Source organism: Paenibacillus allorhizosphaerae (assembly GCF_042659105.1).
Taxonomy (GTDB): Bacteria; Bacillota; Bacilli; order Paenibacillales; family NBRC-103111; genus Paenibacillus_G; species Paenibacillus_G allorhizosphaerae.
Map to the genome: position 1 here is coordinate 57672 of NZ_JBHSRV010000004.1, position 230686 is coordinate 288357.

Annotated in this window: 220 protein-coding genes, 1 riboswitch and 1 other annotated feature (2 of these 222 only partly in view); of the genes, 66 read left to right on the forward strand and 154 right to left on the reverse strand. The window is 53.4% G+C overall.

From position 1 onward, the window contains the following. The 6 genes from ACFQI7_RS16570 to ACFQI7_RS16595 all read right to left on the reverse strand — a co-directional run. On the reverse strand, window positions 1-330 hold the beginning of the coding sequence (locus ACFQI7_RS16570; RefSeq protein WP_218102413.1) for a dihydrodipicolinate synthase family protein. The gene continues 834 nt to the left of window position 1, outside the view; the window shows 330 of its 1164 coding nt (coding positions 1-330); the start codon lies at window positions 328-330; the stop codon falls past the left edge of the window. A gap of 15 nt (window positions 331-345) precedes the next feature. After that, window positions 346-1497: a Gfo/Idh/MocA family protein gene (locus tag ACFQI7_RS16575; protein ID WP_218102412.1), complete on the reverse strand. Its 1152-nt coding sequence runs from the start codon at window positions 1495-1497 to the stop codon at window positions 346-348. Between the two features lie 214 nt (window positions 1498-1711). After that, on the reverse strand, window positions 1712-4603 hold the full coding sequence (gene uvrA, locus ACFQI7_RS16580) for an excinuclease ABC subunit UvrA (protein WP_218102411.1): 2892 nt from the start codon (window positions 4601-4603) through the stop codon (window positions 1712-1714). 94 nt (window positions 4604-4697) lie between these two features. Next, window positions 4698-5639, reverse strand: coding sequence for a nucleotidyltransferase domain-containing protein (locus tag ACFQI7_RS16585; RefSeq protein WP_218102410.1), 942 nt, complete (start codon window positions 5637-5639; stop codon window positions 4698-4700). 331 nt (window positions 5640-5970) lie between these two features. Further along, window positions 5971-6213: a DUF3977 family protein gene (locus tag ACFQI7_RS16590; protein WP_218102456.1), complete on the reverse strand. Its 243-nt coding sequence runs from the start codon at window positions 6211-6213 to the stop codon at window positions 5971-5973. A 31-nt stretch (window positions 6214-6244) separates the two neighbouring features. Further along, window positions 6245-6907 carry a 3'-5' exonuclease gene (locus tag ACFQI7_RS16595; RefSeq protein ID WP_218102409.1) on the reverse strand — a complete coding sequence of 221 codons (663 nt, stop codon included), beginning with the start codon at window positions 6905-6907 and terminating at the stop codon, window positions 6245-6247. 338 nt (window positions 6908-7245) lie between these two features. On the opposite strand from ACFQI7_RS16595, the gene ACFQI7_RS16600 reads away from it, so the two are divergent. The 3 genes from ACFQI7_RS16600 to ACFQI7_RS16610 are packed head-to-tail and all read left to right on the forward strand — an operon-like array spanning window position 7246 to window position 9794. After that, a complete protein-coding gene (locus tag ACFQI7_RS16600) occupies window positions 7246-7905 on the forward strand; it encodes an SGNH/GDSL hydrolase family protein (RefSeq protein ID WP_218102408.1) in 660 nt (219 codons plus the stop codon). 4 nt (window positions 7906-7909) lie between these two features. Then, the gene (locus ACFQI7_RS16605) at window positions 7910-9457 is read left to right on the forward strand and encodes an S-layer homology domain-containing protein (RefSeq protein WP_218102407.1); all 1548 of its coding nucleotides are present in this window, start codon (window positions 7910-7912) and stop codon (window positions 9455-9457) included. A gap of 25 nt (window positions 9458-9482) precedes the next feature. After that, entirely contained in the window at window positions 9483-9794 is a 312-nt protein-coding gene (locus ACFQI7_RS16610) for a hypothetical protein (protein ID WP_218102406.1), read from the forward strand. A gap of 95 nt (window positions 9795-9889) precedes the next feature. On the opposite strand, the gene ACFQI7_RS16615 is transcribed toward ACFQI7_RS16610, so the two are convergent. The 6 genes from ACFQI7_RS16615 to ACFQI7_RS16640 all read right to left on the reverse strand — a co-directional run bounded on the left by ACFQI7_RS16615 (window position 9890) and on the right by ACFQI7_RS16640 (window position 19221). After that, entirely contained in the window at window positions 9890-10591 is a 702-nt protein-coding gene (locus ACFQI7_RS16615) for an ECF transporter S component (RefSeq protein ID WP_218102405.1), read from the reverse strand. After that, on the reverse strand, window positions 10564-12324 hold the full coding sequence (locus ACFQI7_RS16620) for an ABC transporter ATP-binding protein (protein WP_218102404.1): 1761 nt from the start codon (window positions 12322-12324) through the stop codon (window positions 10564-10566). The genes ACFQI7_RS16615 and ACFQI7_RS16620 overlap by 28 nt, the downstream gene beginning before the upstream one ends. Then, window positions 12306-13184 carry an energy-coupling factor transporter transmembrane component T gene (locus tag ACFQI7_RS16625; protein ID WP_218102403.1) on the reverse strand — a complete coding sequence of 293 codons (879 nt, stop codon included), beginning with the start codon at window positions 13182-13184 and terminating at the stop codon, window positions 12306-12308. Before ACFQI7_RS16625 ends, ACFQI7_RS16620 begins: the two co-directional genes overlap by 19 nt. A gap of 18 nt (window positions 13185-13202) precedes the next feature. Beyond that, window positions 13203-14231, reverse strand: coding sequence for a DUF4430 domain-containing protein (locus ACFQI7_RS16630; protein ID WP_218102402.1), 1029 nt, complete (start codon window positions 14229-14231; stop codon window positions 13203-13205). 151 nt (window positions 14232-14382) lie between these two features. Continuing rightward, window positions 14383-18390: an S-layer homology domain-containing protein gene (locus ACFQI7_RS16635; protein ID WP_218102401.1), complete on the reverse strand. Its 4008-nt coding sequence runs from the start codon at window positions 18388-18390 to the stop codon at window positions 14383-14385. 232 nt (window positions 18391-18622) lie between these two features. Beyond that, a riboswitch (cobalamin riboswitch) is annotated at window positions 18623-18811 on the reverse strand. A gap of 71 nt (window positions 18812-18882) precedes the next feature. Further along, window positions 18883-19221: a YrdB family protein gene (locus tag ACFQI7_RS16640; RefSeq protein ID WP_230415583.1), complete on the reverse strand. Its 339-nt coding sequence runs from the start codon at window positions 19219-19221 to the stop codon at window positions 18883-18885. Window positions 19222-19487: 266 nt separating this feature from the next. On the opposite strand from ACFQI7_RS16640, the gene ACFQI7_RS16645 reads away from it, so the two are divergent. Continuing rightward, window positions 19488-20033, forward strand: a complete 546-nt coding sequence (locus ACFQI7_RS16645) for a ferritin-like domain-containing protein (RefSeq protein ID WP_230415581.1) — start codon at window positions 19488-19490, stop codon at window positions 20031-20033. Between the two features lie 21 nt (window positions 20034-20054). On the opposite strand, the gene ACFQI7_RS16650 is transcribed toward ACFQI7_RS16645, so the two are convergent. The 10 genes from ACFQI7_RS16650 to ACFQI7_RS16695 all read right to left on the reverse strand — a co-directional run bounded on the left by ACFQI7_RS16650 (window position 20055) and on the right by ACFQI7_RS16695 (window position 28485). Next, window positions 20055-20612, reverse strand: a complete 558-nt coding sequence (locus ACFQI7_RS16650; protein WP_218102400.1) for a DinB family protein — start codon at window positions 20610-20612, stop codon at window positions 20055-20057. 68 nt (window positions 20613-20680) lie between these two features. Further along, window positions 20681-21625: a helix-turn-helix transcriptional regulator gene (locus ACFQI7_RS16655; RefSeq protein WP_218102399.1), complete on the reverse strand. Its 945-nt coding sequence runs from the start codon at window positions 21623-21625 to the stop codon at window positions 20681-20683. Window positions 21626-21652: 27 nt separating this feature from the next. Continuing rightward, a complete protein-coding gene (locus tag ACFQI7_RS16660) occupies window positions 21653-22744 on the reverse strand; it encodes a M24 family metallopeptidase (RefSeq protein WP_218102398.1) in 1092 nt (363 codons plus the stop codon). Between the two features lie 172 nt (window positions 22745-22916). Continuing rightward, window positions 22917-23303: a large conductance mechanosensitive channel protein MscL gene (gene mscL / locus ACFQI7_RS16665; protein ID WP_218102397.1), complete on the reverse strand. Its 387-nt coding sequence runs from the start codon at window positions 23301-23303 to the stop codon at window positions 22917-22919. 236 nt (window positions 23304-23539) lie between these two features. Further along, window positions 23540-25192, reverse strand: coding sequence for a sensor histidine kinase (locus tag ACFQI7_RS16670; RefSeq protein WP_218102396.1), 1653 nt, complete (start codon window positions 25190-25192; stop codon window positions 23540-23542). Continuing rightward, on the reverse strand, window positions 25189-25857 hold the full coding sequence (locus ACFQI7_RS16675; RefSeq protein WP_218102395.1) for a response regulator transcription factor: 669 nt from the start codon (window positions 25855-25857) through the stop codon (window positions 25189-25191). Before ACFQI7_RS16675 ends, ACFQI7_RS16670 begins: the two co-directional genes overlap by 4 nt. 102 nt (window positions 25858-25959) lie before the next feature. Further along, window positions 25960-26619 (reverse strand): hypothetical protein, encoded by a 660-nt coding sequence (locus ACFQI7_RS16680; RefSeq protein WP_218102394.1) that lies wholly within the window; start codon window positions 26617-26619, stop codon window positions 25960-25962. 174 nt (window positions 26620-26793) lie between these two features. Then, entirely contained in the window at window positions 26794-27180 is a 387-nt protein-coding gene (locus tag ACFQI7_RS16685; RefSeq protein WP_218102393.1) for a glyoxalase superfamily protein, read from the reverse strand. A gap of 128 nt (window positions 27181-27308) precedes the next feature. Beyond that, complete coding sequence (locus ACFQI7_RS16690; RefSeq protein ID WP_218102392.1) at window positions 27309-28319, reverse strand: Gfo/Idh/MocA family oxidoreductase; 1011 nt, start codon at window positions 28317-28319, stop codon at window positions 27309-27311. Further along, the gene (locus ACFQI7_RS16695) at window positions 28309-28485 is read right to left on the reverse strand and encodes a hypothetical protein (protein ID WP_218102391.1); all 177 of its coding nucleotides are present in this window, start codon (window positions 28483-28485) and stop codon (window positions 28309-28311) included. The genes ACFQI7_RS16690 and ACFQI7_RS16695 overlap by 11 nt, the downstream gene beginning before the upstream one ends. A 381-nt stretch (window positions 28486-28866) precedes the next feature. Between ACFQI7_RS16695 and ACFQI7_RS16700 the strand changes: the two genes are divergently transcribed. Beyond that, a complete protein-coding gene (locus tag ACFQI7_RS16700) occupies window positions 28867-29505 on the forward strand; it encodes a GGDEF domain-containing protein (RefSeq protein WP_218097980.1) in 639 nt (212 codons plus the stop codon). A 10-nt stretch (window positions 29506-29515) separates the two neighbouring features. Then, entirely contained in the window at window positions 29516-30184 is a 669-nt protein-coding gene (locus tag ACFQI7_RS16705) for a GGDEF domain-containing protein (RefSeq protein WP_218097981.1), read from the forward strand. A 60-nt stretch (window positions 30185-30244) separates the two neighbouring features. Here the strand turns inward: ACFQI7_RS16705 and ACFQI7_RS16710 are convergent, their stop codons facing one another. After that, a complete protein-coding gene (locus tag ACFQI7_RS16710) occupies window positions 30245-30625 on the reverse strand; it encodes an MmcQ/YjbR family DNA-binding protein (RefSeq protein WP_218097982.1) in 381 nt (126 codons plus the stop codon). A gap of 265 nt (window positions 30626-30890) precedes the next feature. Next, entirely contained in the window at window positions 30891-31319 is a 429-nt protein-coding gene (locus tag ACFQI7_RS16715) for a universal stress protein (RefSeq protein WP_218097983.1), read from the reverse strand. Between the two features lie 474 nt (window positions 31320-31793). Here ACFQI7_RS16715 and ACFQI7_RS16720 point away from each other — a divergent pair, with 474 nt between their 5' ends. Then, complete coding sequence (locus ACFQI7_RS16720) at window positions 31794-35933, forward strand: Ig-like domain-containing protein (RefSeq protein WP_230414750.1); 4140 nt, start codon at window positions 31794-31796, stop codon at window positions 35931-35933. A gap of 406 nt (window positions 35934-36339) precedes the next feature. Here the strand turns inward: ACFQI7_RS16720 and ACFQI7_RS16725 are convergent, their stop codons facing one another. Together ACFQI7_RS16725 and ACFQI7_RS16730 are read right to left on the reverse strand one after the other, a co-directional pair. Further along, window positions 36340-36654, reverse strand: a complete 315-nt coding sequence (locus ACFQI7_RS16725; RefSeq protein WP_230414752.1) for a hypothetical protein — start codon at window positions 36652-36654, stop codon at window positions 36340-36342. A gap of 310 nt (window positions 36655-36964) precedes the next feature. After that, complete coding sequence (locus ACFQI7_RS16730) at window positions 36965-37864, reverse strand: LysR family transcriptional regulator (RefSeq protein WP_218097984.1); 900 nt, start codon at window positions 37862-37864, stop codon at window positions 36965-36967. A gap of 222 nt (window positions 37865-38086) precedes the next feature. On the opposite strand from ACFQI7_RS16730, the gene dapA reads away from it, so the two are divergent. Then, window positions 38087-38974 carry a 4-hydroxy-tetrahydrodipicolinate synthase gene (gene dapA / locus ACFQI7_RS16735; protein WP_218097985.1) on the forward strand — a complete coding sequence of 296 codons (888 nt, stop codon included), beginning with the start codon at window positions 38087-38089 and terminating at the stop codon, window positions 38972-38974. Between the two features lie 365 nt (window positions 38975-39339). Here dapA and ACFQI7_RS16740 read toward each other — a convergent pair whose 3' ends face one another. From ACFQI7_RS16740 to ACFQI7_RS16750, 3 genes are read right to left on the reverse strand one after another with little or no spacing between them, the layout of a single operon-like run. Beyond that, window positions 39340-40581 (reverse strand): efflux RND transporter periplasmic adaptor subunit, encoded by a 1242-nt coding sequence (locus tag ACFQI7_RS16740; RefSeq protein WP_218097986.1) that lies wholly within the window; start codon window positions 40579-40581, stop codon window positions 39340-39342. 30 nt (window positions 40582-40611) lie between these two features. Beyond that, the gene (locus ACFQI7_RS16745; protein ID WP_268966817.1) at window positions 40612-41670 is read right to left on the reverse strand and encodes an efflux RND transporter permease subunit; all 1059 of its coding nucleotides are present in this window, start codon (window positions 41668-41670) and stop codon (window positions 40612-40614) included. Between the two features lie 21 nt (window positions 41671-41691). Beyond that, window positions 41692-43716 carry an efflux RND transporter permease subunit gene (locus ACFQI7_RS16750; RefSeq protein WP_218097988.1) on the reverse strand — a complete coding sequence of 675 codons (2025 nt, stop codon included), beginning with the start codon at window positions 43714-43716 and terminating at the stop codon, window positions 41692-41694. A 212-nt stretch (window positions 43717-43928) separates the two neighbouring features. On the opposite strand from ACFQI7_RS16750, the gene ACFQI7_RS16755 reads away from it, so the two are divergent. Beyond that, window positions 43929-44546, forward strand: a complete 618-nt coding sequence (locus ACFQI7_RS16755; protein WP_218097989.1) for a TetR/AcrR family transcriptional regulator — start codon at window positions 43929-43931, stop codon at window positions 44544-44546. A 114-nt stretch (window positions 44547-44660) separates the two neighbouring features. Then, window positions 44661-45056 carry a GNAT family N-acetyltransferase gene (locus ACFQI7_RS16760; RefSeq protein ID WP_218097990.1) on the forward strand — a complete coding sequence of 132 codons (396 nt, stop codon included), beginning with the start codon at window positions 44661-44663 and terminating at the stop codon, window positions 45054-45056. Window positions 45057-45142: 86 nt separating this feature from the next. Here the strand turns inward: ACFQI7_RS16760 and ACFQI7_RS16765 are convergent, their stop codons facing one another. The 3 genes from ACFQI7_RS16765 to ACFQI7_RS16775 all read right to left on the reverse strand — a co-directional run bounded on the left by ACFQI7_RS16765 (window position 45143) and on the right by ACFQI7_RS16775 (window position 47057). Then, the gene (locus ACFQI7_RS16765; protein WP_218097991.1) at window positions 45143-45934 is read right to left on the reverse strand and encodes a helix-turn-helix domain-containing protein; all 792 of its coding nucleotides are present in this window, start codon (window positions 45932-45934) and stop codon (window positions 45143-45145) included. A gap of 472 nt (window positions 45935-46406) precedes the next feature. Beyond that, complete coding sequence (locus ACFQI7_RS16770) at window positions 46407-46586, reverse strand: hypothetical protein (protein WP_377517190.1); 180 nt, start codon at window positions 46584-46586, stop codon at window positions 46407-46409. Between the two features lie 87 nt (window positions 46587-46673). Further along, window positions 46674-47057 (reverse strand): VOC family protein, encoded by a 384-nt coding sequence (locus ACFQI7_RS16775; protein ID WP_218097992.1) that lies wholly within the window; start codon window positions 47055-47057, stop codon window positions 46674-46676. A 178-nt stretch (window positions 47058-47235) separates the two neighbouring features. Here ACFQI7_RS16775 and ACFQI7_RS16780 point away from each other — a divergent pair, with 178 nt between their 5' ends. Next, window positions 47236-48051, forward strand: a complete 816-nt coding sequence (locus tag ACFQI7_RS16780) for an alpha/beta fold hydrolase (protein WP_218097993.1) — start codon at window positions 47236-47238, stop codon at window positions 48049-48051. Window positions 48052-48164: 113 nt separating this feature from the next. Here the strand turns inward: ACFQI7_RS16780 and ACFQI7_RS16785 are convergent, their stop codons facing one another. The 7 genes from ACFQI7_RS16785 to aroA all read right to left on the reverse strand — a co-directional run bounded on the left by ACFQI7_RS16785 (window position 48165) and on the right by aroA (window position 54329). Continuing rightward, a complete protein-coding gene (locus ACFQI7_RS16785) occupies window positions 48165-48365 on the reverse strand; it encodes a DUF952 domain-containing protein (RefSeq protein WP_218097994.1) in 201 nt (66 codons plus the stop codon). Window positions 48366-48396: 31 nt separating this feature from the next. Continuing rightward, window positions 48397-48810, reverse strand: coding sequence for a VOC family protein (locus ACFQI7_RS16790; protein ID WP_218097995.1), 414 nt, complete (start codon window positions 48808-48810; stop codon window positions 48397-48399). Window positions 48811-48933: 123 nt separating this feature from the next. Continuing rightward, entirely contained in the window at window positions 48934-49800 is an 867-nt protein-coding gene (locus tag ACFQI7_RS16795; RefSeq protein WP_218097996.1) for a phosphotransferase, read from the reverse strand. Window positions 49801-50108: 308 nt separating this feature from the next. Continuing rightward, on the reverse strand, window positions 50109-50699 hold the full coding sequence (gene clpP, locus ACFQI7_RS16800; RefSeq protein ID WP_218097997.1) for an ATP-dependent Clp endopeptidase proteolytic subunit ClpP: 591 nt from the start codon (window positions 50697-50699) through the stop codon (window positions 50109-50111). A gap of 23 nt (window positions 50700-50722) precedes the next feature. Then, on the reverse strand, window positions 50723-51493 hold the full coding sequence (locus ACFQI7_RS16805) for an RNA polymerase sigma factor (RefSeq protein WP_218097998.1): 771 nt from the start codon (window positions 51491-51493) through the stop codon (window positions 50723-50725). A 320-nt stretch (window positions 51494-51813) separates the two neighbouring features. Next, the gene (locus ACFQI7_RS16810; protein ID WP_218097999.1) at window positions 51814-52497 is read right to left on the reverse strand and encodes a DUF2642 domain-containing protein; all 684 of its coding nucleotides are present in this window, start codon (window positions 52495-52497) and stop codon (window positions 51814-51816) included. Window positions 52498-52937: 440 nt separating this feature from the next. Beyond that, on the reverse strand, window positions 52938-54329 hold the full coding sequence (aroA, locus tag ACFQI7_RS16815; RefSeq protein WP_218098000.1) for a 3-phosphoshikimate 1-carboxyvinyltransferase: 1392 nt from the start codon (window positions 54327-54329) through the stop codon (window positions 52938-52940). A 178-nt stretch (window positions 54330-54507) separates the two neighbouring features. Between aroA and ACFQI7_RS16820 the strand changes: the two genes are divergently transcribed. Both ACFQI7_RS16820 and ACFQI7_RS16825 read left to right on the forward strand, forming a co-directional pair. Continuing rightward, window positions 54508-54960, forward strand: coding sequence for a MarR family winged helix-turn-helix transcriptional regulator (locus ACFQI7_RS16820; RefSeq protein ID WP_218098001.1), 453 nt, complete (start codon window positions 54508-54510; stop codon window positions 54958-54960). Window positions 54961-55032: 72 nt separating this feature from the next. Beyond that, window positions 55033-55530: a VOC family protein gene (locus ACFQI7_RS16825; protein WP_218098002.1), complete on the forward strand. Its 498-nt coding sequence runs from the start codon at window positions 55033-55035 to the stop codon at window positions 55528-55530. A 58-nt stretch (window positions 55531-55588) separates the two neighbouring features. On the opposite strand, the gene ACFQI7_RS16830 is transcribed toward ACFQI7_RS16825, so the two are convergent. From ACFQI7_RS16830 to ACFQI7_RS16845, 4 genes are all read right to left on the reverse strand, one after another. Then, the gene (locus ACFQI7_RS16830; RefSeq protein WP_218098003.1) at window positions 55589-56353 is read right to left on the reverse strand and encodes an SDR family oxidoreductase; all 765 of its coding nucleotides are present in this window, start codon (window positions 56351-56353) and stop codon (window positions 55589-55591) included. Between the two features lie 103 nt (window positions 56354-56456). Further along, complete coding sequence (locus ACFQI7_RS16835) at window positions 56457-58193, reverse strand: sensor histidine kinase (protein WP_218098004.1); 1737 nt, start codon at window positions 58191-58193, stop codon at window positions 56457-56459. A gap of 261 nt (window positions 58194-58454) precedes the next feature. Continuing rightward, window positions 58455-59243: a CPBP family intramembrane glutamic endopeptidase gene (locus tag ACFQI7_RS16840; RefSeq protein ID WP_218098005.1), complete on the reverse strand. Its 789-nt coding sequence runs from the start codon at window positions 59241-59243 to the stop codon at window positions 58455-58457. Between the two features lie 38 nt (window positions 59244-59281). Beyond that, window positions 59282-59611 (reverse strand): hypothetical protein, encoded by a 330-nt coding sequence (locus ACFQI7_RS16845; protein ID WP_218098006.1) that lies wholly within the window; start codon window positions 59609-59611, stop codon window positions 59282-59284. Window positions 59612-59866: 255 nt separating this feature from the next. On the opposite strand from ACFQI7_RS16845, the gene ACFQI7_RS16850 reads away from it, so the two are divergent. Continuing rightward, window positions 59867-60313, forward strand: coding sequence for a hypothetical protein (locus tag ACFQI7_RS16850; RefSeq protein ID WP_218098007.1), 447 nt, complete (start codon window positions 59867-59869; stop codon window positions 60311-60313). A gap of 55 nt (window positions 60314-60368) precedes the next feature. Further along, a complete protein-coding gene (locus ACFQI7_RS16855; RefSeq protein WP_218098008.1) occupies window positions 60369-60668 on the forward strand; it encodes a hypothetical protein in 300 nt (99 codons plus the stop codon). Window positions 60669-60879: 211 nt separating this feature from the next. Here ACFQI7_RS16855 and ACFQI7_RS16860 read toward each other — a convergent pair whose 3' ends face one another. From ACFQI7_RS16860 to cysC, 6 genes are all read right to left on the reverse strand, one after another. Beyond that, entirely contained in the window at window positions 60880-61110 is a 231-nt protein-coding gene (locus ACFQI7_RS16860) for a hypothetical protein (protein WP_218098009.1), read from the reverse strand. A 3-nt stretch (window positions 61111-61113) separates the two neighbouring features. Then, on the reverse strand, window positions 61114-61722 hold the full coding sequence (locus ACFQI7_RS16865; protein ID WP_218098010.1) for a 4-hydroxybenzoate synthetase: 609 nt from the start codon (window positions 61720-61722) through the stop codon (window positions 61114-61116). A gap of 66 nt (window positions 61723-61788) precedes the next feature. Beyond that, window positions 61789-62811 (reverse strand): bifunctional 3-deoxy-7-phosphoheptulonate synthase/chorismate mutase, encoded by a 1023-nt coding sequence (locus ACFQI7_RS16870; RefSeq protein ID WP_218098011.1) that lies wholly within the window; start codon window positions 62809-62811, stop codon window positions 61789-61791. A 51-nt stretch (window positions 62812-62862) separates the two neighbouring features. Then, window positions 62863-64641, reverse strand: coding sequence for an AMP-binding protein (locus ACFQI7_RS16875; protein ID WP_218098012.1), 1779 nt, complete (start codon window positions 64639-64641; stop codon window positions 62863-62865). 88 nt (window positions 64642-64729) lie between these two features. Next, window positions 64730-66073 carry a phenylacetate--CoA ligase family protein gene (locus ACFQI7_RS16880; protein ID WP_218098013.1) on the reverse strand — a complete coding sequence of 448 codons (1344 nt, stop codon included), beginning with the start codon at window positions 66071-66073 and terminating at the stop codon, window positions 64730-64732. A 65-nt stretch (window positions 66074-66138) separates the two neighbouring features. Further along, the gene (gene cysC, locus ACFQI7_RS16885; protein WP_218098014.1) at window positions 66139-66756 is read right to left on the reverse strand and encodes an adenylyl-sulfate kinase; all 618 of its coding nucleotides are present in this window, start codon (window positions 66754-66756) and stop codon (window positions 66139-66141) included. A 295-nt stretch (window positions 66757-67051) separates the two neighbouring features. Between cysC and ACFQI7_RS16890 the strand changes: the two genes are divergently transcribed. The 4 genes from ACFQI7_RS16890 to ACFQI7_RS16905 are packed head-to-tail and all read left to right on the forward strand — an operon-like array spanning window position 67052 to window position 69652. Further along, a complete protein-coding gene (locus ACFQI7_RS16890) occupies window positions 67052-67969 on the forward strand; it encodes a DUF4915 domain-containing protein (protein ID WP_218098015.1) in 918 nt (305 codons plus the stop codon). 5 nt (window positions 67970-67974) lie between these two features. Continuing rightward, window positions 67975-68496 carry a hypothetical protein gene (locus tag ACFQI7_RS16895; protein ID WP_218098016.1) on the forward strand — a complete coding sequence of 174 codons (522 nt, stop codon included), beginning with the start codon at window positions 67975-67977 and terminating at the stop codon, window positions 68494-68496. A 20-nt stretch (window positions 68497-68516) separates the two neighbouring features. Further along, window positions 68517-69365 (forward strand): hypothetical protein, encoded by an 849-nt coding sequence (locus tag ACFQI7_RS16900; RefSeq protein WP_218098017.1) that lies wholly within the window; start codon window positions 68517-68519, stop codon window positions 69363-69365. Window positions 69366-69421: 56 nt separating this feature from the next. Continuing rightward, window positions 69422-69652, forward strand: coding sequence for a hypothetical protein (locus ACFQI7_RS16905; RefSeq protein ID WP_218098018.1), 231 nt, complete (start codon window positions 69422-69424; stop codon window positions 69650-69652). A gap of 126 nt (window positions 69653-69778) precedes the next feature. Here ACFQI7_RS16905 and ACFQI7_RS16910 read toward each other — a convergent pair whose 3' ends face one another. The 4 genes from ACFQI7_RS16910 to ACFQI7_RS16925 all read right to left on the reverse strand — a co-directional run bounded on the left by ACFQI7_RS16910 (window position 69779) and on the right by ACFQI7_RS16925 (window position 73576). Then, a complete protein-coding gene (locus ACFQI7_RS16910) occupies window positions 69779-70354 on the reverse strand; it encodes a tetratricopeptide repeat protein (protein ID WP_218098019.1) in 576 nt (191 codons plus the stop codon). Between the two features lie 176 nt (window positions 70355-70530). Continuing rightward, on the reverse strand, window positions 70531-71346 hold the full coding sequence (locus tag ACFQI7_RS16915) for a S9 family peptidase (protein WP_218098020.1): 816 nt from the start codon (window positions 71344-71346) through the stop codon (window positions 70531-70533). Window positions 71347-71369: 23 nt separating this feature from the next. Next, the gene (locus ACFQI7_RS16920) at window positions 71370-72710 is read right to left on the reverse strand and encodes an ABC transporter substrate-binding protein (protein ID WP_218098021.1); all 1341 of its coding nucleotides are present in this window, start codon (window positions 72708-72710) and stop codon (window positions 71370-71372) included. A gap of 23 nt (window positions 72711-72733) precedes the next feature. Further along, on the reverse strand, window positions 72734-73576 hold the full coding sequence (locus tag ACFQI7_RS16925) for a MurR/RpiR family transcriptional regulator (protein ID WP_218098022.1): 843 nt from the start codon (window positions 73574-73576) through the stop codon (window positions 72734-72736). Between the two features lie 701 nt (window positions 73577-74277). On the opposite strand from ACFQI7_RS16925, the gene ACFQI7_RS16930 reads away from it, so the two are divergent. Beyond that, window positions 74278-74514: a hypothetical protein gene (locus ACFQI7_RS16930; protein WP_218098023.1), complete on the forward strand. Its 237-nt coding sequence runs from the start codon at window positions 74278-74280 to the stop codon at window positions 74512-74514. Window positions 74515-74573: 59 nt separating this feature from the next. On the opposite strand, the gene ACFQI7_RS16935 is transcribed toward ACFQI7_RS16930, so the two are convergent. From ACFQI7_RS16935 to ACFQI7_RS16985, 11 genes are all read right to left on the reverse strand, one after another. Beyond that, window positions 74574-75569: a cation diffusion facilitator family transporter gene (locus ACFQI7_RS16935; protein WP_218098024.1), complete on the reverse strand. Its 996-nt coding sequence runs from the start codon at window positions 75567-75569 to the stop codon at window positions 74574-74576. Between the two features lie 241 nt (window positions 75570-75810). Continuing rightward, window positions 75811-75972, reverse strand: coding sequence for a hypothetical protein (locus ACFQI7_RS16940; RefSeq protein WP_218098025.1), 162 nt, complete (start codon window positions 75970-75972; stop codon window positions 75811-75813). A gap of 100 nt (window positions 75973-76072) precedes the next feature. After that, window positions 76073-76693 (reverse strand): LysE/ArgO family amino acid transporter, encoded by a 621-nt coding sequence (locus ACFQI7_RS16945; RefSeq protein ID WP_218098026.1) that lies wholly within the window; start codon window positions 76691-76693, stop codon window positions 76073-76075. Window positions 76694-76813: 120 nt separating this feature from the next. Further along, window positions 76814-79825 (reverse strand): fibronectin type III domain-containing protein, encoded by a 3012-nt coding sequence (locus tag ACFQI7_RS16950; protein WP_218098027.1) that lies wholly within the window; start codon window positions 79823-79825, stop codon window positions 76814-76816. A 265-nt stretch (window positions 79826-80090) separates the two neighbouring features. Next, entirely contained in the window at window positions 80091-80564 is a 474-nt protein-coding gene (gene coaD / locus ACFQI7_RS16955) for a pantetheine-phosphate adenylyltransferase (protein ID WP_218098028.1), read from the reverse strand. A 262-nt stretch (window positions 80565-80826) separates the two neighbouring features. Continuing rightward, window positions 80827-81909 (reverse strand): Gfo/Idh/MocA family protein, encoded by a 1083-nt coding sequence (locus tag ACFQI7_RS16960; protein WP_218098029.1) that lies wholly within the window; start codon window positions 81907-81909, stop codon window positions 80827-80829. A gap of 83 nt (window positions 81910-81992) precedes the next feature. Beyond that, window positions 81993-83009, reverse strand: coding sequence for a Gfo/Idh/MocA family protein (locus tag ACFQI7_RS16965; protein WP_230414757.1), 1017 nt, complete (start codon window positions 83007-83009; stop codon window positions 81993-81995). A 103-nt stretch (window positions 83010-83112) separates the two neighbouring features. Next, window positions 83113-83832, reverse strand: a complete 720-nt coding sequence (locus ACFQI7_RS16970; RefSeq protein ID WP_218098030.1) for a response regulator transcription factor — start codon at window positions 83830-83832, stop codon at window positions 83113-83115. Between the two features lie 96 nt (window positions 83833-83928). Continuing rightward, window positions 83929-85731 (reverse strand): two-component system histidine kinase PnpS, encoded by a 1803-nt coding sequence (pnpS, locus tag ACFQI7_RS16975; RefSeq protein WP_218098031.1) that lies wholly within the window; start codon window positions 85729-85731, stop codon window positions 83929-83931. A 92-nt stretch (window positions 85732-85823) separates the two neighbouring features. Beyond that, window positions 85824-86804: a bile acid:sodium symporter family protein gene (locus tag ACFQI7_RS16980; protein ID WP_329958211.1), complete on the reverse strand. Its 981-nt coding sequence runs from the start codon at window positions 86802-86804 to the stop codon at window positions 85824-85826. Window positions 86805-86819: 15 nt separating this feature from the next. After that, window positions 86820-88358, reverse strand: coding sequence for a fumarate hydratase (locus tag ACFQI7_RS16985; RefSeq protein WP_218098032.1), 1539 nt, complete (start codon window positions 88356-88358; stop codon window positions 86820-86822). Between the two features lie 285 nt (window positions 88359-88643). Here ACFQI7_RS16985 and ACFQI7_RS16990 point away from each other — a divergent pair, with 285 nt between their 5' ends. After that, complete coding sequence (locus ACFQI7_RS16990) at window positions 88644-89783, forward strand: polysaccharide deacetylase family protein (protein WP_218098033.1); 1140 nt, start codon at window positions 88644-88646, stop codon at window positions 89781-89783. A gap of 44 nt (window positions 89784-89827) precedes the next feature. After that, window positions 89828-90409, forward strand: coding sequence for a 5'-deoxynucleotidase (gene yfbR / locus ACFQI7_RS16995; protein WP_218098034.1), 582 nt, complete (start codon window positions 89828-89830; stop codon window positions 90407-90409). Window positions 90410-90491: 82 nt separating this feature from the next. On the opposite strand, the gene ACFQI7_RS17000 is transcribed toward yfbR, so the two are convergent. The 4 genes from ACFQI7_RS17000 to ACFQI7_RS17015 all read right to left on the reverse strand — a co-directional run bounded on the left by ACFQI7_RS17000 (window position 90492) and on the right by ACFQI7_RS17015 (window position 96152). After that, window positions 90492-90917, reverse strand: a complete 426-nt coding sequence (locus ACFQI7_RS17000) for a hypothetical protein (protein ID WP_218098035.1) — start codon at window positions 90915-90917, stop codon at window positions 90492-90494. 85 nt (window positions 90918-91002) lie between these two features. After that, entirely contained in the window at window positions 91003-94176 is a 3174-nt protein-coding gene (locus tag ACFQI7_RS17005; RefSeq protein WP_218098036.1) for an efflux RND transporter permease subunit, read from the reverse strand. After that, entirely contained in the window at window positions 94173-94772 is a 600-nt protein-coding gene (locus tag ACFQI7_RS17010) for a TetR/AcrR family transcriptional regulator (protein WP_218098037.1), read from the reverse strand. Before ACFQI7_RS17010 ends, ACFQI7_RS17005 begins: the two co-directional genes overlap by 4 nt. Before the next feature lie 258 nt (window positions 94773-95030). Then, the gene (locus ACFQI7_RS17015) at window positions 95031-96152 is read right to left on the reverse strand and encodes an ATP-binding protein (RefSeq protein ID WP_218098038.1); all 1122 of its coding nucleotides are present in this window, start codon (window positions 96150-96152) and stop codon (window positions 95031-95033) included. A 360-nt stretch (window positions 96153-96512) separates the two neighbouring features. On the opposite strand from ACFQI7_RS17015, the gene ACFQI7_RS17020 reads away from it, so the two are divergent. The 6 genes from ACFQI7_RS17020 (at window position 96513) to ACFQI7_RS17045 (ending at window position 100407) form a co-directional block, all read left to right on the forward strand. Further along, a complete protein-coding gene (locus ACFQI7_RS17020; RefSeq protein WP_218098039.1) occupies window positions 96513-97175 on the forward strand; it encodes a hypothetical protein in 663 nt (220 codons plus the stop codon). Then, on the forward strand, window positions 97172-97663 hold the full coding sequence (locus tag ACFQI7_RS17025) for an accessory gene regulator B family protein (protein WP_218098040.1): 492 nt from the start codon (window positions 97172-97174) through the stop codon (window positions 97661-97663). Before ACFQI7_RS17020 ends, ACFQI7_RS17025 begins: the two co-directional genes overlap by 4 nt. A 5-nt stretch (window positions 97664-97668) precedes the next feature. Continuing rightward, window positions 97669-97794 carry a hypothetical protein gene (locus tag ACFQI7_RS17030; protein ID WP_268966816.1) on the forward strand — a complete coding sequence of 42 codons (126 nt, stop codon included), beginning with the start codon at window positions 97669-97671 and terminating at the stop codon, window positions 97792-97794. Window positions 97795-97804: 10 nt separating this feature from the next. Then, window positions 97805-98143 carry a LytTR family transcriptional regulator DNA-binding domain-containing protein gene (locus tag ACFQI7_RS17035; protein WP_218098041.1) on the forward strand — a complete coding sequence of 113 codons (339 nt, stop codon included), beginning with the start codon at window positions 97805-97807 and terminating at the stop codon, window positions 98141-98143. Between the two features lie 199 nt (window positions 98144-98342). Next, complete coding sequence (locus ACFQI7_RS17040) at window positions 98343-98753, forward strand: LytTR family transcriptional regulator DNA-binding domain-containing protein (RefSeq protein ID WP_218098042.1); 411 nt, start codon at window positions 98343-98345, stop codon at window positions 98751-98753. 55 nt (window positions 98754-98808) lie between these two features. After that, the gene (locus ACFQI7_RS17045) at window positions 98809-100407 is read left to right on the forward strand and encodes an ATP-binding protein (RefSeq protein ID WP_218098043.1); all 1599 of its coding nucleotides are present in this window, start codon (window positions 98809-98811) and stop codon (window positions 100405-100407) included. Window positions 100408-100452: 45 nt separating this feature from the next. On the opposite strand, the gene tyrS is transcribed toward ACFQI7_RS17045, so the two are convergent. Next, window positions 100453-101712 (reverse strand): tyrosine--tRNA ligase, encoded by a 1260-nt coding sequence (tyrS, locus tag ACFQI7_RS17050; RefSeq protein WP_218098044.1) that lies wholly within the window; start codon window positions 101710-101712, stop codon window positions 100453-100455. Window positions 101713-101764: 52 nt separating this feature from the next. Further along, window positions 101765-102019: a binding site (T-box leader), on the reverse strand. A gap of 561 nt (window positions 102020-102580) precedes the next feature. On the opposite strand from tyrS, the gene ACFQI7_RS17055 reads away from it, so the two are divergent. The 3 genes from ACFQI7_RS17055 to ACFQI7_RS17065 all read left to right on the forward strand — a co-directional run bounded on the left by ACFQI7_RS17055 (window position 102581) and on the right by ACFQI7_RS17065 (window position 105701). Next, window positions 102581-103894 carry an ABC transporter substrate-binding protein gene (locus ACFQI7_RS17055; protein ID WP_218098045.1) on the forward strand — a complete coding sequence of 438 codons (1314 nt, stop codon included), beginning with the start codon at window positions 102581-102583 and terminating at the stop codon, window positions 103892-103894. A gap of 118 nt (window positions 103895-104012) precedes the next feature. Then, window positions 104013-104777: a phytanoyl-CoA dioxygenase family protein gene (locus ACFQI7_RS17060; RefSeq protein ID WP_218098046.1), complete on the forward strand. Its 765-nt coding sequence runs from the start codon at window positions 104013-104015 to the stop codon at window positions 104775-104777. A gap of 54 nt (window positions 104778-104831) precedes the next feature. After that, on the forward strand, window positions 104832-105701 hold the full coding sequence (locus ACFQI7_RS17065) for an AraC family transcriptional regulator (protein WP_218098047.1): 870 nt from the start codon (window positions 104832-104834) through the stop codon (window positions 105699-105701). A 114-nt stretch (window positions 105702-105815) separates the two neighbouring features. On the opposite strand, the gene mdh is transcribed toward ACFQI7_RS17065, so the two are convergent. The 11 genes from mdh to ACFQI7_RS17120 all read right to left on the reverse strand — a co-directional run bounded on the left by mdh (window position 105816) and on the right by ACFQI7_RS17120 (window position 119578). Then, entirely contained in the window at window positions 105816-106757 is a 942-nt protein-coding gene (gene mdh, locus ACFQI7_RS17070) for a malate dehydrogenase (protein ID WP_218098048.1), read from the reverse strand. A 400-nt stretch (window positions 106758-107157) separates the two neighbouring features. After that, window positions 107158-108453 carry an NADP-dependent isocitrate dehydrogenase gene (gene icd, locus ACFQI7_RS17075; RefSeq protein ID WP_218098049.1) on the reverse strand — a complete coding sequence of 432 codons (1296 nt, stop codon included), beginning with the start codon at window positions 108451-108453 and terminating at the stop codon, window positions 107158-107160. Window positions 108454-108799: 346 nt separating this feature from the next. Beyond that, a complete protein-coding gene (gene citZ, locus ACFQI7_RS17080) occupies window positions 108800-109912 on the reverse strand; it encodes a citrate synthase (RefSeq protein WP_218098050.1) in 1113 nt (370 codons plus the stop codon). Window positions 109913-110234: 322 nt separating this feature from the next. After that, window positions 110235-110630, reverse strand: a complete 396-nt coding sequence (locus ACFQI7_RS17085) for an FxsA family protein (RefSeq protein WP_218098051.1) — start codon at window positions 110628-110630, stop codon at window positions 110235-110237. Between the two features lie 6 nt (window positions 110631-110636). Continuing rightward, window positions 110637-111038, reverse strand: coding sequence for an acyl-CoA thioesterase (locus ACFQI7_RS17090; RefSeq protein WP_218098349.1), 402 nt, complete (start codon window positions 111036-111038; stop codon window positions 110637-110639). 241 nt (window positions 111039-111279) lie between these two features. Further along, entirely contained in the window at window positions 111280-113037 is a 1758-nt protein-coding gene (gene pyk / locus ACFQI7_RS17095; RefSeq protein ID WP_218098052.1) for a pyruvate kinase, read from the reverse strand. Next, on the reverse strand, window positions 113030-114010 hold the full coding sequence (locus ACFQI7_RS17100; protein ID WP_218098053.1) for an acetyl-CoA carboxylase carboxyltransferase subunit alpha: 981 nt from the start codon (window positions 114008-114010) through the stop codon (window positions 113030-113032). The genes pyk and ACFQI7_RS17100 overlap by 8 nt, the downstream gene beginning before the upstream one ends. Continuing rightward, on the reverse strand, window positions 114000-114926 hold the full coding sequence (gene accD, locus ACFQI7_RS17105) for an acetyl-CoA carboxylase, carboxyltransferase subunit beta (RefSeq protein ID WP_218098054.1): 927 nt from the start codon (window positions 114924-114926) through the stop codon (window positions 114000-114002). The genes ACFQI7_RS17100 and accD overlap by 11 nt, the downstream gene beginning before the upstream one ends. An 86-nt stretch (window positions 114927-115012) precedes the next feature. Further along, entirely contained in the window at window positions 115013-115204 is a 192-nt protein-coding gene (locus ACFQI7_RS17110) for a glutamate decarboxylase (RefSeq protein WP_218094944.1), read from the reverse strand. A 119-nt stretch (window positions 115205-115323) separates the two neighbouring features. Next, window positions 115324-115821, reverse strand: a complete 498-nt coding sequence (locus tag ACFQI7_RS17115) for a phosphatidylglycerophosphatase A family protein (RefSeq protein ID WP_218098055.1) — start codon at window positions 115819-115821, stop codon at window positions 115324-115326. 109 nt (window positions 115822-115930) lie between these two features. Continuing rightward, the gene (locus ACFQI7_RS17120) at window positions 115931-119578 is read right to left on the reverse strand and encodes a DNA polymerase III subunit alpha (RefSeq protein WP_218098056.1); all 3648 of its coding nucleotides are present in this window, start codon (window positions 119576-119578) and stop codon (window positions 115931-115933) included. 238 nt (window positions 119579-119816) lie between these two features. On the opposite strand from ACFQI7_RS17120, the gene ACFQI7_RS17125 reads away from it, so the two are divergent. The 3 genes from ACFQI7_RS17125 to ACFQI7_RS17135 all read left to right on the forward strand — a co-directional run bounded on the left by ACFQI7_RS17125 (window position 119817) and on the right by ACFQI7_RS17135 (window position 121078). Next, entirely contained in the window at window positions 119817-120149 is a 333-nt protein-coding gene (locus ACFQI7_RS17125; RefSeq protein ID WP_218098057.1) for a YtrH family sporulation protein, read from the forward strand. Further along, window positions 120146-120655 carry a hypothetical protein gene (locus tag ACFQI7_RS17130; RefSeq protein ID WP_230414759.1) on the forward strand — a complete coding sequence of 170 codons (510 nt, stop codon included), beginning with the start codon at window positions 120146-120148 and terminating at the stop codon, window positions 120653-120655. Before ACFQI7_RS17125 ends, ACFQI7_RS17130 begins: the two co-directional genes overlap by 4 nt. 129 nt (window positions 120656-120784) lie before the next feature. Continuing rightward, on the forward strand, window positions 120785-121078 hold the full coding sequence (locus ACFQI7_RS17135; RefSeq protein ID WP_218098059.1) for a YtpI family protein: 294 nt from the start codon (window positions 120785-120787) through the stop codon (window positions 121076-121078). 449 nt (window positions 121079-121527) lie between these two features. On the opposite strand, the gene ACFQI7_RS17140 is transcribed toward ACFQI7_RS17135, so the two are convergent. Continuing rightward, on the reverse strand, window positions 121528-122877 hold the full coding sequence (locus ACFQI7_RS17140; RefSeq protein WP_218098060.1) for a DRTGG domain-containing protein: 1350 nt from the start codon (window positions 122875-122877) through the stop codon (window positions 121528-121530). 148 nt (window positions 122878-123025) lie between these two features. Between ACFQI7_RS17140 and ACFQI7_RS17145 the strand changes: the two genes are divergently transcribed. Beyond that, window positions 123026-123352, forward strand: a complete 327-nt coding sequence (locus ACFQI7_RS17145) for a hypothetical protein (protein WP_218098061.1) — start codon at window positions 123026-123028, stop codon at window positions 123350-123352. 277 nt (window positions 123353-123629) lie between these two features. Here the strand turns inward: ACFQI7_RS17145 and ACFQI7_RS17150 are convergent, their stop codons facing one another. The 5 genes from ACFQI7_RS17150 to ACFQI7_RS17170 all read right to left on the reverse strand — a co-directional run bounded on the left by ACFQI7_RS17150 (window position 123630) and on the right by ACFQI7_RS17170 (window position 128792). After that, complete coding sequence (locus ACFQI7_RS17150) at window positions 123630-123908, reverse strand: hypothetical protein (RefSeq protein ID WP_218098062.1); 279 nt, start codon at window positions 123906-123908, stop codon at window positions 123630-123632. Between the two features lie 76 nt (window positions 123909-123984). Continuing rightward, complete coding sequence (locus tag ACFQI7_RS17155) at window positions 123985-125097, reverse strand: acyltransferase (RefSeq protein ID WP_218098063.1); 1113 nt, start codon at window positions 125095-125097, stop codon at window positions 123985-123987. 31 nt (window positions 125098-125128) lie between these two features. Beyond that, a complete protein-coding gene (locus tag ACFQI7_RS17160) occupies window positions 125129-126265 on the reverse strand; it encodes a Ger(x)C family spore germination protein (RefSeq protein WP_218098064.1) in 1137 nt (378 codons plus the stop codon). Then, a complete protein-coding gene (locus ACFQI7_RS17165; protein ID WP_218098065.1) occupies window positions 126262-127368 on the reverse strand; it encodes a GerAB/ArcD/ProY family transporter in 1107 nt (368 codons plus the stop codon). Before ACFQI7_RS17165 ends, ACFQI7_RS17160 begins: the two co-directional genes overlap by 4 nt. A 2-nt stretch (window positions 127369-127370) precedes the next feature. Continuing rightward, on the reverse strand, window positions 127371-128792 hold the full coding sequence (locus ACFQI7_RS17170) for a spore germination protein (protein ID WP_230414760.1): 1422 nt from the start codon (window positions 128790-128792) through the stop codon (window positions 127371-127373). Between the two features lie 235 nt (window positions 128793-129027). On the opposite strand from ACFQI7_RS17170, the gene ACFQI7_RS17175 reads away from it, so the two are divergent. From ACFQI7_RS17175 to ACFQI7_RS17195, 5 genes are read left to right on the forward strand one after another with little or no spacing between them, the layout of a single operon-like run. Next, complete coding sequence (locus tag ACFQI7_RS17175) at window positions 129028-130386, forward strand: YheC/YheD family endospore coat-associated protein (RefSeq protein WP_218098066.1); 1359 nt, start codon at window positions 129028-129030, stop codon at window positions 130384-130386. A gap of 45 nt (window positions 130387-130431) precedes the next feature. Next, on the forward strand, window positions 130432-131634 hold the full coding sequence (locus ACFQI7_RS17180; RefSeq protein ID WP_230414762.1) for a YheC/YheD family endospore coat-associated protein: 1203 nt from the start codon (window positions 130432-130434) through the stop codon (window positions 131632-131634). 35 nt (window positions 131635-131669) lie between these two features. Continuing rightward, window positions 131670-133037 carry a YheC/YheD family endospore coat-associated protein gene (locus ACFQI7_RS17185; protein ID WP_218098067.1) on the forward strand — a complete coding sequence of 456 codons (1368 nt, stop codon included), beginning with the start codon at window positions 131670-131672 and terminating at the stop codon, window positions 133035-133037. Beyond that, a complete protein-coding gene (locus tag ACFQI7_RS17190) occupies window positions 133038-134222 on the forward strand; it encodes a YheC/YheD family endospore coat-associated protein (protein WP_218098068.1) in 1185 nt (394 codons plus the stop codon). A gap of 14 nt (window positions 134223-134236) precedes the next feature. After that, window positions 134237-135355, forward strand: coding sequence for a YheC/YheD family endospore coat-associated protein (locus ACFQI7_RS17195; RefSeq protein WP_218098069.1), 1119 nt, complete (start codon window positions 134237-134239; stop codon window positions 135353-135355). A gap of 73 nt (window positions 135356-135428) precedes the next feature. Here the strand turns inward: ACFQI7_RS17195 and ACFQI7_RS17200 are convergent, their stop codons facing one another. The 14 genes from ACFQI7_RS17200 to ACFQI7_RS17265 form a co-directional block, all read right to left on the reverse strand. Then, complete coding sequence (locus ACFQI7_RS17200) at window positions 135429-136109, reverse strand: HAD family hydrolase (protein WP_218098070.1); 681 nt, start codon at window positions 136107-136109, stop codon at window positions 135429-135431. An 83-nt stretch (window positions 136110-136192) separates the two neighbouring features. Then, window positions 136193-136690 (reverse strand): CBO0543 family protein, encoded by a 498-nt coding sequence (locus tag ACFQI7_RS17205; protein WP_329958212.1) that lies wholly within the window; start codon window positions 136688-136690, stop codon window positions 136193-136195. A gap of 194 nt (window positions 136691-136884) precedes the next feature. Further along, window positions 136885-137499, reverse strand: a complete 615-nt coding sequence (locus ACFQI7_RS17210) for a DUF975 family protein (protein WP_230414764.1) — start codon at window positions 137497-137499, stop codon at window positions 136885-136887. A gap of 36 nt (window positions 137500-137535) precedes the next feature. Further along, window positions 137536-138105, reverse strand: coding sequence for a manganese catalase family protein (locus ACFQI7_RS17215; protein WP_218098072.1), 570 nt, complete (start codon window positions 138103-138105; stop codon window positions 137536-137538). Between the two features lie 32 nt (window positions 138106-138137). Beyond that, entirely contained in the window at window positions 138138-138404 is a 267-nt protein-coding gene (locus ACFQI7_RS17220; RefSeq protein WP_218098073.1) for a spore coat protein CotJB, read from the reverse strand. Between the two features lie 17 nt (window positions 138405-138421). After that, on the reverse strand, window positions 138422-138625 hold the full coding sequence (locus ACFQI7_RS17225) for a spore coat associated protein CotJA (protein WP_218098074.1): 204 nt from the start codon (window positions 138623-138625) through the stop codon (window positions 138422-138424). A 154-nt stretch (window positions 138626-138779) separates the two neighbouring features. Beyond that, window positions 138780-139664, reverse strand: coding sequence for a YitT family protein (locus ACFQI7_RS17230; RefSeq protein ID WP_218098075.1), 885 nt, complete (start codon window positions 139662-139664; stop codon window positions 138780-138782). Between the two features lie 64 nt (window positions 139665-139728). Further along, complete coding sequence (gene ytvI / locus ACFQI7_RS17235) at window positions 139729-140772, reverse strand: sporulation integral membrane protein YtvI (RefSeq protein WP_218098076.1); 1044 nt, start codon at window positions 140770-140772, stop codon at window positions 139729-139731. 17 nt (window positions 140773-140789) lie between these two features. Next, the gene (locus ACFQI7_RS17240; protein WP_230414766.1) at window positions 140790-142157 is read right to left on the reverse strand and encodes a hemolysin family protein; all 1368 of its coding nucleotides are present in this window, start codon (window positions 142155-142157) and stop codon (window positions 140790-140792) included. A 40-nt stretch (window positions 142158-142197) separates the two neighbouring features. Next, on the reverse strand, window positions 142198-143331 hold the full coding sequence (gene yfkAB, locus ACFQI7_RS17245; protein WP_218098354.1) for a radical SAM/CxCxxxxC motif protein YfkAB: 1134 nt from the start codon (window positions 143329-143331) through the stop codon (window positions 142198-142200). 227 nt (window positions 143332-143558) lie between these two features. After that, complete coding sequence (locus ACFQI7_RS17250; RefSeq protein WP_218098077.1) at window positions 143559-144656, reverse strand: HD-GYP domain-containing protein; 1098 nt, start codon at window positions 144654-144656, stop codon at window positions 143559-143561. A 170-nt stretch (window positions 144657-144826) separates the two neighbouring features. After that, window positions 144827-145633 carry an undecaprenyl-diphosphate phosphatase gene (locus tag ACFQI7_RS17255; RefSeq protein ID WP_218098078.1) on the reverse strand — a complete coding sequence of 269 codons (807 nt, stop codon included), beginning with the start codon at window positions 145631-145633 and terminating at the stop codon, window positions 144827-144829. Window positions 145634-145755: 122 nt separating this feature from the next. Then, window positions 145756-147195: a bifunctional metallophosphatase/5'-nucleotidase gene (locus ACFQI7_RS17260; protein WP_218098079.1), complete on the reverse strand. Its 1440-nt coding sequence runs from the start codon at window positions 147193-147195 to the stop codon at window positions 145756-145758. Window positions 147196-147250: 55 nt separating this feature from the next. Further along, window positions 147251-147718 (reverse strand): molybdopterin-binding protein, encoded by a 468-nt coding sequence (locus ACFQI7_RS17265; protein ID WP_218098080.1) that lies wholly within the window; start codon window positions 147716-147718, stop codon window positions 147251-147253. Between the two features lie 144 nt (window positions 147719-147862). Between ACFQI7_RS17265 and ACFQI7_RS17270 the strand changes: the two genes are divergently transcribed. The 3 genes from ACFQI7_RS17270 (at window position 147863) to ACFQI7_RS17280 (ending at window position 150836) form a co-directional block, all read left to right on the forward strand. Further along, a complete protein-coding gene (locus tag ACFQI7_RS17270) occupies window positions 147863-148594 on the forward strand; it encodes a molybdenum cofactor biosynthesis protein (protein WP_218098081.1) in 732 nt (243 codons plus the stop codon). Beyond that, window positions 148594-149637, forward strand: coding sequence for a ThiF family adenylyltransferase (locus ACFQI7_RS17275; RefSeq protein ID WP_218098355.1), 1044 nt, complete (start codon window positions 148594-148596; stop codon window positions 149635-149637). The genes ACFQI7_RS17270 and ACFQI7_RS17275 overlap by 1 nt, the downstream gene beginning before the upstream one ends. A gap of 119 nt (window positions 149638-149756) precedes the next feature. Continuing rightward, window positions 149757-150836 (forward strand): HD-GYP domain-containing protein, encoded by a 1080-nt coding sequence (locus tag ACFQI7_RS17280; RefSeq protein ID WP_329958213.1) that lies wholly within the window; start codon window positions 149757-149759, stop codon window positions 150834-150836. 41 nt (window positions 150837-150877) lie between these two features. Here the strand turns inward: ACFQI7_RS17280 and ACFQI7_RS17285 are convergent, their stop codons facing one another. The 7 genes from ACFQI7_RS17285 to ACFQI7_RS17315 all read right to left on the reverse strand — a co-directional run bounded on the left by ACFQI7_RS17285 (window position 150878) and on the right by ACFQI7_RS17315 (window position 158159). Beyond that, on the reverse strand, window positions 150878-151993 hold the full coding sequence (locus ACFQI7_RS17285; RefSeq protein WP_218098082.1) for a C40 family peptidase: 1116 nt from the start codon (window positions 151991-151993) through the stop codon (window positions 150878-150880). Between the two features lie 191 nt (window positions 151994-152184). Beyond that, window positions 152185-153582, reverse strand: a complete 1398-nt coding sequence (sufB, locus tag ACFQI7_RS17290; protein WP_218098083.1) for a Fe-S cluster assembly protein SufB — start codon at window positions 153580-153582, stop codon at window positions 152185-152187. Window positions 153583-153597: 15 nt separating this feature from the next. Next, the gene (gene sufU, locus ACFQI7_RS17295; protein WP_218098084.1) at window positions 153598-154026 is read right to left on the reverse strand and encodes a Fe-S cluster assembly sulfur transfer protein SufU; all 429 of its coding nucleotides are present in this window, start codon (window positions 154024-154026) and stop codon (window positions 153598-153600) included. Continuing rightward, the gene (locus ACFQI7_RS17300) at window positions 154013-155239 is read right to left on the reverse strand and encodes a cysteine desulfurase (protein ID WP_218098085.1); all 1227 of its coding nucleotides are present in this window, start codon (window positions 155237-155239) and stop codon (window positions 154013-154015) included. The genes sufU and ACFQI7_RS17300 overlap by 14 nt, the downstream gene beginning before the upstream one ends. Next, entirely contained in the window at window positions 155236-156549 is a 1314-nt protein-coding gene (sufD, locus tag ACFQI7_RS17305; RefSeq protein ID WP_218098086.1) for a Fe-S cluster assembly protein SufD, read from the reverse strand. Before sufD ends, ACFQI7_RS17300 begins: the two co-directional genes overlap by 4 nt. Window positions 156550-156582: 33 nt before the next feature. Further along, on the reverse strand, window positions 156583-157413 hold the full coding sequence (gene sufC, locus ACFQI7_RS17310; protein ID WP_218098087.1) for a Fe-S cluster assembly ATPase SufC: 831 nt from the start codon (window positions 157411-157413) through the stop codon (window positions 156583-156585). Between the two features lie 173 nt (window positions 157414-157586). After that, window positions 157587-158159 (reverse strand): DUF1802 family protein, encoded by a 573-nt coding sequence (locus tag ACFQI7_RS17315; protein ID WP_218098088.1) that lies wholly within the window; start codon window positions 158157-158159, stop codon window positions 157587-157589. Between the two features lie 144 nt (window positions 158160-158303). Between ACFQI7_RS17315 and ACFQI7_RS17320 the strand changes: the two genes are divergently transcribed. From ACFQI7_RS17320 to mtnA, 3 genes are all read left to right on the forward strand, one after another. Next, window positions 158304-158471, forward strand: coding sequence for an asparagine synthase (locus tag ACFQI7_RS17320; protein WP_218098089.1), 168 nt, complete (start codon window positions 158304-158306; stop codon window positions 158469-158471). A 161-nt stretch (window positions 158472-158632) separates the two neighbouring features. Then, complete coding sequence (gene mtnK / locus ACFQI7_RS17325; protein ID WP_218098090.1) at window positions 158633-159838, forward strand: S-methyl-5-thioribose kinase; 1206 nt, start codon at window positions 158633-158635, stop codon at window positions 159836-159838. Window positions 159839-159920: 82 nt separating this feature from the next. Next, window positions 159921-161000: an S-methyl-5-thioribose-1-phosphate isomerase gene (gene mtnA / locus ACFQI7_RS17330; RefSeq protein ID WP_218098091.1), complete on the forward strand. Its 1080-nt coding sequence runs from the start codon at window positions 159921-159923 to the stop codon at window positions 160998-161000. Between the two features lie 75 nt (window positions 161001-161075). On the opposite strand, the gene ACFQI7_RS17335 is transcribed toward mtnA, so the two are convergent. The 6 genes from ACFQI7_RS17335 to ACFQI7_RS17360 form a co-directional block, all read right to left on the reverse strand. Further along, entirely contained in the window at window positions 161076-162659 is a 1584-nt protein-coding gene (locus ACFQI7_RS17335) for an AraC family transcriptional regulator (protein WP_230414817.1), read from the reverse strand. Window positions 162660-162807: 148 nt separating this feature from the next. Then, on the reverse strand, window positions 162808-163386 hold the full coding sequence (locus ACFQI7_RS17340; protein WP_218098093.1) for a nitroreductase family protein: 579 nt from the start codon (window positions 163384-163386) through the stop codon (window positions 162808-162810). Beyond that, a complete protein-coding gene (locus tag ACFQI7_RS17345) occupies window positions 163367-164233 on the reverse strand; it encodes an ABC transporter ATP-binding protein (RefSeq protein WP_218098094.1) in 867 nt (288 codons plus the stop codon). The genes ACFQI7_RS17340 and ACFQI7_RS17345 overlap by 20 nt, the downstream gene beginning before the upstream one ends. 11 nt (window positions 164234-164244) lie before the next feature. After that, window positions 164245-165288: a FecCD family ABC transporter permease gene (locus tag ACFQI7_RS17350; RefSeq protein ID WP_218098095.1), complete on the reverse strand. Its 1044-nt coding sequence runs from the start codon at window positions 165286-165288 to the stop codon at window positions 164245-164247. Next, a complete protein-coding gene (locus ACFQI7_RS17355) occupies window positions 165285-166292 on the reverse strand; it encodes a FecCD family ABC transporter permease (RefSeq protein ID WP_218098096.1) in 1008 nt (335 codons plus the stop codon). The genes ACFQI7_RS17350 and ACFQI7_RS17355 overlap by 4 nt, the downstream gene beginning before the upstream one ends. 83 nt (window positions 166293-166375) lie before the next feature. After that, window positions 166376-167383, reverse strand: a complete 1008-nt coding sequence (locus ACFQI7_RS17360; protein ID WP_218098097.1) for an ABC transporter substrate-binding protein — start codon at window positions 167381-167383, stop codon at window positions 166376-166378. A gap of 472 nt (window positions 167384-167855) precedes the next feature. Between ACFQI7_RS17360 and ACFQI7_RS17365 the strand changes: the two genes are divergently transcribed. Genes ACFQI7_RS17365 through nagA form a run of 3 tightly spaced genes read left to right on the forward strand, consistent with a single transcriptional unit; the run spans window position 167856 to window position 170643 of the window. Next, complete coding sequence (locus ACFQI7_RS17365) at window positions 167856-168713, forward strand: MurR/RpiR family transcriptional regulator (protein ID WP_218098357.1); 858 nt, start codon at window positions 167856-167858, stop codon at window positions 168711-168713. Window positions 168714-168718: 5 nt separating this feature from the next. Further along, window positions 168719-169447, forward strand: coding sequence for a glucosamine-6-phosphate deaminase (gene nagB, locus ACFQI7_RS17370; protein ID WP_218098098.1), 729 nt, complete (start codon window positions 168719-168721; stop codon window positions 169445-169447). Further along, window positions 169444-170643, forward strand: coding sequence for an N-acetylglucosamine-6-phosphate deacetylase (gene nagA, locus ACFQI7_RS17375; RefSeq protein ID WP_218098099.1), 1200 nt, complete (start codon window positions 169444-169446; stop codon window positions 170641-170643). Before nagB ends, nagA begins: the two co-directional genes overlap by 4 nt. Before the next feature lie 136 nt (window positions 170644-170779). Here nagA and ACFQI7_RS17380 read toward each other — a convergent pair whose 3' ends face one another. Next, on the reverse strand, window positions 170780-171364 hold the full coding sequence (locus tag ACFQI7_RS17380) for a hypothetical protein (RefSeq protein WP_218098100.1): 585 nt from the start codon (window positions 171362-171364) through the stop codon (window positions 170780-170782). Between the two features lie 197 nt (window positions 171365-171561). On the opposite strand from ACFQI7_RS17380, the gene ACFQI7_RS17385 reads away from it, so the two are divergent. Next, window positions 171562-171957 (forward strand): VOC family protein, encoded by a 396-nt coding sequence (locus tag ACFQI7_RS17385; protein WP_218098101.1) that lies wholly within the window; start codon window positions 171562-171564, stop codon window positions 171955-171957. A 172-nt stretch (window positions 171958-172129) separates the two neighbouring features. On the opposite strand, the gene ACFQI7_RS17390 is transcribed toward ACFQI7_RS17385, so the two are convergent. The 7 genes from ACFQI7_RS17390 to ACFQI7_RS17420 all read right to left on the reverse strand — a co-directional run bounded on the left by ACFQI7_RS17390 (window position 172130) and on the right by ACFQI7_RS17420 (window position 177566). Next, window positions 172130-172459, reverse strand: a complete 330-nt coding sequence (locus ACFQI7_RS17390) for a M24 family metallopeptidase (protein WP_230414768.1) — start codon at window positions 172457-172459, stop codon at window positions 172130-172132. Window positions 172460-172502: 43 nt separating this feature from the next. Beyond that, window positions 172503-173297 carry an SDR family NAD(P)-dependent oxidoreductase gene (locus ACFQI7_RS17395; RefSeq protein ID WP_218098102.1) on the reverse strand — a complete coding sequence of 265 codons (795 nt, stop codon included), beginning with the start codon at window positions 173295-173297 and terminating at the stop codon, window positions 172503-172505. 74 nt (window positions 173298-173371) lie between these two features. Then, the gene (locus ACFQI7_RS17400; protein ID WP_218098103.1) at window positions 173372-174532 is read right to left on the reverse strand and encodes a UxaA family hydrolase; all 1161 of its coding nucleotides are present in this window, start codon (window positions 174530-174532) and stop codon (window positions 173372-173374) included. Window positions 174533-174653: 121 nt separating this feature from the next. Continuing rightward, window positions 174654-174968 carry a UxaA family hydrolase gene (locus ACFQI7_RS17405; protein WP_218098104.1) on the reverse strand — a complete coding sequence of 105 codons (315 nt, stop codon included), beginning with the start codon at window positions 174966-174968 and terminating at the stop codon, window positions 174654-174656. A 46-nt stretch (window positions 174969-175014) separates the two neighbouring features. Continuing rightward, a complete protein-coding gene (locus tag ACFQI7_RS17410) occupies window positions 175015-175923 on the reverse strand; it encodes a fumarylacetoacetate hydrolase family protein (RefSeq protein ID WP_218098105.1) in 909 nt (302 codons plus the stop codon). Window positions 175924-175989: 66 nt separating this feature from the next. Continuing rightward, window positions 175990-176763 carry an SDR family NAD(P)-dependent oxidoreductase gene (locus ACFQI7_RS17415; protein ID WP_218098106.1) on the reverse strand — a complete coding sequence of 258 codons (774 nt, stop codon included), beginning with the start codon at window positions 176761-176763 and terminating at the stop codon, window positions 175990-175992. A gap of 53 nt (window positions 176764-176816) precedes the next feature. Next, the gene (locus ACFQI7_RS17420; RefSeq protein ID WP_218098107.1) at window positions 176817-177566 is read right to left on the reverse strand and encodes an IclR family transcriptional regulator; all 750 of its coding nucleotides are present in this window, start codon (window positions 177564-177566) and stop codon (window positions 176817-176819) included. Window positions 177567-177919: 353 nt separating this feature from the next. On the opposite strand from ACFQI7_RS17420, the gene ACFQI7_RS17425 reads away from it, so the two are divergent. Genes ACFQI7_RS17425 through ACFQI7_RS17435 form a run of 3 tightly spaced genes read left to right on the forward strand, consistent with a single transcriptional unit; the run spans window position 177920 to window position 181398 of the window. After that, window positions 177920-178882: an AAA family ATPase gene (locus ACFQI7_RS17425; protein ID WP_218098108.1), complete on the forward strand. Its 963-nt coding sequence runs from the start codon at window positions 177920-177922 to the stop codon at window positions 178880-178882. 51 nt (window positions 178883-178933) lie between these two features. After that, window positions 178934-180052 (forward strand): DUF58 domain-containing protein, encoded by a 1119-nt coding sequence (locus ACFQI7_RS17430; RefSeq protein WP_230414770.1) that lies wholly within the window; start codon window positions 178934-178936, stop codon window positions 180050-180052. Continuing rightward, window positions 180049-181398, forward strand: coding sequence for a DUF4129 domain-containing protein (locus ACFQI7_RS17435; protein WP_218098109.1), 1350 nt, complete (start codon window positions 180049-180051; stop codon window positions 181396-181398). The genes ACFQI7_RS17430 and ACFQI7_RS17435 overlap by 4 nt, the downstream gene beginning before the upstream one ends. A 75-nt stretch (window positions 181399-181473) precedes the next feature. Here ACFQI7_RS17435 and ACFQI7_RS17440 read toward each other — a convergent pair whose 3' ends face one another. The 5 genes from ACFQI7_RS17440 to ACFQI7_RS17460 all read right to left on the reverse strand — a co-directional run bounded on the left by ACFQI7_RS17440 (window position 181474) and on the right by ACFQI7_RS17460 (window position 186724). Next, the gene (locus ACFQI7_RS17440) at window positions 181474-181962 is read right to left on the reverse strand and encodes a GNAT family N-acetyltransferase (RefSeq protein ID WP_218098110.1); all 489 of its coding nucleotides are present in this window, start codon (window positions 181960-181962) and stop codon (window positions 181474-181476) included. A gap of 225 nt (window positions 181963-182187) precedes the next feature. Continuing rightward, a complete protein-coding gene (locus ACFQI7_RS17445; RefSeq protein ID WP_218098111.1) occupies window positions 182188-182964 on the reverse strand; it encodes a LutC/YkgG family protein in 777 nt (258 codons plus the stop codon). Then, complete coding sequence (locus ACFQI7_RS17450; RefSeq protein WP_218098112.1) at window positions 182957-184444, reverse strand: LutB/LldF family L-lactate oxidation iron-sulfur protein; 1488 nt, start codon at window positions 184442-184444, stop codon at window positions 182957-182959. Before ACFQI7_RS17450 ends, ACFQI7_RS17445 begins: the two co-directional genes overlap by 8 nt. Next, the gene (locus ACFQI7_RS17455; protein WP_218098113.1) at window positions 184422-185171 is read right to left on the reverse strand and encodes a (Fe-S)-binding protein; all 750 of its coding nucleotides are present in this window, start codon (window positions 185169-185171) and stop codon (window positions 184422-184424) included. Before ACFQI7_RS17455 ends, ACFQI7_RS17450 begins: the two co-directional genes overlap by 23 nt. 221 nt (window positions 185172-185392) lie before the next feature. Further along, complete coding sequence (locus ACFQI7_RS17460) at window positions 185393-186724, reverse strand: ABC transporter substrate-binding protein (RefSeq protein WP_218098114.1); 1332 nt, start codon at window positions 186722-186724, stop codon at window positions 185393-185395. Window positions 186725-187005: 281 nt separating this feature from the next. Between ACFQI7_RS17460 and ACFQI7_RS17465 the strand changes: the two genes are divergently transcribed. Continuing rightward, window positions 187006-187878 carry an AraC family transcriptional regulator gene (locus tag ACFQI7_RS17465; protein WP_218098115.1) on the forward strand — a complete coding sequence of 291 codons (873 nt, stop codon included), beginning with the start codon at window positions 187006-187008 and terminating at the stop codon, window positions 187876-187878. 4 nt (window positions 187879-187882) lie between these two features. Here the strand turns inward: ACFQI7_RS17465 and ACFQI7_RS17470 are convergent, their stop codons facing one another. Both ACFQI7_RS17470 and ACFQI7_RS17475 read right to left on the reverse strand, forming a co-directional pair. Beyond that, window positions 187883-188599, reverse strand: coding sequence for a FadR/GntR family transcriptional regulator (locus ACFQI7_RS17470; RefSeq protein ID WP_218098116.1), 717 nt, complete (start codon window positions 188597-188599; stop codon window positions 187883-187885). A gap of 74 nt (window positions 188600-188673) precedes the next feature. Next, entirely contained in the window at window positions 188674-189546 is an 873-nt protein-coding gene (locus ACFQI7_RS17475) for a helix-turn-helix transcriptional regulator (protein WP_218098117.1), read from the reverse strand. A 179-nt stretch (window positions 189547-189725) separates the two neighbouring features. Between ACFQI7_RS17475 and ACFQI7_RS17480 the strand changes: the two genes are divergently transcribed. From ACFQI7_RS17480 to ACFQI7_RS17500, 5 genes are all read left to right on the forward strand, one after another. Continuing rightward, window positions 189726-191702, forward strand: a complete 1977-nt coding sequence (locus tag ACFQI7_RS17480) for a beta-galactosidase trimerization domain-containing protein (RefSeq protein WP_218098118.1) — start codon at window positions 189726-189728, stop codon at window positions 191700-191702. A gap of 182 nt (window positions 191703-191884) precedes the next feature. Continuing rightward, entirely contained in the window at window positions 191885-192805 is a 921-nt protein-coding gene (locus tag ACFQI7_RS17485; RefSeq protein ID WP_218098119.1) for an aldo/keto reductase, read from the forward strand. A gap of 276 nt (window positions 192806-193081) precedes the next feature. Beyond that, complete coding sequence (locus tag ACFQI7_RS17490; RefSeq protein WP_218098120.1) at window positions 193082-194173, forward strand: Gfo/Idh/MocA family protein; 1092 nt, start codon at window positions 193082-193084, stop codon at window positions 194171-194173. A 522-nt stretch (window positions 194174-194695) separates the two neighbouring features. Beyond that, a complete protein-coding gene (locus ACFQI7_RS17495; RefSeq protein WP_218098121.1) occupies window positions 194696-195244 on the forward strand; it encodes an RNA polymerase sigma factor in 549 nt (182 codons plus the stop codon). Then, window positions 195231-195995 carry a hypothetical protein gene (locus ACFQI7_RS17500; RefSeq protein ID WP_218098122.1) on the forward strand — a complete coding sequence of 255 codons (765 nt, stop codon included), beginning with the start codon at window positions 195231-195233 and terminating at the stop codon, window positions 195993-195995. The genes ACFQI7_RS17495 and ACFQI7_RS17500 overlap by 14 nt, the downstream gene beginning before the upstream one ends. Window positions 195996-196101: 106 nt before the next feature. On the opposite strand, the gene ACFQI7_RS17505 is transcribed toward ACFQI7_RS17500, so the two are convergent. Both ACFQI7_RS17505 and ACFQI7_RS17510 read right to left on the reverse strand, forming a co-directional pair. Further along, window positions 196102-197076, reverse strand: coding sequence for an alpha/beta hydrolase (locus tag ACFQI7_RS17505; RefSeq protein WP_218098123.1), 975 nt, complete (start codon window positions 197074-197076; stop codon window positions 196102-196104). 85 nt (window positions 197077-197161) lie between these two features. Next, on the reverse strand, window positions 197162-197464 hold the full coding sequence (locus tag ACFQI7_RS17510) for a YunC family protein (protein ID WP_218098124.1): 303 nt from the start codon (window positions 197462-197464) through the stop codon (window positions 197162-197164). Between the two features lie 195 nt (window positions 197465-197659). Here ACFQI7_RS17510 and ACFQI7_RS17515 point away from each other — a divergent pair, with 195 nt between their 5' ends. Further along, window positions 197660-198196 (forward strand): hypothetical protein, encoded by a 537-nt coding sequence (locus ACFQI7_RS17515; protein ID WP_218098125.1) that lies wholly within the window; start codon window positions 197660-197662, stop codon window positions 198194-198196. A gap of 98 nt (window positions 198197-198294) precedes the next feature. On the opposite strand, the gene ACFQI7_RS17520 is transcribed toward ACFQI7_RS17515, so the two are convergent. Beyond that, on the reverse strand, window positions 198295-198672 hold the full coding sequence (locus tag ACFQI7_RS17520; protein WP_218098126.1) for a DUF423 domain-containing protein: 378 nt from the start codon (window positions 198670-198672) through the stop codon (window positions 198295-198297). A 387-nt stretch (window positions 198673-199059) separates the two neighbouring features. Between ACFQI7_RS17520 and ACFQI7_RS17525 the strand changes: the two genes are divergently transcribed. After that, a complete protein-coding gene (locus ACFQI7_RS17525) occupies window positions 199060-199269 on the forward strand; it encodes a hypothetical protein (protein ID WP_230414772.1) in 210 nt (69 codons plus the stop codon). A gap of 53 nt (window positions 199270-199322) precedes the next feature. Here the strand turns inward: ACFQI7_RS17525 and ACFQI7_RS17530 are convergent, their stop codons facing one another. The 4 genes from ACFQI7_RS17530 to ACFQI7_RS17545 all read right to left on the reverse strand — a co-directional run bounded on the left by ACFQI7_RS17530 (window position 199323) and on the right by ACFQI7_RS17545 (window position 205172). After that, entirely contained in the window at window positions 199323-201623 is a 2301-nt protein-coding gene (locus ACFQI7_RS17530) for a glycoside hydrolase family 95 protein (protein ID WP_218098128.1), read from the reverse strand. Between the two features lie 103 nt (window positions 201624-201726). Beyond that, window positions 201727-202836, reverse strand: coding sequence for an ATP-binding protein (locus ACFQI7_RS17535; RefSeq protein ID WP_230414775.1), 1110 nt, complete (start codon window positions 202834-202836; stop codon window positions 201727-201729). A gap of 321 nt (window positions 202837-203157) precedes the next feature. Further along, a complete protein-coding gene (locus tag ACFQI7_RS17540) occupies window positions 203158-204141 on the reverse strand; it encodes an aldo/keto reductase (RefSeq protein ID WP_218098130.1) in 984 nt (327 codons plus the stop codon). A gap of 17 nt (window positions 204142-204158) precedes the next feature. Next, window positions 204159-205172 carry an NAD-dependent epimerase/dehydratase family protein gene (locus ACFQI7_RS17545; protein ID WP_218098131.1) on the reverse strand — a complete coding sequence of 338 codons (1014 nt, stop codon included), beginning with the start codon at window positions 205170-205172 and terminating at the stop codon, window positions 204159-204161. A 184-nt stretch (window positions 205173-205356) separates the two neighbouring features. Between ACFQI7_RS17545 and ACFQI7_RS17550 the strand changes: the two genes are divergently transcribed. Further along, complete coding sequence (locus ACFQI7_RS17550) at window positions 205357-206190, forward strand: sugar phosphate isomerase/epimerase family protein (protein WP_218098132.1); 834 nt, start codon at window positions 205357-205359, stop codon at window positions 206188-206190. A 56-nt stretch (window positions 206191-206246) separates the two neighbouring features. Here ACFQI7_RS17550 and ACFQI7_RS17555 read toward each other — a convergent pair whose 3' ends face one another. The 10 genes from ACFQI7_RS17555 to ACFQI7_RS17600 all read right to left on the reverse strand — a co-directional run bounded on the left by ACFQI7_RS17555 (window position 206247) and on the right by ACFQI7_RS17600 (window position 215862). After that, on the reverse strand, window positions 206247-207893 hold the full coding sequence (locus ACFQI7_RS17555) for an extracellular solute-binding protein (protein WP_218098133.1): 1647 nt from the start codon (window positions 207891-207893) through the stop codon (window positions 206247-206249). 90 nt (window positions 207894-207983) lie between these two features. Beyond that, entirely contained in the window at window positions 207984-209780 is a 1797-nt protein-coding gene (locus tag ACFQI7_RS17560; RefSeq protein WP_230414777.1) for a cache domain-containing sensor histidine kinase, read from the reverse strand. Beyond that, window positions 209777-210805 (reverse strand): response regulator transcription factor, encoded by a 1029-nt coding sequence (locus ACFQI7_RS17565; RefSeq protein WP_218098134.1) that lies wholly within the window; start codon window positions 210803-210805, stop codon window positions 209777-209779. Before ACFQI7_RS17565 ends, ACFQI7_RS17560 begins: the two co-directional genes overlap by 4 nt. A gap of 226 nt (window positions 210806-211031) precedes the next feature. After that, entirely contained in the window at window positions 211032-211568 is a 537-nt protein-coding gene (locus ACFQI7_RS17570) for a hypothetical protein (RefSeq protein WP_218098135.1), read from the reverse strand. Between the two features lie 169 nt (window positions 211569-211737). Continuing rightward, the gene (locus ACFQI7_RS17575) at window positions 211738-212445 is read right to left on the reverse strand and encodes a response regulator transcription factor (RefSeq protein WP_218098136.1); all 708 of its coding nucleotides are present in this window, start codon (window positions 212443-212445) and stop codon (window positions 211738-211740) included. Then, a complete protein-coding gene (locus ACFQI7_RS17580) occupies window positions 212423-213925 on the reverse strand; it encodes a sensor histidine kinase (RefSeq protein ID WP_218098137.1) in 1503 nt (500 codons plus the stop codon). The genes ACFQI7_RS17575 and ACFQI7_RS17580 overlap by 23 nt, the downstream gene beginning before the upstream one ends. A 221-nt stretch (window positions 213926-214146) precedes the next feature. After that, entirely contained in the window at window positions 214147-214407 is a 261-nt protein-coding gene (locus tag ACFQI7_RS17585) for an FAD-dependent oxidoreductase (protein WP_377517244.1), read from the reverse strand. Continuing rightward, window positions 214307-214954, reverse strand: coding sequence for an FAD-dependent oxidoreductase (locus ACFQI7_RS17590; RefSeq protein ID WP_377517246.1), 648 nt, complete (start codon window positions 214952-214954; stop codon window positions 214307-214309). The genes ACFQI7_RS17585 and ACFQI7_RS17590 overlap by 101 nt, the downstream gene beginning before the upstream one ends. A gap of 321 nt (window positions 214955-215275) precedes the next feature. Further along, window positions 215276-215548 (reverse strand): HU family DNA-binding protein, encoded by a 273-nt coding sequence (locus ACFQI7_RS17595; protein WP_218098138.1) that lies wholly within the window; start codon window positions 215546-215548, stop codon window positions 215276-215278. 110 nt (window positions 215549-215658) lie between these two features. Next, a complete protein-coding gene (locus ACFQI7_RS17600) occupies window positions 215659-215862 on the reverse strand; it encodes a cold-shock protein (protein WP_143799921.1) in 204 nt (67 codons plus the stop codon). Window positions 215863-216031: 169 nt separating this feature from the next. On the opposite strand from ACFQI7_RS17600, the gene ACFQI7_RS17605 reads away from it, so the two are divergent. Beyond that, the gene (locus ACFQI7_RS17605; protein WP_218098361.1) at window positions 216032-216934 is read left to right on the forward strand and encodes a tyrosine-type recombinase/integrase; all 903 of its coding nucleotides are present in this window, start codon (window positions 216032-216034) and stop codon (window positions 216932-216934) included. A gap of 217 nt (window positions 216935-217151) precedes the next feature. On the opposite strand, the gene ACFQI7_RS17610 is transcribed toward ACFQI7_RS17605, so the two are convergent. The 4 genes from ACFQI7_RS17610 to ACFQI7_RS17625 all read right to left on the reverse strand — a co-directional run bounded on the left by ACFQI7_RS17610 (window position 217152) and on the right by ACFQI7_RS17625 (window position 220074). Then, window positions 217152-217508: a hypothetical protein gene (locus tag ACFQI7_RS17610; RefSeq protein ID WP_218098139.1), complete on the reverse strand. Its 357-nt coding sequence runs from the start codon at window positions 217506-217508 to the stop codon at window positions 217152-217154. A 400-nt stretch (window positions 217509-217908) separates the two neighbouring features. Continuing rightward, complete coding sequence (locus ACFQI7_RS17615) at window positions 217909-218220, reverse strand: hypothetical protein (protein ID WP_218098140.1); 312 nt, start codon at window positions 218218-218220, stop codon at window positions 217909-217911. 230 nt (window positions 218221-218450) lie between these two features. After that, the gene (locus ACFQI7_RS17620) at window positions 218451-219248 is read right to left on the reverse strand and encodes an RQC-minor-1 family DNA-binding protein (protein WP_218098141.1); all 798 of its coding nucleotides are present in this window, start codon (window positions 219246-219248) and stop codon (window positions 218451-218453) included. A 472-nt stretch (window positions 219249-219720) separates the two neighbouring features. Further along, window positions 219721-220074, reverse strand: a complete 354-nt coding sequence (locus tag ACFQI7_RS17625) for a Uma2 family endonuclease (protein ID WP_218098142.1) — start codon at window positions 220072-220074, stop codon at window positions 219721-219723. A 441-nt stretch (window positions 220075-220515) separates the two neighbouring features. On the opposite strand from ACFQI7_RS17625, the gene yhbH reads away from it, so the two are divergent. From yhbH to ACFQI7_RS17640, 3 genes are all read left to right on the forward strand, one after another. After that, window positions 220516-221676 (forward strand): sporulation protein YhbH, encoded by a 1161-nt coding sequence (gene yhbH, locus ACFQI7_RS17630; protein WP_218098143.1) that lies wholly within the window; start codon window positions 220516-220518, stop codon window positions 221674-221676. After that, a complete protein-coding gene (locus ACFQI7_RS17635) occupies window positions 221673-223103 on the forward strand; it encodes a SpoVR family protein (protein WP_218098144.1) in 1431 nt (476 codons plus the stop codon). The genes yhbH and ACFQI7_RS17635 overlap by 4 nt, the downstream gene beginning before the upstream one ends. 211 nt (window positions 223104-223314) lie before the next feature. After that, on the forward strand, window positions 223315-223914 hold the full coding sequence (locus ACFQI7_RS17640; RefSeq protein ID WP_218098145.1) for a helix-turn-helix domain-containing protein: 600 nt from the start codon (window positions 223315-223317) through the stop codon (window positions 223912-223914). Between the two features lie 80 nt (window positions 223915-223994). Here ACFQI7_RS17640 and ACFQI7_RS17645 read toward each other — a convergent pair whose 3' ends face one another. From ACFQI7_RS17645 to ACFQI7_RS17665, 5 genes are all read right to left on the reverse strand, one after another. Then, window positions 223995-225344, reverse strand: coding sequence for an ABC transporter substrate-binding protein (locus ACFQI7_RS17645; RefSeq protein WP_218098146.1), 1350 nt, complete (start codon window positions 225342-225344; stop codon window positions 223995-223997). A gap of 239 nt (window positions 225345-225583) precedes the next feature. Beyond that, window positions 225584-226291, reverse strand: coding sequence for a response regulator transcription factor (locus ACFQI7_RS17650; protein WP_218098147.1), 708 nt, complete (start codon window positions 226289-226291; stop codon window positions 225584-225586). After that, complete coding sequence (locus ACFQI7_RS17655) at window positions 226288-228441, reverse strand: ATP-binding protein (RefSeq protein ID WP_230414779.1); 2154 nt, start codon at window positions 228439-228441, stop codon at window positions 226288-226290. The genes ACFQI7_RS17650 and ACFQI7_RS17655 overlap by 4 nt, the downstream gene beginning before the upstream one ends. A 7-nt stretch (window positions 228442-228448) precedes the next feature. Continuing rightward, entirely contained in the window at window positions 228449-229387 is a 939-nt protein-coding gene (locus tag ACFQI7_RS17660; RefSeq protein WP_230414780.1) for an N-acetylmuramoyl-L-alanine amidase family protein, read from the reverse strand. A gap of 224 nt (window positions 229388-229611) precedes the next feature. Further along, on the reverse strand, window positions 229612-230686 hold the 3' portion of the coding sequence (locus ACFQI7_RS17665; RefSeq protein WP_230414782.1) for an MATE family efflux transporter. The gene runs 299 nt beyond the window's last position; the window shows 1075 of its 1374 coding nt (coding positions 300-1374); its start codon lies off the right edge, out of view — the gene reads right to left on this strand; its stop codon occupies window positions 229612-229614.

Genomic DNA, 230686 nt, shown 5'->3' on the forward strand with positions numbered 1-230686 from the left:
GACGGAACGCGCCTCGGTGATGGAATGCGCGATCAATTCCTTCGATCTTTGCCAGTCAAGCCCCATTCCCCGCTGTGCGGTATCCATTGCTTCGGCGACGGCAAATCCGAGCGACCACAGATGGTGCCGGTAAGCCATCGTCGCTTTATAGTCGATCTTGGCACTCGACAACGGATCGTTGTCCGACCATGGATCGCACACCACATGTGCGGCGGAAAAGGCGGTGCGGCTGCGAAACGCGCCTTTGGCGTTGCGCAGCGGCTCGGTATTGCCGAATTCATATATATAAGAAGACCAGTCAGTACGCGGAAGCTTGATTCGGAGTGCCATCGTATGTTTCCCTCCTTATACGGTCAGTTCGGGGATATCGATCCAGCGTCGGTCCCGCCAGGAAGCAAGGCCGATCTCGGACAACTGCGTTCCTTTCGCCCCTTCCAGCAAATCCCACGGGAACGGGGAATCGGTCACGACGTGCTTCAGGAACAGCTCCCACTGAATTTTAAACCCGTTGTCGAACAGCTGGTTGTCCGGCACTTGCTCCCACTGTTCCCTGAATTCGAATGGATTGGGGATGTCCGGATTCCAAACCGGTTTCGGCGTATTGACCCGATGCTGGCTTCGGCAGTTGCGCAAGCCCGCGACGGCGCTGCCTTCCGTACCGTCAACCTGAATCGTCAGCAAATCTTCGCGGTCGACGCGTACCGCCCAGGAAGAGTTGACTTGCGCCACGATGTCTCCGTCAAGCAGGAATGTGGCGTAAGCGGCATCATCCGCCGTGCAATCATAGCGTTTGCCCTGCTCGTCAATGCGTTCGGGGATGTGCGTTACTCCAAGGCAAGACACCGATTTCACCGCACCGAACAAATTATCTAGAACGTAGCGCCAATGAGCGAACATATCGACGATGATGCCGCCGCCGTCTTCTTTGCGGTAGTTCCATGAAGGCCGCTGCCCCGGCTGCCAATCGCCTTCAAATACCCAATAGCCGAATTCCATGCGCACCGACAAAATGCGTCCGAAAAAGCCGGAATCGATCAGCCGCTTCAGTTTAATCAAACCGGGCAGGAACAATTTGTCCTGCACGACACCGTTCTTCACGCCCGCTTCGCGTGCAAGCTTGACCAGTTCAAGCGCATCACTCAAGCTCTCGGCGGTCGGTTTCTCCGTATAGATGTGTTTGCCTGCTGCAATCGCTTTCTTTATGCTTTCCGCTCTCATGACCGTCGTCTGCGAATCAAAATAAATCCGGTAGTGCGGATCGGCCAAACATTCGTCGAGATTCGTGCTCCAGCGTTCGAGTCCGTGCGTCTCCGCCAATGCGCGAAGCTTATGCTCTTGGCGACCAACCAGAATCGGGTCCGGCATAATGACGTCCCCATTCGACAGCTGCACCCCGCCTTGCTTCCGGATAGCGACGATAGAGCGGATCAAATGCTGATTTGTCCCCATTCTTCCCGTTACGCCGTTCATAATAATGCCAAGCTGAATCGTTGCCATGATTGAATAGCTCCCTTCCCTAATAAAAAGATGGTTTTCTATGTTCTATGGCTCCATTCTAGCGCTTTGACTAACAAGGGTCTTATTACTATGGGAACGGAATTACTAATTTTGGAACAAAATAACCCACACCGATGCAACGATGTGGGTTATTGCCGTATTCGCTTCTCTATCGGTAACGATAGGTCGAGAAATGCATGCCTTCGTTTTGCAACTACCAGTACCGATTATCCGATTCAAGAACGTCCCGGAGAAATCTCCCCGTGTACGAACCGTCGACCTTGGCCACTTCTTCCGGTGTACCTTGCGCGACGACCGTGCCGCCGCCTTTGCCGCCTTCGGGCCCCATGTCGATAATATGATCCGCGACTTTGATAATATCCAGATGGTGCTCGATAACGAGTACGGTATGCCCGGCTTCGACCAGTTGGTTTATGCAGTCAATCAGCTTCTGAATGTCCTGCAAATGCAGCCCGGTCGTCGGTTCGTCCAGTATATACAAGTTGTGCGCGCCGCGCTTGATTTTGCCAAGCTCGGTCGCCAGCTTGATCCGCTGCGCTTCCCCGCCCGACAACGTCGTCGACGACTGGCCGAGCCGCAAATAACCGAGGCCGAGCTGATTCAGCACATTCAGCTTATGGAGGATGTACGACTGGTCTTCGAAGAACACGATCGCCTCCTCTATACTCATCTCGAGTACATCGGCAATGGTCTTGCCTTTGATCTGCACTTCCAGCACGTCGCTGTTAAAGCGCGCGCCTTTGCAGGCCGGACAAACCGCTTCGATATCCGGCATGAACTGCAGCTGCGTCGTCACGATTCCTTCGCCTTGGCAATGCTCGCAGCGGCCGCCGTTCTTATGGTTAAAGCTGAAATCGTTCTTGCCGAGTCCTTTCTCGGCCGCCGCCGGCGACTCGGCGAACAATTCGCGGATCCGGTCAAAAAATCCGACATACGTCGCCGGATTCGACCGGCTGCTGCGACCTATCGGCGATTGGTCGATATTGATTATGCTGGAGATCGATTCGTGACCTTCCAGCGCATCATGCTCGCCGGGCACGACCCGCGCATCCTGGAAGACGGCGCACAGCTGCTTGTACATGACTTCATTGATCAGCGTGCTCTTGCCGGAGCCGGATACGCCGGTCACGCAGACCATGATGCCGAGCGGGATGGCAACATCGACATTGCGTAAATTGTTGGCTCTCGCGCCTTTGATCACAAGGGCGGAACCGTTCGACTGCCTTCGTCTGAGCGGCAGATCGATCCGTCGGTATCCGGCCATAAACGAACCTGTGAGCGAGTTCATGTTGTCTCTCAGCTCCTGGGCCGTCCCCTGCGCAATTAATTGACCGCCGCGCACGCCGGGTCCCGGACCGATCTCAATGATGTGATCGGCATTTTTGATCGTGTCGATGTCATGCTCTACGACGATGATCGTGTTGCCGGTATCGCGCAGCTTCTTCAGCGTATCGACGATGCGCACGCTGTCGCGGGCATGCAAGCCGATACTCGGCTCGTCGAGCACGTACAGCATGCCCATCAAACCGGAGCTGATCTGCGTGGACAGCCGGATTCTTTGTGCTTCGCCGCCCGAGATCGTATCGGAGCGGCGTCCGAGGCTGAGGTATTCCAGCCCGATATCAATGAGGAGCGTCAGCCTGCTTGCAATTTCGTGGACGATTTGCCGGCCGACCTGCTCCTTCGCTTCCGAGAACGAGACTTCCTTCAAAAAGCCTCTCAGCTCCTGAAGCGGCATCGTACACAGCTCGTGAATGTCTTTGCCGCCGACGGTCACGCAGAACCGCTGCTGTTTGAGCTTCTTGCCCTCGCAGTCGGGACACGCATGCTCAACCATCACACGCTTGAAAAATTCCTCCTGTGCGCCCCCGGACACTTTTTTCTTCACGAAATTTTTGTACCAACGGTTCACGTCATTGACCATTCCGCCGTAACCGACCAGCCTGCCGTTAAACCGGCTGCGGACGTTCGTCGCCTCCTCCGGGTGCACGATCGGGAACTTCTGTCCCTTTGTTCCGAAGATGAGCATATTCCGAACGTTCTCCGGAAGCTCGCGAAACGGCGTGTCGAGGCTGAAGCCGAAGTGCAGCGACATGCTGTGAAACATGATTTTACGGTGTGTCCACGTCGAGTTCGAGCTAAGCAGCATCGTGTCCAGCGCGCCCTTGGTAATGCTTTTCTCCGGGTTTTTCACAAGAAAACGCGGTTCCGTGCGCATAAACGTGCCCAGACCTCCACATGTCCGGCAAGCGCTGTTCGGATCGTTGAACGAGAAGTAGTTAGCCTGCAGCTCGCCCATCGTAATCTGATGCGCCGGACAGCCGAAACCGCGGTAAAACGACTGTGCGACGGTGCCGTCCGCATCCCCGCCGATAACAAACCGGATAAAGCCGTCGCCCACCAAACTTAAGCTGTTCTCGATCGTTTTCAGCATCATCTTGGACAAGCCGGGCTTGACGACGATTTTGTCGACCACAACTTCAATCTCGTAATCCGCTTCCTCTTCAAGCTCCAGGTTGTCACTCAGACTGTGCACTTGTCCGTCGAGCTTGATGGTTCGAAACCCTTTGGCCCGGATCTCATCGAACAGCGTTTCGTATTCTTCCCCGTACAGCTTGAATACGGGCGCCAGCACTTCTATCTCCGTCCCTTCCGGCAGCGATTGCAGACGATCGATCATCTGATTAACCGTCTTGGTCGGAATCGGATGGCTGCAGAACGGGCAGCATGCGTCACCGGCCGACGCGAACAGCAGCCGCATGAAATCGTACAGATCCGTCATCGTGCCGACGGTCGAGCGCGGGTTCACGATCCCTTTCTTCTGTTCTATCGCGATAACCGGAGACAAGCCGAACACGAAATCAACGTCCGGCTTCTTGAGCTGATTCATCCGGCTTTTGGCAAAAGTGGATAACGATTCGAGAAAGCGGCGCTGCCCTTCCCCGTAAATCACCTCAAAGGCGAGCGATGATTTTCCGGAACCGCTTACACCAGTAATAACAGTAAGTTTGTCCCGGGGGATATTCACGTCAATGTTGCGCAAATTGTTCTGTCTTGCCCCTCTGACTTCAATATAATGTTTCACGTCTTCCGCTTCACTCCTAATATAAGGATCTTTGAGCTGAGCTCAAAGTCTCTCTGCTTATTAGATCTTTGAGTTAGCTCAAGGCTCTCCGCTTTTATTCCATCTCGTCGTCTTCATACATATAGGCCGGCTCTTCAAGTGCAACACGGCTTTTCGGTGTCGCGCCGACGGAAACCGGTATTTTCATAATGAATCCTCGCTCTGCCAGCCAATCGCACGCCGTGAACAGCATCCCGCCGTCCAGATGGATCACCGCCCCAAGCTTGTCGGTCATTTCCGTTAAAGAACGAACGTCCGCTTCCTGCTTCAAATAATCGAGGATCGGTTTGAACAGCTTTTCCGTATGCAGCTCGATATAATCGCGAATATGCCGTAGCGACGTCTCTGCCTTCTCCTCGTGCACTGCTCCGTTTACCAGATCGGTATACACCCGCCCAAAAAATACCGGGTTGTACACGGCCGCCTGCTGCACGGCCTCCCGCATCGGCACTTCCTTATTCACAATGACTTCGATTCTGGCAAGCACATCGATCATCTTGATCATCCAAAACGCGCTGTAGGTGAAGTCTCGTTTGACGTACAGCCATTTTTCCGCTTTGGCTAAATTGCCAAGCAAGAAACAGCCTAGCTGCAGAAGCTGAAGCTGCCGGTCGCGTTCACCGACATAACGGATATCGGCGAAGTACTCCTCGATGCTTTCTTCCTTGGCGAACAGCAGCGTGCTGCGTACGAGCATCGAGTGGCTGACGGAGCCTTGAATCGACTTCTCCACCCACCGTTTGAAATCGTTGCGGGAATCGATGCTCGCGTTAATCGGGATCCCGTTCTCCATGAAACACATGTATCGCTTAACCAGCTTCTGCTCGTGTACGATCAACTTCAAATCGATGTCCGACTTCTCCCACACCTCGTCATAGGAGAGGCTGCCCATCAGAATTGCGGCGATGACTTGATCGTCCTTCTTCAGCTTATCCACGAACGATTCCAGCGCTTGCACGAACAGGGCTTTCATCGTATTGCTCGGGTGGCGTTCCAATCGAATGCCCTCCTCCCTCCAACCCATTTTATCCAAATATTAGCACAGGTCACCACGTCTTTCAAGAACAATTGTTCGCCTATTATGTAACCAGACCTCTGCAAAACCACATCCTTAACGTTAAGAAAAAATAGCCTGGAATGCATCCATGTCCCCTGCTACTTTTTTTATAACACTTCCATATTGGTAACATACATTCGGTAAACCCCGTATGGATCGATTCTCAAATTCGTCCCCGTAATTTTGACGTATCTTGCGGACTGCGGCGTAAACGCGAAGTTCTTACGTCAGCGCAGTCTATTGTAAATTCGTATAATGATCTTAATCCTCGCTAACCGGGATAACTTACAACGCCGAAGATCAGTTTGAACGCACGTCTCGTCTTCGCCGTTTTCTTAAGGCCTTCCTTTGAACTCAGGATAAAGACGGTTTTGCCGATCCAAATCCGAAAGTAAAGAGAATGATAGAGGATAGGCCCTACGATGCCTCTCGCCTCCGTCTCGCTCCCGTCCTCCAGCTCGATTTCGGTGCGGACGAGCCAAGTGTTGCCAACGCCGAATTCGATGTATTTCAGTTGATCCGCCCCCTGCCCAGATGAACCGTGTCTATAATAAAGGCGTTAATTTCATTCTCTTTACTTGGAGCGGCTCGTTGAATTGAATTTCGTTCCACTGTCTGCGCCGAACTTCTTCCAACAGTTTGACGAAAATTCTCCCGATTAAAACACTATCGCCGAGCGCATCATGCCTCTTTATATCCTTATCGTCGATATCGAACCATTGGATCAAAAAATTGGTCGATACGATGTCCCGCACTTCCGGGTATAAATACGTAAACAATGCTTTCGTATCGATGATCGGATTTGTGAAAGGCGGCAGCCCATTTCGTTGACATTCCAGATAAAGAAGCGGCCAGTCAAACTCATACCCTGCCTGCGTGACCAGCACTGTTCCTTTCGTGAAATCTGCGAATTCACGATACACCTCGGAGAACGTCGGAGCGGTTTCCATAATATGATTGGTGACCCCCGTCAGCCGTTCGATGGCTTCCGGAATTCGTTTCGGAGACCGGACAAGCGTCGTGAAGGTGCGGCCGGACTCGACGCCACCCGGTTCAATGATCTTCGCGCCGATCTGTGTGATATGGTCTTCCTCTTGGTTTGGCCCGGTCGCCTCGAAATCAAATATGCAATAGCGCCGTGCAAGCACGTTCTCGATATGAAGCCCCGAGACCGTATATTCCGTATCGGAAATATAGTGGATGATCATCCTTCGCCCTTCTTTCTGCTAGATCCCTCACTCGGCACAAATGGCCGTTAGGTCCATCATACACAAAATGGATGTCAACAAGATCCATATTTTATCCGAAACAAGCTAAATTGTTAAAGCGATTCTTTTCAATTGAGCATGAGTAAGATGCTGCGAGGAACGGGATCTCTGATCCTCCTGTCCTCTCCATTTCTCACCCTTAACAGCCTGTCTCCCATTCTCATCACTTGAGCGTGTTTCCTAAGCTGCAACATTTCTTGCGAAGCAGAAAGGAATCGGCCGATGAAAGGAGAAATAATTATGTCGAACAATACACTTCTTCGAGAGGATGAAAGGCAATGCTGTTACAACAAAAAGATAAGCTCGTCATGATCGGCGACTCCATCACCGATTGCGGCAGAAAAAAACCGGAAGGCGAAGGGCGGACTGACGCGCTTGGCAACGGATATGTGTCGCTCGTCAATTCATTTCTGCAATCGTTCTATCCCGAGCTTGGGATACGCGTTGTCAATATGGGAATCAGCGGCAATACGGTTCGCGATTTGAATGCCAGATGGCAGACCGACGTCATCGACCAAAAACCGGACTGGCTATCGATCATGATCGGCATTAACGACGTATGGCGCCAATACGACTTGCCGCAAGTCGTGGAAAAGCACGTATATATAGAGGAATACGAACGGACCCTGCGGGAACTGGTCGAGCGGACAAAGCCGTCGCTGAAAGGACTCATCTTGATGACGCCGTTCTATATCGAACCGAATGCCGACGACTTGATGCGCGCTGCCATGGACAAATACGGCGAAGTCGTGAGAAAAGTCGCTGCCGAGCATCAGGCCGTATTCGTCGATACGCAAAAAGCGTTCGCTCAGGTGCTGGAGCATATTTATCCGGCAACGCTCGCTTGGGACCGGGTACACCCGAGTATGACAGGCCATATGACGCTGGCCAAAGCGTTCTTGAACGCGATCGGTTTCTCATGGAACGGAGATAAGTAAATTCATGCTTAAACGGAGCAAGAGGCTGCTTGCAACTTTTATTGCAGCCTCCTTATTGATTCATCCCTTCATGTCTACGGTGAAAGCAAACGATACGGATTATGAAGGCCACTGGGCCGAAACGACCATCCGATGGGCGATGGACCGCAGCATTGCGGATGGTTACGGAGACGGCACATTTCAACCAGACCGCATCGTAACCGAAGCGGAATTTCTGGCGATGCTGATCCGTTTCTTCCCGAACAGCCGAGAACATTATTCGGAGCTGATCAGGACTGCGGCTTCTAGTAGGGAGGATTGGTCCGACCCCTACTACAAACTCAGCTCTGAATACGATATTCCAACAAACGGCATGACGGAGCGAAAATCCCGTTTTGAGCCGGTGAACCGTGGACTCGTAGCCCGGATGATTATCGGAACTACAGGAATCAAAGCGCAATTGAGCGAAGCGATTATTTTTATGTTCGAGAAAGGGCTATCGGAGGGAAAATCAGATAAAACTTTGTACGGCTTCGACGCCGAAGGCTCGCTCACACGTGCGGAAGCGGTACAATTCCTGAAAAAACTGGCGGAACAAGGACTGGACAAGGAACTGAAGCCAAGAAGCGTCAGAGTTTCTGCTTCGGCCGATCCCTCTCCAATAAGGTCTATCCCGGAGGATACGGTGCTGACCGTGAAAGCCGATCCAAGCAAAGGTTTTTACTGGGACTATTTATTGTTCATTCCGAGTTCCGTAGAGAATCGGAAAGATCCCGTTCATCTGCTGGTTGAACCGAACAATGGCCAGGGCGTTAGCGATAATATAAGCTACCACGAGCAATATGCGAAAAAAATCGTCGATAGCGGGCCAACAAGATCCATTGCCGAAAGGCTTAGGATCCCTCTGCTTGTTCCTATCTTTCCCCGTCCTGAATCACAATCGGACATGTTTACCCATGCGCTCGATCGGGATACGCTGTTGGTAACCTCAGGTGATTTAAAGCGAATCGATTTACAACTACTCGCCATGCTCGACGATGCGCGGCAGGCGCTAGCCGAAAAAAACGTTCGGATCGAAGATAAGGTGTTTATGAACGGTTTTTCCTCGTCAGCCAAATTCGTGAATCGCTTTGTCCTGCTTCACCCGGAAAAAGTGAGAGCGACAACGACCGGTGGAGTCGGCGGACTGCCTGCCATCCCGGCAGACAAGTGGAAAGGCATCCAGCTGCAATATCCGCTGGGGACGGCAGATCTAAAGAAGCTGACGGGCCATTCCTTTGACCGTGAAGCTTATAATCAAATCGCTCAGTTCATCTATATGGGCGAATTGGACAAAAACGACGCTTACCAATATCGAGACGGCTTCGATCCGGAGGATACGGCTCTGGTCAATGAGTACTTCGGCCGAAACATGATGCCGGACCGCTGGAATAAGGCCCAAACCATATTTCGTGAGCTCAATGCGCCGGCTCGATTCGCAACCTATGCCAATACCGGGCACGAATATAACCAAACGATCGTGAACGATATCGTCGAATTTTATCGCACTAATAGCGGTTCGGTAAACAATTAAAGAGATTAAAGAGGCCGCCCTGAAGGTGATGAATTATTTGACGAGCGAGGAAGTGCAAACGATCGTATCCAGCAAGGCGCAGCGGTCGTCGCTCAAGAACAACAAGACGAATGAGCTGTTCGGCAAAGACTTCCAGTCGCTGAAAGGGAAAAACGTGCAAGCGGTCTTCAAGCAGCAGTATAACCCGAATCCGAAGCCGACGCCGTACGATACCATAGTCAAACCGCCATTGTTCGATGCGTTCAAACGGATGCTCACGGAAAACGTAGACGTCAATACGGCACTGCGAAAGGCAGAAGAGGAAGCGAACAAAATGATCGACTCTATGAAAAAATAGCAGCCGCAGCCTCACGACAAAGCGTATATCTTCCATTTGATCATTAAAGCCGAATCGGTTCAACAATGCATAAAACCCTCTGAGCGCATAACCGTTCAGAGGGTTTCGTTTGGCTGCAGCAGGCCGTACTTCCGTTTGAACCGCTGCAATATTTTGATCCAGGACGCGGCGAACAGCATCAGGAAAAAAACGTTGGATCCGGCGTGTGCGAGGTCAAAATAAAGACTAGACGCATAAAGTGCGGCGATAGCCCCCCAGTCATGCTGGGATAGCAAGCCGGAAGCGAGCCAGAAGTTCATAATCCAACCGAACAGCATGCCCCATACAGCGCCGAACAGCAAGAGCAGCCAGCGGCTTGAGCTTAATACGCCGGTTCGGTTCAACAGTCCGGCCGTCCAGCCCATCATCCCCCACGCAAACATTTGCCATGGCGTCCAAGGCCCCTGCCCGAGAAACATATTGGACACGAGCGCGGCAAACGCCCCGATCATGAAGCCGCTCTCCGCTCCAAAGACGAGCGCCGAAACGATGATGACGAAGCTCGTCGGCTGAACGCTCGGCAGCGGCGCGAACGGTACCCGGCCGACCGCGGCGATTGCCGCCATAACCGCGATCAGCACGATTTCACGGGCTTGCATCTTCTTCACTTCGAAGCGGATGAAGAAAGGCAGCATCGACGCAATGACAAGCGCTATGCTGATCAAAAGATACTGATCGTCGGAAACGGCCGACGTAAAGCCCATGGCGGCTAAAAACAATACCGCTGTTATTACGAAAGCGAGACGGGTACGAGCCACTGATCGAGCACATCCTTATACGTTAATGCTTCCGGGAACCGTTCCCGGACGATCCGGTTGATCGTCGTCGTGTAAAAGTAGTTTTCGCTAAAAAAGGTAGCCGGCGGCCCTTCGGCGGTAATCGCTCCGTCAAACAGCATGGCGCAGCACTTCGCATATTGCGCGGCAAATTCAATATCGTGCGTCACGAGCACGATCGTCAGCCCTTCATGGTGCAGCTCCTGCAGCAGCTCTCCCCACGTTTGCTTCATCAGCGGATCGAGCCCTTTGGTCGGCTCGTCGAGCAGCAGCACCTCCGGCCCGGCCAGCAGCACGCAGGCGAGCGCGGCCCGCTGCCGTTCGCCGCCGCTAATATCGTGCGGATGCTTGGCCAACACGTCCTCAAGCCCGAACCGTTCGATCAGCGTCTGCATCCGCTGCGAGGGGTTCGGATGACGCGAACGATGCACAGCCCGCTGCAGCTCCTCCTCGACCGTATCGTGAAGGAAATAAGCCAGCGGATTTTGCGATAAATAGCCGATGCGCTCCCGCAGCTCGCGTTCCTTCACCGAGTCCACATGTTTGCCCGCAAACTTCACGGTGCCTAGCTGAGGACGAAAAAGTCCCGAAAGCAGCTGCAGCAGCGTCGATTTACCGGCCCCGTTGCCGCCTACAATGGCCGTAAAATCGCCCGCGCGTATGGAAAAATCAAGCTGTTTGACGATGAACGGACTGCTTTTGTCGTAGCGGAAATGGACCCCCCGGCATTCCAGCAGCGTCTTCATAGCGCGGGATGCGCTGTCGTTCGCAGTGAGGCTCCGTGGCACGCGTGTTTTCTTCGCTTGCGAACCCGCTACACGGTCAGCGGTGGCCGCGAACGGGTAACGCTCCAGCCACGCACGCCCTTCCTTCACCGAAAGCGGAATTGCCGTCGCTTGCGATAAACAGGCGTCTTCAGGATCGATGGGAATCCACCCTTTGTCCTTCAACGAGACGGCAAGCTTGACAAGCGAGGGCATATAATCGAAATACTCGCCCATTTCTCCGTCCTCCAGCTTGCCCGCAAGTCCGCGAGGAGTACCGTCATAGCGAATTCGGCCTTCGCTTCCCATTACGACAACACGATCCGCCATCGGGAGCAGCTCCTCGAGCCGGTGCTCCGTCATGATAACGGTCAGCCCGAATTCCTCATTCAACCGCCGCAGCAGCTGCAAAAACTCTTTGGCAGCCACAGGGTCGAGCTGCGCCGTCGGCTCGTCGAGCAGCAGCACGCGGGGCTGGAGCAGCAGCACGGAGGCGAGGGTGACGAGCTGCTTTTGTCCGCCGGACAGCTCGCTCGTGTTGCGGTACAGCCAGTCTTCCATTCCGAAAAAATGCACCATCTCGGCAATTCTCCGGCGCATCGATTCCGTGGAAACGCCGATATTTTCAAGTCCGAAAGCGAGCTCCCGAATAACTTGCTCCATGACAATCTGGTTATCCGGGTCTTGCTGAACGATGCCGATCTGCTTGGCCAAAAAGTACGGATCGTGTTCGTGGAGCGCCTTGCCCATATACCGAAGCTCGCCTTCTCTGCGTCCTACCGGCGCAAGCTCACTCTTCATACTGCGAAGCAGTGTCGTTTTGCCGCAGCCCGACGGGCCGCACAGCACGACGAACTCCCCTTGCCGGACAGCGAGCCGGATTCCGGCAAGTGTCTGCTCCGTATCTTCGGGGTATGTAAAATGCAAATCGGCTATTTCCAGTAATGCCACCGGAGCCACTCCTTTCCTTCAAACCATACAGGCGTACCGAGAAACAGCACGAACAGGCCATAATCCAGCCATTCGACGGCGGACAGTCCAACCGGCTCGAGCGTCGGATAAATCGTGAGGTGGCCGTAACCGTAAATCCGGCCTGCCGCACATATCGCGCCGCTCAGCACGACCCAACACACCGCAGTCAAATCGCGTCCCCGCATGCAGTAGCGCGTGTATGCGCTGCGCGGGCCGAGTCCATAGCCTCTCGCTTTCATTGAATCGGCGGTTTGCAATGCCTCCTCCAGCGACCACGTGAGCAGCACTTGCAGCAGCAGCATGCCGTCTCGTGCCCGTTTCCTCATCGATCCGTGAAGCACGCTGACGCCTTTCGTTCGCTGCACCTGGGTAATGCTGTGCAGCCGTCTGCGCAGCAGCGGAACAAAGCGCATCGCCATCATCGTAACCAGCGTTCCCTTCGGCCAGAGGAACGAAAACAAATAAAGAAACTTATCGCTCGTAATTACACGTTGATAAGAAACAAACACGAGCAACAACGAGACTGTTGACAGCGATACGATCGCACCGTACATGACCGCTTCCAGCGTGATCGGCTGTTCCCCCATATAGAACAGGATATGTTCGCCGCGATGGGAAAACAGCGGGTTCACCACTAGCAGCACGAGCCCGGCCACTACCGCAGCTACAATCGTCCGTACCATCCTTGCTCGCGTGTCGTAGATAAACCCCAGTCCGATAAGCAGCAGCAGAGATGTGGAGAGAAAGAGCGGGTGCAGCAGCAGCATCGACAGCAGCATGACACCGGCGAAGTACAGGAAACAGGGCAGCGGGTGCAGCGAACGAAAGCCGGTATTCACTCGTCGGTTCCTCCTTCGTTATTTATCCGCTTCTTTGCCGACGTCTTTGCCCAGATTCAACGTATACAGCCATTCCACGCTGTCCCCTTTGCTTAACGTGTAAGCGCCGGCGCTTACACTTGGAAATTTGCCGTTCACCCGGTAGAGCCAGCCGCTCTTGGCGCCTTTGTCAAACTCGTACAAATTGGCGATCCCCTCTATATAGCTGCTCTTGCCTGATCCCCGTGTTTCCAGCTGAATTTTCTTTTCTTTGGTGATCCGTTTCAGCACGTCGACGACGGTATCCCCGTCCCGAAGCTCGACCTGCACCGTATCCAGAATCGTCCCTTTCTCCTTATCGCCAACGATGCGAACGGATACGGCAGTCGATTTGGCGTCTTGTCCGGAAGCAGGTGCGGGCGCGTTCTGAGCCGGCGGCGACTGCGGCGCTTCGGCAGCGCCTGGGCTCGTCGTTGCGGGCTCCGTTGCCGAAGCGGCAGGCGACGAGGCGGTGCCGGCCTGTGATGCGGAAGCCGGCGGCGATACGCTTGCATCCGGGGCTTCCGGTTGCGCTGTGCCGGTCGACGCTGAGCTCGATGCCGCTTGCGCCGGTGTCGTCGCTGAGCTGGAAGACGATGCCCCCTGCGCATCGGTCCGCGATGCACCGGAAGCCGAAGCCGGCGGAGTGGACGAGTCTGTCGACGGCGTGCCCGACACCGTCCCTACTTCGTGCTTAGCGACGCCGTTCTGCAGGGGCGACGACGGCGCCGTCGGCTGCGCCTGGGAAGCCTGCAATTCGCCCGGCTTCGAAGCGTTGACCGTTTCAGCTGCACTGTCCGGTGCGCCCGTTATCCCCTGGCGTACGGGCGACACCCCCGGGCTCATTACGCTGTTGTTCTCGCTAACCGCCTGTCCGGTTCCGGAGGATGCCCCTGTCATCGCATGGGCCGATATCCCCCGCTGCTCCAACGGGTCAGTAGAGCCGCCGGTAGTACATGCACTCAGGGAAACCATCAACACGATCAAAGCTCCTGGAAGCCAAGTTTTGCCGTACAGCGTTCGACGCAAAGGAATCCCTCCTTCGAAAATGATGGCCTAAGCCCATTAGCTGACAGTTAACGATACCATTGTTGTTTTGCCAATGAACCCTTTTGAACAAACCTATTATATTGATGAAATGGAGCGAAGAGCACCTTCGGTGCCCTCCGCAAAAAACAGATCATTTAAGTCTTTTCTCATACACGCGAACCATGACCGCCGCCGCCATCTCCCGGGTCACCGTCGCCGCAGGCTGGAACCGGCCCTGGTCGTCACCTTCCATGTAGCCGCTCTCGAACACGCTGCGGATCGCCGGAACCGCCATTTCGTACGCCTCGTTGAGATCAGTGAAAGGATCGGACTTTCCGGCCGCCGTCTCGGGCATCCGGAACGCTCTGGACAGCACGAGCGCCATATCTTGCCGCGTCATGCTCCGGTTCGGATCGAACGCTTCTTCGGAGATGCCGCTGGCAATGCCGAGCTCCGCCGCTTTCGCCACATAGCCGGCATACCAACTGCCCGGCTCCACGTCTTTGAACGCAGTCTTCACATCGGCGGTTGGAGCGGTGCCCATCAGTCTCAGCGTCATGGCAACGAACTGGGCGCGCGTCAGCTTCTCCTGCGGAGCAAACCGCAGTTCCTTGTCGCTGACCCCTTCCATCAGTCCGTAGCGGACGGCCTTCTTCGCATATTCGGCAGCCCAAGGAGAGATGTCGGCCGCATCCGCGAATACGGGTTCGGAAACCGAACGCGCAGCAGCCGGTTTGGCTGCTTGGTAAGCCGCCAAGCTGAGCAGCGCCTGTTCCGTCGCGATGCTGCCCGACGGTTCGCCCTTCGTATGGGCAAAGCCGCCGTCTTCCTGCTGATAGCTGAGCAGCTCCGTCACGACCGTACGACCCGATTTTACAAATCGCGGATCATCCGCATGAATGCCGAGACGGACGAGCGCCAGCAGCACTTGCGCCGCGCTTTCGCTGTTTTCTTGCCCGCCGAGACGGAAACCGCCGTTTGCCTGCTGCTCGCTGGACAGCCAGGCGAGCGCTTTGCCGATAGCGGACTTGACTTCGGCGTTGTCCCGATAAGGCGCGAGCGCCGCAAGCGCCATTCCCGTCAAGTCGAGGTTCGACGCGTCCCCGCGGTCCAAAGGCCAGCCGCCGTCGCTATTTTGCGCTTGCAGCAGCCAGCGGATCAATTTGTCCTCGTTCCAAAGCGCATCTGCCGATACGCGGTATTGGCCCGAACCTAATACCGTAAGCGCAAATATCGGACCGTTCGTTCCTTGCGCCGTCATGCGTTGGTTATTTGCAATCGCCTCGATCAGGTTATAGCCTGCAATGCGTTCCGGATCGCCGCCGGCCGCTTTGACCCCGATGGCCAGCCGTTCGTAATCGGTCACGTTCCGTACAATGCCTTTTTTCTCTTCCAACATGCTTTCTGCAGAAGCAATGTAAGCGGGCGGGACTTGAACCCCTGCCGTCGCCAGCGCGTACGCTTCCCAATCGGATAGCTCCGTATGGCTTTGCACATACTTGACCGCTTTCTCGATCGCCTTGCTCACATCGTCGGCGGGTTGTTGCTGCACAAGCATGCTTTTATCGATAACGGCGAATTTCGTAAAATGATCGACTGTACCTGTGATAACGCCGGTCTTGGAATCGATCACGGCCGGAATCGGAATCCACTGCGACGTCTGCTCGTTCAGCCACACCATCGCCAGCTGCGTAAGATCATCCGCGTCCAGCGACGTTCGGATCGATATATAGACAGGGTAATCGAATGTTGTTCCGGTTGGACCGAGCTCGTAGATCGAAGAGATCAGTTCCTCGCGCCCACCGGCGTTATCCAGCTCCTGAATCGACAGCTGTTTGTCTTCCTGCAAAGCTTTTTCCGGAATGCGCAGCCTTACTTCTTCTTTCTCATCGGTGAGATCGACGGCGTCCCGCGCAGAAGCGGACCGTTCCAACGCCACCTTGTTGGCTGCCAGCGTTTGCCTTAATTTTTGTTTCTCTGCGTCCGTCATTTTTTGATTGCCGTTCAGCACACGTACCGTTTGAACCTTCGGATCTACCGGACTCGTGTTGGCGTAACCGATCGGAATCAGAGCCAGGTTGCTCTCAAGCTCGCTCGCGGCATTCGGGCTCGTCTGAATATTGCCCGCACCCGGAGGAGGCGTGCACGATTCGGTCAGCGCCGCTTTCACGTCATCGCCGCCGTTCTTCGTATAACGCCAGTCGACGCGGTCCCCGATATTGATTTTGTAGCCGCCGGCGCTTGTCGTCGGGAACGAGCAATTGACCGCGTACATCCAGCCGCTCTTCGATCCTTTATCGAATTCGCGCAAACCGTCGATTCCGCTTACGTAGGCGCTGGAGCCGCTGCCCTTCGATTGTACCCGACCCGCCCCCAAGGCGCGAATGAGGACGGAAAATGCCGTATCTCCGCTCTGCCAGTCAAGCGACTGTGAAGACAAGATCGTTCCAAGCTTATCATCGCCCGCCACGCTGATCGTAATCGTTCTTGACGGGGGCACCGGTCCTCCCGGAACGGGTCCCGGATTATCGTTCGCAGTTAAGCGTTTGACCCCGCGAAGCACGGTAGGATAGCCGTTAACGAGCGGTCCGGTAACGACAATCCGCTGGTCCGCCGCCGTATACCCGTTCGGGAATTCGGCGATGCCCTGCGCGCCCGTCCATACTTTCTGCTCTCCGACCTGCACATACACTGCAGCAGCGACGGAGACCGCCGGGGAACTGTATAAATTTTCGATCTGCGTTACTTTTACGCGGAACGGTTCGCCTGCAACAGGTTCCTCGGGTGCCAATGAAATGTCTGCGAGCATTTTGAAAGCATCGTAAGGCCCGTAGAAGATGGCAAGCTCGTCACCGTCTTGCAGCTTAACGTCCTTCCAAAGATAATCGTTGGTCCATTTTCCGTCCCGTTTAATATTGAAAGCCCAATAATCATATGAACTGCCGTATACGTACTTCGATACGGTTCCGATCTTCGTTACGTCGAAGAAGAAACCGTCTGAAGTCTCGACAGGGAGATTGTTCTGAGCAGCCAGCAGCTGCAGCGCTTCGAGCGGTGTTTCGGCCGATAGATCCCCTTCCGCAAGCGTCGTGTCCTTATGTTCAATATGGACATATACCGATGCTTTCGGCTGCGGATTGCCTTCCGAAGGCAGGGGAACTTCATACTCCCCGCCTTGCCCGCCGGTTAGCGTATTGAAAGCAAGCAGGGCAAGCAGCCCCTGATACGTCGCAGATTTGTCAGACGACGTTCCGTTTGTAACTGCAAACCCGCCGTCCGCGTTAAAATTACGGAACAATGCGGTCAGCAGATTCCCGTAAATTTTATCAAAACTTCCCGTTCTTCCGTCGATTTGCTGCGCGGAAAGTCCTAAAATTACATAAGCCAATGTATTGCTGTTGGCAATGCCGCTTTCCGAATTTAAGTCGCCGTTCCCCGACTGTATCGATGCGATCCAAGCCGTTGCTTTCGATACAGACGCTTTCACGTCAGAACGATCCTTGTATGGAGCAAGCGCCCATAGCGCCGCACCGGTCAAATCCAGATCGGACTTGCTATTGTCCAGTGCCCAGCCCTGATCCGGAATTTGACTGCTCAACAGTCGGCTGACCAGCTTATCCTGCGTCCAGGTTGCGTTCACCGGAACCTGGTACGATCCGTTATTCAATGCAAGAAGGGCATAAATCACCCCGTTAATTCCCTGCATTTCGAGCTGCGGATGATTGTAAATCCGCTCGATGAGATTGATCCCTCCGAAAGAAACGGGATCCCCTCCCGCCGCCTTGACACCTAGCGCCAATGTGACGTAGTCGGTTACTTTCGCTTGAACCTCGAGCCTCGCTGCTTGCTTCTTGGCTTCACTCAAATACTCATCCGTTGACGGCACCGTCTTGCCTGCCGCATGAAGCGTATAAACATACCAGTCTCTCAGTTCTGTATTATTCACGTCCCAATGATTCGCAACCCACGCGGACGCTTCCTCAATTGCTTGCGAAACCGTTATTATCCGGGTCTCCTCGCCGGATCCCGTATCGGTCTGGAGCGCGTTCGCAGCTGCAACACCGGCGAAGCCGCCGATGCCGCTAACGAGCTGCGCAAACAGCAGCAGGCCGATGACCAGCAGATAAAACGGACGTTTCCATGCACTAATTTTGCCCATTGTTCTCGCTTCTCCCTCTCTTCTCTCTGAACTGCCCATTTTCATAGAACCGTTGCTTAAGCCGGGAACAAGCCAAAAAAGGCACCTCCCCGAATGGAAGATGCCTGCGATCGTATGGATAGGATGCCGAAACGAAAAACCGAAGCCGCCGATGCAGAAAACGATGTTTCTGCAGCCAGAGCATAGCCGGTACAGCCGCCGATCTCACACCTCCCTATATCGCGTAGGTTCCTGGGGTGTTAACGAACAGGCAGGTCTCCTGACTTGCGCATCGACGCTGGCCCGCTTCCTTCCCATTTCTTGCGAAACAGTGGCTCTTGCGGGGGCTCCTCGCTTACAGTGGCGCGACCGTACCGGATTTTCACCGGTTTCCCTATTATGACGAGCTTCCAAGCTCGCCACCCGTTCTCTTTTTTAAAACTATGAAAATGACTTCATTATCTTATCATGACGGCTTACGCTCGTCTACAAGAAAAGCAGACGCCTCGCCGGCTATTGCTTGAACACGACGATCAGCACCCGGCTGTTTACAGCCGTAATGACAAAAATAACCGATAGCCGGGCTTGTCCGAAATAGTACAATGAAATGGCGGCCGATCCAAAAACCAAGATCTCAAATACCAAACGCCCCAGGTTGCCCACATCATATGTCGCTTTGGGAGATACGAACAGCCCCCATATGATCGCAGCAAGCAGCGGGGCTCCTATGCCTAGAGCGATTTTCAAAATCCAGCCGTTTCCGGTTCGAAAGCCCCAATACCCGAGCGCAGTCAGCGCGCATAACTCCAAAACAAACCGTAATAACAAATTTGCGCCTTTTACAATCTCCAATCGTTATTCACGCTCCATCCGTTTTTTTGATTATCGCATACGCGATGAAATCCAAACAGTTCCGGCTTTTGATTTAAAGCAAATTTATTTGGGATCGAATGGCGTTCCCGCTCCGTACCCGAAGCCGCTTTAAAAAAAAAGCAAAAAGAGGGGCGGTCCCCTCTTTTTTGGGCTTTTATTTTCTAGACATGTTGCCCTTCCAACGAAACTCTCATATATTATCACGGATTTGCGTTCATCATTTACTATCGTTCGGAGGGAATAGCGTGCTTCAATATCCTTTTTATCAACCTTGGGTGCCTTATGCCTACCCCCCTGCAAGTACCGGAGCTATGTTTTCGGACATGGATTACTATGGATACCGGAACGAGGCTCAACCTGAATCGTACAAATCTTTGCAAGAAGCGCTTGCCTTAATCAAACAATCGGTCCAGGGCGAACGGGAAGACGAATTATTTTATGACTATCTGATTTCCATCGCTCCTACGCAGGAAGAAAAGAAAATCATCGAAAGCATACGGGACGACGAGCGGAAGCATAACAACATGTTTAGAACCATTTATCAAAACTTGACCGGCCAAACGATTACGGCACTCGAAAGCACTTCATTCGAGAAACCGGCTTCATACATTGACGGCGTGAAAAAAGCGCTGTTCGGCGAGCTGGCCGCAGTCGAGAAATATCGCGATATCCGCGCAGGTCTGCCCAACCGCTATTACCGTGACATGGTATTCGAGATTATAACCGACGAAATCAAACACGCTACGAAGTACAACTACATTTTATATTTGGACCTGAGTCGGAAGAAATAAAAAATATTTCCAATCGACATATCACTTGGATGATTCGCCTGGCAGGCTGCTTAAACCAACAAATTGCTCCAACCGCGCCTTTTGAAGCAGATGGTGCCGGTAGTGCATCTCGACCAACTGAAACCACTCGACCGCGTTCAGGTCGCCGAATCTCGGATGAGCCTTCGTGCCGCTCTCCTGCATATCCGCAAGCGCGGGCTCCACTTCCTGCATGCGCCGCACCACATCGTTCAGTCCCGCAACCAGCTGTTCCTTGCTTTCCGGCTGCGCGGGCGTATATTCCGGCGTGGCCGGCACTTGAATGCGGATCCCAGGAAAGCTGCCTTGCGCAAACACCAGGCGGCCTGCCTCCGTTTTTCTTTCCGTACCACCGGTTTCCGCAGCCTGCTCCCGGCAAGCCTCGATATTTCGCAAATGCAAATATAGCGTCCCCTGAATCAAATGAAGGTACATTTGACCTAACGACCATTCGTCGTCGGATGGTTTTCTCGTAAGCTGCTCTATCGTCAGCGGCTCCAATCCGCGAATATATTGCCGGACCAAGTTTTCAAAACGGTTCAATGTCTCTTTCGTGTTCATTTACTAGAACAGCTCCTTTGATATGGAATCTGTCTATACGATACCAAAAAGCTACTGACAGCAGTATGTCAGTAGCTTAACAGCATCCTTTCAATTTCTTGCCTGATCCGTGTGCGCATCGCTTCCGGTTCGAGCACGACCGCATGACTCCCCCATCCGAGCACCCAAGGCAAAACATCCGTCAACTGACGGACGCGGAGCGTGACATAACAGGCTTCATCGGTCGTTTCGATCATATGGATATAGTAGGAGCGATTTTCCTCGATTTTCGCAGCGAAACCGGCCGGAAACCGGACACGTATGATGCAGTTTCGATCGTCCGGCGGTGCGTACTGCTCCAGGTTAAAATCGTCGGGACGCGCAAAGCGCGAATCCAACAGCTCGAGCCCGCTCATGCGGCTCAACCGAAAATGGCGCAAATCTTGCCGAAGCTCGCAAAAAGCGATGATGTGCCAAACGCCGCTTACAAGCACGAGCCCGTACGGCGAGGCAATCCGCGTTATGCCCCCGCCTTCCTCCGGCGCTGCCGATCCTTTGACATAGCGAAAGCGTACCTGACGCTCTTCGAGGACGGCAAGTCGCAGCAGCGTCAGCTTCCGCTTCTCCGGGTCGGTTACGTTTCTGCCCGGATTTAGCATCCTGAGTCCGCTCCGGACTCGCGCCGCCTCCTGCAGGACGGTTCCCGGCAGCACCGACTCCAGCTTCGCGCGGGCCGCTTTCGCCTTGGAGCGGTAGTCCTCGTCGAATTGCTGCTCCACCATATCTGCACCGAGCAGCAGCGTTACCGCTTCTTCCGGCAGGAAGCTGACCGGCGGCAAAAAATAGCCGTCCATGAGCGAGTAGCCTTGACCGGGTGCGCCGATGACAGGCACCCCGGCTTCGCTGAGCGCCTGAACGTCGCGGTAAATCGTACGTACGCTCGTCTCGAACGTCACGGCCAAATCTTCCGCCCGCAGCGTCCCTTTGCGCTGCAGCTCCAGCACAATGGCCAGCATCCGGTCGGTCTTATTCATCGTCTGCCCCAACCTCCATTCCGGTGACTACACTTCGACGACCGTTAGTTCCTTCGGAAACGAGGTCAGAACCTGAACGCCTTCCTTCGTGACCAAGACGTTGTCTTCAATCCGCACGCCGCCCAAGCCCGGGATATAAATGCCCGGTTCCGCCGTAAATACCATCCCTTCGCGCATGAGATCGGCATTGTTCGCATGGATGGACGGATATTCATGAATTTCCAGGCCGAACCCGTGCCCCGCCCGGGTAATGAAGTATTCGCCGTATCCTTTTCGTTCAATGCAGCTTCGCGCCGCAAGATCGAGGCTGGCGAAGGAAGCTCCCGGGTGCACCGCCTGAATCATTTGCATGTTCGCCTGCAATACGGCGTCATATATTTCCCGGCACTTGTCGCCGACGTCGCCTACGGCGAACGTTCTTGTCAGGTCCGAAGCGTATCCGTCGATAAATACGCCTGCATCGAACAGCAGCAGCTCGCCTTCCTGAATCGGTTCCATACCCGGTACGCCATGCGGCAGCCCGGTTTTGGCGCCCGATAACACCATCGTATCGAACGAGGGACCGTCCGCTCCGAGCTTCTTCATCCTGTGCTCCATTTCGGCTACGAGATCCAGCTCCGTTACGCCGGGCTTTACGAGCGGCAGCGCTTGATGCAGCACTTCCTCGATGCAGCGGATCGCTCTCCGGATAGCAGCAACCTCCGCATCGCTTTTCACGACACGAAGCTGAGCCAGCTGCTGATCTATATGCACCGCTTCCTCCGCTCCTGTCGCTTCCATCAAACCGTGATACCGCTTCACGTTCAAATGGTCTTCCTGGATGCCGATCCGCTTGATCGCACCCTTCATATGGCGCTTCAGCACTTCATACGGATTATCCGTGTCTTCTAGCGGAACGATGCGGCTTACGCTCGAGCTTTGCACCGCCTTCTCATAGTCGAGCAGCGGCACGAGGAGAAACGGCGGTTCGTTGCGCGGGCAGACGAGCGCCATAAACCGCTCATGCGGTTCCGTATAAAAACCGGTAAAATAATAAATAAGCTTCGGCAGCGTAACGAACGCAGCATCCAAAGCTTCCGTCTCCAGTAGGGAATACAATTGACTTAACCGTTCGTTCATCGCGAATAACCGCCCTTCATCCAATATACAATCCGTTCACGTTACGCAGATTATAACATACTTGAAGTACGGAATCCTTTGGCTGATCCGAGAGGCTGCTTCTTTCCGGCAACATCCATTCCGCCGCGAAACGTCCGGACAAAAAAAAGAAGCGGCAGAGAAACGCGTTCTCTTACCGCAACCCTTGCTGCTGTTTCAACAAATCGCGAATTTCCGCAAGCAGCTCTTCTTCTTTGGACGGCTTCGGCGGCTCCGAAGGCTTGTCCTCTTCTTTCCGCTTAAATTTGCTTAGCGCCTTGATGAACAGGAAAATCGAGAATGCGACAATGAAAAAGTCCAGAACCGTTTGCAAAAACACTCCATACTTCAGAATGGCGCCGCCAAGCGGTAAGTGAAGCCCCGACAAGTTCAGCCCGCCAAGCAAAAGGCCAAGCAGCGGCATAAGCACGTCGTTGACTAGCGAGGATACGATTTTCCCAAATGCCGCTCCGATGATAACCCCGATTGCCAGATCGAGAACGTTTCCCTTTAACGCGAATGCTTTAAACTCTTTCCACATCGTGTAAAAAACCTCCTTAACCATTTCCAATGCCGCCCTGCGCCCCAATAACCGGCATACAAAAGCGCGGCGGCATTACCGTTGTTTTTGAGGCAAGCGATTGGACAAGCTCTTCCTATATACGACTTGTCTTTACTCGCCAACGGGTAATAGTATAACACCAACAGCGCACATTATCTTCATAAAAATTGAAAATGGCCGCATCGCATGCGGCGGCCATTTCATGAGCTTCGCCCTTAATTCGACGGCTCCAGGTAGAACGCCGCACCGCCGCGCTCGTTGACCGCCCGGGCGGTCATGCGGTGGTACTCGGCAATTTGCCGGACGATGGTCAGGCCCAGGCCGAATTGGCCGTTCGTTCCGGTTCGGAACGGTTCGAACAGCTCGGCGGCAGCCGCTTCGTCCAGCATCGGGCCGTCGTTCCATATGCGGACCGTCGGCTGGGCCGGCTGACCGGCGTCCGCCCCGGCGCTCTCCGCCGGATGCTGCACTTCGATCGTAATGCGTCCCTTGGCATAACGCAGCTGATTATCCAGCAAGTTTTCCAGCGCGACACCCCATTGCTCCCGGTCGCCGCACACCATCGTATCGCTGTCCGCCTCCACCGCCCATTCAATATCGGTCCTCCGGTAGCGCAGCCGCTCCACCACGTCCTCGATCACGGTTTTCAGATCGAACGGCTGTAACGATTTTTCGCGTGAGGAAACATAGTTCAGTTTATTCAAATACAGCAGGTCGCGAACCCGCTTCTCCAGCCGGTCCGATTCTTTCATTATGACTTCGACGCTCTCCTTCAAGCTGCCTTTCGGAAACAAGCCGTCCATAATCGACTGAGCGTAGCTGCGGATCACCATCACCGGCGTTTTCAGCTCATGAGAAATATTTTGCAGGAAAAACTGCTGCGCTTTATCTTGCCGAACCAGACGCAGCCGCATCGTTTCGATCGCGCGCGCCAGACGGCCGATTTCGTCCGATCGGGTCGTCGCAAGCGGCTCATGCCAGTCGCGTTCGGACATGCGCCCGACGTGGCGCTCCATCTGCACGAGCGGGCGCGTCAAATATTTGGCGAGCGCAAGACACGGCAGCCAACTGCACAAAATGAGCGCGACCATCAGAAGCATCAACCGCCCGAACATCGTATATACGAGATCATTGCGGTAGTTGCCCCACGAATAAGACACGACATAGCCCGGTTTCCCGGACAGCTCCTCTTTGCGGATGACATAAAAGATCGTTTTGTTGTCGATGTTCCGCGAATATTTCTGTACCTCACTTTGCTGCAGATGCGCGTCCTGCTCGATCGCTTCCACATACGTTTGCGGAAGCGCCGCTTCGGAGCGGCTGATTTCCGCCGATCCCATGATCAGCATATGCTGGACAACCGGTGCTTCGGGAGGCTGCAGCGAACCGGCAATCCCGACAGCAAACGGCCTCGCCGGCTGCGCCTCGATTTTACTCATGCTGATCGTTTGCCGGTCCAACATGATTTCATTGGACTTGATCCTCATTTCCAGCGGATCCACTCGCGCGTCCTGCTTCCCGATTCGCAGTTCCTTCACCGAAGAAACCTCTTTCTGTGCCGCCGCGTCCTGCGGTTCCATCGAGTCTTTTGTCTTCTCGACCGGAGCGATCGGCAGGATCATCACCGGCTTGGCAAAGTCCACGGTCGCGGAAACCGACGTCGCTTCTTTGGCTGAAACGGAAAACCCTGCCGTATTTTGGGCTTCAAACCGTACGGAAGCTTGCGAATCCATCAATAGATCGTAAATTTGATCGGTAAAAAAGCCCTTCAGCGTCCACGGCAAAAAGAGGGCCAGCATAATAAAGATGCTCAGCGTAATCGAAGCGAACACACCCCATATTTTCACGGCAACCGGCCAGTTTTTCATGCTTTCACCATCCTGTATCCGAATCCGTATACGGTCTCTAGCCGCAGCAGCGGCAGCTTGCGGCGCAGCCGCCGCACCAGATCGTCGACCACACGGTCGGAACCGAAGTAATCGCTGCCCCATACGGCCGACAGCACCTGCTCACGCTCCAACGACTGGCCTGCGCGCAGCGTAAAATACAGCAGCAGCTCGAACTCCTTGCTCGTCAGCTCGATCGGCTGCCCGCTCTCGTCTTTGACCTGCCTCGACCGTTCATCCAGCGTATACGGCCTGCACTGATGCACGCCCGGATACGTTTCGGAGTCGTACACCCGCTCCAGCAGCTTGCGCGTTCGAATCACAAGCTCGCGGGGAAGAAACGGCTTGGCCATATAATCGTCGCTGCCGAGCTCGAGTCCGACGATCCGGTCGATATCGGCGTCTCTCGCCGAGATGAAAATAACCGGCAGCCTCGGCTGATCCGCTTTGATCTCCCGGATCAGCTGGTAGCCGTCGACGCCGGGCAGCATAATATCGAGGATCCACAGGTCCGGCCGCTCCGAAATCGCAGCACGCGCCGACTCGCCATCAAGGAACGAACGCACCTGCCAGCCCTCGTTTTGCAAATAGACGGTGAGCACTTCGGCCAAATCGGCCTGATCCTCTACCAGAAATATCCGATACATCCGTCTTCCCTCCCGTTGTGTTTTAAGAAAAAAGGGCGCTGCGTAAAAGCCAACGCCCCTTGGAATACGTACAGCCGCAGCATAAATGGCATGCAATGGATCCTACTGCTGTTCCGTTTGCTGTGTCTTCATCTTCTCCGTGGCTTCTTTCATTTCCGCCGTCTGTTTGGTGTAATCGTCGAGCAGCTTCGGCAGCAGTGCCCGAATGGCCGATCCGTCGCCGGATTCCACCGCCTTCGCGAAATCGTCCTGAAGCTTCATGCTCTCCGTCCATTCCTTCTTCATTGTACCACCGGCGGCGATCGCCTTGGTAGCCGACACATGCAGCTCTTTGCCCTGCTTGATCTCGAACCGGATGTTGTCGGTGCCGTCAGCACCTGCCGAAGCGTCGTCGAGCTTTTGGATTTTTATGGCTTCGACCGGAGTCGCAGGGTCTGTCTTAAGTATAACTTGCTTTTCCAACGTTTTCGACATGTCGCTCTCGACCTGCTTGCGTTCCTCCAGCGCCGCATTCCACTGTGCCGCGCTATCCGGAGCGTAAGACTGAACAAGCAGCTGCATGTATTTGCGTTCATGCACCGGGTTAAACAGCATTCCCGCGGATCGTACGAGAACCGCTCCGGCTTTCACCGCAGGCACCGCTTCCTGAGCCTCCGTCTTTACCTCGACGGGCTTTGCCGTTTCGGCCAGCGCCGCGCCGCTCGCCCCGAGAACCATCGTCAACAATACCGACCCGGCGGTTAACGTTTTTAACTTTTTCATTTGATTAGCACTCCTTCACGAATGGGTTCTTGTCGGTGGGACGTCTCCCCCGCGTTATTAAAGTAACAAAACAATGCGGACAAATTATCGGATGATTGTGGGAAATTATGTGATGGCATGAAAAAGGAGCCTCCGCCGGAACGGGACTCCTTGCACGCTGCCGCGTGAAGCGGCTTATTCGGATGAAATCGCTTCGTAAAATGACAATCGGTTGCCGAACGGGTCCGTTACGCTAATTTCTTTCGTTCCCCACGGCATTTGTTCCAAGCCCGGCCTCGCATACTTGTAGGCTTTCGCCAGCAGCTTCGCATGCAGCGCTTCGATGCCCTTCACTTCGATGCGGATCGCAGCCCCCGGACTGCAATCGCCGTGATGCTCGGACAGATGAAGGATGCACTCGCCGTTTGAAATTTGCATATACAGCGGCAGTTCCGCTTCGAACCGGTGCTCCCAATCGAGCTGAAACTCGAGAAACTCCATGTAAAATTGCTTGGCCTTGTCCGTGTCAAACATGCGCAAAATCGGCGTCGTCGCCTTGATACGAACGTCAGATGATCCCATAGCTTCCTCCATTACGAATCGGATTGGAAAAGCATCTTCCTGCGATCATTGTATCAATTTTCGGTGAAGCCGCTCAAGCGAAATGTGCGTGAAGGACCATAACGGATTCCGTTATCGTCGGACTTGGCTCATGCCCGCCCGATGTTCACCGTCGCCCCGGTCTCGTACGATTGCTGCGCCGCCAAAGCGATAGCCAGCGCCGCTTTGCCGTCCCGTTCCGTCACGGACGGTTTTTGGTTCGTTCTGACGCATTCGATAAAGTGAACCAGCTCCATCCGAAACGCCTCTTGAAACCGTTGCGGAAAAGACGGGACGATGTCATGCAACGAGCCGCTTCGGGTTTGGATCCGGATATCGTGATGCTTGAGCGAACCGATGGCGATGCTCCCCTCGGTGCCGATCACTTCCCCCCTGATGTCGTAGCCGTAAAAAGCGTTTCTGCCGACTTCCGCATCGCCTGCCGCTCCCGAATTGAACGTCATATAAGTGAGCGATTGGTCGATATCGCCGAGCGGCTTCATGAAATCGTGGACCAAAACTTGGCCATGCGCCGTCACCGAGCTCACTTCCGAATTCATTAAAAACCTGGCCATATCGTATTCGTGTATCGCCATATCGAGAAAGATGCCGCCGCTGTGCTTAATGAATTCCGCCGGAGGCGAACCCGGATCTCTGGAAACCGCTTTGAAATAAATCGGCTTGCCGATGTCGCCGGCAGCGATTCTGCGTTTCGCTTCGGCGTAAGCCGGGTCAAACCGGCGCATGAATCCGACCTGGCAAACGATCGAGCTGCGCTCCACTGCCTCGATGATCTCATCCGCCTCATCCAGCCGGCCGGTAAGCGGCTTCTCCACGAATACATGCTTGCCGCTGGCAGCCGCTTGCTTAATCAACGCCCCGTGCAGAGGCGTCGGGGCCGCGATGACGACCGCATGAATCGCCGGGTCTTCCATCCAGTCGTCCGCGCTGCGAGCCGAGCCGCGCACGCCCCATTCCAGAGCAGCCTTCTCCACTAAAGCACCGTTCGGATCGAACACACCCGCCAGCTCCGCTCCGGGAATGCCCGCAGCCAAATGAGCCGCATGCCGGTTACCGGCACGGCCAAGTCCCATCACCGCCACGCGGACTTTATCCGGCATCGCTATCCCTCCCATCGCTGCACACGCAGCCGAGGAATGGGTCGTGGATGCGGCCGCTGCTGCCGACCACGTCTCTCGTCAACAGGCTGTACTCCCGGCCGGCTATATCGGTTACCGTACCCTCAGCTTCCCAGACCCTGTGCTTTTCAAATACCAAATGCTCCATTCGTTACCGTCACTCCTTTGAGTTATATTCGGTTTTCTAAATCATTCGTGCTGGAAGCTACCTTTTCGCACGCTAATCTACCGTCCGTCGCTAAACGTTCAAAAAGCCAGCAATTTAGGAGTTGATCCAATAAATATGTTCCAACCACCAGTTTATTCTTAGAAGGAAACCGGGCTTTGTCCAACACGTTCGATTTACCAAAAATATGTGCATACCGGTTGGAAGACCCGGGTATTGAGCTCATCATTTTTGATTTACGTCAATCCAAATTTTACATTTTATCCCTGACAATCGGACATACATTAAAAAAAATTTATTTGACCATACAAAAATATATATATATATAATTATATATAACAGCGTACAGGGTGGAGAGTTTCATTGAACAGCACATTGGATAGACTGACCGGTTTATTGAACCGTAAAGAACTGGAGCTTCGATTGAAGCAGAACATTAAGGATCAGGAGCCTGTTGCCTTGGCTCTTATCGATATCGATCATTTCATGGAAATCAATAATCAGCTGGGCGACGCCATCGGCGACGAAGTATTGAAGACGATCGCCGCTATTCTTGCGGAAGAAGCGACGCAGAACATCGTTTTCCGCGTATCGGGCGACGAGTTCGCTATTATGCTGACCGGGGTTAGTCTGGAGCAAGCCTTCTTGAAGATGGAGTCGATTCGAGCTACGATCTACCGTTCCGGGGACCGGTTCCGGCTTCCCAGCAGCCAGATCGAAGTGAGCGTAACGGCCGGCGTGGCCCAGTTTCCCAGAGACGCCAAGGATGAAAAAACGTTAATGCGTTCCGCCAGCGCCGCGCTTTTGTCCGCCAAAGAATCGGGAAGAAACCAGGTCGCTTTGCCTCCCAACGAAGAAATGATTATGAAAACCTGCTATTATCCGTCGACCTTGGTGCGGCAATTGAAAACATTATCGGAGAAACTGGACCGGAAGGAGTCTTCCTTGTTCCGCGAAGCTTTGACCGACTTAATACGAAAATACGACCAACTAGAGAGATAAGGTGAGGCATATGGAAAAGAGATATTATTTATCTCTGGCAGGGGCTGCCGCTAACGCCGCATTATTATTGGTAACCGTGGAGCTTCTGCAGTTCGGTTACTGGGGGATTAGCGCCGCCGTACTTCTCTCCATAATTAGCGGTGCCGTATGGACGGCCATCAGCGTCCGCTGGTATGAGCAAAGCATTATCGATGACGGAACCGGACTGTTCAACAGACGATACTTGTTCCGAAAGCTGGAGCATGTGTTCAGAACGACGCGCGGCGGAAATGTTCCCATCGCGCTTGCTGTCATTGACATTGATGATTTTCGCAGCTTTAACACGCAAGCCGGCCATATCGGCGGGGACCTCGTATTGAAAGAAGTGGCGCAAACGCTGCGAAAAACGGTGCGCAAGGGAGACACGATCGGCCGCTGGGGCGGCGAGGAATTCGCCATTATTTTATCCGACCTTGACGAGAACGGGGCGAAGGAAGTCGGCGAACGCATCCGCAAAAACATTCAGCAAATTACGCTTCCGCTCGACCAAACCGTCCATCTGACCATCACGGTAAGCATCGGGATCGCCGTCGATCACGGCCGTTGTACGAATATGCTCGAGCTTGTCAACCAAGCCGACCAGGCGATGTATACCGCGAAGCAGCGCAAAAATTATGTATATATGACTTCGACCGCTTAAAAAATGGACAAAGCCGCCGTTTCAAGGGGAGACAGCGGCTTATGTCATGTTATTTCATGTTCACTGCAGCAGCTGCCTCGCCAGACGTTTCGGCGCAGCGCGCAAGTACGCTTCCTTGAGCAGCTCACTTAGCTCTTCCCAATTGAGCGGCGCACCCATCTTCGTCGATACCCAGCCGTGCTGCCCGATATAACGCGTTTTTACGTAGCTGCCGCTTTGCTGCAGCAATAGATGCTGCGACTCGAGATCGCTTTTAAACGACAAGCTCGCTCCTTCTTCCGTTTCGCCCATTATGACGAACGATTTCCCGCGCACTTTCAGCGTGATATGGCCAAACCCGTCTACGATTTCTTCCACCTCGGGCAGCTCCGCGCAAATATGCCGTACTTGTTCCAGCATCGCTTGTCCTTCTTTTGTGACCAACCGCCGATCATGCCCCATAATTGCGTTCCTCCTTTAGTTATCGTATCGTTCAACTGCGTCAGCGTAATGACAGCTTCATTATAAAATAGCGGCAAACCGACTGCCAAGCGTCACTCATTGACTTCACTAACCTGCCTCCGGTTCTTTCAACATAACGCAGTCGAGACCGGCCGCGCTGCAGTATCGGATTCATCGACAAAAAGAACCATGCCTCGTTCGGCATGGTTCGTTCTTTCAGTCATGAATATAGCACATGATTCGCCTAATGGTTAATCGTCGTACCTTATTTGACGATCAATACCGGGATGGGAGAATGCTGCACCACGTTGTGGCTGACGCTCCCGAGAACGAGTTCCTGAAATCCTCCAAGTCCTCTGCTTCCCATGACGATCAGGTCGCACCGGTGCTCTTTGGCATAGTCCAAAATCACTTTTGCCGGCTGGCCGTTCGCTACGACCGCCTGCGCATTCGGCAAATGCGATACAAGCGATCTCAGCTCTTCAACAATAAGACTTTCCGTTTGCGCCACATTATTCATATATTCCGGGGGGACAATTAAAAAAGGATGCGTAGCCACCATGGAAGGTATGTGATAAGCATGAAGCAGCGTTAATTGCGCATTGTTTTGTTCCGTCAGCGCGATCGCTTTCTCCAGCGCTTTCTTGGATGGGTCCGAACCGTCATAGGACATTAGAATATTTGTGAAAGACATGGCAATCGCTCCCTTCGAGTTTCGATACGATGATCATATCACTTAGTATGTAGACTTGCTGTGACATTAATCATACTTACCCTGTTTCATCTGCTATTGAATCAGAATGAATCGTCCGGAATTGCTCCTCTAGAAGGCATTGCTGCAAGTGTTACAACGCGTGCCAGCCATCTGTCACGTTCACAATACATATACCCCTTTAAGTATTTTGCCAACGATGCGGACGGTCAAGTGGAAAAGAATGATAGCGTCAAGCTTGCCCGTGAATTATAGTTTGATTCCCCTATGAAATGAATGGATAGACCTATAAATGTTTGTCCGGGCTGCAAGTATAATTTGTATTCGCAGGAACACTTTTCCAATATGTTCTCTATGCACCGTTCGGTTCATCCGGAAAGGAGGAATTTTGTAAGCGGTTACGTAAAGGACTGATTGTACGGCGACTATATTTTTTTCGCAAGGAGGCCCCATTTGATGACAATAAGAAAGCTTCTATGTACATCATTGTTATGCGCTAGTATGCTTGCGACTTCCGTGCCGGTATATGCCGTGGAAACCCCTCCGGTTGCGGGCTCCGCGCTTCCCGCTTTTCCGGGAGCCGAGGGCGGGGGCATGTACACGACGGGAGGTCGCGGCGGCGAAGTATATGAAGTGACGAACTTGAACGATTCCGGCCTCGGCTCGCTTCGGGATGCGGTCAGCCAAGGCAACCGTACCGTCGTGTTCCGCGTCTCCGGCAACATTCAACTGGCATCGCAGCTTAACATTACCGGCTCGAACTTGACGATAGCCGGACAGACGGCGCCCGGAGACGGAATCAGCGTCAACAATTACTCGATTTATGTCAAGGCGGATAATGTCATTCTCCGCTATTTGCGCTTCCGCATGGGCGACCAGTCCCCTTCCGAAGGCGATGCCGTTTCGATTGACGGACGCAAGAACATTATCATCGACCACTGCTCCTTCTCCTGGGCGATCGATGAAGTACTGTCTCCGCAAACGACCGATAATCTTACGGTCCAATGGTCCATCATCGGCGAAGCGCTGCATATGTCCAAACATGAGAAAGGGCGTCACGGCTTCGGCGGCTTGTGGGGAGCCGGAAACAATACATACCATCACAACCTGCTGGTCCATAACAGCAGCCGCAATCCGCGGTTCAAAGGCCGCACGGAAGTCGACAAACGAAATCTGGATTACCGGAACAACGTTGTCTACAACTGGAATTATAAAACCGCGTACGGCGGTAACGGCGCCAATGTCAATATGATCAACAATTACAATAAATTTGGTCCGGACACCCTGCTCAGCGCGAGAGATTTGGTGCTTGACGAGATCGGCGGCGTCGGTCAGTGGTACATCGACGGCAACTACATCGACGGCTCTCCGAGCATTACGGCGGATAACTGGGCTGGCGTTCACGATTTCGAAGGCAACATCAAGCTGACCGAGCCGGTTCCTTATGCGCCCGTAACGACGCATTCGGCTGAAGAAGCTTATGCGCTTGTGCTGGCCCAGGCAGGTGCTATAATGCCTAAGCGCGATTCGGTTGACGCCCGGATCATCGATGACGTACGCAACCGCACCGGGAGACAAATCAATTCTCCGGCCGAGGTCGGCGGCTGGCCCGTATTGAACAGCTTACCCGCTCCGACGGATACGGACCATGACGGCATGCCGGATGACTGGGAGCTCGCACGCGGACTCAACCCGAACGATGCTGCCGATCGCAACGACATCAGCTCGAACGGCTACACGAACCTGGAAAACTACTTGAACTCGATTGCCGGCAACGGCTCGCTGAACCCCACCGTTCGCATGACATCCCCTGCAATCAATACGATTGCACCCGCCGGAGGTCAAATTATATTCGATGCGGAAGCGTCAGACCCGGACGGCACCGTCAGCAAGGTCGAGTTTTACCGCAACGGCGTAAAGATGGGCGAGGACGATACCGCTCCGTATCAATACGTATGGACGAATGTACCGGAAGGAACCTACTATGTAACGGCCAAAGCGATCGATAACAGCGGAACGTCAACCGACTCTGCCGCCGTACCCGTGCACTTCAACGCGTCCGGCGACATCGCTCCCTGGAGCTCCGTAGATATCGGAAGCCCTGGGCTGCCGGGACATGCCAATCTCAACGACGGCGTGCTCACACTCAAGAGCTCCGGCAATATCGCCGGCAGCAGCGAGTCGTTCCGGTTCGTTTATCAAAAGCTGACCGGCGACGGCCAATTGACCGCTCGGATCGACAAAATCACACACACGACCCCGCTGGCCAAAGCAGGCGTGATGATTCGCGAGAAGCTGACGCCCGGTGCGCGCATGGGCATGATGGGCCTTGCTGTTCGCGGCGACGGTCATGTAGCGGAATTTTACAGCAGAGACACCGAGGGCGGGGCATTGGCTGAAACACCGCCGCTTCCGTCGATCAATCCGCCATATTACGTGCGTATCGTGAAATTCGGCGACACCGTCACGGGATATATGTCGCTCACCGGCACCGAATGGACCCGGATCTCCTCTATGACGCTCGATTCGGACGAGGTGTACATCGGTATGATGGCGGACGCCGCCAAAGAAAATAATTTGATCGAGAATTACAATAAATCGCTTTTTTCCCAAGTACAGCTCGAACATTTCGATGCGATTCCTTACCGAACGACGGGCGTCAGCGTGTCGCGGGGCAGTGCGGACTTACTCGTATCGTGGGCTCCCGCCGAAAGAGCGGAGACATACCAGGTGAAACGCAGCTTGACGCCAGGCGGCCCGTATACGACCGTCGCCACCGTTGCGGACACTTCGTATCTTGACACGCAGGTCGAAGTCGGCGTCAATTATTTTTACGTGATCAAAGCGGCCAACGCTTTCGGCGAAAGTCTCGAAAATTCGGAAGAACGCAACGGAGCGCTGCTCGGCACGCCTGCAGCGGTATTCCTGATTAACGACGATTTCGAACGCATGAATGCAGGCGATTATCCCGCTGGCTACGATAGCAGACCTACGCCGGCCACCGAGACGAATTATATCAAGGTGGACGCCGTCCCTGCCGATCCGCCGGGCAACCGTTCCGGCAAGCTGCTCAATCTTTTCGATAACAGCACGAGCCAGACCCGCGCGTCCAAAAACTTCCCGGCCCAGCAAGGCACGGTCATCGCCGAAGTCGATGTGATGCAAATGGCGGGAGCAGATTACCCGAGGGTACTCCGGCTGCTCGACACGGCGTTCGGCAAGCATTACGTCGAAATTTTTTCCGGGTATGGAGCCGGCTGCCCGACACCTTACTGCTTTTATTACCGCAACACGGATACCAGCAACGGGAAAGCCGTCCCTCTGCCGACCAACAACGAGTTTGTGCCGAACAAGTGGTATCACGTGAAAGTCGTAGCCGATGTCAAAACGCAAATGGCCGAGGTGTTCATTAACGGCGCGTCGAGCGGAACGATTCCGTTCCATAAGGACAAAGGCTGGCCCGATGCGGCAAAACTGAGCGCCATCGACTTCTTGTCTTCGGCAACGCATAAAGTAAACGAATATCTTGATAATATCCGGGTTGGCGTTCCGGCGATCGCCGCACCCGGCGGCGTCACGGCGGCCGTATACGGCAATGACGCTCAAATTCGTTGGACCGCGATTCCGGATGCAACTTCCTATAATCTTTACCGCAAAGAAGGCGACGCCGGGCGGTTCAAGCTTGTGGCATCGGACCTGATCAGTGACAGCTACACGGATAAAGGGCTGGCTTTCGATACTACGTATGACTATGCCGTAGCCGCTGTCAGCAACACCATCGAGGGCGCCTACTCCGCATCCGCTTCCGTCACACCTGTCGGCCCGCTTGTCATCACGCTGGATCAGCGCAGCGGTTCCGTAACGCAAGCGACGTACGCCATTACGGGCAGCGTGAGCAAGACGGCAACGGTGAAAGTAAACGGAGTCCCGTCTGCGGTCGGTCCGGATTTGAAATTTGCCGCGACCCTGCAGCTTCAGCAAGGTCCTAATCCAATTATGGTGGAGGCGGTCGATACCGCAGGAGTGCCTGCAGAGCCGGTCTCCATCCATCTGTTCGTCGACTCGATCCTGCCGATGCTTCGTCTGGATCAGCGCAGCGGTTCCGTAACCACTTCTGTTTATACGATCTCGGGTACGGTTAGCGAGCCGTCCAAAGTGTACGTGAACGGAACCGAAACGGCCATCGATTCCAATTTGCGTTTCACGCAAACGATCCGACTGGCGGAAGGTACGAATGACATCAAGGTAGAAGCGGTCGATACGCTCGGTAATGCCGCTGTTCCGGTCATCTTACGTTTGACCTACGATAACGCTGCTCCGGTACTCACCATCGATAACCCGCGCGGCAACAACAACGGAAAAGACGACCAGGTCCCGGAAGGCGATTACACGATCAGAGGAAGGGTCAGCGAGCCGGGGACGGTTACGGCAGGTGGCGTAACCGCCATCGTGAACCCGGACCTTACCTATACGATCGTTGTGCCCCTGAGTCAAGGCCGAAACCGAATCTCGGTGCAGGCGACCGACTTGGCAGGAAACCGCTCGGTCCCGTTCATTTGGGAAGTCGTCGCGACCAAGCACGGACATAATAAATAAATGGTTATAAAAGAAGCCTCCCTTTTCCACTTGGATTGTGGTAAAAGGAGGCTTCTCTCTTTCACTATCTCAACGGCAATTCCGTCCTCCGTTTTCGAGATTTTATCCCCATCGATTCGTAAAGCTTGATCGCGCTTGTATTGAACTCGACCACGTTCAGCTTCAGCCCCGTCCGCGTTGTTTTGTCTGGTATAGGCAATGGCGTATTCCATCACACGAATCCGAGAGACTTAAGGCCTCTTGCCTGGCAGAGGCCCCCTATGGACTTAACCTTGCAGGAATGTTTGCCAGACTCACTTCCACGATTTCGCTTTTGGCAGACCACGGGGCGCACGCCCCGCAGTGTAGATACAATGTTATGTGAAGTTGATGTCTTCGTCGAGTAACCCCGTAGATTCAATAACTGTTACTCTAGCTTTAATATTTCTCCATCAGGCTTAAATAAACTGATCTCTTCATTCAACGCCTTCTTCATCTTTATACCGCACTTATCGCTGCAAAGTACAAATATTCCATCCTGTCCTTGTTTCTTTGCTTCTGAATCTTCAGCGACCACAATCATAGGAACGCTTGTATTCCTGGTTGTAAGAAATATGGATTTTATTGTGCCTTCATCCTCTTTAAGATTTAATCCTTCAACGAACTTGACGCTTAATCCAAAGCATTCTTTGTCTTCTTTAATTTTCTTCATACACCAAGAACATTGAAGCATACTTTTCATTCCTTCTCTCTTTATAAAATTCTTTTTATTATTATATCAATTCACCGAACGTTCTTGTATTCACGAACCGGAGAACCTAAAATCATGTAAGCAACGACGCATCCCGACGCTCGCCTTCGGCTGCGACTTTCCGCTTCAAAATAGAAACGGATCGCATCTTCATCGTACAAGTTCGCTAACGAAAATATCGGTCTTGCCGCGGCATGCACATCATCCTAATGTCTTCTCAACTCAATGATCGCTTCCGCCTCTTCCATCAATGCTACTCTAATGAAAGTTCTCATACCGCCCTGCTCCTCGTTCCTTCCGTTCAATTGCTTTGTTCGGGCACAGGCGGTGCTCCTGATTGCAGCAGCTGTATAAAAGCATGCATCGCCTGCGAAATCCATTTTTTCGGGTGGTAAAACAATTGCACCTGCAAGCGAATGTCCGGATGTGCAAACGGCAGCACTGCTAGTTCCCCTCTGCGCACTTCTTCTTCGGCAACGATCCGCGGCAGAAGCGCTAGTCCGAGCCCGGCCATGACGCATCGCTTGACGGCTTCCGGGTTCCCGAGCTCAAAGCCGACGCGATACGGAATATCATGTGCCCGCAGCACTTTCTCCAGCATGCCCCGGTAGTTGCAGCTCTCCTCCGCCATAATCCACTCCGACTCGCGAAGCTGATCCAGTCCCACCTCCGCTAGCTGCGTCAGCGGATGACCAGGCCGGGCGATCAATAACAGCGGCTCCTCCTTAATTGTGATGCATTGCAATGACGAATCCGGCGGTTTATCGTCCAGCAGCAGTCCGAGATCAAGCTCGCCCTCCTTCACCGTATCGATAATATGCGCTTCACTGCCGGGATGCAGCCTGATCGCAAGCTCGGGAAAATGACGGCGAAGCTGTTCGATCAAGGGCGGAAGATAATAGGAGGCCAGCGAATCGATCGTCCCGATCGACAGTGTCCCTCCAGTCTGTCTGGCGATCGTTTCCTGCGATTCCTCGTACAAATCCAGCATTTGAACCGTAATCTTCAGCAGCGCTTCGCCGGATGAAGTGAGACGCAGCCGCTTGCCGAACCTTTCGAACAGCGTCACGCCGTAATGCTTCTCCAGCTTTTGAATTTGCGTCGTAACGCTCGACTGTGCGTATCCGAGCTTTTCGGCGGCCCGGGTGAAGCTTTGGCGCTGCGCTACCTCGCGGAACGTTTGAAAGTAAACCAAATCCATATTTTCACCACTATCAACATTATTGATGATACTTATCATTTATTATAGATAACACCGATGGTAAAAACCATGGTAAAGTACTTTATACAAAAACGTTTCCGGCGGCCTCCCGACTCCCTTCAAAGAAACATGTCACTAGGACAAAACTTTACTTGCTTTCAGCGAATGTCCGGCTTCGCTGGCTCTTATGATCTCGTTCATAAACTTAATGGAGGGATTCCCATGATGAATCAGCAAGACTTGCAAGGAATTTATGTGCCTGTTATTACTCCGTTTCTGCCGAATGGAGAGCTTGATCCGGATTCTTATCGGACTTACGTGGGTAAGCTGCTTGCGCACAACATTCAGGGGCTCGTCATCAACGGTACGACCGGCGAATCGCCCACCGTGACGTGGGAGGAAGTTACGGCGCTCACGATGGCGACCAAGGCGCAAATGCAAGGTGCCTCCGTTCCGGTCGTGATCGGCACGGGAACGAATGATACGGCCGCCACCGTAAAGCAGACGGAAATGGCCGCGCAGCTCGGGGCCGACGGCGTCCTTGTCGTTGTACCGTACTATAGCCGTCCGTCGCAGGAAGGCATCATCGAGCATTTTCGCCGGGTGGCGCAGGTCGGAATCCCTGTGATCGTGTATGAGATTCCCGCTCGCACCGGAGTCCGATTGACCGTTGATACGGCGAGGACGATTATGGAGATGGATGGCGTGATCGGGATGAAAGACAGCTCCGGCGGTACCGAGCTTGTCTCGGCGTTGTCCCGGCTTGCCTCCAAGCCCGTGCTTTGCGGCGAAGACGTCTATTTCTACGACGCGCTTCGCGCAGGGGCTGCCGGCGGCATCATGGCGTCCGCCAGCGTGAATACAGACTCGTTCCGCGAGGTGTACCGTCTTGCCGCAAAAGGCATGTTCGAGGAAGCGGGGACCGCGTTCGAGCGGCTGCTTCCACTCATCCGGCTGCTGTTTCAAGAATCCAATCCGACGCCGCTCAAATGGCTGCTTGCCCGCCAGGGCATCATTGCCGGAGATACCGTGCGGCTGCCATTAACTTCGATTTCGCGCGGACTTGCCGACACATTGGAACGCTTTCTCTTTTCGCATGAATGCACATAGATCGATCTTATAACAGGCTGTCCCGTATGAAACGTAGACCGGCGTCTACAAGTCGTACTTCCGGGTTACTACCAATACTCTGCCCAACTGTCTTACATGATGCAGCACTTGTCCCCGACGTATATCGTTCAGGCGGAGCGGTATTCCAGGATCATGCACTGCAGCAGCTTAATAAGCCGATTCGCATTGTGACGACCAATGAAGTTTTGGACGGTAATTTAAGAGGCGCGACGGTCAACCATTTGCAGTTAACGATTAGCGGCGAAAAATTTAAGGCCCTCTAAACGCATATTCCCCGGGAAATCGGTTCCCGGGGAATTGTTCGTTGAACGTTCCTGCAAAATTCATCCTTGCTCATCGTTTCTTCAGCTCAGCGGCTGCACCTTTTCCTGATCCTTTAGCTGATGCTGTCCGGATACGATAAGCGGTTCGCCTTCCTTCACTCCTGACAGCACTTCCTGATTCGCATCGCTCAGGCGGCCGAGCTCCACTTTGCGTTTCTCGGCAATATTGCCGTTGAGCACAAACACAAAGGCGTCGCCGCCTTCCCGAACGACAGCAAGCGTCGGCACGGAAACGACGAGCTGGTCGGCTTCTTCGGTGAGCAGCACCTGCGCCTTCATCCCCGGCTTCAGCTTCCGGTCGCCGTTCGGCACCTCCAGCTCCAGAGCGTAAGACTTCGATTGCACGCTCATCACATCGGCCAAGTAGCGGACCTGCGCGATCATTTTCTCCGCCTGGCCCGGTACGTAAAACGACAGTTCCGGCTTGCCCCGGACCATCCGAGCGGCCTCCTCCGTCAGCTCCGCCTTGATCTTGATCGGATCCAGCTGCTGACTTTGACCGGCGCGAAAAGCGGCGGGCAGCGTCATCCCCACTTCAATGGGCAGATCGGTCAACACTCCGCTTACCTGCGCTTTCACTTCCATGTGCTGCAAATTGCGGTCGTACTCGCGGATCGCCACCGCCGATGACTGAACCGATTGCTCGATGGCTGCAAGCGGGTTCGTCTTCTCCATGGTCGACAGCTTTGCCTTCATATTTTCCAGATCCAGCTTCGCATTGTTCACTTGCGTTTCCAACTGCTCCACCTGAAACTTGGAGGCAAGACCCGTATCGTAATCATTGCGGATTTTGCCGTAGTTTTTTTGCAAATTGCCGAGGTTGTCTTCCGCTTTGGCGATGTTATTGTGCAGCTCCTGCTTGCCGTCCGCCCACTCCTCCCTTGCTTTAGCGAGCTGTTGCTGCCCGGATTGCAGGGCAATTTCCGCCTTTTCCCGGCTGATAAGCATATCCGTCGGATCTAGGCGGAACACGACTTCCCCTTGTTCCACCGGCTCTCCGCGTTTCTTCAAGATTTCCGCGACATCGCCCGGCGTCTTCGTAACGATATCGAGGGTAACGGAAGCGACGACGTCCGCTACCTGTTCGAGCGGAGTGCCGATCCGTTTCTTCTCAATCTTCGATACTTTCACGCTCTTCGGCTGCGTGTCGGCCGCTCCCGCAGACAGAGGCTCCGTGACCGGTGTTGCCGAACAGCCCGCCAGCATGAACACCATGAATGCTGCGTATACTGCCGCTTTCGCTTTCCTGAATATTTGATTCATGGGATGGCGCATCTCCTTTCGTAACCGAGATTATGGTTCCAGCGTCGCGTTCGATTCCGCGGCGAGCCGCTGCAGCTTCGATAACCGCTTTCGTCCCTGCATTTTCTCAAGCGCGTTTGCGATCCATTCGTAGATCGCCGGAACGACGACGAGCGTAAGCAGCGTGGATGTCGTCAACCCGCCCATAACGACTACCGCTAGACCTTTGGAGATGATCGCACCTCCGGACTCGCCGAGCACCAGCGGGATTAAGGCGATAATCGTCGCGCCGGCGGTCATGATGATCGGACGCAAGCGAGTGACACCCGCTTCCACCAACGCTTCCCGGACGGTCATGCCGTCATGACGCAGCTGCTCCACCCGGTCGACCAGCACGATCGCATTCGTGACGACGATCCCGATCAGCATGAGAAAGCCGATCAATGAAGTGACGCTGATCGCCTCCCGGGCGATCACCATGCCGAGAAAGCCGCCGATCGCGGCAAAAGGCAGGGAGAATAAAATGGCAAACGGCGAGCTGGCGTTGCCGAACGTGAGCACCATTACCAGGTAGACGATAAATACAGCGGAGACAATCGCCGCGATCATGTCGGAGAACGCCTCCTCAATATCGATCTGCGCACCCTTCAGCTCTCGCTCCACACCGTCCGGAAGCGGCAGCGCTCGAAGCTGCTCCGCCGCGCGGGAGCTGACGCCTCCGACATCGTTGCCATCCACGTCCGCGGTAATGCTGACGTAGCGCCGCTGCTGGTCCCGCTCGATCGAAGAAGGCGCGTTGATCTCCCGCACCTCGGCGATGTCGCGCAATGAGATCGTGCGCCCTGTCGGTGTCTTTAGCTGCAATGCGGAGATACGACCGATGCTGCCCAGATGCGACGCATCCACCTTGACTCGCATACTGTACTCTACGCCTTCAAACGTGATATCCCCCAGCTTCACTTCCGTGATCCAACTGTTCACCGTCTCCAGCACGAAAGCGGTCGTTAACCCGTATAGACGCGCCTTGGCCGGATCGACCAAAACCTGCACTTCTCGCTTCAAATCCCCGAAGCTATCCTTGATGTTGCCCATTTCGGGGAACTTCTGCAGTTTCTCTTTTACAAGCTCGGCCTATTTTTTCAGATCTTCTTGATTATCGCTTTTCAGCATGTATTCGAATTTGTTCGTCGTCTGCGGACCGAACTTCACGATCGTCCCGAACGTCTCGGAGCCTTGCGGCAGCTCGTATTTGATTTTGTCCACGTAGTCCTTCAGCACCGGTTTCGCATCCGTATCCGGGTATACCTCCGCCAAGATCGAAGCTCGGTACGGATACTCCTGCTTATTCCAGTTATAGCCGGCCAGTCCTTCCACCATCTTGAACAAAGGAGCTCCTTTCTCGTCTTTGCCGTCCCGCATCATATCCTCCAGCGTCTTCAGCTTCGCGTCCATCGTGTCCAATGAAGTTTCCCGAGGCAGCTTGAGATCGAAGCGCATCGTCTTCTCGGTATCGCCGCTCGGCAAAAACTCTTTCTTCAGAAAAGGCGCCGTTCCGCCAACGGAGGCGACCAGCAGCGCAAAGGCAACCGCCAGCGTAACGAGCCGGCGATTCAGCGAAAGGAGCAGCAATAGTCGGTACAGGCGCATGTAGCCGGTCTCCATGTGCTCCTCATGCTTCATAGGCTTATCGCCGCCGCGCAGCACGAGCAGCTTGCATAGCACCGGAATGACCGTCAAGGCGACAAGCAGCGATGCCAGCAGAGCGCACGAGATCGTAAGCGCAAACTCGGAGAACAGCTGCCCGGGCGGGCCGCTGACGAGGCTGAGCGGAGCGAACACGCCGACAGTCGTGATCGTCGATGAGGTAATCGCCTTGCTCACTTGTTTGGTAGCGAGCAGCAGTACGGAATCATTGCGCTGCTGCGCATTTTGCAGCCGGCTGTAAATGTTCTCGATGACGACGATACTGTCGTCGACAATGCGCCCGATGGCGATAACCATCCCGCCCAGCGAAAAAATATTGATCGTCAGGCCAATCAGCTTCATGAATATAAGCGTCGCAAAAATGGAGACCGGGATCGAGACAAGGGCGATCAGCGTCATTCTTGCGTTTCGCAAAAACAGCAAAATCATAAACGAAGCCAGCACCGCTCCGAATCCGCCCTCCTTCAACATGCCGGAGATCGACTTCTTGATTTCGGCGGAGCCGTCGATGACGACGTCGAACTTGATGTTCGGATAGTCGCGCTTCCACCTATCAAGCAGCTCATTCGCCTTCCCGATCAGCTCGATAATATTGGCGTCTTCATTTTTGTACATATGAATGGCGATATTTGGCTGGCCGTTCAGACGGCTGACAAAGGAAGCCTTATGCTCTGTGCTAATGGAGGCGATCTGCTTGAGCAGCACGACATCCCCGCGCGAGGCCGTAAGCTGCATGTTTTGCAAATCATAGATAGCGGCGAATTTGCCCTTCACGCGCAGCATTTGATCATTTCCGCCGAAATTAACGGTTCCGGCCGCCGAATCGGCGAGCGAACCGCGGATCCATCCGGCCACCTGTGCGGGAGTGAACCCGAACTGCTGGATGGCGTTCGGGTCGAGCCGGATGTACAGCACATCCTCATCGTCGCCTACCGTCTCGATCCGCTCCACCCCTTGGATGCTGCGCAGCCCGGGCAAAATCCGGTCGTTCAGCAGCCGGCTGAGCTCGGATCGGGAAGTGCCGTCCACGGACGACAAGCCCAAATAATAGACCGGCTGGGTGACCGGGCTATCGACGGATACGACCGGCCGCTTGGCGGCTTGCGGGAGCTCCACCCGGTTGATGAGGCTCTCGATGTCTTTTTTCGCCTCGTCGGTGTCGACGCCGTCTTCAAGCTGGACGATGATCATCGAGATGTTATCGTCGGAGACGGAGGAAAGGTTTTTCAGCCCGTCCAGCCCTTGAACCTGTTCCTCGATCGGCTCGGTCACATATTTCATCACGTCTTCCGGCGGCGCCGGATAAAAGGTACGAATGGTGACCGCCGGAAAATCAATATTCGGCACGCTTTCCACTTTAAGCTGGGCGGCCATATACGAACCCCCTAGCGCCAGCATGACGATCAGAATGATCACCGCCGATACGTTGTTTAAAGAAAATCGAGTAAACAAAGCGTTATCACTCCTTGTATCACGATCAAATCGATTGCGAATCTAAGATAGGAACAACCTGTTGATTAATGAACACAATGTTGATTATAATCAAATAAGCAAACCAGGCAATGATCAGCTTTCCAGCTTATGTTCATTATGGAACACATAGTTTCAAATCTGTTCATTATGGAATAAATAATGATCACTCGCATGGGGAGGTGTCGCTGAAGATGGACAAAACGGACGGCAGGGTTATCCGAACGAAACAAATGTTGTACGAGGCGTTTCTGAATTTAATCGAAGCGAAAGGGTTTGACGCGATTACGGTGCGTGACCTGACGACTCGCGCCGGTTTGAACCGAGGAACATTTTACTTGCATTATGAAGACAAGTACGATCTGCTGCAGAAATGGAAGAAAGAGATGCTCAACGGCTTTGAAGCGCAATTGTCCAATTTCGACCTGCGCGTGCTGTTGAACCATCCTACCCTGGAGGAGCCGCCGCAAATGATATTGGAAATCATTCAATATTTCTATGAACATGCCCGATTTTTTCGCATCATGCTGGGATCTAAAGGAGACCCCTCTTATCTCAATGAGCTTAAGGCACTGATGAGAAAGCATATGTTCAACAAAATGTCGAGCGTTCAGCCGAATGAGGAGTTGATGATGCTGCCGCGTGAATTTCTTATCGCCTACCTCATCTCCGCCAATTTGGGCATGATCCAGCATTGGCTCGAGAGCGGGTTGAAATACTCGCCTTATCACATGGCGCTTCTGCTGACCCGGGTCAGCAAGCTCGGTCCTTTAAACTCGGTGGCGGCGGGCATTGCCGCGGAACAGCCGTAGTGCAACGGAGTTTCTTTATATAATGCCGATTTTGCGACTATGCGCGCATTCGTTTATCCCGGCAATCGGCCGGCTGCGACGCGCGCGAACAACGCTACCAAAGGAGAGATTCGCATGAATTACCGCTTTACCGAACAGATTCCGGATAGCGATGCTTTGTTCGTGCTTTATGACGCGGTGGACTGGAACGACTTTCTCGGGTTATCCAAGGAGCAGATTACTCAAGCAACCGCTCAAAGCTGGTATGCGCTTCATGTTTACGATGGAGAGCAATTGATCGGCACCGGCCGCGTTATTTCGGACGGCGTCATCAACGGCTGCCTGTGCGGGGTGGCCGTGCACCCGAATTACCAGAAGCAAGGGATCGGAAGCGAGCTCATTCGCAGGCTCGTCGACCAATGCCGGAAACATCATCTTCATATCCAGCTCTTTTGTACGGAACAAAACGCAGCATACTACCGTAAACTGGGCTTTGAAGTGTTCGCCGTGGGCATGAAGCAGCATGCCTAACGGGATCGGCAAAAAAACGGCCTTCTCCGCTATAAGCCAAACGCGGACAAAAGCCGTTTTATTGTTTCACACGTATAATGATACTTTCAGTCGTTGGCTTGGAGAACCTTGGTCATAAACGTATTCATCAATACCGGCAAAGATATCAAAATCGGAGGATCGTCCGGACGGGGCTCATGAAGCATGACCTCCCGATGGTACACACCGGCGGACGACCCAACGATAATCGGCTTCTTGGACCGGGTGCGCAGCGTGGCTTGCGGAATCAAAATGTCCATCGCGTTCATTCCCCATGAAAGCGTCGTCGCCATCAGGTAGTACGTGCCCGGTTTGACGCCGGTAAAGCAAAATTTACCGACTGAAGAAAGCAGCGTTCCGTGGATGGGCAGCCCTTCGGGTATTGGTTTGGCAAACAAGCCGATCAGTATGATGCCCTGGAACGGCCTCTCGGCATGGACCGTCCCCTCTATGGTGGAGTATGGACTGGAAATAAGCTGCGGGTCCTGCCAATCGTTGATCTTCTGTAAGGAACGCAGATGTTCGCCCGCTTGCTGGGCCTGATTGCGAAAGTCGGACGGCGTCACGCCTACCCTTTCGGTAAAGCGAGTCGTGAACGTCCCCAAGCTTTGCTGTCCGACCGTAAGTCCGATATCGCGTACGCTCAAATTCGTACGAAGCAATAAGTCTTTGGCTTTCTGCAATCGGAGGGAAGAGACGTAGTACAGCGGCGGGAGTCCGGTCTTTTCTTTAAAAATGCGTGTAAAATGGTAAGGGCTGTATGCTGCGTATGCAGCCAGTCGGGAAAGCGGAAGCGGGTCATATAGATTTTCATGAATAAAGTCTATGACCTCGTCGATTTCCGAATACCGCTCATTCACGATTTCCACTCCTTCCAATACGAGGAACAATTGTTCGCATTTATCATAACATACTTTTTAAATGTATGGAACGACATAATTTACCATTTTTTCTTTTTTATAAATAAGATACAGACAAGGCTGTCAAGCGCCATACCTGCACCGGCATCGGTTTGGATGACCCCCACAAGAAAGATTATCGCTACTTTATGCAAAAAAACGACGCTACGCACTGGGAGCGGACATATGGAGACGTTATCCTGAAACATTGGCGAGGCGGCATTCAGAACTATACGTTCGACATCGAGAATTGGCATTTGACGAGTACGACAAATTCATCACCGACCTGCGAACCGATACGCGCACCGACGCGCAGCTGAAAGCGGACATGACCGCCTGGCAGCAAAATATGGCGACCAAGATGAAAGCCCACTACATCGCCGGGACAAGCCCGAACATCGCATCTAAAAAAAACGGTTACGGTCGATTCGACTTACAGCACATAGCCGCGGCTAATGCCGTCGACGGCATTTCCGCCGACGAATCCCGCTGGATCAGCGACAATACCGCAGGCCCGCACTGGCTTGAAATTCATCTCGATCAAAACTATGCGGTCAAGAAGGCCGAAATCACGACAGGCAACGTAAAAAGACGGCTTCACGGGCGTATGCATTCGCCGGCGGGCCGTCTTTGTTTGTTCATGTTTGTGTTCATTGTGTTCAAAATGGAAAGGATAAGGATGATATGGACATTGAAGCGATTACTGCATAGAACAAATCGTCACGTCATAACCGTCCAAATCGCGCAAAGAAAATTCCCGGTGCCCCGCAAACGGGTTCGAATGCGGTTCTTCCTCGATCTTATACCCAAGCGATTGCGCCCGCTCCCACGTTTCATCGAATTCATCTACGCGAAAAAAAAGCATGAGTCCGTTGCCCGCTTTTCCCTCTTGTGAACTCCGCAGCGTTGGGTGATCATGATCCCCCCAACGATGAAGGCAGAGCAGAATCGTCCCGTCCGAGTCAACGAGCTGGTCGAAAACTTCGCCGTCCGGGTGCGTGTTGCTGCATACGAGCAGCGACATATACCATTTCGCGCTTGCTTTTACATCGTTTACCGCAATAATGGGCTCTGTTCGTATCATTACCGGTGGAGCACCACACTTTCTCGATTAGTCGCTTTTTCGGAACTATCCTCTTCGTGCCGGTCATTTCCGAACTGCTTTATTATTTTTGTTTGTGACAATAGCTGTCACTATTATCTGTTATCGTTAATGTGAAATCAAATTGAACCGATTCAAAAAGCAAAAAGGAGGAAACCGCATGTTTCAATCACAAGACACGCATTCGGCTATTAGGAAATATTTCAGATCGGGTAACCTTACGCTTTCTTATCTTGACTTCGGCGGAGAGAGTCATAATGTGCTGCTCCTGCTGCACGGGCACATGAATGATGCCAGAACGTATGCGGAATTTGCCTCCCGCATGAAAGATTGGCGAGTGATCAGCTTGGACCAACGCGGGCATGGCTGGAGCGACCATCCGGCTGATACGGACTACTCCAGAGAAAGTTATATCCAGGATATTGTTAGCCTTATCTGTACCGAGCTGGGCGGACAGCCTGTCGTTTTATTAGGCCATTCCTTAGGCGGATTGAACGCCTTCCAAGTGGCTTCCCGTTACCCGGAATATGTAAAAGCGGTCATCGTGGAAGATATCGGTGTAGAAATTCACGGCGATGTCAGCTTCGTTGAAAAGCTTCCCGAGCGCTCGTCTTCATTGAAGGAGCTGCGGGCGTCGCTTGAGCGCGCGGGCGTTAGAGCGATCGATTATTTCTCGGAAAGCGTATTTGAGGATGAACGGGGCTGGGGCTTTCGTTCGGATTTAAAAGGGATGCCTGTTTCTCAAAAACATTGCAATGGAGCTTGGTGGGAAGACTGGCTGTCCTCTACTTGCCCGATCCTTCTCATTCACGGTAAAAAAAGCTTCGCTTTGAATCTGAATCAGGCGGAGCAAATGACGTCGCGAAGACCAAACACCGAGCTTGCCGTATTTGAGCATTGCGGCCACGATATTCATTCGACGGACCGGGACGGTTTTTATAAGGTTGCTAAGCATTTTCTCGATAAATTGAATTAATCCGAAACTTGCACCATGGATGATCATAAAACTGGGTAGAAGGCAGTACCCAGTCATCTCCTCCTTCCACGCTGTCCGCACTTCCGACCAGAAACATGATAATATGGTATAAACTAGAAAAATCCGGTTCGGGGGTGCTGACAATGGAGCCCATTACCGTTCGAAAAGCAGAGATTGATGATGCACCAAACGATACCGGCAACTTGTCCGGCATCGGAGCAGTGTATAAATCCATCCTTCTTGATGCTCTCAGGTTCATACCAGCCCGACTCCCGGGCTATTTTCCAATCTTCTATTTTGACAATATGGTACAATATAAGCCGTCGTCCCCCCCCCCTTTGCTCCTCACGCCTGACCCGCTTCGTTCCGGTTCATAATCATCCACATGACGCCGTATTTGTCCTCAATTTGACCGAACAACGCACCCCAAAACGACGGCTTTAACGGATTTTTCACGTGACCGCCTACGGCAAGCTTATCGAACGCTTCACGGGCTTCGACTTCTTCGGCGAATTCGAGCGACAAATGAATCCCGTTCCCCCGGCAAATCGGTTCAAACAACGAATCGGACAAGAGAAAGTTCATGCCGCCGGCTACCATGCTGAGGTACAGCACCCGCTCTTTGACCGTTTCACCGGCTCCCGTAGGCTGTTCCTGGTATGTCAGCACGGATAAAATTTCTCCGCCGAACGCATGAATGTAAAAATCCGCTTGGGTTCTTGCATCCTTCGAGAAAATATAAGGCGTCAGCACAGCCATTCTTCAACATCCTTTCCTCTTTTGTCGCCGTGTCTCGCCCTTATTATAGCGTGTGCTGCAAGCGGGAATTTCTTATGAATTGCGATCTTGCTGAACATACCGGAACGAATCGATCCCGCGTCTTTACACAACCATTAATTCGCGATTTAAATGAACATTCGCATCAATTGCATGATTGACCCGGTCGATCGTCCTCTCGGGTTTGGGCACATCCGCAATTCGGTTCAGCAAAACCCAGCGCAAACAAGCAATCGCCTCGAACGTTTCCATCTCTGCTCTCGAATAGCCGCTTCCCGCAAGATAAGCATCAAGAAATACGTCGTAGCCCTCTTCTCCGCTGTAGATTCGGATCAAAAAAGCCGCCCATGCCGCGTCGTACCGAGGATCGCCCAGCTGCGCGTTCGTCCAATCAATGAGCGTATAACGGCCTTGATGTTCCACAAGGTTGCCCAAGTAAACATCGCCGTGAATCATCTTGTTCTGCTGCATACCCGAATTCGCCACGAGCTTCGATAAGACGGATTGTATGTCGGGATGTTCATGAAGCCGAGGGTAATAATACGCGATGAAATCAAATTTTCGATGCAGCGCCGGGTCGAAATCGTCCAGAGACAGCTTATGCAAATCGAGTAGCAGACCGGCCAGGTCGATGAACGCACGAATTTTGCCCGGTTGGACAGGGCTTCCGTCAAAGCTGGTAACGAGCACTTTATGGTTAGCCGCGTCGTAGCCCCACCCGAACGGAACGGACGCGGCAATGCCCTGTTCGTGAAGCGCATGAAGCAGGGCATACTGAAATCCGACGTCGGGATTGGACTCCTTGTTCCAATTTTTAAGTACGAACCGGGAGTCGCCGAGGCGCATTTCCCACACGACCGCTTCGAGCCCCGCAGGTAATCGGTTCGTGTCCACCTCCTGCGTGCGATGAAGCAAATCATCGATAACGCTCGTTTTTTCTGTCCAGTGGATTTGTGTAATGAGATCGTTCAATCTGTTCTCCCTCTCGTTCCATGTCGAGTATAGCCGATCCGACCTTTGCGATTCCAAGAGCGTATCAGCCGAGCTTCCGCCCTTTCTCCGATCGATACTTATAAAAAAATAATATGAAACCGCACCCGCGGTCGACGCTCAGTTCCAAAACGAAACTGCATTAACATTTTCAAGAAACCGGATGAATTTTCCTCTTTCTTCTAAAAAACGGAATTATCATGCCGCCAAGTTGCAAAAAGAGGCTCCCGTTCCCCCGCTCCATTTGCGCGGGAAGACAGAAGCCTCTTCTATTCATGCTGAATGCTCGCTCAGCCCGGGAACGACCGGATCACTTTATCCAAAATCCCGTATTCCTTCGCTTCGTCAGCGGACATAAAGTAGTCGCGGTCCATGTCTCTATCAATCTTCTCGAGCGGTTGACCGGTGCGCTCGGAGGCGATCTGGTTCAGCCGCTCACGTGTACGTATGATCCGCTTGGCGCTAATCTCGATATCGCTTGCCTGACCTTGCGCGCCGCCGTGGGGCTGATGGATCATAATTTCGCTGTTCGGCAGCGCGAAGCGCTTGCCTTTCGCCCCGGACATCAGCAGCATGGCCGCGAACGAAGCGGCAAACCCGGTGCAGATGGTCGATACGTCAGGCTTGATATATTGCATCGTGTCATAGATGGCGAATCCGGCGGTCGTCGACCCGCCTGGACTGTTGATGTACAGATGGATATCTTTTTCCGGGTCGTCGGCCGTCAGGAACAGCATTTGCGCAATGATGCTGTTGGCCACATGATCGTCAATCGGTGCCCCTAAAAATATGATCCGGTCTTTGAGCAGCCGGGAATAAATATCGTAAGACCGTTCTCCCCGGCCGGACTGTTCGATGACATAAGGAATAAACGTGCTCATCGCGGTAACCTCCCTTTCATCCTTTAGGCAGCCATCATACGGCTGGAATGGATCATCATGCTCAGCGGCGCTTGCGGATTCATCGATATTTCATTGTTCATGCCGCCTGCGGTAAGCGAACCGGTAACGACCGATACGCAATCGGTTTGCGTTTCCTCATTAAGCAGCCTTACAAGCGCATGCGGATTATGCTGGCGGAATGCCTGCAAGTAGGCATAAACGATATGCTCATCCACGATGCGTCCGTCCGTCGTAGCCTGCTCGCCCGGCGATTCGGCCGGGACGCTGCTCAGCGACTTCAGCTTGGCCCGCGCCCGGTGCAGCACCGCCTTGACCGCGCCTTCGGTCGAGCGAATGAGCTGCGCCGCCTCCGAGGCGGTGTAGCCGAACGTATCGACCAGCAGCAGCAGCACGCGCTGACGCGCCGGCAAGCTCGCGACCAAGGTCTCCATCGCGTTCCGCAGCTCGACCGGGTCGACCGTCTCCTCCGGCAGGCGGTTTTGCTCGTCGCCCAGAGAGTCGGCGGCATGCCTCCTTTTTCTGCAGCGGTCGATCCATGTATTATGCGCGATGCGGAACAGGTACGTTTTGGACATATCGCTGCGCGCAGGCTGGCGCAAAAACATCTTGTATGCCTTCAGCCACGTATCCTGCACCAGATCGTCCGCTTCCCAGGAGGAGTGGGCGATGGACCGGCAGTACGCCTGAAGGGCCGCACGATACGGTTCAATGAGCGCTGTAAAGCGGCTCTGATCTTCAGCATGCGATGCGCTTCCGAAAACGTGAATCGTCACAGTGTAACTCCCTCCTGCCTGTCGATAGTAACGAATCAAATACACTATATATACGATTTCCTTCCCCGGAAAGATACGGTGGGGTTTGAATTATTAAGAAGAAGAAGTTTCCAGGTTCTATCATATCAAAGTTCCGGACAACCTGCCCTGGAGAGGGGAGATATGTTTAACCATACTCTTAACCAGTGCCCCGATCAAGTCAAGCGGCTCGTTCGGGAAGGGCTGGATCGTGCAGCAACGGCTGCCGTTTCGTTCTAACGTTGCAACACATCAAAGCCACCCCGATTGCGGAGTGGCTTCTTTATCTATACGACGAACAACTACAGGTCGGGAAAATGAACCGTCTTGATCTGCTGAACGTTCATATGAAGCTTTCTACCATGCGCGGTTACGAGTTCCGCGATATGATCCTCGCTATTCAGCAAAAGTCCGGTTTTGTCCGCTTGCAACCCGGTATCGAACACGACGATTTTGCCCGTCAGCTTCTTCAACTGTTCCTCGAATGTGCGCGCGAGTGTAATGCCGGAAGGGGCGACCGGCAGCATTTTTCGTTCGAGCGTATACGGCGTTTGGTCCGGCGGATACGGGATGAGCCACTTCAAATGAAGCAGCGGAATGTACATCGTTTTGTACACGGGCGAGTAAAACACGAAGTAATTCGTCAATATCGTGGTAACATAGCCGTGTATCGACTGATTTCCGGTGACGAAAATTTCTACGAACATCCCTTTGGAATGAAGCAGCATTTTCCGGTACGAGAGTTCCTTTTCGTTCAAGATCGGATTTTCGTCCGAGGGCGGCTTAAAGGAATTTGAGAGCGAAGAGGAATCGGAAATTTTAGGCTCGATATGCCGCACATGCGTTAGCGGAATGTACACATAGCTGTGTCCGGAGTATACCACCACAATGTCGGACCCCGCGTCGACCAGGATACCGGTATGTTTCATTTCCTCACCCAGTTCCAAATCAATCAGACTGCCGATGTATCGGCTGAAATAACTCATTGCCACGTCCCCCCCTTCAAGATTGCCGTATGAGTATCGCAGAGTGGGCATAACAGCCATCGGGCCGCCGTCGCGTATACCCCCCTGCCATTTATAAGCGATGTTTGGTTGTACTGCATATATATGTCCAACAGCGCTCACCCGAACTCATTGATCGCCCGTTTATATGATTATCCACTTTTAACTATAAACAGACTTTACTATAAAAGGAGGCTCTACCCCTAACCCCAGAGGGTATCTGCAGGCAGGAACCGTGCGATAAAAATGGCCCCCTTACGGTTCGTCCCACCGATTGTGCTTTCCAAACAAAAAAGCCGACGCCTGTACATGACAGGTATCGGCTTACAGTTTCATTCGGCCAGTATCGGTGCAGCTTTATGGCGAAGCTTGGTAAAAGCGCACGCTTGATCAGCGGTTTATGCAAATCCCTTGGAACATCGTCAGTCCGTGCCGCGTAACGGATTCGCGTCCGTCCGATCTTCGAAGACGACGGTCGCTCCCAGCTCGCGCAGCCGGTCGAAATAGTCCGGGCACGTCTTCGATACGCAGCCGGGGTCGGCTATGCGGATGCCGGCGGTCTTGGCCCCGATGAGCGATAGCGCCATCGCCATTCGGTGATCATCGTGCGGATCGAGAAAGGCAGTCTGCGGTACCCCCGGGTAAACCGTTAAGCCATCCGCATGCTCTTCGACTTGAATGCCAAGCTTCCGCAGCTCTTGGCATATAGCAGCAATGCGATCGCATTCGTGATGCCGGATATGGGCTGCATCGGTAAGCGTAATCGGGCCGTCGGCGAACGGCGCCAACGCGGCGATCGTCAGCGTCTGATCGGACCATGTCTTCATGCTAATCGCGAATCCGCCGCGCAGCCGGTCGATGCCGATCACTTCGATCGCGTCGGCGCCTTTCGTAACGGTGCAGCCCATACGCTCGAGAACGTTCAAGATTTCGATATCCGGCTGGCGCGTCTTTGCGTGAATGCCGCGGATACGTATACGGCCGTTCGTTTGCGCCGCAAGCGCCCAAAAATAACTGCACGTCGAAACGTCCGGCTCCAGCGCAACCGAGCGCGCACGGTAGACGCCGGGCTCGACGACGATCGTGCCCCCGTCGTCCTTAACGTTAGGCTCAACACCGAACGTCTTCATCATGTCGATCGTCATTTCGACGTAATCCCGCTGCACGACAGGTCCGTCAATACGGATCGTCAACGGACGCTTGGCATAAGGTGCCGCAAGCAGCAGCCCGCTAATAAACTGACTCGACACCGCTCCCGGCAGCATCGTTTCTCCGCCGGGAAGCCCGCTGCTGCGAAGCGTCAGCGGCAGGCACCCCTGCGCTTCGTGGTACGTAATATCCGCTCCCTGGCCGGCCAGCGCATCCAGCAGCGGGGCAAGCGGCCGCTCGTTCATGCGGCTGCTCCCCCGCAAGCGCCAAACGCCGCTGCCAGCCATCAGCGCCGCCGGCAAGAAGCGCGCCACCGTGCCGGCCGCCCCGACATATAGCTCACCGCTGCGATTCGGCCAGTTGCCCCCAGCCCCCCGGATGAAGGCCGTATCGTCTTCCAGCTCGACGGAAATGCCCAGCTGGCGCAAACTGGCCATGCACCAGTGCGAATCGTCGCTTTTCAGCATTCCGGCAAGCCGGGAAGTGCCTTCGGCGAGCGCGGCAATCAGCAGCGCGCGGTTGGTCATGCTTTTGCTTCCGGGCACCGTGATTTCCGCATCCACCGGAACCGGCGGCGGGGAAATCTTCACCGCTTGTTTGTCGTTATAGCGGGACCAGGGAGACCTTGCTTCCCGATCCGGCTCGTGAATCCCGTTCGTATTCATCCCTCTCATCCTCTCCGCAACACCTTTAAGCTTGATTATAAGGAACGGCACGGAATAGATAAAATAAGTATTTTCGCTATCTTCCATAGATACATTCTATATCGACAGCCCATTGACATCGGCAAGCGAGAAATCTATATTATAATTAGAAATCTAACTAAATGGCTGGAGGCAAGCTATGAACGGCAAAACCGCATCTTCCTGGGAATGGAATAACGGACCTGTCGGCCGATTGATCAAGACGACCTACATCACCCTTCGGCGCGAACTCGAAAAACAATTGAAGCCGACGGGCCTTAGCCACACGCAATGGAGCGCGCTTGGCACCATTAGTCACTTCCCCGGCGTCACGTCATCCGAGCTGGAGCTCATCCTGATGATCGAACGCCCCAGCGTAACGAGCCTGATCAACGGATTGGTGAACAAAAAACTCGTTGTACGAAGGGATCACCCCGGCGACGCCCGTTCGAAGCAAATTTTTTTGACGGAAGCGGGCCAGCAGTTGGCCGATGAGACGCAGCATTATGCGCAAATCGTCGAGGACCGGGTCAAAGAAGGGATGTCGCCGGAGGAATTCGAAACGCTCAAAGCATTGCTCGTCAAGACGGTCGGCATCTTCGGAGGGAAGTAAGGCCGACAAGGGGCGTATGCCATTTTTTGCCCTATTAGTTAGAAATCTAATTATATAAGGAGACGGACATTCATGCAGGAGAACCAAAATAAGCAAGCAGCGGAATTTCCGCAATGGTCGGGGTTTCATCATATTGCGCTCGTTACGCCGAATTTGGACGAAACGATCCACTTCTATGAACAAGTGCTCGGGATGCAGGCGGGGCCCGTATTTGCGGCGACGGGACGGAGGGGCAGGCATTGCTTCATTCGACCGGGCCACGTCGAGACGTGGGGCATTCATTTTTTCGAATATGCGCATGCACAAATATTCCAAAGCACGGACGAACTGAAGCGTTTGGCGGACAATCCGAAATCGGCCGCCATCAACGGATTCTTGCCGGGAGTGCTTCAACACATCGCCTTCTCCTTGTCGTCCGAGGAGGAAGGACTCGCACTGCGAAAGAAATTGCAGCGTCGGGGGATCGTGACCACCGACGTTTACGATCAAGGCCCGATCCGCAATTTTATATTTACGGACAATAACGGGGTACAGCTGGAAGCCGCTTGGCCAAAACCGGCCGCGCAATGATAAAAGCGGAGCGTAAGCCGGCATCTTGCCGCGATGCCGGCCCCCGCTCCACAAACCGTTACAAATGCGTACCGCCGCTCGCATCGATGAACTGCCCGGTGACCCAGCGGCTGTCCGGGGAGGCGAGAAAGGCGGCGATATCCGCGATATCCCCGGTATGCCCGACCCGTCCGAAAACGGAAAGTCCTGCGGCGAATTTCCGTCCTTCCGGGTCCTGCAGCATGGCGGCATTCATATCGGTGTCAATCATTCCGGGCTGGATCGCATTGACCGTAATGTTGCGCGATCCGAGCTGCTTGGCTAACGTTAACGTGAGCGTGTTGATCGCGCCCTTGGTAATGCTGTAGCCGATCAGGTTAGGGAAAGCGATCCGCGTAACCGCCGAAGAGAGATTGATGATTCTTCCCTCGTCTCTCAGACGCGGCAACGCTTGCTGCATCATAAAAAGCGGCGCTTTGACATTAATGGACATGACGTCGTCGAAAGCTTTTTCCGTCATCTCCTCGATGGACAACATTTGAGCGATGCCGGCATTGTTCACGAGTATGTCGAAGGAAGCGGCTCCGACGCGTTCTTTCAGCTCCGCATCCAGCGCCTCGTATAATTCGCTCACGCCGCTTAACGAGCTGAAATCCGCTCCGACCGCAAAGGCCGCTCCGCCGCTATGCCTTATTTCGCGCACCGTTGCTTCGGCAGCATCTTTGTTATGAACGTAGTGAACGGCAACGAGTGCACCGTCATGCGCCAACCGCTTCGCTACGGCCTGTCCGATCCCCCGGCTTGCTCCCGTCACTACTGCAACTTTGCCATTCAATGTACTCATCTTCTGATCTCCTCCTGATTTTCCTGTCGGCGGGGATATCCCGCTTCACATTGGTTATACCATGAGGAGACATTTGCAATGTTGCTCTTCCATTCCGATCTTTCTATAATAACGGGATGTAGATCGAAAAGTCCGTTATGCCGTCTTCGCTTTTCATTCGTATGGTGCCTTTATACCGGCTGACCAGCTGTTTGACAATGTGCAGTCCTAAGCCTGAATTGGTGCCGGTATCTTTGGAAGAATAGCCGGATTCGAATATTTTATGCTGCAGCTCAGACGGGATCGACGGCCCGGTATTGGATACGCTGAAATGCAGCTGGCCGTTCGAGATGTTCCCGGTTACTTTGATTTTACGGCTTTCGGGCGCAAGCTCGCCGGTCGCGTCGAACGCATTATCGATCAAATTGCATAGCATTTTTACTACGTCCGTCGCCTTGATCGGGCTTAGTTTCAATTGTTCCATATGCTGGAAGTCATACTCGAGCTCAATATGCAGAGACTCGGCTTGCGAGATTTTGGCATGCATCAAGGCGATCAGCGCGGGATCTTTGATGTTGACCAGCTCGCCGACGACGCGGATTTCCCCGACAAGCGTATTCGTATATTGATGCAAATCGTCATAGCGCTTCATCGACAGAAACGCATGGATCGTTTGAATATGATTGATGAAATCGTGTCGCTGCTCCCGGATCGACTGAAACAGCGTTTCGATATTGCCTACATACACTTCCTGTGCATTTTGAAGCGCGCTTTCTTTGTTTTTGCGGAGCAACCGTAAAATGACGGCCATAATCGCGATCACGAGCACGGAGCACACTATCATAAACAACATGGACCGCCGCAATTGAGGCTGAACCATATTCTCCATTTCGCCGTAGTCTGCAGCAATCTCGATGAGCAGCGGCGAATCTTGGCTATTATATTTCAGATGGTCGACGACAAGCGGCGAAAAGCTTTTCATCACCGTCTTTCCTTGCGATTCCGTACCGTACAATACCGTCCTGTTTTCATTGATAGCCATCTCGGCATAGTACTGCTCCTGCGCATCCCGATAGCTGTGACTGCCGAATAGCACCTCCCGTTCCGAGTACCAGTGGCTCGGCGCCGGATGAATTTCGTTTCGTTTACGTCCAAGCAGCTTATCGGAACGCATTACGGATACTTCCAGCACCATTTGCCGATGATCCTGGGCGATGCGCTGAAGGGCATCTTTCATACCCGCCGCCGATTGATATTGTTGAAATCTCGTAGCATGGACGTACGGATTAATAATGTAATTGGTCGTTCCGTCGTAATAGTAACCCCACTTGTTTATATTTTCGGGATTGGAAGTCGCCGTATCGATCGGACCGCTCCAGAAATTGGGCAGCGACTGTCCCATCCCGACCTGTACCGGCTCCAGGCGAAGCAGCTGTAGAAATACGATAAAGATCGTATCCCAGCCTTTCGAGCTAATATTGATATCTTTCGGGTCCGATGATCTCACCCCCACAATATCGTCGCCTTCGGGGACAAACAATGTAATTTCATCGACCCCAACCCATTGCTTCAACTCGGCTAACTGTTCATTCGTCACGCCCGCAATATCCGGATCCAGCCTTGTCTTGACCGCCATCGCCGCGGTGCGGAGCTTCTCGCCGATCAAATCCTCCACATACGTTTCCCCTGCCGCGGCCTTCTCGACGTTGGCAATAATGCTATTCAACAGCAGAATCGTCTTTTCCTTCTCGTTATTCATCAAGATCTGTCTGGCATGATAATAGTAGAAACCGTTCATCAGCAAAAGAATGACCATGAAAACAAGAGAGGATTTCAACGGGATATGCTTCCATACGCTCATGCTTCCATCGCCTCCTGACCCAAGTTCCTTATCATTATAACAGCTTTCTTGAGATATGTCTGATTTTGTCGAATAAAGAAATAATTACAGTCATTTGCCAAAGGATGCATCGCTCAATAAGCCGCAGCCGCTTACGTTTGTGCAACAAAAAAAGAACGATAGCCGCCAAGATCATGCCGGCCGCTGCCGCTCCTTGCTTCCTTGCCGGGTTCCCTTACGAGGGCTCGCCCGGCCGCCACCGTCTATGGTCTCAGCATCAAGCTAAACGATCATTCCGCCGAACACCATCCAAACGTTAATGGACATATGCCATACAACCGCAGGAACGATGCTTTTCGATTGAACCGTCATCGCGCCGAAATAAAAGCCACCGACGGCAAAGGCGATGCACATGTCCCATGAAAATCCAAGCGAATAATGCTGCAGCCCGAACCCAAGGCTCGTCAGCACAACTGCCCATCGATCGCCGAACTGCTCGGCCAATCGGCTGAGCAGCACGCCTCTCCAAATGAACTCCTCCAGCACCGCATTCGTCATCGCGAATAGGATGGCGAATCCTATCGCTTCCTGGATAGAAGCCCATCCGCTTCGCAGCATCAACGGCACGAAGGCCACTCCGCCCATCGTCATTGCGATCCCTAAAAATACGGAGACGTTCGTCCGCACCACCCCGGCCCAAATCCAAGGAACGCCGACCGGCTCGTTCCATTGCGGCCTGCCCCCGTACCTTGTGAGCGGCAGCTTCCGCGCCAGCGCTAGCAGGACAAGCGGCAAGATCACAAGCAGCAGCGACACCCGGCTGGCCAGAATGTGCAGCTGCTCCGGCTGCAACTCGGCAACCCAGCGCGAGTTCACGTGCAAATAAACAAAAAAACCGGCGCCGAAGCACGCCGCCGTCAGTACAAACCACCGCATCGGCTTATATAAGGCAAGCAGTCCGGCGCATACGCTCCAGCAGCCGATCAGCGCAGCGGGACCGGTCTGAAGCACGGCCACCAGCGACCCGAACAAGAGCAAGGACGCCATGCGGTGAAGAAATGCGTGTGTCATCGTATATCCTCCGGGATCTCTCGTTTTCGTTTACGTGCTTACGAACCTTTTCGGCGCTTCTTGCGGTTTTTGGCCGATTGCAGGTCCAGCTCCTTCTTGATAAAGCGCACGGTGGACTGAATCATGCGATTGATCGGTAATTGTTCTACGACGGAAGCGAGCATTGGTTTCGGTCCCGATGCCGCCGCATTCAAAGTCGCCTCCTGGTCATCTTTTCGGCGACGCCATTTTTCCGCTTCGCTGCGAATGAACTGTCTCCACTCACCGTCAGCTTCCCTCGCGGCCTGCTGCGGCCCGGCTTGCGCCGCGTCCTCCGCACGGTCCGCCGGCTCGTCGTTTTCCACAGGTGCCATATCGTCGTTACTCATGTCCTTCGTTCCCCCCTTGGGACTGGTCGCAAGACGGCAGACCCGATCCATTCCGTTAACAGCCCCATCATCGCTTAGCGTCTGTCTGTTCCTTTCACCATATGCTTATGTGCCGCTTCCCGCCAGCGGAATGGACGAGAGCGGAATTCTGCCGAACAATATGCACATACCCATGAAATCGGGGATATCCGTACATATACTGAACTGAACTACGGCAAGAGGTACCGATCTCACGGACAAAGGAAGTGAAATGATGTGAACCTGAAGAAACTGGGATTAGCTGACAAAATGATTTTCATTCTCGGGATTATTTTGGGCAGCTTTATCATGATGATTCTCGTGCTTGGCGTCATCGTCGCCGTATTGAAAATGTATGCGGACGGCAAAAAGCAGTCCGTGCACATTCGCTCCGTTCCGGCGCCTGATCTTGAGCCAAAGCAGATGCGGACGGCGGAAATGTCTGGGCAAGAGCCCCTGGAAGCAGGGAATCAGCAGCATGCGCCTGCAGCCGGCGAAGCGGAGGCGGAGCGTTCCATTGAAGCGAATATTATGTTGCTGGAGGCGGATTTGCGCAAGTCGGGCCAGCTCGATACCGATGCCCGCTACGAAGCGATCGGCAAGCTGGCGCATGCGTACCGCCAAGCCGGCCGCCATCGGGAGGCGAACTATTGCCTGCGAAGACTGGACATGGATAAGACGTAAGACGAGGCTTAGACTTTTACGGTGAGAAAGAAACTTAACGGAGGAGGGGAGCCTCATGTCATCGGATCAGCAAGATATATCGAATTTGATCAACGGCTTGAAAAAAAATCTTTTGCAATTTACCGATAATTACGCCAAGGCGGTGAAGAACGGAGCCGATATGGCAGGACAGCAAATCATTGAAGCCGCCGAACAATTGGATCAGCCGACCGATATTCCGGCCAGCAAGCTGATCGCCGCCCTGAAGAACGGCGTGCGGCATGCCGGCCAGCATATGATACATTCGGGAATCGACTTCTTCGGACAAACGGACACCACGGCAAGCGGTCAAAAAAAGAAGAAGAAGAAGAAGTAATACGGCCGCAGGCTTCCCCGGGAGCAATCGTAATCGATATGTCGCCATTGACCGGAGGGGGCCTCCGCTTCAAACCCGAAACGACCGCCCCCTCCAAATGGAGGGAAGCGGTCGCGCAGGGAGTTCTCTGTCGCCCGGTATTCCCGGTGCACATTTCGGCGCCGTAGGCGGCAGCCGGACCTCGCTCGTCTAGCCAATCAAGCCGCCTGATTCAGTCTTCTTGCGGCTGATTGCTCTTCTTTTCTTCCTGTAGTTTTTCTTTTTTGGCCTTGTGCTCTTCTTTCCGCGCTTCCTTCTCTTCCTGCTTCATCGCTTTCTCTTTTTCCTTTTGCTCTTTCTTCTGCTGCCTTTTGGCTTCCATTTGCTCCTTGTGTTTCTGCTGTTCCTCTTTTCTCATTTGCTTTTTTTCTTCCATTTGCGCTTTCTTCGTTTCGTTACTCATGTTTTATCCCTCCATTGTACGATTTAACATTTGTTTCAGCCGGTGGCGGATGACACCCGGGTTAAAGTATTCCAGCATCTCGATGCCCGGCGCATGCCCGAAATAGATCACGTATTTCTTAAAAGGCACCCGCTCGCGCAGCTCGGGGAACCGGAGGCTGACCGGCTGGCCTAGCAAGTCGACCGCTTCATCCCCATTCCTGCGCCCGGTCTCTTCCACCTTTCTAAACGATTGCAGCCCCATCGAGCTGATTGCTTTACCAATTCCTTCCTGGCGGCTCGCAATCTTCTCAAACAAAGCGGGCGGCACATGCTTCGAGTGGACAAGAGCGATATTGTGAGACACGATAAAGCCGCTCTTCTTGCCCGATAGAAGCGATTCCCTTACATAATAAGCGACTCCGGGGGACTCAACCGGACGACCAGACGCCTTCCCACCAGCCTGCTCCTGCCGCAGGACGGTAACGAGCGTCTTCTCGTTCAGTATCGTCTCCAGCAAATCCGTCGTCCGCCCGTCCGTCGCCAGCAAAATATCGAATATCAACTCTTGCATCATATGAAGCGCCTTGCCCGCATCCTGCGGGTCTATGCCCATCGAATCATGATTTGTCATATACTCTCCTCCATCGACTGTCTGTTCGTGAGCTCGGTTGGAAGCAAGAGCATGGTCTGGTACGTCTCAATGATACAAGCCCGAATCGCGGAGCCCTTTCCAGAAGGCGTTGAATTCTTCAATATTGATTTGCTGCTTCGCGTCGGAGAGCGCCACCTCCGGATTCGGATGCACCTCGACCATAATTCCGTCGGCGCCGGCGGCAAGCGCCGCTTTCGCGCAGGAGAGTAGTATATCTTTGCGGCCGGTGGAGTGGCTGACATCCACGAGCACCGGAAGATGCGTCTCCTGCTTCAATAACGGCACCGCGGAAATGTCTAGTGTGTTCCGGGTCCATTTTTCAAAGGTGCGTATTCCCCGTTCGATCAGCATGACCTGATCGTTGCCGCCGTACATGATATATTCCGCCGCCAGGATGAATTCCTCGAGCGTAGCGGATAGTCCCCGTTTCAGCAGCACGGGCTTCCCGCTGCGACCGGCCGCCTTCAGCAACTCGAAGTTTTGCATGTTGCGGGCGCCGATCTGAAGGATGTCGATATACGGGGCGGCGATATCGATTTGTTCCGGACTCATGACCTCGCTGATCGTGACCAGCCCGATTTCGTCGGCCGCTTGCTTCATGATTTTCAACCCGTCCACACCGAGACCTTGAAAGTCGTACGGCGAAGTTCTCGGCTTGAATGCCCCGCCACGCAGAATCGTAACGCCGGCCTTCTTCATGGCGGCCGCTACGGTATACAGCTGTTCCATCGACTCGATGGAGCACGGACCCGCCACCGTGACATGTGAGGCGCCGCCGATCTCCGCGTGCTTGACCCGAATGACCGTATCCTCGCTTTGATGCTGACGGCTCACGAGCAGCGGGCTGCTTGGCTTTGTTTCCTTCCGCTCTTTCGGAAAGTCCGGGAGCAGGCGGGCCATTTCGTTCAACAGCTTCGGGTCCTCCATCGGCCCGGCATCCGGTAAACCGAGCCGCTCCTGTTCCTGAACGAATTCACCCGCCATGCGCGCCCGTTCACTCAATAGATGGAGCAGCTGTCGGTTGATTCCGTCCAATTGAGCTCTCAATTGTTGCAATTTATCGCTCATCACGAGCACTCCCTTCTCTTCCTCCAAAGTCAATAACCGTTCCCGGCAGCCTTACGCTTCCATTTCGCCGTTTCCTTCCGATGCTTCGGCCAGCAGCTCCCTAGCTCGGCTGTTCCCCGGATCGCGAGATAACGCTTCCTTCCATGCGTCCAGCGCCTGCTCCGGCTTGCCCAGCTTCATATAGCTTTCGCCGAGCGACACCCATACGTCCGCATCGTCCATGTTGCGATCGATACAGTACCGGAACTCAGCCGCAGCCGCAGCCGGATCTCCCCCGATCGATTCAGGGGTATACAGCAGCCGGGAGCCATTGACTCGTCGCGCCACAGCCTGTGACGGGTCCAGCTCCAGCGCCTGGGAAACGTGCTGCTCCAGCAGCGGGAGCAGCTTCAGCTTCACCGGCATGCTGCCCGCTTCTATGAGCCGCCCGTATGCGGCCGCCAGCCAGGCATGCGCTTCCGCACTCCGGGCCTCCGCGGTCACCGCCTGCTGAAACAGGTCTCGCGCCAGAGCGAATTCCCCGTCCGCCAGCTTGCGTTGTCCGAGGTGCAGCAGATACTGCATGCTGGCGGACGCATCCGGCCTCAATGCGCTCCCGCTCCGCCGCTCAATGTACACCGGCTTGGTGGACGGCGCATTATTGGCGAGCGAGACCCGGTCGAGCAGCGATGCGTCCGAGACGATCTGCACGGTGACAGGCACGCGCAATCTGGCGGATAATACGCCGGCAAGCTCATCCGCAGGCCGGCTGCCGGCATCATGGAAATCGAGAAGCGCACGCAGCCCGTTCTCCTGCTCGATCATCTTCCACGCATCAGGCACGGGGGAGAGCGAGTATACCGCTTCTTGAATATCCCAAGCATCCAGCACGGTCCCGCCGAACCGGATCCGGTCCTTGCTTCTGCCGTAATGCGTCAGCTTGCCGCCTGTACGGCCGCAGGCGCACAGGGAACGCTCGACCGAGATCATGTCTTCGTTAAAATACCGCAGAAGCGGAGAGCCTTGATGAGATAGCGTCGTGACCGCCGCAAACCCTTTTTCCCCGCATGCTGCGGGGCCCGAACCGTCTTCGCGCAGCACTTCCACGAAGAAATCGTCCTCTACGATATGCATCGCGCCGTATTCGCACATCGTTGCGATGTTGGCCGTTTCCGTCGAGCCGTACATATTGAATACAGGGACGCCCCACAGCCTTTGAATATGCTCCCTGCGCTTCTCGCCCAACAATTCGCCGGCGACGCATATGGCCCGCAGCGCCGGAAAATCTTGATGCGCCGCAATCCCTCGAAGACGCGCCGTTTCCGCCAGCAGCTCCATCTCGCGCGGAAGTCCCGCCAGCACGGTGACGCGCAGCCGCTTCATCAGATCGAGCACTTTGGGGTACGGCGTGACGGCGGTGCGGCTGCTGGCGGGGACGACCCCGGCTCCCGTCAGCCATGCCGCCTGCTCCATTAAGAAGGCGGGCAGCGCCAGCGCGTAAGGAAACCGGACCAGCACGAGATCGTCCGCCGTCAGCCGAACGCCGCAATCCTTCAGCTGTCTCCCGCCGGCAGCCAAATCTTCGCGGGTAAACCACGAGGCGGAGGGCTCGCCGGTCGTCCCGGTCGATTCGTGGTAATGCGCGACGTCTTTCATTTCGACAGCCAGATGACCGAACGTTCCGGCCTTCCGAAGATCTTCTTTTGTCGTAAACGGCAGCGTCTGAATGTGATCCAATCCCACGCCGGCGAGCCCATAGCCGGACAGTTTTTGCCGGTACAGCGGGGAGCCTGCAAGGCGCGCCAACAAAGCCTTGAACTTGGCCTCCCGCTCCTTGCGGTTGTCGACCATAAGGACACCTCCTTTCGAAAACATGCACTCCAGCATAGATGAAGGCAGCGAACCCGCATTGCGGGCGATAGATGTTGTCGCCGCCCGTTTATTGGAATATCCGGGTCGCCTTGCCAAAGGTGCGGGGGATGTCGTGCCGGATTTCCACTTCGCACTCCACTCCGATCCGCTCGAACATATGCTTTTTGATTTTGGCCGCCAGCTGCTTGTCGCTCAGCTTCGTCCGAAACGGCTCGGCTTCGATCTTGAATTTCCCCTTGTTTAGCTTGAAATGGTACCACATGCCGACATCGGGAATTTCCATCAGGAAATGCTCGATTAGGAACGGAGAATAATCTTCGCCGCCCAAATGCAGCATGCTCTCCATCCGGCCTCGCAGATGCAGGACGTCCATCATGATGCCGCAAGCGCACTGGGACGGCTGCAAATAGCCGATATCTCCGGAGCGGTACCGCACCATCGGCATGCCTTCACGCAGCAGCGTCGTGACAATAATTTCTCCGGTTTGTCCGTAAGGCAGCGGTTTTTCCGTAACCGGATCGATAATCTCCACTTTCACATGCCCTTCCATGAGGTGATAGCCTTTGTGATGGCTGCACTCCACCGCGACGCCGCCGCATTCGGTCGAACCGTAGAAGAAGGACACCTCGCAGCCCCACCATGCTTCCAGCCGCGTGCGGAAGGTGTGGGAGCAGCCTTCGCCGGTGAGTATGATTCGTCTCAGCTTGATATCTTCGCCGATTTTAATGCCGTACCGCTCGCTTTGCTCCGCCAGAAGCGCCGCATAGGACGGCGTCGTGGCCAGCACCGTGGCCTGGTATTCTTTCATCAATTCCAACGTTTTATCGACGGGAGCCATATATCCGCCTTTGCCAAGCGACAGCACCGCCGTACCGAAGGCAAACTGGAAGAGCCGCTGGAACCCGAGACCCGGCAGCGCAAACTCGTACGGCAGCGCGACGGCGGCCACGTCGGCGTCCGTTTCCTTGAACAACTCCAAATATTTGGGCAGCAGGTCGTACACGTATTGATCGGCCAGCGTGTAGGCGGTATAGATGGGTTTGCCCGACGTTCCGCTCGTGAGATGCACCTGACCGATTTCTTTCGGATCGACGCATAGTAATTTTTGCTTGTCTCCCCGAATGACGTCTTTGCGCAGCAGCGGCACCGTCGACAGCTGCTCCAGCCTGTCGATCTTTGGCGCTGTGAAGCCGGCTTCCTCCAGCTTCGCGCGGTAATATTCGTTCCGGTTCCAGACATGCGCCAGCGTCGCGTTGATCGCTTCCAGTTGATAGTCTTCGATTCGTTGCCGGGGCAGCTTCTCTATCGTTTTTCCTTCGTCGTCCAGCTGTTTATAGAAAGCTTTGAATTGTTCCAGATGGGACGCATGCTCGTCGATAGAAACCGTCATCTTGTGAGATTGCAGTTTCATAATCATCCTCCTATTCCATTGTTACCCGCGAGAGGACGGCGGCGCCGACTGGCTGGGATGCAGCGTCATCCCCGGTTCCGGTTCTCCAGGCTCAGCTTCGTGCGGGACGATAACAAGTTCAGAATCAGATCCACCGACTCGCTTACCGAATACCGGTCCGATTCGATGACCAGCTCCGGCCGCTCCGGAGGCTCGTAAGGAGCGGATATGCCGGTAAACTGCGTGATTTCTCCCGCTCTCGCTTTTTGGTACAGCCCCTTCGGATCGCGCCTTTCGCACTCGCTCAGCGAGCACTTCACGTAAATCTCAATAAAATCCCCTTCACCGACAATCGACCGCGCCATCTCGCGATCCGCCCGATACGGAGAAATGAACGCGGTTACGGCAATCATGCCCGCATCCGCGAACAGCTTTGCCACCTCCGCGATTCTGCGAATATTCTCCTTGCGGTCTTCGGGATGGAACCCGAGATCCTGGTTCAAGCCGTGACGGATATTGTCCCCGTCCAGAACATAAGAGCGGCAGCTCGCGTGGTACAGCGCCTTCTCCAATGCATAAGCAAGCGTAGATTTACCCGATCCCGACAGACCCGTAAGCCACAGCACGCAGCTATGATGCATATTCAGCCTGTGTCGGTGATCTCTTGTAATATGGGATGGATGCCGCGTAATGTTCGTTTCCAACCGATTCTACCCTCCCACAGCGAATCCATAGTGTGCGTTATACCAATCGGAGGCAAGGAGCCGGCGGAAGCTTCCGCTTCTTTTTGTTTCTCACTTTGATCCTTTCCTCGCATATTATCCATTGACCAGTGATCTTCCCCCCTTCCGGATTACTCTATTTATGAAATGCAAGAGAAACAAGACTTGACTCAGACAAGTGTATATTTTTGATAAAGTAAGCATTTCATCCAACCGCCGGTTGAAAGACTCACATATCTTAACTAGCATAGAGCGATCGAACCTGAAGGAGGGAATTATGCCTGTGTTGCTGTATGGGTTGGAAAATGACCAAGATTTCCAGTATGTTCATACGCGCCTCCTGGTCAGCTGTCCGGCCAGCGGTCCGGACGAAGGAGGATTGTTTTTGCTCGACTTTCAGCGCAACGACATGCAGAAGCTGTATACCGCCAGCTGCATGGGGATGGCGTGGGCGGATAACAGGCTCATCGTGGCGACCGACGATAACCAGATCCTTGCTTTCGATTCGGGGTTCCGGTTGACGTCCAGAACGAAGCACCGGAAGCTCGATTTCCATGGCGTCGCCAAGCTCAGCGATCGGATGGTGCTTGTGGCTGAGACGGCGGTTAACGCGGTCGGCTGTTACGAGACCGGTACGTTCACGCGAATCGGAGAAATTCGTTTCAATCCGATAGAAAAAGATATTCATCATATCAACGACATTTGGTTGGAAGGTTCGACGTTATATGTTTCGATGTTCTCGCCCTATGACAAATGGTTTTTGGACCCGATGCAGCGAAACGGCGCGATCGTCGCTGTCGACTTGACCGGCTTTCATCCGCACGACAGCATAGACATCGATCCGGCGAATCATATTGTCGTGAGCCGCCTGTATATGCCGCACACGGTGATGGTGCATAACGCGCAGCTGGCTTATTGCGACTCCATGTCCTTTTGCGCCGTTACCGGAAACGATACGAAAATTCAAGTGGCGGGCTTTACGCGCGGACTGGCCATAACGGACGATACGATCTTTATCGGGCAAAGCCGCATGAGACATGTGCTGCGCATTCCTCACGAAATGTCCAACTGCAGCCTTGACGGCGGAATCTACGTCTATAATCCGGAGTTTCGAATCTCCCGATTTGTGCCGCTTCCTGCACAGCAGGTGTACCAGATTCTCGAACTTCAACAGCAATTTCCATCGGGAGGTTAAATTTCATGGCCAACGACAAACAGAAGAAATCGTTAGAAGAAGTGAAGAAGCTTCATGCCAAAGGAGTTGACGGCAACAAAAAGGCGGCGAAAAGCGCGAATGAGAAGTTGGCGAAGCTGAGGGAAGCGGCACCTTCTGATGCACTCATCGAAGCGTACTACGGCAGTTCTCTTGCTTTGCTGGCGCGGGATGCGACGAAGACGCTGGAGAAAGCCGATAAGGCGCAGGAGGGGCTTGACGCACTGAACCGGGCCGTGAAGCTCGATCCGAGCCATAAGGAAATCCGGCTGCTGCGAGCCAACGTTTGCGTACGGCTGCCGGAGTCGTACTTCCAATGCGCTAAGACGGCGATCGAGGATTTTACGTATCTGCTTGACCGTTATAAGGAAAATTCCGACTATTTGTCGCATACGCAGGTAAGCGAGATCTTGCGACAACTGAGCACCGCCTATCAAAATGCGGGAAATCCCGCCGAGGCGAACGTAGTGCTGCAGCGTCTAGCCCAGCACAAATCCGCCAAAAAGTAACGCAGGGGGGAAGGACTCCGTTGACAATCCAAAGCGTAAAGGTCAGCCAGCTATCCGCCTCGTACCACGAGAGGCTGATTCACATCATCCGGCTCCACGGCGAAGGCGTCGCAGGCAATGCGGCTTCCGTTCAGGAAGCGAACCGGCTGCTGGAGCTGCTGCGGCGCGATTACCCGGGCGTTACTCTTGCGGAGGCCTATCATGGCAGCACGATGATTCTGGTCGCCCGGGACGCGACGAAACCGCTCGACAAGCTGAAATGGTGCAAGAACGGATTAATGCTCCTGGACAGGGCGGTGGCTGCCGCACCGCATGACCTCATGGTCCGTCTGCTGCGCGGCAAGGCCGCGTTCCAACTGCCGGAGAAGTACTTCAAACGGACGCAGACGGCGATCGAAGACTATACGTTCCTAATCGATCAGGAATTGCGTCAACCTGGCGTATTGGAGGCGGACGAATATCCGAACATTATTTATGAGCTGGGCGAAGCGTATCAAAGTGTCGGCCGGAACCGGGATGCGGTTATGTGCTGGAGCAATCTGCTAACCCGGGCGCTCACTCCGGACATGCGGCAGCGCGTCAGCCATAAATTGCAGGCGATGGAAGGCAAGCCCGCCGTTGAAATCATGCCGCCGGCCAATAGCGTCCAATCGATACTAATCGGAATCGGCGCCCGTGCCACCGGCGACGCCCTCCAACAGTGGGGGCAGCCGAAAAAGAAGAAGTCCGAGAAGAAGAGAAAACAAGCTTCCCGCAAAGCGCGTCAATCAGATGAGGCTGCGGCCAGAAAAGGTAAGAACGATTCGACTTCGAACCAAAAGAATAGAAAATCACACAGCAAGCCGAACAAGAAGAACCGCAAGCATTAAACGAGCAGATCCATATCCGCGGTTCGGCCCAGAAGCATTGAAAGGAGGTGAGCGTCATGTCTAACATTCGGAGAAAAATCATCAAACGGGTAAAAAAGCAGGCGATGCCTTACATCAAGTCGGCTTTGAAAACAGGAGCCAACAAGGTCAGCGAACAGCTGCTGATCGTGGCCGATGATCTGGATCAGCCGATCGACGAAATCATGGAGAAAGTGGGAAATGCGTTGAAAAGCGGTCTGATTGCAGCCGGGCAAGAAATTGCCCGCAACCAAGCCAATACCCGCTGAATGCGTCTGACGGCGGCAAGGCGGCGGGTGTATGCCGGTCGCCTTCCCTCCGAAGGCAGCAGCAGCACATTTCTTGCCTTCAAGCGAAAATGCCCGAAGCTTCTATAAGCTCAGGGCATTTTCGCTTTATTGCGCGTTGTTTGGTTCGCTGCCGCTCTCGCCTTCAAGCTGCCGCAGCAGCTGGGCCGCCTTCTCGTTATCCGGCTCGCGCCGCAGCGCCTCTTCCAGCGCAGCCGCCGCTTGGTCAGGCTCCTCGGTCTGAATGTAGCATTCGGCGAGCGCCAACCACACGTCAGCCTCATCCATCCCTTTGGCGATGCAGTAGCGGAACTCATCGACCGCCGCCGCAGGATCGCCGCCGAGCATTTCCGGCGTATTCAACATGCGGGCGCCGTTCATTCTTCGGGCAAGCGGCAGCGACGGATCGATGTCGAGGGCGATGGCCACCTCGTTCTCCAGCATCTGCAGCAGCTTGACCTTCTCCATCAAACCCCACGCCCCTTCGATCCGGCGGCCGTATACCGCAGCCAGCCACGCGTGCGCTTCCGCGCTGCGGGGCTCCAGCGCCGCCGCCTCTTCAAACCACTGTTGGGCTTCGTCGTACTCCAAGTTTTTGAACCTGGCGTAACCGCGCTGAAGTATGTCATGCAGCCGGGTCGCAGCACGCAGCTGCGAATGGCTCTCCTGTTTGTCGCTCGGCATAGTATCGCTCCTTTCTTGACCATCATCTGCTGCCGCCCTGACCGAATGTCCAACCGACAGCATTCGCTTCCACATTTTATTCCGTATGCCGTCTATAAGTATGGACCATTGCAACATTTTTGCGGTTTTAATAATGGTAAAGAAATGCGCGAGCCGTAACATTCAACGGATGCTGCCTATTCGCACGTAATTCGGCAACGCCGGTCGGCTTCGAATAAATATTCAAACACCCGCTCCCCCATACGCCCCAGCTTCATGCATTTGGCAAAGTTGTGCGTCGAGCCCGGAAGCGTCGCAAACCGGTATTCGTTCGCTATACCGCGCGCCTCGGCAGCCGTTCGCATTGCCCGGGCCCAACGCTCGCCCCGCTCGATGCGGTTCAGCCCCTGCTGCGCATCGATCTCCGGTTCCTGATTGAGCGAAGCGGTTCGCTCCGTATCCAGTTCCCCGACGACGATACAGGTCGGCACCTGCAAAAACCGTTCGGGCACCGGATGAACGCCGGGCAAATCGGGGAAAGCTCCGATCCCTTGCGGGTAAGCAAGCACCGGATCGGGAAAGGTGTACCATCCGGCTGCGCCGATGACGCAGCGCTTGATCCGCTCGGGCCAGGCCATGACGAACCGGTGAGCGAATTGCCCTCCGGCCGAATAGCCGAACAAGTAGATGGCGTCCGTATTCGCGCCGGTTAGACGTCCGGCATCGGCGACGATCCGCTCCAACGCGTAATCCGAACGCTGGCCTTGACCTTCCCGGCCGAGGCAGTTATAGTCCGGAAACCGGCTGCTGTCAAACAGCGGAACGACCATGACGACACCATACTGCTCAGCGAACGGGGCGAACAAGGCGGCATGCTCCTCCGCATTGCGCGAAATGCCGTGAACCGACACGAACAGCTTGGCGCCGATCCCCCCACCGTCAGGGACATAAAGGTAGTAGGTTTGAGACGGATCATCCGCTAACGTTTTATGCTCGATCATTCCAGTTGACAAGTGTGCTCAGTCCTTTGCTGCCGTTATTTTTGTTTATCCGTTTGAATCATTTTGTTAATGCTTTCTTCGGAATCGCGCAACGCGGTGTTGGCGTCTTTGCCGCCGTTAAAATATTGCGTGAATTGATCCCGCAAAATCGTCGTCGCCTTGCCCAAATATTCCGACATCACGACTCCCGGCGCATGCTTACTTTTGAAAATGCTGTCGACATGCTTTCCTTTCAGCGAAGGAATATCCGTACCGAACGCCTTGACGATTTCAGGACTTTTCAAGGAGGTCAACCGTGCCGTTTTTTGGGAAGAAATCAGCTGCACTTCGTCGGACGTCAATACTTTCATCACTTCAACGGCCGCGTCCTTGTTTTTGCTTGACTTGGTTACAGCGACAACATGCGTATTCATCATGGCATACATATTCGGTCTTTCCGGGAAGCTCGGGTACTGGGCAATATCCCAATTCAGATCGTTTTTCTCCTTCTCCGCTTCCATCAGCCTTGGGATCATATTGACTGCGGGAAGCATCGCGATGATTCTGTTCTTCACGAATGCGTCGTCGTCATCGTTAAAAAACTTTTTCGGCGCATTTCCCTCGATGCCGTAAATGCTTTTACCAAGCTCAAACACCTTTTTCCATTGCTCGTTCTGAATGACGGCTTTGTTTGTTTTGGCGTCGACGGCGCCAAGCGACAGCGGATAGTGCAGACTCGCCAAGTTTTGAATGCCCATGCCCCGGTACACGGTGCCCGTATCTTCCCGGCTCACTTTTTTGGCGAGCTCCACGGTCTGCTCCCAAGTCATGCCGTCTTTCGGGTACGGAACGCCGAATTTGTCAAAAATATCTTTGTTATAATACAGCGCATAATGCTGTAGCGCAAACGGAAGCGCATACAATTCGCCTTTATCGGATACCATCTTGATCGCTTCGATCGCAGCCGGCTCGAATCGGTTCAAATCGACTTTATGCTTCGTCAATAACGGCGTCATGTCTTCCAGCAAATCCATCTCTTTCGTATACAACAGCCGGCCGTTCCAGGTAAGGAGCAAATCCGGCGGGCTTCCGGCGGCGATCAAATCTTCGATATTGGTGCCTTTCCCCGGTTTGACCAGCTCCAGCGTAATGTTCGGCTGTACCTTCTTCACCGGATCCGCGAGCAGCGTCTTGAAGTCCTCGTCCGTAATCGAGATGATGATCGGAGCGACCTTCAGCGTGACGGGTTTGTCGATGACGACCGGTTGATCCGCTGCCGCCGCCGGTTTTCCGGCTTCGCTTTCCTTTTGACATCCGGTAAGCGCAATGCCCGCGATCGACAGCAGGGCTGCGAACCGGGTGGCGGTTGCCACAGTCTTTTTATGAAACGCTTTCATTTTATGTCCCCCTTATGTTTATTTTATTCGAACAAAATATCATAGCTGGAGTACAGCTCTTCCAGCTTTTGCAGACGAATTTTAATCCGATCGTGCTCCTTCATCCTGACCCCGACCGCGAGCAGGTTCAACAAGCTGATCGCCGTAGCCGTCGAATTAAACCCGGCTTCATCGCGATTCGGACTCGTGATCAGCGTATAATCGGAAATGCAGCCGACCGGCGACAGCTTGTTATCTGTCACCGCGATGATCCGGGCCCCTTGCTCCTTTGCCGTTCTGACGAATTTGTACGTTTCCTTGGCGTATCGCGGGAACGTCACGGCAACGACGACGGAGCGGTCGCTAACGCTGGCCAGCAGCTCGAACACATCGCCCTGCAGCGGGATCAATCGTACGTTATCGCGTAAAAAGCCGAGCGTCATCGCGAACCAATTCGCCGCCGAGTAGGCCGTTCTGTAGCCGACGACGAATACGGAATCCGCTTGAATAATACGCTCAACGGCTTGCTCTAGCTGATCGGTATCGAGCTGATTCAGCGTTTGCTTTAATATCCGGATATCGCGTTCGATTGCTTGCGCATATGGGCTCGCCTGCTCCGCCGACGGTTCTTCCTCGCGGGAGCCTGACATGCTGCCGCTGTCCAGAATGTGGCTGCGAATGCTGTTCTGCATTTCGGAGAAACTGCTGTACCCGAGTGCATAAGCGAGGCGAATGACCGTGGTTTCGCTTACATTAATTTCCCTGCCGATTTTGGCGATCGTATCGTAGCTGCATTTTTCCAAATGCTGCAAGATGTACTCCGCCACTTTTTTTTGCCCGGCGGACAAATGATCGAACTTTTGTTTGACTAATGTCTCAAACTGCATGCTGCATACGCACCTCATGGAAGAATTTTTTACTTCTTTTTATTAATATTAAAGAATTATTTACTTCATACTATAACATACGTTGCCGCATTTTGAAAACGATTTTTGATTCACGCAGGAAAGCAGGCGCCGTAAGTAACGCATTGGAAAGACAAATAAGGAGGAGTCGTTCGTTCCCCCTCCTTCGCGCGTTCGCGCGGTTCATTGCAGCGCCAGCAGTTCCGTTAAACGCGAAATCACATGATCCGGGCGACTCTGCTGAGGGAGCTGCTTCCATGATATGGGTTTCATGCTATAATTCAGACTAGTGCTCTAAGCTTTTCTCCGTTACCGCATCGTTACCAAAGGAAGGAGATGACTACGATCCGGGAAAATCGAGATCGCGCTGCCGATTCAATTTATTGCGTGGGTTATCCTTGTTTGTTCTCTAACGATCGAGCCGATGCATTGGTTTCTAATACCGAATGTAAATAACACTCCGGCGTTTATTACCGTTTCCATATGGCTGGCGCAATCCTTAATCGCTGCTTATGCCGTTGGTTATTTTATCTTTTAAATACTGACCCGCTTCAACATAGCAAATATGAAAATGAGCTTCTCCCTGCACACTGTATTCTCCATTCTGCACCTTATGGTCATTAGTGCGCTCATCATCGCGGTCGCCGGATTCGAAGACTTATAAGTATAAAGGAGGGGCAAATTTGAGGGCAAAATTTATTTACGTGATCGGAGTTATGTTTATTATTGCATCGGGTGTGGTGTATACAATAGAACGAGCAGCAGCCTCCATTGCTGGTCAAATTAAACTGGCAGGTTTCTATGCAGGGCATTTGAGTGGCGAAGTACCGTCACCTCAAATGCCAAGATTTTCGCGAAAACATATTTGTCCCCGTATTTCTTCTAGTTGGAATCGCAATAATTGCCTTTGCATCGTTTAAAGAGAGAATAATTGAAATTGGGCAAGAATGTGTATTATTGTCAGTGGCGATCATTGCATTCATTCATTGCTAGATTCCCGTGATGCGTCCCAATTTTTCACACCGTTATCTTCCAAAATCCCTAACGTCACGTCCGTGATGTCGGGGTCCTGCAGCAGCATGTCGCGGACTTTAAATTTAATATCGTCGGCATCGGCGAGCGCCAGTCCGGGCTTCAGCTCGATCAAGCCTTCCACATGGTAATAACGCCCTTCCTGCAGAATGCGCATCTGATAAATATCCGTAACATGCGGCTCGGAAAGAATGGCTGTCGCGACCTTGTCCTCCACTTCTCGCGGCGCCGCGACCCCGATCAAACCGACCATATTGTCGTAACCGACCCGAAAAGCGACAAAGACCATAAGCAGCCCGATCGCGATCGTAAAGACGCCGTCCAATATGACGAAGCTCGTTAAAGCGATTATAACGACCGCAATGAGCGCCAGAAGAGCCCCCGTAGTCGCTACCAAATCTTCGTAAAAAACGAGCCTTGTCGGGGGAGCCGCCCTCTTGACGTTGCGGAAGGAAGCCGAAAAAATCGCCGTTCCCTTCGCATCCGACCTTGTTTCATGATTAATTTCTTTCATCGCTTTCCACAGCACATAACCGTCGACGGCCACGGAGAGCAGCAGGACAATTAGGTTCAGCACAAACCCGGTGGATGAAACCGGATGCTGCACCAGGTGAAATCCTTCGCGAATCGTTTCATACGCCATGACCGTAACGACGATGACCGCGACCATGCAAAAAATATTAACTAACCGGCCGAATCCGGTCGGAAACCGGCGCGTCGGCTGCTTTTCCGCGAGTACGCTTCCTACGAATACGAAGGCTTGATTGACCGCATCGGCAATCGAGTGCATCGTAGATGCAAACATGGTTCCATTCCCCGTTAAGGCCGCTGCGATTCCTTTGACAACGGCGAGAAACGTATTGCCAAGTGCAGCCGTTGCCGATGACATGTTGCCTTTCTTGATTAAGCTCCAAAAAGAATCCGGGCTTGCTGCCTTGTTCATGTTATAATGAATGCCTCCAGTTTTATATGGTTTCGTCAGTTCTGCCGTTGTGCATATCTCCCATCGTAAGCTCGATAGCTACACGCATAGTAACTATGATTTACTAAATTCCGTAAAATATGTTAACAGGGATGGGCGTGCTGCCTAAGAGAGTTGCACTTGGGAGCGCCGAATGAAAAACCGAAAGGATCTGCCGCAAAGCAGATCCTTTCTTGTCTTGTGGCATCCTAAAACGTCCGCTTCAGCCTTGTTCCGGATTATCGTGCGGCAGCTCATATTCCGGCGGCAGCTCTTCGCTTCTTCTTTGGGGGAATTCCACCTTCACCGGAATGCCCAGTTCCGCGGACAACGATTGCTCGAACGCCTCCAAACGCTGCTTCAGTTCCGGTTTTATCGTTTGCATTGCCTGTCATCCTCTTTTCCTGTTGGGTACAAGAATTTATAAACCCATCACCGTTATACAAATTTTCCACTTCAGATAGGTTTTCCCAATCAGGCGCAAGTTATGACCCCGTCTGCAAGAGCGATATTCCAAGATAAACAGCCGTTCCCCACATCAATAGCGCGGAAATTTTGTTAAGCGCGACGATCATGCGTCCCGATTGATCGACACGGTTGGTCAGGCGGCCTGCCGTAGCAAGTCCAGTAAACCAGAGCCACGACACCACGATGGCCGCCGCCGCGAAAGCAGCCTTCTCCCCGCCTTCATAGCGCAAAGAACTGGTACCGATCACCCCAACCGTATCCAAAATCGCATGCGGATTCAATAAGGACACGGTGGCGGCAAACGCGACTTGCTGCTTCAGATGCAGCTTGTTGTGCTGATCCGCGGTCGCGGCCGGTTTGCTCCGCCAGGTGACCCAGCCCATGTAGATCAAAAACAAAACGCCGACACACAGCAGCCCCGTCTTGACCCCCTGAATATTCAACACAATCATCGATACGCCGAACACGGCAGAGACGATCAATAGCGTATCGCAGAGGGAAGCGGTGATCACCGCGGGGAATACATTGCGAAACCGTTTGTGCATCGTCCCTTGATTAAATATAAATACGTTCTGCACCCCGAGCGGCAAAATGAGTCCCAATGCGAGAATTATTCCGTGAATCATAGCTGCAAGCATAACCATGGTATCTCCTTTACCGCTTCAATTCGCAATCGTTTCCGTCCATATAGAAGAACCGCGTAGAAATATATTCTACACGGCTCTTCCCAACCTGTCATTTTGTTTTTCAATGGAAAATCATTCTGTCTTATCGTTGGTCGGTTTGATATGCGCGTTGACCGTGGTTCCCTCAGATTCCTCCTGGAACCGGTTGACTGCAGTAACTATAAAATCGTAGTATTTGCCGTTATGAAGATCCTTCACAACATAAGACGTGTCTTGAACCGGCGCATCGTTCACTTTATTGCCGTCAACGTACACGTTGTAGCCGCTGAGATCCTGATCCGTATTGGCTGTCCATGAAACGGTGGCTTGACTATGATCCGTCCGCACCTTCACATTAGCGGGTATCTTTGGAATTGCGCTCCGGTTCACGGTAACGGTGTACGTAGCCGTTGTGTTTCCGTTCTCGGCCGTCACGACGAACCGAATGACGTTTGCTCCTTCCGTCAGAGGAACTTGGATCGTATCTCCGCTGCCGAGGGCGGTGCCGTTCATTTGCACGGATGCCCTGCTATCCATAGGCTGAGCGGAGAAGCTCACGCTGTTCGTGCTGTTCGGCACATTCACCGTATAACCGGTGACGGAAGAATCAAACCCGGCAAGCAAACCGCCGTTCAGTTGAATCCCGCTTAACGCCGCATTATCGCCTGCCAATACCTGCAAGCGGAACGAGGCGGTTTGGCTGCCGTTCTTCGCCTGAATAACGGCTTCTCCCGGATTAACTGCCGTAACGGTTCCTCCGGAAGAGATGGCCGCAACATTCGGATCGCTGCTGGTCCAGATAGTGTTCGCCGTGACGTCAACCGTCCCTCTCTCGCCTTGGAAAAGGACGGCTTTCGCCGATTGCTCTTCCTGACGTTTCATCGTTGGCATCAAGCCTTGAATGCCGATCGTGTTATATTTCGCCCAAGCATCGAGATCGACGATTTGCAGCCGGTCGAGCGGATAAGCGACAGTCGACTGGTATTTCAGCGCACCGGATTCATACAAAATGTACGCCTTGCCTTGTTTCACAAAGTTGCCTTCCGCGGACGACGGCATATATAGCGAATCCGCCAAACTGACATCGTCCATAAACCAGACCGGTACGGATGCTCCTCCGATTGGAACCGTAGTATGCGGTGCGTCCTGGACGCTAAAACGGTATTTAATCAAGCTGCTGTATGAGGCCCCGTTCGTTTGACTGAGCAGCACCTGGTCTCCCAGAACGGTGACGCCTTGAACGCGATCCGTGACGGACAAAATATAATCCGGCACAACCGCCGTATCCGGAGAGACGACTTTGCCGCCCGGAACCATGTCCGTCGACGGGTCCAGCTTGTAGCCGGCAATCCATGCGTTGTATTTCTTTTGATCTCTGCCGGTCATCTTATGCGTTGCGTCCGTATCGTAGCCCGGCGAAGTGCTGTAATATTCCCCGACCCAGAGCACGCCGTCGGAATACGAGCCGAAGGAAGCCCGCGTGTTCGTTTTGAACTTGCCGATAAAGGCCAAATTCGAGTTGTCCGCGGCTTGAATAACCGCATCGAGACTCAACTGATACATGTACGAGTTGTTAGCGATCCATACATACTTCTCGCTAACGGCGACGCCGCCGGCATGGCCGGTATAAGGCACGTTATCCTGCGTCATCAAATGGATCGTTTTGACAAGACCACCGGTTTGCGCATCGATGATCGTAAGCACGCTGGCCCGCTTGTCATCGCGGTAGCTGGAGGTAACGATCCAATTTTTATCCTTAATGTAATGCATCCCTTGCGGGACAAGTCCTTGCTTCAAGCCCGGCACGATCGCTCCTTGCTCGCTCACGTCAAAAAACTCGGCATACTGCGGGAAATTGCCGTTATGCTGTATGCCCGTATCTTCCTGCGTGATCGGCTGATGCGTTGGCATCGCCGTAACCGGCGCGGATTTGACCGACTCGTTGCCGGAAGAATCGACCGCCGTCACCTGAAACTGATAAGAAATGTTCCCGGTCAATGGCCCGATCTTCGCCGAATAAGTCGATGAGGTCACGCTCGCAACCGGAGCGGTGGTGCGGTCACGGTATATCCGGTAACTGGCCACATCCGGCTCTTGATTCGGCGCCCAGGCCAGCTGCACTTCGGCTACGCCGGCCGCAGCCGTCAGACCTTGCGGCTGTGCAGGAGCAATATGATCGATGACGTCCGGTTTCGGCTGAATCGTCACGCTATTGGAAGGAACGGACATATTGTTCGTATCGTTAATCGCGACGACCGAAAACGTATAGTTTGTAAAATTGGTTAAACCGCTGACTTTCAAGGCATTGTCTTCCGTGACGTAATCCGTGTAGTTCCCGTTCATCACAACGCGGTATTGAGTTACATCCGATTCTATACCCGGAACCCAGGTTAATCGGACTTCGCGATCGCCGGCTGCAGCGGTCAAACCCGTCGGAGCCGCAGGAGCGAATGATTCCGGAGCTTGTCCTTCAACGATCTGGCCCGGCGTCGCCTGCTGCTTGACCGCGTTTTTGCGCATCGACGTCGTTCCGTCTGCCGGATATTGGTACACGATGCTGAGGTTTGCAGCCACGTCCCCGTTCGTTCCATTGAACGATGCGCTTGCGATCGGTAAGCCGTCGGCCGTCGAGAGCGTTAAAGTTCGCGCTCCGGTGTTCGCCAGCCCTTGGCCGGATACGCTGCCGAACTGCTTGGCCGTTAGGTTGGAACTATAATTGGCATTGAACTGTTCCAAAGTCACGTTTAATCCGGGGGATCTGACCCAAATGACGATAGAACTGCGAGGCTCAACGACGAGCCCGCTTTCATTCCACGCCCATATGTCGACCGTCGATCCGTTAACGTATTTTAGCTTATAATTGTTAAGCGGTACGGCCATGCTGCTGTTGTTGTAGATCTCGAAATATTCATAGCCGTCTACCGATTTCCCTTCCGATGTAAGCGCATTCGATGAATCCGGCACGACTTCGGTAATCATCAAGGGAGGTACGGGGAGCGGCTGTGCGGCAGAGGCGTTCTGATGACCGACAAGCAGACTGCTTGCCCCGAGAAGCAGGGAAACACTGAAATGAACGATGGCGCGGGTCTTGTTATTCTTCTTCATAAATCGCTCTCCTTATGTTAGTCTTTTGCGGCATCGTTGCCGGAACGACAAAAAAGACGACGTCCCCTCCCGAAACATTCCCTACGCGCGTTAGGAAATTGTTGTACGTTAGGGTGTTCTCGTCGTCTCTACCCTGTATCGTTCAAACATCATGCTCGCAATCTTATCCCATCGTATCATGCGAATTGAATTCTGCATAGTCCTAGAACGATTGAAAGCAATCGCTTTCAATTGCGTCTAAGGTCCCGATTGGCTATTGCGGCATTCATACTTGCATGATGTAGTTCAGTGCATTGTCCGTTAAGTAGTCGGACGCCAGTTCGATCTTATTGGTTTGCAAAAACATTCGGACCAATGTGCTGCTCGTATTCAAATGCTCGGTCCCGGGCGTCAGGTAGATCGTTTCGGCGAAACACGCCTTTCGGTTGTACTGCTCCAGCTTGATTTCATAATCCAGATCGGACGACCCGCGAATTCCGCGTATAATGACATCGATCTTGTTGTCCTTAATGTAATCGGCCACGACCCCCGGATACTGGACGACGCTGATGGAATTGGTGATGTGCTCGGTCGAAAGCTGCACGATTCGATATCGCTGCTCCGGCGTAAACATGTATTGCTTCGACCGATTGCCGGCAACGACGATGTCGATATGCTCGAACAGCCTGACGGCCCGTTCAAGTATATTCAGATGTCCTAAAGTAAACGGGTCGAACGACCCCGGATATATCGCTCTCATCTGCATCCCTCTTACACCGTTTTACTTGCTTTCTTTATTTTACTTGTTTTCCGGCTCAACTTCCATTCGGATGGCATCGCACCTGATTCCCGACCCGCCGCCCGCTTTTCGCTGCGTAAGCGTAACCGTGTTTTCGCCGCTTCGGATGAGCGAGGCCTCGAACGGCAATTCGCTGCCGACGTCGGATAATCAACCATGCGACAGCAAAAAGCCTCCCGCCCCGCTTTCACGGTTAGGAGGCATGGAATAGTCCGCTTTTGTGTTACTCGAAATAAACGGCTTTGCCGGTTTTGGACGATTCGTAGATCGCCTCCAAAATTTCCGATACGATGCAAGCCTGCTCCGGCGTAACGACCGGATCGATATCTTTGTCGATCGCATCAAGCCACAGACGCGCTTCCAGATCAGCCGGGCTTTCCTTCTTGCCGTCGTAGAAATCGACGCCTTTGGCATCAAGCTGAATCTGGTTCATGTACAGCCTGCTGTGCTTCTCTCCGTTAATGCGCAGTCCGTCCTGCATATCGGCGCCGCCCTCGGTGCCGCACAGCGTCGTCTTCGCTTCGCCGGTCGCAAGCATATTTATCGCCCAGCTCGACTCGAGCACGATCGTCGCGCCGTTCTCCATCGTAATCATGCCGAAGGCGGAGTCTTCCACGGTGAATTTGGCAGGATCCCAGGAACCCCATGCGTTCGCCGCATTCTCTTTGTGCGACAGCTTATGGAAGGCGGTACCGAGCACCGCCTTCGGCTTGTAGTTGTCCATCATCCACAGCGTCAAATCGAGCGCATGCGTACCGATATCGATCAGCGGCCCTCCACCCTGCTTCTCCTCATCCAGGAATACGCCCCATGTCGGTACCGCGCGGCGGCGAATCGCGTGCGCTTTCGCATAGTAAATTTCGCCCAAGTCGCCTTCCGAGCAAATCCGTTTCAAATATTGGCTGTCGGAACGGAAACGATTCTGGTAGCCGATCGTCAGCTTTTTCCCGGAGTTTCTGGCCGCTTCGACCATTCTTCTGGCGTCCGCCGCGGTCTTCGCCATCGGCTTCTCGCACATCACGTGCTTCTTCGATTCCAACGCGGCAATCGAAATTTCGGCGTGAGAGTCGTTCGGCGTGCACACATGAATGATATCCAGTGTGTTGTCCGCAAGCAGTTCTTTATAGTCTGTGTATACTTTCGCGCCTTCTGCACCGTATTTTTGCACAGCATCCTGCGCTCTTTGTTCGACGATATCGCAGAACGCGACCATTTCCGCATTTTTTTGATTTTTCAGTGCCGGCATATGCTTTCCGTTGGCAATGCCGCCGCAGCCGATAATCCCGATACGATATGTTTTGGACATTCGTTGGTTCCTCCTAAAAGTAAGTTCTCCACCTTAGTATAGACAAGTATCTGGAAAAAGAAATTCACGATCTGGCGTTTCTTTTATTCAATTTTGTCATTTGCCGGCTGCTGCAACCATACCCTGCTCTTCTTCGCCGCCGCTTCCCACAACGCATCCATCACGACCGCTTGGCGGATCGCTTCCCCCGCATGGTCCGCCAGCTGTGTCTCCGAATCGCCGGAAATAATACTCTCCGCAAAATGCTCCGCCTGCTGCCGGAACGAGTCGATCCGGATCATCGAGAAGTGCTGCTCCTGCCCATTCAAGGTGAACACCAGATTGAGCACTTCCGGCGTGGCGCGAAAATCAACCCGCATTGTTCCCGCCGTTCCGAAAACCTCGAAATACGCGCCTTGCGCGGTGTTGAAGAACGAACCGATCTGCGCGGTTTTGCCGTCCGCAAAATACATCGTCCCGACGAAGCTTTCGTCGATCTGATGAACCGGATGCATCCGCGTGCCGGCTTCCACCGCCAGCGGTTCCTCGCCGGTAAAATATCTCGCCCAAGCAACGAGATAGCATCCGATGTCATACAGCGAACCGCCGCCCCATGCCGCATGCCAACGCGTACTGTATGCATCCGGGATGAACGAATAGTGGCCGTGCAGATGGATCCATTCTCCGATCGAACCGTCGTGGAGACGCTTTCGAATCTCGGCAATCCCTTCATAATAATGCCATACATGCGCTTCTTTTATCCGCACACCGTATTGTTCGGCTGCCTCCGCCATTTCTCTTGCATCCTCCGCATTCATGGCGAACGGTTTTTCCACGAGCACATGCTTTCCTGCCTTGCAAGCTTTGACGGCCCATTCTTTATGTAGATGATTCAGCAGTGCAATGTATACCGCATCAATGTCCGGATCGGCCAGCAGCTCCTCGTAACCGGCGTACGCCCGAGGAACGCCGTACTTTTCGGCTGCGTTACGGCTGCTTTCTTCGTTTCTCCCTGCTACGCCGAGCCATATGCCGTTGCTTGCCCGCGTAAGCGCCGTTCCCGCTTTGCCGATAATCCGGCCTGTTCCCAGGACCCCCCAACGTATTTTCTTTATTGTCATAGGTCTCAGCTCCTTATTCGACAGATTTCCCGGGAAATGAAAGATCCCGGCAAAAAAAGGCGCGCAATGATGTGCCCGCCCTGATGTTTTGATCCATATTTTATTATACCTTTTTATTGGTCGATGTCACCAGCTTATATCCGACGCCGCGAATCGATTCGATTTGCACCGATTGCTGATTCATCTCCAGTTTCTTCCTTAGCGAGCTGACATGTACGTCAACCGTACGCTGGCCGCCGATATAATCAAATCCCCATACGATGTTCATCAAATCGTCGCGCGTCACGACGATCCCGGGCCGCTGCACCAAATACAGCAGCACCTCGAACTCCTTCGGACGAAGCGGAATCGACTCCCCGTTCAAGACGACCTCGTATTTCTCAGGGTAGATGAGCAAATCGCCGGCCGTGATCACCTTGTCGTTGGATCCCGTTGGATCGAACAAAGCTTCGTCGGCCGACGTACGCCTAAGAACCGCGGATACGCGCGCTAACAATTCCGCTACCCCGAACGGTTTCGTAATGTAGTCATCCGCTCCGAATTTTAATCCTTGAACGACTTCCTCCTCGGCATTGCGCGCCGTCAAAATAATAACCGGCGTCTTGTTTCCTTTTTGCCGGAGTCTGGACAAAATTTCGAACCCGTTCATCCCCGGGAGCATAATGTCGAGAATAATCAAATCGAACGACTGCGCAAGCGCAACCTGCAATCCGTCGCTGCCATGATCGACCACTTTCGTCTCGTAGCCTTCCTGCGATAAATTGTACGACAACAGCCTCGCCAGCGTAGGCTCGTCTTCGATTACTAATATTTTATACGTCATGGGAATCCCCCAAATCAGTTGTGAACCTCGCAATCATCATACCAAAGAATCGTTAACGAATTGTAAAGCGATCGTAAACGTTTCGTAAATTTTGCGTTAAGCTTGAATCAGCGGCAGCTCGATCATGAACTTCGTCCCTACGCCGACTTCGCTTTCCACCCGGATCGTCCCTTTGTGCAGCTCAACCAAATGCTTGACGATCGAGAGTCCCAGTCCCGTACCGCCGGAGCTGCGGGATCGCGCTTTGTCCACGCGGTAAAACCGTTCGAAGATGCGCGGCAAATCTTTTTTGGGAATCCCTATGCCGGTATCGGAAATATGCAGCCGAACCTTGTCGTATTCCTCCCCTTCGGCGCCGCTGGCGACCTGTTCCACCTTGATCTTCACTTTGCCGCCCTCCGGCGTATAATTGATCCCGTTGGACAACAAATTCATCAATATTTGCCGCAGACGGTCTTCATCCGCTTCCATATACACTTCGCCCGGAACGTGCATCGTCAGTTCGATCGATTTTTTCCGCGCTTCCGCCTCCATCACATGCAGGCAATCTCCGATAAACGTCTGCAAGTGCACTGGAGAAAATTGCAGCGGGATACGCTTCGACTCGATTTTGGACAGCTCCAAAATGTCGCCGATCAGCCGGTTCAGACGGTCGCTTTCATCAAAAATGATTTGCAGAAACGAACGCGCCGTATCCTTGTCGTTCAGCGCGCCGGCGAGCAGCGTTTCCGCGAACCCTTTGACGGCGGCAATCGGCGTCTTCAGCTCATGCGATACGTTGGCCACGAATTCGCTGCGCATCCGCTCCAAACGGCGTACGGCGGTAATATCGTGCAGCACGATCAGCACGCCGGCCCATACATCATTATTTTGCCAAATCGGATTCAGGTTAATCTCGAGAATGCGTTCAGTCGGATAATAAAATATGACCTCGTCGCGAATATGCTCCTTCGTATCGATGCATTCCTGAATCAGCTGCATGAATTCGAACTGCTGCTTCGCCTGATCGAACTTTTTGCGGAGCAGCTCCTGGGCCGCAAAGCCGAGCAGTTCCTCCGCGGAACGGTTCAACAGCGCAATCCGGCCGTCCCGGTCGATCATGACGACCCCGCTGATCATATTCTCCAATACGCTCTTCAACCGATTCTCGTCTTCCGAAATGCGTTCCATCTGGAGCTGCAAGCTGTCCGCCATCTGGTTGATCGCTTGCCCAAGCTGACCGATTTCATCCTTATTCGACGACAGCGATACCCGGTATTTATAATTCATATCCGTGATTTGCTGCGCTACCCGCGTAATGAGCTCGATCGGGCGCGTAAAGCCGTACGCCACGCGATAGCTGACAAGTCCCGCCAAAACAAAAACCGCAAGCAGGCCGGCGAGCAGACCGTACCATACCCGGCGTATCGCTTGCTCCACTTCCTCCAGACTCATCGCAAGCCGAAGGTATGCTGCCGATGATCCCGCTTCCTTTACGGGAATGGCGGCGTACAGCATATTTTGATTGAGCGTGCTGCTATAGCGCTTGGCGTAGCCGATGCCGTTCTGTTTGGCTTGTATAATTTCTTCGCGATCCGCATGGTTCACCATCTCCGCCGGAGAATGATCCGAATCGGCGATCACCGTTCCGTCCGAACCGATGAAGGTCACCCGGGTATCCGCGGATTGCTTGAGGCGCACAGCCAGTTCCGTATAATGCCTCGCCATGTCCGCCGCCGTGCCGTCTTGCTTCCAATCAAGCGTCGCCAGCATCACCTGCAGCTCCCGCTTCATGTTCGCCTGCAGCGAGTCGATATACGAATCCTGCATCTTCTTGGCCATGAAGAGCCCCGCCACCAGAACGGAAGAACCGATGATCAGGACGAATATCATCGTAAGCCGAACCCGAAATTTGTTCATCAATGCACATTCCTCCATACGGCTGCGGTGACGCTTTCCTGGTGCATGAACGACCGCACGGCACAGTTTTCTCCCTATCGTACAAGAGGCGGTCAGGAAACGCCAGTTAACTTTTTGTAAAAGGGCATATGGATCACTTTCTTCATAAACCAGTGATTTAATGTGGCGAAAGGCTGCTGGATCAAGATCGACAAGACGACCGGCACCGCCGCAAGCGGTTCAAAATAAGCAAGAGCGAGTACCAGACCGAGCGAGATATTCCGCATCCCGGACGAGTAAGTAATCGCTACGATCAGCTCGGGCTTCTTCAGCCACAGCGAGCCGAACAAACCGATCGCATAAGAGAATAACACGAGCAGTACGATGAGCGGGATAACCGAGAGCATGTCGTGCTTCAGCTTGACGACGTACGGCTCGATGGCTGCGGCGTTGATCATCACGACCAGCACCATCGCCGCCTTGGAGGTCGGCGCGCAGACCGGGGCCGACCACGCTTTGAAGCGCTGCTTGGACAGCTCGTTCGCCAGTACGCCAAGCATCGTGGGCACAACGATAATTTTTAACAGATCGAGCATCACTTTCGTATGGTCGAAGTCGATCGACTTCCCGAAGAACAGCTCGACGGCTAGCGGGATAACGAACGGGCTGAGCGCCGAGTCGATCACGATCATCGCCAGCGTCAGCGCGACGTGCCCTCGGGACAAACCGACCCAGATCACGGAAGAAACGCCGAGCGGAATGATCGCGAACAGCACGAATCCGACGACGTAAGGCGAGTCCGCACCGAAAGCCGCGACGCCGATGACGTATCCTACGAGCGGGGCGATGATATGCGCGAGCGCAAACGTCAGCAGCATCGCTCCCGGCATGCGGAGCGCCTCGCGGATTTGTTTCCAGCTGCAGCCGCTCGCCATCACAAAGGTAAGATAAGCAAACAAATACGGCGCAGCGGGTACAAGTCCAATAAAGTGACTAGAAAAAAGAAACCCAAGTATCAAAGATACCGGGACGATGACGGACAAATATTTTTCTATATACGCGTTCAATCGAATTCCGAATGCACCCATGCTCATCGATTCGGCCCGATCCTAGGCGAAGACCGGATCTTTGAACTGGGACAGCTTCTCGCGGGAATCCTTCTCTACTTCGGCGTGCAGGCTGTTGCCGTGGGAGTCCATCGTAACGATGGCCGCAAAGCCTTCGGTTTGCAGATGCCACATCGCCTCCGGAATACCGAATTCCATCAGATCGACGCCTTCCACTTTTTTGAAGCATTGCGCATAGTATTGCGCAGCGCCGCCGATTGCATTCAAATATACAGCGCCATGTTCCTGCAGCGCCTTGAGCGTTTTCGCACCCATCCCGCCTTTGCCGATAACGGCGCGGATACCGAATTTCTTAATGATGTCGCCTTGATAAGGCTCCTCGCGAATGCTGGTCGTCGGTCCGGCCGCTTTGACGACCCAAGTGCCGTCCGCTTCTTTGGCCATCACCGGTCCGCAATGGTAAATGACGGCGCCGTTCAGGTCGACCGGAGAATCGTGATCCATCAAATATTTGTGCAGCGCGTCGCGGCCGGTATGCATCGGTCCGTTAATGATCACGACATCGCCGACGCGCAGCTCGCGGATTTGTTCTTCCGAGATTGGCGTATGCAGCACGACTTCGCGGCGTTCGCCGGCATCCGCCTTCGCTGCGGAGGCTTCTTCCTGCCCCATCGGCACCTCTTCGCCCTTCTGGTATACCCATTCCTGAATTTCGCCGGTACCGGCATCAATCAATACGCCTTGTCTGCGGAACGCCCAGCAGTTGTAGGCAACGGAGACGAAGAAACTGGCCGGCAGGCGGTTCATGACGCCGATCTTACAGCCGAGCAGCGTCACTTGACCGCCAAAGCCCATCGTGCCGATGCCGAGCTTATTGGCGTTTTCCATGACATAATCTTCTAACTTGCGCAATTCCTCATTCGGGTTCACATCGTCGGCCGCGCGGAACAGCTGATGCTTCGCGAGCTCATAACCCGTCGTCCGGTCGCCGCCGATGCCGACGCCGATGAAGCCGGCGCTGCAGCCTTGCCCTTGCGCCTGATATACCGCATGCATAATGCACTTGCGGATGCCGTCCAGATCGCGGCCGGCTTTGCCGAGACCTTCCAGCTCCGTCGGCAGGCTGTATTGGATGTTCTTGTTCTCACAGCCGCCGCCTTTGAGAATCAGCTTCGCTTCGATCTCATCCTTCTCCCACTGCTCGAAGTGAATGACCGGCGTCCCCGGCCCGACATTGTCACCGCTGTTGGCTCCGGTCAAAGAATCGACCGAATTCGTACGCAGCTTGCTATCCTTGGTCGCCTGCGCAACGGCGGCGATGATCTGCTTCTTCATCTCGATCTGATTCGCGCCGACCGGCGTATGAACGATAAAGGTAGGCATGCCCGTATCCTGGCAAATCGGAGAAACGTTGCACTCCGCCATATGAATATTGTTCGCGATCGTCGACAGCGACAGGGCGGAACGCGTTCCGGCGTCTTCCTTCACCTGGGCAGCCTGAATCGCCTGACGGACGTCGGCCGGCAGGTTCGTGGACGTTTCGACGATCAGTTTATAAATGCTCTCTTGAAAATGCTTCATGATAAATTGATGTCTCCCTTCGCTCGATAAAAAAATAATGGTGAGCAGCGCTAAAATCACATAGTTATATCATATCACATTCCGATAGGGACAAAAACAATCGATTTGACCGTACCGAGGCCTGCGGAACGAGCGGAAACCAGACGGGAAGCAAGCCGATACGCGGCAGCGCTTTTCTTGTAAAATCGTATCGCTCTCATGCAGGAAAACGCTTAAATCTCGCGAATTGATCATGTAGCGAAATCTAGGACATTTTATCTACAAATCAAGGAGCCTGGTACTAACATGAGGAACCTCGTTATTAAGGCTGTCGCCCTTACGCTCATCGGTCTATGCCTCATCATCCCTTCCCTGCTGGCGGCCAAAGGAACCGTCATGTACAAAGATCAAGTCGCGATTATCATGTACCACCACATCGACGACGACGCGCAAAGCCCGGGGACGATTCGTACGAAGCTGTTTCAGGATCAGCTTGTTTATTTGAAAAGCAAAGGCTACCAATTCATCACGCTGAAGCAGTTCAAATCGTATATGGCCGGAGCTTCCGTGCCGAACAACGCGGTGCTGGTCACCTTCGACGACGGTTATGAAAGCTTCTATATAAACGCCTATCCGATTTTGAAAAGCATGCGCATTCCCGCGGTCAACTTCGTCATTACGGGAGACCTTGAGAATCCGCTGGCGAGCTATATCCCTTCCTTGTCCAAAGACGAAATTATCGAGATGACGAGCGACACGAATTTTATTGACGCGCAGTGCCATACGAATAAAATGCACTACAAATTGACGGACGGCAACCCGCCGCTGATCGGAAGAATGACGGTAAACGGCAAGAAAGAGACCGAGGATGAGTATAAGCAGCGCATTATCGGCGATACGGCGGCCTGTGCTAGTGCACTCTCCGAACTGTACAACGAGCCGATCGACGCTTATGCGTACCCGTACGGCATTTACGACAAGATGTCGATGAGCTATGTCGTTCAAGGCGGGATGAAATACGGCTTCACCGTCGTACCGGAGATGGTCACCCGCGACATCGATCCGATGCAGCTGCCGCGCATCAATGCCGGCAATGTGGCGATTTCGCCCGAAGGTCTGCATAATTCCATATTGCGCCGCATCGTAGCTCCGGCCGCATCCGAGGTGCCGCTGGCCGAAACGATGAGCCAGCTCGGCGGCAAAGCGACGGTGTCCGGCGGTAAAGTGCAGCTGCAATACAAACAGCGCAGCTGGTCGGGAACGGCAACCGGCAGTACGCTCACGGCAGAGGATGGAACCGTGCTGACACTGCAAAAGCCGCTGGCGCTCAAAAGTAATAAAATGTACATCACTCTGAAAGATTTGGAGCAGGCGCTAGGGGTGCGAATCGTGTATAATCCTACTGTGCAAAGCTTCACCGTACGCCAAAGCCCTGCGGCGAAGTAGGGGGCGAACGAACCGAAGCGAATTACAGAATAGGATGATGAACGGTGGACAGTCATTTTTTTGCCTACATGTACCGGCTTCGCTACATTGAGCGCTGGAGCCTGATGCGCAACGTAATGAGGGAAAACGTAGCCGAGCATTCGTTTCATGTTGCGGTGCTCACGCATCTGCTGTGCACGATTGCAAACGAACAGTTCGGCAAGCAGCTGCCGACCGACAAGATCGTCAGCATGGCATTATTTCACGATGCGACGGAAGTGTTCACGGGCGATATCCCGACCCCGGTAAAACATCATAACCCGAAAATTCTTGCCAACTTCCGAGAGATCGAGCATCTAGCCGCCGAGCGGCTGCTCGATATGATTCCCGAACCGCTGCGGACGGTTTACGATCCGCTGATCGATACGAAGAAATCGGATGATTATGAGCTGAAAAAGTACGTCAAGGCCGCCGATCTGCTGGACGCCTATCTCAAATGCGTGACCGAGATGTCGGCCGGCAACCGGGAATTTGCGACCGCACAAAAGCAGATCGAGGAATCGATGCGAAGCCTCGCGATGCCGGAGCTGGACTACTTCTTGAAGCATATGGCGCCAAGTCTGGAGAAAACGCTCGATGAGCTGTAGGCAGCAAAACGTCATGGAGTTTTAAATAAAAAAATAAGCAGGCTCGCGGAGCGTATCCGCGAGCCTGCTCTTCGTGTATGGATTAAAACAAATTCGGGAACTTCATGATCGTCACGGTGAGGAAGAACAACACCCCGAGAATCGTGCTGAGCGTGCGAATCGAACCGATCTGGCCTTTGATGTTGCTTCCGGACGCATCGGAAAGCGCAACACGCATTTTTTTGCCCAAAATGCCGGACAGGGCGCCGATCGCGAGGAACAGCACGACCGAAAGGACCATCCAAAGAACGGAATAGCTCGCTTTGCTGACGAGATAACCGCCCGACAGGAAAGAAATGACCAAAGCGAGCTGAGCCGCGCGATTCAGCGCGAACAGCACGTTCAAAAATCCGAATTGTCCCGTGCCGGTAGGCAGTGCCTCCACTCTGGCCGCCAAAAACGGCAGCGATAAATAAATCCCCATCAAAATTGCACCAAGTACATGCAAATACAATAACACTTGCACCATGTTTCGGGTTGCCTCCCTATCTCTTACTTGTAATATATGATGATTTTAGTATAACGAAGGCAGAGCCCCGAAGCAAATGACTGTCTTACCGGTGATGCAACGGTTTGCCTGCCTTTGCCGCTCTTTTCTCCCTCCATTGCTGGAGGATGACGAAGAGGGAAGGCACGACGATCAGCGTCAGCAAGGTAGAGTAGATCAGCCCCGATATAATCGTGATCCCCATCGGCCGCCACAGATTCCCGCCCATGATCGTCATCGGCAGCAGCCCGCCGATCGCGGTAGCCATCGTCAGCAGAATCGGCCGCAGTCTCGCTTTGCCGGCTTCGGCGACCGCCTCATACAGCGAAAGTCCCCGCTGCAGCGCCTGCTCGATGAACTCGATCAGGATAATGCCGTTGCGCACAACGATGCCGGACAAGCTGACGAGTCCCATAAGCGCCATGAAGCCGATCGGCGAACCGGTCAGGAACAGTCCGATGACCGCGCCGCCCGCCGCAAGATAAACGGTCGACAAGATGAGCAGCGGAATCGAGAGCGAATAAAACTGCATGACCATCACGATATAGATCAGAAGGATGACGACAACGGATAGTTTGCCGATAGAGGCAAAGGCGTCGTTGCGCTCCTCGTTCTCCCCGCCGTATTCGACCGTATAGCCGGTAGGAAGATTGTACTTGCTCATCTCCTGCTTCAGCTCTTTCACGATATCGTCGGCAAGCCGGTCCTGCGTATAGCTGCGGACGCTGATCGTCCGCGTCTGATTGCGGTGATGAATCGATTTGATCATCGAACTGCTGCGAATATCCGCTACTTCGCGGACGGCGACCGTTCCCCCTTTTTGATTCGGCACAAGCAGCTTATTCATCGTATCGACAGGGTTATGCGATCTTGCCTTGGCATACAGTGTCACATCCAGCAGTTCTTCGCCTTTTTGCAGCTCCGTCACATTCAGTCCGTCCGTCGCCATCCTTACCGTCATCGACAAATCTTTATCGTTGACGCCGAACAAGCTGAGCTTCGCAGAATCGGCCATCACCTCGAACGTATTCATATCCGCACCCACATCGTCGGATACGCTCACCGTACCGGGAATCCGCTTCAGCGTATCCTGAATGTCGGCGGAGATTTGACGCAGCTCATCGAGATCGCTTCCGCTGATCCGAACGGCGATCGGCGCGCCGACCGGCGGACCTTGCTCCAGCTCGCGGGGCGTAATCTCGACGTCCGCAGGAAACATGCTCTTGAGCTGCTCGCGCCAATGGCTTAACGCTTCCTTCGTTTGGATCCGGCTGCGGTCGACTTTGACGAACAATTGACCGACATTCGTCCCGCTCACTGACGCTTCCGAATAGTAGAATCTCGGTGCCGACGTTCCGGCGTAAGCGGAGACGAACTGAACGCCGGGCTGCTGCTCCATCCATGCCGCCGCTTTGGCGATCGTATACTCGGTTTCCGCGAACACCCGGTCCGTCGGCAGCTTGAAGTCGATCAGCAGCTCATCCTTTTCCGCCGGCGGAAAGTACTGCACGCCAAGCAGCGGGAGCAGCCCGAAGGCGCTTGTGCCAAGCAGCAGCGCAACGATGCCGGTCAGCAGCGGACGGCGCAAAAACCGGTGAATTTGCTTCCCGTAAAATTCGCTCAACCGTCCGATCGGTTTTCCCAGCAGCCCCGGCGTCATGCGGGACTCCAGAAGCAGCGGATCGGTCTGCGTCTCCAGTGCGGCCGACACTTCTGCCGAAGCGGACGACACGGCCTTGGCCGTACTTTTGCGGTTCGCGGACTTGCGCCTCGCAGCCCGCTCCCCCACCCATTGCCGGTAAATCGGGATAATCGTCAGCGACATTGCCATCGAAGCGGCCAAGGTGAGCGAGATGACGACCGGCAGCGGCCGGATAAAGCTCCCGATATTCCCTTTCAGGAAAAACAAGGGCAAAAAGGCCGCAGCCGTAGCGATGGTCGCCGTTAATATCGAAATCGCCACATCGCGGCTGCCTTCCAGCGATGCCGTCGCCGGATCGTCGCCGAGCTGCAGCCGGCGCTGGATGTTGTCGTTGACGACGATCGCATCGTCCACCAGAATGCCAAGCACGATGACGATCGCGACAATCGTAATCTGATTCAGGTCAATTCCCATCAGTTCGACGGGGATGAAGCCGATCGTAATCGAAATCGGAATCGCCAGCGCGACAATTAGCGAGGTGCCGAAAGTAAGCCCCAACGAACAGACGACGATGACGACCATAATACCGATCAGAAGCTCTCTTCCAAGGTCCCGGAACAAATGATCGAGGCTTTCCTTTTGCGTAAAGAGCGATTCCAGCTTTACATTGGACGGCAGTTTGGGCATCAGCTCTTGCACTTTCGCATCGATCTTCCGCTGCAGGTCGGGAATATCGGCTCCTTTTTCCGCGTTGATGACCAAATCGAGCGCAGGCTTGCCGTTATGTAAAATGCTTGCTTCTTTCTTCTTCGGACGCAGCTCGACGTCGGCAATGTCTTTGATTTTTAGCGTATTGCCGTTCGGAAGCCCGTATATTTCGGTATTGGCTATGTCGTCGGCCGACTTCCATTCGCCGCTCAGATTGACGTAATGCCGCCTGCTCCCTTGATCGACCGTTCCAAGCGGCACGCGGTCATGCTTGTTCGTGAGCGCCTGAGCAACAACACCCCACGGCAAGCGGAACGTATCGAGCTTATCCGCGTCGATCGTTACAGCCACTTCCTGCTCCGGCTGCCCTACAATTTCGACGTTGCTGACGCCGGGCACAGTGGAGAGCTGCTTTTTCCATATGTCCATCGTCGGCCGCAGCGACTCCAGCTCTTCCGGACGTTCCACGACAAAATGAAGAATTTGCTCCGCAATTTTCCCTAAGTCATCGTTCACGACCGGCTGTTCGGCATCTTCCGGCAGGTCCGGCACGGCCGACTGCACCTTTTGCCGCAGCGTATCCCAAGCGCGCTTGAGATCAAGCTCCGGCTTCACCTCTACCGTAATGACCGACACGTTCGCCGATGAGGTCGAGTTGATCACGGAAATGCCGCTCATCTCCTTGATTTTATCCTCCAGCGGCCTGGTGACGAACTGCTCCACTTTTTCCGGGGAAGCGCCGGGATATACGGTCGTAACGAGCGCCTGCGTCAATTCGATCTCCGGGTTCTCGCGCTGCTTTAGCGTGGCGATATTGAACAGCCCGAGCAGCACGGCCATCACGAAAAACAACAGCGTAACTTTGCGGTAACGGATCAGCTTCGCGATCATAGGCTGCCCCCGTCCGCATCCGGCTCGCAGTTCATATTGATGCCGATCAGCACCTGAGTCAGTTCGTCAATGCGCTCCGGCCCGTTCTTTCGCTCGACGAACCATTGATAGGCGGCCATTTCCACCATGCCGATCTTAGCGTAAGCGGTCATATCCAGCTGTTCTTCCGTGTAGCCCGGATAAGCATCGTTATGCTGTAAAATACCTTTAATGTGTCCTGCCATCTTATCGTAAAAATGCTTGGATATATCGGCAATTTCCGGCGAAGCGGCGCCATGCTGGTTAATAATGTTCAGTATCGTCAGATTGTTGTAGTAAATCGCCAAAATGCGGCGGATGACGCCATACATCATGGAAGGGCTGCAAGCAGCGTCCTGTTCGTCCGCCCCTTGGGCAAGCGCCCCGGCAATTTCATCGAGGCATGCCTCCGCCACGCTGCGGAACAAATCTTCCTTGCTCTTAAAGTACAAATAAAACGTCCCTTGCGCCATGCCCGCATCTTTGACGATATCCGACACCTTCGTGCTATGGTACCCCTTCTCTTCAAATAGCTTCAATGCCGACGCGATAATTTTCTCTTTTTTCTCCTCCGCCATCCGGTTGCTCCCCCATTCCGATAAAAATGACTGACGAGTCAGTCATAGCAAATATTACCACGGTAGGGTTGCTCTTTACAAGTATGGAATTGTCTTTGTGATTTCGCCATTATAGCGCATTGCGATGTTGTTCAGCGTAGGCTGCTTAACTGCCTGCCGTGTTTGCTTTCGCAGCGAAAAACGCTGCTTCTGAACGCAGCAACGGACGGAGCCTCGTTCGCTCCATCCGTCCATTGTCGTATCTCCGGCTTAGGGTATTTATTGAATGCGCAGTCGAAGCCCGGGGTATGCTTCCATCAGTTCGCCTGCCCGTGCTTCGATCGCCGCTTTGTCAAAGCGGCCTGCAAACAAGTCGCTATTCGGCTTGAATGTCACCGTGGTGCCCGTCTCATTCGTCTCTCCGACCGTCATTAGCCCGGATTGCGGGATGCCATGCCGATATTCTTGCCGGCAAATGCTGCCGTCAATACGGATTTCTACGCTCAACGTCCGCGATAGCGCATTGACAACCGCGATGCTGATCCCTTTCTCCGCGCCGGGTGCGACAAACGACGTTTTCAAGTCGCCCAGCAAATCGAGCTTGGTCATCACGGATTGCACGGCCGGCTGCCCGGTTTGCGGCAGCAGCCTCGTCGGAATGCCCCTTCCGTTGTCCGCAACGGTCACGCTGCCGTCGTCATGCAAATAAATGCCCACTTCGCTGCAGTAACCTGCCTGATGTTCGAGGACCGAATTGTCGACCACGGCCCACAGGAGCTGATGAAGATCGTACCCCTCCTTTGTAGCCGCACCCAAATAACTGTGCGCTTCGTTGCGCGCCTCGGTCATATCGATGTAATCGCTCGTATCGATTAAATCGGACACGGCCGACAACAGGAGCAGCAGTGGAAACCTGCGATGCGCCGGGACCGTATAACGCCCGCCTCGTTCTTCCTGTATCAGCAAGTCTGCTCCGGTCAATGCCTTCAAATGGTGGTACAGCTGGCCGGTTGTCCCCATATTCAGCCGTTCCACGAGCTCCGCCCCCGTAAGCGCCTCGTTCCACACTTCAAGCAGCAAATCCAGCCGCTGCTTGTGTCCAAGCGCGGAAAGCACTTTGGCCGCTTTGGCGCGGTTCAAGCCCAGCACTTCGTCCGATTGTCTCTCCTGCGGTTCCAGGCGTACCGTTTGATCGCCGCTGCGGTATGAACCGGAGAAATAGATCGCGCACGATTCCGCTCCATTTCCGCTTCCGTGTGTAAACACCTCTTTTTCCGCACGTCCGGTCGCTTCTTCCGCAGCAGGCTTTCCTTCCAGCCCCGCGATATGCCGAACTAGCTTATCGAGTTCCGCCAATTGTGCTTTTAATGCATCCAACTCAGCGCCATAATCCCGATTCATTCCTACCACACTCCCTCGGATTGAAATAACACGTATAGAGGAATTTTTTATAATAATTACGTAATTACGTGTTTACGTATATTATAACTGATAATGAAATGGATGTAAATGGATAATGGTTTTAAGCAATCGATGGAAAACAATCATTTCTGCCGCTGCACATGATACGCCCGTAAGACCAAATACCGTATTATGACTTTTGACCTATCTGGCTTATGGTTTTTTCGGCGCAAATAACATAATCCTATTAATATGTCTATTAATACTAAAGAAAATTTAGTAGAATTTTGAGGTATTTTGGAGTATATTTGGGATAATAGAGCGAATTTGGATGGACATCGGGGAAAAGGTGAAAGCTGGATGGATAAGTTTCTGTTTTTGGTTTTTGGGACACTGGACATATTAGTCGTACTGTCCTTAATTTTCAAAATCTTCAGGTGGCCGTTTTTTTCATACATCAAAGAATGCTTGTTAATTGCTTTCGTTTGCTCTATTGAATCGTTTATCATGCGCACGATACTTCATCTTCCCGAGTGGGATATGCTTGGACAGTTTGTCATCTTAATGCTCTCCTTAAGGTACATCATAAAGGTTAACTACTATCACTCGCTTACTCTATCGATCATCGGCACCTTAGCGTATACGGAAGCCGTCATTATCATGTTTAAGTTTCTAGACTTTGCTGGAATTGTCACAGAAGAAGTTGCAGCGCAAGCGACGGGACTTAGCATTTTTACTCTTCAGTTTACCGGTGAGTGTACAGGGGCGTTAATCGCATTCTTGATCTACAAATTCAATTTGGGATTTTCCTATGTCGCCGTCCCTCCGCATGAGCGGACTCGCAGACTGTCCAAGAGGGAAAAAATCACCTCCACTTTTCATTTTCTTGCGGTCATTTTGTTAACGAGCTACATGTTTTGGGTCATCAATTTCGGCGGACCGGGCTTTAACGTGGTGCTTGTCGGCCTTCTAACTCTTGGTGCGCTACTATACCTTGCATACAAAGAGGAATATCGCATATGAGAGACCCGATAGATATTGCCGCCTATAAAATATCGCTCGCCATTAAGAAGGCGAATCCGGAAGAAACGAAAAGCAGCGTAGAAGTCATGACCTACGCGCTCAGTTTATTAATCAACACGATATTAACGACAATTCTTATACTATACATCGGCGTTGTAACCTCTGTATTCCAAAAGACGTTAGTGATCCTTATCGTATTTGCCGCTTTAAGAATGCTGACAGGCGGCTTTCATTTCAAATCACTTACGATTTGCGTCATTGTGACGACAGCGCTAATCGTTCCCGTCCCCCATGTGAACTATCCTGAAGGTTGGATCCTACCGATTACGCTCGTGTGCACCGCCATCATATTATGGAAATCCAAGGTAAAGATTGTGAGGCGAATACTCTCTGCCGGCCTTGTGATTGCGATTTCGATGTTTGCTGACCAGGCACTCACATTAATATGCCTTGTATATGCGCTGGTTCTAATTCCGGAAAGGAGGTGAGAACTATGAAAAAAGTATCGATGTTGGCTGCGAAGTATGCTTCGTCTTTCTTGGGTGTGTGCGCGCTTGTTTTCGCTGTCGTTCAGAAGTTTCCGATGGGAGAAAAAGAAGTTCCTTCTGAACTGAAGTAAGAGCAATGCTATGATTCTATTAAATTGCACCGATGTTGAAGGGAACAAGGTAGATATCGAGGTAAGTGGAATCTATTACTTTTACTCCAAAAAGAATCACAAGTACAAACTTTTTGTACACTCCGATTACGGCGAAGAATTGGAATTTTCACTCATGGGATCTATCGAATCGGCGGAAGGATTTTTTGCTCAGTTTGGATTTGTGAGGCTTGATACCGACAACATCACCAATTTAAGCAAGATCAAAGAAGTCGTAACATCGGTTTTCGGCAAAATCGAAGCGCGCTTTGATGACGGCACCTATGTTACCGTCTCAAGAGCAAGGCACAAAAAATACTTAAAACAGTGAGCCACACCATTACGTGAAGCGTAATGTGTGGCTTATATCATTTTCATCCAAAAATGTCAATAGATTTTGAGCTTTATTTCCAGACCGTTTTGGGGTACCTTTTCCGCTATTTTTCAATGGAAAAAACTGTGATATTATACTTGCAACAGGAACGCCTGACCGTTCGTGAATATAATATTGCTGGGTGTGAATTTACGTCATGGGTTTTTGGGTTTATGTGAAGGACATGGAGACAGGACAAAAGTTGAATATACATACCGACGACTGTGACTTCATCACGGTACATAAAGATCGCCTTGCCGTGTTCGTGATCGGTAATAAGAAGTATCTGGAACAAAGAGGCCTGGAAAGCTTTGCGGAGGATTTGGAGTCCGATTTGTTCCGTTTGACCGACCGGTCTCATCTCGTCAACTTCAAGAAAGTGTCCTGTTTCGAAGAGAATACGCTAGTGCTGCGATTTCCCGATTCCGATCAAACGGCGTCCGTGGCAAGGATCCATCGGAATTCAGTAGAACAATATATTCGCAAGTCTCCGGGCAAAAAAGTGATATCGCGTCAAATCGAGAATCGGTTTCCGCTTTGGAACAGGGCCAGAAAGTTTATGAGGTAGGATGGACAACCACATGCGGTACCATTCGGATCATTCAACACCTGGGAGTCAGACTATGAATATTAAAATCGTATATCTCATATTCCTTCCTGCGATTGTTGCTTTTATCGCTTGCTCGGCGCTGATACTTCACAAAACCTCCAACAGCTTTTCGTTGATCATAACCGGCATGCTGTTTTTAAGCGCCGTTTACGTTGAAAATAAATATACTAAGGGCTTTTTCCTTTTCCAATTACTGTTTCTCGGCGTTTTCCATTGGATCAGCCATTTGGACTGGTGTTATACACTGTATTTGTTGATTGCCCTTAAGCCGATCTACCGGGCGGAAAACTTGCAAAAGTCGCTTGCCGTCTCTGTGCTGTTTATTGCGCAATATACCCTCATCCGCTTAAGCTATGTTCCCGGCAATGAATACGACGTTCTCGTATCGTTCTCGGATGTCATGGCATCTATTGTAACGGTACTGATCATCCGATATATTAAAGTTTCCGAAAGCGAGAAACAGTCTCTGCGGTTCGACAAGCACCTTCTGGAAATGCACGATCCGTTGACCGGCTTGTTAAACTATCAGGAATACTACAAACAAGTGGAGAAGCTGATTGCAGACAATCGGCCCTTTGTGCACGTCCTGATCGATTGTACCAATTTCAAGGCGATGAACGATGAGCAGGGCGTTCTTGTCGGCAATGAAACGCTGAAAAAAATAGCCCAATTCCTGAAAATATCGTTTCCTGGGGAGCAAATCATATCCCGCCAAGGCGATAAATTCATCGTATGTCTCCCCCAAAAAGAAAATACGATTACCGAGATTCACGATATTATCGGAATACGGTTAACGCATTGGGTTGATTTGAAAATGATTTTTGTCTATACCCTTTACCCGGAAGAAACAGCAACACTGGATGACTTGTTCTCATTAACGGAAGACAAGCTGCTGCAAACGAAACGAGAGAACTGGTTAAAGCGGGAAGAGCATATGCTTCGCACGGAAAAGCTGAATGTCGTCGGCGATTTGGCCGCAGGCATGGCCCACGAACTTCGAAACCCGCTAACGACGATCAAGGGCTTCTTGCAAATTTCCCGAAACCATGAATTCAATATCAGGCCCTGGTATGACATTATGGATAGCGAAGTTACGAGAATGTGCGAGTTGACCTCTGAGTTTTTGCAATTTTCCAGACCGCATATCGTCAATGTGAAGTCGCAAGTGCTGCAGGAATGCATTGAGCGGGTCGTCAGTCTTTCCGAATCGCAGGCTACGTTCTACGGTCACCGCGTCCATTATGAGAACGAGTTGTCTCCGATTTACATCGATATGGATCGCGACAAAATCGTTCAGGTGCTGCTCAACATTGTCAAAAACGGCTTGGAAGCGATGAAAGATACCGGCGTCATCTCAATACGCTTGATGCAAAAAGACGGCAAAACGGCCGTTATTGAAATTGCAGATACGGGAGAAGGCATTCCCGACCCGGAATTACAAAGGATTTTCGATCCGTTCTATACGACGAAAGAAAATGGAACCGGATTAGGGCTGTCCGTCTGCCATAAGACGATTCAGGATCATAACGGTAAAATTGAAGTGCAAAGTACGTTGAAGCATGGGACGACGTTCCGCATCCTTTTACCGGTGTCGCAGAAGCAAGCGAGCTAATAGAAACGGCAGCTACGTAAGATAGGAGACTGCCGTTTATTTGCTTTATCGGAGACTGATCTTTGCGAATTTCCGCTTGCCGACTTGAACGATATCACCGTCTTGTACCGTGATCCGTTCATTCGCATCGTCCATCTTTTGCTCGTTGATTTTGACAGCCCCTTGCGTAACGCTACGTTTGGCTTCGCTGCCGGAAGATTGCAGCCCGAGCGTAACAAGCAGTTTGGTAACTGAAATCATTTGGTCCTCAAGCTCCGATTCGTTAAGCTCGATCACCTCAATCTCATCCGGCAAGGCGCGTTTCTGGAAGACGGTAATGAAATAGTGTTCCGCGTCGATCGCCGCTTGCTCGCCATGATACATGCCGATGTACGTTTTGGCCAGCTTCATCTTGGCATCTCGGGGATGAACCGTCCCGTTCTCCAAGCCTTGCTTTAAGTCCTGCAGTTCTTCGCCCGACATCGGCGTTGTAAGCTCGTAGTATTTGAGCATTAATTCATCCGGAATCGACATCGATTTTCCGAACATTTCGTTAGGCGCCTCGTCAATCCCGATATAGTTCCCCAGGCTCTTGCTCATCTTCTGAACGCCGTCAAGCCCTTCGAGCAGCGGCATCAGGATAGCGACTTGACCGTCTTTCATCTCATAAGCGCCTTGCAGCGTCCGGCCCATCAGGATATTAAACGTTTGGTCGGTGCCCCCAAGCTCGATATCGCTTTGCAGCGAGACGGAATCGTAGCCTTGCATGAGCGGGTAAAAAAACTCGTGAATATGAATTGGCTGATTGCCGGCATACCGTTTTGCAAAATCGTCCCGCTCCAGCATTCTCGCTACCGTTAATTTGCCGGCTAGCTGCAGCACTTCTTCGAATTTCATTTCGCCGAGCCACGCGGAGTTGAAGTAAAACTTCGTCTTCTCAGGATCGAGAATTTTGTACAGCTGTTCGCGGTACGTCTGCGCATTCCGTGCGACATCTTCTTCGGATAGCTGCTTCCGCGTCTCCGATTTCCCTGTCGGGTCGCCGATCCGTCCGGTGAAATCGCCGATAATGAGCTGTACCTCGTGCCCCAAATCTTGAAATTGCCGCATCTTATGCAGCACTACCGTATGACCGATATGGATATCCGGTGCCGACGGGTCCAATCCCAGCTTCACCCGTAAAGGCCGGCCCTCCGCAACGGAATCGGCCATTTTTTCCTTGAGTGCCGCCACAGGAATAATATCCGCCGCGCCGCGGCTGACGATTTGCAGTTGTCTTTCCACTTCGGTCTTCTGTTGCTCGGTTAGCTGGTCAAATCGGCTCATCTTCAGTTCCTCCTCATGTTCTCGCCTCAATACAAAAAACCTTCTGCATCCCAGAAGGGACGAGAAGGTTTGTCTCGCGGTACCACCCTAATTAAAGAAGCGAACGGACCGATGTCCCGTCGACTTCTTTCACTCTTTCCTATAACGGCTCTCGCCGGGCAAAAGCTACTCGTGGCATCATGCTGCCCTTTCCCTTTTCCGTCTCAGGACTGTAATTCGGCAAAAATGCATGCACCGGTTCGCACCACCCACCGGCTCTCTGACCGCATCCGACATTCTCCCTACTTCGGTTATGTTCTAACCATGTCCCTCATCGCTTTATCCGATATTTAATTATAACGAAGATTAAAACACAAATCAGAGACGTTGTCAATCGATTCGAATTCCGTTAAGCTGCAGCTCACCGTCAGCGTGCTTCGCCGAACAGGTTGCCAGCGGGATCCTCGAACATAAAATGGAGCTTCCCGCCTGCTGTTTTAACCTGGGACAGCCGGGTGCCTTTGGATGAGCGGCTCAATCAATATTACCTCCAGCGTCGTAGGATGGATACATATGGAAATTGTAATCATTTTATAAGGAAGACGGCGGGGTGTCAACGGAAACTGCACCGCCTGAAATAATCGTTTTGTCTTGTTAATAATCGTTATGTGCTCTTGTATGCGAAAACGGGACCGCTGTACAATGGTCTCATCCGAACCAGATGGCCCCACGACATCCACTCCACCTATGGTGAATGCTGTTTGCTCCTGCAAATTTGCGCATTTCTTTCTCTCTGCGAACCCGATACCCATAGTTGAAAGCGCTTCAACAATTTAACATGCTGCATTTGTTTTTTATTATCGCTGTCAAATCATTTAGGGGGAGTCCTATGATAAAGAACCGTCTGCTTTGTTTGTCCATCATTGCAGTGGCCGCGGCGCTTGCCGGGTGCAGCAATAGCGATCATACGGGCCAGAGAAGCGAACCTGCCGGGCAAGCGCCGGAAGGCACGGGAACCGGCAGTGCACGCGTGAGCGGAACGGAACCCGTGACGCTGAACATTTTAGCCTCGTCGACGGAGCTTGAATTTGAGCCCATGCTCATCGAGCCCGTGAAGAAGAAGTACCCTCATCTTACGCTGAATATCATTCAGAAAGGCAAAGGCGCTTCGATGAAAGAGCTTGTGGCTGCGGGCCAGGTTCCCGATCTGTTCACGGACTGGACCGGCGGAATGATGGATCTGAAGGATCTCGATGTGTTTTTTGATATTTCGCCTTTGATCAAATCGCAACAATTCGATCTTGACCGGTTTTCACCGAACTCCCTGGATGCCATCAGGGTCAACTCCGACGGCGTTTTATACGGACTCCCCTTTAATCTCCAACTATTCATGATGGTTTACAATAAAGATATTTTCGATAAATTCGGGATTCCTTACCCGAAGGACGGCATGACATGGACGCAGACGGTCAATTTGGCCAAAATGTTAACCCGCCTGGACAACGGCATCCAATACCGCGGCCTCGATCCTGACGGCGTCCAGCGGCTGGGATTGTCCCTGTCTCAAATTATCGTGAACGGTAAAACAAACAAGGCCGACGTCAATAACGAGCAGTGGAAAAAAGTGTTTGAACTCGGAAAGAGCATGTTCTCCATCCCGGGCAACGAGCAAACCTCCAATCCGTTTAACGATTTTACAAAAGAGAAGCGGCTCGCCATGTTCGCAACCTATAACCGGCTTACGCAATTCGACGCCCCTACGAAGGAGGGGCTTCATTGGGACATTGCCCAATACCCGAGCTTCGAGGAACGGCCGAACACCTATGGGCTGTCCAATCCTTGGATGATGTTTATTTCCAAGCAGAGCAAATATAAAGATCAAGCGATGCAGGTGATCAGCGTTCTGACCTCCGACGAGGTGCAGTTGATCAACGCAAGAAAGTCCGCCAAGCTGTCGCCGCTGAAACACCCGCAAATGAAGACGGAATTCGGCGCGGATGTGCCCTTTTTAAATGACAAAAACATCGCAGCCATCTTCAAGAGCCAACCGGCGCCTGCCCCCGCGTACTCGGAATTTTATTCGAAATCGACTCCGCTTTTGCTCAGCAGCTTTGCGGATTATGCAACCGGCAAAGTCGACGTGAACACGGCGCTTAGAGAAGCGGATGAAAAGATCAACAAAATGATAAGCGAAGGAAAATAATCGTTTTGAACGATTTTTGATCGATATCGTATCTGATATGCGGCGGTTCAAAAGCAATATAATGATCTCATAAGGCGAAGAAAGCCCGTCTCATTTACAAACGTATGGAGGTCATGGCATGATTACGAAAGGAACCCCCTTCTCAATCGAACAATACAAGGAAGAAGGTTTCAGCGGCCCGGTTCAAGGTCTTACGCTTCAGGAAGCGGACCATTACTATGATCGTTTTTTCGAAGTTCTGGGTCAGTCCAAATTCGAACCGGCCGCGACGAACAAAAAGATGTCCGCCTGGCACCAAAAATACCGCTGGGCCTACGAGCTGGCGACGCATCCGAGCATCGTAAACGCCATGACGCAAATTCTTGGTGATAGCGTCGTGCTTTGGGCAATGCACTTTTGGTACAAAGAACCGAACAACAGCAAATATATTCCGTGGCATCAGGACATCAACTATTGGCCGATGGAACCGGCCATCAATGCAACGGCATGGGTCAGCCTGGGCTGGTCGATTCGGGAAAACGGGTGTTTGCGTGTCATTCCAGGCTCTCACCGCTCAATCGTCGAGCATGTGCCGACAGGGGATAGCCAATCCGCTTTTCAGGACGCTCTTCCCTCCGAGCTGATACACGAGTCCCAAATCGTCGATCTCGAGATGTCGCCCGGGCAGCTTGCTTTCTTCAATGAAGCGACCTTCCATGGCTCCGAGATGAACTGCTCGAACATACCGCGCGTCGCCTTCTCCGTCCGTTATACGACCCCTGAGGTGAAGTTTAAAATGGACGAATGGGGCGGCGATACGAACCGCATTCGAACGTATCTGGTGCGAGGCGAAGATCATTTCAAACGCAACGAAGATATTAAAGGCGTCATACCAACCGATTGAAAAGCACGCTCAACAAGGGGCCCATCCCGGTGCTCATGAAGTTAGGAGACCTGCATGGCAAACGTTCGAAAAGACATGGCAAACGGAACGAAACATCCCGATGCGTTTTGGCTGGAATCGCTGCAGATTCGTTTCCTGCACATCCAGCCTCATCCGCTCGATTACCGGTGGCGCATTCATAAAAAAGTATTAAGGCATTCCGTGCTTTGGTTTGTGGAGCAAGGCGAATTTATGCTGTGGGTTGACGGCAATCCGCATCGCTGCAAGGAAGGTCATATTTGTGTGATGCCGGCGAACGGGGTAATCAGCGCACGCTCCACTTCTCGGGAGATCCGGCTTACAAGCATTAATTTCGATGCGGAGATTTCGTTTCTGAGCGGCCAAAACTGGATGAACGTGCTCAATGTACCTGTGCTATTCCAAGGGATGCATGAGGAGCTGGGACCGGTTATTTCGGAAATGCGCACCCATTCGGAAACGCCCTCACCGTATGTACACCTGCTGATGCAATCGAACATGCTGCGCATTTTGTTTGCCTTGTTGAACAAAGTAGGCAAGGACGCGCTTCCTTCCTCCATAAGCCAAATGGACAACCGCATTCATGCGATTATTCAGTTCTTACTGGCACATCCGGGTAAAATGCCAAAAATCGCAGAACTCGCAGAGCTGGTGCAGCTCAGCGAATCGCATTTGCGAAAGCTGTTTATTCAATTTACGAAGCAGGCCCCTTTGCATTTTGTGCATCAATTGAAGGTAGAGCAGGCGCAGCGCATTTTGATCCACTGCACTAAACCGGTTTCACAAGTTTCGCGTGAGCTCGGCATTGACAATGCCAACTACTTTACCAAATTGTTCAAAGCAAAAACCGGACTAACCCCCATGCAGTACCGTCAAAAATATGGATTATGGTTGAATGACGAATAACAAACCGGAATATAGCAGGATACCAGTAAGCATCAACTGCTTATTGGACATAAGAAACAGCCCTTGGCTTTACGCCAAGGGCTGTTTCTGTATGTTGTCCACGCTATTGTGAGATTAGCCCGTAACCACTTTGATCACGTTGCGGACGGACTCGGCGGATTTGTTGAGCGCCGCTTTTTCTTCCGAAAGCAGCTCAAGCTCAAATACTTTCTCGATACCGTTCCCGCCAAGCAAAGTCGGTACGCCCATGAACAGGTTATCATAGCCGTATTCGCCTTGCAGCAGTGCGATGGCAGGAATAATGCGCTTCTTGTCCTTCAGGATGGCCTCTGTCATTTGCACGAGCGAAGCGGCCGGTGCGTAGTAAGCGGAGCCGTTGCCGAGCAAGTTTACGATCTCGCCGCCGCCTGTACGCGTACGCGCTACGATTGCTTCGATGCGGTCCGCCGGGATCAGCTTCTCGATCGGAATACCTCCAACGTTGGAGTAACGAACAAGCGGAACCATGTCATCGCCATGTCCGCCAAGCACGAAGCCGCGCACGTCTTCTACGGAAACGTTCAGCTCTTGTGCGATGAACGTGCAGTAGCGAGCCGTGTCAAGCACGCCGGATTGGCCGATAACGCGGTTTTTCGGGAAGCCGAGTGCTTGGTAAGCCACGTAAGTCATCGCGTCAACCGGGTTGCTGAGGATGATGACGATCGCTCCCGGGCTCGTTTGTTTCACGTTTTCGCAAACGGATTTCACGATACCTGCGTTCGTGTTCACGAGGTCATCGCGGCTCATGCCTGGCTTACGAGCGATCCCCGCAGTAATGATCACGATATCGGAGCCAGCGGAATCCTGATAGCTTGAAGTACCGATGATGTTAGCGTCAAAGCCTTGTACCGGGGAAGCTTCGAGCATGTCGAGCGCTTTACCTTTGGTCGGGTTTTCCAGCTGCGGGATGTCGAGCAGAACGACGTCGCCGAGTTCTTTTTGCGCAAGCATCAATGCTGTGGTCGCACCCGTAAAACCTGCGCCTACAACGGTAATCTTTTTGCGTTGGATTGCCATGGGAATAGCCTCCTGAGATATATTTGTGTGCCGGGTACACCTTTATTATGTTGTACTTCCTGGATCCGCATAACTCATAGAGCCACTGGCTTTGCTCCGAAGCGCTAAGCCTAAGGAGGGGAACGGTTTGCGCTTGCGCCCCGTACCGGGCAAAAAAAACGTAGGAGGTGCTTTGGCGAATCCTACGCTCTTTCACACCCATGAAAGCGTGTCGGCGAGCCCGTTTAGCCCATGAGGCTAAACGGCTCGCCGACAGACGCGATTATACCGCCATATGCCCGATTCACGAGCCCACGCACGCATGAGAGCGTGTCCTCGGGCTGCATGGCGTCAGCTCATGCGCCCGAGGACAAACGCGTTCCTTGCACTATAACCCCATTGGAGCACGAGACTTGGAGGATTAGAAATTTTTGATAATTTGATTTGCGAACTCGGAGCACTTCACTTCCGTTGCGCCTTCCATCAAGCGAGCAAAGTCATAAGTGACGGTCTTGTTGTTGATCGCCGTTTCCATCCCTTTGTAGATCAGATCCGCCGCTTCGAGCCAGCCCAAGTGTTCAAGCATCATAACGCCGGACAAAATAACGGAACCCGGGTTAACGACGTCAAGACCGGCATATTTCGGAGCCGTACCATGCGTAGCTTCGAAGATCGCATGACCGGTTACATAGTTAATGTTAGCGCCCGGTGCGATACCGATGCCGCCGACTTGAGCAGCCAGCGCGTCGGACAAGTAGTCGCCATTCAGGTTCAACGTCGCGATCACGTCGAAGTCGGTTGGGCGAGTCAATACTTGCTGCAGCGCGATGTCAGCGATCGCGTCCTTAATGATGATTTTGCCGGCAGCTTCCGCTTCTTTTTGCGCTTGGTTAGCAGCGTCAGTGCCTTGTGCTTCTTTAATTTTATCGTATTGCGCCCAAGTGAACGTTTTGTCGCCGAATTCTTGCTCGGCAAGCTCATAGCCCCAGTTTTTGAACGCACCTTCGGTAAACTTCATGATGTTGCCTTTGTGTACGAGCGTTACGCTCTTCCGGTTATGCTCGATGGCATACTCGATAGCCGCGCGAATCAAACGCTTGGAACCTTCGGAGGAAACCGGCTTCACGCCGATACCGGACGTTTCCGGAAAGCGGATTTTCTTCACGCCCATTTCATTTTGCAGGAACGCAAGCACTTTCTTCACTTCTTCGGAACCGGCAGCCCACTCGATGCCGGCATAAATATCTTCCGTATTCTCGCGGAAAATAACCATGTCTACCAGCTCAGGACGTTTCACCGGGGAAGGTACGCCTTTGAAATAGCGAACTGGACGGGAACAAACATACAAGTCAAGCTCTTGACGCAGTGCCACGTTCAGGGAGCGGATCCCGCCGCCAATCGGCGTAGTCAACGGTCCTTTGATCGCAACGATGTACTCACGAATCGCCGTTAGCGTATCGGCAGGCAGCCAGTTGTTGAACTGGTTGAACGCTTTTTCGCCGGCAAATACTTCGTACCAAGCAATCTTCTTCTCGCCTTTGTATGCCTTCTCTACCGCTGCGTCAAGCACGCGCTTGGAAGCTGCCCAAATGTCCGGGCCTGTACCGTCACCCTCGATGAAAGGGATGATCGGGTTGTTCGGAACGTTCAATTTGCCGTTCGTAATGGTAATGCGCTCGCCTTCCGTAGGCAGTGCGTATTGTTCGAATTGTGCCATGGTTATGTAAACCTCCTCGTATTGGTTGCCAGCAAGCTGACGATGGATTTTGCCAAGGATCAACGGCTTTGCGGTCCTGTAGACGGCACCCGTTTGTTAGTTAACAACTGACATTCATTGACCCAATGTAACGGTTGCAACGCAGTTCACGCGAAGTATACAGAGCCCTTTCGCAACTGTGACATCAGGCTTGCCGCTGTCAGTTGTTGTCCTTGAGATATGCTTTCATTATGACTCAAAAATGAACGGGAGCCGCGGCGCGAGTACCCGCCCCTTGAATAAGGGACGAGTGCATGCGAGCACCGCAGCAGCCCGTTGGCAGCTGCTAGTCAAAGACAGTCCCCGATTAGCGCTTCTCGATCGGGATATATGCTTGATGCGACGGGCCTGTGTACTCCGCGCGAGGACGAATCAGGCGGTTATTCTCGTACTGCTCGAGAATGTGCGCCGTCCAACCCGAAGTACGGCTGATCGCAAAGATCGGCGTAAACAAGTCACGCGGAATTTCCAGCGAAGTGTACACGGACGCGGAGTAGAAATCTACGTTCGGCTTCAAGCCTTTTTGTCCGGTTACGATGTCTTCGATTTGGATCGACATGTTGTACCAGTTCATGTTGCCTGTAATTTTGCCGAGCTCTTGGGACATCTTTTGCAGATGCTTCGCGCGAGGGTCGCCGTTTTTATAGACGCGATGACCAAAGCCCATGATCTTCTCTTTGTTCGCGAGCTTCTCATTGATGTAGTTCGTTACGTTATCGGCCGTGCCGATTTCTTCCAGCATCGCCATCACCGCTTCGTTGGCACCGCCGTGCAGCGGTCCTTTCAACGCGCCGATCGCCGAAGTAACGCCGGAATAAATGTCGGACAGCGTAGCTACGGTTACGCGAGCCGCGAAGGTGGAAGCGTTAAGCTCATGGTCCGCATGAAGCACGAGCGCTTTGTCCAGCGCTTCAACCGCAACTTTGTCAGGCTGCTTCCCTGTCAGCATGTACAGGAAGTTTTCGGAGATCGAAACGCCGGATTTCGGTGCGATTGGCTCTTGGCCAGCACGAATGCGCGCGAAAGCCGCAATAACCGTCGGCAGCTGAGCTTGCAGTTTTTTCGCTTTGCGCAGGTTCGCTTCCGTGCTCATATCGTTTGCTTCCGCATCGTACAGCGCCAAGCTGGAAACGGCGCTGCGAAGGGCAGCCATAGAGTTAACGTCTTTCGGGTAGAGCTTGATTTGATCGATGATTTGCTGAGGAATTTGAGCATATCCGCTCAACTCGATGACCAGATGGTCCAATTCGGAGCGATTCGGCAGCTTGCCGTACCATAACAGATACACTACCTCTTCGAATGTGGCGTTCTCCGCAAGGTCGTCGATGTTGATGCCGCGATAGGTTAGCACACCGTCAATGATCGAGCTGATGGAGGACGTTGTGGCTACAATTCCTTCCAAACCTTTGGTAGCTGTCAAGATAATCTCTCCTTTTGCGTTCAATTGCACATAAGTCTACTATAATTGATTTAGAAGACAATGTGAACAAATTCAGACATAAAAGTTCATTATCAGCATCATAGAAAAAACTTCTGATCAAAAATATTCGTTGATCCCGCGCCGTTTTTGAGAAACCGGCTGCTCGTGACCAGCAAGAAACCGGTGGCTGGATGCAACAATTCTTGCTGCCACCGGGAACATGGTCCGCGTCATTTCCCCTGTAAAAGCATTTTCTAATTGCTGTTAATTTATACTGAAACTTGTCGGATATTCCGCTTTGTTTCGACCGTTTCGACAACTTTTACTCCCGCCAGAAAAAGGAGTAGCTGCCTGTCCCGATCCGTTTTCGGATAATAGCCAAAATCCAACGTTTAAATATTGGCCGCGTGACCGGGAAGACCATCAGGAAGCCCAACACATCCGTTAAAAAGCCCGGGGACATCAAGAAAAGCCCGCCGGCAAAAATCGCGATTCCGTCGAGGATGGAATCGGTCGGAATGGCCCCGACGGACAGCTGCTGCCTGGCGTACACCCATACTTTGCGGCCCTCCCGGCGGGCGAGCCATGCCCCCAGAAAACCGGTCAGCACAATCAGAGCGAACGTCTGCCAGCCGCCGATCAGCTTTCCCATCTCAAACAGTCCCCATATTTCAATGGCGGGAACCAGGATAAGCGCAATAACAATGATACGAAACATAAAAGCTCAGCTCCATTTCTGAAGAAGTGCAAACAGTTCCGGCGCTTCCTTGTCAATGCGGACCGGTTTCCAGTCCCGATTCAGCCATACGTGCTTCGTTCCTCCACTGACGAGCAGTTCATCCCCTCTTTTGATCTCGCACGCAAATTGAAGGCGAAGATTCGTAAAATCGACAATGCGCGTAGCGATGGTGATCCGGTCATCGTACCGGGCCGGTTGGCGGAACTTGAGTTCCGCTTCAATGACCGGCAGCAGCAGTCCTTTTTCCTCCAGGGTGCGGTAAGTCATCCCCATCTCGCGGATCATCTCGGTTCGGCCGATCTCGAACCAATTCAAATAGTTGGCATGGTACACGACGCCCATCTGATCGGTCTCCTGGTAACGAACGCGAAGCTCATGTGTAAACATCGTCGCAGCAGCCTCCTTTTGTTGCCATATATCGAATGGCGCAAGTTGACTTCCCCAGACGATATGCCCGAAATCGAAAGAGCGAAACCGTTCTTCGATTTCGCTCCCCCATTCGTAATATACAAGATACGCTGCTTCCTGCTTGTCCAATACCATTTTGTTGAAACGCGACAAGCTTCGAATAACCGACTGCTTGTTGCCCTTCTTGAAGCGATCGCTCCTGCTCGGAAGCTGCCTTCAATTACAGTACGCGTGCGCGGCCGGAGTAAATAACGCCTACTTCCGGATAAATCGATACTTCGGCGCCGTCTTTCAAAATTTCAGTCGCGCCATCGACGCCCACGATAACCGGTTTGCTCAGGCTGATGCCGACAACAGCCGCGTGGGACGTAATGCCGCCAGTCTCGGTAATGACGGCCGCCGCCTTCTCGAAAGCAGGCATATATTCTTTGTCCGTCGTTAACGTAACAAGAATGCAGCCTTCGGAAGCTTTGGACAGCGCTTCTTCCGCCGTGCGAGCCGTAACGACTTTACCGGTGGCAATTTGCGTGCCGATTCCTTGGCCCTTGGCGATCATTTCGCCGATTTGATGCACCTTGATCAGGTTCGTCGTTCCGGAGCGGCCTACCGGTACGCCGGCCGTAATCACGACATGGTCGCCCAAGCTGACGAGACCAGCCTTAACGCTCATATCGACCGCATGCTCGAACAGTTGGTCGGTGGAAGTGCAAGACTCGCCCTTGATCGGCGTTACGCCCCATACGAGCGACAACCGACGAAGCACGCGCTCATCCGGCGTAACGGCAATGATCGGCGCTTTCGGGCGATACTTGGACACCATCCGCGCTGTATATCCGCTCTCCGTAGCGGTAAGAATCGCTTTGGCGTCCAGATCCAGCGCGGAGTTCGCTACCGCTTGCGAGATTGCCTCCGTTACCGTCCGCTGCTGGGCGTTGCTTTGACGAACGAAAATTTCACGATGCTCCAGCGCCGTTTCCGTGCGCTCGGCGATGCGAGCCATCGTCAGTACGGATTCGATCGGGTATTTCCCTGCCGCGGTTTCCCCGGACAGCATAACCGCATCCGTTCCGTCGAAGATCGCATTCGCCACGTCGCTCGCTTCCGCACGGGTCGGGCGAGGGTTGCGCTGCATGGAATCGAGCATCATCGTCGCGGTAATAACCGGTTTGCCGGCTTGGTTACATTTTTTGATCATCGCCTTTTGCACGATCGGTACGTCTTCGGCCGGAATTTCCACGCCCAAGTCGCCGCGAGCTACCATCAGGCCGTCGGACACTTCAAGAATTTCATCGAGGTTGTCCACGCCTTCCTGATTTTCGATTTTGGAGATGATTTGAATATGCTTCGCGTTGTGGCGCTCCAAAATTTCGCGGATTTCGATGACATCGCTTGCCTTGCGCACGAAAGAAGCAGCGATAAAGTCAACACCCTGCTGAATGCCGAAAATAATGTCGTTTGCATCCTTTTCGGTAATCCCCGGCAAATTGATTTTCACGCCAGGCACGTTAACGCCTTTTTTCCCGCCGAGCAATCCGCCGTTTTTGATGCGGCATACAATGTCCGTGCCGCGAATATCTTCTACCGTCAGCCCGATGAGGCCGTCGTCGATCAGAATGGTGGAACCGATCTTCACGTCTTTATAAAGATCCTTGTATGTAATGTATACGCGCTCCGCATCCCCGATAATCTCTTCGGTCGTTAACGTGATCAGGTTGTCCTGCACGAGTTCGACCTTTTGATCGTCTTTCAGCTTGCCCGTACGAATTTCCGGGCCTTTGGTATCGAGCAAAATCGCTACATTTTTGCCCAGCTCCTGACAAGCCTGACGCACATTCTTGATTCGATTCCCGTGCTCTTCAAAGTCGCCGTGGGAGAAGTTGAGCCGGGCGACGTTCATCCCGGCTTCGATCAATTTTTTGAACATGTCCAGCGATTCGCTCACCGGACCGATCGTACATACAATTTTGGTTTTACGCATGGTTAGGGTTACCCTCCTGAATAGTGGTGAAGCGGCCGATTTTTCTGAATTTCGCATATCGGTCTTCAATAAGTTGAGTTTCTGTCATTTTGGAAAGCTCCTGCAGATTCGTCCACAGCACCTGCTTGATTGCCTCGGCCTGCACGACGATATCCCGATGGGCGCCGCCCTTCGGTTCCGGAATAATGCCTTCGATAACTCCGAGTTTCAATATTTCGTCGGCTGTAATTTTCATCGCTTCCGCCGCTTCCATCGATTTCGAAGCATCTCTGTAAATAATCGAAGCTGCGCCCTCGGGCGTAATCGCCGAGTAAATGGCGTTCTCGAGCATAAATACGCGGTTGCCCACGCCAAGCGCCAATGCGCCGCCGCTGCCGCCTTCGCCGATGACGACGCAAACGATCGGAACGCGCATGGACGACATTTCCATCAAATTGCGGGCAATCGCCTCGCCTTGGTTGCGCTCTTCCGCGGCGCTTCCGGGATAAGCGCCCTTCGTATCAATGAAGGTAATGATCGGCCGCTTGAACTTGTTCGCCTGTTGCATCAGGCGAAGCGATTTGCGGTATCCTTCCGGATGCGGGCTCCCGAAATGGCGGGCGATGTTATCCTTCGTATCTTTTCCCTTTTGATGCCCGACAATCGTCACAGGCACGCCGTTCAGCCGGGCCACGCCGCCGACGATCGCCAAATCGTCGCTGAACATCCGGTCGCCGTGCAGCTCGATAAAATCCGTGAAAATGTGCTGAATGTAATCCAGCGTCGTCGGACGCTGCGGATGGCGCGCAATTTGCATCTTTTGCGAAGTGTTCAAGTTGCTGTAGAGCTCCGCTTCTTGCTGCTTGTAACGCTTCTCCAAAAGGGCGATCTCATCGGAAAAATCGATCTGCTTGTCTTGGCTGATTTTTTTCAAATCTTCGATTTTCTCACGTACTTCAATGAGCGGTTGTTCAAACGGCAATTCAGCTGCCAATTTCCGTCACCTCCTGGAGCGAGTGCATCGCAAGAAGACGCGACAACGTACTGCGCATTTCTTTGCGGTGGGTTACCATATCAAGCTGACCGTGCGCCAAGTTGAACTCCGCCGTCTGGAAGTTTTCCGGCAGCTTTTGCCGAATCGTTTGCTCGATGACCCTGCGTCCGGTAAAGCCGAAAGAGGCGCCCGGCTCAGCGATAATGTAATCGCCTAATGTTGCAAAGCTGGCCGTCACACCGCCGAACGTAGGGTCCGTGATGACGGAAATATAAAGCCCGCCCTGCTCGTTCAGCTTCGCCAAAGCCGCGCTCGTCTTGGCCATTTGCATCAAGCTTAAAATGCTCTCATGCATCCTAGCGCCGCCGGAAGTAGAAAAAATGAGTAGCGGAAGCTTTTTTTCGATGGCTTGCTCGATCGCATTGGTCACTTTCTCGCCGACAACGGAACCGAGCGAACCGCCCATGAAATCAAAGCTCATGACCGCCGCAACCACGCGATAGCCGCCAATGGTTCCTTCACCGGTTATAACGGCGTCATTCATCCCGGTAGCGTCGACGCTTTTGGCATATTTTTCTTTGTAATCCGGGAAATTGAGCGGGTCTTCAGACGCCATGTCACTGTCATACTCTTGGAATTGACCTTCGTCCATTATCATTTGAATACGCTCAACTGCGTTCAGCTTGTAATGATAGTCGCACGCCGTACATACTTTTAAATTTTTATCCAGCTCTTTGTTGTACTGGATCGTTCCGCACCTTGGGCACTTGTTCATCAAGCCTTCCGGAATTTCACGCCTGGGCCGTTCCTCCGGAACGTCCAATTGTCCGTCGACCACCGGGTTCTGCACAGGCCTGCTTGTTGAAGGAACGGTGGCGTACTTTCTTTTCTTCTGGAATAAGTCTTTGAATTGCATGAACTACACCTCGCCCTACGGTTTTAAACCTGTCCAAAATGAAGAAAAGCTTCTGGATCGAAGCACTTTTAAATGAGAAACAGTATTTATGATCGATGCAAAATGGAGTTCAGCACTTCCTGCACTTCTTCCACTTCGCCTTCGGGTACCACGATTTCGAATTGGTTCTTTGTCATGTTGATTGCCCTAACCTGTACAAGAAATCCCTCTTCCGTAAGTCTTTGCTTGATTTTATCAGCAATTTTCGCGGTCGGAGCGATATAAATAACCGTCCACATGAAAAAAGACCTCCCGAACATAATGCAATAATGATATCATAAGTCCACTTTTTCCCGCAACCGGAGCATCAAGGGGGCCGGAAGGTCTATTTCCAAGGATGGCTGTTGTTTCGGCTGCCTTATGCTTGACCCGAGGGGTTGTCCAATTCATCCTGATGCCGATGAGCGAGCCGGGCCGATGCCGCCGCGGCCAGTCCGGCGACCAGATCGTCCAGAAACACGTGAATTCCGGTAGGATGATCGTTCAATTCGCGGATGATGCCGATTTTTTTCTTGTCCAAATAGCCGAAGCTCGTCAGTCCGATCATGCCGTACACATTCACGATGCCGAGCGCCAGTGTCTCGTCCACGCCGTAGAGCGGGGTATCGGCTTCCATGATCGCCTGCAGCGGCTGGGGCAGCATGTTATTCTCCGCAAGCTCGTCGAGTGCGATGCCCGTATGAAGAACGTACTGCACTTCGCGCTTTCCAAGCACATGCAGGACGCTGTCGATGCAGTGTTGTTTGGTCAGCTTTGGATTATAGGGAAGCTGCAGCGAAAGAACAATTTCCGCTATGCTGTCGACGGTAACGCCGCGTCTCTCCAAGCATTCGATAATCGTATCATCCTGAGTCATAAAAAACAACGCCTCCTCCGAAAGATCAGTAACGTGCGATATACGCTTTGCCGGCAGGAAGTCGCTCATTCGTGCGCGGGTTACTTAATCTATGCGGAGGAGGCTGGGATTATTTCACTTTTACCGATTCTTTACCGAGCAGCCGCTCAATGCTCTCGATCAGTTCTTGCGTAGGATTTACCATATATTTATCGCTAAGTCCGAGCGAACGCTGCGACTTCTCGTAGTACAGCACGACCGGAAGCGGTCCGCTGTGTCTGCCTATCAACCGCTTGAGCATTTCGAGCACGGCAGGCTTCTCATGCAGCGGCGAAATTTTGACGTATACGCGTTGGGCACCCGCGGCAGCCGCGGCAGCCGGGGGTGCTGCAGAGACCGGTGGGGAAGCCGGAGCAGACGCTCCCCCCGCAGGGATTGCCGAGTGCGGGGCCGGAGCCGCGGCCGGCCTCTCCTTGACCGCTGGCCGGCCGGCTGCCCCTTGCCTGCGCAGTGTCCCCTGCTTGCCTCCTCCGCCCGTCCCCGTCTTCACCGCTTTCAGCTCCAGATGCGGATCGTTCATCGCAAGCAGTTGATCGGCAAGCAGCTTGTAATCCTCATCCCCAAGCTGGAGCTTTGCGATCACCAGCACGGGCTTCCCCTTCTGCACAAGGGGCGCGTACTTTTTCCATACTTCGGGAAACAGCACGACTTCCGTTTTTCCGACCCGGTCCTCAAGTTCCATAAACGCCATCGGCTGTCCTTTTTTGGTTACGATCGTTTTGCTGGAAAGCACCAGCCCGGCGACCATCACTTCGCTCCCATCGGGATATTCCTGCAGTTGGTGCAGCGCATCGAGCTCCAGTTTGCGCAGTACCTGCTCATAATCATCCATTGGGCTCCCGGAAATGTACAGTCCGAGAAGCTCCCGCTCCAGTTCAAGCTGCTGCGTCATCGTAAAGGAAGCAATGTCCGGATACTGCACCTCCCAGTTCGTTTCCTCCACGAATCCGAACCCGTCGAGCACCAGCTGCAGGTCTTCGCGATCTTTGCGCCACTTGACCGCCGCATCGACGGCGTCCTCCAGCATGGCAAGCAGCTGTGCCCGGTGACCCGGCAGCGAATCGAGCGCACCGCCTTGAATGAGCGACTCTATCACCCGTTTGTTGCACACCCTCAAGTCGACGCGACGGCAAAAATCGATCAGGCTCGTATATCGGCCGGAACGACGTTCCGCGATAATCGATTCGATCGCGTGCGTGCCGACGTTCTTGATGGCCGCCAAACCGAAACGGATCGCCGGCGCGCCGTCTTGCTGTTCCCCCTCCAAATGCGTGAACAGAAAGCCGCTATCGTTCACGTCGGGCGGAAGTACGCGAATACCCATCCGGCGGCATTCATCCACGTACTCGGCTACCTTATGGTGGCTGCCCATGACGGCCGTCAGCATGGACGCCATGAAAGGCACCGGATAATGCGTCTTCAGGTAGGCGGTCTGAAACGCCAATACGCCGTAGGCGGTAGCATGCGCCCGCGGGAAGCCGTAATCCGCAAAGCGGACGATCATGTCGTACACCTTGTTGGCATCCGCTTCCGTGTAGCCTTGGCCAATGCTGCCCTTAACGAAGTGGGCGCGCTCCTCATCGAGCACCTCCCGCTTCTTCTTGCTGACCGCCCGCCGCAGCAGATCCGCTTCACCGAGACTGAAGCCGGCCATCAGCGAAGCGATCTGCATGATCTGCTCCTGGTACACGATGATGCCGTACGTATCGCGCAGAATGGGCTCCAGCGCCGGATGCGGGTACTCGACCTGCTCCGCCCCGTGCTTGTAGCCGATATATTTGGGGATGAACTCCATCGGACCCGGTCGATACAACGCGTTCACCGAAATAATATCCTCGAATCCCGACGGACGAAGCTCCTTCAATACCCGTTGCATTCCGGGCGATTCAAGCTGAAAGATGCCGGTCGTATCTCCTCGGCTGAGTAGCTCGTAAGTGGCCGGATCGTCCATAGGGATGCGAGTCCAATCCAGCGTTTCGCCCGACTGCTCGCGAATCCAGTCGAGCGTCCGCTCAATGATCGAGAGGGTGCGCAGCCCGAGAAAATCCATCTTGAGCAGGCCGATCGACTCCAGATGCTCCATTGCATACTGCGTCAGCGGCGTCTGCTCGGTCCCTTCCTGCAGCGGGACATATTGCGTCAACGGCTCGCGCGAAATGATGACGCCCGCCGCATGCGTCGAAGCATGGCGCGGCATTCCCTCCACCTTCATCGCGAGCTCCAGCAGCTCCGCCGTCTTCGGCTGGGCGGCTGCCAGCGCCTTCAGCTCAGGGCTTGCCTGGAGCGCCTCCGCCAGCGTCATGCCGAGCTGATGCGGGATCAGCTTGGCGGCGCGGTCCACTTCGCTGAACGGGAGGTTCAGCACCCGTCCCACGTCCCGTACCGCCGCCTTGGCCGCCATCGTTCCGAAGGTGATGATTTGCGCGACCCGATCCCGGCCGTACTTGCCGACGACGTAGTCAATCACCTCGTCGCGGCGCAGGTCGCTGAAATCGATATCGATATCGGGCATCGACACCCGTTCCGGATTCAAAAACCGCTCGAACAGCAAATTGTACCGGATCGGATCGACGTCAGTGATCCGCAGCACATAAGCGACGAGACTGCCCGCCGAGGAACCCCGTCCGGGTCCCGTGGCAATGCCGTGCTCATGGGCGAAACGGATAAAATCCCACACGATCAGAAAATAATCGGAGTATCCCATCCGCTCAATGACGGACAGCTCGTAATCCAGCCGTTCAAGAACGTCCTTTCGCCAGCTTTGGTCCTGCCATTCTTTCGACAAGCCGTACCTCCGCTCGGTTCCTTCCCGGCAAAGTTCGGCAAGATACTCCCCTGCCGACAAGCCTTCGGGAATCGGCTCGAATTGCGGCAAAATCGACCGGCCGAATTCGAGCTCGAGGTTACATTGCTCCGCGATCGCCATCGTATTCGCAAGCGCCTCCGGCACATGCGGAAACAAACGGGCCATCTCGTCCGCGCTTTTCAAATATAGCTGCGACGAATGAAACTTGAGCCGCTCCTCGTCGTCGACGGTTTTGCCGGTGCCGATGCAGATCAGTATATCCTGCACCTCATGTTCCGGCTCCCGCACATAATGCACGTCGTTCGTCGCCACAAGCCGGATGCCCGTATCGCGGCTCAGCCGCAGCATGTCCTGCAATACCTTTTTTTGCTCGGCAAGACCGTGATCCTGCAGCTCCAGAAAAAAATCGTCGCCGAAAATGTCCCGGTATCTTAGCGCAGCAGCTTTCGCCTCGTCGTACTTGCCGTGCAGCAGGTGCTGGGAAACTTCGCTTCCGAGGCACGAGCTGGTGCAGATCAACCCTTCCGAATACCGGTCCAGCAGCTCCGGGTCGATCCGCGGCTTGTAGTGGTAACCTTCCAAATGGGCGACGGAGACGAGTTTCATCAAATTTTGATAACCGGTCATATTCTTCGCAAGCAAAATCAAATGATAAATCGGCTGCTCCTGCCGCGTTCCCTTTTGCCGGATCGAGCCGGAAGTATAATATACTTCGCAGCCGATAATCGGCTTGATGCCGTGTTCCCTGCAAGCTTTGTAAAAAGGAATCGCCCCGTACATCACTCCGTGATCCGTCAACGCGAGCGCCTTCATGCCAAGCTTTGCCGCCTGCCGGGCCAAATCGTCGATGCGCGCGGCGCCGTCAAGTAGGCTGTATTCGCTGTGTACGTGTAAATGAACAAACCCGCTCATACGGGCCGCCTCCCCTGCCGTAAATTTATTATTATCATTTTAGCATAATGCGAACAAGTGTGCCATAGAGTAGGTAAGAGAGGACAGGTTATGCGCGGTTTTCCGTCATGCGAACGATAGGGCGCCTATGCGAACAAACTTCCCCATCCGGAGCATTCGTTGCCACGCATGGCTTGGGACGCTGACAGGCCGCCACGTTGCCGCGCGGTGCTGAAGCAAGTAACGGGAGGGAAATGGAATGGCCGCTTTCGTATCGAAATGTTTGCTTGACTTTTTCGTGGCGTTCGGTGTCGTGCTCGGAGGGACGATGCTCGCCGGGATCAGCGCCGTATTCACACTCGAGCCTCCGGTCTACCGCATGACGAGCGTGGCGGAGCAGATCAAAATATGGGCGATGGTGGCGGCGATCGGCGGAACGATTGATCCGATCCGGGCGATCGAAACGAATTTCATCGAAGGGCATATCTCGCCGGCCATCAAGCAGATCATCTACATCGTCTGCGCCTTCACCGGCGCTCATATGGGCTCCACGCTGATCCAATGGATTTGCAAAGGGGGAGCAAATGGGTGAGCACACCTGAAGCTCGGCAACCGGGCGGCTTCCTGCGCTCGGCGGGACTTGTCATCGCGGGAATGGTGATCGGCGCGGCCTTGTTTATGAGCGTTTATCAGCATCAGCTCAATTTCATCATCGAGCAGTATCAGGTGCTGCGCTCCGATCTCAATCAATTGCAAAGGGAAAACACAGATCTGAAAAAGACGAAAAATCAGCAAAATACGATCAACCTGCTGCAAGTGTATGTCGTCCCCGGGGAACATACGGAGCTGGACAAGCTGACGGACGCGGAGCTTCGACGCCGTATTAACAGCGATTTGCGCGGAGTCATTATCGGCCGCAAAATTTCCGATTTTGCCGAGAATCCGGAAATTTATGAGAAAATACTGGTGCAGAAACCGTACTTGGCCGTCATGGATAAAGATTACATGGTGCAGAATGTAAAGTGGATGATCGTCACGCAAACCGAGCTGAAAATATGGGTAACGGTGAAAGAGTGGAAACGGATTCCGATGTCATAAGCAAAAGAATACGGCGGAAATTCGGTTGATTTTCACACCGAAAATCGCTAAAGTGGAAACAGATGACGTCCAAGACGAGATAGCGCATCTCCGGGCGACCCTTTATCTTAAAAGGAAGTGCTTGTTTCCATGCTTGAAACGATTCAAATCGTGCTCAGCGTACTGATTGTGATTTGCCTACTCTTCACCGTTTATTACAGCTTCCGTTACCGACGGGGACAGGATGCCAGACTTCGCGGCTTGTTCGCCTCGCGGATGAATATCGCCATGGGATTGATGCTGACGGTGATCGCCGTTTCCCAGCTGTTCTTTTTCACCGACTCGGTAACGCGCCGAATCTTCGGGACCGTCTGCTTGCTGCTCGGCCTTTTCAATTTATTTGCAGGGATCCGCAACCACATCCATTTCAGCCGTCAAAACTAACGGCGCTTTCGCTTGACCGCTTTTTTGGCGCATGTTCGGCCTGTTGCCCAGGTTCGCTTGACTGTCGTTTGGAGTAAACGGTCTGATCCAATAATGGCTTTACTGCCATTTGCGGATACGGCCTGATCACACGAATCAAGATTGGAGTTAGGAGTTCTGCCCGAGGGCAGAGCTTTTTTCATTTCATGCAGGAATAGGACATACACAACAATTCGTTGCCCAAAATTTACTTTCCCAGCTCAGTCAGACGGTAAAGAGCCCTATAGTAGGCTAATGCCAATTATTCAAACGGATCGTCCTCTGAATAATTCGGCTAGCCCAACTATTGAGTTTAAATCCCTTTTTACGGGTAAAATTAGTGCGAATATGGCGACTATATATTGGATTGATCCAAATAATTTGGGTCCATTAATTCCGTTGAGCCGTTTTGCGCGAGCATTGCCTCTACTCTACCCCTGCTCGATCACCTGCGCCGTTAACATGGATTTCGCCACCATGGATGCACCATGAAAAATTTCGACATCCGTCTTGGCGAATTTGCGGCTGACTTCGATAATTTTCGCGCGAATCTCGACTTCGCTGTCGATTTGGACGGGCTTGACGAAATACGACGACATGTTGTCGAGCACCAGGTCGCCCTTTTTCACATCCTGCACGGCGTGATAAGCCGCCTGCGTCATCAGCACCGTGAGCACGCCTTCGGATACGGTGCCGAGCCGGTTCGTCATCTGAGGCGTAATCGTTCCGCGAAACACGGTATGCTCCGACGACTTGTCCTTGACTTCCGCGAAGCCGGACCAGATCAAATCCTCGAACGTTTCTCCATGCTGCGGCTGGCGCTGAATATGCTGCATCGCCTTCAGCACGTCCTTGCGCGAAATGACCGCCGTCACCTTGCGGTTCATATCGATGATCGGCAGCAGCTCGATGCCTTCCCACACCATCATATGGGCCGCCGAGGCTACGGATGTGCTGGGGCCGGCCGTGACAGGTCCCCGCGTCATCAGCTTATCGATCGTCTGCTGCGGTTCCGCGCCGATCAAATCTTTCGAGGTGATCATGCCGATGACGCGGTTCCATTCGTCGACGACCGGGAAGCGGCTGTGGCCGGTTTCCTCATGCAGCCGCTGCCAATCTTTCAGCGTATGGTTCGCCTTCAGCGAATACACCTGCATTTGCTTCGGAATGATGTCCTCGATGAGCAATATTTTTTTCTTGATCAGCCGGTCGTAGATCGCGCGGTTGATCATGGAGGCGACCGTGAACGTATCGTAGCTGCTCGAAATGATCGGAAGCTCCAATTGATCGGCGAGTCTGCGCACCTCTTCGCTCGTACCGAATCCGCCGGTAATCAGCACCCCCGCGCCATGCTCAAGCGCGCCGCTGTGCGCCTTGCTGCGGTTACCGACGATCAGCAGGCTGCCCGGATCGATGTAGCGCATCATGGCGTCTTCCTCCATCGCGCCGATCACGAATTTGTGCAGCGTCTTCTCCAGTCCCGTCCGGCCGCCTAGCACTTCGCCATCGACCATGTTGACCACTTCAGCGAACGTCAGCTTATCGAGCTGATCGCGCAGCTTCTTCTCTACGCGTACGGTGCCCACCCGCTCTTTCGTCGCGACAAGCCCGAGCGTATCGGCTTCTTTAATGGCGCGGTAAGCGGTGCCTTCGCTGACAGCGAGCGCGCCCGCAATTTTGCGCACGGAAATTTTGCTGCCCGGGGTTAGGCCCTCGATATATTTAATAATTTGTTCATGCTTGGTCGAAGCCTCTTGCATTCCGTATTCCGTATCATCCATCTGTTTATCATTCCTGTCTGATCTGTATTAATCTGTACTACTATTATATCGCTTGGCGAAAAAAAAGACAGTACATCGAACAAGATCCGGCGGGAAGGTGCATATAAATCAAAAGAAACAATCATACGGAGGAGGTTATCAACCTATCATGCTGCAAAATCCATATGAAGGGCAAATGCAGAACGTCTACGAGTTGGAAGCCGGCGCAGCAGACTTGCTGCATAAGTGCAGGGAAAAAATCCACGCCATCTGTGCCGAGCACATGCACAAACCGATCAGAGTACAGACGCTTCACGGCCAGACGCATGACGGAATCCTGGTTCACATTGACGCTTATCACATTTACTTGCAAATGCTGCCGGGACACAGCCGCGCGCTGCTGCCCTATGCTTACCCGGGATTTAATCCGTATTACAGCAACGTCATTTTGCCGCTGGCGCTGTTCGACTTGCTGACCATCGCGCTTCTGGTGTAAGCGGCATTGGGAAACGCGTAGATCCGCAGCGCCATGCGACGCAGAAACGCGGCACGCGATCGCGCAAGGGCAAACCTTCCAGTGGGGGGATAGCACGGTTTGTCATGTTGTTCAAATGAGGCATCAGCATGAAAGCCGCAATCAAGCACAATCATGTGGACCAGAAAGCCGCAATTTGTTGCAACTACCGCAAGAACCCGCAATTTGCACAGGGTCATCGCGAACGAAAGCCCGCAGGCCGGTTTCGGCTGCTGCGGGCTCTTTTATTGGAACACCATCATTTTTTCATCTGCAGCAATCTGCGTTTCCCTTGTACTGCCTGCTCCAGCTGCCATCGCTTCATCCGCTTAATCTTGACCAGCTCCCGCTTCGTTTCTTGTTCCACGCCGAGCAGCTCATGCAAATGCGCCGCCACCACCAGCAGAGCAAAAGCGATCCAGGCAAGGCCGAACACGGTAGGCAGCGTAAGACCTCCGCTCAGATCGATTCGAGGAACCGCATATAGGATCATGCCGAGCGCAATCGCCATGTACACCAAATTTTTTTTCCCTTTCATCCCTGCTCCTCCTCTCGCACAACTTGTACGATACATTGTATGAGAGGTATGGATGAAATAGCACCGCTATCCGCTATTAACCTCGTCCGGATGAAACAGCGGCTTTCTTCTTAGGTCTGCGCAGCAGACGGACCGCTTTGCCGTAAACGAAAGACAGCGCCCATGGTAGCAGCAAACTTACCGCAAAGGCTATGCCTGTATTCGCATGGTATGCCCCAATATCATTCGGATCGGCAGGAACATGAACGCGCCAATACGTAAGTACCGCCGGATGAACGAGATAGACTCCGAACGAAACGGCTCCGAGCGATAGCAATATGCCAGCCAGCCATTTGGCCCGCTCCAGCATCCGTCTTCCCGCCCAGATGAACGTCATGCAGGCAAATGCGGCATAAGCGAAAAACAATATCGTATACAAACTGCCTTCCATTAAAAACGGAGCGCGATCTTCAAGCAGGAACAGCCCGACGAAGCTACAGCCGAGCAATACGGTGAGCAGCAGCACGCCCGGGAAGCTGCGTCCGGCCCAGGCGATGAACGCTTCGTAATGTAGGCCGATCCATCCGCCCAGCGTGAACACGCTGAAGTAATTGATGCAGAGCGAAGCCAAATTCGGAATCGGCTCCACCCAGTGGTTGTAGCTGTAGCTGAGGGCGTGAATCAGCAGCCCGAGCCACAGCAGCCCCGTACGGCGAAACCACCCCCCGCTACCGCAAAGCCACATCAGGAGCGGAAATAGCAAGTAAAACTGAACGATGATGACCATAAAATACAAATGGTACGACGCGTCGGCCCACGGCAGCAGCTCGGCAAATTCCCCCCAATCCAGATGCAGACGGCTTCGATCGAACATCCACTGATCGTATAAATAATAGAAAAACGACCAGAACACATATGGGAACAAAACCTGCCTGATGCGTTTCATATAAAAATATCCCGCCTGCCTCCGGCTCCAATCCCCGTCATAGCGGTAAAACAAGACGAGTCCGCTCACCATAATAAACATGGGAACGGCAAAATTGCACAGTTTGTTGATGGTCAAGTACATCAACTGCGGCCCGCTTCCGAACGGAAGCTGTACGGTCGCTTCGGACGTAGCATGAATGGCGACTACCGCCAGGATCGCAATCGCCCGTACGATATCCAGTTCCATCAGCTTGGGCTTCGATTTTTTTGCAGCCACCGCCATAGCGCTTCCTCCCTTCACTGCCATCGGAATGCTAATCCGTCTGACCGGTACGCAATAAATTGGTGGTCACCTCTACGCGAAATTTCGCTTTCGGATACATCTCACGCCACTTCTCGATCGTCATACCGGAATGTCTTACGCTGGCGCGGTATTTATTTCCGAACCCTACCGGATCCACAGCCAGTTTCTGCGTCTTTTGCAGCAGCTTCTCGATCGAGCTCTTGATCGCCTTGTTCACTTCCCGCTCGATTTGCTTGATGTGGTTCCGGTTCCGCAAATCGACAGGCACCGAAATCTCAAGCAAGCGTGCTTTGATCTTCACCTTGACGAGAAACGACGGCTGGTCCGAATCCAGGACATTGATATTCGTCTTGCTGTGAATGGAATCGAGCGTAAGATACGTGCGCTCCTTTTTCTCCAGCTGCCTGTCCTGGCTTACGATGGCTTCCTGCGGCAGCGTAAGTTCGAAGAATCCCGTCGTATACCGCTTTTTCAGCAGGCGCAAATACAATACTTCTTTCAGCGGAATTGTTCCCGCCATCTTATCGCCGCGGAACAGCGCCGCCCCCTGAAGCCGGATTTCATTTTTTTGCTGGACGATATATGGAAGTGACGCATCTTGGCCCGGGGAATCGAGATCCCGGACAAATTCATGAAGCATGGAAGAAATCGTTTGTTCGCTCTCCATGTTTTGCTTGATGGTCTGAAACAAATATTCACCCACATTGCTGATCTCCGGGTATCGCCTTGTAAGGATATCGAAGGTGGGCTGCTGCGATACGGCCAAATATACGACCGATCCGATGTCCGGGTCGCGGGTGAACGTGTCGACGATGCTGCTCAGCCCTTTTTTCGCCATGTCCTCGTGCAGCAGCAGAACGCGAAGCTGTCCGGACACCAGCATCTTTCGCGATTCGACGTTATTGTTCATGCGTACGCCCTTCACGGTGTATGCGGTGGAGGAGATGACGTTGGACCGCTCCTTCGCTTCCGGGTCGATCTCGTATAAAACCGATGTGCCCTTTATTTGATCCCCCGGCGCTAGATCGAGCCCGGCTGCGATGACAAGCCCCAATCGTTCGAGCACCTTGGTATGCAGGCAGCCTACCGTAAGCGCAGCCGTCAAGAAGAGCAACGCAGCGGTGCGCATGGCTTTATTTTTTCTCATGCCGCGCTCGCCCCCGCTTTCTTCACCCTGCCTCTTTTTACTTTGACCAGGACATAGAGCAAAACGGGATACAGGAACACAAGAACGGCGCCGGTATACCGCATCACCTGGTACAGCAAGACCATATTTTGTTTCCCCGGCAATAAATATATCATGATTACCAGCGCGAGGCAGCACCCATATAGAACGTACTGTTGTTTCATGCCGAACACCGAGCGGAATCCCCGGGTACTGGACCATAAATAGAGCAAGCAATTCGGCAGTATCAGCATCAACCAGTACGCGGCGGCGACAACCTCGAACCGTTCGAGAAAAGGAAACTGGGCGACTTTGAACCATGTATAGGTCGGCCACAGCGTATCGACGAGCTGCTTTCCGCTGTAAAACAAGATGGCGCACACGAGCGAGACGACGTAAGTAAACACGGTGAATAGAACCGCAAGCTGCGTAAACTTGTGAATGTTTCGCTTGTCTTGCACAAACGGATAAAGAAAATATACCAGTTCCATCCCGAGCATCAGATAGGTGGATTGGTATACGCCGTCCCATATTTGCCTGGAATTCGCTTCCAACACGGGCAGCAGATTGTCCACGCTCGCGAATTTCAAAGGAAAATACAGGAGAAAAAACAGCCATAAGGAAAGGGTGAACGCAACCGCCGCAAAACCGGCTATCGCGTTGATGCCGGCAAAAATCCCGTAAATAAACAGGAGACACAGCAATCCGGCGAACAGCCAGCCCTGAAGATCCGGAAACAGCCAAGTCTGTACAACCTCCGCATAGGAATGCACGATCGTTAAGCACATCAGAAATAAATACACGGCATAAACCAAGTTCGGAAGCTTGGCCAGCCAACGGCCGTATACTTCCTCATGAATGGCGTACAAATCTTTCGTACCGTAATAACCGGCGGTTTTGGCAATAAAAAAAGCGGCGGCCATCGAGAGCGGGGCCATCAGCAGCAAACATATCCAAGCATCGTGACCTGCCGCCTTATAAAGCATGCGTTGAAAACTTTGCGACGGTTCCGCAAGCTGCGTTCCGGAAACGGCGAAAAACACCGTATAGGCGTTCATCAGCTTAACGCTTCGAAAGGCCTTCATTGTCACGTGCGATCACCTGCCGGTTCCTCAAAGATGTCCTGGGTCGTACGTTTTTGCCAAGCGCGCTTACTTTTCTTCATCATGCCAAGATTCATCGGATACAGCGGGTACATGTAAGAATGGCCGATCGTGGAAAGGCGCAGCAGATGAAGAATCAGGAAGCTCACCCCTATCATGATGCCGACCGCGCCGAGCCACCCGGCCAGGAGCAGCATCGGAAACCTCAAAATCCGAATGGCCGCCCCCATTAAGTAAACTGGGGTAATAAAAGACGAGAGCGCCGCCAATGCGACGATAATAATCAAAATATTGCTCGTAAACCCCGCTTGAACGGCGGCTTGCCCGATCACGATACCGCCAACGATACCCATTGTCTGACCGACCTTGGTCGGCAAACGCGCCCCCGCTTCCCTTAGCAGCTCAATAATGAATTCAAGCAGCAGCGCTTCCATCAGCGGCGGAAAAGGTACTTTTGACCGCGACTGCGCAAGCGGAACGAGCATGTTGGACGGAATCAGCTGATAATGGTACGTTAATGCCGCGACATACATCGGCGTAAAAAAAACGGATATAAAAATGGCCAGGGTCCGCAGCAGGCGAAGAAACATCGCCATGTTCCTGCGCAAGTAATCGTCCTCGGCCGACTTGAAAAAATCAAAGAAAGGAGAAGGCGAGATGAGCGCCGAGGGGGTGCCGTCCATCATGACGACCAGCTTTCCCCCCGTTAAATTTAAGATGACCCGGTCGAGCCGCTCGCTCGGAACCATCTGGGGAAACAGCGAGCGCGGGTCATCGTCGATCGATTGCAGCAGCATCGAAGTATCGGTAATCCCGTCCTCATTAACCTTCGAGAGCCGCTCCTTCAAAAGCTTCACGTCGGCTTCCCGCGCCTTCCCTTCCATATAAAGCAGCTGCACCTCGGTACGGGTGTGCTCGCCAATCCGGAATGTTTCGAAACGAAGGTTCGGATCGGGCAAATATTGCCGCAGCAGTGCTCTATTGGTCTCCAGCGATTCCGTGAAGGCGATCTGCGGGCCCATAATTTGCGACTCCACTTCCGGCTTCGACGGACTGCGCTGAATCGATTTGCGGGTATTGAACAAATAGCCATCCGGTTCATGAATCCCGTACACATAAGTCCAGCCTGCAATCAAGTGCTCGATAATGGCGGACCGTTGCTTCACCGGGCCTTGCTGTTCGAGCGGAATATGGTGAATCAACGCCTCCAGCGGAAGGTCGGATTGCAGCAGTTCCTGCAGCGGCTCGGTGATGTGCCTCCGAATCAGCTTCAAATCGGTCAGCTCTTCGAAATAGATAAGAACGAGCTCTCCCTGCATACGGGGTAAGGAGATCGTTTTGATCTGGCCATGCCGCTCCAGCGCGGAATACAAGGAGGACGATATCGAGTTATGCTGATCCGGCACGGTTGACCCCCCACTGCGATACAAGTCGTTTAGTAGGTTTTCCCTTGAAAGTACAATTTATTCCACTGCCGCAGCCGACTTCCCCCGCTGGATGTCCGTATTTTCTTGCGCCGTTTTACCGCAGTTTCTTTTCACCAAGGGGTAAACGCCCTCATATGATACAGTAGTTCGTTTGCATGTTCCAGGCATTAGAGAAGCTGCATGACGGCAAGTCGGTGCTGGGAAGGAGTTTCGCATGAAAAGAACAAAGGTCAGGTTGCAAATACAAAGCGCCGGTAAATTTTCCGACGGCTCCACGATCTTGATCAGCGAAGCCATTATAAAAAAATGGAAAATTCCGCTTCATCAGTCATTACAGCTTCGTTTCGGATCGGGCCGTCAGGAAGTGAACGTGGTACCTTTGTCGCAAGCCGGCACAATGCGGATCGGCGATGCGCTCGCCTCCAAATGGGGGCTGTCGCAAGGCAACCAGTTGTGTCTTCAATACAAATCCGGGTCCCGCACAATCATGATCGGCCCGCTCCTTTGCGTCATGGTCAGCCGTGTGTACGACCAGGCACCCGACAAACCATTCGGCGCCAATACCGCGTTTTGCCGGGAATTGACCGATGCTTCCAACGGAGCGGGAGCGGTCGTCTACTTCAGTACGCCGGACGATCTCCAGGGCGGCGATACCGTTCGCGGGTGGCGCTACACGAACAAATGGGAAAGAACGGCGTTTCCCCTTCCGAATGTCATCTATAACCGCTTGACTTCCCGGAAGCTAGACAATCGGTCGAGCGTACAGCAGTTTGTAGCCAACGCCAAATCGCGGAACCAGGCTATATTTTTCAATGAAAAGTATTTAAACAAAACGGAAGTGTTTGACGCGCTGCGCAATGAATCAGGACTGCACATTTATCTTCCGGAATCGTATTTGCTGCGCAATTTTCAGCAATTGAAGTCGATGTGCACGAAATATTCGGTCGTCTTTCTCAAGCCGATTACCGGCAGTCTGGGCAAGGGCATTATCCGCATCCGCCGCAGACCGGACGGAACGTACATGACGCATACGACGAACCTGGGGGGTGCGCGCAAGCAATCGTTCCCTACGATCACCGCTTTGTTCCACTCCATCTCCGGCAAAGTGAAAGCGCAACGCCACCAGATTCAGAAAGGGCTCGATCTGATTACGGTGAACGGCCGTCCCGTTGATTTCCGGGCACTCGTACAGCGGGGAGAGGACGGACAATGGGACGTTACATCGATTGTGGCCCGTATCGCCGGGAATGATCACTTCGTATCCAATCTGGCGCGCGGCGGCACGCTTAGTTCCGTCAAAGAAGCGCTCGCCCGATCAGGCAGCTCGCGAGACGGTCATGCGAAGCTGAAACGCGCGGCGTTGCAAATTGCCAAAGGGATCGAGACGCATGTCTCCGGACATTTCGCCGAGCTCGGCATCGATCTCGCTTTCGATACGCAAGGGCGCGTGTGGCTGATCGAAGTGAACTCCAAGCCTTCGAAAGAAGAGAATACACCGCTGGCCCCGGACCGGAAAATCCGTCCTTCGGTGAGACGGCTGGTGCAGTACGTACGATTCGCTTCAAAGTTTTAACGCTGCGGCGGGATGGCTTCATCCGGCCGAATGGAGGTGAGGCGTATGATGATGCCATACGGGCACCGTACCCTCCACAATACGATAGGCATCATGACGACGCAAACAGGGGATCACCCCCCTTTTTTGAACCGCAACTTTTATCGCAGATTGTGCTTGATTGGGCGCCGTTTCGGATTGAACGTATTCGTCTTTACGTCCCAGGGCATCGATTGGTCGGCGAGCCAGGTTACCGGCTATAGTTACGATCCGCAATCGCGCCAATGGATTTCTCAGCCCTGCCCGCTGCCGCTCATCGTATATGATCGATGCTTCTTTAGCTCGAAGCGGCAGTATGCCGAATACCGTTCCGTGCTGAGCCGGTTGAAGGAACATCCGTCTGCACGGCTGCTGGGCAACGGCCTAAAAGGCAAGTGGACCGTCCAGCAATTGCTGCTATCGGACGGCCGGTTCGACCGGCATTTGCCTCACACCGAAGTACTGCGCAGCATGCGCACGCTGACCGCCTGGCTGCAGGAGCGCCGCGAGGCGATCTTGAAGCCGCAGGGCGGCTCGCAAGGGCGCGGCGTGCTGCACGTACGCCGCGCAGGCGCCGATGCGCGGGAAGGCGCGGCCTCATTCACCGTGCGTGGACGCGACGCCCGTAATCACAGCATTGAGCACCGCTTCGCCGATGCAGGAGCGATGCTGCGTTGGCTGCGCCGCTTCGTGGGGCAGCGCAACTACTTGCTGCAGCAGTATTTGCCGCTGCAGTCCAGGAGCGGCACCGCCTACGACGTGCGCGCTCTGGCGCAAAAAAACGGCGCCGGCCGGTGGCAGTTGACCGGCATGGCCGTTCGGCGAGGTCAGGAAGGGAGCCTGACCTCGAACCTTAGCGGCGGCGGCACCGTAGAGCCCGCCGCCGACTTCCTTGCCCGCGAATTCGGGCGTGCTCGCGCTTCGGAGCTGATCGACGAACTGACGCAGCTCTCGGCCGATCTCCCCCAAGCGCTCGAATCCCGACACGGGCGGCTCGTCGAGCTCGGCATCGATTTCGGTGTCGACAGCGACGGAAATATTTGGATTCTCGAACTGAATTCCAAACCCGGCCGTTCCATCTTTACTTATTTACACGATGATCAGGCAAGACTCGATGCCGCTGCGAATCCGTTACGGTATGCACGCTATTTGCTAAAGCAGTCCGTTCCCGCCGAAGCGGAGTCGCGCGGTCGGTCGCAGCCTTTTATTAAAGCCAATATAGATTCGTAATACTTGCGAAGGGCAAAACTCTTAGGAGGTTCAAGATGAGCTTGACAACTTGCACGATTCATGTCACCCCGCGGCAGGAAAGAGCTCTTTACGTAACAAGCGAATTGGCAAAATCCCTTAAAATATCAAAAACCAGACACGTGACCTTGAAGCTCGGCAGCAAGAGTGTCGCCTTGGGACTGAAGCTGCTGAAAAAGAGCGGCAATCATGTGTATTTGCCCGGGCCCGTATACACTCAGCTCCGCATTCCGAGAGTTGGAACCAGCCTGATCCTCTGCAACGACGGCAAAGAAATCCGGCTAGGTCCGATGATCGGAATACTCACGAGCGTTACAAGCAGCAGCTCGGCGCCGTTCGGCTCACGAACGGAATTTATCCGGCAGTTCATGCGGGTCGGCGCCGATAAAGCGTTCTACTTCGCTTTCTCGCCGAAGGACGTCAACTGGACGCAGGCGACGGTTACGGCGACGATTCCCCGCAGCGAAGGAGGCTGGGTGAAAAAGGTCGTTCCGCTGCCCGACGTCGTGTATAACCGGCTGCCCAGCCGAAGCGCCGAGAAGCTGGCATCGATGAACGCCTTCAAGCAGCGGTTCATACGCAGAGGCATCCCGCTGTTCAACTGGGAATTTTTCGAGAAATGGGATGTATACAATTTGCTTGAAGGAACCAGCGCATCCAAATACGTGCCGGAATCGCGGATCAATCCGTCCGAAGTCCAGTTGAAAGAATTGCTGGAGAAGCACAAGTTCATTTATTTGAAACCGACCGGCGGCAGCCTGGGCATCGGCATTTATCGTCTGACTTACAACCCCAAGCGCGGGTATTACGCCCGCTTCCGGCGCTCTCGCGGCAACGTACTGCTGCGCTTCAGCAAGTTCGATTCGCTGCTCAAGCTGCTCAACCGCCAAAGCCGCAACTTGAGGGGTTACGTGGCGCAGCAGGGCATCCGGTTGATCGAAATCGATAGCTGCCCGATCGATTTTCGTTTTCATATGACGAAGAACGGATCGAATCAGTGGGTCGTTGCCGCGATCGGGGCCAAGAAAGCCGGCAAAGGCAGCGTCACGACGCATGTGCGCACCGGCGGCCAACTGATGACACCGGAGCAGGTGCTGCGGCAAATCTTCGGATCGCGCGCGGAGAGCGTGTTGACTCAGGCGAAAGAATCAGCAATCGAACTTGCGGAAGAGATCGATAAAAACTATCACCATACGCTCGGTGAACTGGGCTTCGATATCGGGATCGATCAAAACGAGCATGTATGGATGTTCGAAGCGAATTCCAAGCCGGGGCGCTCGATCTTCAAGCATCCGGCGTTGAAAGACCAGGGCCGCGCTTCCCTGCAAAACATTTACGACTACTGCCTCTTCCTGAGCCGATTTCGGTCAAGGAGGGATAGTTGAGTGGATGCCATCTTACAGCAGAAGAAGCAGCCCACGCTGGCCATTCTCACTTACGCGGATAAAACGAGAATTTTTCGGGGAGATCAAAAAAATTTTGTCGACCTGATTCGCACGGGGGAGGAACATGACGTACGGGTGTACGTCATGACCACCACCGATTTCAAACTGAGCGGCAATCATGCGGTAGGGTACACTTATAACCCAATGACCAAAAGCTGGGATAAAAAGCTTCAACCGCTCCCTAATATTATTTATAATCGGATTCCTTATCGAAAATTCGAACTGCTGCCTGAAGTACAGCAAATTATTCAGTCATGCATGCGCAACGGTCAAATCCGGTTTTTCAATCCGTCGTTTTTTAACAAATGGACACTGTACGAATGGTTGAATCAATCCAAGCGAACGCAGCCTTACATTCCGGTCACGGAACAGCTGTCGAACGTCAGCGCGCTTGACGATCTGCTCAAAGCGCATGAAACCGTCTATCTCAAGCCGATCCGCGGCAAAGCCGGCAAAGGAATTATGAAAGTCAGCCTGACGGAAAAATCAAAATCGCGCATTTACGAGCTCAGCATCCAGGATAAAACGAAAAGCCATATTTCCCGTTATTCGGATGTCCATAAGCTATGGTCGCAAATCCGCGATTTAACCGACAGTAAGGACTATATCATGCAACAGGGGATTTCCCTTGCAAGCTTCAAGGATAGACCGTTCGACCTGCGTGTTCTCGTGCAAAAAAACGGCAAAGGCGAATGGAGCATCGCCGGGGTCGGTGCGCGGCTGGCGGGAAAAATGAGCATCACGACGCATGTGCCGCGCGGCGGTTCCATCGATGATCCGCTGAAATTGCTGGCCGTTTCCTTCGGCACGCAAGCAAGCAAGCGGATCATAAGCAAAGCCAAGCAAGCCGCGCTTACGATTGCGAGGCAAATTGAAAAAGCCAGCGGTCATACGCTGGGAGAAATGTCCATGGATCTGGGCGTAGACAATGAAAAGAACATTTGGTTTTTCGAGGCGAACTCCAAGCCGATGAAATTCGACGAGCCTCTTATCCGCAAAAAGTCGCTCGAAAACCTGATCCGATACAGTCTTTTTTTATCGAACATGAAGCATAAAAGTCTCGCTAAGAAATCGGCTGTAGTCAAAAAAAGAGCGGCCCGTCACTCGAAGAAACCAGCGAGGTAGGCAGGTGAAATTCCATGAGCTACAAAGTCGGTATCCTTGCCATGTACTTGACGGGACGAAAGTTGGAGGAAGTATCTTACTTTCGGAAGCTGAGTGTCACGGGCCGGAAGATGGGCATTGAGGTGCTCGTCTTCACCCCGGACGACGTGGTCGATTCGGGTGAACGGGTGCTTGCGTTAAGCTATAACCCCGAGCAAAAGTCATGGGTTCGAAAAAAAGTCAGCTTTCCGCCGATCATCTACGACCGATGCCGGTATCACGGAACGAACAATTACCAAAAGCTGATGCGATTCCGCACTACCTATTCGAAGCTTCATTTCATGAGCCGGCCGCTCGCCAACAAGTGGAAGATGCATCAAATTTTATCCGAGGAAGACCGCATCGCATCGCACCTTCCTTCGACGGTTCGTTACCAGGGCACAGAAGAGCTAAAATCGTTTTTGAAAAGGCATAGCGTCGTATTCCTGAAGCCAAGCAACGGTACCGGAGGACGCGGCATCTTGAGGCTGCTGCGCACGAAGGACAGCGAGGTATGCCTCATGCAGGGACGCGATCCGAACCGCCGCATCCTTCCCATACAGCATATTCATGTAGACCGGCTGCACGACAAATTGCAAAGTTGGAAAATCGCGGACCGATATATCATGCAGCAGGGCATCCCGCTTCAACTGCCGGACGGCCGGGTCCACGATTACCGCATGCTGGTGCAGAAGGACGGCGCCGGCAAATGGCAAGTAACCGGCTGCGCCGGACGGATCGGTCCCAGCAAATCGGTCACTTCCAACTTGCACGGAGGGGGGACGGCCATTGCGATGGAAGTGCTGCTGCGCAAACGGTTCGGCTCCTCGGACAAAGTGGAGGAAATTCGAAGAACCGCTTACGCCCTCGGACTGAACACAGTAAAGCATCTAGAAAGCAAATTTGGAAAAATCATCGAGGTCGGGATCGACCTAGCCGTAGACCCCAAAGGGAATGTATGGCTGCTTGAGGTGAATCCGAAGCCTTCCCGGGAAGTATTTCACCGGATCGGCGACAGCCAGACGTATCAAAAAGCGATCCGCAGGCCGCTCGAGTATGCCTTGTGGCTTCTCAAGCAAAAGAGCCCGAATTCCGAACAAAAAGCAGACCCGTAAAAGCGGTTCCCGGCGAAGCGCATTTGATAGATAAAAAGCGGCAGCGAGTTCGCCACTCGCTGCCGCTTTCGTCTTATGACTCGATCAAGTCCAACAACTGTTCGAAACGCGAGATCCTCGCATCCGCTTTATCCAACTCGGCGCTCTTTCCGAAACCGGCATAATCGCAGCCGACGGTAAACAGACCGTTGCAATGCCCCGCTTCGACGTCCGACGACCGGTCTCCGACCATCCAGGCATCCGCTACCCCGTGCGTTTCCAGCAGCCGCTTAACCAAATCGACTTTCGAACGGGTTTGGTATTGCCCCGCACTATACAAGCCCTCCGTCTCGAATAACGGCTCCAGCCCCTGGGTACGAATAACGCCTTTTACATACGGTTCCAGCCCGTTGCTTGCCACAAACAGCCGCATTCCCCGATCTCGGAGCGCCTTCAGCGTACCGGCCACCCCATCGTACAATGTTCCCTCGCCTCGGGCCAGCCCTTCGATCTGATAGGCCGTCAACAGCTCGTCCGCTCTGCGATGAACCGATTCGTCTACTTCGGGCATCACTTCGTGCCATATATGCTTCAGCACCATGCCGAGCGCCCCTAATATATGCCGCTCCGGCGGCGTTTCTCCGGTATATCGCCCTTCGGCGCGAAGCTGCGCAAAAGTCGCATGATATGCAGGCAGCAGCAACGTCTCGGTCTGAAACAGCGTGCCGTCCAAGTCGAAGATCAGCGCCTCCGGCTTTCGTTTCGTCCCAAACATTTCGTTCCCCCCTAATTCGCGGATGTCACGTTATACTAAAGCATGAGTCGCAGCGGATTGTCAATGACCGGGCCGGCATACGCTTACGTGTTGTACATCGATATTTTCCAGATCGGGACCCGGAATATCAGCAGCAGCGCAACGATGATGAACGCCGAAACGACATAAGCGGTTCCCGGTTTTCTGCAGTGCAGCAGCAGCATCGGAAACATCATCAGATCAAAGCCGAGCGACCACCACCACCCCCATCCGTGGGCATACACGATGCGGCCTGACCATGCATAGATGGCTTCCATCAATGCGTAAATGCCGACCCATTTCATATATCGCAGCATTTGCCCCTTCTTGCTTTCCGGAAAGTCCGCCAAAAATTGCATAACCGTACACGGAAAAACAATGAACGTGTAAAGCAGTTCCGTAATGGCCGGAATGAGGTGAAGATCGGGAACAAACGACCATAATAAGTAGCCGGACGTTAAAAAGAAATACAGCAAATTGCCGGCAATCATGTACAAAACGGTCGAATGAAACCGACTTGCCTGCTTCCAGGCCCTGCTTCGAAACAGGGCAATAAGCGACACGGCGGCTATGAAGATATGAATGCCAATCCCCCCTTACTCTTTCGATTGTTTCTGCATCTCATCCTCATATTTCTAATATTTACATTTTTTTGGTAAATAATTAAAATTTTATTAAATTTTATCTCGCCCGGAACGAAAAAATCCACCCCTCCGTGCGCATCTGCACGAGGAATGGACTTTTTCATCGACACACTTTATGAAAGAGGCGGTGCTTCCATCCTGGAGTGCGACAAGTTTTCGTAAAAGTTGGCATTCGTTGCAGACATATAAGGAATCAGCCAGAGTAGCCCGATCCCCAGCGTAAGCACGCACAACAGAGCCCAACCGATAAAACTGAGGGAAAGCAGGAAATAGCGCCACTTATGCCCGTACATCATCTGCTTGCTCCGTTCGATGGCTTCCATCGCCGTGAGCTCCGGATGGTCGTGCATAATGTAGAAGGCCATAGAATACCGTAAGCCGGCAATAATCCCGGGGACGATCAAGAGCAGCGTCCAGAGAAATACAAATACGGCGCTTAGCAGATACAGCAAGAAAGACGGCACAAATCGGGTAAAACCCGAGAAAACATCCTGTATTTCGTTTGGTTCCCGACGAACGAGTCGAAGGAAAAATACGACCACTCCGAGTGCCAGCGGTCCGGCAACGATAAAATTAATGACATCGCCAACTTTCGGAATTTGAGTAATCAAGCTGGTAGCGATGATGATAATGAGCGTTACGACAATCGCTTTGCCCCAGCTGCCTTTCAACTGCTGAAGCGCTCTTAGTTTCAACTCGCCCCGGCTAAGTATCGGTTCCGTTTCCACTACTTCAATTCCTCCAATCTATCGCGGGTTCACCGGTTAAAATACTTTTTTGGCGCCCTGTTCCGACTTCAATATTTCCACCGCTTCGCGAAAACGCAGCGAATGGATGATCTCCCGCTCACGCAAAAACTTTAATCCGTCCTGCAAATCGACATCGTCGGTCATATCGATGAGCCATTGATAGGTTGCTCTTGCTTTTTCTTCAGCTGCAATATCTTCATACAAATCGGCAATCGGGTCTCCTTTGGCTTGTATGTAAGCGGCTGTCCACGGCACTCCCGAAGCGTTCTGATAAAACAGCGCCCGGTCATGGGCGACATAATGATCTGCCAGTCCCGCTTCCTTCAACTGCTCCACCGTCGCATCCTTGGTCAGTTTGTACACCATGGTGGCGATCATTTCCAAATGGGCAAATTCTTCCGTGCCGATATCTGTAAGTAATCCGATCACTTTATCCGGAATAGAATAACGCTGGTTCAAATACCGCAGCGCGGCTGCAAGCTCCCCGTCCGCGCCGCCGTACTGCTCAAGCAGCAACCTGGCCATCCTGGGGTCGCATTTGCTGACGCGTACAGGATATTGCAGCTTTTTTTCATAAATCCACATGCGACTGCTCCTCTCCCGATTTTACAAGCCGGCTACACTTGCCAAGGCCAAGGTGTCTCCGTCCACTGCCACGGATGCTTCGAAAAGCTGTGCCCGAAAGCCATTAACGGTCCGAATTCCATCTCGAACTGATGAGCCAAATGCATGCGCTTCTGCGCGCATTGGTTGTACTGCTGGATGGCTCCGCCGTCGAGCGGATGCGTATCGAGGTACAGATTCAGTTCCACGAGTACAAAATCAACGGCTTGCAGCTCCTCCAGCATAGCGTAGTAGTGCTCCGGAAACTGATTCTCCTTCATGCGGCTGCTCCTCTCATTCACGTGTTTTTCGGTTCATACGGACTGTATAAGGCCGGCCACAGCGTTCCGTGCCGCAATGCCTCGTGCGGGGAAAACTGGGGCAAATTCATCGGCTGAAACGGGATGTACAGCTGCGGGGGAGTGGAGAACGTTTTTTCCAGAATCGGCGGACAAGGATCAAACGGCCCCACAAAGGGGTACCATACCTTAACTTGTTCCATAATCGCGGCGAGCCTCCTTCAGATGTGCTACCACTATGTATAGAGGGACGGCTTGTCCGTTATGTGCACAATGTTGAAGCGCCGTTCGGCCACGCCAACGCCAAAAAGGACCGTTCGATGAACGGTCCGTTTCATTCGTATTCTGTAAGTGCGGTCAGTGGATGTCCTTCTTCTTGAAGCGGCCGCCCTTCACATCGTGGATGTTGCCTACGGCGAGAAACGCCGCCGGATCGAGCTCCTCGACGATCGACTTCATCTTGGCCTCCTCGAGCCGGGTGATGACGCAGAAGATGACCCTCTTGCTGCCGCCGGTAAAGGCGCCTTCGCCTTGCAAATAAGTAACGCCGCGGCCGAGCCGCTGCATGATCGCTTCGCCGATGTCGCGGCTGTTGTCGCTGATGATCCACACCGATTTCGACTCGTCAAAGCCTTCTATGGTCAAATCGATCATTTTAAAAGCGATATAATACGCAATTAACGAGTACATGGCGTGATCCCAGCCAAACACAAACCCTGCGCTGGCTAGAATGAATAAATTGAAGAACATGACGACTTCGCCGACGGAAAACGGCGACTGCTTGTTGAACAAAATCGCCACGATCTCCGTACCGTCAAGCGATCCGCCGGAGCGGATGACCATCCCTACGCCAACGCCCAAAATAATGCCGCCGAATACGGCCGCGAGCAGCGGATCGATCGTAAGCGGCTTTACGGGGTGCAACAGATAGGTGCCGATGGACATGACCGTCACGGCGAATAACGTGGAGAGCGCGAACGTTTTGCCGATCTGCTTGTAGCCGATAAACAGAAACGGCAGGTTGAACAGGAGCAGAAAAATACTGATCGGCAGCCCCGATAAGTGTCCGGTGATGATGGAGATCCCTACGATGCCACCATCGATTATGTTGTTGGGCACGAGAAAGATTTCAAGTCCGACAGATACGAAAGCAGCACCGATGAATAAAAAAATGGAACGACGAATTAATTTGAGAAGCGATAATTTGGAGTGCTGCTTGATTTGCGGAATTCCTGCGTTCATACCATTCCCCCTTGTAAGATTGGAGCATCGGCTAACCGACGCTCTTCCTTCCCATCAATTCATGCTAAAGCTTTATATTGATCGTTAACAGGCCTACTTTGCGCAGCGCCTGATAGACGATAATCAATACCGGTCCGAGGAACAAGCCGACGACCCCGATGAGCTGAAAACCGACATACATGCTGACCAACGCGGCCAGGGCGTTGATCCCGACCGCATCGCCGATAATTTTCGGTTCGATGAGCCGGCGGAAAATCATGATCACGAGCAGCAAGACGAGCAGCCCGATGCCCAGATGCATATTCCCGGCGAGAATGCTGTAAGTGGCCCAAGGAATCAATACCGCGCTCGTCCCGAGCACCGGTAGAATGTCCACGATGATGATCAACAGCGCGATGGCGAGCGGGTATTCGACGCGCAAGACAAGCAGGCCGACCAGCGTGACGAGATAAGTAAGCAGGCTGATCATCAGCTGTGCGATCAGAAAGCCCAGGATGGCGCGTCGCAGGTTGTTCAGCACCGTCATGACTTTATCCCGGGACTGTTTGTCGAACAGCATCAGAAACGACTTGTGAAGCTGCGGCAAACTGAACGAAATCAGGTAAAGGCCGATGACGAATACGACGAAAAAAACGAACAGACTCGGAATGGTCTTGGCCACGCTTACAAAGTAACCGGAGATCGCCGCGACGATGCTGTTAATGTTGTCCGTCAACATACCGACACCCGACTCCAGCCATTTTTGCATTTGTTCGGCCATCCCGTCGGGAAGCGTTTCGTAGAACAGCTGTGTCTTTGCCGTCGCATCCTCGAAAAACAGCCTTGCTTCATTGACATAATCCGGGGCGTCTTTCCAGAATTGAATCAGCTCGGAGATCATCTTGAAGCCGACCAAATAAACGAACCCGAGCAGCAGTCCGGTGAACAGCGTACAAGCCGTAGCGGCCGCCGTCATGCGACCCATCCGAAAGTAGCGGATCAACGCTTGGATGACAGGCTCCAGCAAAATCGCGATCAGCATGGCTAGCAAAAACGGAAAACCGGTCGTAAATAATCCGTACAGCAGCACGATGCCTAGAGCGCAAAATACGATCGTTCTGAGCGACATGAAGCGGCGGTCCTCCTCTATTCGTTATGCAGCTGGCTAACTTCGGTCATGATGGGTACTTCGGTCAAAATGCGGCGGATGGACACGCGCATTATGCGCAGTCGCTCCACTTCCGTGATCTCGTACAAAAAGCCTCCGTGCTCCAGCTTGCGCCCTTTGACCACGTTTTCCTCCAGCATCTTGAACAGCCAGCCTCCAACGGAATCTACTTCCTCGTCCTCGATGCCGAGATGCAGCATATCGTTCAAATCCTCGATCAGCACCCGGCCGTCTACGGAGTAAGCATCCCCCTGCTTTTCAATCTCGGAGCGCTCACCTTCGTCGAACTCGTCATGAATTTCGCCTACGATTTCCTCGAGAATGTCTTCCGTCGTAATCAAACCCGCCGTACCGCCGTATTCATCGATCACAACGGCGATCTGCGATCGTTTCCGCTGCATCAGCTTGAGCACGTAGCTGATTTCCATCGACTCGGGTACCATCAGCACCGGGCGCAAAAATTCCCGCAGGTCATGCTCCTTGTCGGGGTCGGCCAGCAATAAATCCGACACGTGGACGAATCCGATGATTTCATCCTTATCGTCTTTGGCGACCGGATAGCGGGTATGCTTCGTTTCGTAAACGATCTTCAGATTCTCGGCGAAGGAAAGTTCCGTGAACAAGCATTCCATATCGGTCCGCGGCTGCATAATCTCACGGGCAATCCGGTCGGAAAACTCGAATATATTGTCAAACAGCGCTAGCTCGTCTTTGTTGATGTGACCGCTCTTGGCGCTCTCATCCATCAGGATGCGAATCTCTTCTTCCGTATGTGCAGCCTCAAGCTCCGAAGCCGGCTGCACGCCGATCAGCTTCAGCAGCTTGTTAGCGGCGCCGTTGAGCAGCCAGATGACGGGATAAAAAATTTTATAGAACATCATCAGCGGCGCGGACAGCCAGAGCGACGTCCCTTCCGACTTTTGAATCGCCAGCGATTTCGGAGCCAGTTCCCCCAGTACGATATGCAGGAAGGTGATCACTGCAAAACCGATGAACACTGACAGTGCATTGGCATACCAAGCGAGTCCGATCCCCATCGCATGAAATAGCGGTTCTACGATCAAATGCGAGATCGCCGGTTCACCGACCCAGCCGAGTCCCAGCGAAGCGAGTGTAATTCCAAGCTGCGTTGAGGACAAGTAAGCATCGAGCTTCCTCGTCACCGCAAGGGCATATTTCGCCTTTCCGTTGCCTTCGCCTGCGAGCTGCTGCAAGCGGGTTTGTCTTACCTTGACCAGCGCAAATTCGGCAGCTACAAAGAACCCGTTCAGCAATACCAAAATAAAGACGATCATAAGGTTTAAGGCGATGGCCATGAAATCAAAGCCCGTACTATGACCTTCCAAGGACAATCAAACTCCTTTGCCGAAAGTATCGCGGTGCCGGTTAAACGACCGCCTGTCTGGTTGTAAAGTCGAGATGCTTATAGTACGTATCGGCCACAAGCAGGTTGGGGCCGCAGCATACGGCTGCAGGGCAATAGCAATCGACGGTATGGCACAGCGGATGGGCTTTCCAGCGCCCGAACACCTCGTCGAGCCTGTCGGTATGAACATTGCCGAGGGCCGGAACGTCGGAGAAATCCGTTACAAACACATCGCCGGTAAACACGTTCACATTCAGCCGATTGCGGCCGTCGGGGTCATTGCGGACGGTAACGTTAGGTTCGGTGCGAAGCCGCTTCACGAGGTCCCGATCCTCCTCCAGCTCGCAGCAAGCGTAGAAAGGCAGCGTGCCGAACAGCATCCAAAGATCACGGCTGCGGCTGTCCAAAAGCCGGTGAATCGCCGTTCGGGTCTGTTCAAGCGAAAGTACGGGCAGTTTCGAGGCAAACGCGCTCGGATACATCGGATGCACTTCATGGCGCCGGCAGCCCATCTCTTCAATCAGACGGTGGATGGATGCAAGCTTCTCATGCGTTCGGTAATTGATCATCGACTCGGCGGAGACGAACATGCCCGCGCGAGAGAGCGCAATCGTGTTTTCAACCATTCGTTCGTACAGCTTGGCCGACGTCTCGCGAACCGCCTTTCGTGCGGAGTTCACGAAGCCCACCTCGTGAAAATCTTCGGCATTGACGTAATTAAACGATATATGCATGACATCGAGGTAAGGGGCAAGAAGCTCGTACCTCGATAAGTCCAGCGTCAGATTGGAGTTGATCTGCGATCGAACCCCGCGTTCTCTTGCGTAACGCAGCAGCGGAACGATATATTCCCGGACCGTCCGTTCATGATAGCTCGGCTCTCCTCCGGTAATGCTGATCGTTTCGAGCTCCTCCACTTCGTCCAATCGCTTCAGGATGACGGACAGCGGAATTCTCGGCCCTTCCGTCATGGACAAAGTTTCACCGACCGCGCAGTGCTCACATCGCATGTTGCACAAATTCGTCACGGTCAGCTCCACGCTCGTCAGACGGTGTTCGCCGTAAGCGCGTTTGGATCGAATCGGATCCCAAGGATCGTACTGCGGACTGATCGGCTCAAGCGCCGGTTTCTGCGTATCGTGTTGTTCGTACATTTGATTCGTAACACCTGTCTTCTGCAACATATTTTTACCTCTATGATTACCTATTATATGTTCCATTGTATCTTAATACGTACGAAAAAGAAATTCGATACGAAAAAGCCCGCAATCCGTTAGGGCGGACCGGGCATACGTCGTACGGTTTTCATCGGGAATTCAGTAAGCTTCGCCGTTCGGCAGCGCTGGCATTCGGTCAAACTTACCGCGCGGACGCGGCTGCTTCATACGGCCAGCTCGTTTACGCCGGTAATCATAACCGACAAGTGCTTCGACAAGTCGATCTCGTCGGTCGGATTGGACAGTTCGCGGCCGTCGGCATCCTGCAGTATGCGCACCACCGGGCGCTGCGGCGCATTAGAGTTCAAATCAACCACGACACCGGTTTCTCCCGTATTGAGCTTGACGGTCACACCGACGGGATAAATCGCGACGCGATCGCGAAACAGCCGGATTTTCGATTGTTCGTATAACGTGCCCGAGCCGGAGTACAAGATGTCCATCGCTTGATGCGGCAGCATCGCCTTTCGGTATACGCGGTGCGTCGTCATCGCATCGTACGAATCGACAAGACCGATCCACTGGGCGTAATCATGGATTTCGTTTCCTTTCAGCCCGCGCGGATAGCCGCTCCCGTCGATCCGCTCATGATGCTGGAGCGCGCAATGCGCCGAAAGCAAAGGAATATTCGGCTCGTCCTTCAAAAACTGAAATCCGAAATCGGCATGTTTCTTGATACGAACAAATTCTTCCTCCGTCAGTTGATCTTTTTTCTTCAGCAGTTCCAGCGGAATTTGCGTCTTGCCGACGTCATGCAGCAGCGCGCCCAGCCCCAGCGCTAAAAGCTCGTCACGCGAATAGCCGTACGCCATCCCGAGCATCGACGCATAAATACAAACATTCAATGAATGCTGGAACAAATAAGTGTCCATCAGGCTTATATTGCTGAGCATGATCATCGCGTCTTTATTGCCGCCAAGATCGTCCAATATCATCTTCATCATATCGCCGAACACTTTGCCGACCTTGACGCTGCCTACCGACCTGCGCTTCGTTTGATCCTCCATGATTTTCCGAAAGGAGCCGCGAATGTCCGAAATCGCCCGCACCCTCGTTTCGTCCGAGATCGGATCCGTCACCACAATATCTCTTGTCCTCGGATCGTCGATGTATACAAAGTCAATGCCATGACAACCCAGGCGATTTATCAAACTTTGAGATAATTCGACATGCTCGCTGAGCAGAGTCAAACCGTCCTCGTTATATATTTTTTTTGCCAGCCTCATACCGGGCCTGACCATACTGAGCGAAAGCAAACGCATAGAGGCGACCTTCTTCTAAAGAAAATTTTAGATAATCGATATAGGACTAGAGTAGCGGATTCAGTCGAAAAGAGCAATACATTTCTTGACAGCGACAAAAAAACCGAAAATCAAGAGCATATACACTTGACTTTCGGCTCATATTGCATGCTTAGTCATAGGCCCCGCCGTCAGCGCAGCAGGAAAAACCAGTAAAGGGCCGCAACAGCGAAACGGTAATAAGCGAAGTAGGCAAGACTGAATTTCTGCACGAATTTGATAAACGTCACAACGGCAAGGAGAGCTACGATAAAGGAAACGACGAAGCCGATAAAGAAAAAACCGAGCGTGTCCGATGTAAAGCTGTCCAGATTTTGCAGCATCTCATAGCCGGTTGCCGCCACCATGACGGGAATGGCGATAATGAACGTAAAGTCCGCCGCCGCGGAGCGGCTGGCACCGGCCAGCATGCCGCCGGCAATCGTCGAACCGGAACGGGAAAAACCGGGCCATAAAGAAACGATTTGCCACAGACCGATAATAAACGCCTGCTTGTACGTAAGATCATCAACGTCGTTCGCCGTAATGTTCGGCTGCTGCTTTTCTCCGATAATGAGCAGAATGGCCCCGAGCACAAGGCCGATCAGTACGGTTGTCGGCGAAAACAAATAATCTTTAATAAAATGGCGCGACAAGTAAGCAAGCACAAGCACGGGCACGATCGCCAGCAAAATATGGATCAAGTTCATGCCTTTTCCGTTCCTTGGCTTGTCCTTGCTCAGTCCGAACAGCCTCAATATCCGTTTCCAGTAGATGATCGTCACCGCCAAGATGGCACCGAGTTGAATCACGATTTCGAACGTTTTCATCAGTTCGTCCGTATCCGGAATGCCGAGAAGCGATCCGGCCAAAATCATATGGCCGGTGGACGACACCGGCAAAAACTCCGTCAAGCCTTCTACTATTCCGATAATGACAGCTACCCACCAATCGTACATATAAGCCTCCTACGCTTCTCGAAAAGAGATGTATTTTACAATCCTGCTATGGGTCCCGAGCAGAACTCGTCCTGCCTGTGGAAAACCAGTTCTATTCTAACCGCTTTCCGCGGATTTGTAATTTACAATAGCTTAACAAAACGTTTGCGCCCGCTGGCCAGCAGCGCCTTTTGATCAAGAAGCTCTCGAAGCAGCACATCGCGAATGAACTCCGGCAAAAAGAACTGGACCTCCGTCCCCTCGCTTAACGACTCGTAGCCGATTTTGAACGTAAACATGTCGATCATGCCGACGGCATACAATTGCTCGGATAGAAGCGGCCGGCCGCCGACCGCGACGTTTCGGATTTTACGATAAGGTTCGGCTTGCGGGTCGTATTCAATGTCCATTCCGTCCACGCACAAACAGCCGAGCACCTTTCCGCGAAATCCGAAACCGAACAGCGGTTTGTCCATAAATTCCGGCAAAAGCGATTGCTCCAGCGCGAGCAGCAGCTGCGCTCCCGTCAGCATAACCCGACACGGGTTGATCGGCGAAGGACAAAGCTCAAGCAGCATGCCTGCGGTCAGAGGGCCTTGCGAAAGCCCGTGCAGCAGTTGGCCCGAATTGACCAGACCGATCTCCGCTTCGGTGAAGGTCCGCAAACCTGCCGCGAGCAAATTGCCGAGCTTCGATTCGCCGTACCAGTCGACCGGCATGTCTATAGGAAGCCTCGCCACGACTTGACCGAGCCTTGCGGCGGCGGCAGCGGATGCCTGCTCGATCAGCATCGCGACGCGTTCGTCGCGGGGCATTTCCGGCACCGGGATCACCGTTGCTTCCACCTTCCGAAGGGTCCGCAGACGAGCATCCCACTCCAAATCGACCATTCCCACGTACTGTCCGAATTTGCCTGCCGCACATACGGCGGCACCGCCGATGCGAATCGGCTGCTCCAGCAAATGATGCGTATGGCCGCCCAAAACAATATCGATGCCGGGCACCTCGGCGGCGAGCCTCTCGTCGTAACGAAGCCCGAGATGGGACAACACGACGATCACGTCGACCCGGGAACGAAGTTCCGGCACAAGCCGCCTCAAGACTTCCATCGGCTCTTGTACGTCCCAGCCAAGCAAAGAATAAAACTCGGGGAAGCAGGCGGTTACGCCGATCAATCCGAAGCGAACGCCAGCTTTCTCGACAATGTGCCAAGGCTTTGCCCATGGCGCATGATTTCCGCTTGCGGACTGCGGCATATTCGCAAGCACGATGGCGAATGCCGCCTCGCGATACGCATCGGCCAGCGCTTCCGCCGTCAGCGTTAGCCCTTCGTTATTGCCGATCGTCACGGCATCGTACCCTGTAGCATTCAAAACGGCTACATTGGCATGACCCATTGTTCCTTCGGTTTCCGGTCGAACCCGATCCATATGATCCCCGATGTCAAGGGTCAGCGTGCAATCCTCACCCGCTTCCGTCCGCAGCCTCTTAATGATGGCGGCGATCGCCGCCATATGTTCAAACCGGCTGTGGATATCGTTGGTATGAAGGATGCGCAGCCTGATCGCAGCATTAGCGCTCATGATGGCTCTACTCCTTCCTATACCTCACGCTTGTCTTATGTATAGTCGTTCCTTGTTAAGATTCGCCCGGTTTGCGCAGTTGCTCCGGCGTAATTCGGTTCTTGAATCCGTACGAAACGCTCAGCCCTTCGCCGCCGCGGTACAATACGCGAATGCGGACAACGCTCTTGACGTTCAGGCATTCGCTGCTGCCGTCAGGAACGTACAGCCGAAGCGGAAACCCTTTTTTTAGCGGCTCTCCGTCCGCCTGTTTGTACAAAAACATGGCGCGTCCCAATTCGCTCCATGGAATGACCGCCTGAAACTCATCGACCGCTTCGACCTGGACGCCGCTCGGGGGTTCCCCGCTGCCGCCGTTCCTGCTCTCGCGCCAGCCCCGGTACCAAGCCTGAAAATCAACTGCCCGCCCGGTCACACCGGCCACCCGGTTGCCTGCTTCGAACTGCACTGCGCTAAGCTGCGCCAACTCATCCACTTCCAGTTCGGCCGAGCCGTACATTTCATCATATACTTCAATTTTCATCGATATGCCACCATCCTTCCGACACTTCATTTCATCCCTGCCATTATATCATTTATGCCTTACATTGTGATATGCTGAGGATGACCGAACGGCGGAGCGCAAACAATCTTACCGCCTTTACATAGGATTGGAGTGGGTGGAATCATGAAGCTGAAATTGCTCGTTTTCGCCGGGCTGGCCGAACTGCTCGGCGGTTCCGCGATCGTAGTGGACGTTGCCGCGGACAAGCTCTCGCCGGCACAGCTGAAAACATATTTGATCGAACAATTTCCGCAAGCCGCACCGACGCTTGCAACATCGTTTATCGCGGTCAATCAGGCTTATGCGGAAGAACATACGCTCATTGGCGAACGGGATGAAGTGGCAATCATCCCCCCTGTATCCGGCGGAGAACCGCAACCCGGGCTTGCTACAAACCCCGATATGGCCGAGATTACGTTGGACCCGATCGCAGTAGAACAAGTAACGGCCAAGGTCTTGCATCCCAATCATGGAGCCGCGATCGCGTTCATTGGTACAACGCGGGAATTGACGCACGGACAAAGAACGACGCTGCTCGAATATGAAGCGTATACGCCGATGGCGCTGAAGACGATGCGACAAATTATCGAGGAGATCGGCGACTTGCACCCCGGCACGCTTTGCGCCATTACACATCGTCTCGGATCGGTGCCTGTGGGCGAAATCAGCGTCGTCATCGCCGTATCCTCCCCTCACCGCGATGCGGCTTATGACGCAAGCCGCTACGCTATCGAACGACTCAAGCAAATCGTGCCGATCTGGAAGAAGGAAATATGGGAGGACGGCTCCGAGTGGAAGGGACATCAGCTCGGGCCATGGGACCCGACGGCCGCGAACGGAGGTGCGCAGCCGTGATGAACGATTGGACGGACCGCGACCGGTATTCGCGGCAAATGCTGTTTCCTCCGATCGGCGAGGAGGGCCAGGCGAAACTGCTGGCGTCGCGCGTCGCCGTCGTAGGCATGGGCGCGCTAGGCACCGTGCTCGCGAATCATATGGTGCGCGCCGGCGTCGGCTTTGTGCGCCTGATCGACCGCGACTTCGTCGAGGCCAGCAATCTGCAGCGGCAGATGCTCTACGACGAAGCCGACGCGGCCGGCTCGTCACCCAAGGCGGAAGCCGCAGCCGCTCGTCTCCGCGCGGCAAATTCCGGGGTGACGGTAGAGCCGGTCGTCGCCGACCTGAACTGGGCAAATTGCGAAGAGCTGCTGGGCGATGTGCAGCTCATACTGGACGGCACGGACAATTTCTCCGTGCGCTTCCTGATCAATGACGTAAGCGTCAAGCACGGCATACCCTGGATTTACGGCGGCGCCGTCAGCTCCCGTGGCGTAAGTCTTACGATCATGCCCGGCGAAACGCCTTGTCTGCGCTGCATGTTCGGGCAGCCGCCGGCGCAAGGCACGACGGAGACGTGCGATACCGCCGGGGTTATCGGCCCGATCATTCATACGGTCGCCTCGTATCAGGCGACGGAAGCGTTCAAGCTGCTCGTAGGCGCACACGAAGCGCTGAGCCGCAAAATGGTGCATTGGGACCTATGGTACAACCAATACGCCGCGGTCGACGTCGCCAAGGCACGCAAAAGCGATTGTCCCTGCTGCAAGGAGCATCGTTTCGAATATCTTGACGCTTCGATGGAGGAAGAGACGATCCAGACGCTGTGCGGACGCAACTCGGTACAAATTCAACCTGTACGGCCTTCCCGATTGTCGCTCAGCGAGTGGGCCGAAAAGCTTACTCCTATCGGACGAGTGGAGCAAAATCGGTTTTTGCTCAAGCTGTATCTGGAGTCCGGCATGACGCTCGTGCTTTTCCCGGACGGGCGCATGATTGTGCAGGGGACCGATGACCCAGTCCAGGCCAAAAGTCTCTACAGCCGCTATATCGGAATGTAACAGGGAGTTTGCCTACAATTTGACAACTTTTGATTAACAGGTCTTCGATTTCTTGATATGATGGAAGCAGATTTGCCTGCGGCAACTGCATTCCCGATATGTTTAGAAGAAGGTGAACTTTGTTGCGAACTCCCCTCAGTCTGGTCAAAGTAGGAGATTGCTTGGCCTCGGATACGTTCAATTCCTTCGGATTGCTCATATTGGCGGGAAATACGGTGCTTTCCAGCGATGACATCGCCAAACTGCATTTGCACCATATATTCGACGTCGATATAGTTCCCAAGTATGACGATCCGCACGAATATGCTACTATCGACGAACATCCTTCTTCAAAACGAACCGAACCCGCTGCTGAAAGATTTGAAAAAGTCAAAGCCTCATACCAGGTAGCCATTGACGGCATCAAGGAACTGTTCAACGGAGCCAAAACGGATGGAACGATTCGAGAAGAAGCCGTAACATCCGGCTTTTTGCCGCTCGCGGAGCAAGTCCAGCAAGAGAAGGACGTCGCTTCCCTGCTGATCGCTCTGAATACCAAGGACGATTATACGTACCAGCACAGCGTTCAGGTCGGACTCATCTCCTACTATATCGCCAAATGGCTGGGACAATCCGAAGAAGAGGCGCTGCTGGCCGGAAAAGCCGGGTATTTGCATGATATCGGAAAATGCCGGATTGACGATGCGATTCTTCTGAAGCCGGGACGGCTTACCGTGAACGAGTATGACGAAATCAAAAAGCATGCGCGGTTCGGGTACGAGATCGCCATGCAATCCGGCTTCCCGGAACCGCTGTGTCTGGCCGCGCTGCAGCACCATGAGCGGCTGGACGGCAGCGGATACCCGGATCAACTGCAAAGCGATGCGATACATCCGTTGTCCAAAATCGTTGCCGTCGCCGATGTATACAGCGCCATGATCTCTAATCGCGTCTATCAGAACAAAAAGGATCTGCTTTTCGTGTTGAAGGAAATCCACCGCTGCAGCTTCGGTGAGCTTGATCCGGTCGTCACGCAGAAGTTCATAAACAATATGATTCCTTGTTTGATCGGTAAAAAAGTGCTGCTATCGTCGGGAGAATTCGGAACAATCGTGCTGATTCGCCTGACGGATTATTTCCGGCCGCTCATTCGCACGGGCGAACGCTTTATCGATTTAGCGCAGCGAACGGATCTCGAGATTGAAGCCGTCTATATTTGAAACAAGCTCATAGCCCGGTGCTGAGGCTATGAGCTTTATTTTTAGTAGGCGACTCGTCTCGCTTGAAGATACGTTCTTTTCCAATACGCTTTATTGATGTTGGTGATTTGTACTCCGTTTTTGGGCAGCGGCGACGAATGGATCATCTTCTGATTGCCCATGTAAATCCCCACATGCCCTACCGTTCGATTCGTCCGGAAGCGACCGGGAACATAGAAGAACATCAAATCGCCTTTGCGCAAGCTTTTGCGGGGCACGAATACGCCTTGTTTAGCCTGTGACCGTGCTAACCTATTTAGCTTCACATTTTGCTTGCCGAATAAATACTGGGTATATCGCGAGCAGTCGAACCGTCCGGACTGAGGATAAGGATCAGCGCCGAACAAATAGTCTATGCCTAAATATCTTTTGCCCTGGCGAATGAGCGCGTTCATATCGATATTTTTTATAACAGGAATGGCTGGTTCATCTAAATAATTTGCTGTCGGCGCTTCTAACGGGTCTGTTCCCTCGTCTCCCTTGAACGGATCGTTCGGGTCGTCCTCAAAGTCCAGCTCCGAACCCGTATTTGCCTCTTCCGGGCCGTCAATCGCCCCAATCGCTGCAATGTCGGTGCCGCGAACTACCATATTCTTTCCACGCAGTTCATAAGCAATCTCTTCAGAGAACAATGTGGCTATGGCCGATACGGGAATATGAACCTGCGAATTTTGAAGTATAGGCGGGTCCGACAACGTTACGGGAACTTCTTCCTTTAATGCGTTCGTGCTTCCTATTTTTAATTCGACGGTAGCGTCATTCTCGCCAATCTGAAATACGTTACTGCCCGCATTCCATTGATAGTTATATTCCAACGAATGGGCAAAGTCGCTGCCGATCACATAATCTTTCCCACCTATCGTGACTAGCGGAATAGTTACCTCGTCCTGAGTGGATTGGACACGCAATGTACCCGGGTTTGCCTCGCTTGATCCGTTCGCCATGCCACCGTTCAAATTCTCGCTCTTTTGCCGGTCCGCCGCATACCCGTTAGTGCTCGGGATTCCCTGCTGCTTACTTTGCTGCTGCTCTTGCGAGACCTGAGGTCCACACCCGGACACGACAATAATCGCTGCGGAGAGCAGCATCAATGCAGAACGCCGCCACACATTTCTCATTTCACCATACTCCTTGCATGTATTTTTTTTGATCTGCTCATAGCATGAGAAACGATGGGCTTGACTATACACTTCTGCCATTGGAAACAAAAAGATACATGGAAAGACGGCTGCATTCTGTTTTAACGCAAGAAACCCCTCCATCCCGATTGGGAAGAGGGGTTTCTTAATTTCGGCATGTTCGGTTCTCTTTAACCGATACTGCCTTCCATTTCGAATTTGATCAAACGGTTCATCTCGACGGCGTACTCCATCGGCAATTCTTTCGTGAACGGCTCGATAAAGCCCATAACGATCATTTGCGTCGCTTCTGCTTCCGTCAATCCGCGGCTCATCAAATAGAACAGCTGATCTTCAGAAACTTTGGAGACGGTGGCTTCGTGCTCAAGCGTAATGTTGTCGTTCATGATTTCGTTGTACGGAATCGTGTCGGACGTCGATTGGTTATCCATGATGAGCGTATCGCATTTGATATTCGCTTTGGAGCCTTCGGAATTGCGGCCGAAGGAAGCAAGCCCGCGGTACGTCACCTTGCCTCCGTGCTTGGAGATCGACTTGGAAACGATCGTGGACGTCGTATCCGGCGCCAGATGCGTCATCTTTGCACCTGCGTCCTGATGCTGCCCTTTACCCGCTACGGCGATGGAAAGCACCATTCCTTTCGCCCCGCGGCCCTTCAATACGACGGCCGGGTATTTCATCGTCAGTTTGGAACCGATGTTGCCGTCAACCCATTCCATCGTTGCATTTTCTTCCGCGACGGCGCGCTTCGTTACGAGGTTGTAAATGTTCGGCGCCCAGTTCTGAATCGTCGTGTAACGCACGCGGGAATCTTTCAAGCAGAGGATTTCCACCACGGCGCTGTGCAGCGAGTTCGTGCTGTATACCGGAGCCGTACAACCTTCGACATAGTGAACGAAGCTGCCTTCGTCGGCGATAATGAGCGTACGCTCGAATTGGCCCATATTCTCGGAGTTGATCCGGAAGTAAGCTTGCAGCGGAATTTCCACTTTTACGCCCTTCGGAACGTAGATGAAGCTGCCTCCGGACCATACGGCGCTGTTCAGTGCAGCGAATTTGTTATCGCTCGGAGGGATGACCGTGCCGAAAAATTTCTTGAAAATTTCCGGATGCTCGCGCAGCGCGGAATCGGTATCCATGAAGATGACGCCTTGATCTTCCAGATCCTTCTGCATGCTGTGATAAACGACCTCGGATTCGTACTGTGCGGATACGCCGGCCAAAAACTTTTGCTCCGCTTCCGGAATGCCGAGTTTATCGAACGTTTCTTTGATTTCGGTCGGAACTTCTTCCCACGTCTTGCCTTGCTTCTCGGATGGCTTTACATAGTACTGGATATCGTTGAAATCCAGATCGTCCATGTTCCCGCCCCAACGAGGCATATCCATCTTCAAAAATTGCTCCAGCGATTTCAGGCGGAATTCGAGCATCCACTCAGGTTCGCCTTTCATCTTGGAAATTTCGGTTACGATTTCGCGCGTCAAGCCTTTACCGCTTTGGAATACCGCTTTGTGCTCATCGCGAAACCCATATTTATACTCTTCCATTTCAGGCATTTTCTTCGCCATGGGTCGTACCTCCTCCTATTTGTTTTCTTTCACTTGATCGATGCCTTTGCGCAAAGCGTTCCAGGCCAGTGTCGCACATTTGATCCGCGCCGGAAATTTGTTCACTCCGGACAAAGCGTCGATATCTTCGTATTCGAACTCGGTCGGTTCACCTTTCATCAGACCGGAAAACTGATCCGCCATCTGGAGCGCTTCTTCTAGCGTCTTGCCTTTGACGGCTTCCGTCATCATCGAAGCGGAGGAAAGGCTGATGGAACAGCCTTCCCCGAGAAATTTGGCGGCTTTCACTTTGCCGTCCTCGACCTGCATTTGGAGCTGGATTTTGTCTCCGCAGGTCGGATTGTTCAAATCGATGCTGACGGACTCGCCTTCGAAGGAACCACGGTTCCGCGGATTTTTATAATGATCCATAATGACTCTGCGGTATAAATCATCCAATTGCATAGCCGAAGTACTCCTTTGTTTTCAATAAGGATACAATGAGACGGTCGACATCTGCTTCCGTGTTATATACATAAAAGCTGGCTCGTGCGGTAGCCGTAACGTTCAGCCAGCGCATCAGCGGCTGGCAGCAGTGATGCCCTGCCCGTACCGCAACCCCTTCGGCGTCGAGCACGGTGGCCACATCGTGCGGATGCACGTCGTCCAGGTTGAAGGTGACGAGGCCCGCGCGATTTTCCGTAGGTCCGTATATCGTAAGCCCTTCGATCTCCTGCATTCTTTCAATCGCATAGGATACTAACTGTCTGCCGTGCTTGTCAATTTCGTCAAGGCCGATGCTCTCGAGAAAATCGATCGCCGCGGCAAGCCCTACCGCACCGGCAATGATCGGCGTACCGCCCTCGAACTTCCACGGAAGATCTTTCCAAGTGGAATCGTATAGTCCCACGTGATCGATCATCTCTCCGCCGAATTCGACCGGCTCCATATCCTGCAGCAGCTCTTTCTTGCCGTAAAGCGCCCCGATGCCCGTCGGGCCACACATCTTATGGCCGGACAGCGCGTAGAAGTCGCAGTCGAGATCCTGCACATCGACCTTCAGATGCGGCGTGCTTTGCGCGCCGTCCACGAGCATTTTGGCCCCGTGGCGATGCGCGATCGCTGCGATCTCCTTCACCGGATTGACGACGCCGAGCACGTTGGAAACGTACGAAGTGGCTACGAGCTTCGTGCGATCGGTAACCGCCTTTTCCACCGCTTCCAGCGAGATAGAGCCGTCCTGCTGAAGCTGGATGTACTTCAAAACCGCCCCGGTCGCTTTGGCAACCTGCTGCCACGGGATCAGGTTGGCATGGTGCTCCATAGGGGTGATGACTATTTCATCCCCCTCCTTGCACACCGCCCGCGCATAGCTCGCCGCGACCAAATTGATCGCCGACGTCGTGCCGCGGGTGAAAATGATTTCCTCCGTGGAGCGGGCGTTGATAAAGCCCCGCAGCTTTTCTCTTGCCCCTTCGTACGCGTCTGTCGCGCGGGAGCCGAGCGTATGGACGCCGCGGTGCACATTGGCATTGTCGTATTCGTAGTATTTCTTAATCGCTTCAATGACTTGAACCGGCTTCTGCGAAGTCGCCGCCGAGTCCAGATAAACGAGCGGATGACCGTTTATTTCCTGCTGGAGTATAGGGAACAGCTTTCGGATTTCCTCCGTATTCATTGTCCCAGCTTCCTTTCCACAAGGCGCTGCAGCTGTGATTGGATATTGTCAGACGGAATGTCGGAAACGACCGGTGCGAGGAATCCGTAGATGATGAGCCGTTGGGCTTCTTCCTTGGAAATGCCTCGGGACATCAAATAATATATTTGCTCCGCGTTCACTTGACCGACGCTGGCCGCATGTCCGGCCGTAACGTCGTCCTCGTCGATGAGCAGAATCGGGTTCGCGTCCCCGCGCGCTTTCGGGCTGAGCATCAGCACTTTTTCCGTCTGTTCGCCGTTTGCTTTCGTAGCGCCGTGTTCGATTTTCGTAATGCCGTTCACAATCGCCGTCGCTTCGTCTCGCATCACGGCGCGCGTAATCATGTTGCTGTCGGAGCTTTTGCCGAAATGAATGGCGCGCGTCGTAATGTTCAGTTTCTGCTCTCCCGTACCGACGCAAATGATTTTCGCATCCGATTGAGAGCCGTTGCCTTTCAAGATGGATGTCGTATCGGACATCACATTGCCGAAGTTCATTTCGCCGACGATCCATTCGATCGATCCGTCGTTCTCCACGTTCGCACGTCGGTACGTCAGATCCGTTATGGAGCTGTTCAGGTTATGAACAGAAGCAAAAGTCACTTTCGCCCCCGGCTTTACGATGATTTCGGCGACGCCGTTATGCACCAGGTTGCCGAGATCGCCTTCGGATACGAAATTGTCCACGTAAGTAACCGTAGAATGCTGCTCCGCGACGATCAGCACGTGCGGCGAGAAGCTCGCTCCCGCATCGTCCGTCAGGAACAACGCTTGAACCGGCACTTCCACATTGACGTTTTTCGGTACGTACAGAAACACGCCTCCGCTCCAAAGTGCCGTATGCAGCGCCGTCAACCGGTTCTCTTCTTTGCCGACAACGGTCATGAAATGTTTTTGCACCAGATCGCCGTGCGATTTCAACGCCTCTTCGAGCGAGCAGAAAATAACGCCTTGCTGCTTTAATGTTTCGGACACGTTATTATATATAACGCTGGAATTTTTTTGAATCAGCACATTGTCCGGGTTGCCTTGGCCGTTCTCGGCCAGCAAGCTTTTCGCCGAGTCCGGAAGCTGCTCCAAAGATTGCAGTGCCGAAGCCGGCTTATATGTGCCGTAAGATTGCAGATTCCAACGGTCAATTCTCGTTTTTTCCAGTTTAGGCAATTCCAACGATCCGGCAAGCTCCAGCGCTTGCTCCCGCAGACGGGTCATCCATTCAGGCTCCTGCCTCGATTTGGACAATTCCACCAGCCCGGCGCGATCGATGGGAAGAACGGTTTGTGTACTCATGCGTGAATTCCTCCTATTTCTAATCGCGGGCTATTAATATTTTGGAGCGGTCGTATTCATCGGTACTTTGAATTCCGCTTCGTCTTGTCCGACCGTCTCGTCTACGATGCCGAGCTCTTCCTTGACCCAGTCGTAGCCTTCGTTCTCCAGCCGCTGCGCAAGCTCAGGACCGCCGGATTTGACGATACGGCCTTGCATCATGACATGGACGAAGTCCGGCGTAATGTAGTTGAGCAGACGCTGGTAGTGCGTAATGATCAGGAAGCCGCGATCTTCGGAACGCATGGCGTTCACGCCCGTCGCAACGATCCGTAAAGCGTCGATGTCAAGACCGGAATCGATCTCGTCGAGAATGACGATACGCGGATCGAGCATCAGCATTTGCAAAATTTCATTCCGCTTTTTCTCGCCGCCGGAGAACCCTTCGTTCAAGTAACGGTGCATAAATTCCGGATTCATCTCCAGCTCTTTCATCTTGCCTTCCATTTGGCGGATGAATTTGATCAGCGACATTTCGTTGCCTTCGCCGCGGCGCGCATTAATCGCGCTTCTCAAGAAGTCTGCGTTCGTGACGCCGGTAATTTCGCTCGGATACTGCATAGCGAGGAACAAGCCGGCGCGCGCTCTTTCATCGGTAGCCATCTCGAGCACGTCTTCGTCATTCAACGAAACGGAGCCACCCGTAACTTCATACTTCGGATGCCCCATCAGCGTGGAAGCCAGCGTACTTTTACCGGTACCGTTCGGGCCCATGATCGCATGCACTTCGCCGCCTTTGATCGTGAGGCTGAGTCCTTTCAAAATCTCTTTGCCTTCGACAGTCGCTTTCAAACCGTCTATTATAAAATGTGGTGAATTCGCCATAGTTTCATGCCTCCGCGTTTTAGTTATTCTTAGTTGATAATCATTCTAAATTGATTATCAATGATTCTCAATCATAATATTATTATATCTTACCAGTGGAAATCAATAAAGCCCCATACTCCTATTTTTCCGAAAGCCTCGCGGCACCCGTATCCGGCGGCCGAATCGCCAACTTACTGCAACGCTTCTATCACGCGAGAGACCGCCGCAGCAAACGCTCGTTCGGTCATCACCGGTGTTTTGGCGGCCGTTTCGAACGCTTCCGCGGGCAATCCGATCCATGATTTGCATCCGGTGTATTCCGGCTGTATCGTGATGCTCACCGGCTTGTCCAATTTATGCACTTTGAGCAGCATGACGTGCAGAGGCTGCGTTTTTTTCCATTTTAACCGTTCCTCCGCAAACGAATCCGTCCATACATGCAGTGCGCTGAGCTTATTCAGCTGCTCCTGCGTTTCTACTAGTATGTCTGCCGCAAGCTCCGCGTAACAGGATACCGCCACTTCCGAATGTTGGCTGCTCCAGCCTTCAAGCGTCTCTTCCGTCCATTGCCTGAATTCGGGCTTGAACAATTCTTGTTTCTGGTGCTCGTATGTCGGGTATAAATAAAAACTGTCGCTCTCCACCTGGAAATCTTTCGTTTCTTCCCGAATTCCGCCTTTGCGCATAATCAAAATTTGCCGCCCTGTCCGCAGCGCTTCAATGGCCGCCGCCCACTCCTTCAAGGCGATCGTCGTTTCAGGCATATGCTCCCTCCTTTGCCGACCGTACAATCTTCCTGATATTATAGGCTTCCCGCCAAAACAATGCAATCGAACGCGGCATAAAAACATTCCCGGTAAACGAAACTAACTAAGCTTCACCAAATGAAAACGAGGAGGATGACGATCATGCGCGAAGGATTGATTCCTGCTGTTTTAGGTACGGCCGTTACGGCCTCGGGTGCCGTTCTGCGCAACAAGTTTCCTATGGTGGCCGCTGCAGCTGTAGGCTTCGGTCTGGCACATGTTGTACTTGGAGCCATTGATTTGGTGGAGCACCGTAAATCGATGTTCTAGCTTATGCCGGAACAAGAAAAGGGAGCGGCCGGAGGCCCTCCTTTTTTCTATAGCAGCCGATCGGCCCGAAACCCAGCTTCCTCTATTCCATGGCAGCCAAAATTGTTTTATACTAGACGGTATGATACGTTTTCCAATGGAAAAAGGAGGATTACATAGTTATGCCAGCTTACCATCCGCTTACGGAAGCCGAAGCGATTCAATACGCCAGAACGTTGCCCGACCTTTTTACCGCGGACAGCCAGCTTGTCAGCCGGGAAATCGGTGACGGGAACTTGAATCTCGTATTCCATATTTCCGAGCCTTCCACAGGCAAAAGCATCATTCTAAAGCAAGCGCTCCCTTACGCCAAAGTGGTCGGCGAATCATGGCCGCTCACGCTGGACCGCGCCCGCATCGAAAGCGAGGCGCTGATGATCCAGGAATCGCTGTGCCCCGAGCTCGTGCCGCATGTATATTCGTACGTGCCGGATTTGGCGCTGACGGTGATGCAGGATTTGAGCGATCATGTCATCATGCGCAGAGGCTTGATGGAAGGCAACCGATATCCGTTGTTTGCGGGCCATATCGGGCATTTTTTGGCGCACACGCTGTTCTACACGTCCGATCTCGGCATGAACCAGCAGGAGAAAAAGGAGCGCGTCAAACGTTTTATCAACCCTGAGCTTTGCAAAATTACGGAAGATTTGATTTTTGACGATCCTTACACCGACTCGCCGAACAATGACGTGCCGCCGGCGATCCGGGATGCGGTGGAAGCCGTCTGGAACGATACGGAGCTGCATCTGGAAGTGGCGATTTTGCGGGACAAATTTCTGACGCATGCGCAGTCGCTGCTGCACGGCGATCTGCATACGGGAAGCATCTTCATCAAGCCGGATTCGACGAAAGTCATCGATCCGGAGTTTGCATACTACGGACCGATGGGCTTCGATATCGGCGCCGTCTTCGCCAACCTGCTGCTTCATTACGCTTCGCGCGAAGGCTGGGACAAGGACGCGGCGGCGCGCGCCGATTCCCGCAGTTACTTGACCGGGACGATCCGCGAGGCCTGGGCGGCGTTCGAGAAGGAATTCCGCTCCTTGTGGGATCAAAACGGCGTCGACCGGATGGCGAAAACGCCGGGCTACCAGGATTGGTATATGCAGCAGGTGCTGCGCGATACGTTCGGCTATACCGGCAGCAAGATGGTTCGCCGCGTCCACGGATTGGCGCAAGTGGCGGACATCAACAGGTTGGAAGATGCGAACGCCAAAGAACGGGCTCAGCGCATTGCGCTGGCCGTCGGGACGTCGCTCATTAAGTTCAACCGCCAGGCTTCTTCTATTGAGGAAATGATCAACATCGCGGATAACGCCGTTCGCTGAAGAGCGTTGGCTTCGCTTCGTTAAAACAAAGGCTCCAACAACAAGCAAGGATTGTTGAAGCATAAAGGAGATCGCTTATCAAATGACTACGCAAAACGACCTTTCCGCGGATTGGCTCCAGTCCGTCCGCTGGAATTCGCTCGAAGACCGGCTGGATTTGCTGGACCAGCGTCTATTGCCGGAGAAAATCGTCTACCTCGAGCTGACGAGCGCGGAGCAAGTATGGGACGCCATCAAGCAATTAGCGGTCCGCGGCGCGCCGGCCATCGGCATCGCGGCGGCGTTCGGGGTATACCTCGGCGTGCGTGCGTTCGGCGGCAGCCGGGAAGAGCTGCTGGCGGAAGTCGTCCGCAAGTGCGATTATTTGGCGACGTCGCGCCCGACGGCGGTGAACTTGTTCTGGGCGCTCGACCGGATGCGAGCGCGGGGCGAGGCGCTGCTCGGCGGCTCCGCGGATACGTCCGTGGAGGCGGCGAAGCAGGCGCTTCTGGCCGAGGCGCGGACGATTCAGGCCGAGGATGAAGAGACGTGCCGCCTGATCGGCGAGCACGCGCTCGGTTTGTTCGAGGACGGCATGGGCGTCCTCACGCACTGCAATGCGGGCGGTCTTGCTACCGCCCGGTACGGCACGGCGCTCGCGCCGATGTATCTCGCGAAGGAAAAGGGCCTGAGCTTGAAGGTGTTCGCGGATGAAACGCGTCCCGTCCTTCAAGGCGCAAGGCTGACCGCCTTCGAACTGCAGCAAGCCGGCGTCGATGTGACGCTGATTTGCGATAACATGGCCGGCGCCGTGATGGCGAAGGGCTGGGTGCAAGCGGTCATCGTCGGCACCGACCGGGTCGCGGCCAACGGCGACGTGGCTAACAAGATCGGCACTTACAGCGTAGCCGTATTAGCGAAGGCGCACGGCATTCCGTTCTATGTCGCCTGCCCGATGTCCACCATCGATCTGACTACTCCGACCGGAGCCGACATCCCGATCGAGGAGCGGCACGAGGACGAAATTACGCAAGGCTTCGGCAAACGAACGGCGCCGGAAGGCGTGAAAGTATACAATCCGGCCTTCGACGTGACGCCGAACGAATACGTGACCGCCATCATTACGGAGAAAGGCGTCATCCGTGCGCCGTACGACGTCAATTTGAAAAAACTGTTCAAATAATCGAAGCAAGCATGCCATGCACGAAATACCCCTCCTTTCACTTGACAGTGGAAACGGAGGGGTATTTGAATTCGGTTACGAATACCATTGCAATAGCTCGTCGATGATCCGATTTTGCCCGACAGGCGTCCAGCTCAAACCGATCCAGTCGTCAACGATACGAATCCGGTGGTTCCGGACCGCTTTCAACGCATTCCAGACAGCGCTGTTGCGGAGGCTTGCAAAACCCTCGCTATCGGGCGAGGACCAGGCATTGTTGTGAAGGAATACAAAATCCGATTCAAACGGCGGCAAATGCTCCATCTCAAACTCCCGGTACCTCTCGTTCAACGGCACGCTGCTGCCCGGGTTCAATGCAAGACCGTCATACAGCAGTTCGTTCAGCGGATGGTCCGTAAACCCTTGAACTCTCATCTTATGGTTGAACATCCTGATGAACGAAACGGTGTCCTTGCCGATCTTATGAGCCAGCATGTTTCGAGCGTATTGTACTTTTTGTTCCACCTGCTTCAAATTTTGCCGCGCTTCTTTCTCTCTGCCTACCAATTCGGCGATTCGGATATGATTGTTACGCCAGTCCATCGTATAATCCAAAACGATGGTCGGCGCAATCTGCTTCAAGTGCTCATAAAAGGGAAGATGTCTGTAATCCGCCAAGATCAAATCCGGTCCCGCTTCGCGCAAATCTACCAGCTGCGTTTGAGCCCAATGCGTCTTATCCGAATCGGGATCGGATCGTATGGCGTAGCGATAAGCGTTCATTCCGGCCAGCGTGTCAACGCCCAAGGAAAGAAGATTGTCTTCGTAACGGAAGCAGGAAGCAACGGCCACCCGCAATTGATTTCTTCTCATATACATGACGGGAGAAATACCGACAGTGCGCTTAAACATGCGGCTGAAATAAAATTCGTTGCCGAACCCGACCGAGTCGGCAACTTCCTTGATGGAGCCTTCCCGCTGCTGGAGCAGTGCCTTGGAGCAATCGATCCGGATCCGGTTCAAATATTCGACCGGCGAGAGGCCTGTCGTCTTTTTGAAGCTTCTCGAGTATGAAGTCTGGGTTAAACCGGCGATATCGGATAAAGCGGTCAGTTTAATTTTTTCGCGATAATGCTTGAACATATAGCCAATGCTTTGATCGATGCCTTTGCTCGTCTCCTCCGTTTTTTCCCGCTCCGGCCATTGCTGCAAAATGAATTGAAGAAGGCTTTGAAATTGAACCTGCAATTCGAATGCGGATCTCGCTCCCGATTTGCTGTCCAGATGTAGGTGCTCTACTCTCTCAAACACCGGCTTGAGCTGCGGAATAGGAAGCTTGCCCGGCGGAAAAAAGGAGCGGCCCGGTTCCGTGTCCGTGCATTCCCATTCCCCTTTGCGCCGGTCAACGGCAATAGGGCGAAGCAGCAAAACATAGTACTCCGCGCTGCCCGACTCCAGCATCACTTCTACGTCCATGGAGGTTTGAAGGAAAAAAGCTTGATGCGGACTCATCTGAAAAACATGATCGTCGATGCGCATCATGCCGCTGCCCTGCGCTACGACGCACAGCAAATCACCGGGAATCTTGAGCATCTGCGCAATACTGCTCTTCTGGAATCGGCGCTTTCGAATGGAAGAGAGCAGCAGTAAGGGATATTTTGTATCGGCAAAAGGCAGCATATCCACTTCACCTTCCTGGTCGGGCGACTGCTATGCAAAATAGCGCATTCGCTACCAATTAATAATGATAATCATTATCAATTATAACGAAATATCGTTTTTTCACAATAGTTTGCCGCCATTTCGTTTGCGCTGTTGAAAAAATTTCTTATAAGGAATCGATAATCGTCAGCAGCTGTTCGGCGTCAGTGCGAGGCTGGACCCTCGATACGACTTCCGGGTAACCGACGTGCAGCACGCCGACGATTTTCTCACCCGGTCTTACGCCCGCCGCTTCGCGGAATCCCGGGTTATAGTTGTAATTGTTCGTTTTCCACACGACGCCCAGTCCTTGCTCCCACGCAGCGAGCTGAAAGTTTTGAATCAGGCTGCAGACGGCCGCATAATCTTCATCCCATTGTTTTTGTCGCGGATCTTCTTTCATGAGCACCACGAGGTGGGCGGGCACCTTCATAAAATAATTGAATTTGGGAATTCCGTATTTTTCCCTATCTTCGGCCGAGTACGTCGCCACCATTGCGTTTGCGAACACCTCGCGTCCCTCGTCCTTGAAAAGGATAAACCTCCACGGCTGCCTGTTCTCGTGGTTCGGGGCCCAGACGGCCACATTCAACAGCTCCAGCAGCAGGGATGTCGCCACCGGGTCGCTTTTGAACAATCTGACGCTTCTTCGTTCTTTGATCACATCCGCAACCGTTCGTTCGCGCTTAACTTCCAGTGAGCTCATGCCTGTATTCCTCCTTGTAGTCTTCCAATGTATTCGACGGCTTCGTACCGTAATCCGCCGTTCTTCTTCCTTTTCCTTTCGGGATACATAGCGGCGTTCCGAAAAAAGGATCCGGCACCACCTCGCACTCCATGCCGAATACATGCCTCACGAGCTCTGGATTGATCACCTCTTCCGGTTTGCCTTGCGCATAAACGGATTTGTCTTTGAGGGCCACCACATGATGCGCATAGCGGCAGGCGAGATTCAAATCATGGAGAACCATGACGATCGTGGTCTGCTCCTTTTCGTTCAATTCAAACAGCAAATCCAAAATATCGATTTGATGGGCCATGTCGAGATACGTTGTCGGCTCATCCAGCAGGACGGTTTGGGTGCCTTGCGCCAGTGTCATGGCGATCCACGCTCTCTGCCTTTGTCCCCCGGACAAGGAGTCGACGGGCTTATCGGCCAGCTCCATCGTTTTCGTTGCTTGCAGCGCCTGACGGACGAACCGCTCGTCTTCTGCCGACCATTGCTTTAGCCAATGCTGATAAGGGTACCGCCCTTGCTTAACCAACTGGAATACGGTCAGTCCTTCCGGTGCGATCGGCCCTTGCGGCAGGATGGACAGCTTCCTCGCCACCTCCTTGGTCGACAGCTCGGAAATCTGCTTTCCGTCCAGTATGATTTCACCCTCCGACGGCTTTAACAAACGCGCCATGGAGCGAAGCAGCGTCGATTTGCCGCATCCGTTCGCCCCGATAAACACGGTAATTTGATGTTCCGGAATGGAAAGGCTTAACCGCTCGATAATCGTTCCGCTGCCGTAATTCAAACTTACATTTCTCGTTTCCAGCGCCTGCACGCTCACCCCTCCTACCTCGAATTCCGTCCGCTGTACAGCAAATAAATGAAGAACGGCGCTCCGACTCCGGCCGTGAATACCCCGACTGGCACATCCAAAGGATGAAAGAACGTCCGGCCTACCAGATCGGCGAGCATAACGATGATGCCCCCGAGGATGGCGGAGACGGGAAGCACGCTGTCGAAGCTCGACCCGACAAGCTTGCGCGCCATATGCGGCGCGACGAGGCCGATAAATCCGATGCCGCCCGCCACGGAAACGGCCGCTCCGGCAAGCGCAACGCTGATGAGCAGCAGCAGCAGGCGGTTCAGCTCCACCCGGCTTCCGCTGCTGGCCGCGATATCGTCGCCGAGCTGTCCGATATTGACATGGCGGGACATCAGGAAGGCTAACGGAATGAGCACGACGGTCCAAGGCAATACGGTCAGCACATTTTCCCAATTCGCGGCGTACACCGAGCCTGTCAGCCACAAATAAGCCTGGCTCGCATCGTTCTTCGGACTGAATACGATCATCATCGTCGTCGCCGCCGACATCAGGGAGGACATCCCGATGCCGACCAGAATGAGGCGGATCGGCGTGACCCCTTTCTTCCAAGCAAGCAAATACAAAGTGAGCGAGACGATGGCCGCACCGATCATTGCGGCCACCGGCAGAAAGCGAATGCTGACCGTCCCGGCCAAATACGTGATGAACGCCACCGCCGAGACGGAAGCGCCTCCCGTAACCCCTACAATATCCGGAGAAGCCATCGGATTGCGGATCATGCCCTGCAATATCGCGCCCGAAGCCGCGAGTGAAGCGCCGACCAGCAGCGCCAAAGCGATACGGGGAAGACGCAGCTTTTGAATGACCATCGCATGATCCTCGGTGCCCGCTCCGAGCGCGCTGCGAATCACATCAAGGGGCGAGATGTACATTTCGCCGAGGCCGGTGCTGATCACCGCACCGGCTGCGCAGGCAATGAGCAGACCGACGCATACAGCGACTGTCTTCTTGTGGAGCAAATAAGAAAAGGATTTGTACTTCATGCGCACAACAATATACTGCTTCATGATTTGACCAGCCCCCTCCGCGCAATATAAATAAAGAACGGGGCGCCGATGACCGCCGTCATCACTCCGACGGGCATTTCCTCGGGGATCATCATGAATCGTGCGGCCAGATCGGCCAAAATCAAAAGAATCGCGCCGAGCACGGCGCAATAGGGAATGACCCAGCGGTGATCGATGCCGATGAAAAATCTGGAGATATGCGGGATCACGATGCCGATAAAGGCGATCGGCCCAGCGACGGATACCGCGCTGCCGGCCAGCATGACGATAATGAGACCGGCCAACGCTTTGACGGCGATCGTCTTCTGCCCGAGCCCTTTGGCCGTATCCTCTCCCATCTGCAGTACATTCATATCCCGTGAAATGAACCATGCCGCAAACCAGCTTATGACCATATAAGGCAGCACCGCCATCAGCATGTCGGGCGAACGGCCGGCAATCGTGCCCGTCAGCCAGAACAGCACGGAGCTCAGCCCTTGTTTGTTCAATACGAGGATCCCTTGCGTAATCGAAGCGAACAGCGCGGTCATGGCGGAACCCGCCAATACGATTTTGAGCGGCGTCAATCCGTCGCGTCCGATCGAACCGAGCGCGTAGACCGTCACCGCGCCGACGGCGGCGCCGATAAACGCGATCCACGCAAGCGCCTGCATCGAAGAAACGGACAAAGCGACGGCTGCTATGACAACCAGGCACGTGGCGCCCGCATTGACGCCGAGTACGCTGGGCGAAGCAAGCGGGTTGCGGGTTAGCGTCTGCATGAGCGCGCCGGCAATGGCAAGACTCGCTCCGATGGCCGCGGCAATAAACGCCCTGGGCATGCGGGTCGTGCGAAGAATGACCTGCTCCGATACGTTTTCATCGTAATGAAACGCAGCCTGCCAAGCTGTATGCCAATTGTAATTTACAGCCCCGAACAAAATGCTTGCCGCCAGGCAAAGCAGCAGCATCGCTGCCGCCGTCAAAAGTCCAACCGATTTCCAGGCATTCTTATGTATGTGCATCTCCATAAATCTCCCCGTAATGTACCGAAAGAAGGAGTCCGGTACTCACTCTTTCGGCACTCCTGTTTGCTGCTTATTCAGGCTTATTTTATTTCGAAAATTCGAAATGCATCGTCCAGCATTTTGTTCGCGGCAATGACTCCTCCGCTCAAATTCCATGTAACAACGTCGACTTTGTAATACTTCCCGTTTTTGACGCCCTTCAAGTTTTTCCACAGCGGGTGATTCGTCCAGTCGGACTGCGATTTTGCCTTGGATTCGTTGCCTTCGCTGATCTGGGTAATATCGAATATATAATCGCCGTCGAGCTGCGACATCTGTTCTTTGGAAGTCAGGTTGACGACCGTTTTTCCTTCGATTTTTTGGGCTTTCGGGCGGCCGATTCCGAGTTCTTGGAATATCGTTCCGGCAAAGCCCGTCACATAGAACCGCGCGCTGCCGTCATCCTCAAAGCGCAAAATCGACACTTCCGTATTCGCCAGCCGGCTGCCGGCCTTCTGCTTAAACTCCGCTACGCGTTTGCTCCAATCGTTTAAGATTTTGTCCGCTTCCTCTTGTTTGTACAGCGCGTTCGCGCTCATCTTTACATTTTCCTTCCAGTTGAACACCTCTTCCGTAATGACGGTAGGAGCGATGCTGGACAGCTGGGGATATATTTTTTCATGGCGCGTCTTCGTTCCGATGATGAGGTCCGGCTTCAGAGCAAGAATCGCTTCCACATTCGGCTGGGATTCGTCGCCCAAATTTTTGACTCCATCCATATGGGAGCGCAAGTAGTTATACCATGGCTTCTGATCCCATGATTCGACGGCCCCGACAGGCTTCACTCCCAAAGCGACGGCGATATCGACCATTCCGTTGAACAGCACGACGACGCGTTCCGGCTTTTTCTTCAGCGTGACTGTGCCCATCGCATGCTTGATCGTTCTTTCTGCGTCTCCCGCAGCAGGCTGACTTTGTTCCTTCGGCGTGTCTCCTCCTGTGGCGGAAGCCGGACTGCTGCCGTTCTTCGTTCCCCCGTTTGCATTCGTACCGCAGCCTGTAACGGCTAACACCAGCAGCAGTATGATCATCTTTCGTAAGGCTCTCATTCTTTTTCTCTCCTCCTTGTGCAGCAAAGCAACATTCCGTCCTCAATCCTGAGAATGCCGAAAAATCGGTTGCGGTTGCTGGTCCCCTAATTGAGATTGATAATTATTATCAATTATAGAATGCGCCATTTTTATTGTACATGTCGGATTTTATCCGTTTCACATACCAAATTTATCCTTCCTCTCGGCCGAGGGCATTTCCGATCCCGTACCTTTCCGGATACCGCGCGTCTTTCTCCAATAGCGGTTCCCAGCCACGCGCTTCGGCGCTGCGAGGCGGTCGGCCGAATTCGATCCGATGCCAAATAGACCTTGAAAAACGCGCTTCCTTATTTTAAAAAAATACCCATAAACATGTTGAACTGTATTGATTAAGCCGCTCGAATTCGCTATGATTATGATGTAAATTATTTTCTTGATATTACGGAAATTATGTAAATAAATTTACTTTTTAAAAGCGTGGTGAATCCCCATAACCAACATCCTGCAAGCGATTCGCGATAAACAGCCCTCCCTGCACCGCAAAGAACAAGAGCTCGCGCAGTACGTGCTGGAGCATGCCCCCGAAGTCGTCCATCTCAGCATCACGGAGCTTGCGGACCGGTCCGGCGCCAGCACGGCGACGGTATCGCGCTTTTGCCGCAGCTTCCTGTTCAAAGGCTACGCCGACTTCCGGATGAAGCTGTCGGCCGAACTCGTGCAAGCCCCGGCGAAACCGTCTTACCAGGATATCGTCGCCGGCAATTCGCTGCACAGCATCGTCCAGGCGATCGAGACGAATCACTTGCGCTCGATATCCGATACGACGCGTCAGCTCGATCTCACCGAGCTTCAGCGAGCGGTCGATTCGCTTCAGCGTGCGCGCCGGATCGACTTGTACGGCATGGCGACTTCCGGTATCGTCGCGCTTGATTTTCAGCAGAAGCTTGTCCGTATCGGCAAGATGGCCCACTATTGGCCGGATTCCCACATGCAGATCACTTCCGCTTCCAGCTTGACCGAGCACGATGTGGCCTTCGCCGTATCGTATTCCGGTGAAACTCCCGAAACGAACGATGCGCTGCAGTGCGCCAAGGAGCGAGGGGCGCTTACCATCTCCCTGACCAAATTCGGGATGAACCGGCTGTCGCAAGCATCGGACATCCGGCTGTTCGCCTCTTCCCTCGAGGAAGGCATGCGAAGAGGCGATATGGCTTCCCGTATCGCGCTGCTGCACGTGGTCGACATTTTGTTTACCGCTCTCGTCAGCGAGCAATTCGACGAATATGTTCCCCTGCTGGAGCAATCGTTCCAACAGGTCAAAAAATATCGCAAAGAAAAAGGGAGATAGCTTGAATGAACATTTTGACATTTCGCACGGACGATGAGCTGAATAAGGCGGGGGCAGGCATTATTACCGGGATGCTGCAAACGAACCCGCGCTCAATTCTCGGGCTCGCCACAGGCGGTACGCCGGTCGGCATTTACCGGGAACTGGTGGCAACGCACCGCCAAGGACTCGTCAGCTTCGCCAAGGCGACGACGTTTAATTTGGACGAATACGTCGGCCTCGACCGCAACCACCCGGCCAGCTACTTTGCTTTTATGCAGGAGCACCTATTCGGCTCGGTGGATGTGAACCCCGCGGCCTGCCACATTCCGGACGGTACCGCATCCGATCTGAGCGCGGAATGCGAGCGCTACGACAGCTTGTTGGAGCAGGCCGAGCAGATCGATATGCAGCTTCTTGGTCTCGGGCATAACGGGCATATCGGCTTCAACGAACCGGATCACTCGCTTGTTCGCAGCACGCACGTTGTCGAGCTGCAGGAGCAAACGAGAGAAGCCAACGCGAGATTTTTCAACAAACCGGAAGAAGTGCCGACCCATGCCATTACGATGGGCGTCGGCACCATTCTGAAGGCGAAAATGATTTTGCTGGTCGTTCGCGGACGGGATAAAGCGGAGATTGTCGCCCGCGCCCTGCAAGGGCCGATCACCACGGAATGCCCGGCGTCGCTCTTGCAGACGCATCCGCATGTCGTCGTATTATTGGATTCGGAAGCGGGGAGTCGATTGAAATGAGAATCAGCAGCATCATTACCAATGCCAAAGTCGTAACGCCGCACCGGACGATCGAGCGCGGTTTCATCGCTTTGCGGGACGGACGCATTCGGCTCGTCGGGCCGATGGAGACGATCAGCCAGCTCGATTTGGCCGCCGCCATGGAACGGATCGATGCCAAAGGGAGCTGGGCGCTGCCCGGTTTCGTCGACGTGCACGTGCACGGAGGCTACGGCCACGATTTTATGGACGCCTCGCAGGCCGCCATCGAAGGCATTACGCGGTTCCACAGCAGCTGCGGCACGACCACCTTGCTTGCCACGACGGTGACCGGCTCGAAGGAAGCTTTGGCCGATGTGCTTCAAGCGGCGGATGCTTTCATCCGCAATGAAAACGGCATGCCTTATGCGCGGCTGGCCGGCGTTCATTTGGAAGGGCCGTTTATAAGCCCCAAATGGCCCGGCGCGCAAAACCCGAGCTATATCGTTACTCCGCGCCCGGACTGGATTCGCGAGTGGACGGCGAAGTATCCTGGGCTCATCAAAATGATGACGCTTGCGCCGGAGACGGAAGGTGCGCTGGAGACGATCCGCCTGCTTTCCGAGCAGGGCATCGTCCCGGCTTGCGGCCATACCGACTCTACCTATGAGCAAATCGTAAGCGCGGTATCGCACGGGCTGCGACATGCCGTTCATACGTTCAATGCAATGAAAGGGCTGCACCATCGCGAGCCCGGCGTTGTCGGAGCGGTCATGACGGAGGACAAAATCACGGCGGAAGTGATCGCCGACGGACATCATGTCCATCCGGCCTGCATCGGACTTCTCGCGAAGGCCAAAGGGCCCGACGGTCTCGTGCTCGTTACCGACGCCATCTCCGCAGCCGGGCTTGGCGACGGCGACTATCAGCTCGGCGGCCTCGGCGTCGTTGTCAAGGACGGCGTAGCCCGTCTGAAAGAAGGCGACAGCCTTGCCGGCAGCACGCTTACGATGATTGATGCGCTGCGATTCATGGTACAGACGGTCGGGGTCAACATGGAAACGGCCAGCCGTATGGCCAGCGGCAATCCGGCGAGACAGCTCGGCATGGATCACGAAACCGGCAGCATTGAAACGGGCAAACTGGGCGATCTGGTTCTCGTATCTCCTGACTTTAAGATCGAAAGAGTCATGGTAGCCGGCAATACGTTATCGTTCGACTCTCCTGCCGCTGAATAAGGCATAATGAATAATACCCGGCTCGTGCCGCTTTGGCGGACAGCCGGGTATTTATCGTTGTACACGATAATAGGTCGCAATCGCTTGGCGGTTTGTCGGCCGAATAGGGCGCTGCGGATCGTTCATCCGGGCCGCCTCAAGCTCCAGCAAACTGTTTGGCGGCAATGAAATATCGCAGCTTATTCAGGTCCTTGGCCGAAATCTTATGAATCTCCGCGCCGTATCGTATCGTTTTTTCCATAATATGAACATACCGGACAATCAGCTTCGGATGAATCGTTTCCTCATCGCAAAAAATCATGGTGTCGTATACGTGATTGAGCTTTACCGAAAAGTCGTCGATTTCAAAGCCGAACCCCAAACGGCAAATATCGACGAAGCGGACGGCAAGCGTGCGAAAATCTTCGCTGATCGTCCCGAATACGTTCAGCTTAAAGCTTTCGAACATCATGTCGTCGTCGAGGAGCAGATCCTCATTCGTTTGTTCCGGCTGCGCGTTAATTCGGAATATTTCCGACTCCTCCGGCGCAACAATGAGCTTGTTGCCCGAGCCCCGGAGGATGCGCATCCTCCGCCGCCTTTTGAAATCGAAGCAAAGTACCGCATCGCCTCCCTTATACGGAACCGGCTTTTCCATGGAAAGCTCCATCAGTTCCGCCCCTTCGTATGCAACAGCCCCTTGATAAACCTTGCCATTATACAGCATTTGAATATGATTCATCACGCTCACCCCCTGTTTGATAAATCTACTATACTTGCAAATATTTCAGAAAATATCAGCGAACTATTAGGAGAGTATTAGATTGTCATATATATTTTGTTACCCTCAGGAGATAAAATGAAATCAACGTTCCGTTTGACTCAGCCGGCAAGCCCAATCACCCTACAATTAAATTTTATGGAAATCAGGTGTATAAAATGAGGATCGATCGTATCGACCACCTTGTGTTAACCGTTCGCAGCATCGCACAAACATGCGAGTTTTACTCTTCTGTATTGGGGATGGAAGTGACAACCTTCGGAAACGGCCGCAAAGCGCTTCAGTTCGGAAGCCAAAAGCTGAATTTGCACGAATACGGCAAAGAATTCGAACCGAAAGCGAGCGCTCCGCTGCCCGGCTCCATCGATTTGTGCTTTATTACGCCTGTTCCGCTCAAGGAGGTTATGCTTCATCTGGAGAAGCTGCAGGTTGCCATCGAGGAAGGTCCCGTCGCAAGAACCGGTGCGCTGGGTCCCATCCTGTCCGTTTATATCCGCGATCCCGACGGCAATCTGATCGAAATTTCCAATTACGAAAATGATCAGCATCATTAAACGGCGGATGACCTCCCCGCCCTACCCTGTCTTACCGTGGGAAATGGACAAAAAAGAGGTATTTTGCGAGACCGCAATTTACCTCTTTTTGAAATCAGCAGATATGTTTGCACCGGGTAACAGAAGAGCTTGAGAAATAAGCTCGTAACTTTTCGAGTTAGGGTGTTTCCGCCTATCGGCTACAGCGTCGTGAGAATTTGCGACCGTTTTCCGCAATGGCCACCGTATGCTCATATTGAACGCAAATGGAACGATCGACCGTTCTTGCCGTCCACCCGTCGCTTTCCACAAAAGCATGCCAATCTCCAAGGGTGAACATCGGCTCGATGGCGAGCACCAAACCTTTCTTCAGCCGCATTCCCATCCCTTTTGTTCCAAAATGGGGAACGGCCGGCTCTTCCCATAGCTCTTTTCCGACCGCATGACCGGTAAACTCCTTGACGTTGCCGTATCCGAAACGCTGTGCATAGCTGTCGATGGCGTATTGCCGCCGTTCCAACAAAAAACAGCCCTTCCACTGGGAAGGACTGCCTGTAAGAAATGGATTAATGCTCCATATGGTCGTCCGGCTGGGCCGCTTTGACCGTAAGTCCGCCGTCGACCATCAGCAGATGACCGTTGATCTGCATCGCTTCTTCGGAAGCGAGGAATACGACGGCATCGCCGATTTGACGCGCCGTTCCGAGACGCTTCATCGGATTCGCCTCGACTTCTTTCGCGCGGATGGCATCGTCGGCCAAGTAGTCTGTGCACATGTCGGTATCGACGGTGCTCGGGCCTACCGCATTGACGTTAATGTTGTATTTGCCGAGCTCGATAGCCATCCCTTTCGTCAGCATGTTCGCGGCCGCTTTGGACGACTGATAGTGCGGGATGACCGGGCTCGTCACGACGAGGCTGGCAGTCGAGAGCACGTTGATGATTTTGCCGTATCGCTTCGGAATCATCGATTTTGCCGCAAGCTGTGAACAGAGGAAGATCGATTTGACGTTCGTATTGTACGTGCGGTCCCACGTTTCCTCCGTCACTTTCAGAAAAGCTTCGAACGGCGCAATCCCCGCATTGTTGACCAGTATGTCCACGTCGCCGAGCTGCGCCTTTACTTGCTCGAACATCGATTCCACCTGCTGTTTGCTGCCTACGTCCGCTTGAACGACCATCGCCTTCACGCCGTGCGCCTCTACCTGCTGCTTTACGTTCTCCGCCAGCGCGCGGGATCTGTCCGACGTAAAGTTAATGGCAACGTGAGCGCCTTCCTCCGCCAAGCGAATGGCGATTGCTTCTCCGATGCCCCGGCTCGCCCCGGTAACCAGTGCGACCCGATTCGTTAGTCTGCCCATGAATTGATACCCTCCGATCGTTGATGAACGTATTACTTTCTATGGAAGCCGCCATACAAGCGGCCTTGCGTCTGTTACAAGCTCGGGCCGATCCGGTTAATGCTGAACTCCGTATGGCCGAGGATTTCCGCTTTGGTCTGCTTGCCGTTTGCCACTTCTTGAATTTCTTGCCAAATCCGGTCGCCCGCATCTTCGAGGCTTAACGTGCCTTCGAGCATGTCGCTGACATCGACGTCCATGTTGTCGGACATCCGTTCGAACATCCGCTTGTTGCCGGTAATCTTAATGACCGGAATGACAGCCGAGCCCGTCGGCGTACCTCGGCCGGTCGTAAAGCAAACCAGATGCGCGCCGCCTGCCGCCATGCCCGATACGCATTCGATATCGTTGCCGGGCGAGTCCATAAAATACAATCCGTGCTTCGGAATCGTTTCGGAGTACTCAATGACGCCTTCGATCGGCGCGGTGCCGCATTTGCTGATGCAGCCGAGCGACTTCTCCTCGATGGTGGTCAGGCCGCCGGCAATGTTGCCCGGGCTCGGGTTGCCGCCGCGCATGTCTGCGCCCATCCGCTCCACTTCTTTCTCGAAGCGGTCGACGATGTGATACAGCTTGTCGCTTGTCGCCTGTGTCGCGCAGCGGGATGCGAGCACATGCTCAGCGCCGATAATTTCGGTCGTCTCGCCGATGACGACACCTCCGCCTTGCTTGATCAATGAATCGGCCGCAGCGCCAAGCGCCGGATTGGAAGCGAGTCCGGAGGTAGCGTCAGAGCCGCCGCATTTGACGCCGATGATTAGCTCGCTGAACGGCACCGGCTCCGGCTGCATGGCATCGAGCTGCGCACGCATTTTCTTCGCTAGCTCCACGCCGTGCTGTATCGCCTTCACCGAACCGCCGACCGACTGGATGTCGAACACTTCGATCAGTTTGCCCGTCGGGCGAATCGCTTCGGCAAGCGCATGCGGGTCGACCACTTCGCAGCCGAGACTAATGATAATGACGCCGCCGACGTTCGGGTTGCGGCCGGTTCCGGCCAGCACCTCGAACGTGCGGTCCTTGTCGGCGCCGATCTGGCTGCAGCCGTGCTGATGCGGAATCGCTACGGTTTCCGGCACCATTTGCATAATGCGGCTGCACACCTGATTGGCGCAAATGACGGTAGGAATAATGAGCAGATGGTTGCGGATGCCTACGTCGCCGTTCGGTCTTCTATATCCCATCATATGTGTCATGCTTTCGTTCTCCCCTCATTGCAACCGTTACAGTGGCGAAGCAATACTGTCGGTTGTCAATCTTTTGCAATCGTTGCAGTGGTGAAACAACACTGCCGGTTGTCAATTTTTTCTCACGTTCTCACGCTTTGGCTTGATCCCCGCGTCCGCGGATGCCTTCGACATTATGCACATGCACGTGCTGCCCGGCCTGAATGGCGCATGTCGTGCGCCCGATCACTTCGCCGTATTTGCGGATATCCGTGCCTTCGGGAATGTCGGCGACGGCGATTTTATGACCGAACGGAACAGGATCGATCAGCGTCAGCTCCAGCACTTGATCCTGTACCCGGTAAGTAACGCGTTCCCCTGCCTGCAAATCTTTAATGGCCGTCGCAACATGGTCGCGCGTATCCATCACGAGCGCGTCGGCGCCCGAAGTAATAGGTGCTGCCATTGAACAATGTGCCTCCTTTGGCTCCTTGCGGTAGCTTAGCTTTGCGTTATGCTTGCTCGTTCACCATGCGGTTCGTCAGCGAACCGAGCTTCTCGATTTCGATCGTAACGACGTCGCCGTCTTTCAAGTACACTTGCTTCACTTCCGGATACCCCAGTACGACGCCTTCCGGCGTTCCCGTCAAAATAATGTCGCCCGGCACAAGCGTCATATGATGCGAAATATAGCTGACGATTTCATCGCAATGGAAAATCATATCCGAAGTGTTCGAATTTTGGCGTACTTCGCCGTTTACGATGCAGCGGATGCTCAAATCGTTCGGGTTCCCCACCTCGTCGGCAGTGACCAGGTACGGTCCGAGCGGACTGAAGCCGTCGCATGATTTGCCGAGCAGCCATTGCTGCGTGCGCATCTGCAGGTCGCGAGCGGACAAATCGTTCACGTTGCAGTAACCGAATACGTGGCCGAGCGCATTTTCTTTGGAAACGTACTTCGCTTCCTTGCCGATCACGATCACGAGCTCCGCTTCGTAATCGACTTTGCTCGTCACGCGAACCGGAAGCGGCACATCTTGGCCGTGGCCCGTCAACGTGTTGTTGAATTTATTGAACAAAATCGGGTATTGCGGAATCGGCGCGTTCGTCTCTTCCGCATGCTTGCGGTAGTTGAGCCCGACGCAAATGATTTTGTTCGGATGCGTCACGCATGGCCCCAAAGTCAGCTTGGATTCGTCCAGTACATAAGCGTCGCTGCCGCCTGCGGCAAGCGCCTTGGCGACGAAAGCTTCGAGCGCGCTGACCGCCGACTGACCGCCGTCAATGACTTCGTGCACATTGCGCGCTACGTTTCCGTCCGCTTGAACGGCCTCAAGCGCTTTCGCAATATGTACGATGCCGCGATCCGTTTTTACGCCAAGCTGCTGGCGTCCGTTCTCTATAAAAGTGAGCAGTTTCATCTCTGTTTTCTTCCTCCTTGAAAGTCGCTTGGTATTTCAATAAGAGCTGAACGAACGCGGTAACCGTTATCCGTTCTTCCCGAATACGACGCCGCCGTCGATATAGAGCGGAGAACCCATCATGAAACGGGAATCATCCGATGCCAGGAACAACGCCGCTTTGGCCACATCGTCCGGACGCAGCAGATCGCCGCTGAGCTGGCGCTTCTTGAGCGATTCGTAGCCCGCCTCCGGGTTGTCGTACGATTTCTTCAAATAATCCTCGACAAACGGCGTCAGCACGGTACCCGGCAGCAGCGCGTTCACTCGAATATTATACGGCGCATAATCGACCTGCATCGATTTGGTCAATGCGAGTACAGCGCCTTTCGTTGCCGAATAGGAAGCTCTGCGGGCTAATCCGATTTCGGCGATGCAAGAAGACATATTGATGACCGAGCCGTCCTTTTGTTCCATCATATGCGGAAGTACGTATTTGCAAGGCAGGTAAACGCCGCGGATATTAATGTTGATGACGCGGTCCCAGGCGTCCGGCTCAACCTCGTGAATCGCGCCGACGCCGCTGACGCCCGCATTGTTGAACAATACGTCGATCCGCCCGTATTTGGCGATGATCGTATCGACCATCGACTTCACGGAATCGGGATTCGTCACGTCCGCTTGTACGAAGATCGCGCTGCCGCCGGCTTGACGAATCTCCTCCAGCGTCTCCAGCCCTTTCTCCTCCAACAGATCGTTGACGATCACGGTAGCGCCTTCTCTCGCGAACAGCAGCGCCGTGCTTTTCCCGATCCCGGAGCCGGAACCGGTAATAAGAATAATTTTGTTCTGCAATCTCAACAGGCTCACATCCCTTTTTTACGTATTATAGCAATATGAATCCGCGTCTTGGTTCAGCTGTGCGACAGCCGTTTGGCAAGGGCGCATATTTCCGCCGTCGCCAGCTCCCGCTTCTGCTCCCATTCATGCTGGAACATGGAGCAGCTGATCGCCGCCACGACTTCTCCGTCGCTCCCGCGCACCGGTGCCGCCACGCAGCAAAAGCCCATCACCGCTTCCTGCAAATCAAAAGCGTAACCGGCTTCCCGCACTTCGCCGAGCTGCCTAATAAGCTCCTCGCGGCTTTGCAGCGTGTGCGGGGTTAAACAAGGACCGAGCGTGTCTTCGGCAAAGAGCGCCTTTACATGGTCCGGCTCCTGCCAGGCCAGCATCGCTTTGCCGAGTGCGGTTGCGTGGGCAGGCAGCTTCTTCCCCGGCTCCGATGCAAGCCGTACCGGGGACGGCATCTCTTCCTTGGCCAGATACAGCACCTCATGCTGCTCCAGCTTGGCAAGCTGAATCGTTTCCTGAATGATGTGCTTCGTTACGGAGGCTTCCTTGCGGAATCGGTCGATCAGGCTGAATTGCTTGAAAAATGCATTGCCGATATACCCCAGCTTCGACCCCAAAGAATAAGTGCCATCCTGCTCGCGCACGGCCCAGTCAAGCGCTTCCATGGTGTTCAGCAGCGAAAACATGGAGCTCTTGTTAATGCCAAGCCGTTTCGAAAGGTCGATCAGCTTCAGCCCGGAAGGCTGTTCGGAAATGGCCAACAGCACATCGTTTGCTTTTTCCAATGCGGGTACCCAATACTTCTTTTCCATGCGTCCTCCATCTGTCCAAAAGCTTGTGGTTTAGTATAATAAACCACGGTTTTGTATAATGACAATTTCATAGTACCATCCATCTTTTGCAGGTGTCAATGCGAAAATGCCTGCCTTTGCGTGGGAATTTCAGTGTTCCATCCGACTTCAACCGACGCTGATCACGTTGCGAGATTGCAACCTTCAACCTCACACTGCATAATAAAAATTAATCTTGCTTAAACATCCTCGATTTCCTCTTCGCAACCATATATACTTATTTTTGCAACCGTGAAACCACATCATATCAATCATCCAAATCATGGAGCATCAAAACCGTCGATTTTACTTCGTGTTCAAAGGAGCGATCATTCATGCCGTTTATGCAAATACGGGAGCTTGCCGACCGAATCCGCAGCAACGTCGGCCGGGTAATTGTGGGAAAAGAAGAAGTGGTCGACAAATTGCTGATCGCGCTCATCTCTTCGGGGCATGTGCTGCTCGAAGACGTACCGGGCACGGGAAAAACGCTGCTCGCCAAAGCAATGGCCAAGTCTCTCGGCTGCAGCTTCAAACGCATTCAATTTACGCCCGATTTGCTGCCGTCGGATTTGAGCGGCATTCATTACTATAATCAGAAGCTGTCTGAATTCGAATTTCGTCCGGGACCGCTGTTCGCAAACGTTTTACTCGCTGACGAGATCAACCGTGCAACGCCAAGAACGCAATCGAGCCTGCTCGAATGCATGGAGGAAAGACAGATCAGCATTGACGGGGAAACCCATCGTCTCGGTCGTCCGTTTCTCGTGATCGCCACGCAAAATCCGGTTGAAAGCCAGGGCACCTTTCCGCTGCCGGAAGCGCAGCTCGACCGTTTTCTGTTCAAAGTAAAGATGGGCTATCCGACAGCCGAGGAAGGCTTGGACATTCTGAAAAGATTCAAAGAAGCAAGCCCGCTGGAGTCGATTGAAAGCGTTGCCGATGCCTCGGATATCGTAGTAGCCCAAGATACGTACGCCAAGGTCGCTGTGTCCGACGATGTGCTTGCCTATTTGCTGCAAATTGTAGAGAGAACGCGGGTTCACGCTGACGTCGCCGTAGGTGTCAGTCCGCGGGGCAGCCAGGCGCTGCTGAAAGCGGCACAGGTGCACGCCATTATACGGGGGCGCGATTTTGTCACGCCCGATGACGTGAAAGCGATGGCAGAGCCGGTGATGGCTCACCGGATGCTGCTAAAGGCAGCTCTTCGCTCGCGTCAAGCCGAGGCCGTCCGCACTATCATTGAAAAAATATTGCTGGACGTCCCCGTACCGGCGGAAGCCAAATCGTACGCTTAACGTTTCGTTGTATGAAATGTTCTTTCATTATCAGGAATAGGGTGTGATCGATTGGGGATTCATTGGTTTCTCTTCATCGCCGCCATCGTGATTGCCGCGCAAGCCTGGATATTCCGCAGCTTCGGAGCGCAGAAGCTGAGCTATGAGCGATATTTCAACGTAAGAGCGTGTTACCCCGGCGACAAAGTGGAGATGGTGGAGCGGCTCTCCAACCATTCGCCGCTGCCGGTTCCGTGGTTGCGGCTCGAATCGCTCATTCACGGCAATCTGAAATTCGGACAGCAATTCAATCTCGATATTAGCGACGGTACGATGTTTCAGAACCATCGCAGCTTTTTCAGCCTGATGCCGTTTACGAAAATTACGAGACGCCATAAAATCACGTGCCTGGAACGCGGCTGCTATCGTCTGCGAACGGCAACGCTGACCACAGGCGACATTATCGGGCTTCATAAGACCAGCAGGCAGCTGACGGTGGACGGCGAGCTGCTCGTCTATCCACGCCCGATTCCGCTCGAGGAGATCGATTTGCCGACCCACAGCTGGCAAGGGGATTTTACAGTGCGGCGCTGGATTGTCGACGACCCTTTCATGATTGCCGGTGCGCGGGAGTACCGGACGGGCGATCCGCTCAAGGGCGTCAACTGGAAAGCGACGGCGCGAAGCGGCAAGCTGCAGGTGCACCAGCACGATTTTACCGCGGAGCACCGGCTGCTTATATACTACAACGTTGAGGATCACGAAGGGATGTGGGATCAGGTCAACAATGTGGCGCTGATGGAAAAAGGGATCTCCTATGCCGCCGCATTTGCGGAGCTCGCCATTGAACGAGGAATGGACGTAGGCTTCGGAACGAATGCCCATTCCATCGACGATCCGAGCGAACCGGTGCGGGTGGTGCCGATGAGCGGGTACGCGCAGCTGGAATATATGCTCGAAACGATGGCGAAGCTGATCGTGGCCCGCTGCCTCCCGTTCGATTACTTCTTGGATGAGGAAGTGGAACGGGCCGTATCGGGGATGGACATACTCATTATTTCCACTCATGTCAGCGATAAAATGCTTGGACCGATGGAGCAGCTTAGGCGAAACGGCAATGCGGTGAACGTGTTCCTGCTGCAAGAAGATGAGGCCAAGCCACGGCCGAAGGAAACGGAGGTCGGCGCATGATGATCACAGCGATGGCCGCTAGCGGAAAAGCGCTTGCGAGAGGATGTATCGAGCTGCTGTTGTTTTTCCCGCTGTTTCTGCTGCTGACCTTGTATGTATTGCCCGAATCGCCCGGCCGATGGTTATGGCTCGCGACGCTGCCGCTCTGCCATTGGGCCGGTTATGCGCTTGGCCGTGTAAGTTTTCTGCGAAGCTTCGTTCATCTCCCGCTTCTGCTGTGTCTGGCCGCCGCCGCCTTGCTGCATTCGTACGCATGGATGGGCGGAACAGCCCTGTTCCCTTACATATGGCCGGCTGGCTTCGTATTCGGCTACCGCGGTTCCCGGACGGCGGTTGTGCGGTGGATCGAATATTTTCCGCCCGGTTATTATGTCGTAGGGATTGTATTATACTTTGTTACGTCGATTTTCATGCGCTTCATTCCTTTTATGGAGTCCACGTTCGCCCCTTACCAGCCTTTGCTGCTCTGGTGCGGCATCCCTTCGCTCGCCTTGATGATGCTCATGGTGAACCAGAGTTACTTGAAGCAGGAGACATTGTCGGGGAAAAAAAATGCTCCGCTCACCGCTTCCGTGCTGTGGCAGAACCGCGCCTTGGCAATGGCCTTATTCACTGCTGCCGTGCTGATTGCCGTATTCCCTTTACTGCAGCAAGCGGTCCTATGGCTGAAAGAGAAGCTGCTCGGCGGATTCAATCTCAGCGGGAATCCTTTGAAGTTCGAACTCGCGCCCAAAGAAGCACCGAGACCGCCGCGCGTTAGCGAAATGCCTTCCACCCCTCAAAGTGAGCCGTCGGAGTGGTTGATCTGGCTGCAAAAAGCGGGGATGATCCTCGTGTATATTTTTATGGGCGCGGTTATCATTTTTATCGTATACCGGCTCGCACGATTGCTTATCGGCTGGATTCGGAACAGCTACAAATGGCTGCTCGAGTTTCTTAGCCAAGGCGAACGCAAAGATAACGGGATCGGGTACGAGGACGACGTGGAAAGCATCATGGACTGGAGAGCGTTCCGAAACGTATTTGCCTCGCGATTCGGCAGCCTGTTCAAAAACGCCCACAGAGAGCCCCGATGGGATGAATTGCACAATAATCGGGAGCGGGCGCGCTACCTGTATCGAGCGATGTTAACGATGGGCAGGAAGGCGGGGTACAAAGCAAAGCCTTACTTGACGCCGAAAGAGACAGGACAAGAGCTGGGGCGCTGGGAGACGCAGCTTTGGCTCACACCGGAGCCGGTTGTGTCCGTGTATGAAAAAGTGCGCTATGGCGACAAAGAGGTCAGCGATGAAGAGATTGTCGCGGCCAAGCAGGCTTTGGACGGGAGGATGAAGGAAATGGAATAAGCACGAGCGCTCACTTTTGCCGCGTATGACGGTGAAGGAAGGCGCTCGTTTTTTTGCGCGTGCGGTTAGTTCACTTCAGCAAGACCGGAACCGATGGATCGGACCGTCCCACTCCGGTTCGCGCAGCTCCTCGAACCGTCCTTCGGTATATTCGGAAATGATGCTGGACCAGAACCGGCGCGCCGGCATGTTTTCCTCGATTTGCTTCACTCGCCAAACGCCCCGGAACCGGTCGAACAAATGGAACGCAAACTCCCTGCCGAGACCCGATCGGCGGTACTTGCGCATAATAAAATATTCGGCCATCGCGTATATGGCGATGCCTTCCTCCGTTTGACCAAGCTGCCGCACCATGGCGAAACCGGCCAACTTGCCGTCCACCCGAACAAAAAAGACGTGCCTGCCTTCCTCCGTCCAGTAATGGTCCAAATATGTATACCCGTAAAGTCCGTGTTCATTCACGTCCTCCGGATCGAACTCGGTAAAATCGTACTTATACAGTTCCAGCAAATTCCTCAGCACCGATTTTTGTTCTATCGGTACCGGATCGATCGTTATCTTCATGGTTTGCTCCCCCAATCCATTTTTACTGCTTTTCGGCTCGTTATCGTTATAGAAAGTATCATTAAAGAGGCTCATCGCTATTGTACCTTATCCTCCGGAGACCAGAAAACCGATTGTTTCATTGTAACCAAAAAATCCCGGCCTCGCTGGAGACCGGGATCGGGCTTCTGAATTTCTGCATCGAAACGGGGTACGGAATATGCTCTCCTTGCGCCAAGGTCCGTCTTACTTGATAATGACCGCGTACACTTTGCCGGGCCCATGGATGCCGATCGTCAAATCGTTCTCGATGTCGGCGCTTCGGCTCGGTCCGGTAATCAGGTTAAGCGAGGAAGCGTACTGCTCCGGGGATGCCTTGCCTGCGGTGATCTCCGCGAACGCTTCGCCCATGCGGTTTACGAGCTGGTCAGCCCGAAACACAGCGAACAATATTTCCGTCAACAGGCTGACGGAACGGCCGCGCTCCCGCGAGCATTGCAGCACAAGCGTCGCCGTGTTCGCTACCGCGAAGTCCGGCCATACGACGCCGAGCTGGCAGCGCTCCGTGCGCCTCAGCAGCTCGCTGCGCGCCGACCAATTCGAGCCGGGCTCGGCGGCAGCGGCAGCGGCGGCCTCGCCCTCGTCCTGCGGGATTTCCCGCCATGGCACGACTTCGACCCCGGCGGCGGCGAGTGCAGCGTCGAGCCCGAGCGCCTGAAGTCCTTCGTGTTCCCAGCGGGACACTTGCTTCACACCGAGCTCGGCGGCCACTTCCTGCAGCCAGGCGCCGATACGCTCGCCGGCCTCGGCTTCTTCCACAACGAGAGCTTTGCCGGTCAGCGCGGTCCAGTTCTCAATGAATGATTCGATCTTCTCTTCCGTCGTACGTTCGATTTCCTTATAGAACTCCGGAGCCCCGCGGAACGAATGCGCCGGCGGTACGGGTGAAACGGCCTTGCGTCCCAAGCGGGACGACAAATTCGCAATGAACGCTTCCCGGCCTTGAATGGTCCCCTTAGTCATGTCGATGCCCACCTTCCTGCGGCTCCATCGGCCGGGTCTGCTTCAATTCCTTTTGCAATTCCTCCCAACGGTCGCGGAACGAGCGCTTCGGCTTCATCGGCAGGAACCGCGACTGGGTCCAACCGGCACCGGGGCCGGGCGCTTTCGTAATGAAGCCTTTGCTGACAAAAGGCTTCATCGCATAGTAGGCGGACTTCGTCGCCAAACGGTACAGCGTGACGTTCCCGAACGTCGTCTGGAACGTCTTGAAGGCGGCGCGCTCCGCGAGCGGCGTCAGCCCGAGCCGCACTTTGCGCGCCCGCAGCTGCACGAGCATATCGTGCAGCGGGATTTTGACCGGGCATGCCTCATAGCATGCCCCGCACAGGCTGGAAGCGTAGGACAGCTGTCCCGCTTCCTTCATGTCCTGCTGCAGCAGCGGCGTCAGCACGGCCCCGATCGGGCCGCTGTACACGCTGCCGTAGGTGTGACCGCCCACGTGACGGTACACGGGGCACACGTTCAAGCACGCTGCACAGCGGATGCAGTGCAGCACTTCCTGGAAGACCGGGTCGCCGAGCTGCGCGGAACGTCCGTTGTCAAGGACGATCAGATGCAGCTCCTCCGGTCCGTCGAGCTCCCCTTCGCGGCGCGGTCCGGTAATCATCGACGTGTACGTCGTCAGCTTCTGGCCCGTCGCGCTGCGCGCAAGCAGGTTAAGCACGACCTCGAGATCGTCGTAGGTCGGCACAAGCCGCTCCATGCCCATAATGACGACGTGGCACTTCGGAATCGTGGACACCATCCGCCCGTTGCCCTCGTTGGAGACGAGGGTAATCGCGCCGGATTCCGCCACGCCGAAATTGCAGCCGGTCAGTCCGATGTCCGCTTCCAGAAAGTAATTGCGCAGCCGCTGCTTGGCATAGCCGGCCAGCACTTTCGTCTCCGGGACGAACGACTCGCCGGCTTCCTCGGAGAAAATATCGGCGATTTGCTGCTTGTTCTTATGAATCGCCGGGATGATCAGATGCGACGGCGTCTCTTTGGCGAGCTGAAGAATGTATTCGCCGAGGTCCGTCTCGATCGCTTCGATGCCCCGCTCCTCCAAATGATGATTGAGATGGATTTCCTCCGAAACCATCGACTTGCCCTTCGCCACAAGCTTAGCCCGGCGTTCTTCGGCGATCTCGAGGAACGTCTTCACCGCTTCGTCCCCGGTCTGGCAAAAGTGCACATGTCCTCCCGCTTTAGACACATTGTCCGTAAACTGGGTCAAATAGTAATCGAGGTTGTCTACGACGTGCTTGCGAATTTGCTTGCCCCGCTCGCGCCACTCTTCCCAATGGCCGAAGTCGTCCGACGCTTTCAGCTTGCCCGTCTTCAATTTATCGGTCGTAAATGCCACGGCTTTCCGCAAAAAATCGTTCGCCAGCGCTTCTTCCGTCCGCTTTTTCAGTCCGGTGCCGATCAGCTCTTTTTCACTTGCCGTGTTTCCGCTCACCGTTCTTCACTCCTTCCTCCAGCAGCTGGGCCAAATGCATGACGCGCACCGGCTTGTTTTCCTTGTTCAGACGCCCGCCGATGTTCATCAAACACCCCATATCAGTCCCGACCAATACGCCGGCATTCGTCGCGCATACGTTGGCGGCCTTCTCGCACACCATCGCCTCGGACATATCAGCCATCTTCACCGCAAACGTACCGCCGAAGCCGCAGCAGTCTTCTTTTCGGGGCAAATCGATGAGCTCGAGCCCCTCGACATTCGCCATCAGCTCGCCGGGCTCCGTCTTGACGCCGAGGAGCCGCATCGCATGGCAAGACGGATGATAGGTCACCTTTTCCTGGAAAACGGCGCCCAAATCTTTGACGCCAAGCACCCCGACGAGAAACTGCGAAAACTCGTACGTCTTCGCGATCAACCGCTCCGCCTTCGCCTTCCACTCCGGCTCGTTTTCGAACAGCTGCGGATAATAGTGATGCACCATGCCCGTACAGGAGCCGGAAGGCGACACGACGTAGTCGCTGTGGTCGAACGCGCGGATCAAATTGCGCGCCACCTCGCGCGCTTCGTCCTGGTAGCCGCTGTTATAGGCCGGCTGTCCGCAGCACGTTTGCAGCTCGGGAAAATCGACCTCGCACCCGTACCGGTGCAGCAGCCTGACAACGCTTTCGCCAACCTCGGGATACATTTGGTCGGCCAGACAAGTAATGAACAGAGATACTCGCATAAACGATCGCTCCATTTTTTTAAAAGTTTGATTTCGTTACTTATCAGGTTATCAGATAAGTTGCTTTTTGAAAAGAGGCATCGCCCGCCTTTTTTCCGTGCATTCCACCGTTTTTGCAGCATAGGGTCTGTTTCCTTTTACCTTGCCATTACGACAAAAAGAACCCGTGTCCTGTAACCCTGCAGGGACGAGTCCTATATGTTCCGCCGCATCAGTGCGGTTTACTTGCTATCGGCTTTCAGCTCATTGATCTTCTTGTTAATCGATTCCTCTATCGTCCGCAGCCCGGTATTGACGTCGACTTCTCTGGTAAACACTTTGAGCAGAGGCGTCCATAGGTTGGCCTGTACGCTACCCGAGTATTTGGAAAACGGAGCCGGAGCCGCCGCATGGGACGGAATTGCCGCCTTCAAATTTTTTCCGGCCAACTCGGGTACGTCCGCGCCAAATACGTTATTTACCGCAGTATCCTTTAGCGCCGATATCGTTCCCGTTCGGGAAAGCATGGTCTGGAACTCGTTGGACAGCAAATATTCGATTACCCGGAACGCTTCCTGATGATGCTGAGTGCTGGCCGTCAGTCCGATATAGGTTGCCGGCGATTGCGATCCTACCCCCGGCTTGGAGGAGAACGACGGAAGCGAGGCGTAGTCCATATCGAATAATTCCTTCGTTACGACAGCCGACGTAAACGTCGTCGCTTCCATGGCCGTAATCCCTTTTTCGCCGAAACGTTTCCAGTCCATAATATCTTTTGCTTCCGGAGTGCCCACTTCGTTTCCGGATATTTGATAAAATCGCGCAAAATTGCGAATCAGCTCGCCCCACTGCGCCGTATTGACGCTAGCGCGCTCCGTCTTCGGATCGACCATCCCGAGGGACAACTGATTGTAATCGATGACATGCACCGAAAAATCAATCCCTCGGTACATCACGCCGTTATCCTGCCGCGTCATTTTTCGGGCAAGCTCATACACTTCATCCCATGTCATCCCGTCGCGCGGGGGAGCAACGCCGAACTTCTCAAATAAGTTTTTATTGTAGTGCAGGACCACGTTTCTCATCGCCAGGGGCAAACCCGTTATTCCCTTGTTAAAGGTGTCTTTCATCACTTGAATCGGTTCGGGATACAATCGGTTTTGGTCAAAATTGAATTGTTTGATCAAGGCGGACATATCGTAGGCTAGGCCGAATTCGGCTAAATCCCGGGGGTATGCAACCGGATCGCTGTAAAAAATATCGATCGGCAGGCCCGCCGCAACGATATCGGCCGCTTTCATATTGCTGTACACTTTGAAGCTGAGATGAGGGTACTTTTTTTGGATATACTTTCCGTAGGTATCCATAAATCCTTGCTCCGACACGTAACGGCCGCCATAAATTTGCAGCTCGACCGGCTCCAACGTTTCTTTCGCAGGCAACGGGTTTTGGGTCTCCGTCTTGGAAGATTTGTCTTTCGCAACGTCGCTGCCCGTCGAACATGCCGGTACGATACCGGCCGCAACTAGCAATACCATGAGCCGTACCGTGAACCGTCCTTTTCCGTCCTTCATCCGCCAATGCCCCCTATTAACAAAAAACTTACTCACGCGTGCAATCTGCACTCTTTTCAAGCTAGAACAAGCCTGAACCTATGGAGTCTGACTTTTTGCAATTCCTGGTATCGTATGGGCGTTCTCCGATGATTGTAGACGCTTTTAAAATTTATTATAGTAGGGATGAGCGAAGCGATCGTCGCATTTTATTGGTTGGATGTTCGATTTTTTTGAGATTCAGAAAATTTCACTTCAAGCTTTTCTTACATTGGGATGCCACCTAAGGGAGGGAAAAAGCGGTGTCGCGTTTTCTTGAATTCCAAGATGCCTTGACGCTCAAAAAATTCGGCAAAGACGATCTGCCCTTTTATGTCATCATCAGCAGGTTAACGAAAAATTACAGGCTTCATTACCACAACTTTGCCGAGCTGTCGCTTGTTATCGAAGGAACCGGAGAGGAAAGACTGAACGGGAAAAGCCATGCTTTGCAGCGGGGTACCGTATCGTTTCTGCTTCCGAACCACATGCATGAAATCGTGATTCCGCCGGGAACGGCGCTTGCAAAATATTGTTGTATGTTTGATTTGAATATTGTATTGTCGGACGGCTGCGATCCGATCGTTCGCAATCAAATTTTAAAGATCGGCAGCGAGCTTCCGTCGCACTACGATTTGAGTGGAGAACAGCTGAACTATTTTTCCAAGCTGATGGAAGATACGTTCAAGGAGTACAACTCCGACCAGCTCGGTAAAAATACGATCATTAAGTCAAAGCTTTCGGAAGCTTGCGTCTTTTTGCTGCGTACGGTTCACAGCCAAGGCCCATCCGATCCCGGCATAAGCCCGGGTAGACCGGGCATCGTCATGGACATGCTGAAATATATACACCGGCATTACAACGAACCTTTGTCATTATCCAAACTTTCGGAAACGATGGATCGAAATGCGAGTTATTTAAGCAGTTTATTCAAACGTCATGTCGGACAGTCTTTCGTCGGATACATGCATGCGCTCCGGATCGGGCGGGCCGCCAGCTTGCTGTCTGCAACCACCATGTCCGTGTCAGAAGTGGCGCTTGAGGTCGGATTTGACAACTTCCGCACCTTCTCCAAAGTATTCAAGGAAGTAAAAGGGCTGACTCCACAGGAATTTCGGCGTCAATCGGAGCAATGACGCCCTATTGCTTCAAATATTGCATCAGCACCTGTTCGACATGGAACAGATGGCTGCGCATTTGTTCTTGCGCCGCATCCGGATCCTGCCGCCGGATCGCTTCATATACGGCCAAATGCTCCTGCCACAGCCGGTGCGAAACGGTGCGGCTTGCGTACATTTGCAGCCGCCTCGTCTCACGGATGGCCGTCTGCATTTGCGAGGAAATGGAATCGATCATCCGCATCATGATCGAATTGTGGGTTGCCTGCGCCAGCACGAGATGGAACTCAATGTCCGACCGCTCCCCTTCCACCTCGTCGCCCAGATGCTCCTCCATCCGTTTCAGCACGGCCTCGAATTTGCGCAAATCGTCTTCCGTCCGCTTCTCCGCCGCCAAAGCGGCGTTCGAAATTTCGAGCGCCTTCCGTGCTTCGATCAGCTCGATCACCGTCTCCCGGTTCATGAGCAGCGCATTAAATTCGGGCAGCTCCACGTCCTGCGAGTCGATGCTGCGCACGTAGCTGCCTTCCCCTTGACGGCTCTCCACGAGCCCCATCGCCTTCAACCCGCTGAGCGCTTCGCGGACCGTGGAGCGCCCTACCTGAAACCGCTCGGACAGTTCCTTGGTGGAAGGCAGCTTTTCCCCGGGCTTCAGTTCTCCCGCGACGATCCGTTCTTTGAGTTGATCCGCAATCACTTCATGTATTTTGCGCGGCGCCGCAATTTTCTGAATGTCCAACCGCTCTCGTCCCCCGTTCGGCAAATGTTTGTTATCCCCATTATACCCGCTTTCCTGCACAGCACAACGCAGGCTCACACATAGCCGCTCGCCGCGTGACGGTATACGCCGGGACTCGCGCCGACCGTTTTGCGGAATAGGCGAATAAAATAATTGTAATCGGCGTAGCCGACCTGTGCGGCCACCGCCTGCACAGGCAGTCCCGTTTGACGGAGGAGCCGCTTCGCTTCCTCCATCCGGATGACGTGGTGATACTGCAGCGGGCTTAGCCCCGTATGCTTCCGCAAGCACCGGGCCGCATAATCGACGTCAAAATGAAGCGCCTCCGCCATTCGTTCCGCCCGGTACGGCTCGGCGAGCCGCGATTCCAAATACCGTTTCACCTGATCGGCTACGGCAAGTGACCGGCTCCCCCTTCGGTTTCCGCGAAGTCCCGATTGCAGCTGCGTCAGCAGCTTCCCGAGCAGAACCTGCAAATCAATCGCATGCTCCATCGTAAGCGAGCTCCGCAAACGCAGCATCTCCTCCAGCATCGGCAGGAGCGGATTCAATTCGACCGGGCCGTGCTTCGGCAGGTACAAATATTGGTCGACCGGACTTTGGTCGGAATCGGTGCCTTGTCGCACAACCGCCGACCAAGCGACGGACTTCTCCGGCAATCGCTGAACGGCGGGACTGTGGGAAAAGTGCAGCCAGTAAATTTCCGTCGGTTCCGTGCAAGGCCGGTAGCCGATATGGGCGCGCCCCGGCTCCAGGAGCAGCATGCCGCTCCCGGAAATCTCATACTCTTGGTCTTCCTCCGACATATACAACGTGCCGCTGCATACGATTAACAGATCATATACATCAAACGTTCGGGGAAAATGGCGCATCCCGGGCCTCCACACCGAATGGCCAGCCGTCAAAAACTGCGGCAGCGGCGGGATGAGAAGCTGCAAACAATCCAAGGGTGAACCCCTCCTGTCACCGATTGTGCTTTTACCTCATTGTACATGCCCGCCCCCATGCGAGCAATGATCGATATAGTCGGAAATGTGCTACTTTCAGTCGGTCGTTCCCCTATAGCCCGTACCGAAAGCGCTTTATGCTGAAAGGGAACCTATTCGCCCAAAAAGGAGTGTGCTCCATGCGTTTCCGCCAAGTACATCTCGATTTCCATACGTCCGAAGCCATCCCCGGTATCGGCTCCCGCTTCGATAAGAAGCAATTTCTAGCGATGCTGCAGCTCGGACATGTCGATTCGATCACCGTCTTTTCCAAATGCCACCACGGCTGGGCGTACCATCCGACGAAAGCGAACGAAATGCATCCCGGCCTCGGCTTCGATCTGCTCGGCGCCATGATTGAGGCCGCCCATGAAATCGGCGTCAAAACGCCGGTATACATATCCGCGGGACTCGACGAGAAGCTGGCGCGACGCCATCCCGAATGGCTTCTCCGGGACTCGGGCGACAACACCAACTGGGTGGACGGTTTTATGAAGCCCGGCTATCACCAGTTTTGCTTGAACTCCCCTTACCTGGACATTTTGATCGCCCAGATCGAAGAGGTCGCTCGCGCGTATGACGCCGACGGTATTTTTCTCGACATTGTAGGGGTGCGCAAATGTTATTGCCATACGTGCGTGGCCGAACTTCGTTCCGAAGGCAAAGATCCGCGGGATACGGCGGCCGTACTCGCGCTCGGCGAACGCACCTACGCGAATTATACCCGCCGGGTACGCGAAGCGATCGACGCGATCAAGCCGGGGCTGCCGGTATTCCATAACGGCGGGCATATTCGCAGGGGACGTCGAGATCTGGCGCAAATGAATTCGCATCTGGAGCTCGAATCGCTGCCGACGGGCGGATGGGGCTACGACCATTTTCCGCTGTCGGCACGCTACGCGCAGGGGCTAGGAATGCCGTATCTCGGCATGACCGGCAAGTTTCACACCACTTGGGGCGAATTCGGCGGCTACAAGCACCCGAATGCGCTCCGCTACGAGACGGCGCTGAGCATCGCTAACGGCGCCCGCTGTTCCATCGGCGACCAGCTGCATCCGGAAGGCGCGATGGACCCGGCTACGTACGAGCTGATTGGGGCCGCTTACCGCGAAGTGGAACGGAAAGAGCCATGGTGCGCCGGAGTCGAAAGCGTAGCCGATGTGGCGCTGATCAGCGTGGAAGCCGTCTTGTCGGCGGCGGAAGAGAAACGGGAAGACCGTGCGGGAGGTTCCGACGCCGGAGCGGTACGGATGCTGCTCGAAGGAAAAATATTGTTCGATGTTGTTGATAAGGAAAGCGATCTGACGCCTTACAAAGCGGTCATTTTGCCGGACCGCATCCAGCTCTCGGATGAGCTTGCGGCCAAGTTGAACGCTTATCTCCGCCAAGGCGGCAAGCTGCTCGCGACCGGACGCTCCGGCTTGAACGAATCGGGCACCGAATTCGCCGTCGACCTCGGCGTCAAGTATATCGGCGAAAGCCCGTACAAGCCCGACTATTTCCGCCCGGGATTTGAACTCGGCAGCTGGAACAGCCCGGCCTCCTTCGTCTTTTACTCGCAAGGCCAACAGGTGGAACTTGCCGGCGGCAGCGAGCTCGGTTACCGGGAGTACCCGTATTTCAACCGGGACGTCTTTACGTTCTGCTCGCACCAACATACGCCGAGCACGGGCAAACATAACGGACCCGGCATGGTGGAGAACGAGCGCGGCATCTATTTCGCGTGGAACGTATTCGAAGACTACGCAACGAAAGGGAGCCTGGCCCTCAAAGAGACGGTGCTGTATGCGCTGAACCGGCTGCTTGCGAATCGCAAGACGCTGGAGACAAGCTTGCCGGCGCAAGGCATCGTGACGCTGATGAAGCAGCCTGCGGAGTCCCGCTACGTGAACCATCTGCTGTATGCGTCGCCCGTCAAACGCGGCAGCGGCATCGAGGTAATCGAAGACCTGCTCCCCGTGCCGGATACGAAGGTGACGCTAAGGCTGCAGGAACGGGTGAAACGCGTCTATTTGGCCCCTCAGCAGCAGGAGCTTCCGTTCGAGCAAGACGGTACGACCGTGCGCTTCGAGGTCCCCTCCTTCCAGTGCCATCAAATGGTCGTGCTGGACGTGTAATGCCGTAAGATGATGTCTGTCGTAAGACAGACATTCAGGATAGGAAGGCAAGAAATAAGAAGAAAATCGAGTATATTCAAGTTTCGCTATTTTGCTATTATTATGATGATCCCATCCATTAGGCACCGTAAATTTACGAAAGAAGGCACGCTTTTTTATCCCAATCGACAGGAGTGAAGTTCATGATTTACCGCAGTTTTGGAAGTACGGGATGGCAAGTTTCGGCTATCGGGCTCGGTACGTGGAATATCGGGAATCAATGGGGCGAAGTCGATGACGCAACAGCCTACGCCACGATTCGCACTTCGCTTGACCATGGCGTCAATCTGTTCGATACGGCCGAGTCTTACGGAATCCCGAACGGCTTATCCGAGCAGCGTCTCGGCAAAGCGCTCGGCGGCCAACGTCATAACGCCTATATCGTGTCCAAAATAGGCAACTTCGGCAAGCGAACCGGGCAAGGTGTTCCATTAACGACTCCCGATATGATCAGACTTTGCGCGCATGCATCGCTCCACCGGCTAAGAACGGATTGGGTCGATGTAATGCTTTGCCATGTGGGAGATATCCAAGACCCTTCGGTGTTTCTTGAAGGCTTTGACATTTTGAAGCGAGACGGGGAAATCCGGGAATACGGCATTTCCACCAACAATCTTGACGTGCTCAAACGATTTAACGCGAACGGCACATGCCGTGTAGTGGAGGTCGATTACTCCCTTGTCAACCGGCAGCCCGAGGAGGAATTTTTGCCTTATTGCGAGCAGCACGGCATCGCCGTGCTTGTCCGCGGCCCGCTCGCTATGGGACTGCTGTCCGGCAAATACTCGGAAGATTCCTTGTTTACCGACAGCGTACGCAGCGGCTGGAACCCGGACGGCGCAGGCCGGAAGCAGTTCGAGGAACGCGTGCGCAAGGTGAATCACATCAAACGCGTGCTGGCTGAAGGCGAAAATATGGCGACGACTGCGCTGCGCTTCGTCATCTCTCACGCTACGGCCGCCGTCGCCATTCCAGGCGCCAAGTCACCCGAACAAGCCGCAGCGAATGCCAAGGCCGGCGACAGGCTGCTAACCAAAGATCAGATCGAGCTCTTCGACCTATAAAGGAGCGACCGCATCCGTTCGCTACCTGCCGTTTGCAAAGCAACGGAGCTTTTCCGAGCAGGAACTTTCCAAGTGTCCGTATGAAACTATGTCAAGTCCTATCATGAGCCGCTGCCGAACCGTATCAAGATGCGAACCGGCAGCGGCTTTCTTTCGTCCGCCGATGTCGTTTTTTTACACACCGTGCGTCGCGTCCTCGGATTACCCGCCTTACGGCCCTCCGTTATAATGAAAGCAAAGACGAATCCCCGTTAAGGGACAGGAGGTCGTATACGAATGAAATCGAACATCCGCATCGGCATTATCGGCAGCGGCGGCATTGCCCGCGCGCATGCAAAGGCTTACAAAAAAATACCCGGCGTCGACATCGTCGCCGTGGCGGACGTCGTTCCCGGCAAAGCTGCGCAATTCATTGCCGATCAGGAGCTGACCAGCGCTGCGGCGTTTGAGGATCACAACCGTCTGCTCGAGCTTGACCTCGACGGAGTGAGCGTTTGCACGCCGAACGTCGCCCATCACCGGGCGAGCATCGATGCGCTTGAAGCCGGCAAGCACGTGCTGGTGGAGAAGCCGCTCGCCGTCACGCTGCAGCAAGGCGTCGAGATGGCGCAGGCGTCCAAACGGACGGGCAAAATGCTCAGCGTCGGCTTCCAGCCCCGGTACGACCCCAATATGGTGGCCATCAAGGAGCTGGTTCAGTCCGGCCGGCTAGGCAAAGTGTATTACGTTGAGACCGGCGGAGGCCGGCGCCGGGGCATGCCGGGCGGCACATTCATCAAGAAGGAGCTCGCCGGCGCCGGCGCAATGGCCGATATCGGCTGCTATTCGCTCGATATGGCGCTGAATGCGCTTGGCTATCCGAAGCCGCTCACCGTCTCGGCCGTCACTGCCAATTACTTCGGAACGAATCCAAAGTACCACAAAGAAGCGGCCGGCTTCGAGGTCGAGGATTTCGGCGCCGCCTTCATCCGCCTCGAGGGAGACATTACGCTGCAGTTCAAAATCTCGTGGGCTATGCATATGGATACACTCGGCGCCTCCTACTTTCTCGGCACGGACGCCGGCTTGAAGGTGACCACACCCTATAACGGCAGTCCGTGGAACGGCGTATGGGACGGCGGCGTAGGCTCGATTACGCTGTACCATGACGAAATCGGCCGCCATGCCGAAACCGTCATCCCGGTGCTCCAGCATCAAGTCGATCGCTTCTTTGAGAAAGTGAACGATTTTGTGAATGCGATCCGCGAAGATCGTCCGGCCCCGATTCCTGCAGAGCAAATTTTATTCAATCAGGCGATTATCGATGGAATCTTGCGCTCGTCGGAAACGCGCCATGAGGTTGACATCGTTATACCGGACCTTTCGTAATCATTGTTTTTTGTTTAATCCGCACCAAAAAAACAAGCGCCGTGCACGGATGCTGGTGTCCAGCCGTCCGCGTACGGCGCTTTCCTGTTGCATTCGGACTGCTATGACGCCGCCCGCCGGCAGCAAATGCGCCTGAAATCCGTTACATAACGCAATGACGCTCCCGCCGTCTTCCATCTCGGATGATCATTTAATAACGTAAGCCAGCAGCTTCCGTCTGCTCATACCCGCTTTCGCCGCAGCCTCTTTTCGCGCTCCGTCATTCTGACACCTTCCCAACAAGTTTTCGCTTCCGCATATGCCAAAGTATAGCGCCCAGCCGGCCTGACTTTATTACGAAATAATAGGACTGCAGCGCTTCTTTTTCTTTTCCATGCCTCTGCGTGTACACATTCCGCGGCAAGTTCCATTTTTGATCGCGGATGGCTATAGTGGGAGGAAGACATTGCAAATAAAACGAACTGTTTTTCAATTCGCCGTGTATATAGAGTGACAAGACGAACGAAAGGAGGACGCGGCATCATGACCCTGCATATTTCGCAAGAAGCGGCGCGGCGAATGTTCGAGGAATATTCGCCCTATGTATACAGAACCGCATGGCTGCTGACCAAATCGGAAGCGCTGGCCGACGATATTACGCAGGAGACGTTTATTCAGGCTTTCCGCAAATATGACGCTTACGATTCGAACAATCCTTTCAAGCCATGGATATACAAAATTACGCTCAATACGATGCGCAACACGGTGCGAAAGCACAAATGGCTGACACTGCTGGGAATAATCCCGGATCAAGCGGACGAGCGTTCGGTCGAGCGAGAAGTGATGGAAGGAGAAGCACAGGCCGAGCTTCGTAAAGAAATCGATCGGCTGCCCCGAAAGCTGAGGGAAGTGATCGTACTGCACTTTTATGCCGGTCTTAAGCTTGGCGAAGCGGCGGAAGCGCTAGATATTCCAGTCGGAACGTGCAAATCCAGATTGCATGCCGCACTGACAAGACTGCGGAAGCAGATGCCGCAAAACGAATATTTTCAATATCGGAAAGGCGGGAAAGAACTATATGATCGAGGATAACCATCGTGCGCATACGTGCGCTATTGAACAAACGTTAAACGCTCAAGCGGCGGAACGCAAGCCTACCGTTTCTTTCGATGACGTCTGGGACCGGTATACCGGCAAAACAGAGGCCGGCTTGCGGACTTTAAGCCGCATAAAAGTACGGACCTTGTGTATTGCAGCCGCGATCTTGCTGCTTGCCGCGCCGATCGGCTTCACGCCGTCGGTACGCGCCGCGCTCAATGAATTTATCGTGGTAAAGCTTATTAAAAACAACCGCGATCACGCCTCGATCTTCCATCATTGGGATGTGCAGCGCAAATGGGACGAGGCCCAATCGTATGCTACGCTGGAAGACGCAGCGAAAAGCACCGGTACGCCGTTCCCTGTCCCTGGCAAGCTTGTGGAGTATGAAAAGAGCGCACTGAACAAGCAATACAATGTAACGACGGATCACGGACAAATCGCGGGTTATTATTTCTCTATACGGACCCATGAACGGATGCTCGACGTGACCGCCAAGTATGAGGAACCGGCCGTCCCGTCGTTTTCCGCCGAATCGAGGGCGCAAGCCATGGTAAAGGAAACGACCGTGGAGGGACAACCCGCCAAGCTGTTTGCCGTGCAGGAGTTTCCGGGCTATACGCTGTATTTTGAACGAGACGGGTGGAAATTCGTGATCTCGGGCTATGCCTCCGGCGTAGGCAATGTGCAGCCGACTCCGTTTACCGAGGAGGAAATACGGCAGATCGCCGAGTCCATCCGCTAGGAAAAAGCTTCGGGTTCATGCGCTTCGACGAACATAAACTCAACGATTAGCGGTTGCTTTTCTTCCGCGCGAAAAGCTTAAATCGCTCGAATCGCAAGATTGCCGTTTATTGCGGCAGCTTGCGATCGAGCCATTCCACCACGTGCCGCATCACCTCGTCGCGGTTGATTTCGTTCAGCATTTCATGCCGGCCGTCGGGATACAGCGTCCACGTGACGTCGCACAAGCCAAGCTTCTTATACATCTTGACGAGCTGCTTGATGCCCTTGCCCTGCCGCCCGACCGGATCGCGGTCGCCCGAGAAAATATAGACAGGCAGTTCTTTCGGTATTCGATCCATATGAGTCCATTGGTGGATGTCGTTCAAACAGTGAAACATGTCCCGAAAAAAACCCGCCGTCGGCAGCGCGCCGCAGAGCGGGTCCTGCACAAACTTGTCGACCTCCGCCTCATCGCGGCTCAGCCAGTCAAACGCCGTGCGGTTCGGACGGAACACCCGGTTATAGCTGCCAAGGGACAGCCCCATCAACAGCTCGCTGCGGTGTTCCGCTCCCTTCCTCGCGCACAGGCTCTCCGCAATCTTGATGCCTAGTCCGAGCAGCGGGCCTTGTTTGCCGCTCGTCCCCGATAAAATGACGCCACGCAGTTTGCTTCCGTACCTGTACATATACTGCTGCGCCAAAAACGAGCCCATGCTGTGGCCGAACAGAAACACGGGAAGACCCGGATGATCCGCTGCGATCCGGTCGGTGAGCAACGACATCGCTTCGGTCATTCGTTCGAACCCGTTCTCGCCGACGACCATCAGTTCGTGGGGATTACTCGCCGTTCGTCCGTGTCCCCGATGATCGTTGGCATATACGATATAGCCCTCTTCCGTCAGCTTATGCGCCAATCTTTCATAGCGGGCGGCCGTTTCCGCCATGCCGTGGGCGATTTGAACGATTCCTTTCGGCTCGCTGCGCATTTCGCTTTCATCCGGTTCCCACCGGTAAACGAAGATGTCCCGTCCTTCCGTATCCGCAAAACGAAACGTATCGGTATGCAAGTCGGACCCCTCCCCTTCCGCTTTTTCATTCATTATACCAAGCCTCCGCACATGAAAAAAGACTGTCGGTCCCAAGACCGGCAGTCTATAAGTCGGCCCGCACCGCAGCGGGCAGCGTTCAAAACATAAGCGCTACAGCGTCTCTCCCCTTCATTCCGGGTACGACGCCGATCGCTTCCGCACCGTAAGTAACCGATTCCAGCGGGGCGTCAAGCAGTTCCTCAATCGTTTTTACACCCGTAGCCCGTGCCGCAATAATGCCCCGCTCCCGCAGACGTTCGTTAAGCAGCCCCACGTCCAATGCTCCGCACATGATATATCCCTTATCCGTCGTTACGACGAGCAGCGTCGTCTTGGGCAGCTTCACCTCGATAGCCAGTGCAGTGCGGCCTTCCAAATCGACCGGTTCCATCCGCATCATGTCCAAGCATCCTCCTTCGCAAGCATTTCATTGTACTATATGCTGTGCGCCGGTGACCTGTGTGTCATTTCCGCGTGGACCACCTCTGCCCTGTTTCGTTATAATATTTTCCATCTCATGTGAATGTTAGTTCTTTTTTCCTAATTTAAAAAATGGTATATTGGTAATGTTCAAATACGAAAGGAGGAGCCGTCGATGGATAGCCAACGTCCGGATTATCCGCAAAAACGCAAATTTCTTTTTAGCGTGGACATCATGATCGAAGAACGATCCAACGGCCGAGCTCTGGAAGCTTTACTGCATCTATTGAATTCGCAGCCGATCGAAGACTACGACATTAAGCAGGGCATTGCTTTGGGCGAAAAAATCGATACCGCGCTGCAAGATGCAATCATGAAGCAGAACCAGGAGAAAGCAGCCCACATCGCGCAAACAACTTCAGAGCCTCAGGCAGCCGGATCGGGTTCCGCTGGCAAGGACGGCAGCAAGAAAAGCAAAGCCGCCGTGACCGAAACAAACCCCTATCTCGAAATCTGGGATAAGCTCAAATCGTTCCAAAATAGCGGCACGCTCATCCGTCTTACCGTCATCAAAGGGAAAGGCATCAAGCTAAGCATTCCGTGCCGCATTATCAGCACGGACCCGGCCAGTGACAATGTGACCGTCTATCACGTAGATGAGAAAAAAGTGTATCTGCTAAAAATTAACGAAATCGACGATTTCGAAGCCTAGAATGAAGTCCGAGCCTGAAATATGGTTCCGGACTTTTTTTACTTCCATCCCAAAAAAATAACCGGCCATCGGCCGATTGGGAGGTAACGCGCATTCCGTTATTTCGATTTCTGCCAAGCTGCGAGTGCAAACGACAGCCAGCCGAATAAAAAAGCAACGCCGCCGATCGGCGTAATCGCGCCAAGCGCTTTAATTCCCGTAATGCTGAGAATATACAAACTACCGGAAAATACAACTATGCCGATCGCCATCGCCCATCCGGCTCTTCGCAAATGTCCGCTTGCTTGCAGCACGGACGATGCCAAACCGACGGCGATCAGACCGAGCGAATGCATCATTTGGTACTGCACGCCTGTCTGATAATTGGCGAGCATGTCCGGCGCCAGGCTTGCTTTAAGCGCATGCGCGCCGAAAGCCCCCAACGCGACCGATAAAAATCCGAAAATGCTGCCGAGACCGATAAACGTTCTATTCATTCTTTTCCCCTCCGACCCGTATCATGACCTTCGGAACGTTATCAACGATTCGAAGACATGGAACTGTACTGTCCGCCTTTCTTATCATAATGGATTTTTGGGCGGAAAACAAAAATAGAGCCCGCCGCACTTCTGCTTCCCCTCCGCCCGAACACAAAAAATACGCTCCATCTGCCCCGAGCCAAGCCAGTTGCAAAACACAGCCGCCTGCCATACTATGCATTATCCAAGTTGCAACTGTTACATCAGGCTTGTCGATGTCAGTTGTCAACAAAACGTTGCAACTGATCCATCATGCTTGCCGATGTCAGTTGTCAACAAAACGTTACAACGTTACATCGGGCTAGCCGATGCCGCTTGTCAACAAAGCCGTAGGAGTTGAGCATCGTGAGCAAAGCGAAAAAACCGCCCAAGAAAGGTACCCCTCCCTCCTCCATTGACAAAAACCAGTTCAATATGAAGGTGGTCACTTCCGATGTGTGCGAGAAATGCCGGAAATGCAGCCGGGGCCTACGTTATTTGGAAAAAATGTCCCAACCGGGCGCGATCGGCCACGGTGTTCCCTGCATTTTGACCAGGGGCAAGGCTTATAAATGATTCGGGCCGCACAAAGAAAAGCCGCATGGCAGTTCGCATGCGGCTTTTCTTTGTTATGTATGCAGCGTGTAGGTCTGTCCTTCGGCTGCATGGAATTCCAATACGGCATTCGAATATACGGAGGCAACCGCTCGCCCGTCTTGGGTGACGCGCAGCTCATGCGGCGTGCGCACCCGGCATATGCCGCTGCGCTTAGCCCGCAGCACTGCGCTGTCAAGCTGTCCGCCCGACCAGCGAATGTCTACGCCGTAGCCGCCTCTCGCGCGCAGCCCTGTCACCTCGCCGTCGGGCCAAGCCATAGGCAGCGCCGGCAGCAAGGCGATTTCCCCGCCGTGCGACTGCAGCAGCATCTCCGCGATCCCCGCCGTGCCGCCGAAGTTGCCGTCGATTTGGAATGGCGGGTGGGCGTCGAACATATTCGGGTAGGTCGACTTGGCGAGCAGCGCCTTCACGTTGTCGTAAGCGACGTCTCCCTCCCCGAGCCGCGACCAGAAGTTGATGATCCAGGCGCGGCTCCAGCCGGTGTGCCCGCCGCCGTGCGCAAGCCGGCGATCGAGCGTCCGCTTGGCGGCTTGCGCCAGCTCCGGCGAGCGCTGCGGATGGATCATTTCCCCTGGGTGCAGAGCAAACAACTGCGATATATGCCGGTGCCCCGGCTCCGCCTCGTCATAATCCTCAAGCCATTCCATAATTTGCCCGTGTTTGCCGATCCGGATCGGCGGAAGCTTCGTCATCGCCGCCTGCAGCTGTTCCCGGAACGCCTCGTCCGTCCGCAGGACGGATGCTGCGGCCAGACAAGCTTCAAACAAGGTGTGCACGATCTGGCTGTCCATCGCCGGAGCCATGCACAGATTGCCGCGCGTACCGTCCGGCAGAATGAATTTATTTTCTGGAGAAATCGAAGGCCCTGTCAGCAAGCGCCCCTGCTCATCTTCTATCATATACTCAAGCAAAAATTGCGCCGCTTCCTTCATGACCGGATACGCTCTTTCCGCAAGGAACGATTCGTCCAGTCCGAACCGGTAGTGCTCCCATAAATGCAGGGACAGCCATGCCGCTCCGAGCGGCCAGATCGACGCACTCACCAGAATGCCCTCAATGTGGGTGTCGCCCCACAAGTTCGTATTATGATGCGCGGCAAAGCCGTTGCAGCCGTATACCGTTTTTGCCGTTTCGCGGCCGCTTGGGCGCATGCGCTCGATCAGGTCGAACAGCGGCTCATGGCATTCTTCCAGGTTGCATACTTCGGCCGGCCAATAATTCATTTCCGTATTGATGTTGATCGTAAATTTGGACTCCCAAGACGGCGTATAGCTGTCGTTCCAAATCCCCTGCAGCGTTGCCGCAAGCGTCCCCGGCCGTGAGCAGGACAGCAGCAAGTAACGCCCGAACTGGAAGTACAGCTCGACAAGACCGGGATCATCGTTTCCTTCCTGCATGCCTGACAGCCGCACGTCCGTAGGAAGCTTATCCGCTTCCGATTCCGTAAGCGCCGAGGACGCCGTCCCCAGCCTGAATTGAACCCTGTTGAAGTACCGCGAATAATCGGCTGTATGCTCTCGCTTCAGCTGCTCGTAAGGCTTGAGTGCTGCCGCTTCCACCTGCTCCAGGCTAACCGCCTCGGGATCGGCGTAACGGAACGTCGTATTCGCCGCGATCAGCAGCGTAACCCGGCCCGCCTTCTCCACGGAAATGAAGTCGCCGATGATTCGAACGCTGCCGCCTTCGGCAACCGCCTTCACGGCCGCAGCGAACTGCACGCCTTCCTTGCCGCACTCGCCGTCCATCACAATCGTATCGTTACGGACACCGTGCGTACCGGCATCGAACGGCCTGCGCATCAGATGCGCCCCGAAGGTCAGCCCGCCGGGCTTATCGCTCGTCAAACGCACCACGAGCACCTGATCTGCCGCGCTGCTGAAATATTCGCGCTCATACCGGACGTCGTCCAGCACATAGCTGACTTTGGCCGTCGCCGTATTCAAATCGAGCTCGCGAACATATTGCTCCGGCGTCCGATCGTGCCCCGGCAAATAAAACAATAAATCGCCGAGCGGCTGGTACGGATGCAAATATTTGGGCGCGGACATCAGCGCCATGCGGGCGAGATGCTCCGCCTCCTGCTGCTTTCCTTCCATCAGCAGACGTCGCACTTCCGGCAAATGCCGAAGCGCCTCCGAACTGTTTGCTTTTTTCGGTCCGCCGTACCAGACCGTATCTTCATTCAATTGTATTTTTTCCTGGCTCACCGTACCGAAAATCATTCCGCCCAACCGGCCGTTGCCGATCGGCAGCGCCTCGGGCCATCGTTTCGCCGCTTCCCGGTACCACAGTTTGTGCTCGCGCTGCTGCATTCGGACCCATCCCTTCTCCTTTTAACATAGACTTATATTTTACCTCAAGCCTTCCGCAGGAAGAATGGATTTTAGTAAGCTTCATTTGGACAAAAGTAAGCTTTCACGCTTCGCGCATTTCGCGAATTTGAAAGTTCAGCGTGAACGTCGTGCGCTCATCTACGGAAATAAACGAGATGCCGCCGTTATTTTTCTGCATGATCGTTTTGCAAATCGCGAGGCCCAGTCCAGTCCCCTCTACCTTGTCCGTTACGAAAGGCTCGAACAGCGTCTTTTGAATTTCCGGGCGAATGGCCGGACCGTTGTTGGTAAATTCGATGACATACGTTTCGCTCTCCACATAACCGCGGATCATCATTTCTTTGTCGTGCTTGACGTGGGTCAGCGCATCGAGCCCGTTATTAATAATATTGGAAATGACCTGCTGCACCGCCACTTTCTGAATCGTAAGCAGCTCCTCCTCCAGCAGTTCGATCGATAAATTCACGTTTTCGTTCAAAAATCGCGGGTTCAGCAGCGAGACGACCGAGTCCAGCAGTTGTCTGGGCGTCACCTGCACGAACGGCTCTTCCATAACTCTTTTCTTCGAAAAGCTGAGCAAACCGGTAATTTGCATATGGATGTTTTCAAATTCGTTTTCCACTACATTCAAATAACGGTATACTTTCGAGCCGTCCTCGTTCGTCATGTTTTCCCGGATCAGCTTCAAAAATCCTTTGATGGAGGTTAACGGATTTCGGATTTCGTGCGCCATGCTGGCCGCCATTTTGCCGATCAAATTCAAACGGTCGTCGTGCAGCTGAATAATCGCGCGCTCTTGTTCGCTCAGCTTCGCATTGGTCAACTCCAAAAAGATGTGACATACGGTTTCCTGATAATACTGCATCCGGTCTTCCAGCTCATTCAGCAAGATCAGTACGCGACCAACCTCCAGCTCACGGCTTTCGCCCAAAACTTCATGCATCGCGCTTCGCCAATAATGATGGCTTCGCAAAATATGGTGGAGCGGTATGTTGTTCTCGACCAGCCGTTTGGCCCAATTTGGAGCGTTGGACATAATCTCGTGTTGTTCTTTGGGGATATGAAGCCCTGTGATGTACTCAAAGTAGCGCCCGGTCTCAATTAGCAGCGTATCCCCCTCGTAATAGCCGGGATAAGCGTTGCGGATCTTCACCTGCCAATTTCCAATTATCGCGCCCTTATGTTCCCGCAAAAAAGCAAGCTCCTTGTCAAACCTTGTCATCATACCCTCCATATGCGCGCGTCATAATAGTTAATCAATACGACAGAACGAATGGGATTTCCTGTCGTTCCGGCATAAAATTTGAAAGAAAAAAACTTTGCGAGCGATGCCGTCGCGATAAAACAAGTGCATGGTTCGATGGTGGAGCACTAGCGGTCTGAAACGCTTTGCTTACGGGCAAAAAGCCGGTGTTTTACTTGAAAAAAGACTTGACGGAAACCGGTCCGCCAAGTCTTGAAAACATGCTGCGCATACCGCGCAATCAACTGCTGCCGCCGGAGTGGGCCCTCTTTAATACGCGCCTCGGATACGGGTATGTATTTCCTCAGCATACAACGCCTCCAGCTTGCCCCGCTCCTCTGTGGAAAACGACGGCACGTTCAGCGCACCGAGATTGTCTTCCACCTGCGCCGTGTTTCTGAATCCGGGGATGACGCACGTAATGTTCGGATTGTCCAATATCCAGCGGAGCGCGGCCCGCGTCATATTGCCCCGTCCATCCGCGATCCATTGCAGTTTGCGGCTGAGCTGCACCCCCGTCTCGAACGGCAGCCCGGCGAACGTCTCCCCGACGTTGAAGCTGTCGCCGTTGCGGTTAAAGCTTCGATGGTCTTCCGGATCAAATGTGCTGCGTTCCGTGAACTTGCCGGTCAAAAGCCCGCTGGCCAGCGGCAAACGAACAAGGATACCGACGCCTTGCGCATGTGCTTTCGGAAGCAGCTCCCGCTCGGGCTTTTGCCGGAAAATGTTGTAGATCACCTGCAGCGCTTTTACATTCGGATACGTCAGACAGAGCAGCCCTTCCTCTACTGTTTCGACGCTGACGCCGTATTCGCGGATTTTCCCTTCCTGCCGCAGTTTGTCCAGCACTCCAAACACCGATCCGTCGCGCAAGATGTCGATGGGAGGACAGTGAATTTGATACAGGTCGATGCGCTCCCGCTCCAGCCGCTTCAGGCTCGCTTCGCAAAACGCACGCACCGATGCCTCGGAATAGACGGCAGGGTCGTGAATGTCCGCCGCCCGGCAAAACTTCGTTGCGATATATATCCGGTCTTCCCGCCCTTTGGTCGCCCGTGCCAGCAGCCGCTCGCTGTGGCCGCTTCCGTATACGTCCGCGGTATCGAAAAAGTTGACCCCTTCTTCCATCGCGCGCTCTAAGCCTTGGAGCGACTCCGCGTCGTTTACGCTGCCCCACGAGCCGCCGATTGCCCACGTGCCGAAGCTGATCTCGCTTACCTTCAGTTCGGTGTTGCCAAGCTGTCTGTATTTCATCGTTCGTGCTGCCTCCTTTAAAATAACGCTTTCAGCTCGTTCCCGAAACGGTGATACATCTCGACAAGCCGGTCTTCCAATCGGTCCTTCTCCGCTTCGACCGGATGCCCTTCCCGTTCAAACCAGCGAAGCATCATGTCCAGCCCTTCCGCTAGCGTAATGCCGTTGCGGAACGTCGGGATGTCCCGTTTAATCTTGGAATTATCGAACAAGCCGCTGTACTGCTTCTCATAATACAAATGCGCGAACAATCCCGGATTCGCTTCATGCAGAAGCTGCGAGCTCATATGAACCAATTGCGGTTCGCGGCCGACCAGCTTGCCGATTTCCAGGTACAGGTCTTCCCATACATGCAGATCTTCATTCGTCGCATGATAGGATTGCCCGTAAGTCCGTTCATTCCCTGCAGCCCCAGCAAAAGCGCTGGCCGTATCCGGAGCGAAGGTGAAGCTCCACGGCACGGTGCCGTCGCCGAACATCACGAGCGGTTTGCCGCTTTTGATCCGGTGCACGAGGTTGACGTTTTGCCGGAGCACGCCCATATTGGCTCCGCCGATGCCGAACGTCAGCGAAGGCCGGATAATCGTCACCGGAATTTCGCCTTTGGCGATAACGGTATGCAGATAGCGCTCCATCTCCGCTTTATGGTACGCATACGGAAACACCGGATCGTCCACAAGCGCCTCCGCATCCTCCTGTGCCGGAATGGTGCGGAACGGCCTTTTGTACGCTGCCGTACTTGAACAGAAAATGAGCTGACTCGCGCGTTCCTTGAACGTTTGCACGGTCAGGCCGGCATCGGAAGCGTTAAAAGAGATCATGTCGATCACGACATCAAAGCGGTGCGGCTGCATTAATGATTGAAATGCATCCTTGTCGTTCTTATCGCCGGTAATCCACTCGACATCATCTTGAAACAGCTCCTTCTTCGTCCCGCGGTTAAACAGTACCGGATGATGGCCTTGGGCCAACAGCTGTTCTACAATGCACCGGCTAATGACGCCCGTGCCTCCCAGAATCAATACTTTCATTCTCAGCACCTGCTTTGCTTCGTATTTGGAGTTTCTCTTATTTACAGTACATCCCGCCGTACGACAAGGCAAGCGATTACATGGACGAACCCGCGTTTGCGAGCAAGAAGTTAACAGCTGCACATTGCCTGTACCGGTGAACCATGTTATTTTTAACCATATGACGTTACAAGGAGGCCACCACATGCGCTACGGAATATTGGCACATAATTTAGGCAAAACGACGTGCGACGAACTGGCCCGCCGTACAGGCTCATACGGCTTTGAATTCGTTCAGCTGGCACTGTCCAAAGCGCTCACCGACCTGGATGCCGGTCTCGGCCGGTTAAGCCCGGGGCTCGCGCATCACGTGGCCGATACGTTTGCCCGTCAGGGCGTAAAAATTGCGGTGCTCGGCTGCTACATTAACCCGATTCACCCCAACATGGAGGAACGCCGGCACGGGATCGAGCGCTTCAAGGAGCATTTGCGCTATGCCAGAGATTTCGGCGCGAGCGTCGTCGCCACGGAGACCGGAACGATCCGGACTTACCTCGAAGCTTATCCACATCATAAAGAAGAAGACTTATGGAAGCAGCTTCGCATCGTCGTGGAGGAGTTGGCCGAGGAAGCCGAGAAATGGGGCGTTACCGTCGGCATCGAGCCTTCGGGCACCGAGGTGATCCACAGCGCGGACTTGATGCACCGGATGCTGGAAGAAGTGCCTTCTACGAACATCGGCGTCGTCCTGGATCCGTGCCACTTGCTTCAAGCGCATAACATCGACCGCCAACACGAGGTGCTGCAGCATGCGTTCCGGCAGTTCGGGCACCGGATCGTGCTCGCGCATGTGAAAGATATGGATTTCACCCCCGAAGGCAAAAAGAAATACGTTCGCATGGGTACCGGTTGCGTCGATTACCCGTTCTTCATGCAGCTGCTCCAGCAATACAAGCCTTACTCGAATGTATCCTTCGAGGGCGGCATCGAGCCGGAGGATATTCCAGCATCTATCGCCCATTTGAAGTCTTGCTTGTAAGAAAAGCCCGATAACCTAGTCCAGCGTTATTGACGGACATGGGTATTGGGCTTCTTCTATTTCTTCCATCTGGAAGCATCGTAGGCTTGTTGGTACAATTCGAGCATGCGGTTCAAGTTCAATTTATCAAGCGTACTCAAATAATGGTTCCATTCGCTCTCCATATCCACCGCCCCGGTAACGACTTTGGCGAAAAACTCGGTGCGGTAGTCCGTAATCGCCTTATCGATATTCGTCAATTCTTCCGCCTGCTCGCTTGTGAAAAATAACGGCGGGACCGTTTTTGACGGGTCCATGCGATACGGCTCGTACTTTTGCTCCGTCTCGTTATACAATGTGATCTCGAGCGGATATTTCGGGTCGGCGTACTGGCTAAGCCGGTACTCGTTGGTGCGCAGACTCGGGCCGTACTGCGCCCAGTGCACATTTTGCAGCTTGCCGAAGGTAACGAGCTGCTTCCACTTCGCTTGCCTTCCGTCCAGCCCTAGCTCCCCCGAGGACGCCTTCTCCCATTCCTGTCCCGGCCGGCCGATCGTACTCCGCATCGTCGCTTCTTCGCTCAACAGGAAATCTCCGAGCCGAAATGCCGCAGCCGGATTGCGGGCGTTGTTTGTAACGACATAGGTGCCGTAGATCATGGCGTACGGGTTGAATGAAGTCGAGCGTACGCCTGCAGGTCCGCGGAGCGGCGGCAGCGCCACATAATCTTTGATTCGCAGGGAATCGGCATCCAGAAAGACGGTCGGGTTCTGTGCAGGAACGGCTCCCAGTACCTCAAACCCCGGGCTCGTCCCAAGCTGCTTCAGTTGGTTGCGATCCTGCGCGAACGACTGGGATGCGATCAGTCCGGCCTCGTACAGCTTATTCAAATACAACAACCCTTCTTTCCATTCAGGTTGATTGTACGCCACCTGAATTCGGCCGTCGCGTATATATTTCAAATTGTTGTCCTTTTCGATGAACGCTCCCATCAGAAAATGCTCCAGGTTCGTGGAAGGTCCGTTTATCGCACCGATGAGCGGAATTTCATCGGGTTTGCCGTTGCCGTTCGGATCGCGTTCCTTGAACGCTTTCAGCGTCTCATAGAATTGCTCCGTCGTGGCCGGCATCGGCAGACCGAGCGCATCGAGCCACGTTTGATTGATCCACATCTTTTGGCCGTATGCGCAGTGATAGCACTCGTTGATCTGCGGCAGCGCGTAGACGTTCCCATCCGGGACGGTCATCAACTCTTTGGCGTACGGCACCTGCGCATACATCCTCTTGGTCTCTACGCCGTACTTGTCGATGTAGTCGTTCAGCGGCAGAAACACGCCGTCTTTGCCGTAGATCGACTGTTTATTCGGAGATATGCCCATATTGAGCAGCACATCGGGATAATCGCCGCCGGCAAGCGTAACGTTCAGCTTCTCCTGGTATGTTTTTTCCGGAGCAACCTCCCATTCGATCTGGATGTTCGTCTTTTCCTCCAGCCATTTCGTAAATTCGTTCGTCGCGAAGTTTTCCACATTGCCCGAGCCTCTGACCATCACCCGGAGCATCGTCTTTTGTTTGGTGATCGGGAGAACGCCCGCTTCCGTCACTTGTGCGGCTTTGTCCGCATCGCCCATCCCGTTCTCCGGCTTCGCCCCGTCGCAAGCCCCCAAGAGCAGAAACGCAGCCGCCACGGGCCATACGAACAGCGATTTCCCGCGTTTGCCCAACACACGTCCCCCTCTCCCGGCAATTTGTTTGTTCCGTTCAGCTTATATAGAAGCATATCCTTCCGGCCGGAGCGCACGCATTGCGCTGTTTTAACCTGACATGACTTTTTTTGTTCCTGCGGCCGGCATGTGCATCGTAATGCGGGTGCCATCGCCCTCTTTGCTTTCTACCCGAAGCCCGTACCGTGCTCCAAATACCATTTGAATCCGGTTATGCACATTTCCGAGGCCGATGCTGCCGTCCGTCGATTGATCCGCCGATCGCCGCAAGCTTTTGCGGAGCGCGGCCAGCCGATGGGCAGACATGCCCGAGCCGTTGTCTTCTACCGTCAAATAAAAGTCGCTCTGATCGCACCAAGCGTTAACGATGATCAAGTGATGCTCCTCAATGCCGTCGGGGAACGCGTGCTTGAACACGTTCTCTACAAGCGGCTGCAGCGTCAGGCGCACCATCGATTTGAGCAGCAGTTCCGGCGGAATGCGGACATCGACTTCAAACTCGCGGCCGATGCGGAATTTCATGATCGCTATAAAATGCATCATATGCTTCAGCTCGTTGGCCACCGTAATTTCCTCCAAATCGGTGCGGACGGAATAACGCAGCATGTAGGAGAGCGAACGGACAATCTCCTTGATCTCGCTCGACTTTTGAATGACGGCATAGCAAATAATGATCTCAAGCGTATTGTACAAAAAATGCGGGTTGATCTGCAGCTGCAACGATTGGAACTCGGCAAGCTGACGCTTGAGCAGATGCTCCTGATTCCGGAGTTCGGTCTCGTACACGCGATCTACGAGCTCCTCGAGCCGTTCCACCATCGTATTGTAGCTGGAGATCAGCCGGTCCATCTCGTCATGGCTACCGGTCAGCGGCACTTTCGTCCACTGCCCGATTTCCGTCTGGCGCATGCCGTATTCCAGACGGCGAACCGGCTTCACGATCGAACGGCCGAAGCGGTACGCGAGGTACAGAGCGATCAGCAGCGTGCCGAGACCTACGTAAATCGTCGTCTGCCGCAGGGCCGCAACCGGCTCCCGCTGCTCGCTAAGCGACATGCTGGCCACCAGATTCCATCCGGAATAGTCGGAATGGCGGCTAAAAAAAATGCGGTCCGGTTCGTCCGGAAGCTCAAACACGCGATTCGTGTTGCTTTTGACCGCCTCGAACTGCCGCCCGGCGAGCTGCTTGCCGATTCGTTTGTTATCGGGATGATAAATGATTTTACCGCGATCGTTGACGATGAAGAAATACCCCGTCTCTCCCAGACGGATCCCTTTCCACAGCGTCTTCAACTCGTTGATGCGCATCTCGAACCCCATGACGCCCTTGAACATACGAGATGTTTGACGATCGGACACTTTGCGCGCCAGCGTCAAATGGCCGTCCAGAAAGCCGGAATCCTGGATCGTCAATCCGCCGTCGTCCCGCGTGTCTTCCTTCAACTGCTCGATATATTCATCGAACGCCTTGTAGTTGAACGGGGTGACCTGCACGTTGAAATCCATTGCCCGAAAGCCGTTGTAACCGGCCAAATACACCATGGTGATCTCCGGGTTATTAATCAGCACCGTCTGGAACAGCTGCTGCTTGATCATGTTTTCGACGACGTAAAATTCGCTGACTTTCGATTTGTCCGGCTTCGAGCTGAGCGCATCTTTCACCAGCGCCGAGGTCAGGATCGACAACGTCGCCCGTTCGTAGCCTTTCAAATACAGATCCGTCTGATGCACCGCATTATCGACGATTTGCGCCAAAAGCGCCTGATATTGATTGTCCAGCTCTTTGGACGAACGCCAATACCCGGTAACACCGACGGTCACCGAAGTCAGCGCAATGACGACCACGAAATAAAAATATATGCGCCGCGCCATGCCGCCTTTCATCATTTGATGCCAAGCATGCTGCGGTACTCGGTGGGAGAACAGCCGATCGACTTTTTGAAAATGCGGGAGAAGTGCGGATAACTGTCGTAGCCGACCTCCGCCACGACATCGATGATTTTATAATGCGGAATCGACAGCAGCCGTTTCGCTTCTTCCATTCTTTTGCGCAGCCGGTACTGCACGAACGGTTCGCCCGACATCTTCTTGAAATAATGGCTGAAATACGTCGGCGTGAGGCCGAGCCGAGCCGCTACCGTCTCCAGCGTCAAGTCCTCGCACAAATGCCGGTCGATAAACTCAAGCGAAGCTTCGAAAAAATTGACCTGGCCGCCGCCCCGGTATTCGGACAGCTGCTGCAGCCATGCATCTATTTGACCAGAGAACGCATGAAACGCGTCCGCATCGAAAGGTTCCGTCCGGAGCAGTTCGGAAGCGATTTCAAAGTTGTAAATGCCTCGGGCATTCAGCTTTTTGGCGAGCAGCTCCAGTCCGTCGACCGCCATCCGCAGCGGCAGCGCGAAGCCCCCGCCTGTCGGTTCAAAAAATTCGCTCCGGCCCGCTGCCAGCACAACTTCCAGCTGCTTCTCCTGCGCCAGCCACAACGCTTCCTCTATCTGCTCCATCCATGCCTCAAACCGGGATAGCGAAAAGGTGCGCCCGCTTCCCTCGTTCACGATTTTATCGAGTACAGGGTACAATTCGGTCTCCGTCACCGGTTTCAGCAAATATTCCTTCACGCCGTAAGACATGCACTGCTGCGCATAATGAAAATCCCCGTATCCGGACAGAACGATCACTTTCGTATCCAGATGATGCTCGCGAATTTGCCGGCAAAGCTCGATTCCGTTCATGCGCGGCATGCGAATATCGGTCATGACGAGATCCGGCGGATCGGCCAGTATCGCCGTAAGCGCGGAACGGCCATCCGAATAGGTGTGCACTTCCTCAAACCGGTCATATTCCTTCACGATCTCTTGCAAGCCCAAACAAATCATCGGTTCATCGTCTACGATAAAAATACGACTCATCTTGGCTCCCCCCTAGGCAGTCTCGTCCTATAATCCCAATGTAAACGCTGGACTCCGTGAACGAACATGTACCATCTTCACTTGTTTTTGTCTAAAATTCACCTGAAGACGCAATAGGGCGATAGCTAAAAAAGCCAAGTCCTTACGTGAGACCCGGCGCTTCTGCCCACAAGTATAATGGATTTGGCGGCAGGGGGAGTAGGGGCTCCTTTCACTTCCGTTGTGTTTACTTACGTTTTTGCGGCGCCCCCGGGGAATGAATATCGTCGTTTCGTTTGCCCCACGGTTTAAACACCGATACGGCGAACATGACCGCAAGCGACAGCAATTGCAGTACGATGCCAACCCAGAGCCGGACTTCGTTCACCATAAAATCCGTATGATGAACCGCGCCAAGCCCTTCAGCGGAAACGACGGTAACGCCGTTCAATGTCCAAAAATAAAATCCGACCACGCCGGTGCCGATCGCAAGTACGGTTAGTGCTTCCTTCAGGATAATCCAATAATAGCGGAACAGCCCCCAATGGGTTGTGACCGACAGCACGATTCCCGTTAGCGTCGTTCCGATGGTCGACGCCCTCATGCTTGTTCTGGATAACAGGTGCATGACGGTATAGCACGATTGGAGTACTTCCCTGCTTTTCGTATTCAGCGCCGTAATGCTTAAAATCAAGACCACCACCGTACTGCCGAGCATGATCGAGGCAAATAGAATGTGAAGCAAAACCATCCACTTCTTCGCGGACATCGATAAGCGGGCCATTGCCATCTCTCCTTTTCATAGCTTCGTTACCATCAGAAATAGGCCTAGCTCCCATCCTATCCGGTATGTATAAAACACCGCTAAACGAAGTGTAAAAAAAGTATAAAATGAAGCAATAGGCGAATATACCTTCACGTAATGCCTGATCCTTGCAAAAAAAGCGCCGGGCTTACAGATTGAATCTGTAGCCGACGCCCCATATCGTTTCGATGTATTGCGGCTTGGCAGGAATCGGTTCGATTTTTTCCCGCAGCTTGCTGATGTGGACGGTAACCGTAGCGAGATCGCCCATCGAATCAAGCCCCCAGATGCTCTCGAACAGCTGCTCCTTCGTGAATACCCTGTTCGGATGCGCCACCAAATGCAGTAGGAGATCGTACTCTTTCGAAGTGAACGTTACCTCCTGATCGTCGACGAACACTTTACGCGACCGTTTGTCAATTCGGATGCCTTTGATGCGGACGATGTCCTTGGGTGAACCAGCCTCCGTCTCCTCAGTGCCCTGCGACACCAACCTGTCGTAACGGGCGAGATGCGCCTTCACGCGGGCAACCAGCTCTCCGATACTGAACGGTTTGACGATATAATCGTCTGCGCCCAAACCGAGCCCTCTGATTTTGTCCACTTCCTCTTTCCTCGCGGAAACCAGCAAAATCGGGACGTTTTTTTTGCTCCGCACCTGCTTGCAAATTTCATATCCGTCCTTTTCCGGAAGCATCAGGTCCAGCAAAATCAATTGATACGGCTCGTTCAGCGCTTTATGCAGGCCGGTATTTCCGTCCGATGCGATCTCCACCTCGAAGCCGCCCGCTTCCAAATAATCTTTTTGCACATCCGCGATCACTTCATCGTCTTCAATGATCAATATTCTCGTCACCGGTTCCCACCTGCCGCTTTCCCGATTTAGTTAAAGTAAAGAAAATGTCCGTTCCTTCGCCTGCCCTGCTTTCCGCCCATGTCGTTCCCCCGTGCTCCTCCACGATCTGCTTGACGATGGCGAGCCCGAGTCCGCTGCCGCCCGTATTGCGGCTCCGTGAAGGATCGGCGCGATAAAAGCGATCGAAAATTTGGGGCAAAGCTTCGGTCTCGATGCCGCGTCCGTTGTCGGATACTTGCACGATAACGTCGTCGTCCCGCTCGGTCAACTCCACCCGTATCTCGATGGGTTGTTTATCGGCGTAATGGATGCTGTTATTTACGATGTTCGTTACGACTCTCGTTATTTTATCGCGGTCCGCCATGACGATAACCGGCCCGCGGGCATCGCTGCGATACGAGAAACGGGCGCTATGGTTCTGCGGGTCGAGGCGCAGCTCCGCTACCGTATCGTGCAAATAAGCGGCAATGTCCATTGGTTCATAATGAAACGAAAGCTTCTTCAAATCAAGCTTGGAAAACAAAAACAGTTCATCGATCAGATGGTTCAGGTCGGATACTTTTTTGTGAATGCTTTGGAGGTATTTCATTCGCTTCTCCGGCGTATCGGCGATGCCGTCCCGGAGTCCGTCGACGCATGCGCCAATCGCGGTGATCGGCGTTTTCAGATCGTGCGTAATGTTCGCCAGCAGTTCTTTGCGGTTTGTCTCGTATTGGAGCTGCGTATGGATCGATTCCCGCAAGCGGTGCCGCATCTCTTCGAAAGCGTCGCTGAGCTCGCCAATCTCGTCCTTCCGTCCCGGCGCAAGCTTGTGCTCCAAATCTCCTTCGCGTATATGCTCCGCCGCTTCTTTCAACGTCTTCAGCGGCCGCACGATACTGCGCGACAGCACATAAGTCAGCAAACCGTTCGTAAGCCCGATGACTAGCAGCAGCGTCACGAACAGCAGCGGAAAAAACAGGCGAAAGAAGCGCATCGTCGGACCGACGTCTCCGAAAAAGTATATGACCCCGGGCGTTTGGTTTTCAAATGTAAACTTGTGCTTTTGCACCGTAAATTGCTTCCCGTTTAACTCGAGCTTTCCTTGAAACCGCTGCTCTCCCGGCTCCACATCGCTGCTGAGGAATGCCTCTATCGGGCCGCGCTCCCCAAGAAGCGAGGACGCGTACACCAGCTTTCCGCTCCGGATAACAGCGATCCCCGCATTGAGTTCCTGAAGCCGGCGCTCGGTCTGCTGCAAGAAAGCGGCGTCCGCTATCGTATCCGGTCTGTAATCGGCCATAAAGGCGAGTCCGGCGAACATCTCGTTGTTTCTGGCGAATGCCTCGGCCGGAAACAAATGTTGGTCTTGCCCCGGATTTGTCCCGGTCATGCTCCGCATCAGCGAGGAAACGAGCAGCATCGCCGTCAGCACAAAGACGACGACGGGAATGATAATCATGGCGATATGGGACAACAGCAGCTTTTTGCGGATAGACATGGCCGTCATTCTCCTTCGACGTTTCGGTATACATTATCATACTACAAGTATCGGCAAATCGGGTACAGGATGACGGAATCAAGCGAATTCAGTCAAAAGAGCCGCGGATGCTTCAGCAGGAACATTCGGGATGAGACATGGAATTGCCGATAGCATCACCCAGATGACATCAAAAAGCCTTATCGCACCCGGAGACGTACCGGAGACGATAAGGCTTATGATTAATCGAGCAATGCGCCGTCCGCGCGCAGCTGCCGCTGCAGCACGCTGACGTCCAGCTCCTGGGGGCTCATGTTGTGCCTGATGGCAAGGCCCGCCGCCGTGCCGGCCGCTTGCCCCGTAGCCATGCAGCTCGGGGAAAGGCGCGTCGTCGCGAGCGCTTCATGCGTAGTGGAGATGCACCGTCCGCCGGCAAGCAAGTTCTGAATCCGCTTCGGCAGCAGGCAGCGGTAAGGGATGTCGTAGGGCCCCGTCGCCGGCAATCCAGGCGGCGGTCACGCCCTTATTCTTCGGATCGTGAATGTCGATCGGATAGCCGCTGCGGGCGATGACGTCGTCGAACCGGCGTCCGCTCGTCACGTCGTCGATCTGCAGGCTGTAAACGCCGTCGAGCCGCCGCGTCTCGCGAATCCCGATTTGCGCTCCCACTTGGGAAATCGACGCTTTCCCGAAGCCGGGGAGCCGCTTCGTCATAAAGTCGGCGACCATCAGCACCTGCTTGCGCCCGATTTCCTCTGCCTCCGTCAAATCTTCCACCTTGGTTCCGTCGAAGCCTTGAACACGCGTCATATTGACCAGCACTTCATCTTCTCCCGGTCCCGGGAAGAACAGCACCTGGTCGCGGTTAATCGGCAGATCGGCTTCCTTCCAATGCTTGTAAAAGCCCTGCACGGCCGTCAGCGGCAGCTCCGGAAGCGTCCCCTTTTCTTGGAAACCACTCGCTGCAATGAATTTCCCGAACTTACCAAGAGGTTTCTGACCTTTCGATTCGAAAAGGCAATGTAAAGGAGGCAGCCAAGCAAAAGGCATGCCCCCCAAACGGTGAAGAAAAATGAAGAAAAAACGCAGGAAATCATTATCAACCACGAACTCTTCTTAATTGTCCTTACAGGTCGGTTGTAAAGAATCATTTCTCCAACCACCCCTTTCCTTGCTTGTGTGATTCTTTAAATTGTTCAGATCGTCCACTTTGCTCTGCAAACTCTGTTTGTTGGAATAAAAATTAATAATGTCATCAATGGTAGAAAATACGACACTAACGTTCGAATCATGTGTACTTGTTTTGATAAAAAACCGCTTTTCTGATGTGGTCACATCTTTATTTTATATTAGCATTTGGTGGCGTTAAGCTTAATTTAAAGCTTTTTTCAGAGTGATTCCTGCCGTGAATACAGGAACTTTACCCGCCGGAAGTTCCACCTTTTCACCGGTTTTTCGGCTTCTTCCCATGCGTGCTTCACGACTACGGACATCAAATTTTCCGAAGCCAACTAGTTGAACTTCTTTGCCTTGCTTTAAAGCTTCAAAAATCGAATCCAGTACATGCGTTACTGCTTTTTCAGCATTCTTTTTTGAAAATCCACTAGATTTAGCTACTTCTTCCACTAATTGCTCTTTGTTCATTTGCGATACCTCGCTTATATTATTTTAATTACGAAAATGACTGCATTCGTGCATGGATGCAAGCAGGAATAAACAAAAAGCTGCCCGACGTTTAGGGCAGCTTGAAAGATTTAATAAACTTTAGAAACGTTCTCAGCCTGCGGTCCACGATTACCTTGGGCCACATTGAACTGGACGCGTTGGCCTTCATCCAACGATTTGTAACCATCACCCTCAATCGCGCTGAAATGAACGAACACATCGTTTCCGTCTTCGATTTCGATAAAGCCGAAGCCTTTTTCAGCGTTAAACCATTTAACTGTACCTGTTTGCATAGGATTCCTCCAAAAAATAATTTATTGAACACGATCATTTCGATGACCACTAATAAAGATTAGCGGTCATTAGGCATTTTCTGAACACGTACTTGATGTCCGCTAATGTATCGGTTAAGATAAGAATACCATGTCCGCTAATGTAAGTCAAGATTTGGAGGCTTTGCTAATGATAAAGACGACCGCGATTTCGGAACAGGGGGAGCAGACGATTCAGGATTTCATAAACACTCTCACCATCCACGAGGATTTGAATCCCAAAACGATAAAGGAATATGCAAGCGACTTGAAACATTTTATCGGTTGGTTTGAGACAGCCGACCTCCAAGAGGAAGAAGTTTTATTTCGCATTGAAGATGTCGCTACTCCAACATTAACACGATACCGGGAAGCCGCTCAAAAAGTGATGGAATTGAAACCGACAACCATTAACCGGCGACTTATAACACTGAAACGTTTTTTTGAGTGGGCCGCGTCGGAATCCAGGATTCTGCGTGATCCTTCAAAGCCGGTCAAATTGGTTCCGGAAGAAAAGGTAAGCCCTCGGCAGATGACAGATAAGGAAGAAGCTGCATTGATCGCTTCGGCCGAGCATGGCGGTTCGATTCGGGATCATACAATTCTTATCGTGATGTTTCACACCGGCTTGCGAACAATGGAAGTATGCGACCTGGCTCCCGGCGATATTCAAATCGGGAAACGCAGCGGTCAGCTTAGGGTGCGGTCTGGAAAACGAAATAAACAGCGGGAAGTACCTTTGAACGCTACATGCAGAGCAGCATTGGAAAAATATCTGGCATCCCTCCCTCCGGACAGTCCTTATCTGTTTCCTTCGGAGAAAACTGGCGATCGATTAACCGAACGAGCTTTACGCCATTTGATTCAAAAATACATGAAAGCAGCGCGACTGGAAGGATTGAGCGCCCACGATCTACGGCACCGGTTCGGGTACGTAATGGCAGAGAACACTCCGTTGCACCGCTTGGCGCAAATTATGGGACACGATAGTCTGGATACAACGATGATTTACGTCAAGGCGACTCGTGCGGATCTGCAAGCTGAAGTACTTTGAAGTTCCTGTTCTGCAGGTATCCCGATTAAATAGCGCTTTAGTAATTACTTACGTTCGAGCAATCCTTGCGTAAACAAGTTCATAAAGAACGACGAAAGAGCTGCTGCGGCAGCTCCTTTTACTTGTTTACAAAATCAGGAGATTTGTCCGGGCTAACGGGCAGAATAATAAAATAATTTCCAAGAAATAAATATTTTGCTTTTGCGATTGTTTCAATTCATATCAGGGAATTGGCGTTCATACAGGCGGGCATCTCGGCGAATATGGAGCAGGCGTTCATGCGGGCGGACATCTTGGAAATCAGGGTATTGGCGTTCATACAGGCGGGCATCTTGGCGGATATGGGGCAGGCGTTCATGCGGGCGGACATCTTGGAAATCAGGGTGTTGGCATGGATGTCGGTGGTTATCTGGGCAATGTGGGTCAGCTTGGAGCTCATTTTGGCGGTAATGGCGGTAATAAAGGGGATGATAATACCGTCATTAATAATGAACAAGCTCAGTGATTTAGCGGAATAGATTGAATAAATGTTCCTTGAAGAATTGGTTTTTTTTCGTATTATCGGGTTATCCATAAATAACAGCTCACATTGATTTATTAAATGAACAACTGGTGTTGCGAGACCAAAAGGTAAGACACATGTACAAATCTCCCTATTTTGTGAATATGTCCTGGCACATTTTTTAGTAGGTTAGGCATCTTTTTCGAGAAAATCAAAGAAAAATGAAAAACGGCTCTTTCGCAATCGATGCGAACAGAGCCGGTTTTTTACTACTGCTCCACGGAAGGAAAATCGACTGCTACGGTGAAATTCGGGAAATTTTCGGCATTGAAAACAAATCCATAGAAATATATCTTTAATGACGATATTGAATTATTTTGTTGCATTATCCTGCCCGTTCCACAACTGCCTCATTCCGGAGCTTTATTAAAGTATACTTGTGTCGTGCGCTTATTAATTAAGCACACTTGTGTCAAATTGACATGACATAAGTGCGCTTAATTAAATCGATATACATACTCTTTTTCGGTAATTTTATTTGTGTAGTTTTGTGTCGCTGCACATGAGAGGCGTTCAGCATGCGGGCCGCGGCCGCGTCGATATGATCCGCCGCAAGCTTGACGGACTCCTGCTCCCGCTGGTACACCTCGCGGCGCACGACATCCTGGCTGGAGGCGTAGACGTTATATATAATGATCGTAATCGGAATAAGGATGAATATAAGTAAAGAGAGTATGATTTTTCCGCGAACGGACTTCAAAGGATACTTAAGATTATGAAGCAATCTGAACCCTCCCGTAAGTATACTTCAGGCAATCAATAATTGACTTTGTAATATAACACAGGAGGCCGGGGAATAAAACGGTCAAATCTTGGTTTTTCGGGGAGTATTATTGGTTTCTGTCACATCATAATATTCATGCGGTTACGATTGACGGGATCAATTAATAAAAACCTAGCGGGAAGATCACCGACAGGTCCTTTTATGTGCAAACCCATACGTTTGTGCTACGTTTACCAATCGGAATCGCGCAATTTACGGCGTTCTTCCCGGCAAGAAGCACAACGTTTGGGTGGCTCCCAGCCCCGCATCCGGAAAATGTCCTGTTCCTCCACCGTCCAATCGAAACGATCTCCACACTCCCAGCACTTGATACGCTCGCTGCTGCGCGGCTGAAGGAGCAGCTCGGTGGAGACGTCGGCTTGAGGCGCATCTTCGAGGAGCAGCGGGCTTGTCTCTTTGTTTTTCAAATGCATGACGACCTGGCGTATCGCTTTCTTCACTTTTTGATAATCTATCAATTCCCACCGCTCAAGCAGCGGAATAAACCGGTCATCGCACGTTGCGGCAATCTTTTGCAAAAATATCAAAATCATGCCGCGATTGCGATCTTTCAGATAGGACATATCCGCTTCCGCGATCCCCTCTTGAACCCACCGTTTCCACTGCTGAAGCAGCAGGCCGGCCGCCTGGTCACGTTGAATGGTCCAACCTTTATCCGTAAAATATAGTATCGGCATATCCCCCCGGTATTCGAGTTCAAGAAAATCATTCTTGATCATCCAGTCGACCCGCTCGGTAATTTGCTCTATGGTAAGTGAACGATAGTAGCCGTAGGCTACGTTATTATCCAACCCGAGCTCCAGCAGCTTTTTATCGCGGGAACCCTTCAAAATTTTGGCCAGCATGGTTCGTCCCCCAAGACTGACAAGACTATCTGCGGCGTGAAGGATATTTCGGATTTCTTCTTCTTTCAGGTGAGGTTCAAGCTCTGTCTGTGCGAGCTTTCTGCGATTATTTGACGACGCCATTGATGCCGCTCCTTCCTTGACATTTTATCGGTAAAAGTAATGACGGACCTATGGTTTGGAACAACTATACTCTACTAATGTATATTTTAATTATAGCCATATCGATAGTATTGAAATCAAACTGGAAAGGATGTTGTTCTCCGTGCTCGGTCGATACTTTTTATGGCGATGAACTTGTCCGTGAGCTCGCTAGCCGCAATGGCATGGACGCCGAATGATACGATCTACTACGCCAAATTGGCTGGTGAAATGCGGTTGGAAGTCCAGGACGTACCGACCTTACCGGTCGAAAGTACAAGAAATGCTGCGGTAATGCGTAATGAAAGATTGCCCGATTTCCGATACGGCAGCGGAGATCAGGCAATCTATTGTTTCTTTTGATACAGTGTAGCCACTGCGGGATACAAGGTGCAATGACCTTTTTCCGAGCAGCGAAACACGAATTTGCAATCCAGTATTCCATAACGCTTCACTACTCCAGACTGAACAGCCCGTTCATGGGCACCTTCAACTCTTTAAATACGATGGATTGGACCGTTTCCTGCTCCGTATACAAATGGCGTACTTGGTAACTGCCTCCCTGAAGAACCGTTCGATTACCGGGATCGACAATCCAATACTCCTGCACCCCATACTTCTGATATAAGTTGAACTTCTCGTTAAAATCCTTCAATGCGGTGGATGGAGACAGCACTTCAATGATCATTGTCGGCGCACCGTAACAACCATTCTTGGATATTTGATCCTTGGAGCATATAACCGAGAGATCGGGTTGCGTGATATGATCCGGTGAATAATCTTCGCTTTCGCTGACCAGGTTAACCAATCTTGGTAGGTGTGAGTATTGTTTTCGTTTGGATTTGACACGATACTCGACCTCCCTTTGGTTTGGAGTTTGGACCTTTACTCATTGTACCACGATCATGCGAACCGCTGCTAAGCTTTTGCCCGGGCCATTCCTATCAGTATTACCACGCGGACACAGCCGAAAACGACAATGATGAATGGAAACCAGCCAAAAAAAATTTTGAAAATGACACATCCGGCATTTTTCAGAATATTCCGCACAAATTAGGCTCCTGTTCCACTCACATATCCTCACGTTGCTTGAATATATTTAGTAACAAGCACTTTTTGCCGCTTGCAAGCTCTTTCGTATGTCACCTCAGTCGCGGCTGTCGCATCATACTTGACGATGCCTGCCCTCGACATTACTTTCATCCGAAGTCGATTTTACGGAAGACCGAACCTTCAGGAGGTGTCCCGCATGACCGAACCGTTATTTACCGTTTCCCGTGAGGACTGGTCCTTGCACCGTAAAGGTTATCAGGATCAAACCCGCCATCAGGAAAAAGTCCGCGAGGCGATAAAACAAAACCTCCCGGACCTTGTAGCAGACGAAAGCATCATTATGTCCGACGGTAAGCAAATCGTCAAAGTGCCGATCCGCAGCCTGGACGAATACCGTCTCCGTTACAATTACAACAAGAGCAAACATGTAGGCCAGGGAGACGGAGACAGTCAAGTGGGCGATGTGCTCGGCGTAGACCCGCAGCCGGCAAGCGGCGCTGGCAAAGGCGAAGGCGCAGGCGACCGGGCCGGCGAAGACTACTACGACGCGGAAGTAGAGATGGAGCAGCTTCAGACGATGCTCTTCGAGGAGCTGGAGCTGCCGAACCTGCAGCAAAAAGAGAAACAAAACGTGATGACCAAAGACATCATTTTCAATGATGTGCGCAAGAAGGGCATCATGTCCAATATCGATAAAAAGCGAACCATTCTCGAAAATTTGCGGCGCAATTCCCGCGACGGCCATCCGGGGATTCATGGGATCAGCCCGGACGATCTGCGTTTCCGCACGTGGGAAGATATCGTAACGCCCCACTCCAACGCGCTCATTTTGGCGATGATGGATACGTCGGGCTCCATGGGCTCGTTCGAAAAATATATCGCCAGAAGCTTTTTCTTCTGGATGACACGATTTTTGCGCACAAAATACGAGCATGTGGAAATTATATTCATTGCGCATCATACGGAAGCGAAGGAAGTAACCGAGGAGGAATTTTTCACCAAAGGGGAGAGCGGCGGCACCATATGCTCATCGGCCTACCAGCTCGCCGTCGACCTGATCGACCGCAAATACCCTCCGTCGCGGTACAATATTTATCCGTTTCATTTCTCCGACGGGGATAATTTGACCTCGGACAACGAACGGTGCGTCAAGCTGATCGGCGAGCTGGTCAAGCGCAGCAATCTGTTCGGCTACGGCGAAGTGAATCAATACAACCGCAGCAGCACGCTCATGTCCAGCTACCGCAATATTCATGATCCGAAATTCGTGCATTACGTCATTCGCGAAAAAGGCGAAGTGTACCGGGCACTCAAAACGTTTTTCCCGAAAAGCGCCGAAGGGAGTGCAGCCCGATGAACCATGCCGATTACATGAAGCAGCTAGAGTATTCCATTGCCGAAATTACCGAAATCGCCGAAGGCTTCGGGCTCGATTTTTATCCGATGCGCTACGAAATATGTCCGGCGGATATCATCTACACGTTCGGCGCGTACGGAATGCCTACGCGCTTCAGCCATTGGAGCTTCGGCAAGTCGTTTCACAAAATGAAAATGCAGTACGATTTCGGGCTCAGCAAAATATATGAGCTGGTTATTAATTCTGACCCGTGCTACGCCTTCCTGCTGGACGGCAATTCGCTGATTCAAAATAAGCTGATCGTGGCGCACGTGCTGGCACACTGCGACTTCTTCAAAAACAACGTCCGCTTCTCCAAAACGAACCGCAATATGGTTGAGAGCATGTCCGCCACCGCGGAGCGCATCCGGCAGTACGAGATCGAATACGGCATGGACGAGGTCGAAAAGTTCATCGACGCCGTGCTGGCCATTCAAGAGCATGTCGACCCGCTCATCTCCAAACCGTATCACCGGCAGCGCGAAGAGCGCGACTCATCCGTCACCTCATTCAAAGAAGCCAAGGAACGTCGATTCGGCTATGAAGATTTGTGGGATCTCGACGATCGGGGCAAGACGCCGTCCGACAAACCGGAGCAGCCTCCCAAGTTCCCGCCCGTCCGTCAAAAAGACGTCATGCTGTTCATCGAAGAGCATGCCCATTATTTGAAGGATTGGCAGCGCGACATCTTGACGATGCTTCGGGATGAGATGCTTTATTTTTGGCCGCAGCTCGAAACGAAGATCATGAACGAAGGCTGGGCGTCGTACTGGCACCAGCGCATTTTACGTGAACTGGATTTGACGGATGACGAGACGATCGAGTATGCCAAGCTAAACTCTTCCGTCGTCGTGCCGTCGCAGCATAGTCTCAATCCGTATTATCTCGGACTCAAAATATTCGAGGATATCGAGAAACGATGGGATAATCCGACCAAAGAAGAGCGGGAACGGTTCAGACGCGAAGGCGGCGAAGGCCGCAAAAAAATATTCGAGGTACGCGAGTACGACTCCGACCTCTCTTTCATCCGCAATTACATGACGAAAAAACTGTGCGACGAGCTGGATTTGTACGTTTTCGAGAAAAAAGGACCGGAGTGGAAAATTACCGATAAATCGTGGGAGAACATCCGCGACCAGCTCGTATACTCCCGTGTGAACGGCGGCTTTCCGTACATTGTCGTCGATAACGGGGATTACGAAAGGAACGGAGAATTATACCTGAAGCACATGTACGAGGGCATGGAGCTGGATCTCAAATACGTGGAGCGTACGATCCCTTACATTCAGCAGCTATGGGGCAAGACGGTTCATCTGGAATCGGTCGTCGAGTCAAAACCCGTTCTGTTCACGTATGACGGGAAGAAGCATAACCGGAAGTTTCTATAGTGCAAAGCCGCGGCGTAACGAGGTTACGCCGCGGCTTCTTTATTACGTCATCCTCATCGTTGGTATCATTGGTATCGCGAACCGAAATTTTCGTCGAACGCCTCGGTTTATAAGGCCGTTGGTCCGGGTTATGATCCGCTCACGGATTTGCTAATCTCCCTGCATTGTTTTATTATCATTTTGTATAACATATCGAAAACGGGGGAGATTTATGAACGAAAAAGCCAATCTTATCCTGCACCCTGTTCGTATGCGAATCATTCAGGCCATGATCGGCAAACGGCGCAACACGCAGCAGCTGCAGGAATGGCTGCCGGATATTCCCCAGGCTACGTTGTACCGCCAATTGCAGAAGCTCGTTCAGGCCGGCATTTTGCACGTCGTCGAGCAAAAGCGGGTGCGCGGCGCGATTGAAAAAACGTATGCGCTTGCCGAGCGCGGCAATGAATTGACGCAAGAAGAATTGGCGTCGTTTGATTCGAACGATCATATCCGTTACTTTATGATGTTTATGGCACAGCTGCTCGGTGAATTCGGCGATTATGCCGAGCAAGAGCCGGTCGATATGGCACGCGACGGCGCTGGCTACCGTCAAGTTGCCCTCTACTTGAGCGAGGCCGAATGGAAGCAAATGGCTGCGGAGTTTTCGGCCGCGGTCGTCAAGCATTTGTCCAACGAGCCTGCTCCCGACAGAAGGCGCTACAGTCTCACGACCGTGCTGATCCCGGGCCGAAAAACGGATAGTTCCCCGGAACAATCCTCCATACCGGAATCCGGAATCCGTTCGCAGGCAAGCACCGACAGACCATAAGCCGACATAGCATCATGGATATCAATACTACGCGTAAACCCCCTTTCTCCGATGAGAGGAAGGGGGTTCTTCGGCTTAACCTACTTTTTCATATTCGCTTTCTTCTGCTCTACGGCTTTCGCCATCTCCTCGGACGCATCTCTCAGCGCCGTATTGATGTCTACTTTATCCAAGGTAACGCGGTCGAATACTTTCTCGATCGACTTCTTGAGTTCGTTCGGATTCGCTCCGATCAACGATTTATCCCGCTTCGGAGGCGCTGCGGCCGGTTTGTATTTGTACACCGCGCCGATGTTTTTCCCTTTCAGCTGCGGTACGTCTTGACCGATCGATTTGAAGATGTCGCTCGTATTCTTCAGCGAAGGGACCAGTCCGAGCGTTTTGGCCATATCCAGCTGAATTTCGTCGGACAGCATGTAAGAAATGATGGCAAACGAAATATCTTTGTGCTTGTTCGTTTGGGAAATGTACCAGTAGTACGCGCCCGGTTGCGCGCTGACGTTAGGCGCTTCCTTAAACGTCGGGATCGTGACCATATCCCAGTTCAGCTCTTCCGGAAACTCCAAGTAACGGGTTAACTGGTTTACTTGCATCGCTACGTTCATATTTTTCTGGAACGTAGTATATTCTTCGGTTTGCGAGCGCTTCTTCGGATCGCGGTTGTTGTTTTCAATTTGGTAAAAACGTCCCAAATTATCTATCAGCACTTTCCACCGCTCGGAGTTGTATATTTGATCGGCTTTCGGATCCAAATACGGAATCGAAAGCTGGTTGTCGCGAAGAATGGCCCCGATAAAGGAGCTGAAGCCGCGATAAGCTTGGCCTCCGTCCACGCGTGTCATCTTTTTGGCGAGTTCGTACGTGTCATCCCAAGTCATGCCGTCCTTCGGATAAGGTACACCGAATTTATCGAAAAGGCCTTTGTTGTAGAACATCACCTGTACCTGGGAAGACGGCATCGGCAGGCCATATAGTGCGCCGTCGGGATTCGTATTGCGAATGCTATCGATATGAACGGGGTCAAAGCGGCCCAGATCGTAATTGTTTTTCTTCACTAGATCGGACATGTCATAGGCGAGGCCCGTATCGATCAGGAATCCGTCGATATCGGATAAATTGCCGTACATAATGTCCGGATTTTTGCCGGATGCCACCAGATCGGCGATCCCGGTTCCGGTTCCGCGCGGGATGAATTCAATGGTTACGTTCGGGAATTTCTTCTTGATTCGATCGCCGTACAGCTTGTTGAAGTACTCCTGATTGTCTGCGAATTGGGAAACGAACGTCAGCGTGACGGCTTCATTGTAGTTAACTTCCTGTGTTTTTGCTGCCGCATCTCCCGTTTTCTTCTCCCCGCTGCTCGCGCATCCGGCAAGGACAGATGCCATTAGTGCCGCGGCCAGCAAACCGGCTGAAACTTTTGTAGTCAAAATGATGAGCCTCCCTTTTTATGTATACGCTTACACCAATAATTATACTCGGAATGCTCAATGTAAATCGATGTCGAATACTCAGCATTATTTGTCTAAAGCTACTTTGTATAAGTAATAAATCGACGCGAAGCGGCATAATCCGCTCGGGCTCGCTTGAATAAAAATACCCTCCAAAAGAACGGCGCTTCGATGAAAACGCCTTTCCTTTGGAGGGGCATGTCGTTTGCCGGCTCGAATTATTGCGGGCTCGTCTTTACAAATTTGTAACCTACCCCGTGCACATTGATAATATAAACGGGATTGGACGGATCGGGCTCGATTTTTTTCCGCAAATTGCTGACATGTACAATAATGGTGCGCGTATCGTTGAAGCACTCCTGGCCCCATATTTCCTTAAACAGCTGCTCATGGGTGAACGTTTGATCCGGACGGGAAGCCAGATAGCACAGCAAGTCGAACTCTTTGCGCGATAGCGAAATTTCATGACCGTTCAACTTGACGACGCGGCTCAAGCGATCGATCTGGATGGCGCCCGCCATCAGCTTCAAAGGCTGCGCGTCCGTTTCTCCGCCGGCCAAATGCGGTCGGCGCAAATTGGCCCGAACCCGCGCCATTAGCTCGTTCGGACTAAAAGGCTTCGTAATGTAATCGTCGCCTCCCATGTTCAGTCCGGTAATTTTATCGTTCTCGTCCTTCCTGCAGCTCAAAAACAATATCGGCGCCGAGGACGTCGTGCGAATGTCGCGGCATACGTCAAAACCGTCTTTCCCCGGAAGCAGCACGTCGAGTATTGCCAAATCCGGCAGTTCCGCTCTGGCCAATCGAACGGCATCCTCACCGTTATCCGCCAAGACGACCTCATAATCGTTTTTTTCCAAATACAATCGAATCACTTCCCGAATCTCGGGATCATCCTCTGCTACTAAAATTTTTTGCGCCGTCATCTACCGTCACCTACCGTCTGATATATACCTGCTTTCGAAACTGCTTGCTTTGTTTGCGTCGGGATCGTGAAACAGATGACGGTTCCGCATTGTTCCTCGGTTCGATCCACCCAAATCCGCCCGCCGTGATACTCTACGATTTCTTTCGAAATAGAGAGGCCGAGCCCCTTCCCTCCGCCCGAATCATTCCGCGCTTTGTTGCTTGTATAGAAGCGATCGAATACATAAGGCAAATCTTCGGGCCGAATGCCTGACCCGGAATCGCTGACGCTAACCAGCATTTCGCTTCCGTTGTCGTGCATCTCGACGGCGATCGAGCCTCCCGAAGGCGTAAATTTGATCGCATTGAAAATAAGGTTCGAATAAGCCTGATGCAGCCGCTCCGCGTCCACTTCGACCGAAGAAAATTGTTCGTCTTTCTCCCCGTTCCTGAACACTGTGAGCGTGTACGCAATCCCCGCTCCCCTCGCATCCAGCTCGTAACGGGCGAACAGCCGCTCGATCAACAGATCCGTGGTCACAGGCTCTTTCTTAAAAGCGACTTGCCTCGCCTCCAGCTGGGACAGTTGAAACAAATCTTCAATCAGCCTGTCCATCCCGACCACCTTGCTGTGGATGACGCGAAGATAGCGCTCCCGCTGTTCTTCGGTATCGACCATTCGATCGAGAATCGCCTCGATGTAGCACTGAATCGCCGTCATCGGGGTACCCAGATCATGCGAAATGTTGCTCAACAGATGGCTGCGCGACGTTTCCATCCGGGACAGCTCGTCGTTCGACCATTTTAGCGCCTTGTTCGCCTGCTCCAAATCGTACGTACGCTCGATGATTTTTTCGTTCAATCCGTTGTTGAGCTCGGTAAGCTCCGTCGACAGCTTTTCCACGCTGACAAAAGCGCGCGACAGCTTGATGGACAGCATAGCTGCCTGGGAGAAAATGAAGATCAGCAGGCCGAACGCCGACATCCGGTCCGTAGTGGCGACCAGTTGATGCGCATAGAGCATATCGTTGACGATCGAGGTACCGAGCACAAGGCAGGATATGAGCAGAATGCCGCTGCCTTCCCGTTTGCGGATGCAAGCGAACACGGCGATGCTCATCACATATACGATCGCCGCAACTACGACCAGCTGCAGCGAGACAAGCGCCTGCGTAAAAATCAAGGTAGGCAGCACCGCAATCACGATGGAATATCCGACGGTTACTATGCAAAAGGCGGCGTTCATGAACCGGGCGCTCTCTTCGGGATACAGGCTGGAAAAAAACAAAATAAACAGCGGAAGACTCAAGGCGGCGCTCAAATATTCCAAATTAATCTCCAGCGTCCAGTTGAAGCCGGGAATCGCTTTCGTAATGACGATTTCGCCAAGCAGCGTCATACGAATGCTAAACAGCAAACAGAACAAGCCGAAATACAGCATCGACCATTCTTTTGTTCTGACGGCAAATAAACCCAGATGATACAAACCCATGATGAGCAGGCAGCCGATGAGGAGCATATCGAAACCGACGGCCATTTCCTTCGCGCGTATAATGTCTTTAGCGGTGCCGAGCTCGATCGGCTGCCGAAGCCCTCCCCGCTGATGGCTGAAATTAGCGACCTCGATAACGATATCCATCGCGGAATGAAGCGTAGGCGCTACCGCAACTTCCGGAGCAAACTGCGGGACTGCGCTTTCTTCGGTTGTCCCGAGCAGTCCGGCGGAGGCGATCGCTTTACCGTTAACCCACAGCTTGTAGGAGGTGCTCACAGCTGGCACGCGCAGCGCTAGCACGTCCTCTCCCTCGGGCAACATAATCTTCAACCGGTAAGTAGCGTAGCCTTCGCCGGAGAGCGGGACTCCATCCACTACGGTACCGTTCCAGGAACCGGGAACTTTGATCGTTTGCGCCGGCAGCTGCGATTGCTCGCTAGCCTGGTCTGCCTCCGATTGCTGCAGCTGCTGCCAAGAAAAGGACCATTCACCGTTCAAGGGCAACGTTCCGTCCTTCTGCCAATTCCAGTCGGAAAGATCTATGATCCCGTTTTCCGCTCGAGGATACGCCTTGTCCGGCCAAAAGACGCGTTCGGCTGCGAACACGATCGTACCCAGCGCTAGCAGCAGCAGCAGCGCAATGGAGAAACGCTTGTATACTCTCTCGTTCAACAAAACATGTTTAAAGCTCCCCCGCCTCAACATACTGCATAATTCCCTTCACGATTCCGCTCGCCAGCTTATTTTGGTAGTCCGGGTCGGATAACAGCGCATCTTCTTCCGGGTTGGTCATAAAGCCGAGCTCGACCAGCACAACCGGAACTTCAGACCAGTTAAAGCCGGATAAATCGCTTCGTTCCGATAATCCTCTGCCCGTCGAGCCGGTCACTTCTTTGAGGCCGTTCAAAATCGCAGCCGCTGCCGCTTTGCTCGACTCCGCGATCGGGCGCGCCGAAGCAACGGAAGCGGACGGGTACAGTACGGAGAAGCCTTTCGTCTTCGGAGAAGCGTCGCCGTCGGCATGAATCCGGATCGAAAGCGCGGCCCCGGCCTCATTGGCCATCTTCGCCCGCTCCTTATTGCTGATATCGACGTCATGGCTGTCTCTGGTCATGCGTACCTCGTACCCTTGCCGAATCAGTTGTTCCTTTAAAAGTTCGGATACTTCGAGGTTAAGAACATATTCCGGCTTCCGGGTATGCACGCCCACCGTTCCGGAAGTCACCTTCGGCTTCGTCGCCCGGCTATCCGGCCCAACCGGTTCGGGCTCGTTATTGCCCTTGCGCTGATGGCCCGGATCGATGACAATAAGCAAGGCTGCCCTCGCGGGCGTTACCGACTCAGGAGCAGGTGTCTCGACAAGCGACTCCTCGGCTGGAGCTGCCGCAGACACAGGCGGCGCCTCTTGTCCCGGGACGGGTGACGGTGCTACCGCTTCCGGTTCCGGCTGAGTCCGGCTCTGCTGCGGTACGTCCGGCAGCTTGCCGGCGGGCGGAGGAAGATCGTACAGCAGCAAATAGAACAACAGCGCGGCCGCCGCAACGGCAAAAACCGTGCTGTACAGCTTGATCATCCGCTGCGGAGAGCGTTTCCCTTGGCCGGGCACTTCGTCTTGTTCCAAGCCTGCCTCCTCCTTTCAAATCGAGACTTTACATGCAGCCAAGCAGCCCCTGGCATGAACCTGCCGACACAATTCGCCTAATCTTGATAAAAAACTTTTACTCGAAGCCTATAAAATATGTTGTTTATTCGCCGACTCCTCAGAAAATTCCTGCTTTTTCGCTATGAAAAACCCCCTTTTCGCCTATAGACATTTGAGGCGATTGCCAAGGGGGTTACAGACCGTCATATATGGCTGTTGCCGGCCGCCTGCTTTGCGCGCACGCCAGCCCAATCGGTGCGGTAAAAGCGAATGCAAACGGCAAGCGCAAAGAAGGTAAGAAAGGCGTACAGTGAAATCCAGGCTCCGATGCTGCCAAGATCGAAGACGAAAATCAGCACATAGGCGAACGGAATAAACATCAGCCAGTTAAGCGCAAGCGATACCTTCAGCAAAAAGGTCGTATCGCCCAGCCCGCGCAAGCCCCCGGCATAGTAGTTCAGCAAGCCGTCGAACAGCTGCAAAAAGGCCGAGATCATGATCAGTTCGCCCGCTAAAGTAAACACGGCCGGATCGCTTGTATACCAGCGAGCCACCCCTTCGGCGAACAAAAATTCAATCAGCCCCAGCACCAGCAGAAACAAACTGCCTAAGACGGCGACATCGGTGCCCATGCGCCGCCCCTTGTATGGGTCGCCGCGCCCGATCTCCTGGCCGACCAATATCGTCGCCGTAGCGCCGAAAGCAAAGGCCGGCATGAACCCGAACGCCATGACATTCAGCGCGATCTCGTTCGCTGCCAGCGCATGCGTGCCAAGCCTGGTTACAAACATCGTAAATACAAACATCGCCATGCTCATCGCAAGCTCCTGGATGCCCAGTTTACCGCTTTCCGTCGCAATCAGCTTCGCTTCTTTCCGGTCGATCGCGATACGGCGGCGAGTATCGTAACGCCCGTGCAGCCGGAAAAAGTAAACGTACGCGCTGCCTAGCAAGCTGAGCGCCTCGCCGATCAATACGGCCATGCCCGCTCCCGGCAGCCCGAGCTCGGGAAAACCGAGCTTTCCGTAGGTAAGCGCATATGTAAAAAAAATCATCGCGGCGTTCGCCACGACGGACATCGCCATCGGCGTGCGCGTATCGCCTATTCCCCGGAAGAAGCCGTGGAACACGAAGCTGAGCGTAAAACACGCTACGGCGAACAGCCGGTAGCGAAGATAAGCGGTTCCTGCGCCGACGAGCTCCTCGGAGCCGCCCATCAGTTCCAAAATCAGCTTCGGTGCGAGCCAACCTGCGATTACGGCGGCCATTGCGGCCATC

What these genes read in the sequence shown, in the direction of transcription:
- ACFQI7_RS16575 (WP_218102412.1), bottom strand. Translation starts at nt 1,497, where the DNA reads ATGGCAACGATTCAGCTTGGCATTATTATGAACGGCGTAACGGGAAGA.
- ACFQI7_RS16595 (WP_218102409.1), bottom strand. Translation starts at nt 6,907, where the DNA reads ATGATCATCCACTATATTTCCGATACGGAATATACGGTCTCGGGGCTT.
- ACFQI7_RS16600 (WP_218102408.1), top strand. Translation starts at nt 7,246, where the DNA reads ATGCTGTTACAACAAAAAGATAAGCTCGTCATGATCGGCGACTCCATC.
- ACFQI7_RS16605 (WP_218102407.1), top strand. Translation starts at nt 7,910, where the DNA reads ATGCTTAAACGGAGCAAGAGGCTGCTTGCAACTTTTATTGCAGCCTCC.
- ACFQI7_RS16635 (WP_218102401.1), bottom strand. Translation starts at nt 18,390, where the DNA reads ATGGGCAAAATTAGTGCATGGAAACGTCCGTTTTATCTGCTGGTCATC.
- ACFQI7_RS16650 (WP_218102400.1), bottom strand. Translation starts at nt 20,612, where the DNA reads ATGAACACGAAAGAGACATTGAACCGTTTTGAAAACTTGGTCCGGCAA.
- ACFQI7_RS16655 (WP_218102399.1), bottom strand. Translation starts at nt 21,625, where the DNA reads ATGAATAAGACCGACCGGATGCTGGCCATTGTGCTGGAGCTGCAGCGC.
- ACFQI7_RS16660 (WP_218102398.1), bottom strand. Translation starts at nt 22,744, where the DNA reads ATGAACGAACGGTTAAGTCAATTGTATTCCCTACTGGAGACGGAAGCT.
- mscL (WP_218102397.1), bottom strand. Translation starts at nt 23,303, where the DNA reads ATGTGGAAAGAGTTTAAAGCATTCGCGTTAAAGGGAAACGTTCTCGAT.
- ACFQI7_RS16670 (WP_218102396.1), bottom strand. Translation starts at nt 25,192, where the DNA reads ATGAAAAACTGGCCGGTTGCCGTGAAAATATGGGGTGTGTTCGCTTCG.
- ACFQI7_RS16675 (WP_218102395.1), bottom strand. Translation starts at nt 25,857, where the DNA reads ATGTATCGGATATTTCTGGTAGAGGATCAGGCCGATTTGGCCGAAGTG.
- ACFQI7_RS16680 (WP_218102394.1), bottom strand. Translation starts at nt 26,619, where the DNA reads ATGAAAAAGTTAAAAACGTTAACCGCCGGGTCGGTATTGTTGACGATG.
- ACFQI7_RS16685 (WP_218102393.1), bottom strand. Translation starts at nt 27,180, where the DNA reads ATGGGATCATCTGACGTTCGTATCAAGGCGACGACGCCGATTTTGCGC.
- ACFQI7_RS16690 (WP_218102392.1), bottom strand. Translation starts at nt 28,319, where the DNA reads ATGCCGGATAAAGTCCGCGTGGCGGTGATGGGACTTGGCCGTGCCGGT.
- ACFQI7_RS16695 (WP_218102391.1), bottom strand. Translation starts at nt 28,485, where the DNA reads ATGGAGCATTTGGTATTTGAAAAGCACAGGGTCTGGGAAGCTGAGGGT.
- ACFQI7_RS16705 (WP_218097981.1), top strand. Translation starts at nt 29,516, where the DNA reads ATGGAAAAGAGATATTATTTATCTCTGGCAGGGGCTGCCGCTAACGCC.
- ACFQI7_RS16710 (WP_218097982.1), bottom strand. Translation starts at nt 30,625, where the DNA reads ATGGGGCATGATCGGCGGTTGGTCACAAAAGAAGGACAAGCGATGCTG.
- ACFQI7_RS16715 (WP_218097983.1), bottom strand. Translation starts at nt 31,319, where the DNA reads ATGTCTTTCACAAATATTCTAATGTCCTATGACGGTTCGGACCCATCC.
- ACFQI7_RS16720 (WP_230414750.1), top strand. Translation starts at nt 31,794, where the DNA reads ATGACAATAAGAAAGCTTCTATGTACATCATTGTTATGCGCTAGTATG.
- ACFQI7_RS16725 (WP_230414752.1), bottom strand. Translation starts at nt 36,654, where the DNA reads ATGAAAAGTATGCTTCAATGTTCTTGGTGTATGAAGAAAATTAAAGAA.
- ACFQI7_RS16730 (WP_218097984.1), bottom strand. Translation starts at nt 37,864, where the DNA reads ATGGATTTGGTTTACTTTCAAACGTTCCGCGAGGTAGCGCAGCGCCAA.
- dapA (WP_218097985.1), top strand. Translation starts at nt 38,087, where the DNA reads ATGATGAATCAGCAAGACTTGCAAGGAATTTATGTGCCTGTTATTACT.
- ACFQI7_RS16740 (WP_218097986.1), bottom strand. Translation starts at nt 40,581, where the DNA reads ATGAATCAAATATTCAGGAAAGCGAAAGCGGCAGTATACGCAGCATTC.
- ACFQI7_RS16755 (WP_218097989.1), top strand. Translation starts at nt 43,929, where the DNA reads ATGGACAAAACGGACGGCAGGGTTATCCGAACGAAACAAATGTTGTAC.
- ACFQI7_RS16760 (WP_218097990.1), top strand. Translation starts at nt 44,661, where the DNA reads ATGAATTACCGCTTTACCGAACAGATTCCGGATAGCGATGCTTTGTTC.
- ACFQI7_RS16770 (WP_377517190.1), bottom strand. Translation starts at nt 46,586, where the DNA reads ATGCATACGCCCGTGAAGCCGTCTTTTTACGTTGCCTGTCGTGATTTC.
- ACFQI7_RS16775 (WP_218097992.1), bottom strand. Translation starts at nt 47,057, where the DNA reads ATGATACGAACAGAGCCCATTATTGCGGTAAACGATGTAAAAGCAAGC.
- ACFQI7_RS16780 (WP_218097993.1), top strand. Translation starts at nt 47,236, where the DNA reads ATGTTTCAATCACAAGACACGCATTCGGCTATTAGGAAATATTTCAGA.
- ACFQI7_RS16790 (WP_218097995.1), bottom strand. Translation starts at nt 48,810, where the DNA reads ATGGCTGTGCTGACGCCTTATATTTTCTCGAAGGATGCAAGAACCCAA.
- clpP (WP_218097997.1), bottom strand. Translation starts at nt 50,699, where the DNA reads ATGAGCACGTTTATTCCTTATGTCATCGAACAGTCCGGCCGGGGAGAA.
- ACFQI7_RS16810 (WP_218097999.1), bottom strand. Translation starts at nt 52,497, where the DNA reads ATGAGTTATTTCAGCCGATACATCGGCAGTCTGATTGATTTGGAACTG.
- aroA (WP_218098000.1), bottom strand. Translation starts at nt 54,329, where the DNA reads ATGAATACGAACGGGATTCACGAGCCGGATCGGGAAGCAAGGTCTCCC.
- ACFQI7_RS16820 (WP_218098001.1), top strand. Translation starts at nt 54,508, where the DNA reads ATGAACGGCAAAACCGCATCTTCCTGGGAATGGAATAACGGACCTGTC.
- ACFQI7_RS16825 (WP_218098002.1), top strand. Translation starts at nt 55,033, where the DNA reads ATGCAGGAGAACCAAAATAAGCAAGCAGCGGAATTTCCGCAATGGTCG.
- ACFQI7_RS16830 (WP_218098003.1), bottom strand. Translation starts at nt 56,353, where the DNA reads ATGAGTACATTGAATGGCAAAGTTGCAGTAGTGACGGGAGCAAGCCGG.
- ACFQI7_RS16835 (WP_218098004.1), bottom strand. Translation starts at nt 58,193, where the DNA reads ATGAGCGTATGGAAGCATATCCCGTTGAAATCCTCTCTTGTTTTCATG.
- ACFQI7_RS16840 (WP_218098005.1), bottom strand. Translation starts at nt 59,243, where the DNA reads ATGACACACGCATTTCTTCACCGCATGGCGTCCTTGCTCTTGTTCGGG.
- ACFQI7_RS16845 (WP_218098006.1), bottom strand. Translation starts at nt 59,611, where the DNA reads ATGAGTAACGACGATATGGCACCTGTGGAAAACGACGAGCCGGCGGAC.
- ACFQI7_RS16855 (WP_218098008.1), top strand. Translation starts at nt 60,369, where the DNA reads ATGTCATCGGATCAGCAAGATATATCGAATTTGATCAACGGCTTGAAA.
- ACFQI7_RS16860 (WP_218098009.1), bottom strand. Translation starts at nt 61,110, where the DNA reads ATGAGTAACGAAACGAAGAAAGCGCAAATGGAAGAAAAAAAGCAAATG.
- ACFQI7_RS16865 (WP_218098010.1), bottom strand. Translation starts at nt 61,722, where the DNA reads ATGACAAATCATGATTCGATGGGCATAGACCCGCAGGATGCGGGCAAG.
- ACFQI7_RS16870 (WP_218098011.1), bottom strand. Translation starts at nt 62,811, where the DNA reads ATGAGCGATAAATTGCAACAATTGAGAGCTCAATTGGACGGAATCAAC.
- ACFQI7_RS16875 (WP_218098012.1), bottom strand. Translation starts at nt 64,641, where the DNA reads ATGGTCGACAACCGCAAGGAGCGGGAGGCCAAGTTCAAGGCTTTGTTG.
- ACFQI7_RS16880 (WP_218098013.1), bottom strand. Translation starts at nt 66,073, where the DNA reads ATGAAACTGCAATCTCACAAGATGACGGTTTCTATCGACGAGCATGCG.
- ACFQI7_RS16890 (WP_218098015.1), top strand. Translation starts at nt 67,052, where the DNA reads ATGCCTGTGTTGCTGTATGGGTTGGAAAATGACCAAGATTTCCAGTAT.
- ACFQI7_RS16895 (WP_218098016.1), top strand. Translation starts at nt 67,975, where the DNA reads ATGGCCAACGACAAACAGAAGAAATCGTTAGAAGAAGTGAAGAAGCTT.
- ACFQI7_RS16905 (WP_218098018.1), top strand. Translation starts at nt 69,422, where the DNA reads ATGTCTAACATTCGGAGAAAAATCATCAAACGGGTAAAAAAGCAGGCG.
- ACFQI7_RS16910 (WP_218098019.1), bottom strand. Translation starts at nt 70,354, where the DNA reads ATGCCGAGCGACAAACAGGAGAGCCATTCGCAGCTGCGTGCTGCGACC.
- ACFQI7_RS16920 (WP_218098021.1), bottom strand. Translation starts at nt 72,710, where the DNA reads ATGAAAGCGTTTCATAAAAAGACTGTGGCAACCGCCACCCGGTTCGCA.
- ACFQI7_RS16925 (WP_218098022.1), bottom strand. Translation starts at nt 73,576, where the DNA reads ATGCAGTTTGAGACATTAGTCAAACAAAAGTTCGATCATTTGTCCGCC.
- ACFQI7_RS16935 (WP_218098024.1), bottom strand. Translation starts at nt 75,569, where the DNA reads ATGAACAAGGCAGCAAGCCCGGATTCTTTTTGGAGCTTAATCAAGAAA.
- ACFQI7_RS16940 (WP_218098025.1), bottom strand. Translation starts at nt 75,972, where the DNA reads ATGCAAACGATAAAACCGGAACTGAAGCAGCGTTTGGAGGCGTTCGAG.
- ACFQI7_RS16945 (WP_218098026.1), bottom strand. Translation starts at nt 76,693, where the DNA reads ATGCTTGCAGCTATGATTCACGGAATAATTCTCGCATTGGGACTCATT.
- ACFQI7_RS16950 (WP_218098027.1), bottom strand. Translation starts at nt 79,825, where the DNA reads ATGAAGAAGAATAACAAGACCCGCGCCATCGTTCATTTCAGTGTTTCC.
- coaD (WP_218098028.1), bottom strand. Translation starts at nt 80,564, where the DNA reads ATGAGAGCGATATATCCGGGGTCGTTCGACCCGTTTACTTTAGGACAT.
- ACFQI7_RS16960 (WP_218098029.1), bottom strand. Translation starts at nt 81,909, where the DNA reads ATGTCCAAAACATATCGTATCGGGATTATCGGCTGCGGCGGCATTGCC.
- ACFQI7_RS16965 (WP_230414757.1), bottom strand. Translation starts at nt 83,009, where the DNA reads ATGACAATAAAGAAAATACGTTGGGGGGTCCTGGGAACAGGCCGGATT.
- ACFQI7_RS16970 (WP_218098030.1), bottom strand. Translation starts at nt 83,832, where the DNA reads ATGACGTATAAAATATTAGTAATCGAAGACGAGCCTACGCTGGCGAGG.
- pnpS (WP_218098031.1), bottom strand. Translation starts at nt 85,731, where the DNA reads ATGAACAAATTTCGGGTTCGGCTTACGATGATATTCGTCCTGATCATC.
- ACFQI7_RS16980 (WP_329958211.1), bottom strand. Translation starts at nt 86,804, where the DNA reads ATGAGCATGGGTGCATTCGGAATTCGATTGAACGCGTATATAGAAAAA.
- ACFQI7_RS16985 (WP_218098032.1), bottom strand. Translation starts at nt 88,358, where the DNA reads ATGAAGCATTTTCAAGAGAGCATTTATAAACTGATCGTCGAAACGTCC.
- ACFQI7_RS16990 (WP_218098033.1), top strand. Translation starts at nt 88,644, where the DNA reads ATGAGGAACCTCGTTATTAAGGCTGTCGCCCTTACGCTCATCGGTCTA.
- ACFQI7_RS17000 (WP_218098035.1), bottom strand. Translation starts at nt 90,917, where the DNA reads ATGGTGCAAGTGTTATTGTATTTGCATGTACTTGGTGCAATTTTGATG.
- ACFQI7_RS17005 (WP_218098036.1), bottom strand. Translation starts at nt 94,176, where the DNA reads ATGATCGCGAAGCTGATCCGTTACCGCAAAGTTACGCTGTTGTTTTTC.
- ACFQI7_RS17010 (WP_218098037.1), bottom strand. Translation starts at nt 94,772, where the DNA reads ATGGCGGAGGAGAAAAAAGAGAAAATTATCGCGTCGGCATTGAAGCTA.
- ACFQI7_RS17015 (WP_218098038.1), bottom strand. Translation starts at nt 96,152, where the DNA reads ATGAATCGGGATTATGGCGCTGAGTTGGATGCATTAAAAGCACAATTG.
- ACFQI7_RS17020 (WP_218098039.1), top strand. Translation starts at nt 96,513, where the DNA reads ATGGATAAGTTTCTGTTTTTGGTTTTTGGGACACTGGACATATTAGTC.
- ACFQI7_RS17025 (WP_218098040.1), top strand. Translation starts at nt 97,172, where the DNA reads ATGAGAGACCCGATAGATATTGCCGCCTATAAAATATCGCTCGCCATT.
- ACFQI7_RS17030 (WP_268966816.1), top strand. Translation starts at nt 97,669, where the DNA reads ATGAAAAAAGTATCGATGTTGGCTGCGAAGTATGCTTCGTCTTTCTTG.
- ACFQI7_RS17035 (WP_218098041.1), top strand. Translation starts at nt 97,805, where the DNA reads ATGATTCTATTAAATTGCACCGATGTTGAAGGGAACAAGGTAGATATC.
- ACFQI7_RS17040 (WP_218098042.1), top strand. Translation starts at nt 98,343, where the DNA reads ATGGGTTTTTGGGTTTATGTGAAGGACATGGAGACAGGACAAAAGTTG.
- ACFQI7_RS17045 (WP_218098043.1), top strand. Translation starts at nt 98,809, where the DNA reads ATGAATATTAAAATCGTATATCTCATATTCCTTCCTGCGATTGTTGCT.
- tyrS (WP_218098044.1), bottom strand. Translation starts at nt 101,712, where the DNA reads ATGAGCCGATTTGACCAGCTAACCGAGCAACAGAAGACCGAAGTGGAA.
- ACFQI7_RS17055 (WP_218098045.1), top strand. Translation starts at nt 102,581, where the DNA reads ATGATAAAGAACCGTCTGCTTTGTTTGTCCATCATTGCAGTGGCCGCG.
- ACFQI7_RS17060 (WP_218098046.1), top strand. Translation starts at nt 104,013, where the DNA reads ATGATTACGAAAGGAACCCCCTTCTCAATCGAACAATACAAGGAAGAA.
- ACFQI7_RS17065 (WP_218098047.1), top strand. Translation starts at nt 104,832, where the DNA reads ATGGCAAACGTTCGAAAAGACATGGCAAACGGAACGAAACATCCCGAT.
- mdh (WP_218098048.1), bottom strand. Translation starts at nt 106,757, where the DNA reads ATGGCAATCCAACGCAAAAAGATTACCGTTGTAGGCGCAGGTTTTACG.
- icd (WP_218098049.1), bottom strand. Translation starts at nt 108,453, where the DNA reads ATGGCACAATTCGAACAATACGCACTGCCTACGGAAGGCGAGCGCATT.
- ACFQI7_RS17085 (WP_218098051.1), bottom strand. Translation starts at nt 110,630, where the DNA reads ATGTTTCGTATCATTGTTATTGCGCTTATCCTGGTTCCCGCCATTGAA.
- ACFQI7_RS17090 (WP_218098349.1), bottom strand. Translation starts at nt 111,038, where the DNA reads ATGTTTACACATGAGCTTCGCGTTCGTTACCAGGAGACCGATCAGATG.
- pyk (WP_218098052.1), bottom strand. Translation starts at nt 113,037, where the DNA reads ATGCGTAAAACCAAAATTGTATGTACGATCGGTCCGGTGAGCGAATCG.
- accD (WP_218098054.1), bottom strand. Translation starts at nt 114,926, where the DNA reads ATGCAATTCAAAGACTTATTCCAGAAGAAAAGAAAGTACGCCACCGTT.
- ACFQI7_RS17110 (WP_218094944.1), bottom strand. Translation starts at nt 115,204, where the DNA reads ATGTGGACGGTTATTTATATCGCTCCGACCGCGAAAATTGCTGATAAA.
- ACFQI7_RS17115 (WP_218098055.1), bottom strand. Translation starts at nt 115,821, where the DNA reads ATGACTCAGGATGATACGATTATCGAATGCTTGGAGAGACGCGGCGTT.
- ACFQI7_RS17120 (WP_218098056.1), bottom strand. Translation starts at nt 119,578, where the DNA reads ATGAGCGGGTTTGTTCATTTACACGTACACAGCGAATACAGCCTACTT.
- ACFQI7_RS17125 (WP_218098057.1), top strand. Translation starts at nt 119,817, where the DNA reads ATGGCCGCTTTCGTATCGAAATGTTTGCTTGACTTTTTCGTGGCGTTC.
- ACFQI7_RS17135 (WP_218098059.1), top strand. Translation starts at nt 120,785, where the DNA reads ATGCTTGAAACGATTCAAATCGTGCTCAGCGTACTGATTGTGATTTGC.
- ACFQI7_RS17140 (WP_218098060.1), bottom strand. Translation starts at nt 122,877, where the DNA reads ATGGATGATACGGAATACGGAATGCAAGAGGCTTCGACCAAGCATGAA.
- ACFQI7_RS17145 (WP_218098061.1), top strand. Translation starts at nt 123,026, where the DNA reads ATGCTGCAAAATCCATATGAAGGGCAAATGCAGAACGTCTACGAGTTG.
- ACFQI7_RS17150 (WP_218098062.1), bottom strand. Translation starts at nt 123,908, where the DNA reads ATGAAAGGGAAAAAAAATTTGGTGTACATGGCGATTGCGCTCGGCATG.
- ACFQI7_RS17155 (WP_218098063.1), bottom strand. Translation starts at nt 125,097, where the DNA reads ATGGCGGTGGCTGCAAAAAAATCGAAGCCCAAGCTGATGGAACTGGAT.
- ACFQI7_RS17160 (WP_218098064.1), bottom strand. Translation starts at nt 126,265, where the DNA reads ATGAGAAAAAATAAAGCCATGCGCACCGCTGCGTTGCTCTTCTTGACG.
- ACFQI7_RS17165 (WP_218098065.1), bottom strand. Translation starts at nt 127,368, where the DNA reads ATGAAGGCCTTTCGAAGCGTTAAGCTGATGAACGCCTATACGGTGTTT.
- ACFQI7_RS17175 (WP_218098066.1), top strand. Translation starts at nt 129,028, where the DNA reads ATGAAAAGAACAAAGGTCAGGTTGCAAATACAAAGCGCCGGTAAATTT.
- ACFQI7_RS17180 (WP_230414762.1), top strand. Translation starts at nt 130,432, where the DNA reads ATGATGATGCCATACGGGCACCGTACCCTCCACAATACGATAGGCATC.
- ACFQI7_RS17185 (WP_218098067.1), top strand. Translation starts at nt 131,670, where the DNA reads ATGAGCTTGACAACTTGCACGATTCATGTCACCCCGCGGCAGGAAAGA.
- ACFQI7_RS17195 (WP_218098069.1), top strand. Translation starts at nt 134,237, where the DNA reads ATGAGCTACAAAGTCGGTATCCTTGCCATGTACTTGACGGGACGAAAG.
- ACFQI7_RS17200 (WP_218098070.1), bottom strand. Translation starts at nt 136,109, where the DNA reads ATGTTTGGGACGAAACGAAAGCCGGAGGCGCTGATCTTCGACTTGGAC.
- ACFQI7_RS17215 (WP_218098072.1), bottom strand. Translation starts at nt 138,105, where the DNA reads ATGTGGATTTATGAAAAAAAGCTGCAATATCCTGTACGCGTCAGCAAA.
- ACFQI7_RS17220 (WP_218098073.1), bottom strand. Translation starts at nt 138,404, where the DNA reads ATGAAGGAGAATCAGTTTCCGGAGCACTACTACGCTATGCTGGAGGAG.
- ACFQI7_RS17225 (WP_218098074.1), bottom strand. Translation starts at nt 138,625, where the DNA reads ATGGAACAAGTTAAGGTATGGTACCCCTTTGTGGGGCCGTTTGATCCT.
- ACFQI7_RS17230 (WP_218098075.1), bottom strand. Translation starts at nt 139,664, where the DNA reads ATGAACGCAGGAATTCCGCAAATCAAGCAGCACTCCAAATTATCGCTT.
- ytvI (WP_218098076.1), bottom strand. Translation starts at nt 140,772, where the DNA reads ATGTCGCTCAGAACGATCGTATTTTGCGCTCTAGGCATCGTGCTGCTG.
- yfkAB (WP_218098354.1), bottom strand. Translation starts at nt 143,331, where the DNA reads ATGTACGAACAACACGATACGCAGAAACCGGCGCTTGAGCCGATCAGT.
- ACFQI7_RS17250 (WP_218098077.1), bottom strand. Translation starts at nt 144,656, where the DNA reads ATGCGTTTGCTTTCGCTCAGTATGGTCAGGCCCGGTATGAGGCTGGCA.
- ACFQI7_RS17255 (WP_218098078.1), bottom strand. Translation starts at nt 145,633, where the DNA reads ATGTACGATTGGTGGGTAGCTGTCATTATCGGAATAGTAGAAGGCTTG.
- ACFQI7_RS17260 (WP_218098079.1), bottom strand. Translation starts at nt 147,195, where the DNA reads ATGAGCGCTAATGCTGCGATCAGGCTGCGCATCCTTCATACCAACGAT.
- ACFQI7_RS17265 (WP_218098080.1), bottom strand. Translation starts at nt 147,718, where the DNA reads ATGAAAATTGAAGTATATGATGAAATGTACGGCTCGGCCGAACTGGAA.
- ACFQI7_RS17270 (WP_218098081.1), top strand. Translation starts at nt 147,863, where the DNA reads ATGAAGCTGAAATTGCTCGTTTTCGCCGGGCTGGCCGAACTGCTCGGC.
- ACFQI7_RS17275 (WP_218098355.1), top strand. Translation starts at nt 148,594, where the DNA reads ATGAACGATTGGACGGACCGCGACCGGTATTCGCGGCAAATGCTGTTT.
- ACFQI7_RS17285 (WP_218098082.1), bottom strand. Translation starts at nt 151,993, where the DNA reads ATGAGAAATGTGTGGCGGCGTTCTGCATTGATGCTGCTCTCCGCAGCG.
- sufB (WP_218098083.1), bottom strand. Translation starts at nt 153,582, where the DNA reads ATGGCGAAGAAAATGCCTGAAATGGAAGAGTATAAATATGGGTTTCGC.
- sufU (WP_218098084.1), bottom strand. Translation starts at nt 154,026, where the DNA reads ATGCAATTGGATGATTTATACCGCAGAGTCATTATGGATCATTATAAA.
- ACFQI7_RS17300 (WP_218098085.1), bottom strand. Translation starts at nt 155,239, where the DNA reads ATGAATACGGAGGAAATCCGAAAGCTGTTCCCTATACTCCAGCAGGAA.
- sufD (WP_218098086.1), bottom strand. Translation starts at nt 156,549, where the DNA reads ATGAGTACACAAACCGTTCTTCCCATCGATCGCGCCGGGCTGGTGGAA.
- sufC (WP_218098087.1), bottom strand. Translation starts at nt 157,413, where the DNA reads ATGGCGAATTCACCACATTTTATAATAGACGGTTTGAAAGCGACTGTC.
- ACFQI7_RS17315 (WP_218098088.1), bottom strand. Translation starts at nt 158,159, where the DNA reads ATGCCTGAAACGACGATCGCCTTGAAGGAGTGGGCGGCGGCCATTGAA.
- ACFQI7_RS17320 (WP_218098089.1), top strand. Translation starts at nt 158,304, where the DNA reads ATGCGCGAAGGATTGATTCCTGCTGTTTTAGGTACGGCCGTTACGGCC.
- mtnK (WP_218098090.1), top strand. Translation starts at nt 158,633, where the DNA reads ATGCCAGCTTACCATCCGCTTACGGAAGCCGAAGCGATTCAATACGCC.
- mtnA (WP_218098091.1), top strand. Translation starts at nt 159,921, where the DNA reads ATGACTACGCAAAACGACCTTTCCGCGGATTGGCTCCAGTCCGTCCGC.
- ACFQI7_RS17335 (WP_230414817.1), bottom strand. Translation starts at nt 162,659, where the DNA reads ATGCTGCCTTTTGCCGATACAAAATATCCCTTACTGCTGCTCTCTTCC.
- ACFQI7_RS17340 (WP_218098093.1), bottom strand. Translation starts at nt 163,386, where the DNA reads ATGAGCTCACTGGAAGTTAAGCGCGAACGAACGGTTGCGGATGTGATC.
- ACFQI7_RS17350 (WP_218098095.1), bottom strand. Translation starts at nt 165,288, where the DNA reads ATGAAGCAGTATATTGTTGTGCGCATGAAGTACAAATCCTTTTCTTAT.
- ACFQI7_RS17355 (WP_218098096.1), bottom strand. Translation starts at nt 166,292, where the DNA reads ATGCACATACATAAGAATGCCTGGAAATCGGTTGGACTTTTGACGGCG.
- ACFQI7_RS17360 (WP_218098097.1), bottom strand. Translation starts at nt 167,383, where the DNA reads ATGAGAGCCTTACGAAAGATGATCATACTGCTGCTGGTGTTAGCCGTT.
- nagB (WP_218098098.1), top strand. Translation starts at nt 168,719, where the DNA reads ATGAACATTTTGACATTTCGCACGGACGATGAGCTGAATAAGGCGGGG.
- nagA (WP_218098099.1), top strand. Translation starts at nt 169,444, where the DNA reads ATGAGAATCAGCAGCATCATTACCAATGCCAAAGTCGTAACGCCGCAC.
- ACFQI7_RS17380 (WP_218098100.1), bottom strand. Translation starts at nt 171,364, where the DNA reads ATGAATCATATTCAAATGCTGTATAATGGCAAGGTTTATCAAGGGGCT.
- ACFQI7_RS17385 (WP_218098101.1), top strand. Translation starts at nt 171,562, where the DNA reads ATGAGGATCGATCGTATCGACCACCTTGTGTTAACCGTTCGCAGCATC.
- ACFQI7_RS17395 (WP_218098102.1), bottom strand. Translation starts at nt 173,297, where the DNA reads ATGGGCAGACTAACGAATCGGGTCGCACTGGTTACCGGGGCGAGCCGG.
- ACFQI7_RS17400 (WP_218098103.1), bottom strand. Translation starts at nt 174,532, where the DNA reads ATGACACATATGATGGGATATAGAAGACCGAACGGCGACGTAGGCATC.
- ACFQI7_RS17405 (WP_218098104.1), bottom strand. Translation starts at nt 174,968, where the DNA reads ATGGCAGCACCTATTACTTCGGGCGCCGACGCGCTCGTGATGGATACG.
- ACFQI7_RS17410 (WP_218098105.1), bottom strand. Translation starts at nt 175,923, where the DNA reads ATGAAACTGCTCACTTTTATAGAGAACGGACGCCAGCAGCTTGGCGTA.
- ACFQI7_RS17420 (WP_218098107.1), bottom strand. Translation starts at nt 177,566, where the DNA reads ATGGAAAAGAAGTATTGGGTACCCGCATTGGAAAAAGCAAACGATGTG.
- ACFQI7_RS17425 (WP_218098108.1), top strand. Translation starts at nt 177,920, where the DNA reads ATGCCGTTTATGCAAATACGGGAGCTTGCCGACCGAATCCGCAGCAAC.
- ACFQI7_RS17435 (WP_218098109.1), top strand. Translation starts at nt 180,049, where the DNA reads ATGATGATCACAGCGATGGCCGCTAGCGGAAAAGCGCTTGCGAGAGGA.
- ACFQI7_RS17440 (WP_218098110.1), bottom strand. Translation starts at nt 181,962, where the DNA reads ATGAAGATAACGATCGATCCGGTACCGATAGAACAAAAATCGGTGCTG.
- ACFQI7_RS17445 (WP_218098111.1), bottom strand. Translation starts at nt 182,964, where the DNA reads ATGACTAAGGGGACCATTCAAGGCCGGGAAGCGTTCATTGCGAATTTG.
- ACFQI7_RS17455 (WP_218098113.1), bottom strand. Translation starts at nt 185,171, where the DNA reads ATGCGAGTATCTCTGTTCATTACTTGTCTGGCCGACCAAATGTATCCC.
- ACFQI7_RS17460 (WP_218098114.1), bottom strand. Translation starts at nt 186,724, where the DNA reads ATGAAGGACGGAAAAGGACGGTTCACGGTACGGCTCATGGTATTGCTA.
- ACFQI7_RS17480 (WP_218098118.1), top strand. Translation starts at nt 189,726, where the DNA reads ATGCGTTTCCGCCAAGTACATCTCGATTTCCATACGTCCGAAGCCATC.
- ACFQI7_RS17485 (WP_218098119.1), top strand. Translation starts at nt 191,885, where the DNA reads ATGATTTACCGCAGTTTTGGAAGTACGGGATGGCAAGTTTCGGCTATC.
- ACFQI7_RS17490 (WP_218098120.1), top strand. Translation starts at nt 193,082, where the DNA reads ATGAAATCGAACATCCGCATCGGCATTATCGGCAGCGGCGGCATTGCC.
- ACFQI7_RS17495 (WP_218098121.1), top strand. Translation starts at nt 194,696, where the DNA reads ATGACCCTGCATATTTCGCAAGAAGCGGCGCGGCGAATGTTCGAGGAA.
- ACFQI7_RS17500 (WP_218098122.1), top strand. Translation starts at nt 195,231, where the DNA reads ATGATCGAGGATAACCATCGTGCGCATACGTGCGCTATTGAACAAACG.
- ACFQI7_RS17505 (WP_218098123.1), bottom strand. Translation starts at nt 197,076, where the DNA reads ATGAATGAAAAAGCGGAAGGGGAGGGGTCCGACTTGCATACCGATACG.
- ACFQI7_RS17510 (WP_218098124.1), bottom strand. Translation starts at nt 197,464, where the DNA reads ATGATGCGGATGGAACCGGTCGATTTGGAAGGCCGCACTGCACTGGCT.
- ACFQI7_RS17515 (WP_218098125.1), top strand. Translation starts at nt 197,660, where the DNA reads ATGGATAGCCAACGTCCGGATTATCCGCAAAAACGCAAATTTCTTTTT.
- ACFQI7_RS17520 (WP_218098126.1), bottom strand. Translation starts at nt 198,672, where the DNA reads ATGAATAGAACGTTTATCGGTCTCGGCAGCATTTTCGGATTTTTATCG.
- ACFQI7_RS17530 (WP_218098128.1), bottom strand. Translation starts at nt 201,623, where the DNA reads ATGCAGCAGCGCGAGCACAAACTGTGGTACCGGGAAGCGGCGAAACGA.
- ACFQI7_RS17540 (WP_218098130.1), bottom strand. Translation starts at nt 204,141, where the DNA reads ATGAAATACAGACAGCTTGGCAACACCGAACTGAAGGTAAGCGAGATC.
- ACFQI7_RS17545 (WP_218098131.1), bottom strand. Translation starts at nt 205,172, where the DNA reads ATGAAAGTATTGATTCTGGGAGGCACGGGCGTCATTAGCCGGTGCATT.
- ACFQI7_RS17550 (WP_218098132.1), top strand. Translation starts at nt 205,357, where the DNA reads ATGCGCTACGGAATATTGGCACATAATTTAGGCAAAACGACGTGCGAC.
- ACFQI7_RS17560 (WP_230414777.1), bottom strand. Translation starts at nt 209,780, where the DNA reads ATGATGAAAGGCGGCATGGCGCGGCGCATATATTTTTATTTCGTGGTC.
- ACFQI7_RS17565 (WP_218098134.1), bottom strand. Translation starts at nt 210,805, where the DNA reads ATGAGTCGTATTTTTATCGTAGACGATGAACCGATGATTTGTTTGGGC.
- ACFQI7_RS17570 (WP_218098135.1), bottom strand. Translation starts at nt 211,568, where the DNA reads ATGGCCCGCTTATCGATGTCCGCGAAGAAGTGGATGGTTTTGCTTCAC.
- ACFQI7_RS17580 (WP_218098137.1), bottom strand. Translation starts at nt 213,925, where the DNA reads ATGTCTATCCGCAAAAAGCTGCTGTTGTCCCATATCGCCATGATTATC.
- ACFQI7_RS17590 (WP_377517246.1), bottom strand. Translation starts at nt 214,954, where the DNA reads ATGCCTTTTGCTTGGCTGCCTCCTTTACATTGCCTTTTCGAATCGAAA.
- ACFQI7_RS17595 (WP_218098138.1), bottom strand. Translation starts at nt 215,548, where the DNA reads ATGAACAAAGAGCAATTAGTGGAAGAAGTAGCTAAATCTAGTGGATTT.
- ACFQI7_RS17600 (WP_143799921.1), bottom strand. Translation starts at nt 215,862, where the DNA reads ATGCAAACAGGTACAGTTAAATGGTTTAACGCTGAAAAAGGCTTCGGC.
- ACFQI7_RS17605 (WP_218098361.1), top strand. Translation starts at nt 216,032, where the DNA reads ATGATAAAGACGACCGCGATTTCGGAACAGGGGGAGCAGACGATTCAG.
- ACFQI7_RS17610 (WP_218098139.1), bottom strand. Translation starts at nt 217,508, where the DNA reads ATGGATAACCCGATAATACGAAAAAAAACCAATTCTTCAAGGAACATT.
- ACFQI7_RS17620 (WP_218098141.1), bottom strand. Translation starts at nt 219,248, where the DNA reads ATGGCGTCGTCAAATAATCGCAGAAAGCTCGCACAGACAGAGCTTGAA.
- yhbH (WP_218098143.1), top strand. Translation starts at nt 220,516, where the DNA reads ATGACCGAACCGTTATTTACCGTTTCCCGTGAGGACTGGTCCTTGCAC.
- ACFQI7_RS17635 (WP_218098144.1), top strand. Translation starts at nt 221,673, where the DNA reads ATGAACCATGCCGATTACATGAAGCAGCTAGAGTATTCCATTGCCGAA.
- ACFQI7_RS17640 (WP_218098145.1), top strand. Translation starts at nt 223,315, where the DNA reads ATGAACGAAAAAGCCAATCTTATCCTGCACCCTGTTCGTATGCGAATC.
- ACFQI7_RS17650 (WP_218098147.1), bottom strand. Translation starts at nt 226,291, where the DNA reads ATGACGGCGCAAAAAATTTTAGTAGCAGAGGATGATCCCGAGATTCGG.